Here is a 230686-nt window from a genome sequence, read left to right on the forward strand (position 1 = left end):
CCATCACCGTCAGCGAGGACTGAGGCGCCGCGACCGAGAGCGGTTCGCGCGGGCGCCGCGTCGGCTGAACCGGCCGCGCGACGGCGCGCCGTCGCGGCAGCGTGACTGACCTGACGAGCGGGTCCCCACCTCGAGGTGGGGACCCGCTCGTCATGTGTCGTGACGCTCGAAACCGTCAGTGCTGCGCGACGGGCGACGCGCCGCGCACGCCGGAGGAGTGCGGATCGTCCTCCATCGAGGAGTAGTCGAACGGATCGCGCCCGCCGAGCACATCACCGAGGCGCTCGCGGTCGATCGTCTTCGTCCACGTGCCGATCAGGACGGTCGCGACCGAGTTGCCCGCGAAGTTCGTCAGTGCGCGGGCCTCTGACATGAAGCGGTCGATGCCGACGATGAGGCCGACGCCGTCGACGAGCTCGGGCTTGTGGCTGCTGAGGCCACCGGCGAGGGTGGCGAGACCGGCGCCGGTGACGCCGGCCGCACCCTTGGAGGCGACGATCATGAAGACGAGCAGGCCGATCTGTTCCCCGATCGACATGGGCATGTTCATCGCGTCGGCGATGAAGAGCGAACTCATCGTCAGGTAGATCGCGGTGCCGTCGAGGTTGAACGAGTACCCCGTCGGCACGACGATGCCGACGGTGGAGCGGTCGATGCCGGCGTGCTCCATCTTCGCCATGAGGTTCGGCAGCGCCGACTCCGACGACGATGTCGCAAGGATGAGGAGGAACTCGCGGCCGAGGTACTTGAGCAGCTTCCAGATGTTGACGCGCGCGACGACCCACAGCAGCGCGCCGAGAATGACGAAGATGAACAGCGCGCACGTGACGTAGAAGCCCGCCATCAGTTTCGCCATCTCACCGACGGCCTTGGCGCCGGATTCGCCGACGACGGCCGCCATCGCACCGAACGCGCCGATCGGGGCGAGCCACAGCACCATCGACAGCACGCGGAACACGATCTTCTGCATCGTGGCGATCGCACGCAGCGCGGGTTCGGCGGAGTCGCCGATCCGCTGGATGGCGAAGCCGACGAGCAGTGCGATGAACAGCACCTGCAGGACGCTGCCGGAGGTGAACGCGGAGAAGAACGTGTCGGGGATGATGCTCTTGAGGAAGTCGATGAACCCACCCGACTTCTCGGCCGTCTTGACGTACTTGTCGGCCGATCCGTGCTTGACCGTCAGCCCGTGGCCCGGCTGGATGATGTTGCCGACGACGAGACCGATCGCAAGCGCGAACGTCGACATGGTGAGGAAGTAGGCGAGCGCCATGCCTCCTGCGCGCCCGACTGTCGCGGCCTTGCGGACGGAGCCGATGCCCAGCACGATCGTGCAGAAGATGACCGGCGTGATCATCATCTTGATGAGGCTGACGAACATCTCACCGAGCGGCTTCCAGGCCTTGGCCGCATCCGGCGCGACGAGACCGAAGACGATGCCGGCGATGACGGCGACGATGACGCCGATGTAGAGGTAGTGGCTGCGATCCCTCTTGGGAGATGTCGCTGCCGTGGAGACCTCCGGCGGCGCGCCCTCGGCGGAACTGCGCGGTGGTGGCGTGGGCGACGACGATACGTCGTAGTCGTACTGATCCGGCACGGATGGCTCCCGATCTTGCGGCTGAACTGTGACGCCGTTCACCCTAGGGTGAAGATCAGACGAACCACGAGGTGGGGTACCTCACACCGGATTTTGTGACGAAATCGATGCCCGCTGTGGGCGGGGGCGCTCGCGGGCTCCGGTCAACTACGAGTTCGGGCCGTGACTCAACTCACGCGGGCCCGCGTGACAGGAGCGCCGCGACCTCGGCGTGGTTGGTGTGCGGAAACATGTCGAACAGTCGCGCGGCCCGCACGTCGAAGCTCGGCATCGCGGCGAGATCGGCGGCGAGGCTCGTCGGGTTGCAGCTCGAGTAGATGACGTGCGCGACGCAGCTGCGCTCGAGCGCGTCGGCGAGCGCTTCGATGCCGCGTCGCGGCGGGTTGACGACGACGAGATCCGGAACGCCGTGCTCGGGCATGACGAGGGTGCTCGCGTCGCCGACGTCGAACGTCACGCTTGCCTCGAGGCCGGCGTCCGCAGCGCTGCGGCGGGCGCTGTCGATGGCGCTCGGTTCGATCTCGACGCCGTGGACGCGGCGGGTGCCGTCCGCAAGATGGAGGGCGAAGCCGCCGACGCCGCAGTACAGGTCGAGCACCTGACGAGCGTCGACGTCGTCGGCCCACGCGCGCGCCTGGCGGTACAACGCCGCGGCGACATCGGTGTTCGTCTGGAAGAAGCTGCGGTGCTGCAGGTACAGCGTCACGTCGCCGACGGCCGCACGCAGCGTCTGCGTGGGCGTCAGGGCGATCTCGACATCCCCCTCGACGACGGCCTTGTGCTCCGGATGGATGTTCGCAGAGACGGCGACGATCTGCGGCAGGCGGTCCGTCAGGGCGGGCAGGGCGGCGCTGAGTCGGTCAACTCCGTCATTGGTGCGCACGACGAAGCGGACGAGCAACTCGCCGTCAGTGTTGGTGGTGACGATGACGAACTTGAGCTCGCCCGTGCGCGCGTCGACGTCATAGGGCATGAGACGTGCGTAGGTGATGAACCCGGCGAGGTCGGGCACGACGTCCCAGATCGGCCGTTCCTGGATGGGGCACTCGCGCAGGTCGACGGCAGGGCGCCCGGGCAGTGCGAGCCCGAGCGTCGGAGCGTCGACGTGGCCGCCGACGGCGAGCTTCACCTTGTTGCGAAACGCGGCCGGGCGCGATGCGGCGGGGGAGAGCCACGCCTCGGGCGCCACTCGTGCGGCGAGGGTGTGCTCGACGGACGTCTGCTTGCGCATGAGTTGCTCGTCGTACGGCACGGCCAGGTTCGTGCACGAGCGGCACGCACCGACGTCGAAATAGTGGCAGTGCACGCGCTCAGCGGCGGACGGTGAAGTCGTCGTAACCCTCGGGGGCGACGTCTCGCACCTCGACGTCGTCGACGGACGCCGCGTCGGGGCCGTCGTGACACCAGTCCACGAGCGATTCGACGGCGTCCGGCGTACCCTCGGCGACGACGTGCACCGCGCCGTCATCGAGGTTCTCGATGTAGCCGACGAGCCCCAGCGTGCGCGCCTGCTCGGCGCACGCGGCGCGGTAGCTGACGCCCTGAACAGTGCCGGTGACGCGCAGATCGACCGCGCGGGATTGGTTCGAGACTGGCATGTGCCTACGGTACGTCAGCGGCCCGCTGGCCTGCATCAGCGCCGCACGTAGGGGCCGTGGCCGGGTCTCGGGTGCCGCGCCGGCCGGTTTCGCAGCTCGAACGCGCGTTGGATAGGTTCACTCTCGACCCTGGTTCCTCCTGTCGCGTCGCTGGGCAGGCCTCGAGAATGGATGGCGCATGTCCGACGCACCGGGTGCCGAGGGCGCCCCGAACGAGTTGACCGACGCCGAGCGTCGCCTCGGCGGCATCCCCGACGCAGCCCGCGACGACGACGTCAGCCCCGTTGAAGCGGAGCGTCTGGCGCGTCGACATGTGCTGCACGTGTCGTTCCTCGCCGCGTTCGGCGGGCTGCTCTACGGCTACGACACCGGCGTGATCTCGGGTGCGATGCTGCACGTCACCGAAGAGTTCCACATCAACGAGGAGCGCTTCGGCTCGGCGGCGCACAACATCACGGAGATCATCACCTCATCGATCCTGCTCGGCGCGGTGCTCGGTGCGCTGGGCACGAGCGTCATCGTCAAGAGGGGCGGGCGGCGCAAGGCGATCATCGGCATCGCGGCCGTGTTCGCGATCGGCGTGCTGCTCAGCGGCGCCGCGAACGACTGGTGGACGCTGTCGCTCGCGCGCGTCTTCCTCGGCCTCGCCGTCGGTGGCTCGACGATGGCGATCCCGACGTACATCTCCGAGCTCGCACCGCCCGCGAAGCGCGGCAGCTACGTGACGTTCTTCAACGTCGCGATCGGCGTCGGCATCCTCACCGCGAGTCTCGTCAACTACTTCCGCGACTCCGCGATCAGCTGGCGGGTCCGGATCGCCGCCGCTGTCGTTCCGGCGCTCGTGCTGCTCATCGGGATGAAGCCGCTGCCGGAGAGTCCACGCTGGCTGGTGCAGCAGGGGTTCGTCAACCCCGCTCGTCGGGTGCTGCGCTGGGTGCGTCCGAGCACGCGCGCGGTCGACGCGGAGATCGCCGAGATCAAGCGCACCTACCGCGAGGAGCAGCAGGCCTCCGGTGAGGGGGAGTGGCGAACCCTGTTCAGCGAGAAGTGGATTCGCCCGGCACTGTTCGCCGGCATCATGGTCGCGATCTTCACGCAGATCACCGGCTTGGAGATGATGATCTACTACACGCCGACGATCCTGAAGAACAACGTCGGCTTCTCCGACGACATGGCGCAGGCGGGCAACGTCGGCGTCGGCGTCGTCTATCTCGTCATGACGACGCTCGGCAAGTTCGTCGTCGACCGCATCGGGCGTCGCCGTCTCATGCTCGTCATGCTGCCCGGAGCCGCAGTGTCTATCGCCGCGTTCGGCATCGCGTTCTGGGTGACGAACGACGACCCGCCTGCGGGCGTCGCGCTCGCGCTCATCCTGTCCTTCATGTTCTTCCAGGCCGGCGGCATCCAGGTCGTCGGGTGGCTCATGGGTTCGGAGCTGTACCCGCTCAAGGTGCGTTCGGCGGCGACGGCGCTGCACGCGGCCGCGCTGTGGGGTTCGAACCTGCTCATCACGCTGACCGCCCTCACGCTCATCGACTGGCTGTCGCTGCCGGGCGCGATGATCTTCTACGCCGTGATCAACGTCATCGCCTGGGTGACGGTGTACTTCTTCGTTCCTGAGACGAGGGGTCGCAGCCTCGAAGAGATCGAGTCGAGCCTGCAGGACGGCACGTTCCTGCCACATCGTGGGCGCAAGCGCTCGCCCGCCGACGCCTGACGGCATCCCGCCGCAGACCGGCGCTCGTCTCGTGAGAGGCGAGCGCCGTTCGCGTCGTGGGGGATTGGTGCTGGACGTTAGGCAGACCTAACATGGCATGAGAAGCGTCGACGAACCGTTCGACAAGTAATGCCTGGTTATGTTTACGCTAACAACTCGTTCATGACGCCTGCCGGACATCACCCTGCCCGACGACGCCACCACCGCACGGCCAACGCCGTGCCACCTGCAGAAGGGGATTGCATGCGAGACCTTCGCGTCGCCGTCATCGGAGCCGGCCCGGCCGGCATCTACGCCTCGGACATCCTGACGAAGCAGCACGAGGGTGCGCGCGTCGACCTGTTCGACCGGCTGCCCGCACCGTACGGCCTCGTGCGCTATGGCGTGGCGCCCGACCACCCGCGCATCAAGGAGATCATCAAGGCGCTGCGCCGCGTGCTGTCGGGAGATCGCATCCGCTTCATCGGCAACGTCGACTACGGCACCGACCTCGACCTCGAACAGCTGCAGGAGCACTACGACGCCGTCATCTTCTCCACGGGCGCCTCGAGCGACCGACCGCTGAACATCCCCGGCATCGACCTCGACGGTAGCTTCGGCGCCGCAGACTTCGTCTCCTGGTACGACGGCCACCCCGACGTGCCGCGCGAATGGCCGCTGACGGCGCGCAAGGTCGCCGTCCTCGGCGCCGGCAACGTCGCCCTCGACGTCGCGCGCATGCTCGCCAAGCCCGCCGACGAGCAGCTGACGACCGAAATCCCCCAGAACGTCTACGAGGGGTTGAAGGCGAACCAGGCGACGGAGGTGCACGTCTTCGCGCGCCGCGGCCCGGCGCAGCTGAAGTTCTCACCGATGGAGTTCCGCGAGCTGTCGCACAGCCCGAGCATCGACGTCATCGTGCACGAGGAGGGCTTCGAGATCGACGAGGCCGGCCAGGCCGCGATCAACGCGAGCAAGTCGACGAAGCTCGTCGTCAACACGCTGCTCAAGTACCTCGAGAACGAGCCGAGCCGCGCGCCGCACCAGATCCACCTGCACCTGTGCGAGGCGCCCGTCGAGATCCTCGGCGAGGACGGCCGCGTCGTCGGCCTGCGCACCGAGCACCAGGAGTTCAACGGCGACGCGACGACGCACGGCACGGGCGAGTTCCGCGACTGGGACGTACAGGCCGTCTACCGCGCCGTCGGGTACTACAGTTCGCCGCTGCGCGACCTGCCCTTCGACGACGCCGCGGGCGTCGTGCCCAACGAGGCGGGCCGCGTGACGGACGTCAGCGGCGAGGTGATGCCGGCGACGTACGTGACGGGGTGGATCAAGCGCGGCCCCGTCGGGCTCATCGGGCACACGAAGTCGGATGCATCGGAGACCATTGCGTGCCTGCTCGAGGACCTCGACTCGCTGCCCACGCCCAGTGGCGGCGACCCGGACGCGCTGCTACGTCACCTGCTTGATTCGGGTGTCGAGATCACGCTCTGGGATCACTGGGAGCGTCTCGACGCCCACGAGATCGCCCTCGGCGAGAGCGCCGGCCGCGAGCGCGTCAAGGTCGTGTCCCGTGAGGACATGATCGCCGCCGGTCAGGCATACGCCGAGGATCTTGCGTCCTGACGAGCTGCTGACGGTGGCGCCCGGCCCGGCTGGATCGGGATGCAAGGGGGCGAGTTGCTCTCGTGCGTCCCGATGCCGGGCACGCGGGTCTCGAGATGGCGCAAGGCCACCTCGAGACCCGCGACGCGTCAGTTCGCGGTCGACTTCTGCAGCGTGACGGACGCCGTGTGCGACGCGCCGGAGGTGTCGCTCCACGTCACCTTCATCGTCGAGCCGGGGTAGCGGGTGCCCATGAGCGAGCTGAGGGAGTCGGTCGAGGTGACGGCCTTGCCGTCGAGGGCGGTGATCGTGTCACCCGCCGTCATCCCCGTGCTTGCGACAGCCGAGCCGTTCAGCACCTGCTGCACGACGACGCCGGTGTCGCTGGCGCCCCGCAACGACGAGCTCGGGACGACGGCCACGCCGAGGGCGGCCTTCGCGCCGATGTGATTCGTCGTCGTCTTGCGGCCGGCGAGGATGTCGTCGGCGATCGACTTGGCCTGCGTGATCGGGATGGCGTACCCCTCGGCGTTGCTGCGCTGATAGCCGGTGAGCGAGTTCGTCGCGGATGCGGCGGTGTCGATTCCGACGACCTAGCCCGCGGCGTCGAACAGAGGCCCGCCGGAGTAGCCGCCGACGATGGGCGCGTTCGTCTGCACGAGGTTCGTCAGGTTCTCACCGGACGACAATGACCCCTGTTCGGAGGCGGTGATCGAGCGCCCCGTCGCCGTCACGATGCCGGAGGCGGCGTAGAGCACGCCCTCGCCGCCGCCTTGGCCGACGGCGAGAACCTCTTCGGCCGTCCTGACTCCGTCGGTGTCCAGAGTGACGGTATCGAGGTTCTTCGCACCGCTGAGCTTGAGCACGGCGACGTCGTGGGATTCGTCGTGCCCGACGACGCTCGCCGTGTATGACCCGCCGTTCGGGACGGTGACGCGGATCTGCGTCGAGCCGGAGACGACGTGGTAGTTCGTCAGGACGGTGCCATCGGCCGTGAGCACCATGCCGGAGCCCGCAGCCTCACCGCTCGAGGTGGCCACGTCGATCATGACGACGCCCTTGCTCTGAGCGGCGGTGGCGCGCGTCGTCGTTCCGCTGGATGACGCGCCACTGGCTTGCGCGCCGCCGTTCGACGGCGATGTGCTCGAGCCGTCGGGTGCGGTTTGCGGCGTCGAGGCGCCGCCCTGATCCGTGTCAGTGGATGAGCTGCCCGAATCGGTGGTGCTGCGAGCGCTGGCGGCGTCGAGCTGACTGCGCAGCTGACGGGTGACGGAGCCGGCGTCGAACGCGCTGAGGGAACCGTCGTGCACGCCGATTGCCAAGGGGGCGGCGATGGCGGCCGAGCATGCTGCGGTGAGGGCGACGAGGGCGGGGCTGCGCATGGGATGCTCCTTGGGGCGAGTGCTCGGGCTTGCGATGGTGTGCGTCCCTGGCGTCGCGATGTGTTGGCGCGAGGGCGACGGCGACGGCGGTGCGTCGACGTGTTGAGACCAAGTGAAGGTGACGCACCGTGGGGTCCGCTGTCGCCGACCTGTGGCGTCGCTGTGTCGGCTGACGCCCGTGCGGCAGGTGGTGGAGGGCGCGCAGCGCACGGCCGCGACGTTGCATGACTTTTGAGCATCTGCACGAGGAATGTGCGCGATATTCCTCGTGCAGATGCGCAGAACTCGTGCAGCTGCGCGCCGGGGCCGGCTCGGAACGGTATGAGGGGGTAGGAGACACTGGTCGCCGGGGGACAGGTGCGAAAGGGGGCGGTGTGAACATCTGGCCGCACATCGGCATCGGCGCCAGTGGCGTCGTCGGCGTCGTCGTCGCGACAGTGGTGCTGTACGCCGTCTTCGTCGCGATCCTGCATTTCTGGGGCGTACGGTATCTGGCGGCCGGTTCGACGATGTCCGTCGCCGTGTTCACCGTCCTCGGGGCGCTGTGCGCCCGCGCGATGCTGGGCAACTCGCCGACGTTGTGCGGTGCGCTCGTCGCGATGGCCACCCTGTTCGTCCTGGAGTTCGGTTTCGGACGGCTGCACGCGGTGATGTCGATGCGCAGCCACCGCGCCGCGGGCCGCGCCCGGGCGTGGGCCGTCATGATCGACGGGCGGGCACGCCCGGACGCCCTGCGCCACATCGGCCTCACCGCCGAGCGGTTGCACGAACGGTTGCGAGCCGGGGGAGTGCGGCACCTCGACGACGTCGCCCTCGCCGTCCTCGAACCGCGCGGCACGCTGACGGTCGTCCGGCGCGGCGAGAGCATCGACCCGCAGTTGCTGGTCGGGATCGCCGGGTTGCCGCCGGGATTCGGTGACGTCGATACGACCGGCGGCCGCTGAACACCCCTCGAGATCGGGTGGCTTCCGTAGAGCACGTGTTCTCGCGATCTGCCACAGTGGCGGGATGACGATGCGCGCAGTGGTAATGCAAGAGATCGCGGGGGCCGTCGGCGTCGAGGAGGTCGAGGTGCCCGCCCTGCCTGACGACGCCGTCCTCGTCGAGGTGCGCGCGACGGGGTTGTGCCGCAGCGACTGGCACACGTGGGCCGGTCATGATGACGTCGAGCTGCCGCACGTGCCCGGTCACGAGTTCGCCGGGGTGATCACTGAGGTCGGTTCGGACGTCGTGAACTGGCGGGTCGGGCAGCGGGTGACGATGCCGTTCGTCGAGGGCTGCGGCGCCTGCGAGTGGTGTCGCACCGGTGACGCGCAGGTCTGTCCGACCCAGGATCAGCCGGGGTTCACGCACTGGGGATCGTTCGCGCAGTACGTCGTCGCGCGACGCGCGGACACGAACCTCGTCGCAATCCCCGACGCTGTGAGCTTCGCGGCCGCCGCGAGCCTCGGGTGCCGGTTCGCGACGGCCTTTCGAGCTCTGACGGCTCGTGCTGATGTGCAGCCGGGTGAATGGGTGTGCGTCGTCGGCGCCGGGGGAGTCGGACTCAGCGCCGTCATGATCGCGAAGTCGCTCGGGGCGCGTGTCGTCGCCGTGGACCGCAACGCCGACGCGCTGGCGCTCGCGACGTGCGAGGGCGCGGACGCCGTCGTCCTGGCCAGGGGCGCCGGGGTCGCTGAGACCAACGAGCCTGTCGACGTGGCGGCCCGCGTCCACGAGATCACGGGTGGCGGAGCGCACGTCGCCGTCGACGCGGTGGGCAGCGAATCGACGTGTTCTGACGCGATTCATGCGCTGCGGCGTCGTGGGCGGCACGTGCAGGTGGGGTTGTTGCCGCCGGTGGACGGGCATCCGCGCGTGCCGATGGCGCGCGTCATCGGTTGGGAGCTCGACGTGTTCGGCAGCCATGGCATGGCCGCCGCCGACTATCCGGCGATGCTGGCGCTCGTCGCCGACGGCCGACTAGATCCCGGGCGACTCATCGCCCGCACCGTCAGCCTCGACGACGGCGCGGCGATGCTGCCGACGTTCGACGCCTCGCCGCTCTCCGGCGTGACGATGATCGACCCGCGTCGCTGACGCACCCAGCTCGTGGCGAGCGCGGTAGGCGTGCTGTCGGCAGTAACCACTCCAGACGACGACAACACTGACAAAGAAGCGTCCGTCCTGTGCGTCGTCGCCCAGCGTCATGGCGGGCCCGAGGGCGCGAGGTGCGACGCATCAACGGGCGGGGCGTCGACAAAGGCCATCTTGCGCCTGGGGGAGGTAGTTCTGTTCACCCCTGAGTTCGGTGGAGCATCTCGCCGACGAGCGTGCGACAGCGCTCGGCGATGTCGTCGCGGATGAGCTGCATGCGCTCGGTGCCCTCGATGCCGCGCGTCGACGGCTCATCGGTGTGCCACGTCTCGATCGTTGCGAGCATGCCGTCGATCGGTTCGAGCCGTGCAGCAGAGCCGACGATGATGACGCGGTCGGCAGTGCGCAGCACGGCGGGGTCGATGGCCTTGGGATGTTCGCCGTCGAAGGTTGCGCCGAGGGTGGCGACGGCGGTCGCCGACTCCGCGTTCACGGCCCTGCCGGGCTGAGTGCCGGCGGAGTGGACATCGAGGCGCTCGCGAGCGAAATGGCGCGTGAGCGCGGCCGCCATCTGCGACTTGCCAGCGTTCTTGACGCAGACGAAGAGGACGCGCGGTCGACGATCCGCGTCAGCTGCGCCATCGGGCGAGGAGGTGGGACGGTCAGCGCGGGGCATCGTGGTCGGCCTCGAGCATGGGTTGGGGGAAGCGATCGCGCAGAGCCAGGCTGACGTAGACCAGAGCGACGAGAACGGGGACCTCGATGAGCGGGCCGACGACCCCGGCGAGTGCCTGGCCGGAGGTGACGCCGAACGTCGCGATGGCGACGGCGATGGCGAGCTCGAAGTTGTTGCCGGCAGCGGTGAAGGCGAGAGTCGTCGTCCGTTCGTAGCCCATGCCCAGGGCCCGGCCGAGCAGGTAGCCGCCGCCCCACATGAGCGCGAAGTAGGCGAGCAGGGGCAGCGCGATGCGGGCGACGTCGAGGGGGTGCGACGTGATCTGTGCGCCCTGCAACGCAAACAGGACGACGATGGTGAACAGCAGGCCGTAGAGCGCCCACGGCCCGATGCGGGGCAGAAAACGCGACTCGTACGCCTCACGGCCCCAACGCCTCTCGCCGATGCGCCGACTGAGGTAACCCGCGAGCAGCGGGAGGCCGAGGAAGACGAGAACCGACGCGGCGATGTGCCAGGGGGAGACGTCGAGATGTGATTGGTCGAGGCCGAGCCAGCCGGGCAGGACGCTGAGGTAGAACCAGCCGAGCGCGGCGAACGCGACGATCTGGAACAGCGCGTTGAGCGCGACGAGCACAGCAGCCGCGTCGCGGTCGCCGCAGGCGAGGTCATTCCAGATGATGACCATGGCGATGCAGCGCGCGAGGCCGACGATGATGAGGCCGGTGCGGTAGGTCGGCAGATCCGGCAGGAAGATCCACGCGAGGGCGAACATGAGCAACGGCCCGACCATCCAGTTGAGTGCGAGCGAGGCGCCGAGTAGCCGCCGGTCGGACGTGACGGCGTCGAGCTTGTCGTAACGCACCTTGGCGAGCACCGGGTACATCATGATGAGCAACCCGATGGCGATGGGCAGCGAGACCCCCTGGATCTCGACGGCTGACAAGGCGTCGTCGAGGCCGGGCACGAGGCGTCCCAACAGGAGGCCTGCCACCATGGCGGCGATGATCCACACGGGCAGGAAGCGGTCGAGCGTCGACAGTCTCGCGCGGGGCGATGCAGGGGAGTTCACGGTCGGCCGCCTTTTTTCGTCATCGGTGAATACGGTGCCATCGTGAGGCGTGATTCGACATGTGTCAAAATAGTTGAGTGACGATCGACGGGTGTGAGCGGCGGGGTGAGGCGACGTCGCGGGATGGTGCGCCTCGAGTCGTGGCGAACGACGAAGATGTTGCGCGCGCTGCTGCCGTGTTCAAGGCGCTCGGCGATTCGGCGCGTCTACGCCTGTTCGACGCGATCGTCGCGGCGGCGCCAGGGGAGATCTGTGTCTGCGACCTGCCGGACCTGGAATTGTCGCAGGCGACGATCTCGCATCACCTGCGCAAGCTGCGCGACGCTGGGCTCGTCACCTCAGAACGTCGCGGCACGTGGGTCTACTACCGCAGTGTGCCCGGGTCGCTGGATCCGGTTCGGGAGCTTCTGGGGGTCGAGTCGTCCCGAGTGGCGGCCCGGACGACGCTCGCGAGGTCGTAGCGACAACGCTGGAGGCGTCACCTCCATGGCGCGTGCGCCCCTCTGATCGACGCTTGCAGCGCCGGGTGTGACTCGAACGCCGGCACCGCTGCCTGCGCGCGGGTTCAGGAGGGTGGAAGTTCGCCTCGTCCGGGCCGTACGCGTCGTTCGGCCTCGGTGATGGCGACATCGTTGATGCTCGCCTCGCGACGGCTCATGTAACCGTCGGCATCGAAGTGCCACAGCTCGTTGCCGTAGGAACGCCACCACTGACCGTCATCGTCATGCCACTCGTACTGGAAACGCACGGCGATGCGGTCGTCGGTGAACGCCCACAGGTTCTTGCGCAACCGGTATTCGTGTTCGCGCGCCCACTTGCGAGTGAGGAACTCGATGACGGCGTCACGCCCGACGATGCTCTCGCCGCGGTTTCGCCACACGGTGTCCGGCGTATAGGCGCCGGCGACGCGTTCGGGGTCTCGCGTGTTCCACGCGTCCTCGGCAGCTTGCACCTTTGCGGCCGCTGTCTCGGCTGTGAAGGGTGGGACAGGGGGACGGGGTGCGTTCATGGCGGTCTCCTGGAATGGTTGTCGTTCAGATGGATGCTACGCGTTCGATCACACGTCCGCGCCACGCCAACGAGGTGTGCGACGTGCTCGTCCCCGTGTCGGCGGGGCACAGCGTGGTCATGATCGGGACGCCCACGTCGGGGGCGCCGGGCGGTACTCGATCCCATCTTGGACCTCGCGTGCGCGCTCAGGGGTGGCGGGGCGTCCGACGAGATGCAGGGCCATGTCGATGCCGGCGGAGACGCCTGCGTCCGTGATGACCTGCCCGTCGTCGATCCATCGCTGACCCGGGCATGGTTGGGCCTTGGGGTCGAGGGCCGCGACGCTGGCGAACGTGTCGTGGTAGGTCGTGAACGGGCGCTGGTGCAGCAACCCCGCGGCGGCAAGGAGGCGAGCGACCGTGCAAACACTCGCGCCGATGGCATCTCGCTGCGCAGCCTCCTGCAGCCAGCCGCGGTGGCTCTCGTTTCGCAGACGCTCGAGCGAACCGTCGCCCCCGGGCTCGATGACGACGTCGGCCCGAGGAATGTTGACCTCTGCGCGCGCGGTGTGAGGATCAGGCCCTTCGCGGAGCGTCGATGACGACTCCAGGTTTGCATCCGAAGCGAACCAAGCAGGCAAATAGCTCGGGGAGGCGAGCGTCACGCCGCGCCGTCTGTCACCGCGTCTGCGCGGGGCAGCAGTTTGGGCAGGATGTCGCCCAGGGTGACGACGCCACTGAAAGCGCCGTTGTCGGTGACGACGGCGAGCTGGTGGCTGCCTTCACGCATCAGCCGAAGCGCTTCATGCAGGGCCGTGTCGCGGGGCAGTTCGAGGACGGGACGGGCCACGGTGTCCGCAGGTGTCGCCTCGGGGAGCATCAGCGTGTCTCGCACGTGCACGACGCCCCGTACGCCGGAACCAGCGCCGGCGGGCTCCATCAGCAACACGCGCGTGTGCCCCTTGCGCATCACGGCAGCCTGAACATCACCGACGGTTGCCGTGGCGGGAGCCGCCGTAGGGGCGCCACGCCCGTCAAGCAGGTCTGCGATCGTCAGGCGTTCAAGGTCGATTGCACTTGTCAGTGAGGTGCGGTAGGCGAGGTCGAGCGCTCCGACGCTCGCTGAGTGCTCGACGAGCTGGCGCAATGACGTCGAGTCTTGCGATTCGCTGACTTCATCGACCGGTTCGACACCGGAGCGGCGCACGAGCCAGTTCGCGGCACGGTTCAACGCCGCAAGGATCGGACGTGTGACACGCATGAAAGCGCGCATCGGCAGCGCCAGCATGATCGCGGACTTTTCGGGGTGTGCGATCGCCCATGACTTGGGCGCCATTTCCCCGATGACGAGGTGCAGGAACGTGACGATGATGAGCGCGAGGACGAACGCGGCGACGTCGGCAGCCGTCTCACCCAGGCCGACCATCTCCAGGGGTCTCATCAGGGCGTGGTGCACGGCAGGTTTGGTGATGGCACCCAATGCGAGGGTGCACACGGTGATCCCAAGCTGTGACGCTGCGAGGAGCATCGTGATTTCGCCCGAGCTGCGAAGCGCGGCACGCGCGGACGCTGACGGGTTGTCTTCAAGGCGGTGGGTGCGCGCGTTGATGAGGGAGAACTCGGCGGCGACGAAGAACGCCGACAGGGCGATGATGGCGATTGTCGCGATAGTCGTGGCGAAGGGATTCATCGGTCGCTCCCTTCTTCCTCGGTGTCGTGCGGGGCTGATTCTGGTTCGAGCAGGGTCAACCTGAGCAGGGACGGCACGTGCCGTTCCACAGCAAGAACTTCGATGTCGAGGCGGGATGGCGGGGCGTCCTCATCCACGGCCAGTACACGCGGGCCCTGGGGTACGTCGATGACGACACGCTCACCGACGCGCGGGAGCGTACCGAGGCGACCCACCACGAGGCCCGCCACCGTTTCGTATTCACCCTCGGGCAGGTCTACGTCAAGAGCACGTTCGACCTCGTCGATGTGCACGGACCCTTGCATCACCCACTGGCCGTCATCGGGCAGCGGCGCATACTCGGGTAGGACCGGGTCGTGCTCGTCGGTGATTTCCCCGACAACTTCCTCTGCCAGGTCTTCGACGGTGATGATGCCGGTGAACCCGCCGAACTCGTCGATGACACATGCGAGTTGCTGCTTGGCGCGGTCGAGTTCGCTCAACGCGGTGGACAACCCCATCAGCTCAGGAACGATCAGTGCCGGACGCATCACCGACGAGACCGGCCGAGCGCCATCCTGCGCGGCGAGCACATCGACGAGGTGCACGACACCGGCGACGTCGTCGGTGCCGTCGATCACGGGGTAGCGCGTGTGCCCGCTCGCCATGAGAGCGCGCATCTCAGCGATGTTTGTTTCAGTTCGCACTGAGTCGACCTGAGCGCGGGGGATCATCGCGTGAGCGACGTTCTCGGTGGGAAAGTCGATGATGCGATCCAGCATGTCTGACAGTTCCGGCGCGAGGTCGCCCGTCTGCTTCGACGCCTCGACAACGTGGTGCAGGTCATCCGCTGTGGCGGCCTGCTCGACGTCGTGCACCGGTTCGATGCCGACACGCTTCAACAGCAGCTCAGCGGACTTGTCGAACACCCAGATGGCCGGGCCGAACACCTTCAAGTACAGGGCGCTCGACCGTGCGAGAGCGCCGCTGACCTGCTCGGGGCGAGCTATAGCGTAGTTCTTCGGGTAAAGCTCACCGAACAGCATCTGCACGAACGTGGAGAAGGTGATTGCGAGAATGCCGCCCACGGTCAGGCCGATGCCGGTGGGGATGCCGACTCCGCCCAGCATGGACGACAGCGCCATTCCGATGAGTGGTTCGGCCACGTAGCCGACAAGCAGGCCTGTCACGGTGATACCGAGCTGCGCGCCGGACAGGAGGAACGAGGTGCGGCGGGTGATAGCGAGGGTGCGGCGTGCCGTGTCATCGCCTGCCTGCGCGCGAGCCGTCAGCTTGGAGCGGTCCACGGACATGTAGGCGAACTCTTGCGCCACGAAGTACGCGGTCACTGCGGTGATCGCAAGAACGACGACGACACCGGTCAAGAGGGACAAGGCGTCGTTCATGGCCGCTCCGCCCCGGGTCCGCTGAACATGTTGGAAAAGGGCGGCGGTGGTAGGGGGTTCATCCGTATTCCCGATCGTGGGTTCGCGACAGCCGCACTGGGCGCGTCTCGCGCGCTCTGCGCGTGACGGCCCAGCGTAGCCCGTACTGTGTCCCCATCTCTTTTAGTCCGCGTACGGGCGGCGGTGCACCGGGTGCCGCTACCGCTCGACGACCCACGTCCGGTCGGGAAGCACCGGCCGTTTCCCTCATCGGGGACAAGAAGCGGTCATTCCACCCGGTCGGCCTGTAACCGGGCGGCGCGGTTCAAATTGGATGCAACAAATAGGCGGCGTGGTCCTGGCTATCTGCTCTTGGTTCACCCTGGAAGCAAAGCGACAGGGGGTGTGGGTGCTGGGGAAGGCCCCTCATCCGCTTACTTAACATAATGTCGATTATCGGATGACGAACGTGGCGCAGAAGAGGTCCCAATGACAGTGGGTCACACCGCTGTGTGCGATGTGACCCACTGCTGGCTCTCGCCGCCAGACTGCTGACGCTTACGTCCGCGCGCCCGAAGCGTCAGGACACGTCGTCGAGCGTCAACATCGTGCCGTTGAACTCGAATGTGTCTTCGGCTCGCTTGCCCTCGATGGCTGCGTAGATCGGTGCGTCCGGTGAGATGCCCAGGTAGGTAGTGCCGCCCGAGGTGAACTCGTCCGTCGCCACGCCGACGACGAAGTGCTCGCCGCCGAAACTGATGACCGCGCCGGGCTTGACGACGTCACACGCCGTCGTCAACGCCTTCGCCGTCTCGACGATGCGCTGCTGCGTCTTGTCGACCTCTTGGAGCGTGTCGTGCATGTCGCCAGCGTCCTCCTGATGCGAGACGTCGTCGACGCGGTGTTCGTCCTGCTCGATCACCTCGCCGACCTGCTGGCGCAGGCGCACAGCCTCGTCGGCCTGGTCGAGGCGCTCACTCAGGTGTGCGACGAGGTCCTTCAGGACCTGCGCCTTGTCGACATCGCTCACGGTGGTCTCCTCCTGACGCAACTCCCCTGCGCCATAAATATAGCTAATGGATGTAAAGCGCGATCCTCAGACCGCAGCTGCCTCGACCTTCGGACGGTTCGCGTACCACTGGTACAGGCCCGCGATGAGCCCGCCACCGATGATGTTGCCGAGCGTCACCGGCAGCAGATTGTTGACGAAGACATGCGTCCAGGTGAGATCCGAGTACGCCGACATGTCGAGGCCCTTGAGGAACTTCGCTCCCCCGTGATCCTTGAAGATCATGGCGAGCGGCAGGAAGAACATGTTGGCGATCGAGTGCTCCAGACCCGTCGCGACGAACAGCGCGACCGGCCCGACGACGGCGAACGCCTTGTCGACGAGCGTCTTGCCGGCGAACGCCATCCACACCGCGAGGCAGACCGCGAGGTTCGCGAAGATGCCGAGGACGAACGCCTCACCCCACGAGTGATGCAGCTTGGCGGCCGCGCCGTCGAGGACGACCTTGCCCCACCCGTTCTTGCCGTTCGTCTGCAGCCCACCGAAGTAGCACAGCGCCGCGACGAGCAGCGCGCCGACGAAGTTGAACACCCACACGATCACCCAGTGCAGCGCGAACTGGGGCCACGTGATGCGTCCAACGACCTTGGCGATGATCGTCATCGTCGAGGACGTGAACAGCTCCGCGCCCGTCACGATGACGAGCAGCAGGCCGACGGAGAACGCGACGCCGCCAATGGTGCGCGAGATGCCCCACGGCATCGTCGACGCGCCCGTTTGCGTCGTGATGTAGAAGACAAAACCGAGCGCGATCCATGCGCCGCCCAGCACGGCGAGCATGGCGATGCGCCACGGTTCGCGCACAGGCCGCTTGGCCATCGCGGCCTCGGCAGCCGTCGCGATCGCTTCAGGGGTGAGGATGGCGGTCGATGCGGCGGGTGGCGCCGCAGGCGCCGGGGCCGAGCTGACGGGCGCGGCGGGCGTCGACGAATCAGTGGGATGGCTCATGGCCACAGCGTACGAGATGGCCCGCCGCCGGGTGGCGCGACGCTCCGCACGGCCCGGGCACCTCACCTGCCACGTGCGACGGCCGGGGCGAATGCTTCCGAAAATCGCAGATGGGGACGCAGATCGCGAAGGTGGACGTGAGTCGCCGATGGCTACGCAGATCGCGAATGGGGACGTACATCGCACGTGGGGCGGGGCCGCTGGGCAGTAGTCGGAAGCTCTCTGAGGCCTTCGAACCGAGGCGTTCGGGCAGGGGTGAACGTCAGCCCTGCATGGCCTTGATGATGGCGACCTCGCGAGTCAGATCCGGTGCAGGAGCGCGTCGCTCGCGCGCGTCGTGGCAGGCCCACCAGGCGTTGGCAAGCACCCGAATGATCGTCCATGCCCGGGCCGCTTCGGGCGCGACGCCCATCGGGTCGCACGCGTAATCGACGCGAAAACGCAGATGATTCCTCAGGTTGTAGGCGTCAGCGGCCTCGTCCCACCGGTTCCACAACAACGGTGCAACCGCGAGCGCGAGGTTTCCCGCGACCGGTTTCGGATCGATCGCGACGAGCCCGCCAATAGCTCCGGCTCGCGTCACGCTCATGACGTTGTCGTCGTGCAGATCCGAGTGCACGAGCGTCGCGTCGACACCACGCTCTTGCGCGAGCGATCTCGCCAACGACACCCCCTGGGTGACGAACCGCCTCGGCATCGGCAGCTCCTCCCCCGTCAGCCGCTCGGCGATCCGGCCGCACCACGCAGACGCCGTGTCGAGCTGCGGCAACGCCGGCACGGCGAGACGCCGGTGGATCGCGCCGATCGTCTCCGCCGCGTCGAGCGACGACATCTCCACCAGCTGCGTCGCCGGCCGACACCGTTCGAGCAGCAGCGCCCATGACGACGGTTCGGCCGCGACGAGCTTGACCGCTCCGACACCGCGCCACGCGCGCAGCGCCAGGTGCTCGTGCCGCGCCTCGGCGTGCGGCCACGCGAGCTTGAGCGCGAGCCGCTCCGAACCCCGCCGCACCGGCACGACGAGCGCGCACTGACCGTGCATAGACGGCCCGTCCGGCGTCAGACGCCAGGTGCCCAGCAGCGTCTCGAGCGTCTTCGGGACGCTGCGCAGCCACGCCTCACCGTCAGGCAGCCCGGCGCCGTCAGCCGCCCGACCGGCCATCAGCGCTCGCAGCGACTCGGGGATCAACGCGTCCGTCTCGACCATTGCCCGATCCTGTCATGCGCGTCGAGTCCCCAACTCGGCGCGCAGGCGACATCTCGCTCGGCGCGCCGCCCCGCGTCGAGCGGCTACGCACGCAGGCCGGCAGGCACCACTGTCACGCGCGGTTCAGGTTCTGACGGTTGTTGAGGGCGATGCCCATGAGATGCCGATACAGCGCCGCGATGTCGAAGTTCTTGGGGAACTCGAACGTGTACTCGCCGTACTGCAGGGTGTGGGCCCTGAGGTAAGGCGTCACGACGTACGTGATCGTGATCTCCGAGTCGTCGACTCCTCCGCCTGCGGTCTCTGCGGTGACGTCCACGATCGCAGCCAGCTGGATCGACTTGACGCGAGTCTTCTTCCCCGTCGCACCCTGGTGATCGAGCGTGATGATGCGGAAGTTGGTCATGCAGAAGCCGTCGCGCAGCATCTTGTACGCCGACTGGATCTGCTCACCCTCGAGCAGCCAGGGGCCGTAGAGCTCATGTGCTTGCTGCGGGTCGATCTGCTGCATGTTGCCGGCGAGGCCCTGAAAGATTCCCATGCCGTGAATCTACGTGGCTGGAGGCACCTGCGGGCGCCCGGCGCCCTGCTCCTTGTCTCCGCGACTCCTGCTGCGAGGTAGGCCACGCGGGCGACCGGGGGACGACCGCAGCCCGCCCTGTCATCCCACTCGGCTGAGCAGCCGACGGGCAGCGGACCGTGCATGCGGCAGCTCGGGCGGCTCCCGCATATCCTCTGGGGCATGGGTGAGTTCCGCGTCAGTCGCAGCCGTCACATCGCTGCGCCGCTCGAGCAGGTGCACGGGTTCGTCGACGACTTCCACGAGTGGGTGCACTGGTCACCGTGGGAGGGGCTCGATCCGCAGCTGCGCCGCACCTATTCGGGGGCCGCACGTGGCGTCGGCGCGCAGTACGAGTGGGCCGGCGACAAGAAGGCCGGGTCGGGACACATGGAGATCCTCGACTCGACGCCGCACGAGATCACCGTCGCGCTCACGTTCACGGCGCCGTTCGAGTCGGAGAACACCTCCCACTTCGCCTTCTCCCCCGCCGCTGACGGCGGAACCGACGTCACCTGGACGATGACGGGTCCGCAGAGCGCGCCGCAGCGCGTCCTGTTCACCCTCATCCGCATGAACGCGAAAGTGGCGAAGGACGTCGACAAGGGCCTCGCCGCCCTCGACGCCGCCGCGACGGGCCGCGCGCCCGCGGGCGCCTGACGGTTCGCGAGCGCCGTCCGTGCCAGATTTTCATCCCCTTCCCCGCCGTCACGGCCTCAGTGCCGCATGGGTGCGCACGCCCGATCGTGACCGCACGAACCCCATGCCCTGGCCGACGATGCGGGCGTTCCTGCACGACAAGCTGCCCGACCACGTCGACGTCGACGGGATGCTCGAACGCGGCCGTTTCGTCGACGACCACGGCCGATCCTGGAACGGTGACGAACCGTACCGGCCGCACACGTTCGTCCACTTCCACCGCGAGCTGCGCGAGGAGCCGGAGGTGCCGTTCGAACTCACGGTGCTGCACGAGGACGAACGCATCGTCGTCGTCGACAAGCCGCACTTCCTCGCTTCCATCCCGCGCGGCAGGCACGTCACGCAGTCGGTCGTCGTCAAGGCGCGCGCGATGCTCGACGAACCGACGCTCGTGCCCGTTCACCGCCTCGACCGGCTCACCGCGGGGGTGCTCCTGCTGACGCGCGAGCCACGCTGGCGCGCCGCATACCAGGGCATCTTCGAAGCGCGGCAGGTGAGCAAGACGTACGAGGCCGTCGCGGCGTACGACCCGTCGCTCGAGCTGCCGCGTCGGGTCGAGTCGCACATCCGCAAGCAGCACGGCCTCGCGCAGGCGTTCGAGGTGCCGGGGGCGCCGGTCAACGCCATCACCGACATCGAACTCGGGCAGGTGCGCGGCGACGTCGCCACCTACCGACTCACCCCCGCCACGGGCCGCACCCATCAGCTGCGCCTGCACCTCAACGGTCTCGGCATCCCGATCGTCGGCGATCCGCTCTATCCGCACGTGCGTCTCGACGACGACATCGACGACTTCACGCGTCCGCTGCAGTTGCTCGCGAAGACGCTCGCGTTCGTCGACCCCGTCGACGGCACCCCCCGCCACTTCACATCGGCGCGCACCCTCACCTGGCCCGACGGCACCGCGGCTCCGTCGCCGGCGTGACCACGCTGACGTCCTGCCCAACCCTCGGACGTCACGTCGCCGGCGGCCAACGCAGCACTAGACAGATGAGGACGAATCACGCGGCGATGCGTCTGTGGGCGACTCACCGCGACTGACGCCGTCGTCCCCTCGCCGGGGCACAGCCCGAGGAGAGGAAGTCGTCATGGCCGCATCATCGGCGGGTTCGACCCCCGTCTGCGAGCGCCGACGGGTCGTCGACGCCCGCGACGACGCCTGATCAGCGCACTCGCGGCGGGACGCCGCAGGACGCGGCGAATCGGGATGACACCAGCGGGCGCAAGACCTCGCGCGCCAAGTTCGGGCTCGCGTCAATCGTCCTGCTGACGATCAACGGCATCATCGGCTCGGGCATCTTTCTCTCCCCCGGCGCCGTCATGAAGGTCGCGGGCACGTGGACGCCGCTCGTCTACGTCATCGCCGGTGTCTTCGCGGCCGTCCTCGCCGTGATGTTCGCCGCCGCGGCCCGTTGGACGAGCGAGAACGGCGCGGCGTTCGCGTACACGCGGGTCGCGTTCGGTGACGACGTCGGGTTCTACGTCGGCCTGACGCGCTTCGTCGGCGCCGCGATCGCGTGGGGTGTCATGGCGACGGCCGTCGTGACGACCGTGCTCACCGTCTTCGGCGGCCACGAGGCGGTGACGACGACGAACATCACGATCGGCTTCGTCCTGCTCATGGTGGTGCTGCTCGCGATCAACCTGGCGGGCACACGCATCACGAAGGTCGTCAACAACATCTCGACGATCGGTAAGGTCGCCGCGCTCGTCCTGACGATCGTCGCCGGCCTCGTCGTGCTGGCGATGACCGGCGACAACCACTTCTCCGATCTCACGCATCTCGAGGGCCCCGACGGCAGCCCTCTCGTGCCGAGCATGGACACGACCGCGTTCGTCGGCGCGATGCTCGCGGCGTTCTACGCGTTCACCGGGTTCGAGGGCGCCGGCAGCGCCGCGAGCGAGATGGAAGACCCGGCCCGTAACCTGCCGCGCGCCATCCCGATCGGTGTCGCGGTCGTCATCGTCGTGTACGTGGCCGTCGTGTCCGTGGCGATGATGATCAACCCGACCGGCGTGCTCGAGTCGAAGGACGCCGTCGTGCTCGCGAGCGCCTTCGACAACTCGATCGTGCGCGACCTCATCGTCCTCGGCGCCCTCGTCAGCATGTTCGGCATCAACGTCGCGGCGAGCTTCAACACGCCGCGCATCTTCGACGCGATGAGCCGCCGTCGGATGCTGCCCGCCGCGGCAAGTCGGACGTCGCAGCGCGGGGTGCCGGTCGTCGCGTTCGTCGTGACGGCGGTGCTCGCGATCGTCGTGCCGATGGCGTTCGGGTACTCGATGCGCGGCATCATGGTCATCAGTTCGGTGACGCGGTTCGTGCAGTTCGTCATGGTGCCGCTCGCGCTCATCCTGTGCTTCCTCGGGCGCACGCGGCACCGCCCGAACGATGTGAAGCGCAGCGTCGTCCTCGACGTCGTGTTCCCGATCCTGTCGATCGCCGCGTCGGTGTTCCTCATGGTCGAGTTCGACTGGCGTGGCCAGTTCAGCAACCCTGGCGGCGGCCTCAACCTGTGGGCGGTCGCAGCGATGATCGTCGGCTACGTCGTGTTGCCGGCGGCGTTGTACTTGCCGTGGAAGCTGGGCGTCTACGACGACACCCCGAAGCAGCTCCCCGAGGACCGCTGAGCTGACACATCGGCGATTCACGGACACATTCGTGATCTACGGTCACATCGGCGATCTGCGGATACATCCGCGATTCACGGTCATATTCGCACCGCCCCACGAGGGCCAGGCCAGGAAGGACGCACGATGAGCGCCCGCAAACCCGTCATCGGCATCATCACCAACGTCGAGTACGACCCGCACTACCTCTTCCCCGGCTACCGGCGCGTCGCCGTCAATGAGGACTATTCGCGCTCGATCACGCAGGCCGGCGGCATTCCGATCATGTTGCCGCCGTCGACGGATCACTCGACGCTGCCGCAACAGCTGGCCCTGCTCGACGGCTTGCTGCTCGCCGGTGGTTCCGACGTCGACCCGCTGCTGTACGGCCAGCCCGCGAAGCAGGAATGCCAGACGACGTCGCCGATCCGCGACGCGTACGAGATCGAGGCGCTCCGGCTCGCGCGCGAGAACCGGCTGCCCGTGCTCGGCATCTGCCGCGGCATGCAGCTCATCAACGTGGCCCTCGGCGGGAGCCTGTTCCAGGATCTGCGCTACGCGGGCACCGACCAGCAGCACATGGCGATGGGCAACCCCGCCTCGCCGCTGCACCACATCAGCGTCGAGGAGCGCTCGTTCCTCCACGACGCGTGGGGTGTGACGAAGGCGGCCGTCAACTCCTTCCACCACCAGGCGCTCGACGCCGTCGCCGACGCGCTGCGGGTCGTCGCGCGCGCCGACGACGGCCTCGTCGAGGCGGTGCAGCACGCGGACGACGCGTGGTGCCTCGCGGCCGTGCAGTGGCACCCGGAGATGATGAGCGGGGCCGACGTGCGTTCGCAGCAGGTGTTCACGTGGTTCGTCGACGCCGTCACCGCCGACGCTGAGCGCCGCGCCGCGGCCGGCTCCGCGCGCATCACCGCGAACCCCACCCACGGCACCGCGCAGGCCGCGTCATGACAGGCGCTTCACACCAGGCTGACGCCGACACCACCTGGCCGCACGGCCCGCTCACTCTCGTGCTGTTCGATCTCGACGGGACGTTGTCCGACTCGGCGCGCGGCATCACAGCATCGATGCGGCATGCGCTGGGCGTGCACGACGTCGCGGTGCCCGAGCAACACGTGCTCGACTCGTTCGTCGGCCCGCCGTTCAAGGTCGCCCTCGAAGGCATCGGTATCCCGGCCGAGCAGGTACCGGGCATCGTCGGCACCTACCGCGAGGATTACAACGCCGGGCGCCTGTTCGACAACGACCTCTACCCCGGCATGGCCGACCTGCTCGCCGAGCTGCACGCTGCCGGCGTCAGCGTCGCCGTCGCGACGTCGAAACCGCAGCCGACGGCGCGCCGCATCGTCGCCCACTTCGGCCTCGAGCCATACCTGACCGGGGGTCTCGACGGCGTCTTCGGGGCCGACATCACGCGCCCGGACGACGCGAAGGCGGACGTCATCGTCCGGGCGCTGGCCGCGCTCGGTCGCGACGCCGGGCCGGACGTCGTCATGGTCGGCGACCGCCTCCACGACGTCGAGGGCGCCGCGCGTCACGGCATCGCGACGATCGGGGTGAGCTGGGGCTACGCCGCGGACGACGAGCTCGCGCGCGCGGGAGCCGTGGCCGTCGTCGACACCGCCGAGCAGCTCGCGGCACTGCTGCTGCCCCGGGCACAGGACGAGACGGCGGACGTCCACTAGGATCACGCCCCATGAAGACCAACATCGCCAGGCAGCTCGTCGCGCAGGGTCGCCGCTACGTGCAGCAAAATCCCGAGAAGGTGCGCGCCATGACCGACAAGGCCGGCGAGTTCGTCGACCAGCGCACGGGCCGCAAGTACTCGGCGCAGATCACGAAGGCGCGCGCCTCGGCTGGGCGCTACCTCGACAAGCAGCGCCTCGATCGGCGGCGCTGACCTCTCAGAGGCTCGCATCACCGAAAATCGCGTCGTCGATGTGACACGCTTCACCCGTGATCGAAGCCCCCACCCCGCCCCCCGACACCGTTCGGACGAGGCGCCAGCGCAGCTGGTACTTCTACGACTGGGCCAACTCGGCGTACGTGACGACGACGTCGACGGTGCTGTTCTCCCCGTATCTCACTGCGGTCGCGAAGTCGGCGGCCTGCCCGGGGCAGGATACGGACCTGGCGTGCCACACCGACCTGCACGTGCTCGGTCTACCGATCTCGCCCGGCTCGCTCGCGCCGTACACGGTGACGGTCTCGACGATCATCAGCGCGATCCTGCTCATCTTCGTCGGCGCGATCGCCGACCGCATCTCGCGCCCGGCGCACCTGCTGGGCGCGTTCGCGTTCGTCGGTGCCCTCGGGGCGAGTTCGATGTTCTTCGTCGCAGGCAGCAACTGGCAGCTCGGTGTTGTCGTGCTCATCCTGGCGAACCAGTGTCTGGGTGCCTCCCTCGTCGTCTACGACGGGCTGCTCGTTCAGATCTCGAGCGACGACGAGCGTGACCGCGTCAGTTCACGGGGGTGGGCGCTCGGCTATCTGGGCGGCGGGCTGCTGCTGGCCGTCAACCTCGTCGTCATGACGATGCACGACTCGTTGGGGCTGTCGACGGGCGAGGCCGTGCGCGTCAATCTGCTGAGTGCCGGCGTGTGGTGGGGCATGTTCACGATCATCCCGGTTGTCGGCCTACGGGACGTGCGTCGGGTCGGCCCGGCCGTGACCGGCTCGCTGACGGCGGCGGTGAGCGGCAGCGTCCGTCAGCTTCGCTCGACGTTCGCGGAGTTGCGGCATTTCCCCGACACGATGACGTTCCTGCTCGCGTACCTGTTCTTCAACGACGGCATCCAGACGGTCATCGTCTCGGCGAGCCTGTACGGCAAGGAGGAGCTGGGCTTCGGCGACAGCCAGCTCATCGTGACGATCCTGCTCGTGCAGTTCGTCGCCTTCCTCGGCGCGCTGCTGTTCGGTCGGCTCGCGCGGACGATGGGCGCCAAACGGGCCGTGTTGCTCTCCCTCGGCTTGTGGACGCTCGTCGTGTTCGCAGCGTTCTTCCTGCCGTCGGGGCAGTTCGGGTTGTGGCTCGTGTTGGGCGTCGGCATCGGCATCGTGCTCGGCGGGTCGCAGGCACTCAGCCGGTCGTTGTACTCGCGGCTCGTGCCGACGGGCCGGGAGTCGGAGTACTTCAGCCTCTATCAGGCGATGGAGCGAGGGACGAGCTGGTTCGGCACCCTCACGTTCGGTCTCGTGCACCAGCTGACTGGCTCCTACCGCCTGTCGATCGTCGCGCTCGTCGTCTTCTTCGCGCTCGGCGCGGTGCTGCTGCGCCGCGTCGACGTCGAGCGAGGCAGCGCCCGGGCACGCGCCGCCGGCTGACGCCCCGGGCTCGAGACCGGCGGCAGGATGCGCGCCGGCCGCTCCCCCGAACGCGATTCGTGACGCGTCCCGTCCGCGCCGTAGACTGGTGTGTCAGCGCGTCGGCGTGCGTGCGGAACAAACGGCCCCCGGCCGGCGTTGTTCCGTCAGGATCGCGCGGGCTGCAGGCTCAGCGCATCACGAACCAACACGAACCCCGTGTGACGTAGGGAGACACCATGGCAGAACGTTCACTGCGAGGCACCAACCTCAGCACGCTCTCGCTCGAGACCGACGAGGGCATCGCGTTCAGCGAGCGACAGATGGTCAGCTACAAGTGCGCTCAGGGCCACGTCATCGAGCTGCCGTTCTCCGTCGAGGCCGACGTGCCCGCGCTGTGGGAGTGCCGTTGCGGCCTCGAGGCGCTGCTCGTCGACGGCCCCGAGCCCGACCGCAAGCCCACGAAGCCGGCGCGTACCCACTGGGACATGCTGCTCGAGCGCCGTTCCGTCGAAGAGCTCGAGGAGCTGCTCGACGAGCGCCTCACGCTGCTGCGCGAGTCGCGCGGCGAAAAGCCGAAGCGAAAGCGTGCTGCCGCGTCCAAGTGACGCTCACGTCGTGACGAACAAGGCCGCCCCCGGTTCGGGGGCGGCCTTCGTGTGTGCTCGCCTGTCTTGTTCAGGGCCTTGGGTATCAGCCTGTGACGGCGGAGGGCACTGCGGCCGAGCCGTCTCACGAACTCAGTCGATGATCTCGCCCTCGACGACGTCGGACGCACCCCGTCGTGGAGAGTTCCAGGCAGCGTCTCGCCCGGCCTGCGTGGCGAACGCGTCGGCGGTGGGGTATGGCCCGGGCGCGGGTAACGGACCGGCCGCCGAAGAGCCGCCCGCATCGGCGGCGCGCACGCGGGTGAAGCGCACTCGGCCGGGCGCCGCGTTCGCGGCACCAAAGGCGGCCGCACCAAGGGGAGATGCACCGAACAGCTTGTGTGCGACGGCACCTTCGAGCAGTCGGCGCGTCAGCGGGCGCGTGAGGGGCAGCAGGACGAACAGGCCGAGTGCGTCCGTGAGGAAGCCCGGGGCGAGCAGCAGCGTGCCGCCGATGAGGACGAGCGCCGCGTCGGAAAGCTCGCGCGCAGGCATACGACCAGAGCCGAACGCCTGACGGAGGGAGCCGAACGCGCGCGAGAACTCGCGCTTGACGATCCACGCGCCGAGCGCCGACCAGAACAGGAGCAGCAGGAAGGTGCTGAGGCCACCGATCTGCTGCCCGACCTTGAGGATGATGAAGACCTCGACGACGGGGACGACGAGCAACGCCAGCATGAGCCAGCGCGCGAAGCCGCGGCGGCGAGGTCGAGTCGTGGTGTTCACATCTGGTTCAACGCGCGGGCACGCTCGAAGAGTTCCGATTCGTCGACGAATCGTGAAGCGATCGCCGGTCGTGGAACCCCGGTGGGCACCAGCGAAAGCGGGCTCAGGCGTCGCCGCGACCGTTCTTGCGGCGACGGCGCGGCAGGCGGGCATGACGCAGCGCGAACGCGAGCGCGACGACGCTGACGACGGAGGCGGCGATCTCGGGCCAGCGTCCGAGCCGCTGGGCGGGCGTCGCGTCCGAACGCAGGGGCAGCTGCCCGGTCAGCACCTTCTGCGTGAACAGTTCGCTGCGCTCGTGCAGCTGCCCGTCGGGGGTGATGAGGGCGCTGACGCCGACCGTCGAGACGTGGATGATCGAGCGGCCGTATTCGAGCGCGCGTAGGCGCGAGATCGCGAGTTGCTGCGTCGACTCGGCGGTGTGGCCGAACGTCGCGTTGTTCGTCTGGACGGCGAAGATCTGTGCGCCCTGGTTCGCCGGTTTGCGCAGCAGATCGTCGTAGGCGACCTCGAAGCAGATGATCGGGGCGAGCTTCACGTCACCCTTCGCGTTCGGCAGCGTGAACAACCCGACCTTGCGCCCGGAGGCGAAGTCGGCCTTGACGAGATCGACCTGCGAGGAAAACGTGCGGAAGAACGAGCGGTACGGGATGTATTCGCCGAACGGCACCGGGTGCTGCTTGACGTAGGTGTCGCTCAGGCCCTTGCCGGGCAGGTAGAGCATCGACGCGTTGGACACCTCGGGGCGTGGTTCGTTCAGCACCGCACCGACGATGAGCGGCGTGTTGACGGCGGCGAGGGCTGAGGCGATCTCGGCGCCCGCGTCGGGGTTGCGCTTGGGGTCGATGTCGGAGGCGTTCTCGGGCCAGACGACGACATCGGGGCGCGGCGTCGCTCCGGCATCGATCTGCTTGGCGAGGTCGAGCGTCGCGTGGACGTGGTTGTCGAGCACGGCGCGGCGCTGCGCGTTGAACTCGAGCCCCTCGGTGGGCACGTTGCCCTGCACGCCGACGACGCGCAGCATCCGCCCGCTCGTGCCGGGCGTGATGAGTGAGCCGACGATCAGTGCGAGGACGGCCGTCGACGCGGCCGCAGCGGGCACGGCGATCGGGAGACGAGCCGTGATGCCGCGCGCGCCGTCGGGCCGTGCGTCACCAACAGGCGTGGCCCCGGAGCCCGTGGCGTTCGCTGAGGTGTGGGCGTCGTCCGAAACCGAAGCCGAATCCGAAGCAGACGTTCGGCCCGCACTCCCCCGCCGCTCCGCCGTGAAGAGCCGCGGCGCGGCCAGGGCCACGCACGATGCGAGCGCCGCGCCGGCGAGCGCGAGCACGAACGTCAGGCCGGGTGCGCTGACCCACGCGATGAGCGGTGCCCACGGCGCGTCGGCCTGGGAGAACGACAGGCGTGCCCAGGGAAATCCGCCGAACGGCGTCGTCGAGCGCAGCCATTCCTGCATCACCCACAGGCAGGCGACGACGAACGGCGCGATGCGGCGGCGTTGCACGAGCGCAACCGCTGCGCCGAGCGCGGCCATGTAGAGCGATTCGAGGACGGCGAGCGCTGTCCACGGGAACGCGCCGACGTAGACGCCCGACCACGACAGCGTCGGCAGGAAGAACGCCATGCCGAAGACGAAACCGAGCAGCGCGCCGGTGCGCGCCCGCACGCGCCAGAGGCACAGCGTGATGAGGGCGACGGCTATCGGCGGCGTCCACCACAGACCGTGGTCGGGAAACGCGAGCCACAGGAGCAACCCGGCGACAATGGAGCCGAATGCGCGAAGGAGAGCTTTCGAGGGCACCGGCCAAGCGTACGCCTCTCAGGCGAGAGGCGGCGGACGGGCTCACGCCGTTGGGGCCATCGCGGGGTGAACCGCGAAGTTTTCTACTAGGCGTGAGGCCCGTCCGCAATGACGCGCGCAACGGGCGTGTTCGAGCCAACATAGCCGCCCCACAGCCCAGGAGCAACGCAGGCGAGCGCACTGGCGCCCGGCCGACGGGGGCCGAACAGTGGCCGAGGTGCGTCATGCCTTCTGTGCGTAGGCGTGTCGCTCACCTTGAATCCGTCGCGCATGAGGTAGCAGGATGAACGCGATGTCTCGCACGATGAACACACCACCCGCCACGCCCGCGACCCGCGCCCTCGACCGGCTCGGTATCGCCTACGAGGCGCTCCCCTACGCCCACGATCCCGACGTCACGAGCTACGGCGCCGAGGCGGCATCCGCGCTGGGGCTCGACCCTGCGTCGGTCTACAAGACGCTCGTCGTGAAGCTCGACACCGGCCGCTTCGCGATGGCCTGCGTCCCCGTCTCGACGATGGCGGACCTCAAGGCGGTCGCCGCCGCGTGCGGCGCGAAGAAAGCTGTGCTGGCCGCGGAGGCCGACGTCCGGCGTCTCACCGGCTACGTCCTCGGCGGCGTCAGCCCGCTCGGAACGCGCTCACGCCTCGACGTCGTCATCGACGCGCAGGCGCACGAACATCCGCGGGTCTGCGTCTCCGGCGGCCGTCGCGGCTTCGACGTGCGGCTCTCCCCCGACGACCTCGTCCGTGCCTGCGGCGCCCGCGTGGCCGACATCGCGCGTGCTGACGAGCACTGACGCTCGACGCCGCACCGTGACAGGATGGCGCCCATGACGCCGCGCCGACTCATGTTGCTCGACTCTGCCAGCCTCTACTTCCGCGCTTTCTACGGCGTGCCCGAGCGTACCGCCGCCGACGGCGCGCCCAACAACGCGCTGCGCGGCTTCGCCGACATGATCGCGACGCTGTTCACGACGTACGAGCCGACCGACATGGTCGCCTGCTGGGACAACGATTGGCGCCCCGCGTTCCGCGTCGAAGCGATCCCGAGCTACAAGGCGCACCGCGTGCAAGAGGGCTCCGACGTCGCCGAGGAGAGCCCCGAGAACCTCACCCCGCAGGTGCCGCTCATCCGCGAACTGCTCGAACTCGTCGGCATCACCCGCCTCGGCGTCGACGGGTACGAGGCCGACGACGTCATCGGCACCCTGACGCACCGATTCCGCGACGCCGGCCCCGTCGACGTCGTCACCGGTGACCGTGACCTGTTCCAACTCGTCGACGACGCGATGGGCGTGCGCGTCATCTACACGGCCAAGGGTGGCGTGCGGGCCCCCGACCTCATCGACGAGAGCTTCCTCATGGCGAGGTACGGCGTCGCGACGGGCCGCGCCTACGCCGACATGGCCGTCATGCGCGGCGACACGAGTGACGGGCTGCCCGGTGTCGCCGGCATCGGTGAGAAGACGGCGGCGGCCCTCATCGCCGAGTTCGGCTCCCTCGCGGCCATCCGTGAAGCCGTCGCCTCCGGCGACCCGCGGATCAAGGGCGCACGCCGCACGCGTCTCGAGGCAGCCTCCGATTACCTCGACGTCGCACCGCGCGTCGTCGACGTCGCTCTCGACGTCCGTGTGCCCCACGACCTCGTCACGACGCGCCCGCAGGGCGTCGCCGACGGCGCCGGATTCGCTGACTTCGCAGCGCGCTGGGACATGGGCGGCTCCGCTGAACGCCTTTCCGCAGCCCTCGCCCGCTGACGTTCAGTCGATCCGGTCAGCCGCGACGACGCCGCGCTGCACGCCCTTGATCGCCTTGCGCGCTGCCCTGCGGATGCCGTCGTCATCGGTGGCGGCGGCGATCTGGTGGAGCACGTCGACGAGCTGACGGCAGCGTCGTACGAAGTCGCCGGCGGTGAGGTCCTCGTCGCGTAGCACCGTCTCGAGGCCCTGGCCGCTCGCCCAGCGGTGCGCGGCCCAGGCCAGGCCCGCGTCGGGTGCCGCCATCTCGGGCAGTCGGTGCATGACGAGCGCGTCGTCGATGACCGACCACAGCTCGTGCGTGCGCTCCAGCGCGTCGGCGACATCGCGGTTCGGCATGCGTGGGGTCTCCCCGACCACGTCACGCCGCGACTCGTGGACGAGCGCCGAGACGGCCGCCGCGAGCGACGGTGCGTCAAGGCCCTTCCACGCACCCGAGCGCAGGCACTCGGCGGTGAGCAGATCCTTGTCCGAGTACAGGCGCATGAGCATCGCGCCGTCGTTGGTCAGCTTCACTCCACCGGCAGCCGACGGATCGGCCGCGAGGTAGTCGAACTCGAGCAGCAGGTCGCAGATGCGGTCGAACTGCTTCGCGACGGTGTTCGTCCGGTTCTCGACCTTCGTGACGAGCGCGTCGGTCTCGCGGCGCAGCGTCCACCAGCGTTGCGCCCAGCGCGCGTGCTCCTCGCGGTACTCGCACGCGTGGCACGGATGGGCGGCGAGCCGGCGTCGCAACTCCTCGATCTCCGCGGTGACGGCCTTGTCCGGTTCGATCTCGGTGCGTCGCAACGGCTTCGGCGGATCGTGCGGCACCTTGGCGCGCAGCGTCGCCGCGAGGTCGCGGCGCGACTTCGACGAGCGTGCGGTGAACGTCTTCGGGATGGCGAGGTGCGTCAGCACCTCGAGCGGCGCGTGGATGTCGCTGGAACGGATCTGGCGCAGCTGTGCGTCCTCGGTGACGACGGACGGGCTTGGGCCCTCGCGCTTGCCGCCGCGGTTGGTGCGCACCACGATGGCGAGCACCTCACGTCGCCCGGACGGCACGCGCACGACGTCGCCGGGGCTGAGGTCGGCGAGCGAGCGGTCCGCGGCGGCGCGCAGGGCGGCGGCGCGTCGCTTCTGCGCGTTCTTCTCGAGGTCGCTGATGCGACGGCGGATGCCCGCGTACTCCGCGAAATCGCCGAGGTGGCACTGCATCGCCTCGGCGTAGCCCTCGAGGCCCTCATTGTTCTTGGCGATCTGACGCGACAACCCGACGACGCTGCGGTCGGCCTGGAACTGCGCGAACGACGACTCGAGCACCTCGCGCGCCCGCTCCCGTCCGACGGTGTGGACGAGGTTGACGGCCATGTTGAACGTCGGGCGGAAGCTCGAACGCAGCGGGTAGGTGCGGCGCGATGCGAGGCCCGCGACTGCCTCCGGCTCCACGCCGCGGTTGTACAGGACGATCGCGTGGCCCTCGACGTCGATGCCGCGCCGGCCCGCGCGCCCCGTCAGCTGCGTGAACTCCGCGGGCGTGACGTCGACGTGAGCTTCACCGTTGTACTTGACGAGCCGTTCGAGCACGACGCTGCGCGCCGGCATGTTGATGCCGAGGGCGAGTGTCTCCGTCGCGAACACGGCCTTGATCTGGCCGGTGACGAACAGTTCCTCGACGATCTCGCGGAACGTCGGCAGCATCCCCGCGTGGTGCGCGGCGAACCCGCGCGCGAGGCCTTCGACGAAGTCGTGGTAGCCGATGACGGCTAGATCCTCCACGGGGATGTGCGCGACGCGCTCGGCGACGTAGGCGCGGATCGTGGCGCTCTCATCGTCGGTGACCAACTGCATGCCGTACCCGAGCAGCTGCGCGACGGCGCCCTCGCACCCGGCACGGCTGAAGATGAACGTGATGGCCGGCAGCAGCCCCGCGCGATCGAGTGCGGCGATGACCTCGGCGCGCGGCGCCGGGCGGAACGTCTCCCCCTGCGGCTGACGCGGCGCGGGACGGCGGCCGCGCCCACGTCGACCGGACGGGGCGCCGGCGTCGAAGCGGTGACCGCCGCGTGCGGGCGCTGTCAGGCTCGCGATGCGCGAGAGCAGGTCGGGGTTGACGACGCGATCGCCGCGTTCGTCCTCAGCCAGCAGGTCGTACAGGCGCGCACCGACCATCATGTGCTGGTACAGCGGCACCGGGCGGTGCTCGGTGATGACGACGTCGGTGTCGCCGCGCACCTGCTGCATCCAGTCGCCGAACTCCTCGGCATTGCTCACCGTCGCCGACAGCGCGATGACCTGCACCGACTCGGGCAGGTGGATCATCACCTCTTCCCACACGGCGCCGCGGAAGCGGTCGGCCAGGTAATGGACCTCGTCCATGACGACGAAGCCGAGGCCGTCCAGCGTCGAACTGCCCGCGTAGAGCATGTTGCGCAGCACCTCGGTCGTCATGACCACGACCGGCGCCTCACTGTTGTGCGAGGTGTCACCGGTCAGCAGCCCGACATTCTCCGTTCCGAGCATCTCGACGAGGTCGGCGTACTTCTGGTTCGACAGCGCCTTGATCGGCGTCGTGTAGAACGCCTTACGCCCGGTGTGTACCGCGAGATAGCAGGCGAACTCGCCGACGACGGACTTGCCCGCACCCGTCGGCGCTGCGACGAGGACGCTGCGTCCGTCCTGCACGGTCCGCGCCGCCTCCGACTGGAAGTCGTCGAGTGGGTACGGCAACGTCTCGACGAAGTGGCCGAGGTGACTCGAGTCGAACTTTCGCCGACGAGCGGCCTGGGCGAACTTCTCGGCGGGCGACGACATGCCCCCAGGCTATGACAACGGCGGGCTCCCGCTCGGGAGCCCGCCGTCGGGCGTCATGTGTGTCGTGCCTGCAGCCTGGGCCTCACAGGGCCGAGGCCTGGTCGTCGCTGACGTCCATCCAGGCCGGACGCTCATGCTTCTCCTTGCGTGCACGCCACGCGTCGAGTGCGAGGGCTAGCCCTGCGCTGCCGAAGAACAGCACGATGAGCGGCACTGCCATGAGGAACATCGTGTAGACGTCCGGCGTCGGCGTCATGATGGCCGCGAAGGCCACTGCGATGATGACGGCGAAGCGCCACCCCTTGAGCATGATCCGGCCCTTGAGCACGCCGACCGCGTTGAGTGCCAGCAGCAGGATCGGCAGCATGAACGTCAGCCCGAACGACAGGATGAAGCGGGTGACGAACGAGAAGTACATCCCGCCGTCGGCGAAGTTGGCCGCGCCGCGCGGCGTCGCACTGATGAACATCTCGACGGCGTTGCCGAAGGTCAGCGACCCCATGTAGACGCCGCAGGCGAACAGCACGATCGCTGAGGCGACGAAGATGCGGCCGACGCGCTTTTCCCGCGGCGTCAGGCCGGGCACGAGGAAGGCCCAGATCTGCCACAGCCACACGGGCGCCGCGAGGATGAGGCCGGCCCACGCCACGACCTTCAACTTGAGGTTGAACGGCGCCGTGACGGCGTTGAACGCGACCTCGACGTGCGCCTCGGGGTGGGCGTGCTGGTAGTCGCGGAACGGCTGCTCGATGAAGTCGTAGATGTTCTGGTAGTAGTGCCAGCCGATGATGCAGCACAGCAGGATCGCGACGCCGGCGACGATCGCGCGGTTGCGGAATTCGCGCAGATGGTCGCCGATGGACATCCGCGCTTCGGGGTTGTCCTTGCGTCGTCCGAAGATTGCCACGAGCGAACGGGATCCGATCAGACGTCGTTGCGGTGCGCGTCGGTGCGCGTCACGGGGTCACCGGAGTGGACCGGGTTGCCGTTGGCGTCGTGCACCGGGTTCGCCGTCTCACCCTCGACGGTGGCGCCGGAGGCCTTCGACCGGTTGCTCTCCGTCTTCATCTCGTCGATCTCGCTCTTGAGGATGCGCGAGCTGCGCCCGAGGCTGCGCGCCATGTCGGGCAGCTTCTTCCAGCCCAGGAGCACGACGATGACGAGCACCAGGATGAGCAGTGACGCGGGGTGTTCGAGCAGGTTTTTCATGGCCAGTCCTTGAGTCCCGGGAGTTTCCGGCGCGGCGGCAGCCGCATGGTCATCGTTCACTCTAGTGGATCGCGCCAAGACGACCACACCTCGGCCTGGGAGTCCAAGCGCAGGTCGCGCTGCCGTTCGCGGGCCCGCTGACGCTCGCCTCGCCAGTGCGAGGCCGGCTTGTTCCACGCGAGATCGTCGACGCCCTGCGTGACGAGCGCCGCACTGTTCTCGGCGGCGGATCGCTGCTCGGCGAGGTTGCGCGCCTCGTCGAGACGCGACCACGCCTCGGACGTCGTGCGGGCGAAGTCGCGCGCGTGCGGCCACACGCGCCAGCATCGCCAGGCGAGGTAGGCGACGGCCGTGACCCAGAAGATCGCCCAGAACAGCAGCCACATCCACCACGTCACGGCACGGTGCCCCCGAGCATCTCGGCGTAGGCGTCGAGGGCGCGGCGGGCCTCGTCGGCGACCTGCGCCCGCACCGCGGCAGGCGCGAGCACCTGGGCGTCCCGGCCGAGCTGCAGCAGCAACCGGCGCAACCAGCGCCCGTCGCCGAGGACGAGCGAGACGTCTGCGTGCTCGCCGTCGTCGGATCGTTCGACGTCGAAGCACGGGTAGTAGTCGATGATCCAGAACGCGGCCCGCTGCACCCGCAGACGCACCTGCGGCGCGTCGGGGCTGGGGGCGAAGAAGCCGCGCGAGAGGTCGGTGCGCTGCGCGTCCTGCGGGATCTCGGCCCGGACATCGAGGAGCTCGACGCTCTCGATGCGGTCGAGACGGAACGTGCGCATGCCCTCGGCGCGACGGCACCACCCTTCGAGGTACCAGTGGCCGTCGGAGGTGAACAGGCGCAGCGGGTCGACGTCACGCTCCGTCACCTCGTCCCGGGCCGGCGCAAGGTAGCGCAGGTGCACCCGATGTGCGCGGCGCACCGCGTCCTGCAGCGTGCTGAGCACCTGCTCACCATCGCGTTCGAGGCTGACGTGGACGCGTGCGGCGCCGCTCTCCCCCGTCGCCTCGCTCAGCTTGGCGAGGGCGCGATCGACGGCGTCGCGCTCCTGCAGCCCGGGCACGTCGAGCAGCGTGCGCAGCCCGACGGTGAGGGCGAGCGCCTCGTCGCGGGTGAAGCGCAGCGGTTTGGCGATGGCGTCGGCGTTGCGGATGTAGACACGCCCCTGCTCCCACTCGGCCTCGATGAGGTCGTCGGGCATGTGGCCGGGTGTGCCGCAGACGAAGAGCAGCTCGAGGTCGGCCTCGATCTGCGCGCGGCTGACGCCGAGGGTGCGGGCCGCCTCCTCGATGTCGATGCCCTGACGGTTCATCAGCCACGGCACCATCGTGAGCAGCCGTGACAGGCGCGTCGTCGCCGCTTCGGAGTTGATCGGCCCCGAGTTGATCGACCCCGAGCTGATGGACCCCGTGTCGGCGGACCCAGAGTCGATCGCCCCAGAGCGGGCGGCCTTGTCAGTGCGGGCGTTCATGGTGCAGTCTCCGCCGTCTGGGCTTCATAGGCGCCCCGCAGGCGCGCCATGACACGTTCGCGCAGCTCGTCGGGCTTCTCCACGAGCACGTCGGCGCCGAAGGAGACGACTTCGTCGGCGAGCACGCCGGGGTCGGCGTACTCGATGTCGATGAGCTGCCACGTCTCGTCGATGACGCCGACGGTGCGGGCGCGCCGCACGAGCGAGTGTCCTCGCCCCGCGCGCACCCGCAGGACGGCAGGCGCCCAGTCGGGGGTGCGTTCGGTACGTTCGATGAGGGCGCTCGTGTCGTGATCGTCCGGCACCTCGTAGGCGCCCGGCTTGCCGACGAGTCGCACCGGGCCCTCGATTCGCGAGAGACGGAAGACGCGCGGCGCGTCACGGTCGGTGTCGAACCCGGCGACGTACCAATGACCCCGGCGGTTCGTCACCGTCCACGGCTGAACGTGACGCACAGCGCTCTCCCGCCCGGCCGCGCGGTAGGTGAACGTGATGGCGCGCCGCGTCATCACCGCGTCCTTGACGGCGTCGAAGGCGGGTTCGCTGGTGCGGATACGAGGTTCGAGGCCGACGACCGATTCGACGTCGGGGCTGATGTCGAGCGCCTCGAGCTTGCGCATCGCCGCCGCCGCAGGGCCGGCGAGGCTGGCCTGCTGCCACGCACGCGAGGCGAGGCCGAGGACAGCGAGTTCGTCGGCGTCGAAGTGCAGGTCGGGCAGCTCGTACTCACGCTTGTCGATGCGGTAGCCGATCTCGTCCTCGAACAGGATGTCGATGGGTTCGGCGCGCAGCGGGATGCCGAGCTCACGCAACTCGTCCTTGTCCCGCTCGAACATCCGGTCGAAGGCTTCGTCGTTCGGTGCCTCGGTGTACGGGCGCACGGCCTGACGGATGGCGTCCTTCGTCAGCGGCCTGCGCGTGTAGAGCAGCGCGATGACGAGGTTGAGCAGGCGCTCGGTCTTCGCCTCCGGGGTGGGTCGTGCTGCCACGCTCGCTCCTTCGTCGCTGTCGGGTCTGACGCCGTGGTCCTGCTGCAGAGCCTACCCTCTCATTCGCACAGGTGTGCGATTGGCGGCACTCGGCCCCGCGTGATGGCCACGGGCACGCAGAACGGGGTGAGTACCGATGGCACTCACCCCGTCTTGTTGCTCAGGCCGAACCCACTCGCGGGACGACCAGAGCGGCGAAGGCTACCTCAGCGCAGGCCGAAGGAGCGTCCAGCGCCGGGCTTGTTCGTCGAAACGAGGTCGACGACGAAGATCAGCGTCTCGTTCGGGCCGATCGAGGCACCCGCGCCGCGCTCGCCGTAGCCGAGCGCCGGCGGGATGATGATCTTGCGGCGGCCGCCGACCTTCATGCCGAGCAGGCCCTCATCCCAGCCCTGGATGACCTGGCCGACGCCGGCGGTGAACTCCAGCGGCTCGCCGCGGTTCCACGAGGCGTCGAACTCCTCGCCGGTCGACCAGGAGACGCCGACGTAGTGCGCCTTGATGATGTCGCCGGCCTCGACGGTGGCGCCGTCACCAACGGTGATGTCCTCGACGACGAGTTCCGCCGGCGGGGTGTCACCGGGGAAGTCGATCTCGGGCTTGGTCGTCTTGGGGTCGAAACCCATGGTTGCTCCTTCGAGAAAGTGTCGCTGACAGGCTCAGCGTGTCAGTTGGCGGCGAGGATGTCGACGACGAACACGAGGGTGTCGGTGCCCTTGATGCCCGCCTGCTGGTTGCCGTCCTTGCCATAGCCCTCGGACGGCGGCACCACGACGAGCACGCGGCTGCCGACCTTCTGGCCGACGAGCGCCTTGTCCCAGCCGGTGATGACCTGGCCCTTGCCGATGACGAACACCGACGGCTTGCCACCGTCGTTGTGCTTCGCGGTGGCGTCGAAGATCGTCGACGTGCCCCAGATCTGGCCGGTGTAGCTGACGGCGACCGAGTCGCCGGAGGCGACCTTCTTGCCGTTGCCCTCGATGAGGGTGGCCGTCTTGAGGCTCGTCGGGGCCTTCGCGCCCTTGGCGACGGTGATGCTCGCCTGCTTGCCCTGGCCGGCGGGGACGCTGACCTTCGGCATGTCGGCGGGCGCGTCCTTGGTCGTGCCCTGGGCCTCCTTGAGCGGCGTGTCGGTGGCCTTGATCTCCATGTAGAGCACGAGGTTGTCGTTCGCGCCGACACCGATCTTCTCGTTGCCCGCGGCACCGAAGCTGTCCTTCGGCGGCAGGGAGACGACGAGCTTCGTCCCGGCCTTCTGGCCCTTCAGGGTGCTGATGATGCCCGGCAGGTTGTTGTTGTCGCTCATGTTGAAGCTGGGCACGGTCTCACCGAACGTCGAACCGATCGTCTTGCCGGTCGTGCCGTTCACCATGACGAAGTTGGCCTTGACGATGTCGTTGTCGCCGACCGTCTTGCCGGAACCCTGCGTCAGGATCTTCGGCTTCGTGCTGCTCGTGCCGAACGGCAGCTTGTCCTTCGGGATCGAGACGGTGGGCTTCGCAGCGTCCTTCGTGTCGACCTTGACGTCGTCGAGGTTGCCCTTCGTCGCGGGTGCGGACAGCCCGCTCGACGACGACGGTGACGATGCGTTCGACGACGCGCTGGCGCCGGAGGAGCCGCTCGAGCTCTTGGAGGCCTTCGAGTCGTCGTTGCCGCATCCGGCCAGGAAGACGATGGGCAGAGCGGCCAGGGCAAGCAGACGCTTGGGGGAAGTCACAGCAGAGGATCCTCGCGCGATGGGTGACAGGTCGTCCGCCACGATAACCCGCGTGGGGTGTGCTTTGCCTGGCAAGGGCCTGTGCGTCCGAGCCCGCAGGCGTCTCAGACGGGCGTCGTCAGGCTCTCGACGAGACGATCGACGCGGGCATCGGTGGCGAGGAACGGATCCTTGCACATGAGCGTGCGGCCGGCTTGGTCGTTGAGCTTGAGGTGCACCCAGTCGACGGTGAAGTCACGCCCCGCCTCACGCGCGGCCCTGACGAAATCGCCGCGCAGCTTCGCGCGTGTTGTCTGTGGCGGCGTCGTCATGGCCTCGGTGACGCGGGCGTCGTCGACGATGCGTCGCACGCGTCCAGCCTTCTCGAGCAGGCCGAACACGCCGCGTCCGGCGCGGATGTCGTGGAACGTGAGGTCGAGTTGGGCGAGCTTCGGGTCGTCCAACTCGAGGCCCTGACGCGCCGCGTAGTCGGTGAGCAGCTTGCGCTTGATGACCCATTCGATCTCGGTCTCGATGCCGGTGAAGTTCTGCGATTCGACCGCCTCGAGGGTGCGCCCCCACAGGTCGAGGACGTCCGCGATCGCCGGGTCGGGGTCGCCCTCGCGCTCGACGAACGCCGTCGCGCGCTCGAGGAACATGTGCTGCATCGCGAGGGCCGTCATGCTCGTGCCGCCCTGCAGCTCGATGACGCACTGGCCGGTGGGGTCGGCGGAGACGTCGCGGATCGCCTGGATCTGGTTGGCGAGGTGCAGGCGCGGGAAGCTCTCCCCCGCCTCGATCATGCGCAGCACGAGGTGGGCGGAGCCGACCTTGAGCAGCGTCGTCGCCTCGCTCATCGTCGAGTCGCCGACGATGACGTGCAGGCGACGGTAGCGCGCCGAGTCGGCGTGCGGTTCGTCGCGGCTGTTGATGATGGGGCGTGAGCGCGTCGTCGCGCTCGAGTAGCCGTCCCAGATGTGCTCGGCGCGCTGCGTCAGGTTGAACACGGTGCGCCCGTCGCGCACGAGCAGCTTGCCGGCGCCCGCGACGAGCTGGCGGGAGACGAGGAACGCGACGAAGATCTCCGCGATGCGGTTCATGTCGGCGCCGCGATCGAGCAGGAAGTTCTCGTGGCAGCCGTAGGAGTTGCCCGCCGAGTCGGTGTTGTTCTTGAATACGTAGATCGTGCCGTCGACGCCGTCCTCCGCCAGGCGCGCCTGGGCGTCGCTCGTCATGTCGTCGAGGATGCGCTCGCCGGCGCGATCCTGGGCGACGAGATCAAGCAGCGAATCGCACTCGGCCGTCGCGTACTCGGGGTGCGCGCCGACGTCGAGGTAGAGGCGCGAGCCGTTGTCGAGGAAGACGTTGCTCGAACGCCCCCACGCGACGACCTTGCGGAACAACGCGCGGCTCACCTCGTCAGGCGTCAGGCGACGCTGACCGTTCGTCGTCGCGGTGACGCCGAACTCCGTCTCGATGCCGTAGATGCGGCGTTCCATGGCTGCTCCTGATCGTCTGACTGGCTGCTGAGGTCGTGACTGGACGCGGTGTCAGGGCCGCTCGCGGTGGTGTCGCGTTATTGCGTTATCGCGTCAACCCTGCGTCGGGCGCGTAGCCCATGGCGTCACTCGCCGCCCTTCTGCACGAACCCGGAGACGAACTCGCTCGCATTGGTCTCGAGCACGCCGTCGATCTCGTCGAGCATCGAGTCGATGTCGCTCGTCGACGACGCCGCCTGCACCTGGCCGGCGTCTGCGCCTGCCTCGAACTCGTCGTCGCTTTTGCCGCCGGCGTTCTTGAATTGCTGACCGCTCATCGTTGCTCCTCGAAATGACGTCGCTGGTTGCTGTTCGCCACCCTATCGCCGCCCGAACGCCGGAGCGCTCGTTGCACGAGTAATGCGCATCTGCAGGAGGAATGAGCGGCACAAACCCCGTGCAAGTGCACAATTTTCGAGCAGCTGTGCCACGTCGTCGCGCAGCCCGCCCCGATTCGCTCACTCCACGACGAGGTCGGGCCCGACCTGAGCGATGAGGTGCGCGACGTCGGCGTCGAACCAACCGCGGGTCTGCTCGGCGCTGCCGGCGAGTGGCTCGGGCAGGCGGATGCGCGTGTAGCTCGACGGCTGCGTGGTGCGGTAGACCATCCCGTCCCACGACGCGGAGGCGACGTCGCTGCCGAACGCCTCGATGCTCTTGCCGCGCAGCCATGCTCGCGTGTCGCGCGGGGGCTCGACGACGGCGCGCGCGACGTCCTCGTCACTCACGACGCGGGTGAAGCGACCGGCGCGTTCGAACGTGTGGAACAGGCCCTTGTCGGCGCGCACGTCGGACCACTGGATGTCGAGCGCGCGCAGACGCGGGTCGTCCCACCCGACATCATGGCGTGTCATGAACGCCTCCATGACGCTCTTCTTCGCCACCCAGTCGAGGTCGGCCGCGAGGCTCATGGGGTCGCGACGCAGCCCGTCGAGGACGCGCCCCCAGTGCTCGAAGACCTCGCGCGTCTGCTCCTCGACCGGGTCGTCGCCGCGCCGCTGCCACCACGTGTGCGTGGCATCGCGGTACGCCTCGAGGATGTCGAGCGCGCTCATCGCGCGGCCGTCGACGAGGTCGAGCGGCTCGGCGAGCGTCAGGTCGTGACTGACGGCGCGCATCGACGTGACCGGTCGCGCGAGGACGATCCGCGGCAGGGCCTCGTCCTCGAGGGCGCCGAGCACGAGGCTCGTCATGCCCATCTTGAGCAGGTTCGCGACGTCGGCGTGGTTGGCGTCGCCGACGATGACGTGCAGGCGGCGATACTTGCGGTGGTCGGCGTGCGGCTCGTCGCGCGTGTTGATGATGGGACGCTTCAACGTCGTCTCGAGACCGACCTCGGCCTCGAAGAAGTCGGCGCGCTGAGTGAGCTGGAAACCGGCCCGCTCGCTCTCGGTGCCGATGCCGACGCGGCCGCTGCCGGTGACGACCTGACGCGCGACGAAGAACGGCGTCATGCCCGCGACGACGCGCGCCCACGGCACGTCGCGGCGCAGCAGGTAGTTCTCGTGCGTGCCGTACGAGGCGCCCTGACCGTCGGTGTTGTTCTTGTACAGCTGCGTCGGGCCGTCCTCGTCGTCGGCGAGCAACGCCGCCGTGTGCCGCATGATGACCTCGCCCGCGCGGTCGTACGCGACCGCGTCGCGGGGCGTCGTCACCTCCGGCGAGCTGTACTCGGGGTGGGCGTGGTCGACGTACAGGCGCGCGCCGTTCTTGAGCACGACGTTGGCGAAGCTCGGGTCGATCTCGTCGGTCAGCTGGCTCTCGTGCGCGACCTCGCGAGCGATGTCGTAGCCGCGCTGATCGCGCAACGGCGACTCGTCGCTGTAGTCCCACCGACTCTGCGCCGCGTTGAGGCCGACGTCGTTCGCGTAGGCGCGCACGACGAGGCCCGACAGCACCATCGGCGTCGTCCGCTGATCGCCGGGGCGCAGCACGCCGTACTCGGTCTCGATTCCCATGATGCGCTGAACCGTCATGGCGCCACCCTAGTGATGTTGCCCGGGATTCCGAGTGCCCGCGCCCGAAATCGCGGGCAACATCGGCGGGTCAGAGGGTGATGTCGGCGCTCACCGGTTCGGTCAACACGGTGACGCTCGCGGCGGCTGTCGCGTCGTGCTCGGCATCGAGAGCGGCGACGACGTAGCGCCCGCCCGGCGGCAGCGGCATGACGTAGCGGCCCTCGCCGTCGGTGAGCGTGTCGGCGTGGTACTCGCCCGAGTGCTTGATGAGCGTCACCGGCACCTGCGCGGCCGGCGAACCGTTGCTGCGCCGCACGACGCCCGTGAGCTGCAGCGGGTCGACGAGGCTCAACTGCGGCAGACCGGGGCCCGTGACCTCGACGATCCGCGAGCGTGTGGCCCAGCCCTCGGCGGAGGCGACGAGTACGTAGCGTCCCGCGCCGGGCAAGGCGAGGCGGTAGCACCCGTCGTCGTCGACGCGCCCCCAGTCGAGGTGCGCGCCGTCGCTGGCGAGCGCCGTCACGACGCCGCGGCGTACGGGGTGGCCGTCGAGGCCGACGAGCGTTCCGGTCGCGACGATCTCGCGGCTGTCGCCACCACGCACGGCGTCCTTGTCGGCGCTCGCCGGGGCGGGATGCGTCGCGGGGGTGGCGCTCGGCGCGCTTGCGGACGCGGGCTGCGCCGTCGGCACGAACGCAGCGACGATGGCGGAGGCGAGCGCCGCGATGGCGGCCATGACGAAGACGGCCTTGAACGCGGCGAGCTTCGGCAGGTCGTGCCCGTCGACGTGCATCGCCATGTTCGTCAGGATCGCCGCGACGGCGGCGGACGACGTCGACGTGCCGATCGAGCGCAGCAGCGTGTTGAGGCCGTTCGCGGACGCGGTCTCCGTCAGCGGCACCGACCGCATGATGAGTGTCGGCATCGCGGCGTACGCGAACGCTGTCGCGGCGCTGCACAGCGTGGCGCCGAGCACGACCTGCCACACCGCGCCGGTGAGGAAGACGCGCAGCGTGTACGACGCGGCAAGGCCGAGCGCGCCGGCGAGCAGTGTCGTGCGGGCGCCGAAGCGCTTCGTGACGGCGGCGCTCGCGGGCGACAGCACGACCATCGCGAGGCCACCGGGCAGCATCGCGACGCCCGCGGCGATGACGGACATGCCGAAGCCGTACCCGGTGATTTCGGGCATCTGCAGCTGCTGGGTCGTCGTCATCATGTTGGCGTACATGGCGAAGCCGACGAGCAGGCTCGCGGCGTTCGTCAGCAGCACGGGGCGTCGCGCCGAGGTGCGCAGATCGACCATCGGCGAGTTGTGACGCAGTTCGTACGGCGCCCAGACGGCGAACAGCGCGATGCTCGCGGCGAACAGGAGCAGGACGCGCTCGCTCCCCCAACCCCACTGCCCGCCCTTGGTGATGGGCACGAGCAGGCACAGCAGCGCCGCCGACAGCAGCACGGCGCCGACGAGGTCGAAGCGTCCGCGCGAGGTGACCTTCGATTCGGGCACGACGAGCGCGACGGCCGCGAACATGAGGCTCGCGGAGACGACCGACACCCAGAACACCATGTGCCAGGAGAAGTGCTCGACGAGGAAACCGGCGAGCGGCAACCCGATCGCGGAGCCGATGCCGAGGGTCGCGCTCATCGTCGCGACGGCGCCGCCCACCTTCTCGCGTGGCAGCTCGTCGCGCAGGATGCTGATGCCGATCGGGATCATCGACGCGCCCACGCCCTGGAACGTGCGCGCGACGACGAGCGCGCCGAGCCCCGAGCCGATACCACCGATGACCGAGCCGACGATGACGAAAGCCAGCGACACGAGCATGATCTTCTTCTTGCCGACCATGTCCGCCAGGCGCGCCAGGATGGGCGTCGCGACGGCACCCGCGAGCAGCGTCGCGGTGACGAGCCATGAGGTGTTGTCGGCGCTCGTGTGCAGCAGCGTCGGCCACTCGGGGATGAGCGGGATGACGAGCGTCTGCTGCAGCGCGACGACGGTGCCGGCGATGCACAAGACGGCGGCGATCAGGCTCTGACGCGACGAGCCCGCACCGGAGCGGGCCGAGGGCTCGGCGTGGGCGGGTGAGTGACGGCTGGGCACGAAGCTCCTCGGGCGACGACTATTGAATTGACAATAAATATAGTCGATGTTGTCCGGGTTCCGCGGCGTCTGCGCTGCGAAACCCGGGCAAGATCGGCGGATACGGTGGGGTCATGCTTGCTCTCGCGCCGCTTCTCGACCTGCTCGTCGTCCTCGTCTTCGCCGCCGTCGGACGGCGCAACCACGGCGAGGCCGACGCCCTCACCGGCATCGTGACGACGGCGTGGCCGTTCGTCGTGGGAGCGATCGTCGGGTGGATCGTCCTTGTCGTCATGAAGCGATTGCCGGGGCGCTCGCTGACGTCGGGAGTGATCGTGTGGCTGACGACGGTCATCGTCGGAATGATCCTGCGTCAGGTCTCCGGGCACGGCACGGCCGTCGCGTTCGTCATCGTCGCGCTGGCGTTCAACGGCGCGTGCATGCTCGGCTGGCGTCTCGTCGCGCGCGTGCTGGAACGTCGTCGCGCCTGATCCGGCTCCCCGTTCGGGAATCGCCGCAGCGATACGGCACCTCGCGTCCTCGCCCGCATGGCGCCGGACGCCGGACGAAGCCGAACTGGAACGCGGCGTCGCGCGGCTCGTCGAGGTGCTGCGGGACTGACCCGTGGCGACGCGTCAGTCAGTTCTTGTCCGCGAGCGTGCGGATGTTGACGATGCGCTCACCGCGGCGGCCGGACACGCGGGCCCAGTCGTCGGGGTTACTCGTGCCGGGCAGATCCTCGTTCTCGCGGAACTCGTCACGGCACGCCTGACGCACGTGCTCCGCGCGAATACCGCGCTCCTCGGAAGTGATGAGGGCCTTGATCGCGGCCTTCTTCGCGCGGTCGACGATGTTCTGGATCATCGCGCCGCTCGCGAAGTCGGCGAAGTACAGCACCTCGCGCGAACCGTCCGCGTACGTCGCCTCGAGGTAGGCGTGCGCGTCGTCGCGGGCATACAACTCCCCCGCAGCGATGTCGATGAGCGACGCCGCAACCTTCGACGGATCGCCGTCGTGCGCGGCGATCTCGTCGGCGTGGAACGGCAGGGCCGGCGTCAGATACTTGCCGAAGATGTCGCGCCCGGCGACCTCGTCGGGGCGTTCGATGCGGATCTTGACGTCGAGGCGCCCCGGGCGCAGGACGGCCGGGTCGATCATGTCCTCGCGGTTGCTCGCGCCGATGACGATGACGTTCTCGAGGCTCTCGACGCCGTCGATCTCGGCGAGCAGCTGCGGCACTATCGTCGTCTCGACGTCCGAGCTGACGCCGGCGCCACGGATGCGGAACAGTGACTCCATCTCGTCGAAGAACACGACGACCGGCGTGCCCGAACTCGCGACCTCACGCGCGCGCTGGAACAGCACGCGGATGTGACGCTCCGTCTCGCCGACGTACTTGTTGAGCAGCTCCGGGCCCTTGATGTTGAGGAAGTAGCTCGTCGCGTCCGAGTTGCCCTGCTTCGCCGCGACCTGCTTCGCGAGCGACGCGGCAACCGCCTTGGCCACCAACGTCTTTCCACACCCAGGCGGGCCATAGAGCAGCACGCCCTTCGGTGGACGCAGGTGGTGCTCGGCGTACAGATCGGCGTGCAGGAACGGCAACTCGACGGAGTCGCGGATCGTCTCGATCTGCCCGGCGAGACCCCCGATGTCGGAGTAGTCGATGTCGGGCACCTCCTCGAGCCCGAGGTCGGAGACCTCCGCGCGCGTCAGCCGTTCGAGCACGAAACCGCTCTTGGCCTCCATGAGCAGCGTGTCGCCGGGACGCACCGTCACGTCCGCGAGCGGCCCGGCGGTGCGGACGACACGTTCCTCGTCGTTGCCCGTCGCGACGAGCAGGCGGCCGTCCTCGAGCGTCTCCTTGAGCGTGACGGTCTCGCCGGCGCGCTCGAACCCGACGACCCTGACGATGTTCATGGCCTCGTTGACCATGACCTCCTGGCCGGGCACGAGCTCCTCGATCGTGATCGCGGGCGAGAACGACACGAGCATCTTTCGGCCCATGTAGAAGATGTCGGCGCTGCCGTCGTCATGCGCCGCGATGACGGTGGCGTAGTTGTTCGGCGGCTGCGCGAGACGTTCGATCTCACCCTTCATCGACGCGATCTGGTCGCGCGCATCCTTGAGCGTGCGCACGAGACGCTCGTTCTGCGACGACACCGTCGTCAACTGCGAACGCAGCCGCAGGACGTCGGCGGGCGACGTCGCGCCTGATGACGTGTCGTTCGAGGACGACGTCCGGTCCGTCGGGTCGAACTTCGGGCCACTCATCACCGTTTCCTTCGCCTTCGGGGTGCTCGTCAGAGCCGTCCGGCTCCTCGTGCGCACCGAAGCGCGGCCCGAGCAGCCACTCGTTCCACCCTATCGACCTGCGCACACCCGCGACGACGAACGAGCACGACCCAAGTGGATCGTGCTCGTTCGACGAGGCGCTGATGGCTGGCTGGTGCCTCGATGACGACGTCTGAGACGACCCTCGCGTCAGTCCTGATCGGTTGCGACGGGCGCCTCGGCGTTCTCTGCGGCAGCGTCCGGTTCAGCAGCGACGGACGTCTCCGCGTCGGCGGCCGAGCCGGCGCTCGCCTGCGCCACCGAAGCGTCGTCAGAGCCCGCCGGCGCCGCCGACTCAGGGGCGCGTGCGGTGTCATCGCCCGCGAGCGCCTGTGCCGTCGGGGTGTTCTCGAACGAGCGCACGAGCTTGCGCATCTTCTTGTCGGAGACGGGGCGTTCGCCGACGGCTTCGGGTGTCCACGCGTCGTCGGGCGTGGGCTCCGGGGCGCTGGCGGGAGCGCCGTCGTCACCGTAGGCACCCTTGGCAGGGCGGCGCTTGACGAGCGGCGCGGCGACGCCGTCGGCGAGGCGGCGCGTGGAGATGAGGAAGCCGGTGTGGGCGTGCATGCGGTGCTCGGGGCGCACCGCGAGGCCTTCGAGGTGCCAGCCGCGCACGAGGCTCTCCCACGCGTTCGGCTCGGTGAAGCCGCCGTGATCGCGCGCGGCCTCGGCGACGCGCGACAACTGCGTCGCCGTCGCGACGTAACAGATGAGCACGCCGCCGGGCGCGAGCGCCTCGTGAACGACGTCGAGGCACTCCCAGGGCGCGAGCATGTCGAGCACGACGCGGTCGATCGTGCCCGACTCGACGGTCTGCGGCAGCGCCTCGACCAGGTCGCCGACGGTGATGCTCCACGCCGGGTGGTCGACGCCGAAGAACTCGCGCGCGTTGCCCGCGGCGATGGCGGCGAAGTCCTCGCGACGCTCGAACGAGTACAGGCGCCCGTCCTCACCGACGGCGCGCAGCAGCGACATCGACAACGCACCCGAACCGACGCCCGCTTCGACGACGCGTGCGCCGGGGAAGATGTCGGCCATCGTGACGATCTGCCCGGCGTCCTTCGGATAGACGACGGCCGCGCCGCGCGGCATCGACATGACGTAGTCGCTCAGCAGCGGACGCACCGCGAGGTACTCGACGCCCGCCGTGTTCGTCACCGTCACCGCATCGGGCGAACCGATGAGGTCGTCGTGCTTGATGTGACCGCGGTGGGTGTGGAACTGCTTGCCGGGCGTCAGCGTGATCGTGTGCATGCGCCCCTTGGGGTCGGTGAGCTGGATGCGCTCGCCCTCCCGGAAGGGGCCGCGGCGGTACTCGGCGCCGGTCGACGGGGCGGGGGTCTGATCGCTCTCGCTCATGGGGAGCAAGTCTAGGCGCCCCGCGGCATGGTGCCGCTCTCGTGCGCGTGACGCTGCATCGCACGCTCGAGGTCGGCGAGCGTCGCGATGCCGACCAGTCGCAGCGCGACCGGGTCGTCGGCAGCTGCGGGCTGCCCTTCCACCGGCATGCTGACGGTGACGACACCCGGCGTCGGATCGCCCTCGAACGCGGGCAGGATCGCCATCACGTCGTCCTGCGGTGAGGAGATGACGGCGCCCGCATGCGGCAGCAGGGCCTCGCCGAGGGCGCTCGCGGGCACGTGCGGGCGCTGATCCACGGGCACCCGCACGTGCGCACCGGGCGCGACGAGGGCGCTGGCGGCGCCGTCTGCGTCGATGAGGACGATCGTGTCGCCCGTCTCCGGCAGTGCCGCGACGGGCGTGCTCGCGGGGACGGCGACGGCGGGGCGGATGACGTCGGCGACTCGGATGCCGCCGAGGAACTCGCGGTTGATGCCGACGTTGACGGCGACGCTCGCGCCGCGCCAGAGGAACGAGGCGATGAACAGCAGCCACACGAGGCTCCACAGCGAGCCGGGCGCGCGTACGAACCCGAGCACGGCCCACGCGGCCACGCCGATGGCGACGATGCGTCCGCACCAGCCGGCGGCCTTCATGCCCGTGGCGCGGTTGCCCGTCAGCTTCCACACGAGCGCGTCGACGAGGAACCCACCATCGAGCGGCAGACCGGGCAACGCGTTGAACGCCGCGACGAACGCGTTGCTCCACGCGAACGCCCCGAGCAGCAGCGGCACGGCGCCGTCGCCGTCACTCGCGCGGTGGCCGAGGAAGCCGATCACCGCGAGCACCGCGTTCGACAGCGGCCCGACGGCGGCGACGAGCGCGCTGCGTCCGGGCGTCGCGTCGGGGGTGTCGTAGCTCGTGTGGCCGCCCATGAGGTCGGCGACGATATGCGTGACGCGGTAGTGGCAAGCCTGTGCGACGAGGGCGTGCGCCGCCTCGTGGACGAGCACGCTGAGCAGCAGCAACAACGCGTACCCGATGCCGACGACGTACGCGCCGAAACCCCATTCGGGGTGAAGCGAGGCGACCTGCGGGCCGAAGATCGCGACGATGATGACGGCGATGATCGGCCACGTGCGTCCGATGTAGACGGGGACGCCGCGCAGTGAGGCGATCTTGAGGCCGGGTGTGGGCTGGGGCATGCCCCAAGACTATGTGGGCCTCGTGCGCCGGGATGATTAGACTTCTCGGATGCCCGCTTCGTTGTCTCCGTCGCGCGCCTCCGACTTCATGCAGTGTCCCCTGCTCTATCGCTTCCGCGTCATCGACAAGCTGCCGGAGTCGCCGAGTGCGGCGGCGTCGCGGGGGACGCTCGTCCATTCGGTGCTCGAGCGCATCTTCGACGTCGACGCCCCGAAACGCACGCTCGAGCGGGCGCTCGACCTCGTCCCCCATGCCTGGGAGGACATGCTCACCGACGAACCGGAGCTGGCCGAACTCGCGGGCAGCACACCGCACGATCTCGCGACGTGGCTGCGTGATGCGGAGAAGCTCGTCGAGAAGTGGTTCGCGATGGAGAACCCGCAGTTCCTCGAACCCGCCGAGCGCGAGCTCTACGTCGAGGCCGACCTCGACGGGCTCACGCTGCGCGGGTACATCGACCGCCTCGACGTCGCTCCCGGCGGGCAGATCCGCGTCGTCGACTACAAGACGGGACGGGCGCCGTCGGAGCTCTTCGAGAACAAGGCGTTGTTCCAGATGAAGTTCTACGCGCTCGTCATCTGGCGCACGCGGGGCGTCATGCCGCTCATGCTGCAACTCGTCTACCTGGGCAACAGTCAGTTCTTGCGTTATCAACCCGACGAGGCCGACTTGCTCGCGCTCGAACGCAAGCTCAAGGCGCTGTGGCGCGCGATCGAGCGCTGCGCTCGGACGGGTGACTGGCGGCCCAAGAAGTCGCGCTTGTGCTCGTGGTGCGATCACAAGGCGCTGTGCCCGGAATGGGGCGGCACTCCCCCGCCGCTGCCCGAGCACGCGGCGCGTCTCGCGCTCGGTCCCCGCACCACCGGCGACCTCGGAGACGTCGATGGCGACTGAAGGATGACCGTTCGGGCCGGTCGTCGAAGCGGCAGCCACCGTCCGAGTGACGCGTTGCGGGCATCTATCGCCTCCTGCACCGCGCCCGCCTCCGCGGCGAGGCTGACGACAACCGCTCATTCACCAACGTCCATTGAATAAGACGAAGATCGCAGATGGGTACGGGGATCGCAGTTGGGCCGCGCAGGGCCAGGGTCACCGCGCGCGCAGCTGGAATAACCGGCCGCGCCGTCCCGTTCCGCAAGTAGTTGCATTTTCAACTACATGAATGCATGGACCAAGGGAGGCCCTCATGCAGTTCGGCATCTTCACCGTCGGTGACGTCACGACGAACCCGACGACAGGGCGCACCGTCAGCGAGCACGAGCGCATCGCGAACACCGTCGAGATGGCGAAGCTCGCCGACGAGGTGGGCCTCGACGTCTTCGCCACCGGCCAGCACCACAACCCGCCGTTCGTCGCACCGGCCAACCCGGCCGTGCTGATGGCGAACCTCGCGGTGGTGACGAAGAACATCATCCTGTCGACGTCGACGACGCTCATCACGACGACGGACCCGGTGCGCATCGCCGAGGACTACGCCTACGCGCAGCATCTCGCCGGCGGCCGCGTCGACCTCATGCTGGGGCGTGGCAACACCGGCCCGGTCTACCCGTGGTTCGGCAAGGACATCCGCGACGGCATCCCGCTCGCCATCGAGAACTACGCGCTGCTGCGCCGCCTGTGGAACGAAGAGAACGTGACGTGGGAGGGCAAGTTCCGCACACCGCTGCAGGGTTTCACCTCGACGCCGCGCCCGCTCGACGACATCGCGCCGTTCGTCTGGCACGGCTCGATCCGCAGCCCCGAGATCGCGGAGCAGGCCGCCTACTACGGTGACGGTTTCTTCCACAACCACATCTTCTGGCCGCCGCAGCACGCTGCGCAGATGGTGCAGTTCTACCGGGAACGCTTCGAGCACTACGGTCACGGCCGGGCGCAGGACGCGATCGTCGGCCTCGGTGGGCAGGTGTTCATGGCCGAGTCGAAGGCGAAGGCGATGGAGACGTTCCGCCCCTACTTCGATCACGCGCCGGTCTACGGCGGGGCGGGTTCGTTGGAGGACTACACGCGTCAGACGCCGCTGACGGTCGGCACGCCGGACGAGGTCGTCGAGGCCACGCTCGGCTTCCGCGACTACGTCGGTGACTACCAGCGTCAGCTGTTCCTCATCGACCACGCCGGGCTGCCGCACGCCGAGGTCATGCACCAGATCGAGCTGCTCGGCACGAAGGTCGTGCCGCAGCTGCGCGCCGAGATGGACATCCGACGCGCCGCCGGCGTGCCTGATGCCCCGACGCATGCCAGCCTGCTGGCTGCGCGCGCTGCCCAGGCGACCGACACGCCCTCGGCTGACGCCGGTCAGATGGGCGGCGTCGAGACAGGTGTGCCGCGTGCTCCGAAGACCGACGACGTGACGGGAACGCGCGCCGAAGACCGTTGAGCATCAGCCCGGTTCGTCGACAACTCGGCTGACCGGGCCGGGCGGGCGACGCCGGCGGCGGCGTTACGCCCAAACTCAGAGCAACGAGACGAAGGAGAACACGATGATGAACTGGACGGCACGCCTCGCCGTGATCAGCGGCGGGTTGAGTGAGGAATCGTCGACGCATCGTCTCGCCCAGCTGCTGAGCGACGCGGTTGTCGAGAGTGCGCGGGAGCAGGGCAGCGAGGTCGTCGTCGAGCGGATCGACCTGCGGGCGCTGGCGCACGACATCACGACGGCGTCGTTGACGGGGTTCGCTCCCCCGGCGCTCGCGGACGCCTACGAGGTGCTGGGCGCGGCCGACGCCGTGGTCGCGGTGACGCCGACGTACAAGGCGAGCTTCACGGGCTTGTTCAAGTCGTTCTGGGATGCGACTGCGGGCGGCGTGCTGAGCGGCGTGCCCGTCATCGTCGGCGCGACGGGCGGTTCCGCCCGACACTCACTGGTGACGGACACCGCCTTGCGACCGCTGTTCGCGTACATGAAGGCGCTCGTCATGCCGACGGCGGTCTACGCCGCGCCCGACGACTGGGCCGGGCGAGGCCTGGAAGCGCGGGCGAGCGAGGCCGCCGGTGAGTTGACGCAGCAGCTAGAGCGCGTGCTCGGCGGAGCAGACGTGGTGGTGAACGGCGGTTCTGGCGCGCGCGTGTCCAAGGATGGGGAAGCGCCGAGAACATCGTCGAAATCGGTTCGTACGCTTGCCGAGACGCGCAATCGGGCGCGCGATCCGTTCGTCGCGGTGCCGACGATGGAAGAGATGTTGCGCCGCTGAGCACGACTCGTGACCGGAGGGGTCCGTCAGGTTCGTCACGAACCTGACGGACCCCTTCGTCACGTTCGTCTGCCGGGATGTGCCATAGTCGGAAGCGTCCTTCGTGGGAGTCCTGAGAACAGGGCTGAGAGGGAGCTGATACTGCTCCGACCGCTACCCGACCTGACCCGGATCATGCCGGCGCAGGCAGCCAAGGAGACCTCATGGTCGCTCATCCTCCGTTCGGTGCCGACGTTCGTCGACGCCTGCTGCGTGGGGTCTTGCCGTGCCTTCGTCCGATCCGAAGGAGGCACCATCATGACGACGTTCAACGCCCGCGACCTCGCGGCCACCACCGACCGAGCAGCCACGTCGCCGGCGTCGGCCGCGGTTCAGAGGCGCGCAACCACCCCCGCTGACGGATCGGACGCTCGCCGCAAGCAGTACCGAGACGCGGACGGCCTGCGCGTGCCCTACACCGAGGTCATCCTCGACAACTCCCCCGGCACCGGCGCGGCCAACGCTCCCGTCGAGCTGTACGACACCTCCGGCCCGGGCAGTGACCCCGAGGTCGGGCTGCCGCCGTTGCGCGCCGAGTGGATCGCCGAGCGCGACGACGTCGAGACGTACGCCGGCCGAGAGCGCACCCTGCTCGACGACGGCCGCTCGGCCGTCCGACGCGGTGAGGCGAGCCACGAGTGGCGCGGCGAACGTCGCGCACCGCTGCGCTCGAAGGACGGCGCCGTCGTCACCCAGATGCACTACGCCCGTAAGGGATTGATCACCCCCGAGATGCGATTCGTCGCCGCCCGCGAGAACTGCGCCCTCGAACTCGTGCGCGACGAGGTCGCCGCCGGACGCGCGATCATCCCCGCCAACGTCAACCACCCGGAGAGCGAGCCGATGATCATCGGGCGTCGCTTCCTCGTCAAGGTCAACGCGAACATCGGAAACTCGGCCGTGACGTCGTCGATCGCCGAGGAGGTCGACAAGCTGACGTGGGCGACGACGTGGGGCGCCGACACCGTCATGGACCTGTCGACCGGTGACGACATCCACACAACGCGCGAGTGGATCCTCCGCAACTCCCCCGTCCCGATCGGCACCGTGCCGATCTACCAGGCCCTCGAGAAGGTCAACGGTGAGGCCGACAAGCTGACGTGGGAGATCTTCCGCGACACCGTCATCGAGCAGTGCGAGCAGGGCGTCGACTACATGACGATCCACGCCGGCGTGCTGCTGCGCTACGTGCCGATGACGGCCGAGCGCATCACGGGCATCGTCAGCCGCGGCGGCTCGATCATGGCCGGCTGGTGTCTCGCGCACCACGAGGAGAACTTCCTCTACACCCACTTCGACGAGCTGTGCGAGATCTTCGCCCGCTACGACGTCGCCTTCTCCCTCGGTGACGGCCTGCGCCCTGGCTGTACCGCCGACGCCAACGACGAGGCGCAGCTTTCCGAGCTGCGCACCCTCGCCGAGCTGACGAAGCGGGCATGGCAGTTCGACGTCCAGGTCATGGTCGAGGGCCCCGGGCACGTGCCGCTCGACCTCGTCGAGGAGAACGTGCGCCTGCAGCAGGAGTGGTGTGACGGCGCGCCGTTCTACACGCTCGGCCCGCTCGTCACCGACGTCGCACCCGGCTACGACCACATCACTTCCGCCATCGGCGCGACGACGATCGCGATGGGTGGCACCGCGATGCTGTGCTACGTCACGCCGAAGGAGCACCTCGGCCTGCCGAACCGTGATGACGTCAAGACCGGCGTCATCACGTACAAGCTCGCGGCGCACGCCGCGGACGTCGCGAAGCGCCACCCCGGCGCGCGAGCGTGGGACGACGCGTTGAGCAAGGCGCGCTTCGAGTTCCGTTGGAACGACCAGTTCAACCTGTCGCTCGACCCCGACACCGCGCGCGAGTTCCACGACGAATCGCTGCCCGCCGAGGCGGCGAAGACAGCACACTTCTGCTCGATGTGCGGGCCGAAGTTCTGCTCGATGCGCATCAGCCAGGACGTGCGCGACCGCTTCGGCGACGCCGGCGCCCAGCAGCGCGTCGTCAGCGAGAGCGAGGCGCGCGAGGGCATGCAGCAGATGTCGAAGACGTTCGTCGAGCTCGGGCGCAGCGTCTACGTCGACCCCGACACCGCCCACGCCCTGGCAACCCCCACGCCCCAGGACTGACGGGTTCGCAACGGTGAGGGGTGGAGCAACTCGACTCCGCCCCTCACCGACTCTTGTCTCCGTCCGTGCCCGCCCCATCTGCGATCTACGTCCACATTCGCGAACGGCGTACCCATCTGCGATTTTCGGTCACATTCGCCTGTGCCACGGCCTGCCGGGCCGGCTCGAGCATCAGCGCGTCGCGCGAGCTTGCTCCGCCAGACGCGGCAGGTCGTCGAGGCTGACGGCGGCGAGGTCGGGGACGACGACGAGGCCGTCGAGCTGCGGAATCTCGACGAGATGCGGCACGGCGAGCGTGGGGACGCCGGCCGCGACGGCCGAGCGCACGCCCGTCGCCGAATCCTCGATCGCGACGCACTGATCCGGGCGCAGGCCCAGCTCTGCCGCGGCCCGCACGTACGCCTCCGGGTCCGGTTTGCCCGCGCTCACCATGTCACCGGTGACGACGACCTCGAACGTCCCGGCCGGCAGCGCGTCGACGAGCACCCGCGCGAACGACTCGTACGACATCGTGACGAGCGCGCACGGCATCCCCGCCTCGTGGGCGGCGAGCAGCAGCTCCTGCGCGCCGGGGCGCCACGGCACGTGCTGCTTCAGCTTCTCGATGACCTGCTCGAGCAGGATGTCGACGATCTCGTCCGGCGTCAACGGAATACCCGTCTGATCCTTGATCATCCGACCCGTGACGGGCAGCGCGTTGCCGACGAGCTGGAACGCCTGCTCCTCGCTCCACGACGCCCCGTACGACTCGATCAGGCCGCGCTCGGCCTCCATCCAGTACGGCTCGGTGTCGATGACGGTGCCATCCATGTCCCACAGGATCGCGCGGGGGGCATGCGAACCATGCGCCGCGCGCGAGGACGCCGATGAGTCGAGCGCGTCGAGGCGGGCGTCGAGATGGTTCAGGTGCGGCGTCGGGTTCACGCGTCAGTCCTCCGGGTCGTATCCGAGGTTGGGGGCCAGGTGGCGCTCGGCCTCGGCCATCGTCCATCCCTTGCGCTCAGCGTAGTCGGCGACCTGATCGCGCCCGATCCGCCCGACGACGAAGTACTGCGCCTGCGGATGCGCGAAGTACCACCCGCTCACGGACGCGCCGGGCCACATCGCGCGCGACTCGGTCAGTTCGACCCCGATCGACGCGGTCACGTCGAGCAGGTCGAACAGCGTGTCCTTCTCGGTGTGCTCGGGGCACGCCGGGTAGCCGGGCGCGGGACGGATGCCCTGGTAGCGCTCCCTGATGAGTTCGTCGTTCGACAGCTTCTCCCCTGCCTCGTAACCCCAGAACTCGCGACGCACACGCTCGTGCAGCCGCTCGGCGAACGCCTCCGCGAGGCGGTCGGCGAGGGCCTCGAGCAGGATCGCCGAGTAGTCGTCGAGGTCGTCCTTGAACGCGCGGATCCGCTCCGGCAGCTCCGTCCCAGCCGTCACGGCGAACGCACCGACCCAGTCGTCGGCCGCACCCGTAGGGGCGACGAAGTCGGCGAGCGAGCGGTTCGGCACGCCGTCACGGTGCGTGCCCTGCTGACGCAGGTGGTGCAGGCGCGCCACCTCGGCCGAACGCGACGCGTCGCCGAACAGCACGGTGTCGTCACCGTCGGCCTGCGCCGGCCAGAACCCGATGACACCCGCCGGGTGCAACCAGCCCTCGTCACTGATGCGGTCGAGCATCGTCTGCGCGTCGTCGTACAGCTTGCGCGCCGCCTCGCCCTGCGCGGGGTTGCTCAGGATGTCGGGGAAGCGCCCCTTCATCTCCCAGGCGGCGAAGAACGGCTGCCAGTCGATGTACTCACGCAGCTCGCTCACCGGGTAGTCGGTGAACACCCTCGTCACGGGGGCGCCGTCGACGGCAAGGGCCGGAGCGTCGGGAACGCCTGCAGCCCAGTCCATCTCGGTGACGTTGGCCCGCGCCTCGTCGAGCGTCAGCAACGGACGCTCGTCGCGCTTGGCCGCGTGTCGGGCGCGCAACGCGTCGTAGTCGGCGACGACGTCGGCGAGCAACGCCTCGCGTCGCTCCCCCGTCGACAACAGCGCAGCGACGACCGGAACCGAGCGCGAGGCGTCCTTCACCCACACGACGGGCTCGTCGTAGCGCCCGTCGATCTTGACGGCCGTGTGCGCACGCGACGTCGTCGCGCCGCCGATGAGCAGCGGCTGAGTGAAGCCCTGACGCTGCATCTCAGAGGCCAGGTGCACCATCTCGTCGAGCGACGGCGTGATGAGGCCCGACAGCCCGATGATGTCGGCGTCGTGCTCGCGCGCAGCGTCGAGGATCTTCTGCGGAGCGACCATGACGCCGAGGTCGATCACCTCGTAGTTGTTGCACTGCAGCACGACGCCGACGATGTTCTTGCCGATGTCGTGCACGTCGCCCTTGACGGTGGCGAGCACGACGGTGCCGTTCGTCTGCTTGCTCGTGACGCCGCTCGCTTCCTTCTCCGCCTCGATGAACGGGATGAGGTAGGCGACGGCCTTCTTCATGACGCGCGCCGACTTCACGACCTGCGGCAGGAACATCTTGCCGGCGCCGAACAGGTCACCGACGACGCCCATGCCGTCCATGAGCGGGCCCTCGATCACCTCGAGCGGACGCTTGCCCTCGGCCTCCAGCTCGGCGCGCATCTGCTCGGTGTCGGCTTCGACGTGGTCGTCGATGCCCTTGACGAGCGCATGCGTGATGCGTTCGCGCACCGGCAGTTCGCGCCACTGTTCCGTCTTCGCTTCCGCCTGCTCACCGCTCGAGTTGTACTGTTCGGCGGCCTCGAGCAGCCGCTCGGTCGCGTCGGCGCGCCGGTTGAGGACGACGTCCTCGATCAGCTCGCGCAGTTCGGGGTCGATCTCGTCGTAGACGACGAGCGCGCCGGCGTTGACGATGCCCATGTCCATCCCCGCGGCGACCGCGTGGTAGAGGAAGACGGCGTGGATCGCCTCGCGCACCGGGTTGTTGCCGCGGAAGCTGAACGACACGTTCGACACGCCGCCGCTGACGAGGGCGCCGGGCAGGTTCGCCTTGATCCATCGCGTGCCCTCGATGAAGTCGACGCCGTAGTTGGCGTGCTCCTCGATGCCCGTGCCGATCGCGAAGATGTTCGGGTCGAAGATGATGTCCTCGGCCGGGAAGTCGACGTCGGGGCCGGTGAGGATGTCGTAGGCCCGCTTCGTGATCGTCTTGCGCCGCTCGAGGGTGTCGGCCTGGCCGTCCTCGTCGAACGCCATGACGACGATCGCCGCGCCGTAGCGCTTGCACAGCCGGGCGTGCTCGATGAACGGTTCGACGCCCTCCTTCATCGAGATCGAGTTGACGATCGACTTGCCCTGGATGCACTTCAGCCCGGCCTCGATGACCTCCCACTTCGAGGAGTCGACCATGACCGGGACGCGGCAGATGTCGGGTTCGGAGGCGATGAGCTTGCAGAAGCGATCCATCGCGGCGACGCCGTCGATCATGCCCTCGTCCATGTTGACGTCGATGATCTGCGCGCCGTTCTCGACCTGCTGACGGGCGACGGACAGCGCCGTCGCGTAGTCGCCGTCCTTGATGAGCTTGCGGAAGCGCGCCGAACCGGTGATGTTCGTGCGCTCACCGACGTTGACGAACAGCGAATCCTCGTCGACGGTGAACGGCTCGAGCCCGGACAGGCGCAGGGCGGGCGCGACGTCGGGCACGCTGCGCGGGGCCGTGGCGGCGACCGCGTCGGCGATCGCCCCGATGTGATCGGGCGAGGTGCCGCAGCATCCGCCGACGAGGTTGACGAGGCCGTCGCCCGCGAATGCGGCGACGGTCTGCGTCATCGCCTCGGGTGTCTCGTCGTACTCGCCGAACGCGTTGGGCAGGCCAGCGTTCGGGTAGCAGGAGACGAAACAGTCGGCGATGCGCGAGAGGTCGGCGACGTAGGGGCGCATCTCGTCGGCGCCGAGCGCGCAGTTGAGTCCGACGGCGAGCGGGCGCGCGTGACGCACCGAGTTCCAGAACGCCTCGCCCGTCTGCCCCGACAGGGTGCGGCCGGAGGCGTCGGTGATCGTGCCGGAGATGATGACGGGCCAGCGCCGCCCGCGTTCCTCGAACAGCTGCTCCAGCGCGAAGATCGCGGCCTTCGCGTTGAGCGTGTCAAAGATCGTCTCGATGAGCATGAGGTCGACGCCGCCGTCGGCCAGGCCGCGGGCCTGCTCGAGGTAGGCGCCGACGAGGTCGTCGAAGCTGACGTTGCGCGCGCCCGGGTCGTTGACGTCCGGTGAGATCGACGCCGTGCGGTTCGTCGGGCCGATCGCGCCGGCCACGAACCTCGGACGCGCCCCGGTGGTCACCGAATCGGCAGCAGTGCGAGCGAGTTTCGCGGATTCGACGTTGAATTCGTACGCGAACTCGGACATGTCGTAATCAGCCAATGAGATGCGCTGCGCGTTGAACGTGTTCGTCTCGACGATGTCAGCGCCGGCCTCGAGGTACTCGCGGTGGATGCCCTCGATGATGTCGGGCTGCGTCAGTGACAGCAGGTCGTTGTTGCCCTTGAGGTCGCTCGGCCAGTCGGCGAATCGCTCACCGCGGTAGTCGTCCTCACTCAACCCGTGCCGCTGGATCATCGTGCCCATCGCGCCGTCCATGACGAGGATTCGCTCACGCATGAGCGCGGCCAGCTCCTCGCTGCGATCCCCGCCTGCGTCGCGGCGGGCGTCGTGGTCGGTCGTGGTCGGGTCGGTTGCCTTGGAGCGGCTGCTCACGTGACGTCCCTTCGAGGGCGGGTGGATGTCGCATCATGCTATCGAGCGGCGTCGCCCCGCCTTGGAGCGTGCACGCCGTTGGCCGCATACTGGAATGTCAGGCCCTCGCCGCATCGTCGCCGCGCGCCCGATCCACTCTCACGACCTGCAGAAGGAGACACGCTGTGCGTCGTCACTTCGACCTCACCACGTCGACCCCACCGACCGTCCTCGTCGCCTTCCAGGGCTGGAACGACGTCACCGGCGCCGCGTTCGACGCGATGGATCACCTCGTCAAGGCCACCGGCGCGCGCCTGTGGGCCGACGTCGACCCGGAGGACTACTACGACTTCCAGGTCAACCAACCGCGCATCGACGTCGTCGACGGCGAGCGCCGCGTCATCTGGCGCACGACGGAGATCTTCCACACGCGACTCGACGCCGTGGGCGACGTGCTCATCGTCAAGGGCATCGAGCCGTCGTTCCGGTGGAAGGCGTTTCTCGCCGAACTGCTCGACGCCATCCATGCGAGCGAGCCGGCGCGCGTCGTGGTGTGCGGTGCGCTCGGTGGGGACACGCCGCACACGCGGCCGCTGCCTGTCACGCTGACGTCGCCGCAGCCGGCGACGCGTGAGGCGTATGACGCGAAGACGCCGACGTACGTCGGCCCGGCGGGCATCGTCGGCATTCTCATCGATGCGCTCGGGCGCTCGGATGTGACGACGATCGCGCAGTGGGTCGTCATGCCGCAGTACGCGCTGGGCAGCCCGCAGCCGAAGGTGACGTGGACGATGGTGCAGGGGTTGTCGAGACTGCTCGACGTCGCGCTGCCCGAGGGCGATCTCGAGGAGCAGGCGCGGGCCTGGGAGCGTGGCGTCAGCGAACTCGTCGCGCAGGACGGCGACATGACCTCCTACGTCGACACGCTCGAGCACTCGATGGACGTCACCGAACTGCCCGAGGCCTCCGGCGATGCGATCGCCGAACAGTTCGAGCAGTTCCTGCGCCGGCGGGACGGCGACAGCCGCCGCGGGGAGCAGGGCCCTGGGGGCGACACGGTCTGACGGGCCGTCGGAACGGCTGGCGTGAGCGGCATGATCGTGCCGAGTTTCTCGCGACGACGGCAGCAGGGGTCCTCGTCGGATCGTGCTGGTGTTGGCGCGAGCAGTGTGTTCAACCCCAAAGCGGAACGATCGTGTCGCTTCGGGTCGAATCGGCCTAGGACGAGTGCTCTGACGGCACGATCGTTCCGATGAAGGGTGCATGAGCCTGTTCAGGACGTGCGAGCGAGGCGGCGCAGCCTCGGCCTCGGCCAGATGGAGCTTGCCGAACTGGCTAATGTCTCCGAACGCTTCGTCTGCTCGCTCGAGCAGAACAAGGCCACGGTGCGACTCGACAAGCTCACGGCCGTCCTCGACGCGCTGGGTCTGGAGCTGCGTGCTGAACCCCGCGGGGGCGTCGGCGCATGAGCCCGCGCGCAGATCGCGCGCAGACGGCGGCGCTGGGTGCCGCTGAAGACCTCGACGAGATCGGGTTTGACGCCAGGCGTGTGCAGGACCTGAGCCGCGTCACGCGTCATCCGGCCCGGACGATGGCGGCCACCGCAGCGCGGTGACCGCCACCGGTAGCCCAGCGATACACGCTCAACCGCGCTGATGCACCGCGTCGAAGGCCTGGCTGAGGTCGGCGATGAGGTCGGCGGGGTCTTCGAGGCCCACGGACAGGCGCAGCACCGACTGTGACGGCTTCGCGTCCCCCTCCACGGGACGGTGCGTCAGGGCTGCCGGGTGCTGGATGAGCGTGTCGACTCCCCCGAGCGAGACGGCGTGCACGATGAGGCGGCAGGCCGACGTCACGACGGCGGCCGCATCGAAACCGTCGGCCATGCCGAACGCGAGCACCGAACCGGGCCCGGCCATCTGACGGGCCGCGATGCCGTCGACGTCGAACTGCGGCAACCCCGACCACATGACGGCGTCCACCTCGCCGCGCGTCAGCAGCCACTCGGCGACGGCGCGCGCGCCTTCCTGCTGCGCCTTGACCCGAATCGGCAGCGTCTGCAGCCCACGGTGCAACCCGTACGCGTTCGAGGGCGACAACAGCGCCCCCGTGATGGCGCGCACCTGACGCAGCCGCGGCGCCCACGCCTCGTCACACGCGACGACGCCGCCCATGAGGTCGCCGTGACCACCCATGAACTTCGTCGCCGAATGCACGCTCAACGTCGCACCGAGCGCGAGCGGCTGCTGCAGCACGGGCGTGGCGAACGTGTTGTCGACCATGACGGGCACGTCGCCCGCGGCGCGCACGACGCCCACGCCACCCGACGACGCGGTTTCGGTTCGGCCCTCGCCGCGGCGGTGCTCGACGTGCTGGGCCCCGACGTCACGCTGCAGTGCGAAATGTACGACGACGGCGGCGTCCGGTTCGCCGAGGCTCACGGCCTCGAGGCGCGCCACCCGCGAGGAACGGCTGCTGCGCGCACTGCCGGTCGACACGCCGCGCTGCGCGCCGAACGCGCCATCAGCGAACGCCTGACGTTCACCTCGTTCGTCGGGCTCCCCCGCCGCCGACCTCGCGCCGCACTGGGACGCGCTGGCCGCTCAGATGGCCGACGACGTCCCGCTCGGCGGCCTCACCCGCCCCGGCAAGCGTGACGGCGACGCCCGCCGCCGCGAGGACGAGCGTCACGCCGAGGAGGGGTATCTCCTCGTGCGCACCCTCGCCTGGCTCGACGGCCGGCCGGCCGGGTACACGCAGATCCTGCTGGCGAGCGACGCCCCGCAGATGGCGTTGCAGGACGACACGCTCGTCGACCGTTCCCTGCCGTGATGCGGGCGTCGCGGGCACTCAAGGTCGTCAATCTCGAGCACCTGCAGTCACTTCCGCAGGCGAGCGCGACGCAATCGGTCCAGACCTACTGCGCCGAGACGAACACCGCCATCCTCGCGCCCAAAGCCGCGCTGGGCTTTCGACGCGTCGACGTCATGACCGCGCTCGAAGGGCACCCGGAGGCAGCTGCGCTCAGGCGTACCTGATCCGGTCGAGCAGCATCGCGAGCGGCTCGGGCACCTCGTCGGCGCCGAGCGCCGCGGCGAGCACAGCGGCCGCGTTCTCCTTGCGACCGGACGCGGCGCGCGCGAACCGGCGCAGCTGATCCGCGAGCGGTTCGTCGGCCCACGCGGCCTGTGTGCGCAGCGCATCGAACTTGCTGCCGAGACCCGCGCCCTCGATGGCGGCCTTCGCGCGCTCGGCGCCGAGCGCGCGGATCAGTTCCCCCTCGAGGTCGGGTTCGCAGACGAAGAAGCCATAGACGGGCAGGTCGCTCGCGTCGAGCACGGGCAGCCCGTCGTCGGCGAGCGCCTTCTCGGCCGCGCGGGTGTCGGCGGCGTCGCAGAGCCCGACGACGTCGGCGTCGGATCGGATCTGCCGGATCTCGCCGAGGACACGGCCGACGTTCGTCGCGCCCTGCAGGTTGACGAGTTCGACGTTCGGGCTCGCGAGCCCGTCACGCTCCATGAGGGCCGCGACGGCCGCGACGTCGCTCGGGCCTTCGAGCAGGACGAACATCGTCGCGGCGCTGGCCGGGCTGATCGTCGTGGTCACAGCTTGACCCCGAGCAGGGCGTCGACGACGTCGTGGATCTGCTGTGCGGAGCCGACGGCTTCTTCGCCCTCGGCTGCACACCAGGCGTCGATCGCGGCGAGCGCGGCGGGCGTGTCGAGGTCGCTGCGCAGGGCGCGGCGGACCGCTTCGATCGTGGGCGTCGCGTCGACGCCATCCGCCTCGATGGCGCGTCGCCACGTCGCGAGGCGCTCCTTCGCGGCGTCGAGCCGCGCGTCGGTGTACTCCCAGTCGGTGCGGTAGTGCTGGTCGAGCAGGACGAGCCGGATCGCCATCGGGTCGACGCCCTCGCGGCGCAGCACGGACACCTTGACGAGGTTGCCCTTGCTCTTGCTCATCTTCTCGCCGTCGTAGCCGACCATGCCCTGGTGGGCATAGTGGTGCGCGAACGGCGGCTGCCCCGTCAGCGCGTCGGCCTGCACGGCGCTCATCTCGTGGTGCGGGAAGATGAGGTCGGTGCCGCCGCCCTGCAGCGTGAAACCGTTGCCGAGGTGCTCGAGCGCGATCGACGTGCACTCGATGTGCCAGCCAGGTCGGCCGCGTCCGACGCCGGGGCCGCCGTCCCACGCCGGCTCTCCCTCACGCTCGGCGCGCCACAGCAGCGGGTCGAAGACGTCCCGCTTGCCCTCACGCTCTGGGTCGCCGCCGCGGTCGGCGAAGACGGCCATCATCTGCTCACGGTCCCAGTGCGAGACCGAACCGAACGTCGGCTGCTGCGCGAGGTCGAGGTAGACGTCCTTCGCGCCGGCAGCGGCGTTCTCGGCGGCGGGCACGTCGACGGTGTAGGCGAGGCCGCGCTCGAGCAGCCGGGCGACGTTGGCCGAATGCAAGGTCATCGACTCGACGACGCCGACGTAGTGCTGCGGCGGGATGACACCGAGGGCCTCCATGTCGCCGTGGAACAGCTCGATCTCGCTCGTCGCGAGCTCACGCCAGTCGACGTCGTCGCGGGCGGCCCGCTCGAGCAGTGGGTCGTCGACGTCGGTGACGTTCTGCACGTAGGTGACCTGCGCGCCCGCGTCGATCATGACGCGCTGGGCGATGTCGAAGGTGACGTAGGTGGCCGCGTGGCCGAGGTGCGTCGCGTCGTACGGCGTGATGCCGCAGACGTACAGCCCGGCCTGCTCGCCGAGATCGATCGGGACGATCTCACCGGCTGCCGTGTCGAAGAGGCGGACGTCGATGTCGGCTCCAGCCGGGGAGGCGACGGGGTTGAGCGCAGGGCGAGACCAGGATTTCACCGCCTCAGCCTAACGGGTACGACCGACGCCTCCGCCCGGCGGACGCGTCACGGCGAGGCCCTCGTGGGCTCTCACAGCGGCGGCCACGGCAGCGGGTAGCGATCGGACGGCGGCTCTGGAAACACGCCGGCGGTGCGCAGCGCCGCCACGCGCTCGAAGAACGCCTCGACCTCGTCATCGTCGAGGTGTGCGCTGAGCTGCGCGCCGAGCCCGTCTCGCGCGGCCAGGAGCGCCGCGAGGGACGCGTCGTGCGCCGCACTCAACGGTTCACCGGCGAAGCCCCACAGGACGGTGCGCAGCTTGTCGTCGATGTGGAACGTCAGGCCGTGATCGATGGCGTAGAGCTGCATGTCTCCCCCGCCCGATGTGTCCTCGATGAGGTGAGAACCCTTGCGGTCGGCGTTGTTCGTCAGCACGTCCAGCAGCGCGACGTCGCGTAGTGGGTCACCGTCGTGGTGAGCGAGCACGAGGGGGCCCTCGTCGGTGTCGAACGCGGCGATCGCGTGCACGTCGTCAGTCAGCTCGTCCTCGTCGAGCAACGCCACCTGGTGCTGCTCGGCCGGTTCGAGCGGTCCGACCCAGCGCTGCAGGGATCCCTCGCCGAGCTGCGGGTCGACGTGCCACGTCGTCTCCGGAACGCAGCGCATGCCGGCCGCGGCGGCGACGAGGTAGGTCGCGACCTCGCGGTGCGCGAGCGTCTCCGACCGGAAGTCGCGCAACGGTTGCTCACCGCGCACGGGTTTGAACACGGCGCGCTCCCCCGTCGCCGTCATCAACCGCACGACGACGTTGGAGGCGTCGACGAGGCGACCCTCGATCTGCCACTCGAGCTCGCTCAGTTCGGGCGCGCCGAGCTCGAGCGGTCGGGAGGTGACGTCGGGCGTCTCGCTCACCGGCGTCGGTACCCGTTCGCGCGGGGGCAGACGTGGCCGCGCGGGTCGAGCGGTTCGTTGCACAGTGGGCAGGGACGGCGGCCCTGCGCGACGAGCGCGAGCGAACGACGCGTGAACTCGCGCGCGGCGGGCGGGGCGAGCACGACGCGCAGGCCCGTGATGGCGGTGATCGCGGCGCCCTCATCGTCCTCGTCCACCTCGGCGTCGAGGTCGTGGCACTCGAGCGCGAAGACGCGCTCCATCGGATTCCAGCTGACGCTCATGCTGCCGACGCGGAACAGCGGGTCGACGGGCAGTTCGAGCGGGTCGTTGTCGGGTGCGGTGGCCGGCTCGTCGCGGTCGGCGCCGACCTCGTCGAGCAGCTCTTCCAGGCGCTCGGCGAGCAGAGCCACCTGCTGCTTCTCGATGGCGACGCCCTCGACGCGGCGCGCGTCACGCACCTGCAGGTAGAACTCGCGAGAGCCCGGCTCACCGACGGTGCCCGCCACGAAGCGCGCGGGCTGGTTGAACTCGACTACAGACATGTCCGTGAGCCTACTGCGTCGCGCCGGTGGCGCCACCGACGGTGGATTCGGCGCTCGTCGAGCGCGCCAGACCGACGGCCTCGCCGAGGCCACCGGAGGTCACGTTCATCGCGAGGACGAAGGGGCGATTGCCGACGAAGCGGATGACGCTCATCGACGCGGGCGCGAGGACGATGCGCTGGAAGTCGTCGAGGTGCTGACCGAGCGCGTCCGACAGCATCGACTTGATGACGTCCCCGTGGCTGACGACGACGCCCACGCCCGAGCCGCCCTGCTCGTCGCTGCTGCGTTCGTCCAGCTCGCGCGCGAGGGCGCGCACAGCGTCGACGGCGCGTCGCTGCATGGCGAGCATCGACTCGTGCTCGAACTGCGGGCTCGGCGGGAACGTCACCTGCGACGGGTGTTCCTGCACCTGCTTCCACAGCTCCTCGCCGGCGAGGTCGCTGAGCTTACGCCCCGTCCAGGCGCCGTAGCGGCACTCGCCGACGGTGTCGTCGGTCTCGACGGCGACGCCGCTCGCCGCGCGCAGGGCGTCCGCCGTCTCCTGGCAGCGCACGAGCGGCGAGGCGACGATGCGCTCAGGCGTGCAGCAGGCGCTGATCGCCGCGGCGGCGGCGTCGGCCTGGGTGCGCCCCAGCTCGTCGAGATGGACGTCGGGGCTCCAACCGGCGAGGACGCCGGAGGCGTTGGCGCTCGTGCGCCCGTGCCGCAGCAGGATGATGGTGGCCACGCGACCAGGCTACCGGCCCGGCCGTCCATGACCCGTGTCGCGCCACGGCGCGGGCAGCGCGGTAGCGCAGAATACGACGGTGATCATCGACCAGGCCGTCTATCGCGGCGGCAAGCGCATCGACTGCGGCGACCTGCACGCCGGGCTCGCCGATCTGCGCGAGCACGACCACGGCTTCCTGTGGGTCGGGTTGAAGGATCCGACGGCCGGCGAGTTCTCGCTCATCGCCACGGAGCTCGGCCTGCACCCCCTCGCGGTCGAGGACGCTCTCGGCGGTGGGCAACGCCCCAAGTTCGAGGTCTACGACGGCATGGCGTTCCTCGTCATGCGCACGTTGCGCTACATCGAGGCGACGTCCGACGTCGAGACCGGCGAACTCATGGTGTTCGTCGGCGACCGCTTCGTCGTCACCGTCAGGCGCGGTGAGCCGACGCCGCTGGAGACGGTGCGCGCCGCGTTGGAGCACGATCCGAGGCTGCTGGAGAAGGGCCCCGTCGCGGTCATCTACTCGGTCATGGACGCGGTCGTCGACAAGTACCTCGCCATCGACGAGGAGCTGAGCGACGACGTCCTCGCGATCGAGCATCAGGTGTTCACGCCGAGCGTGACGACGGACGTCAGCGACATCTACGAACTGAAGCGCGAACTGCTCGAGGCGCGGTGGGCTGTGCAGCCGCTCATCGAGCCGACGCGGCGCCTCGTCGCGTCGTCGTTCGTCGACGAGGGGTTCGCGCCGTTCTTCCGTGACGTGCTCGATCACCTGCAACTCGTCAGCGAGCACATCGAGACCTACGATCGGTTGCTGTCGGACGTGCTGTCGGCGTACCTGTCGCAGGTCGGCGTGCAGCAGAACAACGACATGCGCAAGATTTCGGCGTGGGTCGCCATCGCGACGGTGCCGACGATGCTCGCCGGCATCTACGGCACGAACTTCCACTCGGTGCCGGAGCTGGAGGCGTCCGTGCACTTCGGCGGCCGCGGCGGTGGGTACGAGTTCTACTACGGGTACTACCTGATGATCGCCGTGCTCGCGACGATCGGCGTGCTGCTGTGGCGCGCGTTCAAGAAGTCTGGATGGTTGTGATGGTGGTTCGCCACATCGGTGACGCGGCGCCGCGGGTGCCGACGCGCGTGCTCAACGGCAGCGGGACGCGTGTCAGCGCGTTCGTGCTCGGCGTTTCCGGGTGGGCCCGCGGCGTGACGGCGGAGAGCGCGCAGGAGATGGCGAGCACCTACCTCGCTGCCGGCGGGCACACGTTCGAGACGAATGACGTCGACGCGGGCGCCGCCGAGGTGCGGCTGCGTGAGGCCCTCGAAGGCCTCCGGCGCGAGGAGTACCAGCTCGTCGCGCGCAACGGCCGTCACGGAGCGCTCCCCTTCGCCCCGGGCCCGGACACCTCCCGCGCCGGCCTCATGGCCGCGCTCGATGCGACGCTGGAGCGTCTCGGCACCGAGCACGTCGACCTGTGGCTCGTCGAGGGTGACGACGGCGTCACCCCGAGCGTCGAGGTCGCCTCGGCACTCGAGTGGGCCGTCACGACGGGCCGGGCGAGCGACGTCGGCCTGAGCGACGTGCCCGCATGGCGCGCGGTCGACGTCAGTCACCTGCTCGCGGCGCGCGGCGTCCACCTCGTCGCGCACGCTGTGGAACATCACCTGCTGCGCGCCGACGCCACGGACGTCGTCGAAGCCGCCGCGGCGCGCGGCTACGGCGTCATCGCGGGCGCCGGGCTCGCGCGCGGCGTGCTGACGGGCAAGTACCGCCACGGCACGCCGGCCGATTCGCGTCGCGCCTCCGGCGATCTCGTGGCGAGCGGAGCCTCACGTGAGACGACGCGCGCCGTCGTCGAATCACTCGCGACGGCGGCCGACGGCCTCGGCGTCCACCCCGCCGAACTGGCCCTCGCCTGGTCGTTGCACGCGCCCGGCATCGACGCCGTCGTCGCGGGGTCTCGCACCGCGGCTCAACTGCGTGTCGCGCTGCGCGCCGGCGAACTGAGTGTGCCGCGCGAGATCGTCGTGGCGCTCGACGAGGTCGCCGGCGCCTGACGGCGGGCGGCCTTGGTCGTCAGAACGCTCGGCCCCCGTGGCCGAGCGTTCGGCCCAATGGGGCGTTCGCCTCAGCCGCGGCCGCGCGCAGAGCGGTGCTTTTCGTCGCCGCTCGTCTCGTCGTCAGCATCGTCGAGGTCATCGTCGTCCTCGTCGTCGAAGTCGTCATCGAAATCGTCGTCGTCGAAGTCATCATCATCGAAATCGTCGTCGTCGAGCAGGACGAGCGGCGTCATCTCGTTGAACGCGTTGAGCAACGCGTCGTCGTAGGTCTCGAACGCGTCGGCCAGGGCGTCGGATGCCGCGATGACGGCGGGGTCGTCGTCACCGCGACGCGCTGAGCACGCCTCGAGGTGACGTTCGAAAGCGAGTGTGAGGGCTTCGAGGGCAGCGCGCGGGTCGGCGTTCATGTGGAAAACGCTACCCCGATCGCGCAAGAATGTGCAGATGGCCGAGTACGAATACCGCACGCTCACGTTCGCGCGTGACGCGAGCCGCAGCGACATCCGCCAGAGCCTCACCGACGAGGCCGAGTACGGGCACTGGGAGCTGGCCCGCACCCGCATCTACCTCGGTGGGGTCCGCCGCATCTGGTTGCGGCGCCGCATCATCCGCATGCGCCCGCAGGACAACGGCGGCTGGCTCTGATCAGCAGTCGGTGAGCAGACGCGCGAGCACCCGCTGCCCGAACTCGAGGCTTTCGACGGGCACGCGTTCGTCGATGCCGTGGAACATCGGCGCGAAGAGCAGATCGGACGGCAGCCGCAACGGTGTGAAGCCGTAGCCGTTGATGCCGAGCTGCTTGAGTGCCTTGTTGTCGGTGCCCGCCGACAGGCAGTAGGGCAGGATCTCGCAGCCCGGGTCCTCGGTGCGCAGCGCGTCCTTCATCCGCTCGACGAGGTGGCCTTCGAACGGCGCGTCGAGCGCGATGTCGCGATGCAGCGTCTCGATCGTCACGTGCTCGCCGGCGAGTTCGGCGATGACGTCCATCAGCTCGTCCTCGTGCCCGGGCAGGAAGCGGCAGTCGACGTTGACTGACGCCGTCTGCGGGATGACGTTGTGCTTGTAGCCGGCGTCGAGCATCGTCGGGTTCGACACGTTCGCGAGGGCCCCCTCGACGAAGGTGCGCGCGCCGGGGATGTGCGCGAGCAGCGCGTCGGTGTCCTCGTCGGTGTAGGTCGTGCCCGTGATGTCGGCGAGACCGTCGAGCAGCTGGCGGACGCTCGCGACGTACTGGCGCGGCCAGACGTGGGCGTCGATGCGGCCGATCGCCGCGGCGAGGCGCGCGATGGCGTTCTCGTCGTTGGGGACGCTGCCGTGGCCGGCGCGGCCGTGGGCGGTGAGGCGGATCCAACGGATGCCCTTCTCCCCCGTCTGCAGCAGGTAGGCGCGCTGGTCGCCGCCGCCCTTCTTCGGCACGGTGACGGAGTAGCCGCCGACCTCGCTGATCGCCTCGGTGGCGCCCTCGAACAGTTCGGGACGGTGGTCGACGGCCCAGTGCGAACCCTTGACGCCGCCGGCCTCCTCATCGGCGAAGAACGCGACGACGAGGTCGCGCGGCGGAGTGACGCCGCGGCGGGCGAAGTCGCGGACGGTCGCGAGGATCATCGCGTCCATGTCCTTCATGTCGACGGCGCCGCGGCCCCAGACGCAGCCGTCCTCGACGTCGGCGGCGAACGGGTCGTGCGACCAATCGGCGGCGTCGGCTGGCACGACGTCGAGGTGGCCGTGGACGACGAGCGCGCCGCGTTCGCGGTCGGCCCCCGGGATGCGGACGACGACGTTCGCGCGCCCCGGCTCGCTCTCGAACAGTTCGGGTTCGAGGCCGACCTCCTGTAGCTGGCCCACGACGTACTCGGCCGCCTCACGCTCGCCGGGGCCCTCGGTGCCCGGGCCGTAGTTGCTCGTGTCGATGCGGATCAGATCGCGGCAGATGCGCAGGACGTCGGATTCGGAGGAGGTCTGAGAAGCCATGGCTCCACCTTTTCATTCCTGCGTGGGCAGCACGCAAGAACGCCCCGGTGGTATCTCACCGGGGCGTTCTCGTGAAGTGTGTCCGAGGGGGGACTTGAACCCCCACGTCCGATAAAGGACACTAGCACCTCAAGCTAGCGCGTCTGCCATTCCGCCACCCGGACAGGTGGTGTTTTCCGGCCGCTTTCGCGCCCTTCCAACGAGGAAAAACATTACCAGGCGTTCGCTTGGAGTGCACATCGGCTCGGCTCAGGCGTGGCCCGTCGGCTGCTCGCCGTCCTGCTCGGGGCGGTGCGGCAGACGGATCTGACGCTGCGGCTGCTGCTGGGTCTCGCGCGGAGCGTCGACCGGCTCGGGCTGCAGACCGGCGTCGGACCCGCTGGCGGGCCTCGTCTGCGCGCCGCGCGGCGCCTGCGGCATCGCCGATGCGCCGAGGGCGGGCACACCGTCGTCAGCGCCGGAAGGGTGCTGCGGGCGGGACGTCGAATCCTCCGCCTCGTTCGTTGCCTGGTCGACCTGGCCACGCGCGTTGGCGAGCGCGACCTGAGGGTCCTCGAGCTTCGTGTCGGCGAACGCGTTGTCGTCGTTCGTGCCGGGGTCGACCCATTCCTCGTCATCGTTGTCGCCCGGACGCCCGGCGTCGCCGCCGAGAGCGCTCGAGATGCCGCGCAGCGCGTCGGTGACCTCCGAGGGGATGACCCACATCTTGTTCGAATCGCCCTGCGCTAGCTGCGGCAGCGTCTGCAGGTACTGGTAGGCGAGCAGACGCTGCGTCGGCTTGCCGCGGTGGATGGCGTCGAACACCTGCTGGATGGCGCGCGCCTCACCCTGGGCCTTGAGGACGGCGGCCTGCGCCTCACCCTCGGCGCGCAGGATCTGGCTCTGCTTCTCACCCTCGGCCGTGAGGATCTGGCTCTGCTTGAAACCCTCGGCGTTCAGGATGGCTGCGCGGCGGTCACGCTCGGCGCGCATCTGCTTCTCCATCGAATCCTGCACCGACGCCGGCGGGTCGATCGCCTTGAGCTCCACACGATTCACGCGGATGCCCCAGCGGCCCGTCGCCTCGTCGAGCACGCCGCGCAGCTGCCCGTTGATCTGGTCACGCGAGGTGAGCGTCTGCTCGAGGTCGAGCGAACCGATGACGTTGCGCAGCGTCGTCACCGTCAGCTGCTCGATACCCTGGATGAAGTTCTCGATCTCGTAGACGGCCGACTTCGGATCCGTCACCGAGTAGTAGATGACGGTGTCGATGCTGACGACGAGGTTGTCGCTCGTGATGACGGGCTGCGGCGGGAACGTGACGACCTGCTCACGCAGATCGATGTTCGCGCGCACCCGGTCGATGAACGGCACGAGGATGTGCAGACCGTCCGTCAGCGTGCGGTTGTACGAGCCGAGACGCTCGACGATCTGAGCCGTCTGCTGCGGCACGATGCGGATCGTGCGCATGACGACGACGACCGCGAAGACCAGCAGCAGGATGACGACGATGAGTCCTGGGGACATGTTCCCTCCCTGTGGCCGGGCGAACCCGGCGTGATGCGCGGACGCTGGCGGGAGTGCTCGCTCAGCGCCGCTCGGTGGTGGTGGGGTCGACGAGCAGAGTCGCGCCCTGCAGGTCGATGACGTGGACGGGCGAACCGAGGGGCAGCGTCGTGCGCACGTCGGTGCGCGCGCTCCACAGGTCGCCGTGCACCTTGACGAGGCCCTGCGACTCGGAGACCGGCTCGACGACGAACCCCGTCTGACCGACGACCGAACGCGGCCCGATGTCGGTGTTGTCGCGCGTCGGGCGCAGACGGCGACGCAGCATCGGGCGCAGCGTGAACAACAACCCGACGGCGACGGCCACCGCGATCGGCGCACTGATGACGAAGTCCGCACCGAAGTACGACGCGATCGCGCCCGCGAGCGCGCCGAGCGCGAGCATGATGAACACGAAGTCGACCGTGACAGCCTCGACGGCGGCCATCGCGAGGGCGACGCCCAGCCACATCAGCCATGCACTGTTGTTCATGCTCGGTCCAGCTCCCCGCTTCGACGACTTCGTACCTGCAATCTACGTGGAACGCTCGTCCGGTTCGACCCGAGAACCTAACGATTACCTCACGGCGACGCGGCAGCGGCGTCGTCCCAGGCCGGCGGTTCGCCGGGCGTCAGCGCCGGATCGTCCACGGCGAAGGTACGCACCGGACCCTTCGGGGTGAGCGGGCCCTCGAACCGGACGGTGACGCGGCCACGCCCTGAACCCCACACCCAACCCGCGCCGAACTCGTCGTGATGCACGTCCATGCCGGGGCGCCACGACGGCGTCGTGCCGGGGCTGAAACGCGTCGTCAACTCCTGAGGCAGGGTCGACGGCGCCTCGTCGGCGTCGGGGTCAGCGTCGTCGCTGCTGGGGGTGGCGGCTGTCGACGACTCACCGACAGCCTCGGGAAAGGCCGGCGTGTCGACGGGAGCCTCGAGTTCGAACAGCCCCGACTGCGCGTGCGTGACGAAACCGCTGACGCCCACACCGATGAGACGCACACCCTGCGCGAGGTCGAGCCCGTCGAGCAGGCGCTGAGCCGTGCGGGCGATGACGTCGGCGTCACGGCTCGGGGTCGGTGATGTCGAGCTGCGCGTCAACGAACTGAAGTCAGGAAGGCGCACCTTGAGGTGCACGGTGCGCCCGAAGACTCCGGCCTTCTCGCAGCGAGCGGAGACGGCCTGCGCGATGCGCTCGATCTCGCGGCGCAGCACGGCGCGATCGTGGACGTCGCGTTCGAACGTCTCCTCGTGCGAGACGCTCTTCGCCTCGCGGGTGAGGGTGAGGTCCCGATCGTCGCGGGCGCGCGCCAGTTCGTGGAGGGAATGCCCGTGACGCTCACCGAAGATGCTGACGAGATCGACGTGCGTCATCGCGCGCAGCTGTTCGACCGTCTCGACACCGAAGGTGCGCAGCCGCGCCGCAGTCGCCGGGCCGACGCCGCTGATCGCGCGCACCGACATCGGCGCGAGGAACTCGAGCTCGCTGCCCGGTTCGACGACGGTGATGCCCGCCGGCTTGTTCAGGTCGGAGCCGATCTTCGCGAGCATCTTCGACGACGCCGCCCCCGCGCTGACGCTCAAACCGCCCGTTGCGTCGGCGACGTCACGGCGTAGGGTCTCGAGCACCTCGCGCACGTGCGCGGTGCTCGAGACCTCGAGGTCGGCGCCGCGCAGGTCGACGTACGCCTCATCGATCGAGACCTGCTCGACGAGCGGCGACAGCTCGCGCAGCACGGCCATGACGGCGAGCGACGACGCGCGGTACGCCTCGAACCGTGGCGAGAGGAACGCCGTGCCGGCCGGGCAGATGGCCCGTGCCTCGGCGGTGCTCATCGCACTGCGGGCGCCGAACGCTCGCGCCTCGTACGACGCCGTCGAGACGACGCCGCGCAGGCCGGTACCACCGACGATGACGGGGCGTCCACGTAGGCTCGGCTTGTCGCGCTGCTCGACCGAGGCGAAGAACGCGTCGAGGTCGACGTGGACGATGCTGGCGTCGTCTCTCACACCAGGTCGATGACCACCTTGACGTCGCCGTCGCGGCGCTCGAAGGCCTCGGCGAACTTCTCGAGCGGCACGCGTCGCGTGATGAGTCGCTCCAGCCAGGCGTTGTCGGCCTTCGCGAGCACCTCGGCCGCGCCCTGGTAGTGACGCAGGTTCGCGTTGACCGAGCCGACGACGACTCCGTTGTCGAGCACGAGGTCGCGGTTGATGTGGCCCAGGTCGACCTCTTGCTCCTTCGGCGCGGAGATGCCCGTCAGGCACACGATGCCGTAGGGCACGTTGTTGGCGAGCACGCCCGAGATGACGGGCACCGCGCCGGTGGCCTCGATGACGACGTCGGGGGCGATCTGCTGCATCTGTTCCACGACGTCGCCCGTGACGTAGGTGGCGCCGAGGTCGCGCACGAGCTCGGGCTTGAGACCGTCGGTGGGCCGGTCGAGGACGTAGACGTCGAGGCCCTTCTGGGCGCCGATGAGCGCGCCGAGCAGACCGATCGGCCCGGCACCGGTGACGAGTACCTTCTTCGGCGCGAACGTCGCGCGGGCGCCGATGCGCTCGACCTGCTTCCAGGCCTTCGTCACGACGGTCGTCGGCTCGAGCAGCACGCCGACCTTCTCCAGCGACGGGTCGAGCTTGACGGCGTGGTCGGCGGGGATGCTCCAGCGCTGCGAACCGAACCCGTGGATCTGCTTGATGCCGTGCTCGGTGTACTCGCCGTTGCGGCACATGTCCCACTCCCCCGCGGCGCACGCGACGCACGGCACGGTGTCGGGCATGCGGACGATGCCGACGACGAGGTCGCCCTCGGCGAAGTCGGAGCCCTCGGGAGCCTGCAGGACGCGCCCGAGCGACTCGTGGCCGAGGACGAGGCGCTCGGCGCCCTCGGGCGCCCAGCCGTAGGCACCGTCGGCGATCTCGTGGTCGGTGCCGCACACGCCGAGGGCGATGCCCTCGACGAGCAGGTCGCCGGGCCCGGGCGTCGGGTCGGGCATGTCGGTGACGGCGAGGGAATCCTTGCTCAGGGGCAGGACGGTGAGTGCGCGCATGACTCCAACTCTAGGCCCCGGGCAGGAGGTCATCCGACGCTTCGGTGGACCAGCAGCGGCAGGACGCAGACGGCGCCCGCCTCGCGTAGCGCGGCCGCGGCGACGGTGGGCTCCCACGTCGTCGACGAGGTGTCGACGACGAGCAGGACGCTCGCTCCCGCGACCTGCGGAGCGCTCCCGGCGAGGGCTTCGCGCCACGCGGTCGCCACCTCGGCGCCCGAGGCATCGCCGACGTTGGGCGGCACGACGTTCCACGTCGTGTGCGGCAGCTTGCCCGCGGCGCCGAGGTGCGCGGCCAGCGACTCGACCCGGGCGGTGCTGACCTCGCCCGAGCCGACCCGCGTCGGCAGCGCGACGATGCATGAGGGGCGCTGGCGCCACGTCTTCGACCAGGCCGCGAGCACGCGCACCGCGGATTCCTGCAGCGCCTGCGACGCCTCCTGCGTGCCCTGGGCGCGCCGATCCTCTCGCCGCTCGTCCTCCCACTCGGCTGCGTCGGCGTGGATGAGCACCCGCCCGGGGTCGGCGGCGAGGTTCGCGGGGATGCGCCCGCGGGTGCCGAACGCGCCACCGGGCCACATCTTGCGCGGTTCGAGGGTGATGGTCTCGGCGCGCAGCACCGCCGCGATGCGTTCGAGCGTCGCGGGGTCGATGTCCGTCGTCAGCGGCTCGGGCAGGTGGCCCAGGCAGACCGAGCACTGGCCGCAGTCGGCGGCCTCGGGGTCGTCGAGGGCCGTGCGCAGAAGCTTCATGAGGCACTGGGCGCCGGCGATGTAGCGGCGCATGATGTCGGCCTCGCGCTCCCGCGTCGCGATGACGCCCGCGTAGTGCTCCTCGTCGAAGCTCCACTCGACGCCGGTGGCGCGCCAGCCGTCGGGGGTGCGCTCGACGACGCCGTCGACGGCGAGTTGCTTGAGCAGCAGCTCGACCCGGTTGCGTCGCAGGCCCGTCTCCGCGTCGAGGGCCACGACGCTCATCGGCTCGGCCGCGGCCTGCAGTGCGGTCAGGAGCGTCGCGACCTGCTCCTTCTTCGGGATCGTCGCCGTCGCGAAGTACTCCCAGATGTTCTCGTCGCCCGCGGCGGGCAGCAGCGCGACGACGGCCGAGTCGATGGCACGGCCCGCACGCCCGATGTGCTGGTAGTACGACACCGGTGACGCCGGCGCGCCGAGGTGGACGACGAAACCGAGGTCGGGCTTGTCGTAGCCCATCCCGAGCGCTGACGTCGCGATGAGCGCCTTGACACGGTTGTGGCGCAGATCGTCCTCGAGCTGTTCTCGCTGAGCGGCCTCGAGCTGACCGGTGTACGCAGCGACAGGCAGCTCATCACCGTGCGCGGCCGTCACAGCCGCCGCGAGACGTTCGGCGTCCGCGACCGTCAGGGTGTAGACGATGCCACTGCCCGGCAGTGACGCGAGATGGTCGACGACCCACGCGTAGCGCTGCAACGCCGTCATCTCCGGCAGCACCGCGAGGTGCAGCGACGAGCGGGCGAGCGGCCCCCGCAGCACGAGGGAGGCCTCCCCCAGCTGCTGCGCCAGATCCTCGGTGACGCGCTCGTTGGCCGTCGCCGTCGTCGCGAGCACGGGTGTCGCCGGGTTGAGCGTCGTCAGGACGTCGGCGACGCGGCGATAGTCGGGGCGGAAGTCGTGCCCCCAGTCGGACAGGGCGTGCGCCTCGTCGATGACGAGCAGCCCCAGATCACCCGCGAGCGAACGCATGACGCGTTCACCGAACGTCGGGTTCGCGAGGCGCTCTGGCGAGACGAGCAGCACGTCGAGCTGCCCGGCCGTCACGGCCTGCTCGATGGCGCCCCAGGCGTCGAGGTTGCCGGAATGTATCGCAGCGGCCCGCAGCCCCGCACGCTCGGCGGCGGCCACCTGGTCGCGCATGAGGCTGAGCAGTGGTGAGACGACCAGCGTCGGCCCCGCGCCGCGGCTGCGGGCGATCGCCGTTGCCACCCAGTAGACGGCCGACTTGCCCCACCCTGTCGCCTGGACGACGACGACGCGCGCGCCGGGCCGACCGAGCGCCTCGACCGCGACACGTTGATCGTCGCGCAGGCGAGCGTCCGGCCCGGCCAGGGCGCGCAGCACGGAGGAGGCGACGGTGTCGAAGCCGGTGTCCTGTTCAGCGTTCATGGGACGAACTGTGGCACGAGACACCGACAACCCCGGAACGACGCGGATTCAGGCCTTAGACGAGGACGCCGCCGCAGCCTTCTCGGCACGCTTGCGACGCCGCTCGGCGGCGATGCGGGCGTCGTCGGCCTCGGCCTCCTCGAGCGTCGGCGCGGTGCCACCCATGGAGGCGGGCAGGAACTCGAGGTCGGCGCCGCTCAGCGTCGGGTAATTCGCGCGTGCCGCGTCGAGCAGCTTCTGCATCGCGTCCTTGACGCGCTGCGTGTTCTCCTCGGGGCTGAGCGTCTCGTCGTACGTCATCGGCTCACCGACGGCGACGGTGATCGGCGTGTTCGTGCGCCCGAGACGCTTCGGCTTGCCCTTCGTCCACACACGCTGCGAACCCCACAGGATCATCGGCACGATCGGCACCCCGGCCTCCTGCGCCATGCGCACGCCGCCGGTCTTGAAGGACTTGAGCTCGAATGAGCGGGAGATCGTCTCCTCCGGGAAGATGCCGACGAGCTCGCCGCGCTTCAGGGCAGCGACGGCGTCGCGGTAGCTCTGCGCGCCGTTGCCGCGCTCGACGGCGATGTGCTTCATGCCGCGCATGAGCGGGCCCGAGATCTTGTGGTCGAAGACCTCCTTCTTCGCCATGAATCGGATGACGCGGCGCTGCTTGATCGCCGGGAAGCCCGCGTACGTGAAGTCCATGTACGACAAGTGGTTCATCATGACGACGGCGCCACCGGTGCGCGGCAGGTTCTCGGAGCCGACGAGGGTGAACTTGAGCCCCTGCGCGGCGAAGAGGCTGCGCGCAATGGCGAGAACGGGAGGGTAGACGAGTTCCATGTCCACCAGCCTAATCCCGCTAGGCTGACGCGGTGCTGCAACAGATCGAGGCGACGCGCTTCGTCGTCCCCCTGCGTGAGGGCGGCTCGCTGCCCGGCGTCGTCGAGGGTTCCGACCTCGGCACGTGGGTCGTCAAGTTCCGCGGAGCCGGCCAGGGGCTCAAGGTGCTCGTCGCCGAGGTCGTCGTCGGCGAACTCGCCCGTGCGCTCGGCCTGCGGGTGCCCGAGCTCGAGCTCGTCGAGCTGCCGGAGGCCATCGCGAAGTACGAGGCCGACGAGGAGGTGCAAGATCTGCTGACGGCGAGCGTCGGGCTCAACCTCGGCGTCGACCTGCTGCCGGGCGCCTTCGCCTATGACGGCTCCATCCCGCCGCCCGCCGACGAGGCCGCCACGATCCTGTGGCTCGATGCGTTCACCGCGAACATCGACCGCACCCCGCACAACCCGAACCTCGTGCGCTGGCACGGGCAGACGTGGTGCATCGACCACGGTGCGGCGCTGTACTTCCACTACTCGTGGCCGTCGAAGGGCTCCCACCCGGAGCGTTTCGCGGCGCAGCGCTTCGATCTGGGCTCCCACATCATGGCCGGGGTGGTCGACCCCTCGCCCGCGGCCGCAGCGGCCGCACACGAGCGTCTTGCTGCGCTCGTCACCCCTGGCCTGTTGCGCGAGATCCTGACGCTCGTGCCCGACGAATGGCTCGAGACGAGTGAGTCGATGCCGCACGCCGACGACGTGCGCGCCGCCTACGTCGAGAACCTGCTCGCGCGCCTCGCCGCCCCGCAAGCATGGTCGCCGGCGTTCGCGGGTGAGATGCGATGAGCGTCGGCTACCAGTACGTCGTGCTGCGTCTCGTGCCGTCGATCGAGCGCGAGGAGTTCCTCAACGTCGGCGTCGCGCTCTACGCGCAGATGGCCGATTTCCTCGACGCCCGTTTCCACCTCGACGCGACCCGCCTCGCCGCGTTCGCTCCGACGCTCGCCGCCGGAGACGTCGAGCAGTCGCTCGCCTCGCTGTGCGCCGATGTGCGCGGCGAGCCGTGCCCCGGGCGCCCTGACCTGCCGAAGCTGGGGCAACGCTTCGGCTGGATCAGCGCGCCGCGTTCGACGATCGTCCAGCCGGGCCCGATGCACGGCGGGGTCAGCAACGACCCGGGCGCCACCCTCGAACGTCTCGTCGACCGGCTCGTGCGCTGAGCTGGCTCAGGCCCATACCCGCTCAATCCTGGGGCGTGGTCGGTAGGGTCGAACCATGAGCATCGAACGAACCACTGCGCCCGACCCCTACGATCACCTGCCGGTGTTCCCGGCCCTCACCGTCACGAGCACGAGCTTCAGCGACGGTGGCGACCTCGCCGAGACGCATGTCTACGACGGCTGGGGCGTGAACGGGCAGAACGTCTCGCCGCAGCTGTCGTGGAGCGGTGCGCCGGAGACGACGACGTCGTACGTCGTCACCTGCTTCGACCCGGACGCGCCGACCCCGTCGGGCTTCTGGCACTGGGCGATCGCAGGCATCCCGGCGGACATCACCGAACTCGCCGAGGGCGCCGGATCGGGTGACGCCACGTTGCCCGAGGGCGCCTTCCACGTCGCCGGTGATGGCGGCGTCAAGGGCTGGATGGGGCCGTGCCCGCCCGAGGGTGACGGCAAGCACCGATACATGTTCGCGGTCCACGCGATCGAGGGTGATCCTCTCGCGATCGACGACTCGGTCACGCCCGCCGTCCTCAGCTTCAACGCCGTCTTCCAGACCGTCGCACGCGGCGTCACGACGGGCTTGTACGGTCACTGATCGTCCCGGCCACTGATCTCAGCGGCTGCCAGCCGACACAGCACGAGGCCCCGATGACCACGAGTGGATGCTCGTCGACGTCGGGGCCTCGGCGCGCCCCGTCACACGCGTAGCGTGTACATCGCGACGGCGCTGGCGGCCGCGACGTTGAGCGAGTCGACGCCACCTGCCATCGGGATGCGGACCGTGACGTCGCACGCGGCGACCGTTCGCGTTCCGAGGCCGTGGCCCTCGGTGCCCATGACGAGCGCGAGGCGTTCCGGCTCACGCGCCGCGAGTTCGTCGAGCGTCACGGAATCGTCAGCCAGCGCCATCGCGGCGACCGTCCAGCCGGCCTCCTGAAGTCGCGTCACCGAGCCGGGCCACGGGTCGATGCGCGTCCACGGCACCTGGAACACGGTGCCCATCGACACGCGTACCGAGCGGCGGTACAGCGGATCTGCGCAGCGGGGGGTGACGAGGACGGCGTCGACGCCGAGCGCCGCGGCCGATCGGAAGATGGCACCGACGTTCGTGTGATCGACGATGTCCTCGAGCACGACGACGCGCCGCGCGTCACGCAGCAGTTCTTCGGGCGAGGCCAGCGCGGGGCGGTTCATCGACGCGAGAGCCCCGCGGTGCAGATGGAAACCCGTCATCGACTCGATGACGTCGGCCTCTCCCACGTACACGGGGACGTCGGCGGCCTCGGCGTCCGCGACGATGTCGGCGAGGTCGTCGAGCCAGCGCTCACCCATGAGGAAGCTGCGGGGACGGTCGCCGCGCGCGAGGGCGCGGCGGATGACCTTCTCGCTCTCGGCGATGTAGAGGCCGCGCTCGGTTTCGAGCTTCTTGCGCAGCGCGACGTCGGTGAGGCGGAAGTAGTCGGCGACACGGTCGTCGTCGGGTGAGGTGATGCGGATCGGCACCGGCGATCAGGCCTGCGCGGCGCGGGCGCTCCAGCGCTCACCGTGACGATCGAGCTCGAGCGCGAGACCGAACGTCTCCGAGAGGTTCTCGGCCGTCAGTGTCGACTCGATCGGTCCGGCGGCGACGACGCGGCCCTCGCGCAGCATGAGGATGTCGGTGAAGCCCGGCGGGATCTCCTCGACGTGGTGGGTGACGAGCACGAGCGCCGGTGCGTCGACGTCCTCGGCGAGCGCGGTGAGGCGTTGCACGAGGTCTTCGCGGGCACCGAGGTCGAGCCCGGCGGCGGGCTCGTCGAGCAGCATGAGCTCGGGGTCGGTCATGAGGGCGCGGGCGATGAGGACGCGCTTGCGCTCCCCCTCGCTCAGCGTGCCGAAGCGACGCTCGGCGAGGTGCGCGGCGCCGAGTTCGTCGAGCAGTTCGCGTGCGCGTTCGTGGTCGAAGCTGTCGTACTTCTCGCGCCAGCGTCCCACCATGCCGTAGCTCGCGGTGACGACGACGTCGGAGACCTTCTCACCGGCGGGGATGCGCTCGGCGAGCGCCGCCGTCGCGAGGCCGATGCGGGGGCGCAGCTCGAACACGTCGACGGCGCCGAGCACTTCGCCGAGGATGCCGGCGACGCCCGTCGAGGGGTGCATGCGACCGGCGGCGACGTTGAGCAGTGTCGACTTGCCGGCGCCGTTGGGGCCGACGACGACCCAGCGCTCGCCTTCCTCCACCTCCCACGAGACGTCGTCGAGCAGCTTCTGCGCGCCGCGCGTGACACCGATCCCGGAGAAGGACAACACATCGCTCATACCCGTGACCCTACTGACTCGACGGGGTCGAATGCCACGCGACACGGCACGGATGACGTCGTGGACGCGTCCGGCGCCCAGCCGACACGGGTGTAAGCTATAACTTGTATCTATGTTGCGTCGAACGCCTGCAAGCGCGGGCAGCACATCGACCACCCGAACAAGGAGCGAGCATGAGCGAGCCGAAGATCTCCGCGGCCGACGCGGTCTACCGCGAGGTGAAGGGTCGCATCCTCGACGGCTCGATCGCCGGTGGCGCCCTCATCAGCGAGGGTGAGATCTCGGAGCTGCTCGACGTCTCCCGCACCCCCGTGCGCGAGGCGTTCGTCCGGCTGCAGGCCGAGGGGTGGATGACGCTGTACCCCAAGCGCGGCGCACTCGTGCGCGCCGTCGAACCGCGCGAGGTGCGTGACGTCGTCGAGGCGCGCATCGCGGTGGAGTCTCGTGCGGCGCGCAGCGTCGTCGAGGCGCAGGAGCACCGCGACGTCGCCATCGATCTCGGCGAGATCCTGCGCCGTCAGCGCCAGAGCCTCGAAACCGGCGACCACGACGACTTCACCGAGACCGACTGCGTGTTCCACACCCACCTCGTCGCGGCCGGTGGCAACGCCATCCTCACCGAGTTCTACGAGCGTCTCGGGGAACGTCAGCGCCGGATGGCCGCGCGCATCCTGTGGAAGGACGACCGCCGATGCCGCGACGTCCTCACCGCCCACGCCCGTCTCGTCGACCTCGTCGCCGCGGGCGACGCGACCGGTTTCGAGCAGGAGCTGACGGCGCACCTGCACCACTCCTACGACGGACTGCTCCCCTGAGCCTTCCGTCCGCCCTAATTAACCCCACTCACCCACACCCGACGAAAGGCCCCCGCGTGTCACTCGACACCCCGACCCGCACCACCAGCCACGAACGCGTCACGACGAGCGTCGACTCCCCCGAGCGCGCCCGCGCCGGGGGCACGCGGGCCGCCTGGCTGCCGGTCGGGGCGGCGATGTTCACCGTCGCGTGGGGTGGCAACCAGTTCACGCCGCTGCTCGGGCTCTACCGTGACATCGACGCGCTCTCGACGGGCGCCGTCGACCTGCTGCTCGGTGCGTACGTCCTCGGCATCATGCCCGCGCTGCTGCTCGGCGGGCCCGCCTCGGACCGCTGGGGCCGTCGCCCGCTCATGCTGCCCGCGCCGATCCTCGCGATCATCGCGTCGGTGCTGCTCGCCGTCGGCTCCGGCTCGCCGGCCGTGCTCTTCGTCGGCCGCATCTTCTCCGGCCTGGCGCTCGGGCTCGCCATGGTTGTCGGCGGCTCCTGGATCAAAGAACTGTCGAGCCCCCCGTTCGACGCCGAGGCCGACGCCGCCGCGGGCGCGCGTCGCGCCTCCATCAGCCTGACGGCCGGATTCGCGCTCGGCGCCGCCACCGCAGCGGCGCTTGCCCAGTTCGCGCCGCTGCCCGCGGAGCTGTGCTACCTCGTCCACCTCGTCATCACGGCGGCGAGCTTCGTGCTCCTGACGCGCGCCCCCGAGACGCATGCCGCCCAAGAGATGCCGGGACGCTTCCTCGACGATCTGCGCGTGCCCGCTGCGGGTCACCGTCGCTTCCTGTTCGTCGTCCTGCCGATGGCGCCGTGGGTGTTCGGCTGCGCCGGGTGCGCCTATGCCGTGCTGCCCGCCGTCATGGGTGATCGCACCGGCTCGTTCGGCATCGCCTTCTCGGGCCTGCTGTGCCTCGTCGCGCTCGGCTGCGGGCTGTTCATCCAGCAGGTCGGCAAGCGCTTCGACGACGTCAGCTCCGCGCGCGCCATCATCATCGCCCTGACGATGACGCTGCCCGGCCTCGGCATCGCCGCACTTGCAGCGCACCTCGTCAGCCCGTGGCTCGCGCTCGTCGCGGCCGCCGTCCTCGGTCTCGCCTACGGCATGCTGCTCGTCTCCGGTCTGCAGGAGGTGCAGCGCATCGCCGGTCCCGAGGACCTCGCGGGACTGACGGCTGTCTACTATTCGATCACCTACCTCGGCTTCTTCGTGCCCGCCGCGCTCGCCGTCGTCAGCCACTGGCTGAGCTACCCCGTGATGTTCGTCGGTGGCGTCGTGCTCGCCGCGCTGAGCCTCGGCGTCGTCCTGATGTTCTCGCGCAAGCACCTTCCGTCGGCTCTGGCGCACTGACCCGTCGCCACTAGGCTGGGCGATCGTGTACGAACTGCCTGCCTCCGTGCGCCTGGCCCTGTGGGCCACGCACGCCATCGCCGCCGATTGCCCGCTCAGCGAGGCGATCGGCGCCGCGCTGCCCGACGTCGACGCCGTCGAGGGTGGCCTGCCGCGCCTCGAACTGTGGCGTGACCTCGGCGAACGCATCGTCTGCGTCGACCTGCCCCGCCCGGGCGTCCACGGCGGGTTGCTGCCGCCCGGCGGACCCGCGACGCAGGCTGCGATCGAAGCCGGAGAATGCCTGTTCGTGCCGTCGCTCGGCGGGGTACTCGTGCCGCGGCTGGAGTATTACGGGCCGGCCGGCGACGAGGGCCTCAAGCTCACGCTCGAACCGCACGACAGCGACCCGGTTCCGATCCACCGCCTCGAGGCACTCGCCCTGGCCGACATCGACCGACGCTTCCGCGAGGCGTTGCTGGCGCACGTCGGGGTGCTCGAATCCCTGCACATCGCACCGTTCCTCGGCTCCTCGGCCCGCGAGCGCGTCGACGAACGCCTCGACGGCGCGCGCTGGGCGTTGCCACCGGGTCTGCACCCGCGGGCGATGCGCATCATCACGACGGCCGGCCTCGTCGTCGCCGCCCTCGACGAGGCACTGACGACGAGCGGCGGCCTCGACGCGGGTAGCGTCGCAACGCGCGAGCGCACGCTGCGCTCCCTGCTCGACGAGGCCGAACTCGCTCTCGCACAGGCCGCGACGGCGGCTGCCGTCGGCCTCGCACACGACGCTGCCCGCCCTCGATGAGGACGGGCAGCGTTGATCGCGCGTTGCGGTGTGCTCAGAGCGGAGTGTCTCCGGCAATGACGTATCAGGCCGTACGGGAGCCTTCGAGCACCGTCGCGTAGACCTGCTGGGTGCGCTCGGCGATCGCGTCCCACCCGAAGTGCTCGACGGCGCGCTGACGCCCGGCTCGACCCCGTCGGCGGGCCTCTTCGACGTCGGAGGTCGCCTCGGTGAGGGCGCGGGCCAGATCGGCGACGAACGTATCGGGGTCGACGGGCGTACCCGTTCCGTCATTCACCTGCTCGATCGGCACGAGCCAGCCCGTCTCGCCGTCGACGACGACCTCGGGGATGCCGCCCGTCGCGGTCGCGACGACGGCCGCTTCGCACGCCATCGCCTCGAGGTTCACGATGCCGAGGGGTTCGTACACCGACGGGCAGACGAACGTCGTGGCCTGCGACAGCAACGCGACGACCTCCTCGCGCGGCAGCATGTCGGGAATCCACACGACGCCGTCGCGCTCGGCGCGCAGCTGGTCGATGAGGCCCTCGACCTCGGCGAGGATCTCAGGGGTGTCGGGCGCGCCCGCGCAGAACACGAGCTGCACGTTCGCAGGCACCTGACGCATCGCACGCAGCAGGAACGGCACCCCCTTCTGACGTGTGATGCGCCCGACGAACACGATGCTGGGGCGCTCGGGGTCGACCCCATGACGGCGCGCGATCTCGAGGGCGGCGTCGCTGTGGTCGGGCGCCCAGGCCTGTGCGTCGATGCCGTTGTGGACGACATGGACCTTCGCCGGGTCGAGCTGCGGGTAGCTCGCGAGGACGTCCCTGCGCATGCCCTCGGAGACGGCGATGACGGCGGCCGCGCCCTCGTAGGCGGTGCGTTCGATGAAGGAGGAGATCGCGTAGCCGCCGCCGAGCTGTTCGGCCTTCCATGGCCGCATCGGCTCGAGGCTGTGCGCGCTCACGACGTGCGGGATGCCGTGGAGCATCGAGGCGAGGTGGCCGGCGAAGTTGGCGTACCAGGTGTGCGAGTGCACGACGTCAGCGCCGGCGACGGCGGGCACCATCGTCAGGTCGACGCCGAGGGTCTTGAGGGCGCCGTTCGCGTCGGCGAGTTCGGGAAGGTCGGGAAAGCCCTGCGTGCCCGGCTCGTCGATCGGTTCGCCGAATGCGCGGACCTGGGTGTCGATTCCGCTGCTGCGCAGCGCCTTGACGAGCTCGGCCACGTGCACGCCGGCCCCGCCGTAGATGTTGGGCGGATATTCCTTGGTCAGGATGTCGACTCTCACCCCATGAACGTTATCCGCGCCGGGGGGTGTGAGGGAAGCCACGTCGGGGCATATTGTCGTCACATGCCAAACCGTGGAGGCCCCAAGATTCTCGCCATCGTCCTCGCCGGCGGCGAGGGCAAACGTCTCATGCCGCTGACGGCGGACCGGGCCAAGCCCGCCGTGCCGTTCGGTGGCATCTACCGCCTCATCGACTTCGCGCTGAGCAACCTCGTCAACTCCAACTACCTGCACATCGTCGTGCTGACGCAGTACAAGTCGCACAGCCTCGATCGTCACGTCACCACGACGTGGCGCATGAGCTCCCTGCTCGGCAACTACGTGACGCCGGTGCCCGCGCAGCAGCGTGTCGGCAAGAACTGGTACCTCGGTTCGGCCGACGCGATCTTCCAGAGCCTCAACCTCGTCCACGACGAGAAGCCCGACTACGTCGTCGTCGTCGGTGCCGACCACGTCTACCGCATGGACTTCGCGGACATGGTTGATGCGCACATCGCCTCGGGTGCGAAGGCGAGCGTCGCCGCGATCCGTCAGCCGATCTCGCTCGCCGACCAGTTCGGCGTCATCGACGTCGACCCGCAGAACCCGGCGCGCATCCGCGCCTTCCTCGAAAAGCCCACCGACCCGCAGGGGCTGCCGGACAGCCCCGACGAGGTGCTCGCCTCGATGGGCAACTACGTCTTCTCCACCGACGCGCTCATCGAGGCGGTCACACGTGATGCCGACCTCGAGGACAGCAAGCATGACATGGGCGGCGACATCATCCCCGCCTTCGTCGAGCGGGGCGAGGCGTTCGTCTACGACTTCAAGGACAACGAGATCCCCGGCGCGGAGGATCGCGACCGCGGGTACTGGCGCGACGTCGGCACGATCGACTCCTACTTCGACGCCCACATGGACCTCGTCTCGATTCACCCGATCTTCAACCTCTACAACGACCGCTGGCCGATTCACACGACGTCCGGCATGAGCCTGCCGCCCGCGAAGTTCGTCCATGGCAGCCACGGGCGCACCGGCACCGCCGTCGACTCGATCGTCTCCCCCGGCTGCATCATCTCCGGCGCGACGGTCAGCCACTCGGTGCTCTCGCCCATCGTCGTCGTGCGCTCGTTCAGCGACATCGACTCCTCGATCCTGCTCGACGGCGTCAAGGTCGGACGCTCGTGCATCGTGCGCCGCGCCATCATCGACAAGGACGTGACGCTGCCCGAGGGCACCCACGTCGGCATCGACCACGACGCCGACCGCGCCCGCGGCTTCACCGTCACCGACTCCGGCATCGTCGTCGTCGGCAAGGGCACCGTCGTGACCCCCTGATCGAGCTACGCCCCTGGGGGTGAGGCCGATTCGCGCTCGGGCGCGGGTCGGCCTCACGTCGTGAACACCGGATGCGAACGCGGCGCCTTCACGCTATGAATGAGGGGTGAACAACGACGCGCGCCGCACCGACCTGTTGGGCCTGACGTTCCAGGGCACCGACTCCCCCGGGCTGTTCCACGAGCTCACCGACGCGATGACGAAGTTCGGCGTCGAGATCGTCGACGTCGGCCAGGCCGTCCTCGGCGGTGGCATCACGCTGTCGTTCCTCGTCAGCGCAGCCGAACCCGACGAACTCGTCCTCGAGATGAAGCGCCTCGCCCGCCTGCGCTCGCTCGCCCTGACGCTCGCCGAGGGCATGAGCGACGACGTCGTGCGCCTGCCCGGACGCGCCGTCGTCACGCTGCTCGCACCGACGCTGCCCGCCGAGGCCCTCGCGGAGATCTCGGCCGAGGTCGTCCACCACGGCGGCAACATCGACCGCGTGCGCCGCCTCGCGCGCACGCCGGTCACCGCGATCGAGCTCGACGTCTCGGGCGTCGAGGTCATCGAGCTTCGCCGCCGGGTGCTCGAGGCCTCGCACGAGACGGGGTGTGACGCGAGCGTCGCCGAGGCCGGGCTCGCGCGCCGTGGCCGCCGACTCGTCGTCCTCGACGTCGATTCGACGCTCATCCAGGACGAGGTCATCGAACTGCTCGCCGCCCGCGCGGGCCGCGAGGCCGAGGTGGCGGAGGTGACCGAGCGCGCCATGCGCGGCGAGATCGACTTCGCCGAATCGCTGCACGAACGCGTCGAGGCCCTCGCGGGGCTACCCGCGAGCGTGCTCGACGAGGTGCGCGCCGAGATCCGCCTCACGCCCGGCGCCCGCACGCTCGTGCGCACCCTCAAGCGGCTCGGCTTCACCGTCGGCGTCGTCTCCGGCGGCTTCATCGAAGTCGTCGCGCCCCTCGCCGCCTCCCTCGGCATCGACCACGCGCGCGCCAACACCCTCGAGATCGTCGACGGCGCGCTGACCGGGCGAGTCCTCGGCGACGTCGTCGACCGCGAGGGCAAGGCACGTGCGCTCGCCGCGTTCGCCGAGGCCGAGCACCTGCCGCTGGAGCGCACCGTCGCGATCGGCGACGGCGCCAATGACCTCGACATGCTCGCCCTCGCGGGCCTCGGCATCGCCTTCAATGCCAAGCCCGTCGTGCGGGCGCAGGCGGACGCCTCTGTCAACGTCCCATACCTCGACAGTGTCCTGTTCTTCCTCGGCATCAGCCGCGACGACATCGAGGAAGCCGACGACCTCGACGCGCTCGAGACGCCCGATGGTGCGACCGTCATGCTCGACGCGACGGACGTGGACGCCGCTGCGGCGACGCAGCGTGACGTTTAACATATGGCGCATGCCTGAACGTAGCGACCCCCGACGCTCCCTGCTCATCATCGGCGGCGCCGAGGACAAGATCGGCCGTGTGACCATCCTGCGCCGCTTCGTGCGCCTCGCCGGCGGCCGCAAGTCGAACATCGTCGTCATCCCGACGGCATCGTCGATGGCGGACGAGGTCATCGAGGTGTACTCGACCGTCTTCACACGCCTCGGCTGCCCGAGCGTGGGCAGCGTCGACCCGCAGTCGCGCGTCGACTCGTCCTCAGAAGAACTCGTCGAGCGCATCGACGCCGCGAGCGGCATCTTCATCTCCGGCGGCAACCAGCTCAAGCTGAGCCAGCTCATCGTCGGCACGCCCCTCGGCAAGGCCATCCTGCGCGCCCACGAGCGCGGCGCCGTCATCGCCGGCACGAGCGCCGGCGCGTCGATCATGAGCCAGTTCATGATCTCGATGGGCGAGGAGGGCGTGACGCCCCGTCAGCGCGCGAGCCAGCTGACGCAGGGCCTCGGCCTCGTGCCGGGCGTCATCATCGACCAGCACTTCGACCAGCGCTCGCGCTACGGGCGCCTGCTCTCCCTCGTCGCCGGCTCACCGAGCCTGCTCGGCATGGGCATCGACGAGGACACCGCCGCGGAGATCACGAACGGACGGGAGATGACGATCATCGGCTCCGGCGCCGTATTCGTCGTCGACGCGCGCATGGCGCAGACGGACGCGCACGAGGCACGCCGCGACGCGCCGCTGCTCGTCACCGGTGCCGTCGTGCACTCGCTGCCCTACGGGGCGACCTTCGACCTGGAGACGGCCACGCTGACCGACTTCGTCGAACAGCACGCCGACGTCGCGGTCACCGCGGCGAAGGACCAGCACGACACCGCGACCGCTGCCGCCGCGCTGCGTCACTGATCGCGTCCACGTCGTTTCGAGGGGAAGAACAGAACATGACCGTCATCGACATCCCGCAGGCACCGGGCCCCATCGAGCCGTCGCTGCGCATCGTCAGCACGCGCGTCTACCGCGGCCCGAACGTGTGGTCCTACGACCCCGCGATCCACCTCGTCGTCGATCTCGGCGTGCTCGAGTACTACCCGACGCACGCGATCCCCGGCTTCGCGGATCGCCTCGTCGAACTCTTCCCCGGCCTGCAGCACCACTCGTGCTCGCGTGGCAAGGAGGGCGGCTTCGTCGAGCGCCTCCACGAGGGCACCTGGCTCGGCCACGTCGCCGAGCACCTCGCGCTGCAGCTGCAGCAGGAGGCCGGGCACGACGTGCGCCGCGGCAAGACGCGCGGAGTCAAGGGCGAGGAGGGGCGCTACAACGTCGTCTACGCCTACCTCGAGGAGAGCGTCGGCATTGCCGCCGGCCAGCTCGCCGTGCGCATCGTCAACCACGTCGTGCACCCCGAGGACGGCTTCGACGTCGAGGCCGCGCTCGAGACGTTCCACGCCCTCGTGCAGCGCCGCGCGTTCGGCCCGTCGACGCAGGCGATCATCGACGAGGCCGTCAGCCGCGACATCCCGTGGACGCGCCTCAACGGCGCCTCCCTCGTTCAGCTCGGCCAGGGCGTGCACGCCCAACGCATCCGCGCGACGATGACGAGCCGCACGTCGGCCCTCGCCGTCGACATTGCGTGCGACAAGAGCCTGACGCTCGACCTGCTCGGCTCGGCCGGGCTGCCGGTGCCGAAGTCGGAGGTCGTGCGCACGCGTGAGGGCGCGATCCAGGCGGCTCGCGAGATCGGCTTCCCCGTCGTCGTCAAGCCGCTCGACGGCAACCACGGCCGCGGCGTGTGCCTGGACCTCACCGACGACGAGGCCGTCAGCGAGGCCTACGACATCGCGATGGCGCAGAGCCGGCGCGGCGTGCTGCAGGTCGAGTCGTTCGTCACCGGCAAGGACTACCGCTGCCTCATCATCGACGGCAGGATGGCGGCCATCGCCGAACGCGTACCCGCGCACGTCGTCGGTGACGGCGAGCACACCGTCGACGAGCTCATCGAACTGACGAACGCCGACCCGCGGCGCGGCTACGGGCACGAGAAGGTGCTGACGAAGATCAAGGTCGACGACGCCGCCCGCGACCTCGTCGCCGACCAGGGCTACGCGATGGACGCCGTCGTGCCCGAGGGCGAGACGGTCAAGCTCGCGCTGACGGGCAACATGTCGACCGGGGGCATCTCGATCGACCGCACCATGGACGCGCATCCCGACAATGTCGAGATCGCCGAGGAGGCCGCGCGCCTCATCGGCCTCGACGTCGCGGGCATCGACTTCATCTGCCCCGACATCACCGTCCCTGTACGTGAGACCGGCGGCGCGATCTGCGAGGTCAACGCCGCGCCCGGTTTCCGCATGCACACCCACCCGACGGTCGGTGAGCCGCAGTTCATCGCCAAGCCGGTCGTCGACCTGCTGTTCCCGCCCGGCTCGCCCTCGCGCGTTCCGATCGTCGCCGTCACCGGCACGAACGGCAAGACGACAACGTCCCGGATGCTCGCGCACATCATGAAGGGCCTCGGCAAGAAGGTCGGCATGACCTCGACCGACGGCATCGTCATCGACGAACGCCTGCTCATCACGCGTGATGCTTCCGGCCCCAAGTCAGCGAAGATGGTGCTGCAGAACCCGCGCGTCGACTTCGCGGTGCTCGAGGTGGCGCGCGGCGGCATCCTGCGCGAGGGCCTCGGCTACGACCGCAACGACATCGCCGTCGTCACCAACATCCAGAGCGACCACCTCGGCATGCGCGGCATCAACTCGCTCGAAGATCTCGCGAACGTCAAGCAGGTCATCGTCGAGGCCGTCCCGCGCGACGGGTTCGCCGTCCTCAACGCCGACGACGAGTACGTGCGCCGCATGCGACGCGTGTGCCGCGGCACGATCGTGTGGTTCTCGATGGAGGCGCCCGGTAGTCGCGTGCGCCAGTTCATCGACGAGCGCTGCGTGCGTGGCGACCGCGCCGTCGTGCTCGAGCCGACGGACAAGGGCGAGATGATCGTCCTCAAGCAGGGCCGACGCTCCATGCAGCTCGCGTGGACGCACCTGCTGCCGAGCACGTTCAGCGGCGCTGCGCGCATGAACGTCGCCAACGCCCTCGCCGCGGCCGGCGCCGCGTTCGCCGCGGGTGCCCCGCTGCACGACATCCGCCAGGGGCTGCGCACGTTCACGACGAGCTACTACCTCTCCCCCGGCCGCCTCAACCGCATCGAGGTCGACCACGCCGAGGTGTTCGTCGATTACTGCCACAACCCGGCCGGTCTGCAGCTGCTCGGCGAGTTCGTCGACCGCTACGTCGCCGGCAAGAACAAGTCGACGCGCGTGCAGCGCACCGTCGTCGTCGGCGCCGCCGGAGATCGACGGGACCAGGACATCCGCGAGATGGGCGAACTGGCCGCGAAATGGTTCGACCACGTCATCATCCGTGAGGACGACAACCTGCGGCGCCGCGCGCCCGGCGTGACCGCAGCCCTCGTCGCCGAAGGTGCCCAGCAGGCGATCGACTCGGGTGAGGCACGCGCCGCGAGCGTCGAGACGGTGCTCGACGAGCTCGAGGCGACACAGGTGGCGATCGACCCAGCGCGCGCCGGCGACCTCGTCGTCATCTGCGCCGACAAGCACGCCCGTGTCATGGCCGCGCTCGAGGACCTGACGCACCTCGCGACGCCCGGCGCCCACGCCGACGAGGCCGCTCACCCCGGCGACCCCGACTTCAGCCGCGACGCCGTGTTCGAGTCGCCCGAGGACGACGTGATCGACGAACTCCTGCCCAGCAGCTGACGCCGGCACACGACGAACCCCGGCCGCGATCCTGTGTGATCGCAGCCGGGGTTCGTCGTGTGGCGGGCGCTCGTCCGTGTTCCGGTCGCCTCGGCGAGCGTGCCGTCAGGGTGACTCGAGCAGTGCCTCGAGGCTCGTCGCCATGTCGCCGAAGACACTCGGTGACGTGTCGTGCGACGCCGCTCGTTCGAGCGCGTCGATGGCGATACGGACGTCGTCGCGTGCCTCGTCGGGCACCGAATCGATGGGGGCGTCGCCGCTGCCGCGAGCGGCCCGCACCTTGCGGCGGATCTCGCGTGGGCCGTCCGTCGTCGCGCCGTGCTCGAGCAGCCACGCGTGCAGTTCGGCCTGGTGGCTGTGCGTCATGACGGCGACGACGTCACCGTCGTGGGCAACGTCGAGCAAGCCACGCAGACCGTCGAGTTCGGTCTCGTGGCTCGCCTCCGCGTGCGCGCCCACATGCGACAGCCCATCGCGCAGGTGCTTCTCGAGGTCCTCCATCGTGCGACCGCGCAGGTAGTGCTCCTTGTGCACGACGTGGACGACGTCGGCGCCGCGCCCGGCGAGTTCGCCGAGGGCGACGAGGATCTCGTCGCTGCGATCGCCGCCGGTGCCGAGGCCGAGCAGCAGCCGCGAGCCGGGCGCGACGAGGCCGCGGCCGACGTCGAGCAGGGCCTCGAGGCCACCTTCGTTGTGCGCCATGTCGATGATCACGCTCGCTTGCTGATCTGCCCCGAGCGGGAGGCTGTAGACGTTCATGCGCCCCGGGTTGAGCGTCGCGTCGGGCGCGAAGGTCTTGAGGCCCTGGACGACGGCGCTGCGCGGCAGGCCAAGCGCGAGCGCCCCCGCTGCTCCCGCGAGCGCGTTGGCGACGTTGTGGCGCGACAGCCCGGCGAGCGTCATCGGTACGTCGTCGAGGCTGACGAGCATGTCGATGCCGCCGTCCTCGATGCACGCGATGAAGCCGTCGATGACGGTGAACGCCTTGCCGCGCGCCGCGCGCACCTCGCGGATGCAGGGGGCGTTGGGGTCGAGAGTGAACGCGACGAGCTGGGCGGGGGTGCCGACGCGCATCGCCCACACGCGCGGGTCGTCGCCGTTGAGCACGCACCAGCCGGAGGGTCGCGTCACCTTCGTGATGATCGCCTTGACCTCGGCGAGCTGGTCGACGGTGTTGATGCCGCCGCTGCCGAGGTGGTCGGACGTGACGTTCGTGACGACGCTGACGTCGTTGTACGGCACGCCCATGCCGCGGTTGAGCAACCCGCCGCGCGCGGTCTCGAGCACCGCGACCTCGAGCCCCGGCGTCGCGAGGACGGCCTGTGCGCCGGCCGGGCCGGAGTAGTCGCCGTGCTCGATGTGCTCACCCATGACGAGGACGCCGTCCGTCGAGCTCCACGCCGTCGTGCGCCCGGCCGTCATCGCGATGTGCGCGACAAGGCGCGTCGTCGTCGTCTTGCCGTTCGTGCCGGTGATCGAGATGACGGGGACGCGCGGCCGCGGCAGCGTCTCGCGCGGTCCCTGCTCGGCGTCTCTCACGTCGGCGGCGGCGCGCACACAGGCGCCGTTCGCGCGCTCGGTGTCGAGCAGATCGTCGAGGGCACGCGCGATGGCGCGCCCCAGTGCACGGCCACGTTCGCGCCGGTTCCACGGGAAGGCGACGACGTACTCGCCCGGCTCCTCCCCGTGGCGCACGCGCACGCCAAGACGGCCCGTGCCGCTCAGTTGAGCGATCTGACGCGTCACGACCTCCGCGAGGCGCATGACGCACCGGTCGCGCACGGGCCCGCCTGGTTCGCCGATCTTTGGGCGGCGGGAATCGAGGGCCCGAAACGCAGCGGAGACTGTCTCCTCGGGGGCCGCGCACCACGCCCCCAGGTCGAGGGTCGTCTTGATCGCCTGGCGGGTGAAGTAGAGGTTGGGGCCATCGAGAACACGGTTGCCGAGCAACTCGACTCGCGCGTGCGCCGGTTCAGGAGTCATGGGCGAAAGCGTAGGCGTCCGGCGAGCGGGGCGCACCCACGGGACACGGGTTGGACGAGGCCGGCCCTGGTCCTACTGCCCCATCGCGTGCACCCCGCCGTCGACGTGGACGATCTCGCCGGTGGTCGCCGGGAACCAGTCGGACAGTAGCGCCGCGCAGGCGCGCGCGGCGGGCACCGGGTCGCCGACGTTCCACCCGAGCGGCGCGCGCTCGTCCCAGGTCTGCTCGAACTGCTCGAAGCCCGGGATGGACTTCGCGGCGGTCGTACGGATCGGGCCGGCAGCGACGAGGTTGCTGCGCAGCCCCTGGGGGCCGAGGTCGCGCGCGAGGTAGCGGTTGGTCGACTCGAACGCCGCCTTGGCGACGCCCATCCAGTCGTAGACGGGCCAGGCGAACTTCGCGTCGAACGTCAGCCCGACGATCGCGCCCCCCGGCGACATGAGGGGTTCGCAGGCGGCGGCGAGGGCCTTGAGCGAGTACGCGGACGCGTGCAGCGCCGTCGAGACGTCCTCCCACGTCGCGCTCATGAAGTCGAACGCGCCCTGGGGCGCGAAGCCGACCGAGTGCAGCACGCCGTCGAGTTCGCCGACGAGGGGGCGCAGACGCTCGGCGAGCGTGTCGAGGTGCTCGGTGTTCGTCACGTCGAGTTCGACGACCTCGACGGGTTGCGGCAGGCGCCGACTGATCGTCTGGGTGATCTTCATCGTGCGCCCGAAGCTCGTGAGGACGACGTGCGCGCCCTCCTCCTGCGCGATGCGCGCGACGTGGAACGCGATCGAGGAGTCCATGAGGACACCCGTGATGAGGAGCTTCTTGCCTTCGAGCAGACCCATGGCCGGCCTTTCGTGATGGTGCGGGAACTGGGGGCGTGCGTGCGCGGGCGACCGGCGGGTGGCCGCCGGTCAGTGACCCATGCCGAGGCCACCGTCGACGGGGATGACGGCGCCGTTGATGTAGGCCGAGTCGTCGGAGGCGAGGAACGCGACGGCCGCGGCGACCTCGTCGGGCTGCGCGAACCGACCCGCCGGGATCGTCGCCTTGTACGCCGCCTGACGCTCGTCGGGCAGTGCGGCCGTCATGTCGGTCTCGATGAAGCCGGGCGCGACGACGTTCGCGGTGATGCCGCGCCCGCCGAGCTCACGCGCGATGGAGCGGGCGAGGCCGACGAGCCCGGCCTTCGACGCGCTGTAGTTGGTCTGGCCCGCGGAGCCGAACAGGCCGACGACGCTGGAGACGAAGATGATGCGCCCGCCCTTGCGCCGGATCATGCCCGTCGACGCCGCACGAGCGCAGCGGAAGGCGCCGGCGAGGTTGGTGTCGACGACGTTCTCGAAGGAGTCGTCGCTCATGCGCATGAGCAGGCCGTCGTCGGTGATACCGGCGTTGGCGACGACGACCTCGATCGGCCCGCCGGCGATCTGCGCGGCCTTCGCGAACGCCGCGTCGACCGATTCGGAGTTCGTCACGTCACCCGTGACGGCCGGGATGCCCTCGACGTCTTCACCGGAGCGCGACATGATGACGACGGCGTCCCCCTGCGCCTGGAAGCGTCGCGCGATGGCGAGCCCGATGCCGCGGTTGCCCCCGGTGACGAGGACGGTGCGGCGGCGCGACGGGGCGCTGGTGGTCTCGGGCGAGGTGGGCATGGGGACCTTCCGGGATGGGGCGGTGTGTTCTTCGTCGCACGCTATCGACTACCCCTGGGTAGACCAATCCGGGGCGTTTCGGGCGAGCCGGGGGCCCTCGAATACAGTGAGGCCATGGCGGATCAGGGGCAGCGACGGCTCTCGGCCACGAGCCTGCCCGAATCGGCGCAAGACGATCAGCGCCGCCGCATTCGCGGCTATCTCATCTCGATGGGCATCAGGACGGTGTGCTTCATCGCCGCCGTCCTCACCTGGTCACCCCTTCGCCCTCTCAGCCTCGTGTTCTTCGCCCTCGCCGCGATCCTGCCGTACGTCGCCGTCGTCTTCGCGAACGCGACGGGCAAGCGTCGCATCGACACGATGGGCGCCGTCACACCACCACCGGTGCCACACAAGGAGATCCATGGATCTGCGCGCGAACCTCGCTGATTCCGCCCCCGGTGACGAACCCGGCGCGGCATTTCCGGCGCTGCGCTGCAGCGCGAAGGGCTGTCGCGCCGAGGCAACCTGGGCGCTGCGCTGGAACAACCCGACGCTGCACACGCCCGAGCGGCGCAAGGTGTGGCTCGCCTGCGACGAGCACGAGCCGACACTGCGCGAGTTCCTGTCGATGCGCGGTTTCCACCGCGACACCGTGCGCCCGGCCGAGCTGCGCGCCACCGACGGCTGAGGCGGCCGCCCACGCGACGTTCAGCGCCCGTCGATAGGCTGGTGCGGTGCTGAGACTTCTCACGACCCGACGTTGGCTGACCTGGCTCCTCGTGGCCACGTTGTGGGCGACGTTGTGCGTCATTGCCGGGTTCTGGCAGTGGGGGCGCTGGGAGGACAAGAGCACGGTCCAGAACCGCATCGACGCCAACTATGACGCGACCCCCACCCCGATGAGCCGCGAGCTGAGCACCTCGCGGCCGCCGGCGAAGTCGGACGAGTGGAAGCAGGTCACCGGGCGCGGCCACTACGTCGGCGAACCACTCTTGGTGCGCAACCGCCCCGGCCCCGGCGGCGATTTCGGCTACGAGACGCTCGGCGTGTTCGAGGTCGACGGGATGAAGGTCGTCGTCGACCGCGGGTGGGTCGCGAACGGCGAGACCGCGGCGCGCCCCGCGTCGATCCCGCAGGCACCGAAGGGCGAGGTGACGCTGACGGGCTGGGTCCGCCCGAGCGAGAAGTCGTTGGGCCGCGCCGAGGTGAACGGTCAGGTCTCATCGATCTCCGTCGCAGACGTGGAGCGTGCCACCGGCGCGACGCTCGCGCAGGGGTACGTTCGAATGCGTTCGGAGAAGCTGGCCGACGGCTCGACACCGCCGCGGCCCGCCGCGCTCGACCGGCCGTCGCAGGGTTCCGCGGCCGGCATCAACCTCAGCTACGCGCTGCAGTGGTGGCTCGGTGCGATCGCCGGGTATGCCTTCGTCCTGCTGCGTGCACGCCGTGAGTACCTGGACTCGCTGGATTTGGCGGACGAGGCACGGGTGGCGCATGACACCGAGGCAGGCGGTGACAGCGCCTCAGCGACAGGTTTGACAGAGACCGGATCCACGACACCCGTGCGCCCGACGAAGCCCGCGAAGAAACCCCGCCCGCGCAAGCAGCGCATCTGGGACGAGGAGGACGCCTGAGCGCGTCCCCCTCACGACGGGCGGGCGGCGTGTTCCGCACACGCGCCGGACGTGCCACGATGGTGACATGGATTGTGGACTGAACGGCCGTAGCTACATCGTCACGGGTGCCTCGTCGGGCCTGGGCTTCGCCAGCGCGCAGGCGCTGGCCGCTGACGGTGCCGACCTCGTCATCGCCTCCCGCGATCAGGAGCGCATCGACGACGCCGCCGCGCGGCTCGACTCGCCCGCGGGGGTGCGCGCCGTCGTCGCCGACCTCGCGGACGAGTCTGCTGCGCAGCGACTCGTCGCCACGGCGCAGGAAGCCTACGGACGCCTCGACGGCGCCGTCATCTCCGTCGGCGGCCCGCCCGCCGGCCGCGTCGAGGACACGAGCGAACAGCAGTGGCGTGACGCGTTCGAGAGCGTCTTCCTCGGAGGGCTGCGCATGGCCCGCGCCGTGCTCGACACGCCCTTCGACCCCGCCTCAGGCATGGCGGTGACGCTCGTGCTGTCGTCGTCAGTGAAGTCGCCCATCCCGGGCCTCGCCATCTCCAACGGGCTGCGTCCCGGCCTTGCGATGGCGGCCAAGACCCTCGCCGACGAGTACGGCCCGCGCGGCGGGCGCGTCAACGTCCTTTTGCCGGGGCGCATCGACACCGACCGCGTCAAGAGCCTCGACGCCGGTACGGGAGATGCGGAGGCGTCGAAGGCGAAGGCCGAGGCGGTCATCCCACTGGGGCGTTACGGCACGCCGGAGGAGTTCGGCCGCGTCGCCGCGTTCGTCACGAGCCCGGCCGCGTCCTACCTCACGGGCATTGCGATCCCCGTCGACGGCGGGGCGCTGCGCACGCTCTGAAGCGCGCTCAGTCCTCCTTGAACTGGGTCGCGTGCAGCTGGGCGTAGAGCCCACCGGCGGCGAGCAGCTCCCGGTGCGTGCCGGTCTGCACGACGCGGCCGGCCTCGAGGACCACGATGACGTCCGCGTCGCGCACGGTCGAGAGGCGGTGGGCGATGACGAACGACGTCCGCCCGACGAGCGCGTTCGCGAGTGCCGCCTGCACCGCGGCTTCTGACTCGCTGTCGAGGTGCGCGGTCGCCTCGTCGAGGATGACGACGTCGGGCGCCTTGAGCAGCAGCCGTGCGATGGCGAGGCGCTGCTTCTCCCCGCCGGAGAGGCGGTGTCCGCGATCGCCGACGACGGTGTCGAGCCCGAGCGGCAGCCGCTCGACGAGGCTCCACACGTGGGCGGCACGGAGGGCGCTTTCCAGGTCGTCGTCGGTGGCGTCGGGGCGGGCGTAGAGCAGGTTGGCGCGCACGGTGTCGTGGAACATGTGCGCCTCCTGCGTCACGACGCCGATGCGGTCGCGGACGGAGGCGAGGCTCGCCTCGCGCAGGTCGAGCCCGCCGACGCGCACGGCACCGGACGTGGGGTCGAACAGACGCGGCACGAGGTTCGTCAGCGTCGTCTTGCCTGCGCCACTGGGCCCGACGAGCGCGACGAGCGCCCCGGCGGGCACGTCGAGGTCGATGCCGCTCAGCACGTCCTCTCCCCCGCGTCTGTCCCCCGTCACGTTCGCCTCGAGGGATTCGAGCGAGACGACGTCGGCGTCCGGGTAGGCGAAGGTGACGTCGTCGAACCTCACGCCCAGTGGCCCGTCAGGAAGCGCCCGGGCGGAGGGTGATTCGCGCACGAGCGGTTCGAGATCGAGCACCTCGAAGACGCGCTCGAACGAGACCATCGCGGCCATGACGTCGACGCGGACGTTCGACAGCGCCGTCAGTGGTGCGTAGAGGCGCCCGAGCAGCGCTGCGAGCGCGAGCAGGGTGCCGACCGTCATCGCGCCGTCGACCGCGAGCACCCCGCCGAGGCCGTAGACGAGCGCGGTCGCGAGGGAGGCCATGAGGGTGAGCGCGACGAGGAACATGCTCCGCTGCGCGGCGATCGAGACACCGATGTCGCGCACGCGTGCGGCGCGGGCGTCGTACTGCGCCGATTCCTCCTCCGGGCGCCCGAAGAGCTTGACGAGCAGCGCACCCGCGACGTTGAACCGCTCCGTCATCCGCGCGCCGAGTTCGGCGTTCAACGTCATCTGCTCGCGCGTCAGACCCGCCAGACGGCGGCCGAGGAAGCGCGTCGGCAGCAGGAACAACGGCACGAGGACGAGGGCAGCCAGCGTCAGCTGCCATGACAAGGACGTCATCGCGACGAGCAGCACGACGAGGCTCACGGCATTGCTGACGACCGTCGACAACGTCGTCGTGAACGCCTGCTGCGCACCGACGACGTCAGAGTTGATGCGCGTGACGAGGGCACCCGTCTGCGCCCGCGTGAAGAACGCGATGGGTTGGGCGAGCACGTGGCGGAACACGTCGGCGCGCAGGTCGAAGATGAGACCCTCGCCGAGGCGCGCCGACAGCCAGCGCTGCGTGATCGTGACGCCCGCGCTGAGCACGGCGACGAGCGCGACGGCGAGTGAGAGCCACACGACGACGTCGCGATGTCGCGGCACGACACCGTCGTCGATGATGTGCTTGAGCAGCAGCGGTGACGCGACGACCATGACGGCGTCGAGCACGACGAGGACGAGGAACGCCGCGATCGTGCGGCGGTAGCCGCGGGCGTAGCCCGCCACGCGGCGCACCGTGCCGGGGGCGAGACGCTGATCCTTGACGCTCGAGTCGCGTGACATCGAGCGCATCATCTGCCAGCCGGCGCCCATGGACATGTGAGCTCCTCAGGCCAGCGAGATGAGGTCGGCGTAGTCGGGGCCCCACAGATCCTCGACGCCATCGGGCAGCAGCAGGATGCGTTCGGGTTCGAGAGCCTCGACGGCGCCGTCGTCGTGGCTGACGAGGACGACCGCGCCCTCGTAGCCGCGCAGCGCGCCCAGGATCTCCTCGCGGCTGGCCGGGTCGAGGTTGTTCGTCGGTTCGTCGAGCAGCAGGACGTTGGCCGCGGACACGACGAGCAGCGCGAGCGACAGACGCGTCTTCTCACCACCGGAGAGCACGCCGGCTGGCTTCTCGACGTCGTCGCCGGAGAACAGGAACGAGCCGAGCACCTTGCGCACCTCGGTCTCGCCGAGATCGGGCGCGGCGGACTTCATGTTGTCGAGGACGCTGCGCTCGACGTCGAGGTTCTCGTGCTCCTGCGCGTAGTAGCCGATCTTCAGCCCGTGGCCGGCGATGATCCGGCCCGTGTCGGGTGCGTCGACGCCGGCGAGCATCCGAAGCAGCGTCGTCTTGCCCGCACCGTTGAGACCGAGGACGACGACCTTCGAGCCGCGGTCGATGGCGAGGTCGACGTCGGTGAAGATCTCGAGCGATCCGTACGAGCGCGAGAGCCCCTCGGCCATGAGCGGCGTCTTGCCGCACGGCGACGGCTTCGGGAAGCGCAGCTTCGCGACCTTGTCCTGCTGACGCTCGCCCTCGAGGCTGCCGAGCAGGCGCTCGGCGCGCTTGGCCATGTTCTGCGCCGCGGTCGCCTTCGACGCCTTCGCGCGCATCTTGTCGGCCTGCGCCATGAGCGCTCCGGCCTTCTTCTCCGCGTTCTGACGCTCGCGCTTGCGACGCTTCTCGTCCTGCTCACGCGCCTGCAGGTAGGCCTTCCAGCCGACGTTGTACTGGTCGAGCTCGACGCGGTTGGCGTCGAGGTGGAAGACCTTGGTGACGACGGCGTCGAGCAGTTCGACGTCGTGGCTGATGACGATGAGCCCGCCCTTGTACGCCTTGAGGTAGTCGCGCAGCCAATGGATCGAGTCGGCGTCGAGGTGGTTGGTCGGCTCGTCGAGCAGCAGCGTCTGCGCGCCGGAGAACAGGATGCGCGCGAGTTCGATGCGGCGTCGCTGACCACCCGAGAGCGTGCGCAGCGGCTGGGTGAGGATGCGCTCGTCGAGGGCGAGGCTGCTCGCGATCGACGAGGCCTCCGACTCCGAGGCGTACCCGCCGGCGGCGGTGAACTCGGCGTCGAGGCGCGTGTAGCGCTTCATCGCCTTCTCGCGCACGGCGTCGTCCTCGGAGGCCATGTTCGTCTCGGCGGTGCGCAGGTCGCGCGCGATGGCGTCAAGGCCGCGCGCGGACAGGATGCGGTCGCGGGCGAGGACGTCGAGGTCGCCGGTGCGTGGATCCTGCGGCAGGTAGCCGACCTCGCCGGAGGTGACGACGCGGCCCGCTGCGGGGATGCCGTCTCCGGCGAGCACCTTCGTCAGCGTCGTCTTGCCGGCTCCGTTGCGCCCGACGAGGCCGACGCGGTCGCCCGGGGCGACACGGAACGTCGCGTTCTCGAGCAGGATGCGCGAGCCGGCGCGCAGTTCGATGCCTTCGGCGGTGATCACGGGTGAAATCGCTCCTTCAGGGGCGGCAGGTGCGTCGAGGTGGGCCGACGGCGGTGTGGGGCGGCGTCGGGACGCGCAGCGGCGAGGGCGCTGCGGCGGGAAGCCAACCCACGTATTCTACGAGAGATGGTGGGAGGCGGACGCAGCGTCCGCCTCGACAGACGGAGGCTCTCTTGACGTTCAACGACAACGCGCAGCTCGACACCTCGCAGGTGACCTCGGGCGGCTCAGGTGGCTTCGGTGGCGGAGGCGGTGGCATGGGCGGGGGCCCGGTCGTCGGCGGCATCGGCGGTCTCATCCTCATGCTCATCTTCGCTCTTTTCGGCGGAAACCTCACCGGCGGGCCGGACAGTTCGGGCGGCGGCAGCACCGGCTCATCGGGCAGTTCGTACGGCTCAGGCCTCAACGGCTATGCCCAGGACACGCAGGACGTGTCGGGTTCGAATGACTCCGTCGCGCAGGCGATCGAGCAGTGCAAGACGGGTGCGGACGCCAACCGTGACGACACCTGCCGCATCGTCGGCACCGTCAACGCGGTGCAGGACTACTGGGGCAGCGCGCTGCCGAAGTTCACGAACGGCCGGACGCAGTACGAGAACGTCCCGACCGTGATCTTCAGCGGGCAGACGTCCTCGGGCTGCGGTACGGCCAGCTCGCAGATGGGCCCGTTCTACTGCCCGACCGACCGCAAGGTCTACATCGACGCCGCCTTCTTCCAAGAACTGACGAACAAGTACGGTGCCGATGGCGGCGCCCTGGCGAAGGAGTACGTCGTGGCCCACGAGTACGGCCACCACGTGCAGGACCTGCTCGGTGCGCTCGGCCGCGCACAGCAGGATCCGAAGGGTGCCGAATCGGGTTCGGTGCGTACCGAACTGCAGGCCGACTGCTACGCCGGCATCTGGGTCGCCCACGCGACGGAGTCGAAGGACAAGAACGGCAACACGCTGCTCAAGCCGGTCACCGACGACGACATCAAGTCAGCGCTGTCTGCGGCGTCGGCCGTCGGTGACGACCGCATCCAGCAGAAGGCCCAGGGTCGCGTCACGCCGGAGAGCTGGACGCACGGTTCGTCGGAGGCTCGGCAGAAGTGGTTCATGACCGGCTACGAGAAGGGCGACCTCAACTCGTGTGACACGTTCAACGTCGACAGCGTCGAGTGAGGTCGTGAAAACGCTCGGACGGGTCGGAAAATTGACCAAAAGTGATTGCACGCTCAATTTGTTCCGACCGTGAGCCGACGGTAATCTTGCAGGGCCGCACCGACGTCGGTGCGGCCCTGCTTCGTCGCTGAGTCCCGTCACGAAGGCCAGGTATCACCGCATTGCGCGGAGCGACGGGAGCGGTGCACCCAGCATCCGAGCCACCTTGGTGGCTCTTGGGGTGAAGCCGGCTCAGGCCGGCCGAGAATCTAGGATCTCGAACCCGACAGGTCATGCCTCGTAAGCGCTCCTGGAGAGATCCGACATGAAGAACATGTCCCGCCGCTCGTTCCTGGGAAACACGTCCAAGGTCGCCGTCGGCACCGCCCTCGCCACCTCCGCGCTGGGCGCGGTCTCGGTCGGCACCGCCTCGTCCGCCAGCGCCTCCGTCACCTCGGCGAGCGCTCGCCGCGTCGTCTCCAGCGCCTCGTCCCGACGCGGCGCCCCCTACGTCTACGGTGCGGCCGGCCCGTGGCGCTTCGACTGCTCGGGTCTGACGAGCTGGAGCTACCGCCAGGTCGGTCGCTCGATCCCCCGCACGGCCAACCAGCAGTACCGTGCCTCGTACCGCGTCTCGCGCGCTTCGGCTCGCCCGGGTGACCTTGCGTTCCTCACCTCCGGTGGCTACGCCTACCACGCGGCCGTCTACGCCGGCAACGGCATGGTCTGGCACGCACCGCGACCCGGCTCTCGTGTGCAGCTCGCGCGCGCCGGTTCCTCCTACCGCTTCGGCCGCGTCTGATCCGTTCGATCCTGACGCACGCCGCACAGCGCGACGAAGCCCGCCACCTCCATCGAGGTGGCGGGCTTCGTCGTACGGTAGCGGTGGCTCAGACGTTGAACCCGAGGGCGCGCAGCTGCTCGCGGCCGTCGTCGGTGATCTTGTCCGGGCCCCACGGCGGCATCCAGACCCAGTTGAGGGAGTGGCCGGCGACGACGTCCATGAGCGCCGTCGCGACCTGCTCCTCGATGACGTCGGTCAGCGGGCACGCCGCGGACGTCAGGGTCATGTCGATGACGGCGTGCTTGGAGTCGTCGACGGTGATGCCGTAGACGAGGCCGAGGTCGACGACGTTGATGCCGAGCTCGGGGTCGACGACGTCGCGCAGGGCCTCCTTGACGTCCTCGACGTCCGACTCGACGGGCGGGGTGGTTGTCTCGCTCATGCCGTGATCTCCTTGTCGCTGCTGGCGGTGGTGTCGCTGTTCGTGCTGTTCGCGGCGCTCCCGGCGAGGTCGAGGCCGAGCTTGCCGAGCGAATCCTGCAGGGCCGACCACGACAGCAGCGCGCACTTGACGCGCGCCGGGTACTGCGAGACCCCGGCGAGCGCGATCGCGTCACCGATGACCTCTTCGTCGCCGGCGTCCTTGCCCTTGCTCGTCAGCATGCTGCGCGTCGCGCCGAAGACCTCCTGCGCCTCGCGCAGCGTGTGCCCGACGAGGTTGTCGGCGAGCATCGACGCGGACGCGACCGAGATCGAGCAACCGATCGAGTCGTAGCTGACGTCCTTGATGACGGCGTCGTCACCCTCGCCCTCGACGTCGACGCGCAGAGTGATCTCGTCGCCGCACGAGGTGTTGACGTGGTGGCTCTCTGCCCCGAACGGCTCGCGCAGCCCCGCGTGCTGCGGGTGCTTGGAGTGATCGAGGATGAGTTCCTGGTACAGATCCATCTCAGACCTCCAGTCCGAAGATGCTCGGCACGCGATCGAGCGCCGCGAAGAACGCGTCGATGTCCTCGCGGGTCGAGTACACGTTGAAGCTGATGCGGCTGCTCGCGACGGCCTTGAGACGCCGGTGCAGCGGCCACGCGCAGTGGTGGCCGGTGCGGATGGCGACCCCGGCGTCGTCGACGATCTGGCCGACGTCGTGCGGGTGCACCTCGTCGACGGTGAACGCGACGGCGCCCGTGCGGGAAGCGGCATCGAGGGGGCCGAGGACGGTGGTCCACGGCCGGGCCGCGAAGCCCTCGAGCGCGTAGGTGATGAGATCCTGCTCGTGCGCGAAGACGTTCGCCATCCCGAGCGCGTCGAGGTAGTCGCACGCTGCGGCGAGACCGATGGCCTGTGCCGCATTCGGCGTGCCCGCCTCGAAGCGCTGCGGCGCGGGCGCGTATGTCGAGCCTTCGAGCCGGACGATCTCGATCATCGAACCGCCGGTGAGGAACGGCGGCATGGCGTTGAGCGTCGTGTTCTTCGCCCACAGCACGCCGATGCCGGTGGGGCCGAGCATCTTGTGGCCGGAGAAGGCGAGGAAGTCGACGTCGAGCTCGCGCACGTCGACCGGCATGTGCGGCACCGACTGGCACGCGTCGAGCACGACCCACGCACCGACCTCACGGGCGATCGCGCTGATCTCGTCGACGGGGTTGATCGTGCCGAGCACGTTCGACACGTGCGAGAACGCGACGATCTTCGTCTTCTCGCCGACGGTCGCCCGCATCGAGTCGAGGTCGATGCGGCCGTCGTCGGTGATCTCGCACCAGCGCAGCGTGGCGCCCGTGCGGCGCGCGAGCTCCTGCCACGGCACGAGGTTGGCGTGATGCTCCATCGGCGTGATGACGATCTCGTCACCCGGGCCGATGCGCAGCCGCTCGGCCAGCTCCGGGTCGACGCCGTCGAGCGCGCCGTCGAAACCTGCGTTGCTGAAGGCGTACGCGACGAGGTTGAGCGCCTCCGTCGCGTTCTTCGTGAACACGATCTCGTCGGCCTCACCACCGATGAAGCCGGAGATCGTGGCACGAGCCGCCTCGTAGGCATCCGTCGCCGCCTCCGACAACTGGTGCGCACCGCGGTGCACCGCGGCGTTCACCGTCCGGTAGAAATCACCCTCGGCCGTGATGACGGCTTCGGGGCTCTGCGACGTCGCGCCGGAGTCGAGGTAGACCAGCGGCTTGCCGTCGCGGACGCGGCGCGCGAGCACGGGAAAATCCTCTCGCACGCGCGCCGCGTCGAACGAAACGTCAGCCATGATCAGGCCTTGACCTCGCTGCCGACCGCCGCGTTGACGTACCGGTCGTAGCCCTCGGCCTCGAGACGGTCGGCCAGCTCGGGGCCACCCTCCTCGGCGACGCGGCCGTTCACGAACACGTGCACGTGGTCGGGCTTGATGTAGCGCAGGATGCGCGTGTAGTGCGTGATGAGCAGGACGCCGCAGTTCGTCTCCGCCTTGGCGCGGTTCACGCCTTCGGAGACGATGCGCAGCGCGTCGACGTCGAGGCCGGAGTCGGTCTCGTCGAGGATCGCCATCTTCGGCTTGAGCAGCTCCATCTGGAGGATCTCGTGGCGCTTCTTCTCGCCACCGGAGAAGCCCTCGTTGACGTTGCGGTCGGCGAACGCCGGATCCATCTTGAGGTTGCCCATGGCGTCCTTGACGTCCTTGACCCACGTGCGCAGCTTCGGCGCCTCGCCGTCGACGGCTGTCTTCGCGGTGCGCAGGAAGTTGGAGACGGTGACGCCGGGAACCTCGACGGGGTACTGCATCGCGAGGAAGACGCCGGCGCGGGCGCGCTCGTCGACGTCCATCGCGAGAACGTCCTCGCCGTCGAGCGTCACGGTGCCGGAGGTGATCGTGTACTTCGGGTGACCCGCGATCGAGTACGCGAGGGTCGACTTGCCGGAGCCGTTCGGGCCCATGATGGCGTGCGTCTCCCCCGAGTTGATCGTCAGGTTGACGCCCTTGAGGATCTCCTTCGTCCCGTTCTCCGTCTCGACGGTGACGTGGAGGTCGCGAATCTCAAGCGTAGACATGGTGTTTCGTCCTTCGTTCGAAAAGTTGGTGGGTGCGCCGGCGCCAGGCTCAGGCGGGGATGCCGACGAACACGGCCGAGCCGTCGATCTTCGTCGGGTAGACGTTGACGGGCTGCATCGCGGGAAGGCTCATCGGCTTGCCCGTCTCATAGTTGAACTTCGAGCCGTGCAACCAGCACTCGATGCCGTCGTCGTCGACCTCACCCTCGGACAGGGACACGGCCGCGTGCGTGCACGTGTCATCGAGCGCGTGGATGACGCCGTTCGAGTCCTTCGCGAGGCAGATGACGAGGTCGTCGACGTCGACCTTGATCGCGCCGGGCTGCGGGATCTCCTCGACGCTCGCAAGGTTGACCCACTCGACGTTCTCACTCATGCCTGCTCCTCGACGATCTCCTGCGTCGCCGCGAGCTCGGCCTCGATGGCCTGCATGAGCGGGTCGACGACCTCGGGGACACCGATCTTGTTGATGATGTCCGCGAAGAAGCCACGCACGACGAGACGACGCGCCTCGGCCTCGGGGATACCGCGTGCTTGCAGGTAGAACAACTGCTCGTCGTCGAAACGGCCCGTCGAGCTCGCGTGGCCGGCGCCCTCGATCTCGCCGGTCTCGATCTCGAGGTTCGGCACGGAGTCGGCTCGGGCGCCGTCCGTCAGGACGAGGTTGCGGTTGAGCTCGTACGTCTCGATGCCCTCGGCCTCGGCGCGGATCAGCACGTCACCGACCCAGACGGTACGGGCCGTCTCGCCCTGCAGTGCGCCCTTGTACGTGACGAGGGAGGTGCAGCGCGGCGCGTTGTGGTCGACGAACGAGCGGTGCTCGAGGTGCTGACCGGCGTCGGAGAAGTAGACGCCGAGCAGCGTCGCCTCGCCGCCGGGGCCCGCGTAGCGGACGTTCGAGTTCATGCGGACGATGGCGCCACCGAGCGTCACCGCGATGTGGCGGTATGACGCGTCACGACCGACGAGGGCCGTGTGATCGGCGAGGTGCAGCGCGTCGTCGTCCCAGCGTTGGACGGAGACGAGCGTGAGATCGGCGCCGTCCTCGGTGATGATCTCGACGTTGGCCGTCACCTGCGCGGAGCCGGTGTGATCGAGGATGACGAGAGCCTTCGAGTGGTGCTTGGCCTCGATGACGACATGGCCGTTGGCGCGCTTGTCGGCGCCCTCACCGTGGATCGTCAGGCGCACCGGCTGCGTCAGCTCCGCCTCGGCGGGGATGACGAGGTGGCTCGCGTCCTGCGTCAGCGCGTGCGCGAGCACCGACGCGCGGTCGCCCGGCGTCAGGACGGTGCCGCGCGGGGCCTCGCCGATCGCGAGCGTGCCGGTCTCGAAACCCTCACCCTCGATCGTGACGGTGAGCGCGTCGTCGTCCGTGACCTTCTCGGCCAGCAGCGGCGAGAGGCGGTCGACGGGGGTGAAGCGCCACTCCTCCTCGCGCCCGCTCGGCACGCCGAAGTCGGCGACGTCGAACGACTTCTTGCGCTCGGCGCGCGACTGGTCCGGCACGAACCCGCCGTCGGTGTGCTGGCCTGCGAGGGTGGCCTGGGAGGTCTTGCCCAGTTCAGAGATCTCGGCGGTCATCAGCCGACGGCTCCTTCCATCTGGAGTTCGATGAGACGGTTGAGTTCGAGCGCGTATTCCATCGGCAGCTCGCGGGCGATCGGCTCGACGAAGCCGCGGACGATCATCGCCATCGCTTCTTCCTCGGACAGGCCGCGGCTGCGCAGGTAGAACAGCTGGTCCTCGGACACCTTCGAGACGGTCGCCTCGTGGCCCATCTGCACGTCGTCCTCACGGACGTCGACGTAGGGGTAGGTGTCGGAGCGGGAGATCTGGTCGACGAGCAGCGCGTCGCAGACGACGGAGCTCTTCGAGTGTTCGGCGCCCTCGAGCACCTGCACGAGACCGCGGTACGACGTACGGCCACCGCCACGGGCGACGGACTTCGACACGATCGTCGAGCTCGTGTTCGGGGCGGCGTGCACCATCTTGGCGCCGGCGTCCTGGTGCTGGCCCTCGCCGGCGAACGCGATCGACAGCGTCTCGCCGCGCGCGTGCTCGCCCATGAGGAAGACGGCCGGGTACTTCATCGTCACCTTGGAACCGATGTTGCCGTCGATCCACTCCATCGTCGCGCCCTCCTCGCAGGTGGCGCGCTTCGTGACGAGGTTGTAGACGTTGTTCGACCAGTTCTGGATCGTCGTGTAGCGCACGCGTGCGTTCTTCTTCACGACGATCTCGACGACGGCCGAGTGAAGCGAGTCGGTCTTGTAGATCGGCGCGGTGCAGCCCTCGACGTAGTGAACGTACGAGCCCTCGTCGGCGATGATGAGCGTGCGCTCGAACTGGCCCATGTTCTCCGTGTTGATGCGGAAGTAGGCCTGCAGCGGGATGTCGACGTGGACACCCTTCGGCACGTAGATGAACGAGCCACCCGACCATACGGCCGTGTTGAGCGCGGCGAACTTGTTGTCACCGGCGGGGATGACGGTGCCGAAGTACTCGCGGAAGAGTTCCTCGTGCTCACGCAGGCCCGTGTCGGTGTCGACGAAGATGACGCCCTTCTCCTCCAGGTCCTCACGGATCTGGTGGTAGACGACCTCAGACTCGTACTGCGCGGCGACGCCCGCGATGAGGCGCTGCTTCTCAGCCTCCGGGATGCCGAGCTTGTCGTACGTGTTCTTGATGTCCTCGGGAAGCTCGTCCCACGTCGTGGCCTGCTTCTCCGTCGACTTCACGAAGTACTTGATGTTCTGGAAGTCGATGCCCGTGAGGTCGCTGCCCCAGTTCGGCATCGGCTTCTTCTCGAAGAGGCCGAGCGACTTCATGCGCAGCTTCTTCATCCACTCCGGCTCGTTCTTGCGGTCCGAGATGTCCGCGACGATGTCGGGGTTGAGGCCACGCTTCGCGGATGCGCCGGCGGTGTCGGTGTCCGCCCATCCGTACTCGTAGCGGCCGAGGTCGGCAAGACCCGGGTTGAGCTCTTCGATGGTGCTCATCGCTGCTCCTTCTTCTGGTGGGCGTCGGTCTGGTCGGGGGTGTCGAGGTGGCGGCTTACGCCGGGCGCGGCGTGCGGTCCTGGCGGGCCGGCGTCCTGCACTCGTGGCACGGCGGGCGTCGGGATGAACGTCGTGCAGACGTGGTCACCGTGCGCGAGGGAGGCCAGGCGCTGCACGTGCACGCCCAGGACCTCGGAGAACGCGGCACGCTCGGCCTCGCAGAACTCGGGGTGGCTCGCCGCGACGTGCTGCACCGGGCAGTGCCCCTGGCACAGCTGTACGCCGGCGAGCGGGGTTCCCTCCGCGACGGGACGCGTCGAGGCGGCAAAGCCCTGACGGGACAGGGCGCGTGCGAGGGCGTCGGCGCGGGCGTCGGGGTCGTCACCGGCGGCCTCGACGGCGGGACGGACGCTGTGGGCCAGCTCGCGGGCACGTTCCTGCGCGACGGCGACGAGTGCCTGCTCTCCCCCGAGCTCGATGAGGTGCTCGATGACCTGCGAGGCGAGAGCATCGTAGCCGTCGGGCATCGCGCCGTGGCCGGCTTCGGTGAGGACGTAGGCGCGCGCAGGGCGACCGCGCCGGCGTGCACCTGTCGTCGGGGCCTCGCGTTCGGCGATGAGGCCGTCAGCGAGCAGAGCGTCGAGGTGACGGCGCATGGCCGCGGGCGTGAGGTTCATCCGCTGCCCCAGCTCGGCCGCCGTCACGGGGCCGTGCTCGGAGACGGCCGTACGGACGCGTTCGCGGGTCGAGGTGGCCGGTGCCGTTGCGTTCGAGGCCGCCTGCTGCGTGCTCACGTTCGTGGGCGTGTTCATGGTCGACCTCCTTCGCGTGAACGGCTCACACCTAAATTAACAACACCAATGTTGCGTAATTCCCTCGGAGAGTGAAACTGAGGTTCACCTCACCTCGACGCGGGAGTCGACGCGCCCGGGCCCGGCGCCGGGTCGCGCGTAGACTTCACGGGTGCCGAAACTGCCCGCAAGCCCCGACGACGGCGCCGCGAGGGCTGCCGTCAACATCCGCGACGTCACGCACGCCTACTCCGGCAACCCCGCCCTGCGCGGGCTGTCGTGGAGCGCTCCCGCCGGTCGAGTGACGGCCGTTCTCGGCCGCAACGGCGCGGGCAAGACGAGCGTCATCGAGATGGCAGAGGGGCTGCGGCGCCCCGATTCGGGCAGCATCCAGGTGCTCGGGGTCGAACCGTGGAACGCCGATGCCGATCATCGCGCGCGCGTCGGTGTCATGCTGCAGGACGGCGGGCTGCCGATGGGAACCAAGCCGATGGCGCTGCTGCGTCACCTCGCGTCGTTCTACCGCGCCCCCCGCGACGTCGACGAGCTCGCCGCGCGCCTGGAGATCCCGTCGTACAACCGCACGAGCGTGCGACGCCTGTCCGGGGGCCAGCGCCAGCGGGTCGCACTCGCGGCGGCGATGGTGGGGCAGCCCGACCTGCTGTTCCTCGACGAACCCACCGCCGGCCTCGACCCGCACGCCCGCCGCGAGGTGTGGGCGATCATCAGCGACGAACGCGACCGCGGCGCGAGCGTCGTCGTCACGACGCATTCGTTCGAGGAGGCTGAACGCCTCGCCGACCACGTCGTCATCATGAACGCGGGAACGTGCGTGGCGCAGGGCACGCTGGATGCGGTCACCCACGGGCGTGACCTCGAGGACGTCTACTTCGACCTGACGGAGGCCGCGCGATGACCCGCCCCGATTCGACCCCGGCGACGTCGGCGTCCTCGACGACATCGATGGCCGAGGTGCCCTCCAAGCGCTCGATGGCTGCTGACGCGACGACCCGGGCGGCTGCGCCCGGCCGACGGATGCGCGCCCAGGCGGCGTTCGAGGGCCGCACGTTGCTCGCGAACGGCGAGCAGCTGCTCGTCTCCTTGCTGCTCCCGGCGATGGCCCTGCTCGGACTGCACTTCGCCTCGACGCCGGATCTCGGCCCGGGGCGCCGGATCGACCTCGCGACGCCGGGCATCCTCGCGCTCGCCGTGGTGTCGACGGCGTTCACCGGCCAGGCCATCGCGACGGGCTTCGACCGACGCTACGGCGTGCTGCGACTGCTCGGTGTGACGCCCCTCGGCAGCCGCGGCTTGCTCGTCGCCAAGGCGGTGGCGGTCGCCGGTGTCGTCGCGGTGCAGACGCTCGTCCTCGGCGGGCTCGGGCTCGTGCTCGGCTGGCACCCGCACTGGGTGGGCGTGCCGCTCGCCATCGTGTTCCTGCTGCTCGCGTGCTGGGTATTCGTCGCGCTCGCTCTCGTCGTCGCGGGCCGGATCCGCGCCGAGGGTGTCCTCGTCGTCGCAAACCTGCTGTGGGTCCTGCTCGCCGTCGGCGGTGGCCTGCTGCTCGCGACCACGCAGTACCCGTCGTGGTGGGAGCCGATCGCGCGCTTCCTGCCCACCGGCGCGCTCGGCGACGGTCTGCGCTCGGCGCTCACCGGCTCGGGACCGCTGGCGCTCCCCCTCGTCGTGCTCGTCATCTGGGGTGCTGTGCTGACGTTCGCCGCGTCGCGGTTGTTCCGCTGGTCCGACTGAAATTTTCCCTGCTGCGTGGCAAGCGAGCCTGTGCCTAGCGCCCACGTGGCTCCGGCAGGTGGTGACGAAGGTCCCCCGCCCCAGGCGCGCCCGGGCGTCCGATCTGTGATGGGCGCCCACTACGCTTGGATGTCGTGACTCACTCCTCCCCGATGACGTCCGACGCGGCCGTTGGCGCCGCGCCCGTCGCGCCTCCTGAATCTCGTCCCGTCAACCCGTGGTTGAAGCGGCTGTTCTGGCTCAACCTGGTCGTCGAGATCGGCATCGTCGTGACGGGTGGGCTCGTGCGTCTCACCGGTTCGGGGCTCGGGTGCCCGACATGGCCGCAGTGCGTTCCCGGCTCGTACACGCCGGTGCCGGAGCAGGAACAGTCCTGGCACAAGTACATCGAGTTCGGCAACCGGACGCTGACGGGCGTCGTCGGTATCGTCGCCATCGCGCTGTGCCTGGGCATCTTCTTCTGGGCTCGCACGCGTCGTCGCCTGCTCCTGCCCGCCGGGTGCGTTGTCCTCGGCATCGTGCTGCAGGCCGTCGTCGGTGGCATCACGGTTCACATGGATCTCAACCCGTTCATCGTGGCCTTGCACTTCATGCTGTCGATGCTGCTCGTCACGGCGTCCGCGTGGCTCGTGTGGCGTGGGCGTGAGGGCGACGGGCCGAAGCGACCGCTCGTGCCGACGCCCATCGCCGTCGTCGCGAAGATCGCCGCCGTTCTCGCGTTCGTCGTTCTCGTGCTCGGCACGATGGTGACCGGTTCCGGTCCGCACAGCGGTGATGCCGACGAGCCCGCCCGCACCGGGTGGGACGCGCGGAGCGTCGCGTGGCTGCACGCCGACACCGTCATGCTGTTCTGCGGGCTCGTCGTCGCCGTCCTGCTCTCGCTGTTCGTCCTGCGCAGCCCTGCCACCACGCGACGCACCTGGATCGGCCTGCTCGTCATCACTCTGCTGCAGGGCGTGCTCGGCTACGTCCAGTACTTCACGGGCGTGCCGTGGGTGCCGGTGCTGTTCCACATGCTCGGCGCGTGCCTGCTCGTCACGTGGATGACCTGGGCCCTCTGCTGCCTGCGCGAGCGCCCCTGAGACGCCTGCTCCGCCGACTTCCCCTCCACCACGACCCGTCTCATCGCTGGCGGCGGCAATCGTCGGACCTGACCAGGTGGCCGCAAATGTGGACGAAAATCGCAGGGGTGGACATGAATCGCGAGTGTGTCCACCGGACGACGAAGCGGGCCTCACCAGATGGTGGGGCCCGCTTCGTCAGTGAGTCGATGCGTTTCGGTGACTCGGTGTGATCAGCGGATGACCGCGTAGTACCAGATCGGGTCGAGGGCGACGCCGATGAACAGCAGCGTCAGGTAGCTGATCGAGTAGTGGAACAGGCGCATCGGCTTGAGCACCGAGTACGGGGCGCCTTCCTTTGCGCGCTTGAGCAGCATGTGCGCCTCGAGCAGGAACACGGCGCCGGAGACGACGGCGATGACGGCGTAGATCCATCCCATGGGCGCGATCGGGATGAGCGCGAGCGACGTCAGCACCGTCACCCACGAGTAGGCGACGATCTGCTTCCCGACGGTCACGTCCTCGGCGATGACGGGCAGCATGGGGACGCCGGCGTTCGCGTAGTCGTCCTTGAACCGCATCGACAGCGGCCAGTAGTGCGGCGGCGTCCAGAAGAAGACGACGAGGAAAAGCACGAGCGCCGACCACGACACCGAGTTCGTGACGGCGGACCAGCCGATGAGCACCGGCATGCATCCGGCGACGCCGCCCCACACGATGTTCTGCGACGTGCGGCGCTTCAGCAGGATCGTGTAGAAGCCCACGTACAGCACGATGGCGCCGAGCGAGAGCCATGCGCTCAGCCAGTTGACGAGCAGCCCCAGCCACAGTGTCGCGGCGACGCCGAGCACGAGGCCGAAGATCAGCGCGGCCCGCGGCGTGATCGCCCCCGTGACGAGCGGTCGCCCCTCGGTGCGGTGCATGAGCTTGTCGATGTCTCGATCGAGGTAGCAGTTGAGCACGTTCGCCGAGGACGCCGACAGCGTGCCGCCGACCAGCGTCGCGACGATGAGCCATGCCTCCGGTACGCCGCGCTCGGCGAGAAACATCACCGGGAACGTCGTGACGAGCAGCAACTCGATGATGCGCGGCTTCGTCAGCGCGACGTAGTCGCCGATCTTCGCCTTGAGCGAGCGGTCACCGACGGGGCCTGTGGCCTCGCGGTTCGGCACGGTCGTGTCCTGTTCGAGCGCTGTCACGGTGTCCTTCATCGGTGCGATCGGGGCAGACGGACGAGGGTCCGTCTCAGGCCAGTCTACTCAGGGTGACTCGCGACCTCGACGAGGACTAGGCTCGCCTCGAGTTCGATTCCGACACGAAGGAGCCAGACCCGTGACCACGGATCAGTCCACCCCCGAGCGTTCCGACGCACTCGCCCTGCCGAAGGCTGACAAGGCCGGCTGGAGCGACATCGACGTCCGGGCCGTCGACACGGCCCGCCTGCTGGCCGCCGACGCTGTCCAGAAGGTCGGCAACGGCCACCCTGGCACCGCGATGAGCCTGGCACCCGTCGCCTACCTCATCTACCAGAACCTCATGACGTACGACCCCACCGACACCGAGTGGATCGGCCGCGACCGTTTCGTCCTGTCCTGCGGTCACTCCTCGCTCACGCAGTATGTCCAGCTCTACCTGTCCGGTTCGGGCCTCGAGCTCGACGACCTGAAGGCGCTTCGCACGTGGGGTTCGAAGACCCCCGGCCACCCCGAGGTGCACCACACCAAGGGCGTCGACATCACGACGGGCCCGCTCGGATCGGGCCTCGCCTCCGCCGTCGGCATGGCGATGGCGCAGCGCCGTCAGAAGGGCCTGTACGACCCGAAGACGCCGGCCGGCGAGTCGCCGTTCGACCACCACGTCTACGTCATCGCCTCCGACGGCGACATCATGGAGGGTGTGACGGCCGAGGCCAGCTCCCTGGCCGGTCACCAGCAGCTCGGCAACCTGACCCTCGTCTATGACGAGAACTACATCTCGATCGAGGACGACACGAACGTCTCCTTCTCCGAGGACGTCGCCAAGCGCTACGAGTCGTACGGCTGGGACGTGCGCGTCGTCGACTGGCGCGCCTCCGCGAAGGACGGCGGCAAGTACACCGAGGACGTCGACGCGCTGTTCGAGGCGATCGAAGAGGGCAAGAAGGTCACGGACAAGCCCTCCATCGTCATCCTGCGCACGATCATCGCCTACCCCGCGCCGACGAAGCAGAACACGGGCAAGGCCCACGGTTCCGCGCTCGGTGACGACGAGATCAAGGCGACGAAGGAGCTGCTCGGCTTCGACCCGGAGCAGACCTTCGAGGTCGACGACGCCGTCATCGCGCACACCCGCAAGGCGATCCAGCGCGGACAGGCCGCTCACGCCGAGTGGACGAAGAAGTTCGACGCGTGGAAGTCGGCCAACCCCGAGGCGGCGAAGCTGCTCGAGCGCGTCCAGGCCAAGAAGCTGCCGGCGAACTTCGACGAGGCCCTCCCGGTCTTCGAGGCCGACGCCAAGGGCATCGCCTCCCGCGCCGCGTCCGGCAAGGTGCTCAACGCACTCGCCGACGTCGTGCCCGAGCTGTGGGGCGGTAGCGCCGACCTCGCCGGCTCGAACAACACGACGATGGACAATCAGCCGTCGTTCATCCCCGAGGAGCGTTCGACGAGCACGTGGAAGGGCAACCCGTACGGCCGTACGCTGCACTTCGGCATCCGCGAGAACGCCATGGGCATGATCCTCAACGGCATCGAGCTCGAGGGCCTGACGCGCGCCTACGGCGGCACGTTCCTCGTGTTCTCCGACTACATGCGCCCCGCGGTGCGCCTCGCCGCCATCCAGCAGATCCCGTCGACGTTCGTGTGGACGCACGACTCGATCGGCGTCGGTGAGGACGGCCCGACGCACCAGCCGATCGAGCACCTGAGCGCGCTGCGCGCCATCCCGAACCTCAACGTCGTGCGCCCCGGTGACGCGAACGAGACGGCTCAGGCGTGGAAGAAGATCCTCGAGACGACGGATGCCCCGACCGGCCTCATCTTGAGCCGTCAGGAGCTGCCGACGCTCGACCGCTCCGAGTTCGCATCCGCCGAGGGCACCACCAAGGGCGGCTACGTTCTCGCCGACAGCGAGGGCGAGCCGAACATCATCCTCGTCGCCACGGGGTCGGAGCTGTCGCTCGCCGTCGAGGCGCGGAAGGAACTCGAGGCCAAGGGTGTTGCCACCCGTGTGGTCTCCATGCCGTGCCGCGAGTGGTTCGACGCACAGGACGACTCCTACAAGGAGAGCGTGCTGCCGAAGAACATCAAGGCGCGCGTCGCCGTGGAAGCAGGCCACCCGATGAGCTGGTACGACATCGTCGGCACGGACGGTCGTGTCGTCGGCATCGACCACTTCGGCGCCTCGGCCGACGCCAAGACGCTTTTCACCGAGTTCGGTTTCACGCCCGCGAAGGTCGTCGAGGCCGCCGAAGCATCCATCGCAGCTGTCGAAGGAAAGTGATTCATCCATGACTCAGAACGCCAACACCCAGGCCCTGTCCGACGCGGGCGTCTCCATCTGGCTCGACGACCTCAACCGTCCGATGGTCACCGGTGACGAGCTGTCGAAGCTCGTCGAGACGAACAACGTCGTCGGTGTCACCTCGAACCCGACGATCTTCGCGACGGCCCTGTCCGACGGCTCCGCCTACAACGAGCAGGTCGCCGAGCTGGCAGCAGCCGGCCAGGGCGTCGACGAGGCCGTCTTCGCGATCACGACGAAGGACGTCATGGCCGCGTGCGACATCCTGCGCCCCGTCTACGACGCGACGAACGGTGAGGACGGGCGCGTCTCCATCGAGGTCGACCCGCGCATGGCGCGCGACACCGAGGGCACCGTCACCATGGCGAAGCAGCTGTGGGAGACGATCGGGCGCGAGAACTGCATGATCAAGATCCCGGCGACGGTCGAGGGTCTGCCCGCGATCAGCGCCGTGCTCGCCGAGGGCATCAGCGTCAACGTCACGCTGATCTTCTCCCTCGACCGCTACCGCGGCGTCATGAACGCCTTCCTCACCGGCCTCGAACAGGCCCGTGAGAACGGCAAGGACCTGTCGAAGATCCGCTCCGTCGCCTCCTTCTTCGTCAGCCGCGTCGACACCGAGTTCGACGCGCGTCTCGACGCCGTCGGCACCGACGAGGCGAAGGCCCTCAAGTCGAAGGCCGGCATCGCCAACGCGCGCCTCGCCTACCAGGCGTTCGAGGAGGTCTTCTCGACGCCGCGCTGGCAGACCCTCGCCGACGACGGCGCGCACGTGCAGCGTCCCCTGTGGGCCTCGACGGGCGTCAAGGACCCGAGCCTGCCGGACACGCTGTACGTGACCGAGCTCGCCGCGCCGAACACGGTCAACACGATGCCGCCGAAGACGCTCGCCGCGCTCGCCGACCACGGCACGGTCGAGGGCGACCGCATCTCCGGCACCTACGACGAGGCGAAGGCGACGATGGACGCCCTCGAGCACGCCGGCGTCTCCTACGCCGACGTCGTCGACAAGCTCGAGACCGAGGGCCTCGACAAGTTCGAGAAGTCCTGGGAAGAGCTGCTCGGCTCCGTCCGTTCCGAACTCGAGAAGGCAGGCGAGAACAAGTGACCTCCTCCGGTGTCAGCCTCGGCACCGTGGGTGCCGGGGCGGCAGCGATCGACGCTGCCGTCCCGGCGCTCGTCGCCGAGAAGTTCGCGAGCCGACTCTTCGCGCAGGATCCCACGCTGTGGGGTTCCGACGCCGAGTCCGAAGCCGCGAAACGACTGTCCTGGGTGGGCCTCGCCCGCTCATCCCGTCCTCTCGTCGGTGAGATCGACGCGCTGCGCGAGAAGTTCACCTCCCAGGGCCTGACTCGCGTCGTCCTGTGCGGCATGGGCGGTTCGTCGCTCGCGCCGGAGGTCATCTGCGCGACCGCGGGTGTTCCGCTCGTCGTGCTCGACTCCTCCCAGCCCGACATGGTGCGCACCGCCCTCGCCGAGGACCTCGAGCACACCCTCGTCGTCGTCTCGTCGAAGTCGGGCTCGACGGTCGAGACCGACAGCCAGCGTCGCGTGTATGAGCAGGCGTTCGAGGACGCGGGCATCGACCCGACCGAGCGCATCGTCATCGTCACCGACCCGGGTTCGCCGCTCGACGAGAGCTCGCGTGCCGGCGGCTTCACCGTCGTCAACGCCGACCCGAACGTCGGCGGGCGCTACTCGGCTCTCACCGCCTTCGGTCTCGTCCCCTCCGGCCTCGCCGGCGCGGACGTCGAGGCCCTGCTCGACGAGGCCGAGTCCGTCACGGACCTGCTCGCCGAGGACGACGGGGCCAACCCGGGCCTACAGCTGGGCGCCGTGCTCGGGGGCACCTCTCCCCTGCGCGACAAGGTGATCCTCGCCGACGCCGGGACGCAGATCCCGGGCTTCGGTGACTGGATCGAGCAGCTCATCGCCGAGTCGACGGGCAAGGACGGCAAGGGCCTGCTGCCCGTCGTCGTCGGGCGTGACGAGCCCTCGAGCCTCGCCGCGGACGAGAACCTGGTCCTGCTCACGGCCGAGGACGACGAGCGCACCCCTGAGGGCGACTCCGTCACGACCGTCTCGGGTTCGCTGGGCGCGCAGATGCTGCTGTGGGAGGTCGCGACGGCCGTCGCCGGCCGCCTCATCGGCATCAACCCGTTCGACCAGCCGGACGTCGAGTCGGCGAAGGCCGCGGCGCGCGAACTGCTCGACGCGGGCATGGGCGCCGCTGATGCTCCTGCGTTCGTCGACGGCGCCGTTGAGGTTCGCACGGCGGGCCCCGACTTCCTCGCGGGCGCCGACACGCTCGATGCGGCGCTCCAGGCGCTCGTCGCACAGCTGACGCCGACGGGTTACCTCGCCGTCATGGCCTACCTCGACCGTCTCGCCGACACCGAGCTGGCCGCGACGCGCGCGCCGCTGCAGAGTGCGCTGGAACGACCCGTCACCTTCGGGTGGGGCCCGCGCTTCCTGCACTCGACCGGCCAGTACCACAAGGGCGGCCCGGCGAACGGTGTGTACCTGCAGATCACGACCGTCCCCGGCGAGGATCTCGCCGTGCCCGGGCGCGACTTCACCTTCGGGCAGTTCTGCGATGCGCAGGCCGGTGGTGACGCCTCCGTCCTCGCCGACCACGGCCGGCCCGTCCTGCGGCTGCACCTCGCCGACCACGACGCGGGCCTGAAGCAGGTCGTCGCGGCCCTGACGAAGATGTCCGGAGGCGAGGCTCGGTGACGCCGCCGACGGAGATCTCCAAGGGCCACAACCCCCTGCGTTCCAAGGAGGACAAGCGCCTGCCCCGCATCGCCGGGCCCTGCAGCGTCGTGCTCTTCGGCGTCACGGGTGACCTCGCCCGCAAGAAGCTCATGCCGGCCATCTACGACCTGTTCCACCGTGGTCTGCTGCCACCCGGTTTCTCCCTCGTCGGCTTCGCCCGACGTGACTGGGAGGACCAGGACTTCATGCAGATCGTCAAGGAGTCGGTCAAGGAGCGTGCGCGCACGGGCTACGACGAGGAGGTCTGGACCAACCTCGCCGACGGCATCCGTTTCGTCCAGGGCACCTTCGACGACGCCTCCGCCTTCGAGAACCTGGCGAAGACGCTCAAGGAACTCGAGGACAGCCGCGGCACCGAGGGCAACACGGCCTTCTACCTGTCGATCCCCCCGGGATCGTTCGCGCAGGTCTGCGAGCAGCTCGAGACGGCCGGCCTGACGAAGCCGAGCGAGACGAAGCCGGACGCGTGGCGCCGCGTCGTCATCGAGAAGCCCTTCGGGCACGACCTCGAGAGCGCGCGCGAGCTCAACGCGATCGTCGAGAGCGTCTTCCCGCCCGACTCGATCTTCCGGATCGATCACTACCTCGGCAAGGAGACGGTGCAGAACATCCTGGCGTTCCGTTTCGCCAACCAGATGTTCGAGCCGATCTGGAACAACAACCACGTCGACCACGTGCAGATCACCATGGCCGAGGACATCGGCATCGGTGGCCGCGCGGGCTACTACGACGGCATCGGGGCGGCGCGCGACGTCATCCAGAACCACTTGCTCCAGCTGCTCGCCATCACGGCGATGGAGCAGCCGCTGACCTTCGACGCGAAGGATCTGCGCACGGAGAAGGAGAAGGTGCTCGCCGCGGTGAAGCTGCCGCAGGATCTCGCGGCCTCGACGGCTCGCGGGCAGTACGCCGAGGGCTGGCAGGGCGCGGAGAAGGTGCCCGGCTTCTTGCAGGAGGAGGGCATCAAGCCCGACTCGCAGACCGAGACGTACGCCGCCGTCAAGCTCGGCATCAACACGCGGCGTTGGGCGGGTGTGCCGTTCTACCTGCGCACCGGCAAGCGACTCGGCAAGCGCGTCACCGAGATCGCCGTCGTATTCAAGAACGCGGTGACCCCGTTCGACGAGAACCAGACCGAGGAGCTCGGCCGCAACGCCATCGTCATCCGGGTGCAGCCCGACGAGGGCGTCACGATGCGGTTCGGTTCCAAGATTCCGGGCTCGAACGGCTTCGAGGTGCGCGACGTGACGATGGACTTCGGCTACGGCTCGGCGTTCACCGACTCGAGCCCGGAGGCGTACGAACGTCTCATCCTCGACGTGCTGCTCGGCGATCCGCCGTTGTTCCCGCGGCACGAAGAGGTCGAGTTGTCGTGGAAGATCCTCGACCCGATCGAGAACTTCTGGGCCTCGCTGGATGCGCAGCCCGATCAGTACGAGTCGGGCACGTGGGGGCCGCAGAGCTCTGACGACATGATGGCCCGCGACGGACGCCACTGGAGGATGCCGTGATCGTCAACCTGGACAAGACGTCGACGACGGAGATCTCCAAGAAGCTCGTCCAACTGCGCAACGAGGTCGGCTCGATGACGATCGGGCGTGTCATGACGCTCGTCGCCGTCTGCCGCGGTGAGGACGTCGAGGAGTCGCTGCACGTCGCGGCGGAGGCCACGCGTCTGCACCCGAGTCGCATCATCGCGCTCGTCGCCGACCCGGATGCCGCCGACGCGTGGCTCGACGCCGAGATCCGTCTCGGCGGCGACGCCGGTGCATCCGAGATCATCGTGCTGCGTCTGCACGGTGACCTCGCGCAGCACGGCGCGTCGGCCCTGACGCCACTACTGCTCGCCGACTCCCCCGTCGTCGCGTGGTGGCCGATGGAGGCCGACGAGAACATCGGTGAGACCCCGATCGGTCGGATGGCGCAGCGTCGCATCACCGACGCGTCGCTGTCGGCCGACCCGCGCAGCGAGATCCTGCGCCGCGCGATGCACTACACCGCCGGCGACACGGACATGGCGTGGGCCCGGACGACGCGCTGGCGCGGCCTGCTCGCGGGGGCACTCGACGTGCCGCCGTACGAGCCGGTCACGAAGGTCATCGTCACCGGAGCGAGCGACTCGGCCTCCACCGACCTGCTCGGCGGCTGGCTCGGCGTCGAACTCGGCTGCCCGGTCGAGCGTCGACTCGGTGAACCCGGTCTGGGCCTCATCAGCGTCGAGCTGGAGCGTGCTTCCGGCCCGATCCTGCTGACGCGTCACGGTGAGCAGGCGATCCTGAGCCAGCCCGGCCAGCCGGACCGTCAGATGGCGCTGCAGCGCCCGGACGCGGTCGCATCCCTCGCCGAGGAGCTGCGGCGCCTCGACAAGGACGAGGTCTACCGTGACGCCCTCGTGCGCGGCCTGCCGAAGCTCGCCGCCGAGGACGACGCGTGAGCGCTGCGAACGTCGAACGACGCGTGGCGGCGACGAAGGCTGATCTGGCCGACGCGATCGCCGAACGCCTGCGGGAGGTCATCGCCGACGCGGTGGCCTCCCGGGGCGTCGCCCACGTCGTCCTGACGGGCGGGTCGATGGGTGAGGCGAGTGCGCGAGCTCTCGCCTCCCTCGACGACATCGACTGGGCGCACGTGCACCTGTGGTGGGGCGACGAACGGTTCCTGCCCGCGGGGGACGCCGAGCGCAACGAGACGCAGGCTCGGGTGGTGCTCATCGACGTCGTCGGCGTGCCCGCGGCGAACGTGCACGCCATGGCGGCGTCGGACGGCCCGGACGGTGACGACCTCGACGCGGCCGTTGCGCGTTACCGCGACGAGCTGGCCACGGTGGCGCCACGGTTCGACGTCGTCATGCTCGGGATGGGTCCGGACACGCACGTGGCGTCCCTGTTTCCCGGGCACGCGACGACACGCGTCGACGACACGAGCGTCGTGGCGGAGAACGACTCCCCCAAGCCGCCGCCGCAGCGCATCAGCCTCACCTTCCCTGCGCTCAACGCGGCGCGCGAGGTGTGGCTCATGATCGCAGGGGCCGACAAGGCAGACGCGGTGCGCGCCGCGTCGACTTCGACGGATCGAACCGCTCACCCGGCCTCCGGCGTACACGGACGCGAACGCACGATCTGGTGGCTCGACGAGGCGGCAGCCGGGCCCGGCGCCTGAAGCACCCATCCAACGCGACGAAGCTCGTCACCTCCCGCTGGAGATGACGAGCTTCGTCGCGTCGGCGCTCATGGGCGCCGATGGAATCCGTCAGTTGAAGCGTTCGACGAGCCCCAAGCCGATGATGGCGAGGATCCAGATCGTCGCAGCGCCGACGGTGATGCGGTTGAGGTTGCGCTCAGCGCGCGAGGATCCGCCGAGGTTGGCGCCGGAGCCACCGCCGAACATGTCGGACAGACCGCCGCCGCTGCCCTTGTGCATGAGGATCAACAGCACGAGAAACAGGCTGCTCAGCACGAGCAGGCCCTGCAGCAGGATCTTGACAATGTCCACGAAGAAATCTCACCTCACGACGGGGCGGGCGTGAGCCCGCGCGAAATCAGCCCCCAGCGTACCGCGTGCCCGAGCCTCAGGCGTTCTGGTAGGTGCAGATGCCGATGAAGTCGTCAGCGACGAGCGACGCGCCGCCGACGAGGGCACCGTCCACGTCGTCCCCGGCCATGATCTCCGCGACGTTGCCCGGCTTCACCGAGCCGCCGTAGAGAACGCGGACCTTGTTCGCGAGTTCCTGGTCGAACGCGTCGGCGAGGGCGACGCGGACGGCGGCGCACACCTCCTGAGCGTCGGCGGGCGTCGCGACCTCGCCGGTGCCGATGGCCCACACGGGCTCGTAGGCGACGACGAGCGTCGACGCCTGCTCGGGCGTGAGACCGGCGACGGCGGCGCGCACCTGGGCGACGCAGTGCTCGACGTGCTCGCCCGCCTGACGGACCTCGAGCGGCTCACCGACGCACAGGATCGGCGTGAGGCCGTGACGGTACGCGGCCTCGACCTTCGCGCGGACGATCTCGTCCGTCTCACCGTGGTACTGACGGCGCTCGCTGTGACCGACGCACGCGTAGGTGCAGCCGAGCTTCGCGAGGAATGCGCCCGAGATCTCACCGGTGTACGCGCCCTCGTCATGCTGCGACAGATCCTGTGCGCCGTAGACGAGCTTGAGCTTGTCGCCGTCGACGAGCGTCTGCACCGAACGCAGATCGGTGAACGGCGGCAGGATGGCGACCTCGACGGCCCCGAAGTCGTGGCGCTTGTCCTCCAGGCCCCACGCGAGCTTCTGCACGAGGTGAGTGCCCGCGAGGTGGTCGAGGTTCATCTTCCAGTTGCCCGCCATGAGCGGCGTGCGCGTGTTCTTCGTCGAAGCCATGCCGGCTTCCCCTTTCACGTTGATCGGATACCGCGAACCCCGCCCCCGCCGAAGCGACGGAGGCGGGGCTCGCAGCTGTGGAGGTCAGATCAGCCGAGCACGGAGATCCCCGGCAGTTCCTTGCCCTCGAGGTATTCGAGGCTCGCCCCACCACCGGTGGAGATGTGCCCGAACTGATCGTCGGAGAAGCCGAGCTGACGCACGGCGGCGGCCGAGTCGCCACCACCGACGACGGTGAGGGCACCGTTCTCGGTGGCCTCGACGAGCGCCTGCGCGACAGCCTTCGTCCCGGCGGCGAACGGCTCCATCTCGAACGCGCCCATCGGGCCGTTCCAGAACACCGTCTTGCAGTCCGTCAGCTTGCTCGCGTACAGCTTCGCCGACTCCGGGCCGATGTCGAGACCCATCTGGTCGGCCGGGATCGCGTCGATCGAGACGACCTCGTGGCCCTTGTCGGCCGCGAACTCCGGCGCGACGACGACGTCGCTCGGCAGCACGATCTCGACGCCCAGCTCCTTGGCCTTCGCGATGTAGCCCTTGACCGTCTCGATCTGCTCGGTGTCGAGCAGGCTCTTGCCGACCTCGTGCCCCTCGGCCGCGAGGAAGGTGAACACCATCCCGCCGCCGATGAGCAGCCGATCCGCGGTCTGCATGAGGTTCTCGATGACGGCCAGCTTGTCGGCGACCTTCGCGCCACCGAGGACCACGGCGTACGGACGCTTCGGGTTCTCGGTGAGCTGCTTCAGCACCTCGACCTCGGTCTTGACGAGCCCACCCATCGCCGACGGCAGCAGCTGCGCCACGTCGTAGACGGACGCCTGCTTGCGGTGCACCACACCGAAGCCGTCGGAGACGAACACGTCCGCCAGTGACGCGAGCTGCTCGGCGAACTTCTTGCGCTCGGCCTCGTCCTTGCTCGTCTCGCCAACGTTGAAGCGCAGGTTCTCGAGCAGGGCGACGTCGCCGTCACCGAGGGATTCGACCGTGGAACGCGCCGAGTCGCCGACCGTGTCGGTGGCGAACGCCACGTCCTGACCGAGCAGTTCCGACAGGCGCCCGACGACGGGCTGCAGCGAGTACTTCGCCTCCGGCTCGCCCTTGGGGCGGCCCAGGTGCGCGACGACGACGACGCGAGCGCCGGCCTTCGTCAGCTCCTGGATCGTCGGGACCGATGCGCGGATGCGGCCGTCGTCGGTGATCGTCGAACCGTCGAGCGGGACGTTGAGGTCGCTGCGCAGCAACACTGTCTTGCCGCGCAGATCACCCAGATCGCTGATGGACTTCACGCCTGACCCCGATCAGAGGGAGGAGCCGACGAGCGTGGTCAGGTCGACGAGGCGGTTGGAGTAACCCCACTCGTTGTCGTACCAGCCGACGACCTTGACCTGGTTGCCGATGACCTTCGTCAGACCGGAGTCGAAGATGCAGGAGGCCGGGTCAGTGACGATGTCCGTCGAGACCAGCGGGTCCTCGGTGTACTGCAGGTAACCCTTGAGCGGGCCCTCGCTCGCGGCCTTCTTGACGATCTCGTTGACCTCTTCGACGGTCGTCTCGCGCGGAGCCTCGAACGTCAGGTCGGTCGCCGAGCCTGTGGGGGTCGGCACACGCAGCGCGTAACCGTCGAGCTTGCCCTTGAGCTCCGGCAGCACCAGCGCGACGGCCTTGGCGGCACCCGTCGAGGTCGGAACGATGTTGATCGCGGCGGCGCGGGCGCGACGCGGGTCGCTGTGCGGCGCGTCGTGCAGACGCTGGTCACCCGTGTAGGCGTGGATCGTCGTCATGAGGCCACGCTCGATGCCGAGGCCGTCGTTGAGAGCCTTGGCCATCGGGGCGAGGCAGTTCGTCGTGCACGAGGCGTTCGAGATGATCGTGTGCTTCGACGCGTCGTACTGGTCGTCGTTGACGCCCATGACGATCGTGATGTCCTCGTTCTTCGCCGGGGCGGAGATGATGACCTTCTTCGCGCCACCGGTGAGGTGCGCCTTGGCCTTCTCGGCGTCCGTGAAGAAACCGGTGGACTCGATGACGACGTCGGCGCCGACCGAGGCCCAGTCGAGCTTCGCCGGATCCTTCTCGGCGAACGCGGCGATCTTCTTGCCGTCGACCGTGAGGGAGTCCTCGTCGTAGGAGACCTCGCCGTCGAAACGGCCGAGGATCGAGTCGTACTTGAGGAGGTTGGCGAGCGTCTTGTTGTCGGTGAGGTCGTTCACCGCCACGATCTCGACGTCTGCGCCCGAGGCCTTCACGGCCCGAAAGAAGTTGCGGCCGATGCGGCCAAAGCCATTGATACCAACGCGGACGGTCACTTGAGGACCCTGCCCTTCCCTAGGAATCGAGTGCTCACGCGCCCAGAAAGGCGCGAGGTCTTTCAACACCTCCACCCTATGACACGCAGGCGGGCCGCGGGGCACCGCGGGGCAGGTTACCGGTCAGTCAGGCCGCTGACCGGGGCGCGGCAGGGTCAGTCGTCCTCGAGCATGTCGGGCGTGAGGTTCGCGTCGGTGCCGGGGATGCCCTGATCGGCGGCGCGCTTGTCGGCCATCGCGAGCAGCCGGCGGATGCGTCCGGCGACGGCGTCCTTCGTCATCGGTGGGTCGGCCAGGGCGCCGAGCTCCTCGAGGCTCGCCTCCTTGTGCTCGATGCGCAACTCACCGGCCTGACGAAGATGATCGGGCACGTCCTCGCCGAGGATCTCCATCGCCCGCGCGACGCGGCTGCCCGCGGCGACGGCAGCGCGCGCCGAACGGCGCAGGTTGGCGTCGTCGAAGTTCGCGAGACGGTTCGCGGTGGCCCTCACCTCACGGCGCATGCGGCGTTCCTCCCACACGAGGCGCGCGTCCTCGGCGCCCATGTGGGTGAGCATCGCGCCGATCGCCTCGCCGTCACGGATGACGACGCGGTCGACGCCGCGCACCTCACGCGCCTTTGCGGGCACACCCAGCCGGCGCGCCGCGCCGACGAGGGCGAGGGCGACTTCGGAACCGGGACAGGTGATCTCCAGCGACGACGAACGGCCCGGCTCGGTGAGCGAACCGTGGGCGATGAACGCGCCGCGCCACGCGGCGGCGGCGTCGTCGAGGGTGCCGTTGACGATCTTCGGCGGCAGCCCGCGCACCGGGCGGCCCTTCGCATCGACGAGGCCGGTCTGCACGGCGAGCTCGGGCTTGGCGACGCGCACGAGATACGTCGTCTGACGACGGATGCCGCCGGCACTCATGACGGCGAGCTCGCTCGTGTGACCGTAGAGCTGCGTGATGTTCGTACGCAGACGACGCGCGGCGACGCCGGTGTCGAGCTCCGCCTCGACGACGACCCGCCCGGCGACGAGGTGCAGCCCGCCGGCGAAGCGCAGCATGGCCGCGACCTCGGACTTGCGGGTCTGCTGCGGCGTCACCACCACCCGGGCCAGCTCGTCCTTGACCGCTGCCGTCATCGCCATGTCGTCGTGCACCTTCCTCGTCGATCGCCCTGCGGGACGAAGGATCTATTGTGCCGAACGCGTGGCACCCGGCCCAAACGGGTGGTCACGCGCGACGCCGCGCCTGGGCGCGGGCGGCCGATTCCATGACGTCGCGGTACGCCGTCGCGAGGCGCAGGGTGTCGTGGACGCCGGCGCTCTCCTGGTCGGCGACCGGCTTGTAGACGACGCTCGCGCCCAACGCGGCCGCCGACGACTCGAGCGCCTCGCGGGCACGGGCGTCATCACCGACGACGCCCGGGTCGGCGAGGATCGCGTCGAGGTGAAGGGCCGGAGCATGGGCCGCGAGCACCTCGAGGTGATCGCTGGCCGAGAAACCGGAGGTCTCGCCCGTGTCCATCTGGACGTTGAGCGTCAGCATCCGCTTCGCCTTCGTCTGCACGAGCGCGTCGAGCAGGTCGGGCACGAGCAGGTGCGGCATGACGGAGGTGAACCACGAGCCCGGCCCGAGGATGACCCAGTCGGCGTCGAGCACCGCGTCGATCGCCTCGCGGCACGGCTGCGGCGGGTCGGGGAACAGGCGCAGGTTGAGCACGGTGCCCGGCGTCTGCGCGACCGCGACCTGGCCGGAGACCTCGCGCACCCCGTCCGGATCTGCGGGGTCGGCGCCGCGGACTTTGGCGTCGATGCGCAACGGCTGCAACGACATGGGCAGGACGCGCCCGCGCGCGCTGAGCAGGCGCCCGACCATGTCGAGACCCTGGATCGGGTCTCCCAGCGAATCCCACAGCCCCGCGATGAGCAGGTTGCCGAGGGCGTGCCCGCCGAGCGGGCCCTCGCCCGGGAAGCGATGCTGCAGCGCATCACGCCAGGCGATGCCCCACTGCGAGTTGTCGCACAAAGCGGCCAGCGCCATGCGCAGGTCGCCGGGCGGGAGGATGTCGTACTCCTCGCGCAGGCGCCCCGAAGAGCCCCCGTCGTCGGCGACGGTGACGATGGCGGTGATCTTGTCCGTCACGAGACGCAGGGCCTCCAGCGAGGCGAACAGGCCATGCCCCCCACCGAGGGCCGCGACCGCGGGGCGCTTCACTCCCGCCCCAGATCACGGTGGACGACGAGGGTCCCGAGCTGATCGGAGGCGAGGCGCTTCGCCAGTTCCTCGGCCATCGCGACACTGCGGTGCTTGCCGCCGGTGCAGCCGACGGCGAGCGTGACGTAGCTGCGCCCCTCGCGCAGGTAGCCCTGCGTCATCGGTTCGAGCAGCGCGAGGACGCCGTCGAGGAACTCACGGGCGCCCAGCTGACCGAGGACGAAATCACGCACGACCTCGTCCTTTCCGCTGAACGGGCGCAGCTCCGGGTTCCAGAACGGGTTCGGCAAGAAACGCATGTCGAAGACGAGGTCGGCGTCGAGCGGGATGCCGTACTTGAACCCGAAGCTCATGACGGCGACGCGCAACGCCGGCCCGCCCGTGTCGCCGACGAGCTCGTGCACCTTCGCCGACAGTTGGTGGACGTTGAGACCGCTCGTGTCGATGAGGATGTCGGCGTTCGAGCGCAGGTCGCGCAAGATCTCACGTTCGCGGATGATGCCGTCGAGCATGCGCCCCTCGCCCTGCAACGGGTGCGGTCGGCGCACCGACTCGAACCGGCGCACGAGCGCCTCGTCGGTCGCGTCCATGAACACGACCGACGGGCGCCAGCCGTCGTCACGCAGACGTTCGAGGCCCGCGCGGAAGTCGGTGAAGAACGCGCGGCTGCGGACGTCGACGACGGCGGCGAGGCGCGGGACGTCCTCCGCGCTCGCGTCGACGAGCCCGGCGAGGTCGGGCAGCAGCTGAGGCGGCAGGTTGTCGACGACGTACCAGCCCTGATCCTCGAGCACGTTCGCGGCCGTCGAGCGGCCGGCGCCGCTCATGCCGGTGACGATCATCAACTCCGCGCGCGGTGGGTGTGACATGGCTGCCTCTCGCTCGTTCATTCGACGACCTCTCCGGTCATCACGTTAACCGCTGGCTCGCCCTGCTCCTGCCGGAGCGAACGCACGATGGTCTCGGCGAGCGTCGGACCGATGCCCTTGACCTCGCACAGCGCGTCGGCGTCCGCCGCGCGGATGCGCTTGAGCGAGCCGAAGTGCGCGAGCAGCGCCTTCTGCTTGGCAGGGCCGAGCCCGGCGATGCCGTCGAGCGCGGACGTCGTCATCGACTTCGAGCGCCGCTCGCGATGGAAGGTGATCGCGAAGCGATGCGCCTCGTCGCGCACGCGCTGCAGCAGGTACAAGGCCTCGCTCGTGCGCGGCAGGATGACGGGGTAGTCGTCGTCGACGAGCCACACCTCCTCGAGACGCTTCGCGAGCCCGACGACGGGGATGTCGTCGAACCCGACGTCGGCGAGGGCCCGCGCGGCGGCGTCGACCTGCGGGCGTCCGCCGTCGACGACGAGCAACTGCGGACGGTAGGCGAAGCGCTTGATGCGGCCGTTCTCGTCACGCAGGGAGGGGCCTGCGGTCGCCGCGTCCGCCGGGATCTCGCCGGTCGTCGCGGGCGCGAGGTCGGCGCTCTCCTTCGCGAGCCGGGCGAAACGCCGCGTCAGCACCTCGTGCATCGCGGCGACGTCGTCGTTGCGCAGCGTGCCATCCTCGCCCTCGATGCCGTTGACGATGAAGCGGCGGTACTCCGACTTGCGGGGCAGACCGTCCTCGAACACGACCATCGAACCGACGACGTTCGTGCCCTGCACGTGCGAGATGTCGAAGCACTCGATGCGCAGCGGCGCCTCGGGCAGCCCGAGGTTCTCCTGCAACTCCTCGAGGGCCTGCGAGCGGGCCGTCAGGTCGGACGCGCGGCTCACCTTGTGGCGCGCGAGCGCGTGCTCGGCGTTCTTCGCGACCGTCGCGGCGAGCTCGCGCTTGTCGCCGCGCTGCGGCACGCGGACGTCGACGTTGCTGCCGCGGCGTTCGCGCAGCCACGAGCTGACCGTCTCGACATCGGGCGGCAGCGACGGCACGAGCACCTCGCGCGGGACGTCGTCGCGCCCCTGAAGGTCGCCGTAGACCTCGAGCAGCATGGCCTCGACGAGGTCGGCGGTGTTGACGCCGGCGTCGCTGCCCTTGTCGGTGACCCAGCCGCGCTGACCCCGGATGCGGCCGCCGCGCACGTGGAAGACCTGGACGGCTGCCTCGAGGTCGTCCTCGGCGACGCCGAAGACGTCGGCATCCGTCGCGTCGTCGAACACGACGGCCGACTTCTGCAGCACTTTCTCCAGGGCACCGAGGTCGTCGCGCAAGCGCGCCGCTTGTTCGAAGTCGAGGTCGGCGGCGGCAGCCTTCATGCGTCGCTCGATCTCCCGGGTGAAGCGCGCGGAATCGCCGGCCATGAAATCGCAGAAATCCTGGGCGATCTCACGGTGCTCGGCCTTGGTGACCTTGCCGACGCAGGGCGCGCTGCACTTGTCGATGTACCCGAGCAGACACGGGCGACCCGACGCCTCGGCGCGTCGGTAGACCCCGTTGCTGCACGTGCGCATCGGGAACACGCGCATGAGTTGATCGAGCGTGTCGCGGATCGCCCACGCGTGCGTGAACGGGCCGAAGTAGCGAGTGCCGGGACGCTTGCGCCCGCGCATCACCTGCGCGCGCGGCACCGCGTCGGACATCGTCACCGCGAGGTAGGGGTAGGACTTGTCGTCGCGGTACTTGACGTTGAAGCGCGGGTCGAACTCCTTGATCCAGGCGTACTCGAGCTGCAACGCCTCGACCTCGGTGCGCACGATCGTCCACTCCACCGAGGCGGCCGTCGTCACCATCGTCCGCGTGCGCGGGTGCAGCAGCCGCAGATCCTGGAAGTAGTTGCTCAGGCGCGAGCGCAGGTTCTTCGCCTTGCCGACATAGATGACGCGCCCGTCGCGGTCGCGGAAGCGGTAGACGCCGGGTTCGGTCGGGATGTCGCCCGTCTTGGGGCGGTAGGTGCGGGGGTCTGCCATCAGCCGGTCACGTGCAGCTGGCTGCCCTTGACCTCGACCTTCTTCTCGGCGAGCGGCTTGTCCGCGGGGCCGGCGAGCACGGCGCCCGTCATCGGGTCGAAGCGGCTGCCGTGGCAGGGGCAGACGATCGCCTTGTCGGTGACCTCGCCGACCTGGCAGCCCTGGTGCGGGCACACGGACGTGAACGCCTTGAAGGTGCCCTTCGTCGGCTGAGTGACGACGATGGAGTTGCCGCGGTCGACGAAGCCGCTGCCGACGCTCACCTTGCTCGCGTCGATCGTGGCGTCGACGGACTTCGTCGAGGCCTCGTCGTCGCCCCCGCCGCACGCGGCGAGCATGCCGGTGCCGGCCACGGCGATCGTCGCGGTCATCGCGCTGCGGCGGGTGAACTGTGCCTGGAGGTCGCTCATCATGCCTTCTTCCGGGTCGTCTTCTTCGCCGCACTCGGCGCGGCGCTCGTGTTCTTTGCGGTCGTCTTGCCGGCCGCGGTCTGCTTGCTCGCCGTCTTCTTCGCGGCGGTCTTCTTCATCGCCGCGCGCGGGTCGATGACGGGCTTCTGCGCCACGATCGTCGGCGTCACGCCCGCGGCTTCGAGCAGCGGACGCAGGAAGCGACCCGTGTGGCTCGCCTCGACCTGCGCGATCTGCTCTGGCGTGCCCTCGGCGACGACCTCACCGCCGCGGAAACCACCCTCGGGGCCCATGTCGATGACCCAGTCGGCGCTCTTGATGACGTCGAGGTTGTGCTCGATGACGACGACCGTGTTGCCCTTGTCGACGAGGCCCTGGATGACCTCGAGCAGCTTGCGGATGTCCTCGAAGTGCAGACCGGTCGTCGGCTCGTCGAGGACGTAGATCGTGCGGCCGGACGAGCGCTTCTGCAGCTCCGCGGCTAGCTTGACGCGCTGCGCCTCACCACCCGACAGCGTCGGCGCCGGCTGGCCGAGACGGACGTAGCCGAGACCGACGTCGACGAGCGTGCGCATGTGACGCGCGATCGCGGGCACCGCTTCGAAGAACTCAGCGGCCTCCTCGATCGGCATGTCGAGCACCTCGGCGATCGACTTGCCCTTGAAGTGCACCTCGAGCGTCTCGCGGTTGTAGCGCGCCCCGTGGCACACCTCGCACGGCACGTACACGTCGGGCAGGAAGTTCATCTCGATCTTCAGCGTGCCGTCACCCGAACATGCCTCGCAGCGTCCGCCCTTGACGTTGAAGGAGAAGCGCCCCGGCTGGTAGCCGCGGATCTTCGCCTCCTGTGTCTCTGCGAAGAGCTTGCGGATGGCGTCGAACACGCCCGTGTAGGTGGCCGGGTTGCTCCGCGGCGTGCGCCCGATGGGGCTCTGGTCGACGTGGACGACCTTGTCGAGCAGTTCGGTGCCGGTGACGCGCTTGTGGCGCCCGGCGACCTGGCGGGCGCCGTTGAGGTCGTTCGCGAGCGTCGTGTAGAGGATGTCGTTGACGAGCGTCGATTTGCCCGACCCCGACACGCCGGAGACGACGACGAGGTTGCCCAGCGGGAACGCGACGTCGATGTCCTTGAGCGTGTGCTCACGCGCTCCCTCGACGACGAGGCGGCGACCGTCCTGACCGCGACGCGTCTGCGGCACCGGGATGGACAATCGGCCGCTGAGGTAACCGCCGGTGACGGACTTCTTCTCCGCGAGCAAGCCCTTGACCGGGCCGGAGTAGACGACCTCTCCCCCGTGCTCGCCGGCACCGGGCCCGATGTCGACGATCCAGTCGGCCGTCGCGATCGTGTCCTCGTCGTGCTCGACGACGATGAGCGTGTTGCCGAGGTCGCGCAGGCGCGTCAGCGTCTCGATGAGGCGGTGGTTGTCACGTTGGTGAAGACCGATCGACGGCTCGTCGAGGACGTAGAGCACGCCGACGAGACCTGAGCCGATCTGCGTCGCGAGGCGGATGCGCTGCGCCTCGCCACCCGACAGCGTGCCGGCGGGCCGGTCGAGCGAGAGGTAGTCGAGGCCAACGTCGAGCAGGAAGCCGAGACGCGCCGCGATCTCCTTGATGACGCGCTCGGCGATCTGCCGCTCGCGCGAGGTGAAGTCGACGTCGTCGAGGAAGTGCGCGGACTCCGAGATCGGCAGCGCGCACACCTCGGCGATCGACTTGCCGCCGATCGTCACCGACAGCGACTCGGGCTTGAGGCGTGCGCCGTTGCACGTCGGGCATGGCACCTCGCGCATGTAGCCCTCGTAGCGCTCACGGCTCCACTCCGACTCCGTCTCCGTGTGGCGACGCTTGACGAACGGGATGACGCCCTCGAAGCCCGTCGAATAGGAGCGCTCACGCCCGAAACGGTTGCGGTAGGTGACGTGAACCTTGTGGTTCTTGCCCTCGAGCAGCATCGTCTTCGCCTTGGCCGGCAGGTCGCGCCACGGGGTGTCGAGGTCGAACCCGCTCTCCTTGCCGAGCGCGCCCATGACGCGGACGAAATAGTCGGCGGCACCGCTGCCCTGCGCCCACGGCAGGATCGCGCCCTCGCGCAGCGTCTTGTCCTCGTCGGGGATGATGAGGTCGGGGTCGACACGCAGCTCGGTGCCGAGACCGGTGCAGGCCGGGCAGGCACCGAACGGGCTGTTGAACGAGAACGAACGCGGCTCGATCGCGTCCATCGACAGCGCGTGGTCGTTCGGGCAGGCGAGCTTCTCCGAGTAACGGCGCTCGAGCGGCAGCTCGTCGTGCGCGTCCTCGGCGCCCTCGCGCACGACGCGTTCGATGACGACGAGGCCGTCCGCGAGGCCGAGGGCCGTCTCGACCGAGTCGGTGAGGCGCTGGCGGCCGCTGAGGTCGTCCGGCCCCTTCGCGACGAGACGGTCGACGACGACGTCGATCGTGTGCTTCTTCTGCTTCTCCAGCGTCGGCGGTTCGCTCAGCGTCACCGTCTCACCGTCGACACGGGCACGGGAGAAGCCCTTCGTCTGCAGTTCGGCGAACAGGTCGACGTACTCGCCCTTGCGGGCGCGCACGACGGGTGCAAGCACCTGGAAGCGGGTGCCAGACGGTAGCTCCTGGATCGAGTCGACGATCTGCTGCGGCGTCTGGCTGCCGACCGGCGCGCCGCAGACGGGGCAGTGCGGGCGACCGGCGCGGGCGAAGAGCAGACGGAAGTAGTCGTAGACCTCCGTGATCGTGCCCACCGTCGAGCGCGGATTGCGGTTCGTGCTCTTCTGATCGATGGAGACGGCGGGGCTGAGGCCTTCGATGAAGTCGACGTCCGGCTTGTCCATCTGACCGAGGAACTGACGCGCGTACGCCGACAGGGATTCGACGTAGCGGCGCTGGCCCTCGGCGAAGATCGTGTCGAACGCGAGGGACGACTTGCCCGAGCCGGACAGCCCGGTGAACACGACGAGCGCGTCACGCGGGATCTCGATCGAGACGTTCTTGAGGTTGTGCTCCCGTGCGCCGCGCACGAGAAGGTGATCGTGGCCGCGACGTGGGGCCACGGCGTTGCTGCTGCTTGGAATCTTCGGCACGTCCCCCATGCTAGGTGCGCGCACCGACAACCCCCGAACGGCGCGGGGAAACCCACCCCTGTGGGCACCCGGGACACGCCCACGACGACGGATCAGGCCATGGCGCCGGTCCGATTAGTCTGGGGCGCATGTCTGTGGATTTCACCCCTTCCGAGGTCAACACCACCCCGATCGAGGACTACGCCATCATCGGTGACACCGAGACGGCGGCGCTCGTCAGCCTCCGGGGGTCCATCGACTGGTTGTGCCTGCCCCGCTTCGACTCGTCGAGCTGCTTCACGGCGCTGCTCGGCACGCCGGATCACGGACGCTGGCTGCTCGGGCCCGCCGAGGAGGCCACGACGACGCGGGCGTACCGCGAGGACAGTTTCATCCTCGAGACGATCCACGAGACGGCGACCGGCAAGGTGAAGGTCACCGATCTCATGCCCGTCAGCGACGGCCGCGCAGACGTCCTGCGTCGCGTCGAGGGCCTCGAGGGTACCGTGACGTTGGAGCAGGAGTGGGTCGTCCGCCTCAACTACGGCAAGGTGAAGCCGTGGGTGAGCCACCACCCGGGGCACGTGCAGGACGAGGAGGTGCTCGTCGCGATCGCCGGCCCCGACATGCTCATCTTCCGCGGCGACCGGCTGCCCGTCGGCAACGAGGGGCGTCACCGTGACCTGTTCGACGTCTCCGCCGGTGAGGCGCTCGACTTCAGCATGACGTGGGTGCCGAGCTACAAGCCGATCCCGATCCCGCTCGACACCGACAAGCGCATCGCGTCGACGCTGGGGCGCTGGAACGACTGGATCGGCCACTGCACCTACGACGGGCCGCACGCCGACGTCGTGCGTCGCAGCCTGCTCGTGCTCAACCTGCTGACGGACAGCCGCCGCGGCGGCATCGTCGCGGCGCCGACGACGTCGCTGCCGGAGGACTTCGGTGGTGAACGCAACTGGGATTACCGCTACTGCTGGCTGCGCGACGCCTCGCTAGGTCTCGAGTCGCTGCTGCGCGCCGGCTACGTCGACGCGACGATCAAGTGGCGCGAGTGGCTCGTGCGTGCCCTCGCCGGTGATCCCGAGGACATGCAGATCATGTACACGATCGACGGTGGGCGCGAGCTGCCCGAGCGTGAACTCGACCATCTGCCCGGGTACGCGGATTCGCGGCCGGTGCGTGTCGGCAACGGCGCCGTCGACCAGAAGCAGACGGACGTCCTCGGCGAGGTCATGATCGCCTTTGAGCACGCGCGCGCCAAGGGTGGGTACGAGAACGAGCAGACCTGGGCGATCCAGGCCGCGCTAGTCAACCAGCTCGCCGAGCACTGGGACGAGCCGGACAACGGTTTATGGGAGATCCGCGGGCCGCTGCAGCACTTCACGCACTCGCGCGTCATGGTGTGGGCTGCGTTCAACGCGGCGATCTCCGCCGTCGAGAAGCACGGCCACCCGGGCGACGTCGAGCGGTGGCGCGAGGTGCGCGAGCTCGTGCGTGAGGAGATCCTCACGAAGGGTTTCAACGTGCAGAAGAACACGTTCACGCAGCACTACAACACGACCGAGGTCGACGCGTCGCTGCTGCTCATCCCGGCCGTCGGGTTCCTGCCCGCCGACGATCCTCGCGTCATCGGCACGGTGCGGGCCATCGAGAACGACCTCATGCGCGGCGGTTTCCTCCTGCGCTACCGCACCGAATCGGGCGTCGACGGCCTCGCCGGAGACGAGCACCCGTTCCTCGCCTGCTCGTTCTGGCTCGTCTCCGCGTACGCGAAGATCGGTGAGCTCGACAAGGCCGAGGAGCTGTTCGACCGGTTGTGCGACCTGCCGAACGACGTCGGACTGCTCGCCGAGGAGTACGACCCCGAGGAGATGACCCAGGTCGGCAACTACCCGCAGGCCTTCAGTCACCTCACTCTCATCGGCGCCGGCTACGACCTGCATGAGGCGCAGGTCGCTGCGCGCGGGGCGAACGTCTGACGCGGTGGTAGCGGGGTTTCCTGCCCCGGCGGCCCAGAGCGACGACACTGATGACGCGGCATCGGCTGCACGCTCGCGCTGTCACGGGCCCGGGCCGCCCCTGCGCGCGGCGTGCCCGGGCCACCCGGCGCCGGTACCTGTGGCACCGGTGGCTGGGTGGGTGAGATGGTAGAGGCATGAGTGCTTACCTCTCCGATGTGAAACCGGGCGACGCGCCGTCACGACTCGACCTGCCGGGGCTGACGATGTGGAAGCTGTCAGTTTCCGACATGCACAACAACGTGTATCTGCTGCGTGATGCGACGCCCGAGACGGGTGGTGCGGCGGTGCTCATCGACGCTGCGGCAGATGCCGGAGCCATCACGGCGATGCTCGACGAGGCGTGCGTCGATCGTCTCGATGCCGTCGTGACGACCCACAAGCACTGGGATCATCACCGCGCCCTGCCCGAGCTCGCCGAGCGTGCTGACGCGACGCTCGCCGGTCTCGAGGACGGACCGCACCTCCCGGTCGCGCCCGCGCGGACGCTGAGTGACGGTGACACGATTCAGTTCGGCGCGCAGACGCTCGTCGCGCACCACGTGCCAGGCCACACCCCCGGCAGCGTCGTGTTGTCGTGGACGCCACCCGCCGGCAGCGACGCTCTGCCTCAGCTGTGGACGGGCGACACGCTGTTTCCTGGCGGCGTCGGCGCGACGACGCATTCCGATGAGCAGTCGTTCGACGAGCTGTTCACCATGGTTCGCGATCGCATCTTCGGGCGTTTCGACGATGCCGACGTTCACCCGGGCCACGGCGACGACACGCGTCTGTCTGTCGAACGCCCGCACCTCGACGAGTGGCGCGAACGCGGTTGGTGAGCTGAGCGCCCGACATCATCGTCGCCCTTGACTGCATGGTCCCCTGACTGCACGATGCGGTCGTTGCGTGACCACCGCACCTGGATGCGTGGCGTGGGCAGGCCTGGCGACCTGGGCGCCCGACATCATCGCCGCCCTTGCCTGCACGACGCGGTCTTTGCGTGAATGACCGCACCTGGATGCGTGGCGCGGGCAGGCCTGGCGACTTGAGCGCCGACGACGACGCGGGTCTGCGGCGCGCCGCGGTGACCAACCGGATGGTCATGCCTCGACCAGGTGCGCGAACACCTCTGGTGCCTTGAGCGCCGGCGATGTCTCGTATCGCAGCCGCGGCTGAGTGACGCGCAGGCAGGGGCCGGCGTCGTCGGTGCGTCTCGTCGACTGGCGTGTCATGACGAACGAGCGGCGGGGCTGCGAACCCTCGCAGCTCGCGGCCCCGCCGGTCGCACGTGCAGGGGGATCGTCAGCCGGCGAGGGGCTTCTGACGCGGTTCGTCGCCGAGTTCGCCACGCGCTTCGGCGCGCTTCTCGAACCAGATCGTCGCGAACGGGATCACGGCGCAGAGCAGGCCGATGCCGATCGTCTTGTTCGGCCAGCTCTTCTCCTGCCACAGCTTGAGCGCGCACAGGACGTACCCGATGAACATGACGCCGTGGATGGGCCCGGCGATCTGCACTCCGACCTCAGTGGTCTTGAGCACCCACTTGAAGAACATGCCGATGAGAAGCAGACCCCAGGAAACAGCTTCGGCGAACGCGAAGATCTTGAAGATTCGAGACATGCGGCGATTCTACTGAGACGGCCTGAGTGCCGGCCGATGGAGCGTGCCTGCCAACAGCTCAGCTCGCGGGAGCGAGCGTGGTCGCGACCGTCTCCCCGCTCGGGAGAGTCGTCCAGCGGCGGCCGGTCGGTGACTCCCACGTGCAAACTCCGTCTGGCGTCATGGTCACGGCATAGCCGCCGAAGGTCTTGGCGCGGTGATGGTGGCGGCACAGGGCCTGCAGGTTGCCGACGCACGTCGGCCCACCGTCGGCGTGCGGGACGACGTGGTCGAGGTCGCAGTTCGTCGAGACCCGGGTGCAGTGCGGGAAGCGGCAGTGCACGTCACGCTCACGGACAAGCCGCGCCACTCGCGCGCCGGGACGATACGTCGTCGAGCAACTCGCGAGCGTCGTCCACGCACCGTCAACGAGGTCGATCGTGAACGTGGTGTCGACGAGCGCCGCGACGAGGCGAACGGCTGCCGCGTCGACGTGGCCCAGGCCGGGGATGTGGGCCGCGCCCAATGTGTCCGGGGGTCGCGTGATGACGCCGATCGGCCCGGCCTCAGCGTGCTGACGGGGCCGACTAAGACCGTCCTCATCAAGACCGCCCTCGTCGAGACCGCAGTCGGGGACGGAGGCGAGCGACGCAGGGGGCTCCAGCGTTCCGAACCGCCGGTCGGAAGGCGCTGGTGGGCTCGCGTGGACGGGCACCTTGAGGTGCATGACGGTGTTGACCGTTGAGTTCGCGAAGACAAGGTCGAGCAGTGCGCCGACGCGAACGGCGCCGAGGGGTTCGGTGCCACTCCCTGCCACACTGACGTGGCTCGCGGCGCGCCACCGCGCGAGTTCGTCACGTGGATCTGGCGCATGGTCGTTGAGCGTCTGAGCGTGCGCTTCGATCGCGGCGCGGAGACGGGCAGCGTCCTCGGTGGCCATGATCAGACGCACCTCGGTGAGGGTGTCGAAATCGAGGTGGGGCGTGAACCATAGCCCGTGCTCACGACGGGGGTCGACGGTGTCGGCCTCGGTCTGCGCCAGCCGCCTGTCGTGCAGCAGTTTGCGCGCCCGGGAGCGGGCACCGTCGACGCTGAGGTGGTGTGCTCCCCCGCTCACGAGATCCGTGAGCACCTCTGCAGCCAACTCGTCGTCGAGGTGCGCCATCTCACGCGCCAGCGTGGCGGCCACCATGGTGCGGCAGGCTCCCCGCAGCGTCAGTTCGTGCAGAGCGGGCGCGCGGTCGCGGAGCATGCGTCCGTCGACAGCGAGGCGCGACGCGGTGGCGCTCGAACACCCGAGGGCGTTCCCGAGATCATCCCCCGCGAATTCGCCTGCGGTCGGAGGGCGTTCGCAGAGCCCATAGTTCTCCTCGTCGAGGTGAGCACGCTGGGCGACCGTGTCTTCGTGTTCGACGGCGACGGCGTGAAGCACCGCGTCGGCGGCCCTCGTCACCTCCTGCGCAGCAACGGCGATGTCTTCCAGTTGTGCTTGGAGCGTGAACGTGCGCGTGTGGCGCTCATCGAAGGTTCGCGGCAACGCGTCGCCCGAGCAGGGCGCCAATGTCTCCGGGTCGGCCAGCGCCTGCTCTGCGATCGCGCGCGTCAGCAGAACCCATGCGCCCACCAGCTCGGTGGACGGCATGGCGGCGACCGTCTCGGCCGTCACTGCCAGCGTTTGATCCATGCCACTAGTTTAGTACACATGTTCGAATCTTGGTAGGGTCAAAGGGATAGTGAGTGAACCCACTGGCCGGCCCTTCCTCCGCGCCAGGGCTGCATCACGAATCACAAGAGCACCCGCCGCGTGCAACCCTGCGATCAGGCGGCGCTGGTTTGCACCCGCTTGGTCTACCGCCTGACGGCAGACGAGGTACAGGCGACTGGTGGTTGACTCATCCCATGGCCTCAGCGACGCTGCCCACGCACATTGCCGTCGTGGCACTCGTTCGGGACGCGAGGGTGCTACTCGCTCACCGCCACCCGAACCGGATGAATTATCCGGACCTGTGGGACCTGCCCGGGGGACACGTCGAACCCGGCGAGTCCGCCGAGTGCGCTGCCCGTCGCGAGTGCGTCGAAGAGCTCGGAGTGACGGTGATCGATGCAGAGCGATTTCCGATGGCCTGCAGCGATCCAGCCCTGTTGAAGCATGCGTTCTTCGCGACGCGCTGGGTAGGGAACCCCCGCAACATCGCGCCCGACGAGCACGACGACATCGGCTGGTTCGCCGAGAGCGAACTGCCCCGGTTGGCCATGGCCGATCCTGCGGGGTGTCAGGACCTCGTCAGGCTCATGCGGGCGATCAAATGACATCAGCCCCGGCGTGGCGTGACCGTATTTCGCTTGCCGGTCGGCTGCCTCGCCCATAGCGTGTCGAGCATGCCCCAACCTGCTGGCTTCGCCTTTCTCGAACGTGATGGCGTCGTTGTCATCACTCATCACGGACGCACAGCGACGACTCTTAGGGGCGCGCGTGCTGCGGACTTCTTGGAAGACGTCGAGGACGGTGACGCTCAGGAGATCATGGCGCGCCTCACCGGCAACTATCGCCGCGGCAATGAGCGTCAGGCCCGCAACCATCCTCGCAACAAGGGGCGATGACCACGCGGCGCCGAGATCCCACCCGGCGCCGCGGACGCCATCAGGGCGCTACTTCTGCGCCTCCGTCATCTGGCGCAGTTCTTTCTTGAGGTCACGTAATTCGTCGCGCAGACGCGCTGCGAGTTCGAACTGCAGCTCGGAGGCCGCCTCACTCATCTGGGCCTGCAACTCCTGGATGAGGCCCGCGAGGTCGGCGGCGCTGCTCGCCTCGCGCTTCGCGCCCGCGGCGACGTTCGCGTCGGCACTCGCCGCACCGCTGCCGCCGCGACCCTTACCACGCGACATCGAACGGCCGGAACCGAGCAGTGCGTCCGTGTCGGCGGACTCGCGCTGCAGCATGTCGGTGATGTCCGCGATCTTCTTGCGCAACGGCTGTGGGTCGATGCCCTTCTCCGTGTTGTACGCGATCTGCAGCTCACGGCGGCGCGACGTCTCGTCGATCGCCTCCTGCATCGACGGCGTCACCTTGTCGGCGTACATGTGCACCTGACCGGAGACGTTTCGCGCAGCGCGACCGATGGTCTGGATCAGGCTTCGTGCGGACCGCAGGAAGCCCTCCTTGTCGGCGTCGAGGATCGCGACGAGCGACACCTCCGGTAGGTCGAGACCCTCACGGAGCAGGTTGATGCCGACGAGGACGTCGAACTCACCCATGCGCAACTCGCGCAGCAACTCGACGCGGCGCAACGTGTCGACCTCCGAGTGCAGATAGCGCACCCGCACACCCTTGTCGAGCAGATAGTCGGTGAGATCCTCGGCCATCTTCTTCGTCAAGGTCGTGACGAGGACACGCTCGTTCTTGTCCGTCCGTGTGCGGATCTCGCCGAGCAGATCGTCGATCTGCCCCTTCGTCGGCTTGAGCACGATCTCGGGATCGACGAGACCCGTCGGGCGGATGACCTGCTCGACGTAGCCGTCGCTCTTGCTCATCTCGTAGTCGCCCGGCGTCGCCGAGAGGTACACCGTCTGCCCGATGCGCTCGAGGAACTCCTCCCACTTCAACGGCCGGTTGTCCATCGCGCTCGGCAGACGGAAACCATGGTCGACGAGGGTGCGCTTGCGCGACATGTCACCCTCGTACATCGCGCCGATCTGCGGGACCGTCTGGTGCGACTCGTCGATGACGAGGAGGAAATCCTCCGGGAAGTAGTCGAGCAGCGTGTTCGGCGCGGTACCGGGGCCACGACCGTCCATGTGACGGCTGTAGTTCTCGATGCCGGCGCACGACCCGACCTGCCGCATCATCTCGATGTCGTACGTCGTCCGCATCCGCAAGCGCTGCGCCTCGAGCATCTTGCCCTCGGCCTCGAACCGCTTGAGCTGATCGCCCAGCTCGACCTCGATGCCGGCGATGGCGCGCTCCATGCGCTCGGGCCCGGCGACGTAGTGCGTCGCCGGGAAGACGTACATCTCCGACTCCTCGTTGACGATCTCCCCCGTCAACGGGTGCAACGTGTAAAGCCGGTCGATCTCGTCGCCGAAGAACTCGATACGGATCGCGAGCTCCTCGTACACGGGGATGATCTCGACCGTGTCGCCGCGCACGCGGAACGTGCCGCGCGTGAACGCGAGGTCGTTGCGCGTGTACTGCATCTCGACGAACCGGCGCAGCAACTCGTCGCGGTTGATCTCCTGGCCGACCTTGAGACGGGCCATCCGGTCGACATACTCCTGCGGCGTGCCGAGACCGTAGATGCACGACACGGACGCGACGACGACGACGTCACGCCGCGTCAGCAGCGAGTTGGTCGCCGAGTGACGCAGCCGCTCGACCTCCTCGTTGATCGAGGAATCCTTCTCGATGTACGTGTCCGTCTGCGGCACGTACGCCTCGGGCTGGTAGTAGTCGTAGTAGCTGACGAAGTACTCGACGGCGTTGTGCGGCAACAACTCTCGGAACTCGTTGGCGAGCTGCGCCGCGAGCGTCTTGTTGGGCGCCAGCACGAGCGTCGGGCGCTGCACCTGCTCGATCAGCCACGCCGTCGTTGCCGACTTTCCGGTACCCGTCGCACCGAGCAGGACGATGTCCTGCTCCCCCGCCTTGACGCGCTTCGACAACTCGGCGATGGCCTTCGGCTGATCGCCGGCGGGCTCGAACTCGGATTCGACCTTGATGGGTGCGACAGAACGCTGCAGATCGGTGACTGGACGCATGCCGCAACCCTAGACCCGCCCACTGACAACCCCGGAATCCCGCGGTCCTCAGCCCTGCAAGTGCGTGCGCCACACGTCGTCGACGCGGCGACGCAACGTGTCCTCGTCCCCCGCGTTGTCGATCCACACATCGGCGACCGCGCGGCGCTGCTCGTCGCTGGCCTGACTGCGCATGCGTGCCTCGGCGACCTCACGCGGCATCCCGCGGTGCTCCTCGAGCCGCTGCAGACGCGTCTCGACGGGCGCATCGACGACGATGACGACGTCGTAGTCGCCCTCGCGCCCCAGCTCGACGAGCAACGGAATGTCGTGCACGAGCACCTGCCCCGGTTTCGCCGCGGCGAACAACTCGAGCGTGCGCGCCGCGATGAGCGGGTGCGTGATGGCTTCGAGGTCGCGCCGCGCGCCCTCGTCCGCGAAGACGATGGCCCCCAGCGCCCGGCGATCCAGCTCGCCCCGCGCCGTCAGGACGCCGTCACCGAAGCGGTCGGCGATCTGCGCGAGCCCCGCACTGCCGGGCGCGACGACCTCGCGCGCGACGGCGTCGGCGTCGACGACCAGCGCCCCTTGCTCGACGAGCAATCGGGCCACCGCAGACTTGCCCGAACCGATCCCACCCGTCAACCCGACCTTCATCGTCGCCTCCTCAGACGCGCGTCGCGGCACTGTTCAGCGCCGGTGCGACCTCATCCTCCCAGAACGCACCGACAGCGGCGTCGAGCTCGTCGATGCTGCCCTCGTTCGAGAGGACGACGTCGGCCGCGTCGCTGCGCTCGCGCCCCTGCGTGTCGGCGTCGATCTCCGCCCAGGCCTGCTCAAGATCCAGTCCACGCTCGGCCATGAGCCGTTCGACGCGCACCTCCGCCGGCGCCTCCACGACGACGACGTGGTCGAAGTCGCGCGGCGTCGCGGCGTCCGTCAGCAGCGCGAGGTCGAGCACGAGCACCGAGTCATCGCCCACGGCCTTGGCCCGGGCGTCGGCCTCCGCACGCACGAACGGGCCGATGACGGCATACATCCGCTCGCGCGCCGCGGGGCTGCGCGTTGTGAGGTCGTCGAGCGTGTGCCAGTCGATCGTGCCGTCGGGGTGGGCGATCGTCTCGGAGAACACCTCCCGCAACCGGTCGAGGGCTTCCTCGCCCGGCACGAGCAGTTCGCGCATCACCTCGTCGAACTCGACGACGACCGCGCCGCGGCGCTCGAACGCGTCGCCGACGACCGACTTGCCCGCGGCGACCGGCCCTGTCAGCCCGATGGAGACGGCGGCGCGCTCCGCGGCCTGCTGCTGCGTCTGCGCCGTCGTCGGGACGTGCGTCTCGAACTCCGGCTCGGTGCCCTCCTCGAACTCGGGCAGGACGACGTAGGCGTCCTCGTCGAGCACGCCCTCGGCGGCGCGCCGCTCGTACTCCTCGGCGGGCAGCACCTGCTTCCACTGGCGGGTCCGCATCGGGCGTGCCGCTCCGGCGTCCTCACGCAGCGCCTGGAACAACAGCCAGGCCTGCAGGACCGTCAGGACCGTGATGGGGAACCCGATGACGATGATGACCTCCTGCAGCGCCGACAGCCCGTCCTCGCCCGCCGTGAGGATGATCGCAGCACAGACGGCGCCCACCGACAGCGACCAGAACACGCGCTGACGGCGCACCGACGCGTCCTCGTGGCCGTTGACCATGGCGTCCATGACGAGCGCGCCCGAGTCGATCGAGGTGATGAAGAAGATGACGATGACGGCGAGCGCCAGCGTCGCGACGGGCAGGTAGCCGGGCAGGTCGCGCAAGAACTGGAACAGCGCCGCCTGCGGGTTGTTCTCGTCGACGATCGTGTGCGCGAGCGAACCGCCCTGTCCCGCAGCCTTCGCGCTCGCTCGATCGCTCGTGATCGACGTGAGGCCGTACACGCCGATCCACACGACGACGAAGGCGCTGGGCAGCCCGATCGATGCCGTCACGAACGCGCGGATGGTGCGTCCGCGCGAGATCTTGGCGACGAACATCCCGACGAACGGCGCCCACGTCACCGTCCACGCCCAGTAGTAGACCGTCCACTGACCTGACCACGCGCCGTGGTGCATCGTGTCGTTGAACGTCGACAGCATCGGCAGCTGCGACAGGTAGCGACCGGCCGACTCGACGATGCCGCGCGCCACGTCGGAGGCGGACATCGCCGTCATCGCCACGAAGAGGAGCAGCGCGATCGCCATGAGGATGTTGGCGTAGGACAGGTTCTTGACGCCCTTGTCCATGCCGGCGAGCACGGACGTCAGCGCAGCCGCCGTGATGACGGCGAGGATCGCGGCCTGCACCCACCCGGCGATCGGCACGCCGAAGACATCGTTCATGCCCGAGTTGATCTGCAGCGCACCGAGACCCGTCGAGACGGCGAGACCGAAGACGGTGGAGACGACGGCGATGATGTCGATGGCCTGGCCGATGGGGCCGTGGATGCGGTCGCCGAGCAGCGGATGGAACGCAGACGACACGCGCGGCGGCAGGTTGCGCTTGTACGTGAAATACCCGAAGCACAGGCCGGGCACGACGAGGATGGCCCACATGTGGATGCCGAAGTGGAAGTTCGCGATCGACAGCGCGTCCCACGCCGCTTCGTCCGAGTAGGGCGCCGCGCCGAGCGGCGGGCGCGCGTAGTGGTTCATCGGCTCGGCGATGCCCCAGAACATCAACGTCGCGCCGACGCCGGCCGCGAACATCATCGCGAACCACGACAGCCCAGAGTAGGCGGGCTCGGCGTCGTCAGGGCCGAGCTTGACGCGCCCGTAACGGCTTGCGGCGAGCCCCAGCGAGAAGACGACGAGAAGGGTCGCGGCCGCCGTGTAGAACCAGCCGAGATCGAAACGTAACCAGTGTGCCGCCGCACCGAAGACGGAACGCACCGGGTCGGGGAAGAGTGCCATGGACGCGGTGAACACGACGATCAGCGCAGCGGAGCCGAAGAAGATCCGCGGTGACGTACGTAGGCCGAGACGGTCGTGCAGACGGGTGGTTAAGGCGCTCATCAACGCTTCGGGGTCGGTGGGGCCCAAGCCCGCGGACGATCGCCACGAGCCGGGTCGTGCCCTCGTGGCACGAGGGCCAACCCTACGTGGTGCCCGCGGCTCGCGCCGAGCACCCCCAGGCCGCCGTCAGCCGCCGAAGATGCTCATGCGCTCCAGGCGGTCGAAGGCCTCGTCGATCTGCTCCTCGCCGACGGTGACAGCGAGACGCAGGAACCCTTCGCCCGACGCGCCGAACGCGGTGCCGGGGATCGTCAGGATGTGGGCTTCCTCGACGATGCGCGCGGCGCACTCGAGCGACGTCAGACCGGTCTCGCGGATGTCGACCCACAGGTAGATGGTGCCTTGCGGCTCGAAAGCGTCCATGTGCGGCAGCCGCTGCACGCGCTCGTAAGCGCGCTGCAGGCGGCCGCGGTAGAGCTCCTTGACGGGCGGACGCAGCTCGGCGCGTCGTTCGAGAGCGTTGAGGGCCGCGCGCTGCGAGATCGAGGGCGCGGTGAAGACGTTGTTCTCGTTGACGTCACGCGCCGTCGAGACGAAGTCGGCCGGGGCGAGGATCCACCCGATGCGCCAGCCCGTCATGAGGTAGTCCTTGCTGAACGACCCGATCGTCACGGTACGCTGCGCCATGCCGGGCAGCGACGCGAACGGCACGAACGGCTCGCGGTAGGTGAACAGCGTGTAGATGTCGTCCGCGACGACGACGAGGTCGTGCTCCGTCGCGACCCGCGCGACGCCTTCGAGCGTTTCGCGGCTCCACTGCACACCCGTCGGGTTGCACGGCGTGTTGACGATGACGGCGCGCGTGCGCGGCGTGATGGCGGCCTCGAGGTCGGCGATCGTCACCTGGAAGCCGTTCTCCTTCGTCGTCGGCACGAAGACGGGCACGCCGCGCGCGAGACGCACCTGGTGCGGGTACGGCGTGAAGTACGGCTCGATGACGAGCACCTCGTCACCGTCGTCGAGCAGTGTCTCCATGACGAGCCACATCGCGTGGCAGCCCGACGTCGTCACCATGACGTCGTCGATGCTGCGTTCGAGACCGTAGTCGTCGCGGTACATGTCGACGATGCCCTGGCGCAGCTCCGGGTAACCCAGGCTCGAGGTGTAGTGCGTGTGGCCGGCCTTCGCGTCGGCCGCGGCAGCCTCGATGATGCCGGCGTCGGTCGTCAGGTCGGGGTCGCCGAGGCTGAAGTTGATGACGTCGTCGAACTCGCGCGCACGGTCGGCGATGACGGACATCTGCGTCGCGGAACCCGCCTGGTAACGGGAGGAGATGAAACGAGGCACGGTGCGCCTTTCGAGCTGGTGGCCCCGCGGATCTCGCGGGGCCCGACGCAGCCATCATGCCGCAGAGCGAGACCTCGTGAAACGTTTAGGGTGGGGGCGTGAATGGCCTCCTCGTGACCGGTACCTCCTCCGATGCGGGCAAGTCGCTCGTCGTCACCGGGCTCGCGCGGGCGTGGGCGCGACGCGGGGTGCGTGTGGCCCCGTTCAAGTCGCAGAACATGTCGAACAACTCGATGGTGTGCCGTGACGGCAGCGAGATCGGGCGCGCGCAGTACCTGCAGTGCGAGGCTGCGGGCGTCGAGGCCGCGAGCGTGCACAACCCAGTCCTGCTCAAGCCGGGCAGCGACCGGGATGCGTTCGTCGTCCTGCGTGGCCGACCGGCAGGGCGGTTGCGCGCCGGTGAGTACGCGACGGGCCGGCGTCACCTCGCGGACGCGGCGTTCACGGCCTTCGAGGAGCTGGCGGGCGACGTCGACGTCATCATCGCCGAGGGTGCCGGCTCCCCCGCCGAGATCAACCTGCGCGGCGGCGACTACGTCAACATGGGGCTCGCGCGCCGCTTCGACCTGCCCGTCGCCCTCGTCGGCGACATCGACCGCGGCGGTGTGCTCGCCGCGCTGTACGGGACGTGGGCGTTGCTCGACGACGACGATCGTCGCCATCTCGCGGCGTACGTCATCAACAAGTTTCGCGGCGACGCGTCCGTCCTCGAGCCCGGCCTCGACGAGATCACGCGACGTACCGGCCTGCCCTGCCGCGGCGTGCTGCCATGGCTCGAGGATGTGTGGCTCGACTCTGAGGATGCCTTGTCGATCGGTCGGTGGCGACCGAGTCTTGCGGGCGGCGATGCAGACGAGGCGCGTCTGAGCGTCGCCGTCGTCCGGTTTCCGCGCACGAGCAACGCGACCGACGTCGATGCTCTCGCCGCCGAACCGGGCGTCGACGTGCGGGTGACGACGGACGCCGACCTGTGCCGTGAGGCCGACCTGCTCGTCCTGCCGGGCAGTCGCGCGACCGTCAGTGATCTGGCTTGGCTGCGCGCCCGCGGGCTCGCCGACGTCGTCGCCGACCGCGTTCGGCGTGGGGCGCCGGTGCTGGGCATCTGCGGCGGCTACGAGATGCTCGTCGACCGGCTGGAGGATTCCGTGGAATCCGGTGTCGGGGCGGTCGACGGGCTCGGGCACCTGCGCGGATCGGTGAGGTTCGAGGCGGAGAAGACGTTGGCTCGGCCCGCTGGAACGTGGCGGGGCGAGGACGTCGACGGCTACGAGATCCACCACGGTGTCGTCACCGCCGAACCGAACTTTCCCGGCGGTACGTGCGCGGGGGCCGTGTGGGGCACGATCTGGCACGGCACCCTCGAGAACGACGGATTCCGGCGGGCGTGGCTGAGTGACGTCGCCCGCGCGTCGGGCTCTGCGTGGGTGCCTCGCGGCGGCGCGATGGGGTTCCGTGCCCGACGTTCAGCCATGATCGACGCCCTCGCCGACGCCTGCGACGAACACCTCGACGTCGACGCGCTGCTAGACCTGGCGATGAGGAAGGGCTGAATCATGACGGACACCACGACCCCTCGCGAGGTTCGCGTCATCGGTATCGGCGCGGGCTCCCCGCGTCATCTGACGCTCGAGGCGATCGACGCGATGCGTGAGGTCGACGTCTTCCTCGTCGCCGACAAGGGCGATGAGAAGCGCGAGCTCGTCGAGGTGCGCGAGGCACTGTGCCGCACGCATCTGGCCGAGGGCAGCTACCGGTTCGTCGCGCTCCCCGATCCGCGGCGCGGCCCCGACGCCGAGCGTGACGCGCGCCAGTACACCGACGGTGTTCTCGATTGGCACGACGCGCGCGCTCACGCGTGGGGCGAGGTGATCGACGCGCTAGAGCCGGGAATCGTCGTCGGATTTCTCGTCTGGGGTGACCCCGCGTTCTACGACTCGACGATCCGCGTCGTCGATCGTCTGGCGCGCCATCGGCCGGTGAACTCGGTTGTCATTCCGGGCATCTCGGCGTTCCAGACCCTCGCCGCGGCGCACGGCATCGTGCTGCACCAGATCGGCCAACCGGTGCACGTCACGACCGGTCGACGGCTCGTGACTGAATGGTCCCCCGGCCTCGGAACGGTCGTCGTCATGCTCGACGGGCACCTCGCCTGCCGCCACCTCGTCGAGACGCACCCTGCCCTCGTCATCCACTGGGGCGCGTATGTCGGTATGCCCCAGCAGACGCTGCGCGCGGGCCGCCTCGTCGACGTCATCGACGAGATCGTCGACGTTCGTGCCCGCCTGAAGCAGGAGCACGGCTGGGTCATGGACGTCTACGCGATGAGCCTGCCGGCATCCTGACGAGTGGCCCCGCCGTCGGCCACCGCACTCCTGGGTCTCGTTCCTGAGAGGCGGGGTGTCGTGAGAGCCGCGATCGCGCCACACAGGGTTTCAGCTCTCAACCGTCGAGGATGCAGAACTCGTTGCCCTCTGGGTCGGCGAGGACGGCCCAGCCGAGGTCGCTGCGGCGATCGTCGACCATCGTCGCGCCGAGGGCGAGGGCACGCTCGATCTCGGCATCACGCGTCGAGGCCTGAGCCCGCAGATCCATGTGGGCGCGATTCTTCACCTGCTTCGCATCGGGCACCCGGTAGAACAGCACGATGGTGCCGTTCGGGGCCTCGAGTGAGCACTCGTTCGAGCCGGGACGGTATGACTCCGGCTCGTCGATCTCCCATCCCATGAGTGCGCGCCAGAACTGCGCGACGGCGAACGGATCGCGCGCGTCCCAGGTCGTGTGGGACAGATACAGCCCCATCAGCTGTCTCCTGCCGCATCACCGTCGCCGAGTACGCCGCCGGCATCGGTCGTGCGCGCGGAGGCGCGGCGCGCGTCCAGCGCCTGCAGGATCATCCCCGCAGCGAGACACGCACCGACGCCCTCGCCGGCGCGAAGGCGCAGGTCGAGCAGTGGTTCGAGGCCGAGTTCGTCGAGCACGAGACCGTGCGCGCTCTCCCGGCTGCGCTGACCCGCCACGAGATACGCCTGGACCGACGGCTCCATCCGTGCGGCCGCCAAAGCCGCGACGGACGTCGCCAGTCCGTCGAGGACGATCGGCGCGTGCGCCTCAGCGGCGCCGAGCACGACACCCGCGAGCACCGCGACCTCCGGCCCACCGACCTGCGTGAGTGCCAGGCGGGCACGCTCGCCCCGATTCGTGGCGACGTCACGTGAGCCTTGGCTGCGCGCCAGTGCGGCCTCGACCACGCGCTTCTTGCGCGCCATCATCGCGGCATCCGCGCCCGATCCGAGGCCGAGCACAGCGTCGGACGGAGCCTCGAGCAGCGCCGCCGCGAGAGCAGCGGCGATCGTCGTGTTGCCGACGCCGACCTCGCCGAGCACGACGAGACCGCTCGCCCCGGCCCTCGCCCCGAGCCGCCGCCCGGCCGCAAGACACGCCTCGACGTCATGCGGGGTGAGCGCGTCGGCGTCAACCAGGTCACCGCGTGGCCCCACGACGTCCACGCGCTCGGTGGGGACGCCCGCGGGAAGCTCATCGGCACCCGATGCAGGCGCCGGCTGCCGCCCGTCCACGCCGGCATCGACGACAAGACAGGCAAGGCCGGCCGAACGCGCATGTGCCGCTCCAAGGGAAGTGCCCGCCCTGGCCGCGCGCATGACGTCGGCCGTCACGGACGAGGCGTAGGCGCTCACGCCGTGGCGGGTGACCGGGTGGTCGGCACCGGCCAGGACCAGTATGCCGCTGGCGACGTCCGGCCCGGCGATGGCGGCGACCCGGTTGACGACGCGGTCGAGCACCCCGAGCGCCTCCGGCGGAGCGAGCAGGCGGTCGGCGTCGTCGCTGGCGACGACGAGACGGGCGCCTTCGGGTCCTGCGAGGTAGGACGGTGGCGGCCCGGTCGGACGCAAGCCTGACGCGGGGGCCCCTGAACCGAACGCCGCCGGGCCGCCGTCGACACCCACGGTCTCCGGTCCGCGTGCCGTGGCATCGATCTCACCCGTCTCGGGCCAGCGTTCTGCCAGCACGACGTCGTCGAGAGCCAGCTTGGCCGACCATGCGGCGCGCTGCAGACCTGGTTCGGGCGGACGCTCGTCGGGCCAGCCGAGGCACATCCAGCCGAGGGTCTCGACGCCGTCGGGCAGGCCGAGCAGATCAGCCAGATCGGCGGGTTCGAACAGCGTCACCCACCCCATGCCGAGTCCGTGGGCGCGCGCCGTCAGCCACATGTTCTCGATGGCGCACGCGCATGACCAGACGTCCGTGTCGGTGAACGTCGCCCGCCCGAGCACGCCCGCTGCGGGCACGCGCCGGTCACAGGCAACGACGACGCCGACGGGCGCCTCGCGCAGCCCTTCGAGCTTGAGGTCGAGCAACCGCGCCGCCCGCTCGGGCAGCATCTGACGCGCCTGCCGCAAGCGTGCCGTGTCCGCGAGGTGCGCAGCGCGATCCCGGGTTGCCGGATCGCTCACGACGATGAACCGCCACGGCTGTGAATGGCCGACCGACGGCCCGGCATGACCCGCAGCGAGCACCTCGCGCACGAGCTCGTCCGGCACCGCGTCGGGGCGGTAACGCCGAATGTCACGACGCGCCCCGATGACGTCGGCGAGGGCTTCCTGCACCTGCGCGCCCATGGACCAGCCAGCCGGATCATCGCGGCGTTCGCGCGCCGACGAGGCGTCACCGATGACAGGCGTCGGACGACGGAAGCCACCTCCGTCGCTCGAGTCGGCGATCCGAGAAGACTCCGCGAGCGAGGCGTCCCCGGCGTGACGCAGAATCCCCTCCACATCCGGGGACGGCGCACCCCGCGCAGGCCCTGCCGGCACTCCACGCAGCGACTCGTCGGGGCTCACTCCTCCAGCTCACCTTCGACGTCGAGGTAGACCTGCTGCATCGCGGCGACGGTCTCGGGGTTCGGTTCCGCCCACAGTCCACGCTCGGCCGCCTCGCCGAGCTTCTCGATGATGCCGCGCAGCGCCCACGGGTTCGCATGGCGCATGAACGCCTGGTTCGTCTCGTCGAGCACGTACTCGGACGCGATCGACTCGTACATCCAGTCGGGCACGACCTGGCTCGTCGCGTCGAAACCGAACAGGTAGTCGACGGTCGCGGCGAGCTCGAACGCGCCCTTGTAGCCGTGGCGCTGCATCGCCGAGATCCAGCGCGGGTTGACGACGCGGGCGCGGAAAATGCGGGCGGTCTCCTCCGTCAGCGTGCGGGTGCGCACGGCGTCAGGGCTCGTCGAATCTCCCACGTACGCCTTGGGTTCGGCACCCGTCAGTGCCTTCACCGTCGCGACCATGCCGCCGTGGTACTGGAAGTAGTCGTCGGAGTCGAGGATGTCGGATTCGCGGTTGTCGACGTTCTTCGCCGCCACCTGGATGCGTCGATAGTTGCGCTCCATGTCGTCGCGTGCGGGCGCGCCGTCGAGGTCGCGGCCGTACGCGAACCCACCCCACGCCGTGTAGACCTCCGCGAGGTCGTCGTTGCTGCGCCAGTTGCCCGACTCCATGACCTGCAGCAGGCCCGCGCCGTACGCACCCGGTTTCGAACCGAAGATGCGGGTGCGGGCGCGCCGCTCGTCGCCGTGCGTCTCGACGTCGGCGAGGGCGTGCGCGCGCGGGAAGTTCTGATCGAGCGGCTCGTCGAGGTCGACGACGAGCTTGACGGCGTCGTCGATCATCGCGACGACGTGCGGGAAGGCGTCACGGAAGAACCCCGAGACGCGGACGGTGACGTCGATGCGCGGACGCCCGAGCTCCTCGAGGCTGATCGGTTCAAGCCCGACGACGCGGCGTGACTGCTCGTCCCAGATGGGCATGATGCCCAGCAGTGCAAGGATCTCGCCGATGTCGTCGCCGCTCGTGCGCATCGCGGAGGTGCCCCACGCCGACAGCCCGACCGATTCGGGCAGCGCGCCCTCGTCCTCGCGGTAGCGGGCGATGAGCGAATCCGCCATCGCGCGGCCCGTCTCGTACGCGAGGCGGCTCGGGATCGCCTTCGGGTCGACCGAGTAGAAGTTGCGGCCCGTCGGTAGGACGTTGACGAGCCCGCGCAGCGGCGAACCGCTCGGGCCGGCGGCGACGTACCCACCGTCGAGCGCGTGCAGCACGGAGGTGATCTCCTGCGGTGTCTGCTGCAGACGCGGCACGATCTGGGTGCAGGCGAACCGCAGGGACGCCTCGACGTCGGCGCGGTCGACGCCGGCGACCTCGTCGTCCGCCAACCCCGCGAGGTGCGCCTCGACGACATCGGAGACCGACGCGGCATCCCACCCGGCAGCAGCCAATGCGGTGACGAGGGCGTGCGCGTGCCGCTCGGCGTTGTCGGTGGCGTCGCGGTCGTCACTCGTCGGGTCGAGGCCGAGCGCGGTGCGCAAGCCCGGCAGCCCGTCCTTCGCACCGCCGAAGAGCTGGTTGGAGCGCAGCATCGCGACGACGAGGTTCGTCAGGCCCTCGCCCTCGGGCGCGGCGCCGAGCACGTGCAGACCGTCACGGATCTGCACGTCCTTGATCTCGCACAGCCACCCGTCGACGTGCATGACGAACTCGTCGAACGAATCCTCGTCCGGCATGTCCTCGAGGCCGAGGTCGTGGTGCAGCTCGGCCGCGCGGATGAGCGTCCAGATCTCGCCCTGCAGCGCCGGCGCCTTCGCCGGGTCCATGACGCTGACGTTGCCGTACTCGTCGAGCAGCTGCTCGAGGCGGGCGATGTCGCCGTAGCTCTCGGCGCGCGCCATCGGCGGCACGAGGTGGTCGACGATCGTCGCGTGCGCGCGTCGTTTGGCCTCGGTGCCCTCGCCGGGGTCATTGACGAGGAAGGGGTAGATGAGCGGCAGCGAGCCGAGCGCGGCATCGGTGCCGCACGAGGCGGACATGCCGAGGCTCTTGCCCGGCATCCACTCGAGGTTGCCGTGCTTGCCCATGTGGACGACGGCGTGGGCGCCGAACTCCTCCTCGATCCACCGGTAGGTCGCGACGTAGTGGTGCGTCGGCGGCAGGTCGGGGTCGTGGTAGATCGCGATGGGGTTCTCACCGAAGCCGCGCGGCGGCTGCACGAGGATGACGAGGTTGCCCGCCTGCAGTGCCGCGGTGACGATCTCGCCGGCCTCGTCATGGGAGCGGTCGACGAACAGCTCACCGGGCGCCTCACCCCAGTGCTCGCTCATCCCCTCGCGCAGATCCTCGGGCAGGCGGGCGAACCACTCGCGGTAGAGCGCTGCGGGGATACGTACGTGCGCGTCGGTGAGCTGCGCGTCCGTCAACCACTCCGGGTCCTGCCCGCCCGCGGCGATCAGGGCGTGGATGAGCGCGTTGCCCGCGGTCGTGTCGAGCTCCTCGCCCTCGATCGGTTCGACGTCGTCGAGACCGGGGATCGCGCCGCGTTCGCCGAGGTCGTAACCGGCCTCGCGCATGGCGCGCAGCAGCCGGATCGTCGAGACGGGCGTGTCGAGGCCAACGGCGTTGCCGATGCGCGAGTGCTTCGTCGGGTACGCCGACAGCATGACGGCGATGCGGCGCTCCGACGGGTCGAGATGACGCAGCCGCGCGTGCCCGACGACGATGCCCGCGACGCGGTCGCAGCGCTCCGGGTCGGCGACGTAGGACGGCAGGCCGTCCGAGTCGAACTCCTTGAAGCTGAACGGAACCGAGATGATGCGCCCGTCGAACTCGGGCACCGCGACCTGCGTCGCGACGTCGAGCGGCGTCATCCCGTCATCGGAGGCGGCCCACTGCTCACGGCTCCACGTCAGGCACAGCCCCTGGACGATGGGGACGTCGAGCGCGGCGAGGGCCTGGACGTCCCAGCTCTCGTCGTCCTCCCCCGCGCCCGCGGACGCCGGACGCGACCCGCCGGCCGCGAGCACCGTCGTCACGAGCGCGTCGTAACCGGCGAGGTGGTCGAGCAGTTCGGCGTCGGCCTCGCGCAGGCTGGAGACGTAGATCACCACCCCGATGCCGCCGGCGCGGTCGATCGCGTCGGCGAGGGCATGGGCGTACGCGTCGTTGCCCGCGACGTACTGGGCACGATAGAAGAGCACCGCGACGCGGGGCTTCTTCGTGGCCGTGGCGCCGTCGGTGCTCTCGGCGTCATCGGCGATCTCGGCACGCTCGAGCACACCCCACGAGGGCGTGACGACGGGCGGTTCGAAGCCTTCGCCGGTCATGAGCAGCGTGTCGCTGAGGAACGCGTGCAGCTCCTTGAGGTTCGCCGCACCGCCCTGCGCGAGGTACTCGTGGGCCTGCGCCGCGACACCGGGCGGCGTCGTCGAACGCTCCATGAGGGCCGCGTTGGGCTCCTGCTCACCGCCGAGCACGACGACGGGACGGCCGGAGGCGGCGTACGCCGCGAAACCACTGCACAGATCCTGCGGGCCGCCGAGCAGGCGGACGACGACGATGTCGGCGCCCTCGGAGGCGTCGCCGTGCGTCGGGACGCGCCCCGGGTTGGAGACGGCGTAGTCGGCGCCGCTCGCGCGAGCGCTGAGCAGGTCGGTGTCGGAGGTCGAGATGAGGGCGATGCGCGCCATGAGGGCAGCTCCTTCGCGGGTGTCCACGCCCGCGTCGTCATGAGAGGGCTCCCGTGGCACGGGAGTCGATCGTCAGGGCGTTCCTGACTCGCCGACGCACGCGTCGGACACACAGTGGCGGGACCGTCCCGGATTCGCACCGGGTTCCATCACCTGACGACCGTGCCCGAGCCTAACGGAGACGGCTCGTATGCTGCTCGCTGTGCCCGTACGAGATGTCGACGACCGCTGCCCCGGTGTGCTGCGCCCGTTCGCAGCTGCCGACGGCGCCATTGTCCGCCTGCGCGTGCCCGGTGGCCGCGTGTCGAGCCATGACCTCGTGACGGTGTGCGATCTTGCCGAACGATTCGGCCAGCCGTTCGTCCAGCTGACGTCACGCGGCAACCTGCAGCTTCGCGGCTTGGACGAGCCGCTGCCGGGCGCGTTCGTCGACGCCGTCGCGGCGCTCGGGATGCTGCCGTCAGCAACCCACGAGCGGGTGCGCAACATCGTCGCGGGGCCGGATGCGTCGCTCGATTCCCTGGTGCAGCAACTGGATTCGGCGATCGTCGACACGCCGTCGTTGGCGTCACTGTCGGGGCGATGGATCTTCGCGCTGGCCGCCGGGGACGAGACGCTGCCCGCGGTGCCGGCCGATGTCGCGTTCGCTCTCGGCGCGGACGACGACAGCTCGTGGACGGGTGAGATGCGCGTCGATCAGATGCGTGCCGGCGAAGTGCGCGTCGGTGGCCGGTCGTTCGCATGTGCTGCGCACCAGGCCGCGGCGACGCTGGTCGCTGTCGCGGAGGACTTCGTCGCGACGACGCAGCATGATGACGGGCGGTTCTGGAACGTCACCGACCTGCCCGACGATCATCCGTTCTTCGCCCGACTCGACGAGCGGGTGCGCGCCGCCGAGGTGAGCGCCGCCGATATGCCCCGCGCCGAGGCCCGGCCCGCGACCGGCACCGCGGCGGCCACGTCCAAGAGCCGCCTTGAGGTTCATCTCCCGCTCGGCCTGCTCGACGCGCCGGCCGCTCGCGCCCTGGACGAGGTGACGCAGGACGTCGTCGTCACCCCCGAGCGCAGCATCGTCGTGCGTACGCTGCGCGACGGCGCCGACCTGCCCAGCGCGACCAGGCATCTGCGCGGCGCCGGATTCGTCACCGAACCCGGTTCGGCCCGAGCGCGATTCAGCGCCTGCGTCGGCGCACCGTACTGCCGTCGCACCGACGTCTCGACGCTCGACCTCACGCGGGCCGCGGCGAGGATCTTCGACGACGGCAACTGGTGTGACACGGCGCTCGATGACAGCCGCATCGGCAGCGTCATCGCTGCGAGCACGCCCGAGCATGCCAGCGCTGATGATCGACGTGCCACCGTTTCCGCCGCACCCCGCGTCCACGTCGTCGGGTGCGAGCGTGCGTGCGGCCGCCCCGCCGGCGAGCATCATCTCGTCGTCGCCCCTCACAACCTGACCGACATCCTCGACCCGAACGGCCGCTCATGACCGACATCGCTCCCCCGACCCGCCGCTACGACTACGAGCGTGACGGGCGTGCCATCTATCGCGAGTCGTTCGCGACGATCCGTCGTGAGGTGACGCTCGACCACCTGCCCGAGGGCGTCCACCGTGCTGCGGTGCGGGTCGCGCATGCCGCAGGCGACGTCGGCGTCATCGACGAGATCGCCGGCAGCACGGACGTCGGCGAGGCCGCTCTCGCCGCGTTGCGCGCCGGCGCGCCCGTCATCACCGACTCGCACATGCTCGCCGCGGGCGTGACGCGCAGCCGACTGCCCGCCGACAACGACGTCATCTGTACGCTGCGCGAACCGCAGGTGCCGGCGCTCGCACAGGCCTGGTCGACGACTCGCTCGGCCGCCGCCGCGTCGTTGTGGGCACCGCACCTCGACGGCGCCGTCGTCGCCATCGGCAACGCCCCGACGGCCCTGTTCCACCTGCTCGAGATGCTGCTCGACGGCGCCCCGCGCCCGGCTGCGATCGTCGGGATGCCCGTCGGTTTCGTCGGCTCCGCCGAGTCCAAGGTCGCTCTCGCCGAGCATCGTCTCGACGACGGATCACAGATCCCCTGGCTGACCGTCCATGGGCGCCGGGGAGGCTCAGCCATGGCTGCGGCCGCCGTCAACGCCCTCGCGACCGAGCAGGAGATCCTGTGATGACGGGCAGCCTGTGGTGCGTCGGCGTCGGCCCCGGTGACCCCGAACTCATCACCCGCAAGGCCGCTCGGCTCATCGAGACCGCTGACGTCGTCGCCTACCACCGCGCCGGTCATCGTCCGAGCACCGCACGCGCCATCGCGGCCGATCTCATCCCGGACGGCGTCGTCGAGGAAGAGCTCGTCTACCCCGTGACGACTGGTGAGATCGACCATCCCGGCGGCTACCACGGTGCGATGGCGGCGTTCTACCTCGAGTGCGCCGAGCGCCTCGGCGCCCACCTCGAGGCCGGACGCAGCGTCGTCCTGCTCGCCGAGGGCGACCCGTTGTTCTTCGGTTCGTCGATGTACGTCCACGACCTGCTCGCCGAGCGTTTCGACGCCCATGTCGTGCCCGGGGTGACGTCGGTCTCCGCGGCGTCCGCAGGCCTGTCGACAGGGTTGTGCCGGCACGAGGACGTGCTCACCGTGCTGCCCGGCACCCTCCCCGTCACCGAGATGGCGCGCCGCCTCGCCGACACCGACGCCGCCGTCATCATGAAGCTGGGCCGCACCTTCGCGAACGTGCGCGAAGCACTCGCCCAGGCGGGCCTGCTCGAGCGCGCCTGGTACGTCGAGCGGGCGAGCCGTGACGGTGAACGCCTCCTCCCTGTCACACAGGTCGACCCGTCGCACGTGCCGTACATGTCGCTCGTCGTCGTGCCCGGGCTCGATCGACGCGCCGACGCCGCCGGCCGCGCGTCGGGAAGCGCGAGCAGTTCGAGCCGGACCGCGATGCAGCGAGTCCCCGGCGTGCTGCCCGCCGCAGCGACGTCCGAGAGGTCGGGCGAGCCCGGAACCGTGTTCGTCGTCGGGCTCGGGCCCGGCCCCGACGCCTGGCTGACGCCCGAGGCGGCTGACGTCCTGGGGCGCGTCTCGTACGTCATCGGCTATGCGCCTTACGTGGCCCGGGTCCCCACACGCGATGGCCTCGTCCGGCTCCCGAGCGGCAACACGGTCGAGGTCGATCGCGGCACCCAGGCCCTCGAACTGGCGCATGACGGGCACGATGTCGCCGTCGTCTCCGGGGGCGACGCCGGGGTGTTCGGGATGGCGTCGGCCGTCTTCGAGGCGCGCGAGCGACCCGAGAACGCCGCGCTCGCGGGGATGCCCGTGCATGTCGTTCCCGGCGTGACGGCGGCGCACGCCGCCGCCGCCCTGGCCGGCGCCGTGCTCGGAGGTGACCACGCGCTCATCTCCCTGTCCGACCGCCTCAAGCCGTGGGACGTCATCGACGCGCGTCTGCGCGCCTGTGCCCGCGCCGACGTCGCGATGGCGTTCTACAACCCCCGCTCGGCGAGCCGCCCTCACCAGTTCGCCCAGGCGCTCGCCGTGCTGCGTGAGGAACTACCAGGCGATCGCCCCGTCGTCGTCGCACGTCATGTCGGCCGCGAGCAGGAGGCCCTCGAGGTGACGAGCGTGGCCGCGCTCGACCCCGAGACGATCGACATGGGTTGCCTCGTCATCGTCGGCTCCCAGGGCACCCGCACCACGGCGGACGGGCGCGTGTGGACGGCGCGATACGTCCCGACGAGGTGATCACGTCGGCGGTCGAAAAACCGTCGGGTCTCTATGGACACAGGAGACCCGCGGGCACGTAGCGTCAGGGATATGAGCGACTTCACCCCCCACGCCGGCTCCTCCGAGTCGCCGTCGGTCACCTACCCCGACGGCTCGACGCTCGGTGTCGAGGTGGATGGGGCCCAGGTGCATCTCGTCGCCCGCGGCGACGTCCACGACCTCATCCGCGACACCAACCTCTCGCCCGCCGAGGCCCATCACCTCGGGGAGGCGCTCGTCGAGGCCTCCGCCGAAGCCGGGGCTCCGGAGCAGCCCGGCCGACACGACCCCGCCGAGATAGACGCGCTGCTCGATCAGTTCGCGCTGGACGAGCCCGCCTGAGCCACGCGAGTCTGCCTGAGACAGATATCAGGCCGACGCGGGGTGCGGGTTCGGTTGCGGGCCGTCACGAACCCCGGTTAGATGCACGTGATACCGGAACATCACCGTTCAAGGGGGAGAACGATGCGTCGAATTCTTGTCGCCGGCGCGGCTGTCGTCTGCTTGCTCGTCGAAGGCGCGGGCCCGGCGTCCGCTGCTGAACCCACGTCGGTGGCTGCCGCGTCGACCAGCGTCTCGTCTGCGTCGTCAGCACGAGCCGCAGCTGTCACCGGGGGCGTCGGGACGGCAGGCGTTGCGGCGCCCGGTGCCCAGAACGTCGCGTTCGTCGACGCGTCGACGAACCATCAGTCCATCGGGCAGCAGCCCGAGCGGCGGCGCACGCCGTCCCGCAAGAAGCGTCGCAGCGGCGGGGTCGGGCGGTTCTTCGGCGGGCTCGTGTTCATGTTCATCGGGTTGCCGCTGCTCGTCGTCGCCGCGCTCGTCCTGTTCTTCATGGTGCGTCGCGGTCGCAAGCAGCGCGAGCAAGCCTTCGCGCAACAGCAGCGTCGTCAGACCCAGAACGGCCCCTACCAGGCGCAACAGGGCCCCTACCCCGGCGCGAACGGCACGAACGACGTCGACGGGCAGAACCCGACACACCGGTTTTGAGCGACGCCGGTCAGGACACCGACCGAGCAGGCCACCCGAGAGCCACCGCCGATGACGCGGTGGCTCTCGTGCGTCACGTTCGTTCGCGGCTGCAGCTGTAGAGGTGCGACTCGGCGAAGCCGTGGGCCGCGAGCGCAGGCCCGACGAGGATGACGGCGGCCTGCCGCAGCCCCGCGTCCTCGACCTGATCGGCGATGTCGGCGAGCGTGCCGCGCAGGATGAGTTCGTCGGGGCTGCTGACCTGCGAGCCCACGACAACGGGACAGTCGGTGCCGTAGTGCTCGGCCAGCTCGTGTGCCAGCCGCCGCGTGTGACGGATCGCGAGGTGGAGCACGAGTGTCGCCCCCGTCCGCGCGAAGTTCGCGAGCTCCTCACCCGCCGGCATCGGCGTCGAATCGCGCTGTGCACGCGTCAGGACGATCGACTGCGTCACCTCGGGCACCGTCAGCTCGCGTCCGACACGCGCGGCTGTGGCCGCGTAGGCCGGCACGCCCGGGCAGACGTCCCAGGCGATACCGGCTGCGTCGAGGCGACGGCCCTGCTCGGCCACGGCGCTGTAGACGGAAGGGTCGCCCGAGCACAGACGCGCGACGTCGTGCCCCAGCGCATCCGCGGCGACGATCTCGTCGATGATCTCGTCGAGGGTGAGGTGCTGTGTGTCGACGCGGCGCGCGCCCGGCGGGCAATGGGCGAGGACGGCGTCGTCGAGGTAGGTGCCGGCGTACAAGCACACCTGCGAACTCTCGATCAGGCGCACCGCGCGCAGCGTCAGCAGGTCGGCGGCGCCGGGGCCGGCACCGATGAAGTGAACGGTCATGTCAGATCCTTCGCGTAGCTCCACTGGACGACGGCGCGCGCGGGGCGCCAGCCGTGCAGTCGGCCGAGGGGTTCGAGGTGTTCGACGGCCAGGCGCGTGAGGTCGCCGCCATGCGTGCGCCAGGCGTCGAGGAGGATGCTCTCGCTCTCGAGCGTGACGGCGTGAGCGACGAGGCGGCCACCGGGGCGTAGAGCCGCGAGGGCCGCGTCCACAGCCTCAGCGCTCAGCCCGCCACCGAAGAAGACCGCATCGGGAGCGCTGTGACGGGCGTCGCTCGTGGCGCGAGCGGCGCCGTCACGGCAGGGGCCGCAGGCGGTGCCATCGGGGTGCTGCGCGCCGTGGACGGCTACATCGTGGACGCTCGCCTCGACGACGTCGACGCGATGATCGACTCCGAGGGCGCGGGCGTTCTCGCGGGCGCGTTCGGCGCGTACGGCATCGCGTTCGACGGCGACGGTGCGAGCATCGGGCGCGGCGAGCGCCCATTCGATGCCGACGGCCCCCGAGCCGGCGCCGAGATCCCAGAGCAGCGCGCCGCGCGTGGGGCGCAATCGCGCGAGTGCCGCAGCCCGCACGTCGCGTTTCGTGATGAGCCCGTCATTGCCGAACCACGTCTCGGCGCGGCCCGGAACCGTCCCGACGACGTCGGCCGCGCCCAGTTCGTCGGGCACCTCGACGCAGACGAGGACGAGGTCGGGAATCGGCTCGGCGAGGTCGCGTTCCCCGTCGGGCCACCCCTGGGCGGTGGCCTGTAGCGACCCTTCCCCGGGCCCGCCGAGGTGCCACCAGGCCGTCAGCCTCGCCTCCGGTGCTCCCGACTGCACGAGCAGCGCGGCGAGCTCGCCCGGGCCGCGCGCGTCGGAGCACAGCACGACGAGTCGCGCTCTGGGCGTGACGAACGGGCGCACTCGCTCGATGCTGCGGCCCACCGTCGTCACGACGTCGACGCTCTCGGCCGCCCACCCCATCCGGGCGCGCGCGAGGGTCTCGCTCGACAGTGCGGGATGGACGCGAACGGCGCCCGCACTGAACTCGTCGATGAGCGTCGTCGCGACACCCGAGCGCAGCGGATCGCCGGAGGCGAGCACGACCACGCGCCCGAACGCGGCATCGTCCGTCTCGTGGGCGTCGGACGACGTGGCGCGCCCATGGGCATGGTCATCGGCATGGAACAGGAGCTCGCGCAGCCCGTCGCGCAACGGGCGCGGCCACGTGAGGCGCTCCTGGCCCTCCACCTGCGGCAGCAGTTCCAGGTGCCGTCGTCCGCCGACGACGACGTCAGCGTCCGTGACGAGTTGCCGAAGGTGGGCGGGCAGCAGCGCCCACCCACCGTCCTCGATGCCGACGACCTCGATCATGGGCGACACCCTATGCCCCGCCGGGGCCTCGGGCGGCGTCGGCGTCTGTCATGATGGGGCCGTCGCGCGCGAGGAATGCCGGTGCGAATCCGGCAGCGGTCCCGCCACTGTGATCCCCGACGGGGTAAGCCAGGACGTCGCCGCGACCACTGGCGTCGTCCGGCGTCGGTGCCCCCGAGCGGCAAGCGTGGTCACTTGCCAGGAGGCGAACTGATGCCCCGTTTTCCCTTCACCGCTGTCGTCGGCGCCGACGACCTGTCCACCGCCCTCGTCCTGACGGCCATCTCCCCCGCCATCGGCGGCGTTCTCGTTCGGGGTGAGAAGGGCACCGCGAAGTCCACGATCGTGCGTGGTCTCGTCGGCGTCCTGCCGCGGGTGGACGTCGTCGCCGGGTGCCGCTTCTCGTGCGACCCCGCCGACCCCGCGCCGGACTGCCCGGACGGCCCGCACCCGATCGGCGCTGACGCGGCCGTCACCGCTGAGCGACGCCCGACGCGCCTCGTCGAACTTCCTGTCGGTGCGAGCGACGACCGCGTCACCGGCTCGATGGACCTCGCGCAGGCCCTCGGCGCCGGCCGCACCGAGTTCCACCCCGGTCTGCTCGCGCAGGCGCACCGCGGGCTGCTGTACGTCGACGAGGTCAATCTGCTCGCCGACCACCTCGTCGACCTGCTGCTCGACGCCTCGGCGATGGGTCGCAACACCGTTGAACGTGACGGCATGTCGGTGACGCACCCGGCCCGCTTCGTGCTCGTCGGGACGATGAACCCCGAGGAAGGCGAGCTGCGCCCGCAGCTGCTCGACCGCTTCGGGCTGTCGGTCGATGTCAATGCCTCCCGCGACCCCGACGAGCGGGCCGAGGTCGTGCGTCGACGTCTCGCCTTCGATGCCGACCCGGACGCGTTCTCTGCCCGCTACGCGGCAGCCGAGGCCGAGCTCGGGGCACGCATCGTCCGGGCGCAGGAGGCCCTCGACGGCGTCGACCTGAGCGCGTGGGCGCTACGCACCATCGCCCGTGTGTGTGCCGGATTCGACGTCGACGGCATGCGCGCCGACATCGTCATCGCCCGCGCGGCGCGCGCCCACGCCGCGTGGTGCGAGCGCGACCGAGTGACGCGTGAGGACATCCGCATCGCCGCCCGGTTCGCGCTGTCGCACCGTCGCCGACGCGGGCCGTTCGACCCGCCCGGCCTCGACGAGGAGCTGCTCGACCGGCTGCTCGACGAAGAACCCGAACCGCCGACCGACCCCGAATGCCCCGACGATCCGCAGCCCCCGTCGGGTGGTTCGGACGACGACCCGAACGGCGAACCGGGTGACGGTGACGACGCGCCTGACAACGACGACGACGCGCCGGGCAACGATGACGCCGGGCCTCCGCCGGCTGGCTCGCAGCAGCCACCGGCATCGAGCGATCGGGCGACTGAGTCCTCGTCGGATTCGGTTGATCCGCAGCACGATTCGCCGTCCGATGCGGAGGAGTCCTCCCAGGAGCAGCCGTCCTCCGAGCAGCGAACCGGCGCAGCCGCCGCCGTCGGCACGGCTTCGGCGGGCACGCCGTACCGTCCGCGCCGTTTCGAGGTGCGCGGTGTCGGTCGCGGTGAGGCCGGTCGGCGCAGCGCGGCCGAGACGACGCGCGGACGCGTCATCGGTGTCTCCCCGACGACGACCGGCCGCGTCCACGTCACGGCCACCATCACGAGCGCAGCGTCGCGTCGCACCGCGGGGACGCGGGGCCGCCTCGACATCGCGGCGCACGACGTCCGTCACGCCCGGCTGCGGGGGCGCGAGTCGAATCTCGTGCTGTTCTGCGTCGACGCCTCCGGTTCGATGGCAGCGCGCAAACGCATGGACGAGGTGAAGACGGCTGTACTGTCGCTGCTGCTCGATGCGTACGAGCGTCGCGACAAGGTCGGGCTGGTCGCGTTCAACGGCGCCGACGCGCACGTCCTGCTCGCCCCGACGTCGTCCGTCGATCGGGCGGCCGCGGCACTGACACAGCTACCGCACGGCGGACGCACGCCCCTCGCGGAAGGGCTCACGCTGGCCGCGAGCACCCTCGAACGTGAACGCCGCCGCGACCCGCGCCGTCGCGCGCTCGTCGTCGTCGTCACCGACGGGCGCGCCACGAGCGGGCCCGATGCCCTCGCTTGCGCCCAGCGCACCGCGTCGGCGTGGCCGGGCCTCGGCGTCGACACCGTCGTCGTCGACTGCGAGAGCGGACGCTTCCGCATGCGCCTAGCCGCCGACCTCGCCCACCGCATGGGCGCGACGCACGTGCCCCTCGAGAACGTCTCCGCCTCGGGCCTCGTCGACGCCGTCGCCGCCGCTCGCGCGCCGCACGGAAAGGCCGCCTGATGCCCCAGGGAGAAACGACCGTCACCCCGGACGACGGCCTGACGACGCGTCAGCGCCGCAACCGACCCGTCGTCGCCATCCACTACGGCGCGGGCAAGGGCAAGTCGACAGCGGCGTTCGGGCTGGCACTGCGCGGCTGGAACCAGGGGTGGTCGATCGGCGTGTTCCAATTCGTCAAGTCCGCGAAGTGGAAGATCGGCGAGCAGGAGGCGCTCATGGCGCTCGGCGAGGTGCATGAGCGCACCGGCCGGGGCGGGCCCGTCGAGTGGCACAAGATGGGTTCGGGCTGGTCGTGGTCGCGCAAGGGCGGCACCGAGGCCGACCACGCCGCGGACGCGCTCGAGGGCTGGCGCGAGATCAAGCGTCGCCTCGCGGCGGAGACGCACCAGATGTACGTGCTCGACGAGTTCACCTACCCGATCAAGTGGGGCTGGATCGACGGCGAGGAGGTCGCGCGCACCCTGGCGGAGCGACCCGGCAATCAGCACGTCATCATCACCGGGCGCGACCCGCACCCGGCGCTGCTCGAGGTGGCCGACATCGCCACCGAGATGACGAAGGTCAAACACCCCTTCGACACCGGCCAGAAGGGCCAGCGAGGTATCGAATGGTGACGCGACTGCCGCGCGTCGTGCTCGCCGCGCCGGCGTCCGGGCAGGGCAAGACGACGGTGAGCGTCGGCGTCATGGCCGCCCTCGCCGCGCGCGGCCTGCAGGTGGCGCCCGCGAAGGTCGGCCCCGACTTCATCGACCCCGGCTACCACGCGCTCGCGACAGGACGCGTCGGGCGCAACCTCGACCCGTGGCTCGTCGGCCCCGAACGCGTCGCACCGATGCTCGTGCACGGCGCGATGACGCCGGCGCCCGCCGACGTCGCCGTCATCGAGGGCGTCATGGGGCTGTTCGACGGGCGCCTCGGCACGGAGGGGTTCGCCTCGAGCGCGCACGTCGCGACGCTGACGCACTCCCCCGTCGTCCTCGTCGTCGACATCAGCTCCTCGTCGCGTTCGGTCGCCGCGAGCATCCACGGGTTGCGCACGTTCGACCCGCAGCTCGACGTCGCGGGCGTCGTGCTCAACAAGGCCGGCTCCGAACGTCACGCAGGCGAGGTGCGGCGCGCGTGCGAACGCATCGGCGTGCCGGTGCTCGGTGTGCTGCCGCGTGACGCGGGGGTGAGCGTCCCGTCACGGCATCTGGGACTCGTCCCGGCCGACGAACGGGACGCCGCACGCGCGACACTCGACCGACTGGCCGAACGCACCGCCGCTCACATCGACCTTGATGCGCTGCTCGAGATCGCCTCGGGCGCACCCGATCTCGCTGACGAACCGTGGTCGCCCGCACCCATGTCTGCGGCGCCGACGACGGCCGGGCGGGACGCCCCCGTCGTCGCCGTCGCTGGGGGTCGTGCCTTCACGTTCCGTTACGCCGAGACGCTCGAGATGATGCGCGCGCGAGGTCTCGAACCCGTCGTGTTCGACCCCGTCCGTGATCGCGCACTGCCCGCCGGCACCCGCGCGCTCTACCTCGGCGGCGGCTTCCCCGAAGTGCACGCGCGCTCGTTGGCGGCCAACACGAGCCTGCTGGCCCAGCTGCGCGACGCCGTGACGTCGGGGCTGCCGACCGTGGCCGAGTGCGCCGGGATGCTCTATCTCCTCGAGGCCGTCGACGGTCACCGCTTCTCCGGGGTACTGCCCGCGACGGCGGCGATGTCACCACGGCTGACGCTGGGCTACCGCGAGGCCGAAGCACCCGTCGACACGCTTCTCGCCGACGCGGGCACGCGGGTGCGCGGCCACGAGTTCCACCGCACGCTGACGACGCCGGCCGCCGGTGACGGCGAAGGTGGGGGCCACGCGGCCTGGCTGCTCGACGCGGGTGCCGACGGCTTCTCCGCCGCCCACGGCTCCGGCAGCGAGCCGACCGTCCACGCCTCGTACCTGCACACGCACTGGGCGGGGCACCCCGAGCTCGCAGACCGTTTCGCCGCCGCCACGCATCGCGCGGCGGGCCTGGGCCTCGTCGCGACGACGCTGCCGAGCCTGCCCCGCCCGCGTGTCGACGCGCGAGTGGACGCGGCGCTGCCGGGCGGTGCGACGCCCGGCGACGAGCATCACGGTGACGCCGAGGTCGGTGACGGGCTCGTCGACTTCGCCGTGAACGTCCGTGCGAGCACGCCCCCGGCGAACCTGCGGCACGCCCTGCGCGGCGTGCTCGACGAGGCGGCCCACTACCCCGATGCACGCACCGCCACCGACGCGGTCGCCGCGCACCATCGGCTGGCGCGTGAGCAGGTGCTCCTCACGAACGGAGCAGCCGAGGCGTTCACGCTCATCGCGCGGGCGCTGGCGCCGCGCGCACCCGTCGTCGTCCACCCGCAGTTCAGCGAGCCCGACGCCGCGCTGCGCCGCGCCGGGTGCCCGGCCCGGGCGCACGTGCTCCACGTCCGCTCCGGTGCTCACCTCGGGGACGCTGACGTCGCGGCGCTCGACGGCGCCGATCTCGTCGTCCTCGGCAACCCGACGAACCCGACGGGCGTGCTCCACCCGCGCGCGCAGCTCGAGAAGCTGCGCGGTTCCGGACGCGTGCTCGTCGTCGACGAGGCGTTCATGGATCTCGTGCCCGGTGAGAGCGAGAGCCTCATCGGTGGCGACATGACCGGGGTGCTCGTCGTGCGATCGCTGACGAAGACGTGGTCGATCGCCGGGGTGCGCGCCGGCCATGTCGTCGGCGACGCGGCCCTCATCGCGACGCTGCGCGCGCAGCAGCCGCATTGGTCGGTGAACTCACTCGCCCTCGAGGCGACGCGGTACGCGATGACGGCCCCCGCCGCGCGTCAGGTCGCCGAGTGGGCCGAGGAGACGAGCCAGTGGCGCGAGCATCTCGACCGCGGCCTGCGTTCACGCGGCGTGCCGGTGCTGGCGTCGGCCGCCCCGTTCGTACTCGCGCGCGTCGGAGCGGGCGCGCACGCCGCGTGGCGGGACGCCGGGTTCGCGACACGCCGCGCCGACACTTTTCCCGGCCTCGACGGCTCGTGGGTGCGCCTCGCCGTCCGAGACCCGCTGACGACGGATGCCCTCCTCACCGCGTTCGACGCGTTCCGCCAGAGCGGGGAGGCCGCATCGTGACGCGCGTGTTGCTCCACGGGCCGGGGGTGCTCGGCCCCAGCCTGCCCGGGATCATCGCCGAACTCGCCCGCGCGGGGGCACAGGTCGATGTCCTTCTGGATGTGGGCGAGAACGCGAGCGCCCGCGCTGCTCACCGCAGCTCTCCCCACCTCCAGGCTCCCGACCCTCATGCACCCCACCTCGACGACCTCGCCTCACGCGGGCTGTGCCGACTCGTCACGGACGCCGATCCGCTGCGCTATGACGAAGTGCGTCGCCTCACCGTCAACCAGCCGGGCGAGGAGGCTCCCCACGGACCTGCCGGTGAGGCCAAGCGTCCTGGGCGAGTGACGCTCGTCGGCGGCGGCCCGGGTGATCCGGGCCTGCTCACCGTCGCCGGGCTGGGCGCGATCGAGCGCGCCGACGTCATCGTCTGCGATCGCCTCGCTCCCCTCGACGCCCTCGTACACGCCCGAGCCGACGCGACGATCATCCACGTCGGCAAGATTCCGCGCGGCGCGTTCACGCCGCAGGAGGAGATCAACCGGTTGCTCGTCGAGCACGCGCTCTCCGGGCGTGACGTCGTGCGGTTCAAGGGCGGCGACAACTTCGTCTTCGGTCGCGGCGGCGAGGAGGTGATCGCCTGTCGAGACGCCGGTCTCAGCGTCGACGTCGTGCCGGGGGTGACATCGGCGATCGCCGTGCCGGCGCTCGCCGGCATCCCCGTGACGCACCGGACGTCATCGCAGGGGTTCACGGTCGTCTCGGGGCACGTCGCGCCCGGCGACCCGCGCTCGGATCTCGACTGGGCGGCACTGGCCCGCACCCGCACCACCCTCGTCGTCCTCATGGGCGTCGCGCACCTGCGCGCCATCGCATCGGCACTCGTCGACGGTGGCCTGCCCGCCTCGACGCCCGCCGCAACGATCGCCGACGGCGCCATGCCGAGCGAGCGACGCGTCGTGGCGACCCTTGCGACGTTGCCGGACGCCGTCGCCGACGCCGGCCTCGGCGCACCTGCCATCACCGTGATCGGCGACGTCGTCGCAGCTCTCGACGGCACCCGGCTCCATGCGTCGTCCGACGACACCGGAGCGGCGTGATGAGCGACGCTGTCGTCACCCGACCGGCATGGGAGGGGCTGCGCCTCGCGACGGGGACGTTGAGCGTCATTCCCGTCGGCGCGATCCCGCCGATCACCACGCCGGTGGCGCGCTGGGCGATGACCCTCGCGCCCCTGGCCGCCGTCCCGCTCGCTGTGGTGACGTCGCTCGTCCTGCTCGTCGGGCACTGGGTCGACGCGCCTCCGCTCGTGGCCGGTTTCTGCGCGGTCGCTGCCCTCGCGGCCGGCACGCGCGCCATGCACGTCGACGGATTGGCTGACACCGTCGACGGATTCGGCGCGGGGTGGAACCGGGAGCGCGCCCTCGAGGTGATGAAGCGTGGCGACGTCGGCCCGATGGGTGTCATCGCCGTCGTCGTGACGGCCGGCGTGCAGACGGCGTGCTTCGCGGCGCTCCTCGACGCGCCGTGGCTGGCCGGCGCCGCCGTCATCGTCTCGCGGGTGGCGTGCACTACCCTCGCCCACCGACGGTGGAGCGCTGCACGGCCTGACGGGATGGGCGCCGTCGTGCTGTCGGCCGTCCGAACCCCGGAGCTCGTCGCCGTAAGCGTCGTGGGATGGCTGGTGCTCGTCGGCGGATCTGCCCTGGCTGATGCCTCAGGTGACGATGGGTTCTCCACCGGCGCAACGCTTCTCGCTGCTCCCCTGGTCGCCTCGGTGGCCGCCGGCATCGCGCTGGAATGGCTCGCTCGTCGCGCGACGCGCACCTTCGGCGGCCTGACGGGTGACGTCATGGGAGCCGGCATCGAGGTGGCCCTCACCGTCATGCTCATCGTCCTCACCCTCGGAGTCTGGCGATGAGCGCCCCGCGCCGCGTCCTCATCACCGGCGGCGTGCGCTCGGGCAAGTCGACGTACGCCGAACGCCTGCTGTGGGAGGCGCCCGCGACGTACCTGGCCACGGGGCCGTCACGTCCCGACGACGACGAGTGGCGTGCCCGCGTCGCAGCCCATCAGCAGCGGCGGCCGTCACACTGGTCGAGCCTCGAGTCGGTCGATGTTCCCCGCGCGCTCAGCGAGATCCACGGTCCGTGCCTGCTCGACGACGTCGGCTCGTGGCTGACCTCCGCCCTCGAGGAGTCCGGCGCCTGGGTTTCTGACACCGGCGAAGGCCCTCGCCGAGGCGACGAGGAGCAATCGACGCCCCCGCCCCCGTCGATGCCGACGTGGCACCAGCGGTACGCCGCCCGGGCCGATGCCTTCGTCGAGGCGATCACGGCGTTCGAACACGACCTCGTCATCGTGACGAACGAGGTGGGCTTCGGTCTCGTCTCTCCCTACCAATCGGGGCGCCTCTTCACCGACGAGCTGGGCCGCCTCAACCAGCGCCTCGCGCGCGCGTGCGACGACGTCGTCCTCGTCGTGGCGGGTTGCCTCCTCGTGATCAAGGGTGAGCCGAAGAACCCATCGGGGGCATCGTGAGCCATCCTCTTCTCCTGCGACTCGCGCACCTCGACGGTGCGGTCTCGCGCTGCGCGACGACCACCGCCGCACCAAGGTTCTTGACGCGGACAGTGCTTCTGAGGCGGTCAGCGCGCGCGAGCGCCTGCTGGGATCCGATCGCGGCCGGTGTGGCGCTCGGGTATCTCGCCGACCGGCGCTGGGGTGACCCTGCCCGGCATCACCCCGTCGCCTGGTTCGGTGGCTGGGCGGCGGCCTGCGAGCACCGGCTGTGGGCGCCGCGACGCTCGCGGGGCATCGCGTACCTCGTCGTGACGCTCGCTCCGCCGGTCGCCGGTGCGCTCGTTCTCGATCGACGCCGGCCGCTGACGCGCACCCTCATCACGGCGCTGGTGACGTGGGCGGCCCTCGGCGGACGTTCGCTGGAGCGCGAGGCGATGGCGGTGCACGACCTGCTCGCTGCCGACGACCTCGACGGCGCTCGTCACCGCATTCGCTCGCTCGTCGGACGCGACACGTCGCAGGCAGGCCCCGACGAGATGGCCCGGGCCGTCGTCGAGTCGCTTGCCGAGAACCAGTCGGATGCCGTCGCGGCAACCCTCGTCTGGGGCGCGGGGTTCGGGGCGCCTGGTGTCGTGCTGCACCGCTGCGCCAACACGCTTGACGCGATGATCGGGCACCGGACCGAGCGGCTCGAGCAGTTCGGTTGGGCCGCGGCACGATTCGACGACGTCCTCAACGCCGTTCCGGCCCGTGTGAGCGTGCTCGCGACGGCGATCAGCTGTGTCGTGGCGGGCGAGCCGTCGCGCGTGCGCGACGTCGTGCGCGACGTCCGCCGTGACGCCCCCGCGCATCCGAGCCCCAACGCCGGGCCCGTCGAGGCCGCCGCCGCGGGCGCACTCGGGGTGCGCCTCGGCGGGACGAACGTGTACGCCGGTCGCACCGAGCATCGCGGTGAACTCGGCGACGGACGCGCGGTCGACGTCACCGACATCCCGCGTGCGGTACGGCTCACCCGACGCGTCGGACGCACGGTCCTCGTCCTCGCGCTCGGCGCGCGTCTCCTCGCGCGGCGTCGCACGATGAACTGACCGGTTCGCGTGTGCGGCACAGCCGAACCGCGCGCGTATTAGAACGCAGGAACAGCCCCGCTCGTCAGCTCCGCAGGAACGTCACGACCTCGTCGAGCGTGCTCACCTCACGCAGCCCGGCCGGTGCCGCGGGCCGTGCGACGACGACGACGGGGACGCCGAGTTCGCGTGCTGCGGTGAGCTTCGCGGCGGTGTAGCTGCCGCCGGAGTCCTTCGTCAGGACGACGTCGACGGCGTGCTCCCGCATCGTCGCGATCTCGGTGTCGACGTCGAACGGGCCGCGGGTGTGCAACACCGTCCACGCGGGCGGCGCGGGGATGTCGAGCGGTTCGACGATGCGCACGAGCGCGGCCTTGTCGTCCCAACCGCGGTAGTGCTCGAGTGTCTGACGCCCTGTGGTCACGAACGGTCGACGCCACCCTTGCGCGTCGACGAGCGCCCGCGCGCCGGCGTAGGTGCTGACCCAGTGCCAGGTGGGCGCATCCGGGTGCTCACGCCAACCGGGGCGCGCGAGGCGCACGAGCGGGACGTCGGCGGCCGCGCAGGCAGCCACCGCGTGGGAACGCATCGTGACCGCGAACGGGTGCGTCGCGTCGACGACGTGCGTGAAGCGGTCGTCGCGCAGCGTCGCCGTCAGCCCTGCGACGCCGCCGAACCCGCCGATCCTGACGTCGCCGACCGGCAGCCTTGGCCGCGACACGCGCCCGGCCAAGGAACTGACGAACGCGATCCCCAGCTCGTCGAGGCGTGCTGCGAGAGCGCGGGCTTCACTCGTTCCGCCGAGGACGAGCACCTTCGTCGATGACACGCCCGCAGCCTACCGACCCGTGCCCCGACAACGCCGTCGGCCCCCCTCACCGCAGTGAGAGGGGCCGACGTTCAGCGGGTGAGAGCCGTGGCTCTCAGCTGATCGCGTGGATCAGTTGCCCGTGAGCTTCTCGCGCAGAGCAGCCAGCGCCTCGTCGGAGGCGAGGGTGCCTTCGGCCGGAGCCGAGCTCGAGCTGGAGCTCGACGACGAGGAGGACGAACCCTGCGAGCTCGAGCCCGAGTTCGACGACGAGTACGACGTCGGGGCGGTCTCACCGGACGCCGCAGCTTCGGCGTCGTCCTTGCGGGCCTGCTCGATCTGGGCCTGGTGGGCCTCCCAGCGCGAGTGGGCCTCGGCGTACTGCTTCTCCCACTTCTCACGCTGCGCGTCGAAGCCCTCGAGCCACTCGTTCGTCTCCGGGTCGAAGCCCTCGGGGTACTTGTAGTTGCCCTGCTCGTCGTACTCCGCAGCCATGCCGTACAGCGTCGGGTCGAACTCGGAGGCGGCAGCGCCGTCCTCGTTCGCCTGCTTCAGCGACAGGGAGATGCGACGACGCTCGAGGTCGATGTCGATGACCTTGACGAAGATGTCGGAACCGACGGTGACGACCTGCTCGGGCAGCTCGACGTGACGCTCGGCGAGCTCGGAGATGTGGACGAGACCCTCGATACCGTCCTCGACGCGCACGAACGCACCGAACGGGACGAGCTTCGTGACCTTGCCCGGCACGACCTGGCCGATGGCGTGCGTGCGAGCGAAGTGCTGCCACGGGTCTTCCTGCGTCGCCTTGAGCGACAGCGAGACGCGCTCGCGGTCCATGTCGACGTCGAGCACCTCGACGGTGACTTCCTGACCGACCTCGACGACCTCGGACGGGTGGTCGATGTGCTTCCAGGACAGCTCGGAGACGTGGACGAGACCGTCGACGCCACCGAGGTCCACGAACGCACCGAAGTTGACGATCGAGGACACGACGCCGGAGCGGACCTGGCCCTTCTGCAGCTCCTTGAGGAACGTCGTGCGAACCTCGGACTGCGTCTGCTCGAGCCACGCACGACGCGACAGGACCACGTTGTTGCGGTTCTTGTCGAGCTCGATGATCTTGGCCTCGATCTCCTTGCCGACGTACGGCTGCAGGTCGCGGACACGACGCATCTCCACCAGCGACGCAGGGAGGAAGCCGCGCAGGCCGATGTCGAGGATGAGACCACCCTTGACGACCTCGATGACCGTACCGGTGACGACGCCGTCGTCTTCCTTGATCTGCTCGATCGTGCCCCAGGCGCGCTCGTACTGCGCACGCTTCTTGGACAGGATCAGGCGGCCTTCCTTGTCCTCCTTCTGGAGGACGAGAGCCTCGACGTCGTCGCCGACCTTGACGACCTCGCCCGGGTCGACGTCGTGCTTGATCGAGAGCTCGCGCGAGGGGATGACACCCTCGGTCTTGTAACCGATGTCGAGGAGAACCTCGTCACGGTCGACCTTGACGATGACACCTTCGACGATGTCGCCGTCGTTGAAGTGCTTGATCGTCGCGTCGATCGCGGCGAGCAGCTCCTCCTCCGAACCGATGTCGTTGACAGCGATCGGGGACGTGGTGGTGGAAGTCATGTGTAAGAAGTAACTTTCGGTGGGCAATTCGGGAGGCGAGACCATCGGGCACGACAACGCGCGCAGGTGGACCGCCTCTGCGGACAAATCGAACAACGTCTCGGGCGCGCCCGGCCCCGTCTGCGAGCAACGGGGAGCGTGGGCACGTACGACACGCCCTCTCATCCTAGGCACGCGGGGCGATCAGGGCCAAATGGGAAGGGCATCGTAGCGTGGGTTCATGCAGACCCCCGACCGTGCCGGACGCTTCGACGTCGACGCAGCCTCCTCCGCCCGCGGAAATCGCTCGTGGTGGGACGCCGAGGCGCGCGACTATCTCGACGAGCACGGCGCCTTCCTCGGTGACGCCGAGTTCGTCTGGGGGCCGGAGGGGTGGCGCGAGGACGATCTCCACGTCCTCGGCGAGCCGAGCGGGCTCGCGGGCCGCGACCTCCTCGAGTTCGGTGCCGGCGCCGCGCAGGCCGGACGCTGGTGCGCCAGGCAGGGTGCACGCGTCGTCGCGACGGACCTGTCCGGCGGGATGCTGCGCACGGCCGTGCAACTCGACGCCCGCACCGGCACGTCACTGCCGCTCGTGCAGTGCGACGCGAGCCGACTGCCGTTCGCGGACGCCTCCTTCGACGTCGTCTTCTCGGCTTTCGGCGCGGTTCCGTTCATCGCCGACACCTCGGCCCTCATGCGGGAACTGGCGCGCGTCACGCGCCCAGGCGGGCTTGTCGCGTTCTCGACGACGCACCCCGTCCGCTGGAGCCTGCCCGATGTGCCCGACGCCGCCGGGCTGACGATCCAGCACTCGTACTTCGACACGACGCCCTACGCCGAGGCGGCGGGCGACGACGTCGTCTACGCCGAGCACCACCGCACTCTCGAGCAGCGCGTGCGCGAACTGCTCGACGCCGGGCTCGTACTCGAGCAGTTACGCGAACTGCCGTGGAAGGAGTCGAACAAGTCGACCTGGGGTGGCTGGAGCCCCCTGCGCGGACGGCTCGTGCCGGGCACGCTCATCCTCGCCGGCCGCAGACCTGCCTGAAGGGTGCGTCGCGCGAATACCGCCAACAGGGTCGGCCGCGGCCGGGATCGCGTCAGCGGTTGAGGATCTCCTCGGTCTGACCGGGTGTCAGGACCAGAGTCGACGCGGCCTCGGTGCGAAACCACTCGATGGTGCGCTGCAGCCCGGTCTCCACGGGCACCTGCGGTGACCAGCCGAGCAGGCGCTGCGCCTTCGTCGTGTCGGGGCGACGGACCGACGGATCGTCCGTGGGGCGCTCGATGAACTCGAGTGTCGAGGATGACCCCGCCAGCTCGATGATCCACTGCGCGAGGTCGCGCATCGAGATCTCGTGCGGGTTGCCGATGTTGACCGGGCCGGGGTCGTGCGTCTCGAGCAGCATCGCGAGGATGGCCGCGACGAGGTCGTCGACGTAGCAGATGGACCGCGTCTGATCACCGTCGCCACTGACCGTGACCGGCTCACCGGCGAGGGCCTGGCGGACGAAGTTCGGGATGGCGCGACCGTCGTTGGGCCGCATGCGCGGGCCGAACGTGTTGAAGATGCGCACGATGCCGGCATCGACCCCGCGCGCCTCGCGGTAAGCGAGCACGAGCGCTTCCGCATATCGCTTGGCCTCGTCGTAGACGCCGCGCGGGCCGACCGGGTTGACATGACCCCAGTACGTCTCGGGCTGCGGGTGCACCTGAGGGTCGCCGTACACCTCGGACGTCGAGGCGAACACGAGCCGGGCGCCCTTGCGCACCGCGAGTTCGAGCGCGTTCTGCGTGCCCTGCGAACCGACGCGCAGCGTCTCGATCGGCAGCTTCAGGTAGTCGACCGGTGAAGCCGCCGACGCGAAGTGGAGGATGCCGTCGACGTCACCGCCGACGTCGAAGGGCTCCGTCACGTCGTGCTCGATCAGCTCGAAACGACCTGAAGCCTCCAGCTGCGTGACGTTCGCGCGGCGCCCGGTCACGAGGTTGTCGACGGCGACGACCTCGTGACCGCGTGCGACGAGCGTCTCGGACAGGTGCGAGCCGAGGAAGCCCGCACCTCCCGTGATGACGATCCGCATGCTCAGTACTGGCCCCGCTCATCGGCGGAGTGCGCGCCACGCGACTGCGGGTGGTCACCGAACACGAGCGTGGAGTCGTCGTCGTGGCGCACGTCGTCTACCTCGCGCTCGTCACGGCGCTCATGGCGGGCGGCGCGACGCTCACGGCCGGCACGCAGCGAGACGAACAGGCCGAGCAGCAGCGCGAACAGACCGAGCAGACCGAGCAGCAGCGGAGCCCACAGGCGCAGGATCTTGAGCTGGCTCGACTTCGTCTTGTAGTCGTCGACGTTCTTCTTGATCGTCTCGTCGGTCATCGTCGAGGTGGTGAGCATCGCGTCGACGGGCTTCGCGTTCGGCACCTCGAGCGTCTGGTGCTGCTTCTCCTGCAGCTTCATCATGACGCCCGTCTCCGGCTCGACCCACACCGTGCGGTCGTTCGTGTAGTACCGGTCGGCGAGCTTCGAACCCTTGGGCAGACCGAAGACCTCACCCGGGACGTCCATCGTCGTGAACTTCGTCTTCGGGATCGTCTGCGTGAACTTGTACGTCTTCAGACCCTTGATGTCCTCAGAACCCGCGTACTTCATCGGGACGGCCTTGCCGAGCGTCGAGTCCCAGTAGCGGTAGGTCTTGTTCTTGTCGACCTGGAACGGGAACTTGATCGTCTGGCCCTCGTAGTTGGTGGGCTTGCCGTCGAGCATGTTGCCGCTCCACTTGACGGCCTCACCCGAGGACTTGTCGACGGCGTACTGCTGCGTCGAGGCGTCCATCGGCGGCGACGCCGTCTGGCCCTTGTCGTTGACGTTGTCCGTCGTCTGCCACTGGTCGATGACGATGACGTCGCGGCCGAGCTCCTTGGAGGCCTTCTTCGTCATCTCCTTGTTGGCGACGACGGTCGCCTTCGTGATGATCTTGCCCGACCCCGGCTTGACCGTGTCGGCGTCGAAGTAGCTGGCGTGATCGTCGGTGACCGTCTGCTGGGTATTCTGATCACTCGGGATCACGGCCAGCTTCGGGTACGCGTAGAACCGCATCAGGAGCGCCAACGTCAGGAAGAACGCACCGAATCCGATCATGACTGCGGCTTTGCGCACGGGAGAGCCTCCTAGGCAGGGACTGGAACTTACGCGACGGTAACACCTGCAGCAGGGGCAATGTGACCGGTTTCACCAACGAGATGGAATTGTGCCCGTTTCGTCATCAACGAGCGAATCGACCACGCCGGCGAGCCCGATCGTCGGCTCGCATCGCATGAACGCCACCCCCGCGGCTGTGGCGGCTGCGGCATCCGTCTCGGCGTCACCGACCATGACGCTGCGCTCGCGCGACACGTGCGGATTCTCGTCGAACAGCGCGCACAGCAGGCCGGGCGCCGGCTTGCGGCACACGCAGGTGTCGGCCGCGTGCGGGCAGAGGCGGACGTCGTCGATGCGGCCACCGGCGGCCTCTACCTCCGCGATCAGCCGGGCATTGACGGCGCTCAGCTGCGCCCACGTCAGCCGTCCCGTCGCGAGGCCCTGCTGGTTGGTGACGACGACGATCGCGCAGCCCGCAGCACTCAGGCGCGCCACCGCGTCGACGGCCCGCGGCAGCAGCGCGAAGTCGTCGGGCGTGCGATACCCGGGCGCGAGGGCGTTGAGTGTGCCGTCACGATCGAGCAGGACGACGTCGTACGGGGCGCTGGCCCCAGGACGCGGCAGGCGCATGTGGGTGCGTCCGCTCGGATCGGGGCTCACGCGCCGGGCTGGCTGAGATCGTCGACGGCCTCGCACCACGCGTGCGCCCATAGCAAGTGGACCTCCTGGATGCGCGGCGTCTCGTGCGACGGCACGACGAGGAGGTGGTCGACGTCGTCGCGCAGGTGCTCTCCCCCGGCGCCCGTCATCGCGATCGTCGTGATCCCGAGCTCGCGCGCTGCGGCCAGGGACGCGACGATGTTGGGGCTGCGTCCGCTCGTCGACATCGCGACGTAGACGTCGCCCGCCCGCCCGAGGCCCCGCACGCCGCGGACGAACACCTGCTCGTAGCCGTAGTCGTTGCCGATGGCCGTGACCGACGACAGACTCTCGGCGAGGTTGATCGCTGGCAGCGGCGCACGGTCGTGGACGCACTTGCCGAGGAACTCTGCGGCGACGTGCGACGCGATCGCCGCGGAGCCGCCGTTGCCGGCGACGAGGATCTTGTGTCCGCCGGTGAGCGTGTTCGTCACCGCCTCCCCCGCGGCGACGACCTGCGCGTGCAGCGCCGCCTCGCGCACGGCGTCGACGAGCTGCGCCCACGCGGCGATACCCGCGTCGAGACGTGAGGTGAGCGCGGGCGAGGCCGCGCCGTCCGCCAGGGTGTGGATGGGGTGCTCCATCAGCTCTGCCCCCTCCACGTCGTGACGCCGTCATGGCTGAAGATCGGCTCGCTCACCGTGAGGCCGAGGTCGATGAGCTGCCGGGCGACGATGTGACGGCGCTCGAACTCGCAGATGAACACCATGTGGCCGCCACCGCCGGCACCCGTCACCTTGCCGCCGAGCGCGCCGTGGTCGAGGGCGCGCCGCATGGCCTCGTCGATGAGCGGCGTCGTGATGCGCGTCGACATCTTCTGCTTCTCGCGCCACGCTTCGCCGAGCAGCCGGCCGATCGTGTCGACCTCGCCGCGAACGAGCGCGATCTTCATCCGCTCGGCGAGTTCCTTCTGCGCCCGCAACCCCTCGAGGGCCTCGGCGTTGCCCGTCTCGTAGCGGCTGCGCTGATCCTCGATGATGTGGTCGCTGACCCGCGTCTGCCCGGTGAACGCCAACAACATGTTGTGCTCGAGCTCGTGGACGGTGGCGCTGCGCACGCGCAGCGGGTTGACGACGACCTGGTCGGCGGTGAACTCGATGAAGTTGAACCCGCCGAAGGCTGCGGCGTACTGATCCTGCGAGCCGCCGGGAATGCCGAGATCCTCGCGTTCGAGACGATAGGCGAGCTCGGCGATCTCGTACTGCGTGAGGTCGAGGCCGCAGTGCTGCGCGACGAGGCCGATGACGGAGACCATGACGGCGCTCGAACTGCCCAGCCCCGAACCGGGGGGCGCCGCGGTGTGGAGGAACAGGTCGAACCCGCTGACGGGTAGCGCACCCGGCACCTCGCGGATGCGAGCTATCGCGGCCTTCGGCAGATCGAGCTCACCGTTGTACTCGACCGGGTCGTCGACGCCGAAGCCGATCGAGTAACCGAAGTCGAGCGACTGCACCGTGATGCGGCCGTCTGTGCGCGGACGCAGCGTCGAGTACGCGAACTGGCTGAGGGTGCCTGACAGGACGCAGCCGCCCTCGCGTTCGGGGAACGGCGCGACGTCCGTGCCACCCCCGGCGAAACTGACGCGCAGCGGCGCTCGCGCACGCAGCACCGGACGTCGGTAGTCGACGTACGCCCGACCCTCGGGCGAAGGCCCGGGAGAAGATTCGGGGGTGGATCGCGCCTCGTCGTTCATGGGCGGCTAGCCTCCATTCGATGATGCGTGCCGGACGCACGCTACCCGATGGTAGATGTGAGGGACGGCACATGCAGCGCATTCCATGGATCGATCCGCTGCGAGGCGTCGCTGCCGGGCTCGTCCTCGTCTCCCACGTCGCCTACTGGAGCGGCGGTTCGAGCATCGACGGCGTCGGGCGTCTGCTCGCCCGCGGTGACGTCGGCGTCGCCGTCTTCTTCGCCATATCGGCCTACCTGCTGACGCGTGGTGCGAGCGCGGGGGCGGCCCCGACGAGGCACTACTGGCGCAAGCGCGCCGCACGCATCCTGCCGGCCTATCTCGTCGCGCTCGCGGCGGTCGTCGTCGTCACGCTGGCGGTCGAACCGGGTGCGGTCGACGTGCGCTCGGTGCTGTCACACCTGACGCTGCTGCAGGGATACGCGGGCGAGTCGTTCCGTGGATTCACGCAGGCCTGGAGCATCACGACGGAGGTGACGTTCTACGCCCTCGTGCCGCTGATCTGCCGGTGGTTGCGCGGCTGTCGCCGTGATGGTCGCTCTCCGCTGCCGGTCCTGATGTTCGTCGCCGTCGCCGGTCTCGTCGTGCAGACACTCGCCGCCTCGAGCGGACGGGCGAACCTCGGGGCCGTCAGCACGAGCGTCATCGGACACGCCGCGTGGTTCGCCGTCGGTGTGGCGGCGGGGTGGGTGTTCACGGCCGACCCGACGACCGGCGGGTCAGGCCGCCGGGCGCGCATGGGGCTCGCGGTGCGTGAAGCGTCGCCGTCAGCACTGCTGGGATGGGCGGGCGTCACGTACGTCGCGGTGGCCACACCGCTCGGCGGGCCGATCCACCTCGAGACACCGACGCACGGGCAGGCGCTCGTCAAGGAACTCGCGTACGCGCTCATCGCGGCGTTGCTGCTCGGCGCGGCCGTCCGAGCGTCGGAAGACGAGACGTGGCCGACGCGCGCCGAGGCGCAGGCCCTGCTGAGCGGCGCGGGCGACGTCAGCTACGGCCTGTTCCTGTGGCATGTTCTCGTGCTGCAGGTGCTGTTCACGACCCTGCACCTGAGGCTGTTCCACGCGCCGTTCGCTCTCGTACTCATCGTGACGCTCGTCGTGTCACTCGCACTGGCGCGACTCAGTTGGCGCGTCGTCGAAGCACCCGCCATCCGCTGGGCACACTGCTTACCTCGAGGCTGAACACGACGAGCGCGAGCGCCGTCAGCACCTGGCCGGAGACCGCGCCGAGCGATCCGCGATCGACGACGCCGAGCGCCGCCATGATCGGGCCGACCGCGACCATGAGCGCGATGACGAGCACCCGCCGTCGACGCCGCGGCACGAAGCAAGCGACGAGGACGACGGGTATCGCCACCCATCCCAGGAGTGCCGCCGCGATGGCGGTGAGGACGGCAAGCGCGAGGGCGGCGCGGGGGCGCGAGGCCGGCACGGCAGATTCTGCGTGCGCTACGAGTGCCCGCGGTGTCTGCAGCGCGAAGTCGTCGGAGGCTGCCTGGCGGCGTATCGGCGCAGCGCGTCGCGATGACGCCGCGGCACACCACGTCGTGGCAATGAGCAGCATGAGGCACGCGAGTGCGCAGGCCGCACCGACGACGAGGCTGAGGCGGTGGAGGTGCTGCGGTGCGAAGACAAAGTGTTGTCCGTGGGCGGCGTGCTCGGCGCCCTGACGCCATCCGTCGAGGGTCACGAGGCGCGTGCTACCGGCGGTCATGCCAGATGCGGGGGTGGGCGATGCCGGGTCGAGAGCCCAACCGGCGTTGGCGCCCTGCGTCGAGGCGAGCGTCGGGTTGGCCGGCGTGTCCGTGCTCGAATCCGCACTGAGTCCGAGCTGGTCCCTGGCCGCCGCGGCGGCCGGAACAAGTGTCACACGTTCGACCTCAGGTGAAACCTTCAGGTTGGCCTCGCCGGCAGGCAGGGCCATCAACCTCGTTCTCCCTGCAGTATCGGCCCCTCCACCAGGTGTTCCGGCAGGCTGCCAGGCGCCGGATCCGGACCGCATCATGAGGGGCTCTCGCACCGATCCGGGCGCCACGCCAGCCTTGAACGTCAGCGTGACGTTCATGGTCGCAGCACGCGAGACCGTGAATGCTCGCGTCCACGCACCGTCATCCTCCGACGCCAGCGCGTGACCGTCGAACCAGGGGTGCGTGCGCGTCACGACGACGCCGTTTCGGGTGCCATCGACGGTGCCCGGCAGGTGTACGACGCTGACGACGGGGCGGGTGGAGCGCACCTCGACCAGCCCGACGGCTGCATTCTTCGTGCCCGTCCCCGGCGCCGCGCGCGGGGTGACCGCGACCGCGCGCGTCCCGGCCGGCACGTCGATTCTCCAGGTGCTACCCGCGCCCTGCTGCGGCTTCACGGATCGCCCGTCGAAGCGCACGTCGACGCTTGCCACCCGCGCGTCGCCCGTGGCCGCAGGGACGAGCGTCATCGTCTGAGCGGGGGCGCCGCCGTCCCACGTCACGCTCAGGGTGCTGGGCCGGTCGGCGCACGTCAGCCAGCGGGTGTCGTCGGAGCCGTCGAACGCCGCGTCCGCAGACGTGCCCGGGCCGAGGTAGAGCGAGGCGAACGGGTCGGCGGTCGACGATGTCGCCTCGATGCGCGAGGCGCCGGTGACGCGGCGGACGCTGCTTCCTGCGTCACGGCCGGGGAAGTCGAGGTCGTGCGCGCCGACGCGCGTGGGCGCGGGGTCATCGGCGGTGAGGGCAGGCCCGAAGGCCCGTCCGACGACCTGGCCGTTGTTGTACGCGCGGCGTCGCACGTCGTCGGTGATCCACCCGTCGGCACGGCCCGTGACGAACGGGCGCCTCGCGCTGACGCCGACGCCGGCGAGCGTCAGCGTCGACTCCGGACCGCCGAGGACGGAGACCGCAGCGCCCGTAGTCGACGGTGTGGGGGCCAGGTCGAAGACGTCGTAGCGCGTGGCGCCGCTGCCGTGGACGCGATGGGCGCTCACTCCGTCGGCGTGTGTCAGGGCTGCGACGTACGCCTGCGGCGGTGACGTCTGCTGCGACGTCGAACTCCCCCAGCGCACGACGATGCGGTGCACCCCCGCCCGTGCCGCCGCCTGCACGGCCTCGCTCGCCCGTCCCCGATCACTCGCCGAACCCGGCGCGAGGGCCGTGTCGACGGCATCGACGAGCCGCTGCGCACCCGGGTGGTAGAGCGGAGCCGAGGCGCGCACGACGATGGACGACGCGGCGAACGCGGTGAGCGGTTCGTCGGTGGCGTTCCCCCAGTCCGCCTGGGCCGAGCGCGTCGACGGCAGGACGAGACTTGATCCGCCGTCGCGGGCTGCCGCGTCGTCCACGTCTCGGGCGGTGGCGACGAGCGAGGCGGGCCACGCGCGCACACCGTTCGCGTCACCGAGACGCCCGACGAGCAACGGTGCCAGCGTGCCGACGAGGACGACGGCGATGCCGACCTGCGCCGCCCACGCGCTCCGCGCGGAACGAGGACGCTTGGCACGAGGTGCGCTGCGCGCCAGCGCATCCCACGCCGCACCAACGCCGATGGCCAGGGGCAGTCTGACGAGCGGGTCGAGCTTGTGGACGTTGCGCGCCGCAGCGAGCGGGCCGTCGAGCAGATCGCGCATCAGACCGGAGAACGGGCCACTGGGCGTGCCGGCGTAGGGCAGGGCCATGCCCACGATGCCGCCCGCGAGCAGGATGACGCAGGCGACGCGGACGCGGCGCGCGGCGTGGATGACGTCATCCTGCGCGCCCCGCGAGGCACCACCGCGTGTCGTCATGAGCCCTGCGAGCGCGATGCCGGCGAGCGTCGAACCCGCGACGATGCTGAGGGTGCCCTGCGCGACGACCCACCCCGACTGCCAGATGGGGTGACCGTCGGCGTCGACGATGTAGGCGACCCAGTCGGACGCACCCCGCAGGATGGCGGGCAGCGTCGTCACGGCCGTCGTGATGCGCGCGGTCTCGATGAAGTCGAGGAACGGGTAGGCGTACCCGCCGAGGACGACGAGGGGCCCGAGCCACCAGGCGCTGCCGAGCGCGGCGCCGATCACGTACGCGCCGACGAGGCGCCACTCGCGCGTCACCACTAGCGCGAACAATCCGGCGCCGAGGACGGCGACGAGCGACGCCGTCGCGTTGACGCCGCCGAGGCACGCGACGAGCACACCGGTGGACGCGAGCAACCTGATGTGGCGGCTGCTGCGCCATCCCCACCACACGGCGAGGACGAGCCACGGCAGCAGCATGCCCGGCCACGTCTCGACGCTGAGTTCCGACAGCAGCGTCAGCACGCGTGCGCTCAGCGCGTACGCGACACCGGTGACGCAGGCCGCCCCCGCGCTCAGCCCGGCGATGCGGCGCGCGACGAGGGCCGCGCCGAGAAAGCCGACGACGAGGATGAACGACCACCACGCGCGCTGCGCCGCCCAGCCGGGCACGCCGAGCGAATGCAGGACGCCGAAGAACGGGCCCATCGGGAACAGGTAGCCGTAGGCCTGGTTCTGCAGTTCGCCGAAACCCGAGTGCGTCGACCACGCGTCGAGCGAGCGCGCGAGGTAACGCCACGGCGAGACGACGAGGTCGACCTTCGTGTCCGGCTGGATGACGCCCGGCTGCACGAGCCACGGCACGAACGCGAGGACCAACGCGACGCGCAGCGCGAGCAGCCGTGCGCGCGTCGCGTTCATCCGCGGCGCACGAGGACGAGCAGGTTCCACGTGACGATCTCGCGCAGCCCCGGCACCCGCAGGACGGCGCGCGCGGCATCCGGCCAGTAGCGGGGACGGGCGTCGATCAGCTCACCGCCGCGCTGCTCGACCGAGCGCGCCCAGGCGAGCCCCTGCGCGACGCTCACCCGGAAAAGGCCCTCGTCGACGAGGTTCTTCGGCGGGTGGCCGTGCCGACGCTCGTAGCGTCGCGCCGCCCGTTCGCCGCCGAACCAGTGCCACGGCGACGTCTCGTGCCCACCCCACGGGCTCAACCAGTTCGTGTACGCGAGGAACAGCACGCCCCCCGGCGCGAGCGCGTCGAGCAACGAATCGGCGACCGCTTCGGGGCGTCTCACGTGCTCCCACAGGTTCGAGCTGAACACGACGTCGAAGGTTCGCGGTGCGAACGGCAGGTGCTCCGCGTCCGCGACGACGCCGCCGTCACGCACCGAGGGGACGCTCGCGTCGGCGTCCAACGGCACATAGTGGGCGCCGGCCGCGAGGAAGGCGTCCGCGAACTCGGACGGGCCCGCGCCGACGTCGAGCACGCGCGCACCGTCGAGGTCGACGTGCTCGGCGAGGATCGCGATCGAGTCGTCGGCGAGAGCCGAGTAGAAGCGGTGCGGGTCGCTCTGCTCGACGAGGAACGCACGGAACAACCGGACGCTGCGCCCGAGGCCCCGTCGCGTCGCGGCACGTGGGCGAGACGTCACTCCGGCCTCCGCGCGACGAGGTGCAGCGTCGGGCGCAGCCGGGGCACGAGCGCGCGTGCAGCGAGAGTGAGCGGCAGCGTCGCAGCGGTGAGAGCGAGCGTCGAGCGCTGTGCGAGAACCCCCTGCGGCCGAGGCGCAGGCCTTACGCGGCGGACGGCGCTCGCGGCGTCGTGGACGAGCGAATCGAGCGGCGGGCGACGGATCTCGACGTCGTCAAAGCCTGCCTCACGCGCGGCGCGGATGAGGGAATCGGCGGTGAAGAAGCGCACGTGCGTCGGGTCCTCGAGCATCCACCAGCCGTCGCTCGCGAGGCGCAGGCCGGCCCAGTCGCCGGCCGGGGTGAAGAAGTGGGCGCTACCGCCGGGGCGCAGCAGTGTGTGCGTGCGGCGCAGCGTCTCGATCGGGTCGACGACGTGCTCGAGGACGTGGATGCCGTAGACGAGGTCGACGGGCGGCGCCCCCGCCGGCACCTCCTCGATGCCGCAGGCGTGCAGGCGACCGTGCGCGACGACGACGGGGTCGACGTCCCGGTCGAGCTGATCCGGGTCGGCGCCCGCGACGCGCGCCCCCGCGTCATGGAAGGCGCGCAGCAATCCCCCGGCGCCGTACCCGATCTCGAAGACCGACGCGGGCGCGCCGTCGGCGACGAGGGCACGGTGGGTCAGGCGCAGGCGGGCCGCGTCGAGGGTCGGGTCACCGCCGTAGGCATGATCGCGGTGGCGCGCGGGCGCGCGATCGAGGTCGCGACGCAGGTGCCCGCAACGGGTGCAGGCGTCGAGGACGGAGCCTCCCAGGGGCAGATCCGTGCACGGACCACCGCACACTTCGCACGCGCTCATGGAAACGGGCCACCTGCCTTCCTCGACCCCGATACTCTAACGGGCGACCCGGAAGCAGGCAGCCGAACGGCGAGGAGAGCCACAGGATGCACGACGAGCGCGACGCCGAGCCTCTGCGCGTCCTCTATCTGTCGTGGCGCGACCGCGAGAACCCCGAGGCGGGCGGCTCGGAGGTGTTCGTCGAACGCACGAGCGAGGTGATGAGCGAGCTTGGCGCCGACGTCACGATCCACACGGCTCGTTTCCCCGGCGCCGCACGCCGCACGATGCATGGGGACGTCACCGTGATTCGCGCCGGCAACCGGTTCACCTGCTACGCCGCGGGACTGTGGCACCTCGTGCGGCACCAGCGTGACTACGACGTCGTCATCGACGTGCAGAACGGCGTGCCGTTCTGGTCGCCGCTCGTCGCGCGCATCCCCGTCGTCGCCGTCGTCCACCACGTCCACCGCGACCAGTGGGCGAGCATCTTCAGCCCGCGCCTCGCAAGGTTCGGCTGGTTGCTCGAGTCACGCGTCGCGCCGTGGGTGTACCGGCGCTGCCGCTACATCACCGTCTCGAAGGCGAGCCGCAGCGAACTCGCGAGCCTCGGCGTCGACGCCGAGCGCATCGACCTCGTCTACTCCGGCAACGACCACCCGCGCGATCTCGAATCCTACGCCGACGTGCCCCGCAGCGCCGCGCCATCGCTCACCGTCCTCGGCCGGCTCGTGCCGCACAAGCAGGTCGAGATCGCCGTCGACACCCTCGCCGAACTGCGTGAGGAGTTCCCGGGCCTGCACCTCAATGTCGTCGGCTCGGGTTATTGGCAGCCGAACATCGAGCGCCATGCCCGTGAACGCGGCGTCGAGGACGCCGTCCACTTCCACGGGTTCGTCGACGAGGCGACGAAGCACACGCTGCTCGCTTCGTCCTGGGTCGTCATGATGCCTTCCTACAAGGAGGGGTGGGGCCTGACGATCGTCGAGGCCGGCCTGCACGGCACCCCGGCCGTCGCGTTCGCGCAAGCCGGAGGGCCGAGCGAGTCGATCCAGCACGGCTCGACGGGCGCGCTCGCCTCGACGACGGCGGAGATGATCGACGACGTGCGCGTGCTGCTGTCGCGCAACGACGTGCGTGAGGCCTATGGACGCAACGCTGTGACGTACGCGCGCTCGTTCAGCTGGGAATCGGCCGGCCGCAACGTGCACCACACGCTGCTCGACGTCCTCGGCCGCGCCGAGCGCGCACCCCAGCCGCCCGACACGCCCCTGCACGTGCGACGCCTGCGCGAGCTCGTCGCCGAACGCGATGCCCGCCGCGGCGCTGCCGAGCTGAGCTGACGGGCTGGCGCCGCCCGGCGCGGGCTGCCGCTGAGCCGAGTCAGGGCATGCGTGAGCGGGGAACGACCGTCGAGGTCGTTCCCCGCTCTCGTCTGAGATGAGGGAGCCGGAGGCTCAGCCGTCGTAGCTGATCTTCGACTGGTACTGCTGCGGCTGGCTCGAGTTCTGCGACTGGACGAGACCCCAGATCGCGAACAGAGCGAGCAGGAAGCCGACGACGGCTCCGATGATGTTGTACATCGTCTTGTTCGTGGATGCGCCCATGGGGTTGACCGCCTTCACCTTCGCTCGTGGTCAGCCGCCGCGCCACCGGGTGGCACGACGGAGCATCGCCGAGGCGACGCGTTTGGTTCAGCTTAGCCGCTCCGGCGCGCGGGTGCATCGCTTTCGACGCAAAACCCCGCCTCGGCTCGTACCCGCGACGACCACACCGGCGGTGATGATGCTCGTCACGAGGCCGAGCGCGCGCCACCACGGCGTCGCCGGGCGAGGCGTCGCACCGGGGACGGACCACGTCGTGAGGTGCGAGACCGGCGGCGCGGCGGCGAGCGGCGTCGCCCCCGCGCGGCGGACGAGATCCGCGACGGCGGCGGCGTCCGGCTGGTCGGTCTGGACGATGACGCGGCTGACGCCGGCCCGAGCCATCGCGTCACGCAATTCGTCGGCCGAGCGGTGAACGAGAGCGCGACCGACGGCGGCGGCGTGCGGGTCCTCCCCCGCGACGACCCGCACGCCAGAGCCCTGACGCACGGCCAGCGCGTCGTCGGCGATGACGCGGCCGGTGAGCAAACGGTTCCAGGGGTCGAGGACGGTGCGCTCGCCGTTCCAGGCGTAGCGACGGTAGGTCGACCAGGGCAGGACGAGCGTCGCACCGTTGGTCCCGGCGTCGAGGTCGCGCGCGACCTGCGTCCACGGCGCGGGATAATCGACGCCGCGCCACTGTCCGCCGCGTGCCCACGCGAGGCCCGGCAGGAGCACGAGCGGGGCGACGATGCCGCCGATGAGGGCGACGGGCGCGAGGATGCTGCCGCGAGCGCGGCGCACCTCGGCGTCGATGAGCAGCCCCCAGCCGAGGGCCGCCGGGACGACCCAGAGGGCGACGAACTTCTGCCCGTCGCGCAGCAGCCCGCCGCCGGGCACGTGCAGGACGATCGCCGTCATGACGTCACGCAGCCCCGGCACGGTGCTCGCGCCCGCGAGGAACAGCCCCGTGACGGCGAGCGCCGTGATCGGCCCGCGACCGAGGCGCCGGGCGGCGATGACGCCGGCGACGCACACGAGGGCGGAGGCGAGCACGATGGGCGCTGAGCTGCGTTCGGCGAACCATGACGGCGCGTGCCAGATGCCGCCACCGCCGAGCAGGGACGTCCACACGGGCCCCGCGCCGTCGCTGCGGGCCGCGAACGCCTCGACGCCGGCCGCGTCGGCGGCGTCGCTCGGCGCGGCCGTGAGGAACGGCCACCACCACGAGGCGTTGAGGCCGACCCAGGCGAGCACCGTCAGCAACGTCGGGCGCCACCCGGCGCGCCATGCCAGCCGTCCCGCGCCGGGTGCGAACGTCACAGCGGCGAGGGCCAAGGCCACGAGGACGGCCCCCGTCGAACCGGACGCCGCCGACATGACGAGCGCGACGGCGACGCTGCGGCGGGCGTGCGTCGCATCGGCGTCGCGGTGAGCGACGCTCTCTCTGGCGCGGTACGTGTCGATCCAGGCGTCGACTTCTCCCGCCGAATCAGCGCGGCGAGCAGTCTCGGCCTCCGCGCGGCCGGCCGCGACGCCGTCCGACGAACGTGTGCGAGCGCGGCGCGCCTCGAGCGCCCCGACGATCGCCCACACGCACGCCGCGTAGCCCCAGAGGTACCCCCAGTGGCCGATCGCGAGACGCTCGGCGACCCACGGGTTCCAGGCGAGCAGGACGCTCGCGCACACGCGCGCGAGCACCGGCGCGCGCCATCGATCGATGCCTGCGCCGAGGGCGAGGAACGCCCCGAGCAGGATGATCTTCTGCGTGATGTCCCCGGGCAGGACGAGGTCGAGCAGTGCGACGATCGCGTCGTTCGGCACCGCGCGCGGCACCTGCCCGGCCGTACCGAGCGTCGTGTCCGACAACGGCAGGTGCGGGACGAACACCATGTCGTAGTGCAGCCAGAACCCGCGCGTCAGCAGCATCGGGCCGAGGATGACGGCGGCGCACACCGCGCTCGCGAGCATCCCGGCGTGACGGCCCGCCCAGCGCGTCGCGCCCCACGCAGCCCCGTGCGTCGCTCGCCGGCCGGACGTCGTCACGGCGTCACTCGAACTCGGCAAAGGCCTCGCCCATCTTCGCGCTCTGACGGCGGATGTCGTGCTCGGCGAGCATCCGCGCGCGGTTCGCCGCCGACGCCGCACGCGCGGCCGAGTCGTCGGTGAGGAAGTGCACGAGACCCTCGGCGAGCGCGTACGCGCCCGACTCCGTCAGCAGGTTGGGTGCGCGCACGGCTTCGTCATTGGTGCCGCACGCGGTCGTGACGACGGGCAACCCGCACGCCTGCGCCTCGAGGTAGGCGAGGCCGAGCTGTTCGGTCCACTTCCACGTCGGGCGCGGCGCCGTCGTGAAGACGCGCGCGGAGCGCAGCAGCTCGGCGACGCCGGGCGCGTCGAGTGATCCGGCGCGCACGACGGCGCCCGGTTCGGCCTGCTCGGCCTCCTCGACGAGCCCCGCGAGCGGCCCGTTACCGGCGACGACGAGTTGCGCGTCGGGCACGCGCCGGCGCACGAGGCGCATCGCGTCGAGGACGGTGTCGATGCCCTTGTTCGTCGAGAGCGGCGAGGTGAACACGACCCGCGGTCGGTCGGCGAGTTCGGCTGCGGGGCAAAACATTTCGACGTCGATGCCCGGCTTGACGACGCGAACACGCGACAGGTCGAATCCGTTGAGTGCGAGGTGGTCGCGCGCCGCGTCGACCATGCAGAGGATGAGGTCGGCGTCGCGGGTGCTCTCGAACGCCTGACGGTACGGCGGCAGCGCGTACAACGGTTGGCGCGGCAGGTTCTCCCACGTGATGACGGCCTGCCGCAGCCCGGGGCGGCGTCGGCGCCGCGCGCTGAGCTGGCCGGTGACGAGCGAGCACAGCTCGAGGCTCGCGACCCAGTCGGGGCGCGTCCGCTCGAGCTGTTCGTCGAGCCCCTGCGCCCACGCGAACGCGCCGGCCTCGATGAAGCGCGTCACGGGGCGACGGTACGTCGTCGGCATCCAGGTGAGGTCGCCGAACGGCTCCTCGCGCGCCATCGCCGTGACGTGCGTGCCCGGCATCCGCGACATCCAGTACAGCTCACGGCGCGGCCGCTGATCGGGCAGCGACAGCCACAGCAGCTCGCGGGTCATCGCGCGTGATCGCGCCGTGCGCTCGCCGCGCCGAGGGCGTAGCCGACGGCCTCCATCGCGCGCATGCCGACCATGCCGACCGCGTGCAGCGGGCGACGCGCGAGGTCGTCGCGGTGCGCCCAGTACGCCGTCAGCACGTCCCGGCCCTGCTGCCCGACGGCGCCGTCGTGTTCGGCCGCGAAGGCAGGGATGCTGCGCCCGTAGTAATAGCGCTTGGAGAAGACGTCGCGCAGCGTGAGGCGGCCCTCGTCGTGGTCGATGATGATGGGGGCGAGCTCGATCCGTTGACCCGCGCGGCGCATCTTGAGCCGCAGATCCGCGTCCTCCGGCCCCGACATCGCGAGGTGGAACTCGCCGTCGGTGCGCATGAAGTCACGCCGCAGCAGCCGCGGGTTGTGCAGCCACGGCTGGTCGAGGTAGCACTCGCGCTCCAGGGCCCGGCAGGCCGTCCAGAAGCCGTCGCCGATCGTGCGCTCGGGCAGCGCGACGCCGTCGGCGCCGGTGCGCTGCGCCGTGTCGAGGGCGACCTCGATCGCCCGCGGCGGCAGGATCATGTCGCTGTCGAGCCACACGATCCACGTCGTCTGCGCGGCCTCGATGCCGCGGTTGCGCTGCGCGGAACGTTCCGGCCCGCCCTCGTGGTAGACATCGGCCCAGCGGCGCGCGATGTCCTTCGTCGCGTCCGTGCTGGCGTTGTCGACGACGATGAGCGTGACGCCCGGCTCGCTCTGCTCCTTGACCGAGCGCAGCGTCGCTTCGAGGGTGCGCTCGTTGTTGCGCGTGGGCACGATGACGCTGACACCGCGCTCGAACATCGCGTCAGGGGTTCGCTCGTCCATCATCATCCTCGTTCTGCGATCGCCCGGTCGGTCGTGGCTGTCTTCGTGGCTGGGTCCGTGGCCGCCTCGGTGTGCGGCCCCGCGCGGTGGCTGCCGCCGCTGCGGCGTGCGGTTCGTGGCGCGTCGTGCTGACGCAACAACCCGATGAGCGCGATGACGAAGCCGGCGCCCGCGATGCGGTGCGGCCACATGTTCGCGGCGATGGCGTCGGCGCTCACCTGCCCGAGGCTCGGGTCGAGCAGGAGGAACGCCCCGACGCCTGCGAGCACGAGCAGCGCCCCCGCGACGACGAGATGACGCGAGCGCACCCGCGTAAGGCGCAGCGCCGCGACCGCGACGAGCGAGGCGACGAGGCCCGCGGCGCCGACGCCGAACGTCGCGGCGACGACGCATGCCACGTCGAGGCGCAGGTACTGAGCGTCGCTGCGCCGTGCGAGTGCGTCGGCGCGGCGCATGCTGCGCGTGTACGTCTCGCTGCGGTGCGGCACGGGCGCGCGCAGGCCGCCGCGTCGGGCGGCGACGATGACGATGGCGGCGATCGCCGCGAGCGTCAGCAGCGTGACGATCAGCGCCACGTTCGCCCAGCGCTGCGGCGCGAACCGCATCTCGACGGTGCCCTGCGCGCCGGCGGGCAGGATCCAGCCGGTGCTGTAGCCGTCGATCGTCGTCGGGGCGGGAAGCGCCTTGCCGTTGAGCGTCGCGCTCCAGCGTGCGTCGTAGCTCTGGCCGATGACGACGGCGCTCGGCGTCGCGCTCGATTCGAGGCGGATCGTCTTGTGCGTCGGCGTGTCGTCGGTGACGCGGAACGCGGGCGCCGCGGGCACGCTCGTCGCCTGCTTGCGGTTGTCGCGCAGGTCGAGGGAGTCGAGGACGAACCCTGGGGCCTGCTCGATGCGGCGATCGCCGGCGTCGAGCGTCACTGGCGTGCACGAGACCCAGCGCGTGCCTTCCTGCGAGGAGCGGGTGATCGTGTCGTCGTCGAGGCGCATCGGCACGGCGCGCCCGTCGATCGTCGCGACGTCGAGGCAGCGGTTCTTGCCGGGTGAGTCGAACGGGCCGAGGTCGGAGGTCTTCATCGACGCGCCCGTGTCGATGCGGGTGAACTCGGCGGGCGTCGCGAGCTCCGGGCCGTCGGAGGCGTCGATGACGACCCGCACGCGCGAGCCGCGGGTGCCGTCGGGCAGCGCGATGTGCGTGTCGCCGTTCTTGTTCACCGACGAGCTCGCGACCTTCTTGCCGTCGACGAGCACCGACACCTTCGTCGCCCACTGCGTGCGCTTCGCGTCGCCGAGCGTCGGTTTCTGCGTGAGGTCGACGCTGGTGATGTCGCGCGGCGCCGTCGTCAGCTGCCACCAGGCGCCCTTGGGCGAGGCTCCCCCGGGCACCCAGCCCGTGTCGCTCTTGCCGTCGGCCGCGGCCGAGGCACGGTACTGGCGTTTGTCGAACCACACGCCCGACGACGTCGCACGCACCGCGTCGCTGTACCCGGCGACCTCGTCGTAGATCTTCTCCAGGTCGTCGCCGTCGATCCGCACGCGGGCATCCCCGTTGAAGGTGCGGCCCTGCGGCAGGGAGACGACGCGGCGCAGCGCGATCTCGCTGTCGTCGGCGGCCGCGGGCGTGTTCTCGACGCGGCGCAGCAGGACGTCGAGGGGCGCGGACGAGAACGCCGAGCGGCCCGCGTCGTCGAGGCCTGTGTAGAGGCGTGTCAGCGTCGTCGGGGTGCGCGCGGCACGCGTCGCCTTTGGCCCCGGCAGGCCCAGTTCGGAGATGCCGACGAGGTTGAAGCCGTCGCCGCGGATGCTGTCGATGTGGACGCTGACGCGGTCCGCGCTCACGCCGCCCATGTGGAAGGTGGCCTTGCCCGAATCGGGGACGCGCACCGTGACGGAGCGGCCACCCGCCGTCATCGTCGCCTTGTCGATCTTGACGGGGCCGAGGTCGGGTTGGGCGATCGTGACGTCACCGAGCGTCTGGCTCGCGGGCAGGGTGAGGTCGAGGCGCTGACCGACGGCGCGGCGGAAGTCGCCGAAGCGCCAGCTCGTGTCGGGGTTGCCGTCGAACGCGTTCTCGGGCACCGCGTACGGCAGGTCGAAGAACGTGCCGCCGGAGGTGGTCGCGGTGACGAGCGTCCCGGAGCGCAGCAGCACCGTCTGATCGTCGGGCGAATCGCCGAGCGTGCGCGTCGTGCCGAGAGGGTCGCCCGCGGCGAGCAGCGCGCCGTTGCCCGCGGTGAGGCGCTGCGCGATGGCGGAGCGTCGCGCGTTCGTGTCGGTGATGACCAGGCGCCCCTTGGCCTGCAGCGCGCGCGTCAGGGCTGCGGCGTCGAGATCCTGCGCGTACTGCACGCTCGGTGACGTGCGCAGCAGCCCGGCGTTCACCATCTCGGGGAACGACCAGCCGTCACCCGCGACGACGAGGGAGTTCGCCATGCTCTGCGCCCGCACGGCCGTTCGCGGGTCACGCACGGTGTACAGCTGCACGGGGCGCAGGCTCGCCTCGTCGTACCCGGCGGGCGAGGCGACCGGCGACAGGACGTTCTGCCCGGGCTTGCCGAAGTTGCCGGAACCGAACAGGCCGGTGTCGGTGCCGATGAGGGCTTGGACGACGGCCGGGCGCGCTCCCCCGTCGTTCTCCCAGACGGTGTCGTGGCGCACGAGGACGTTGTCGGAGCCGAGGTAGCGCGCGAACGTCGACACCATGTCGCCCGACGCCGTACCGGACTGGACGGTGTCGTCGAGGGCCGCGAGGAAGTTGCCGCCGGGGGCGCTCGCGTTCGGTGTCGTCTCGGGGACGACGGCGTCGCGCTTCAGCAGGGAGTTCGTCAGGTCGTCGGGGCGCTGCACCGTCCAGCGGTACGTCGGGCGCGTCTGGCCCGGCAGGACGAGCGTCGAAGAGTGCCGGACGCCGTCGTCGGCGGCACGAGCTGCGTCGTCCCAGTACGACGGGATGTCCATGCGCGAGATGTAGAGCCCGTTCGCGAGGGCCGGCAGCATCCAGGCGGCGACGACGATGCTCGCGAGGGCCGCGGCGATCGGCGCGAGACCGGAACGGCGGCGCACGAGACGCGTGAGGTGGACGGCGCCGAACGCGAGGGCGAGCGCGAACGACAGCGCGAGCAGCGCGCCGATCTTGTTCGTCGTGCGGAAGGCGGCGAGCGGCGGGAACGCCAGCACGGCCTGGATGAGCCAGCCCGCGGGACTCTCCGCATCGTTCTCCCCCGGGAACAGCCCGACCATGACGACGGCCGCGATCGCCGCCGTCAGCGCCGCGGCGCGCCGCACCCCGGTGCGGGCCCAGCGCAGCGACACCAGCGCCAGCGCGGGCCACAGCGCCGTCAGGGCGATGACCCAGGGGCTCGTGATGTAGGCGGCGTTCTGCGGCACCCACGGCCCAGCGTCGCCGTGGCCGTACAACGGCCACAGCCCGAGCCCACGCAGCACCTCGGTGAACGAGGAGACCTTGTGGATGCCGTCGAGGGTCTCGGACGTGCCGACGATCTGGCTGCCGGTGGCCACGGCCGACATCGCCGGCACGAGCCAGTACAGCGACACGGTGATGACGAACAGTGCGCACTTCGCGGTGACGGCGGCGATCTCACGCCATGTGCGGTGCAGGTGCCAGCGCGCGACGGCGGCGATCGGGATGATGCCGAACAGCTGGAACAGCGGCACGACGGCGACGTTCATGCCGCTCATCGCGAAGAACGCGAGCCCGAACAGCGCCGGCCACGCCCACGACGACGGCCGCTGCAGGGCGCGCAGATAGCACAGCAGCAGCCACGGCAGGAACGCCATCGGCAACGCGATGGCGAGCGTGTTGCCCGCGGCGATCGCGTAGGGGTTGGCGAGGTAGAACACCGCGGCGGCGAGCCCGAGCCAGCGCGTCGAGCGCGGCGCGACGGTGCGCGTCAGGCGCGCGGCGCCCCACGCCGCGACGAGCCACAGCGCGAGGTGGAAGATCTTGAACGTCCACTCCGGCGACAGCCCGATGCCGCGCAGCGCGGACAGCACGAGCAGCACGGGCACGAGACCGACGTTGAAGTTCGCCGACCCCAGGTACGGCGACGCCGTCCACGACGACAGGTAGCGACCCACCATCTCCCACGGCGCGAGGTACACCTCGGGCTTGATGTCGGTGTTGAAATGGCCGAGATCGTTGAGGAAGACGACGGCCGCGAGCACCACGGCGGCGACGGCACAGGCCACGGCGTAGGCATCGAGGCGTCCGCGGCGCAGGATGGGTCGTCGCACGAGCGTCCTTCCGGGCCTGGGCCGAGGGGGTTCACGGACGGTCGACCGTGAAGCACCTAATATAACCAGCAGGTAGCCCACGTCACACGGGCGTTCGGAAGAAGGGTCGTGCAGGTGAACGCCACATCCGCCGACGCGCGCCCGGCTCCGGCCCCCGACGCGGCGGAGGCCACGTCGGAGGCGCCGTCAGGGCGCGGCGGCGTCGTGCTGGCCGTCGCGATGGGGCTCGGCAACCTGCTCAGCTACGTCTTCGTCCTCATCCTCACGCGCGCGCTCGGGCCGGCCGGTTTCGGCGCGTACTCAGCGCTCATCACGCTCGGCATCGTCCTCGTCATCCCAGCGGGCGCGCTGCAGGTCGTCATCGCACGACGTTGGGCGCACCCGTCGCTGCGCTCGAGCGGGCTGGGGCTCGCCGCGCGGGTCGGCGTCGCGCTGAGCGTCGTCACGATGCTCGCCTCCCCCGGCGTCGACGCGCTGTTCCACCTCGGCGGCCTCGCGCCGACGATCGCGATGGCGTTCATGCTCCTGCCGATGACGCTGACGGGCGCCTACCAGGGCGTCCTGCTCGGCAGCGGCGCCATCGCCCGCCTCGCCGCGCTCTACGTCGTGACGGCGGCGACCCGCGTCGCCGGCGCGCTCGGGTGCGCGGCGGCGGGCGCGAACGTCACGGAGGTCTTCGTCGTCATGGCGCTCGCCGCGTGGTGCGCCGCCGCGTTCGGCCTGTGGGCGAGCCGTGATGCGCTCGTCGGCGTCGGCGCGGGCAGCGACGGGTTGGCGCGCGAGATGTGGCGCTCCAACTCGACGCTCGCCGCGTTCACGGCGCTGACGAACGTCGACGTCGTCCTCGTGCGTCACTTCCTCGCCCCCGAGACGTCCGGCGCCTACGGCCTCGCCTCGACGTTCGCGCGCGCCATGTGCTGGGGCACGCAGTTCCTCGCGCTGCTCATCGTGCCGCGCCTCGCCGCCTCGAGCGCCTCCGCATCTCCCGCCGATTCGGGTGGCGCTGATTCGGGTGGCGTCGCGTCCGGTGACACTGCAGGCGCGGCGAACGGCGCCCGCGCGTTGTGGCGGGCCGCCGGTTTCGTCCTCGCGCTCGGCGTGGTCGGCTGCGTCGTCGGGTCGCTGCTCGACGCCGACGCCGTGGTCGCCTCTGTCGGTGGTCACGCGTTCGACGGCAACGGATCCCTCGTCATCGCGTGCCTCGCACTCGGCACCGTCTGGGCGCTCGCGCAGCTGTGGCTCTTCTCGCAGATGGCGGGCGACGACACGCGCCTCGGCATGCTGACGTGGGTCATGGTCGCCGTCGAACTCGTCGTCGGGTGGCTGTGGTGGCACGACAGCGTCTGGCAGGTCGTGACGCTCGCCGCAGCGTGCGCCGGCGTCGTCGTCGTGGCCGGCGCGTGGCGCTCGCGCAGCAGACGCGTCACGCACATCGAGGACGCCGAGGACCTGCTCGTGCTCGATCACACGAGCTGACCCCCGACGTCGTTCGACCTTCGAGGGCGGCTCGCACCGCTCGAACCGGACCCATCCGCTCAGGCTGGTCGGCCCCGTCCTACCGCCTCAGCGGGGGCCGCTTTCGCTCGGCGTGGCCCAGCAGGGCTCAGTGCTGGTCATTGCTCTTCTGGCCGTCGCTGTTTGCGCCGTCGTTCTTCGCACCGTCGTCGCCGATCTGACGCGAGCGGCCGAGCAGCACCTTCGCGACGGCGGTGATCGGCCCGGGCACGACGCCGACGGCCTTCCACATCGCCGCGTTGAGGCGGTCCTGCACCGTCGTCTGGTAGCGGCGCAGCATCTCGTCCTGACGGCTGAGGCGCTTCGCGGTGCCGGGGCGGCGACGGAAGGTCAGCGCGTGCAGGCCGTTCGCCCAGCGTGGGTCGTCGGCGTGCGCGGCGTCCCACTGCTCGACGATCTCCCAGCCCGGGTGCTGCTTGAGGAACAGCCTGTGCGCCTTCTGCACGACCGGCCACGACGCGTCGTCGATGAGGACGAGCGCCTCGTCGGCGAGCAGCGGCTCGACGGCGGCGAGCGCGAGGTAGTGCGACAGCAGCGTGTGCTCACCGTCGTAGAAGTAGACCCCGACGGGGCGATCGAGCGCGTCGGGGCGCACCATGAGCTTGAAGCAGTCACCTTCGAGCAGCGTGACGTCGGCGTCCCCGGCGTGGGTCTCGAGGTTCGTCATGAGTTCGCGTCGCGCGAGTTCGCCCGCCATGCCGAACTCCATGAAGTTCTCCATCGCGACGAACGTCTTGTCCCCGTTGCCCTGCACGGCGGCGCAGATCGAGCGGCCCTTGAACGTGCCGACCTCGAGGTAGGCCTCGTCGGCGGGCATCGTCGCGGCGGCATGGTTGAGGACGGCGAGCTCGTTGGGCGCGGTGTACCCCGCGACCTCGTCGCACAGGGCCGACCAACGCGGGTCGATCGGGTCCGACGTCGCGGGCTCACCGGCGAACAGGGCCGGCAGGTCGCGGAAGAAGGTCGAGGTGTCCATGGCGTTCCGTCCGTCGTGAGGGTCGAGAGGTGTGCGCGCGTACCGCGCGGTAACTGGTGACCATGGTCACACGTCGGGCGCACTTTCGCATGCGGTGTTCGCCAACTCCCGCGCCGCCCCGCCCGAGGCGAACCTCACCGTGCGGCGCCCGCGCGTTGCACCTGCGGCGCGAGCCACGTCCAGATCATCGCGGCGCCGCGCGGGGTGAAGTGCAGCGTGTCCTCGTAGAGGCTCACCCCGTTGATGACGGAGCGGTACCCGGCGCTGCACGTCTGGGCGTGCAGGTCGGCGAGCGCCGCATCGGGGTGATGCTTCACCCACGCCGCGATGACGCCGTTCGCCCAGTCGACGGCGGCGTCGTTCGAGCCCTGCTCGGCGAAGAAGCGCAACGACGGATCGAGTCGCACCGGGTCGATGCGTCGGCACGGGAGATTGACGACGACCGTGCGCTCGACGCCTGCGGCGCGGGCTCGCTGCGCCCACGAGTCGAGGGCCAGCTCGATCGACTTCGCGCCCTGCGGCGTCTGCGGCGCGGCGAGCACGCCGTCAAGGCGGTGCGTCGTGAGGAAGTGGGCGTCACCGACGATGACGAGGGTGCGCGCGTGCGCATCGCGCAACTGCTTCTCGACGCCCGCGCGCCAGCTCGCGCAGCGCGTGGACTCGGCGACGTCCTGGCCGTCGTGGCTGATCGGCGCGGGCACGAGGTCGCAGCCGATCATCGTCGCGTCGCTCATCGACAGGTCGGTGTAGACCGACGGCGAAAAACCCTGCGCGAGTGAGGAACCCACGCTGTCGCCCACGATGCCGGCGTCCTGGTGCGCGCCCGTGCGGTACGCGGGCGTCCCCGCGACGAGCGGCGGCACGTCCGTCGGCACGCCGGGTGCGCTCGTGCGGGCCTGGGCGGCGCTCGCCACCGCGAGCACCCCCGACGCGCCGATGGCGAGGGCCCGGCGACGGCTGCGTCGCAGGTGCGGCCACATGCCACGCAACCCGTCCTGCAGGATCGGCGCCTCGAGGGAGCGGAAGCTCACGACCGCGAGCGCGAACGTCACGACGAACTGGAGGAACCCGAGCGCGGGCTGCGGCACGTCGGGGCGCAGCCACAGGTGCACCGGCCAGTGGTAGAGGTAGAGGCCGTAGGAGATCTGTCCGACGAAGGCCAGCGGCCGCCAGCCGAAGACGCGGTTGATGGCGAGGCCGCGCGGGTCGATGCTCGACCAGCCCATGAGCGAGGCGCCAAGCGCGAACAGCAGCACGCCGCCCTTCGCGTAGACCCACTCGGTCTGCGCGTCGAGCAGGAATACCGCGCTGATCGACACGATCGTGCCGAGGATGCCGAGGGTCTGTGTCACCTCGCGCGATGGCAGGCGCGGCCCCCGTCCGTCGGCGCCGACGCCGAAGGCGAACCCGAACGCGACACCGACGAGCAGCGCCTGCACGCGGGTGTCGGTGCCGTAGTAAAGGCGCGCCTGATCCTCGAACGAGGCGAGCCCGAGGTGCGCCGTCCACCACGCACTCAGGCAGGCGAGCGCCATGACGAGGGTGAAGCGCAGGCGGCGCGAGCGCGTGAGTGCGCAGATCGCGAGGATGAGGAACGGGATGACGACGTAGAACTGCTCCTCGACAGACAGCGTCCAGGCGTGACGCAGCGGCGACGGGTTGCCGATCTGGTCGAAGTACCTGTCGCTCCGGCCGATCAACCTCCAGTTGAGGTAGAAGCCCAGGGTGGCGAGTGCGTCGCCGCCGAACTGCTTCTGCTGGGCGGGTTGCTCGAGGAAGGCGGTGTGCGTCAGAACTGCGGCGACGAGGACGAACATCGCCGGCAGCACGCGCCGCGCGCGACGCAGGTAGAAGCGGCGCACGTCGATGCGACCGGTGCGCTGACGTTCCTTGATGAGGATGCGCGCGATGAGGAAGCCGGAGAACACGAAGAAGTGGTTGATGCCCACCCAGCCGCCGACGAGGCCCGTCGCGCCGAAGTGATACGCGATGACGAGCAGGACGAACAGGCCGCGGTAGCCGTCCATGGCCGCGTAACGATCGGTGCGGGGACGCTCGACACGGCTCCCGCGCGAGCGTGCGGATGTGCTCATCGTCTGGCCACCATGTTCATCGGGCTGCCTCGTTCATCGGGCGGCCGCCACGATCTGCGGCGCGAGCCAACCCCAGATCATCGGGGTCGCCTCGGGCGAGAAGTGGATGCCGTCGTCGTAGAGCGTGATGCCGTGGCGAGTCGGCTGGTACGACGAACCGCACACCGCGCCCGCGAGGTCGAGGACGGGCACGTGGTGTTCCTTCGCCCACGCCGTGATGATCGCGTTGACCCGTTTCGGGTGCCCAGCCTCGGCGACGAGTTGGGGGAACTTGTCGAAGTCGCCGCGGTACTCGGGCGGCACCTGCAGTTCGTCGATGGTGCGGCACGGCACGGTCGTGACGGCGAACTTCGCCGCGCCCGAGGTGCGCGCGGTGGTGAGGGTCTTCGTCAGCGTGCGGGTGATGAGGTCGCGGTAGGCCGCGTCGTCGAGCCACAGCACCTTGCCGTCGACGTCGTGTCGCAGTGCGAGGTAGAGCGTCGGCATGAGCACGGCCAGCCGGGAGTCGGAAGAACGCACCGTGGGCCCGAACTCCGCCTTCGCTTCGCGACACGGCATGTCGTTGGGTTGCTGACGCGTCGCCGTCCACTGCACGGGCGCGTCGAGCAGGTCGCAGCCGGGGGCGCCGGCGTTCGTCACGACGAGGTTCGAGAAGTTGTCCTTCGGCATGCGCTGGGCGAGGAAGTACGGCACCGAGTCGCCGTAGAGCGTGACGGCGAGTGGTCGGGCGGGCGGCGTGTACGTCGCCTGGCCCTCGACGAGCGTCGGGATGTGCGCGACGTACTGCGGGTACTGCGGCGCAGACACCTCGTGGGCCGCCGTGCTCGCCCCGGCGGGGATGGCCAGCGCCGCGACGAGGACTCCGACGAGACCGACGGCGCCCGCGCCGCCCGCGCGCCGCCCACCGAAGGCCCGCACCCCGCGCTTGATGACGGGCTTCTCGAGCCAGCGGTAGCTCGCGTCGGCGGCGGCGTACGAGAGCACGAGCGTCGCCACCGCGAGCGGGATGACGTGCCCGTGACCGAAGGCGCGCACGAGCCACAGGTAGATGGGCCAGTGGTAGAGGTACAGCCCGTAGGAGATCTTGCCGGTGTGCACCGCGAGACGGTTGGCGTGCAGCCGCACGAGGGGCGTGGGCACGCGTTGGGCGCACCCGATGATCCACGCGAGGCCGGCGAGGCTCGTGAGGAGCATCCCGCCGCGGGTGAACATCCAGTCACTCAGCGGCTCGATGAGCGCGATGCCTGCGAGCGTCGCGACGAGGCCGACCCAGCCGAGGATCTCGAGCCGGCGGTCTCCCGCATCGAGCAGATCGCGACGATCCCGTGCCCGCAGCAGCCCACCACCACGTCCACGATGCCCCGTCCACACGCCCGCCGCGACACCGAGGGCGAGGGCCTGCATGCGCACGTCGGTGCCGTAATAGGCGTGTGCCTGCCCGCCCGGTGAGTCGAGATCGATCGTCGACGCCCACGCCGCCGACGCGAGCGCGAGGACGACGAACCCCGCGGTGCGCGCGCTGCGGCGGTGCGCGTACGTCAGCGCCGCGATGATGAGCAACGGCACGACGAGGTAGAACTGCTCCTCCACCGACAGGCTCCACGCATGGCGCGTGATGCTCGGGTGGGTGAACTCCTCGAAGTACTGATCGTCGCGCAGCACGAGGCGCCAGTTCATGACGTATGTCAGGGTCGCGAGGATGTCGCCGCGCAGGTACGTGCGCTCCCCGGCTGGCGCGAACGCCCACCCGTCGAGGGTGACGGCGCCGACCATGACGAGCAGCGCCGGCGCGAGGCGACGCACGCGCCGTCGGTAGAACTCACGCACGCTGATCCACCCGAACTCACGCTGCTCGGCGAGCAGCAGGCGCGTGATGAGGAACGCCGAGAGGATGAAGAAGACGTTCATGAGGATCCACGCGCCGGGCAGGAACGTCAGTACACCGACGTGCCACAGCATGAACACGACCATGCCGTAGCCGCGGATGCCGTCGAGCCCGGGGCGGTAGGCGAACAGTTTTGAGGCCATCGTCGTTTCTCCTGGCCTCGTTTCGCGGGGCCGGTACGGGCAGCGTCAGTCGCGCTCTTGGTCCGACAGGCGCTTGCGCCCGCGCGCGGTGCGGCGCTCGTGCACGTCGTCGTCCTCGCCGTCGTCGCCTGCGGCCCGCTCGACCTTCCCGATGCGCACGCCGCGCTCGTGGCGCTCTGCGTCGCGGTCCTCGTCACCGAGGCGTGCACGACGTGCGGGACGCTCCTCGGCGTCACGACGCTCGCGCCGCGCGGGACGCACCGGACGCTCGTCGTCATCGTCGTCGTGCTCGTCATAACGGTCGTAGCGCTCGCGTCCGCGTGCGGCGCGCCCGGAGCCGTGCGTGCCGAACAGGAGGTAGCCGAGCGCGGCGGTGGTGAGCGCGAGCGCGAGGAACAGCAGCGCGCGGTGCAGCGATTGCCCCTCGATGATGTTGCACTGCCCCTTCGCGAGGCCGGAGGTGTTGGGGGACATCGGCGAACCGCAGCCGAACAGGCTGCCGTCCTTGCCCCGGAAGTTCGTCGGGGAGACGAAGAAGTAGACCGCGACGGCCAGGAGCAGCGCGGAGATGATGGCAGCGATCTTCGTGCCGGTCGCGAGACCCGTGGGGCCCGCCTCATCGTTCGTGTTCAGCATGACCGCATGCTAGCGGTGGATTCACCTGCAATGAGGTGTATGTCACAAATACACTCAGGGCTTCGAACGAATGACTCGTGGAAGAGGATCGACCGTGGCTCGCCGCCCCCACACCCCCCTGACATACCGCCCGGCCCTCGACGGCCTGCGGGCGCTCGCGGTGCTCGGTGTCCTCGTGTTCCACCTGTGGCCGAACGCGGCGCGCGGCGGGTGGCTCGGCGTCGACCTGTTCTTCGTCCTGTCCGGCTACCTCATCACGACGCTGCTCGTGCGCGAGTACGTCCAACGCGGCGGCATCGACCTGCGCGGGTTCTGGCTGGCACGCGCCCGACGGCTCATGCCGACGCTCGTCGTCGTCCTTCTCGCGGTGCTCGTCATGGCGACGTTCTGGACGTTGCCGTCGCGTCGTTACGCCGTCTCGCTCGACGTGCTCTCGACCCTCGCGTACGTCGCGAACTGGCACTTCATCTCCGGTGACGAGGCCTACTTCGCCTCGAACGGCACGCCCTCTCCCCTGCGTCACGCATGGTCGCTCGCCATCGAGGAGCAGTACTACCTGCTGTTCCCGCTCCTGCTGCTCGCGCTCACGCGGTTCCTCACGCGCCGCCGCCACCTCGCGTTCTGGTTGCTCGCGCTCGCTGCTGCGTCGGCGCTGTGGATGGCGCACCTGTACGTGCCCGGCGTCGACCCGACGCGCGTCTACTACGGCACCGACACCCGCGCGTTCGAACTGCTCATCGGCGCCGCCGCGGGTGCCTGGATCGGGCCGTCGCAGTGGGGTCATGCGCGCCCCGCGCCGTGGCTGCTGTGGCTCGAACGTCTCGCGTGGCCGGCGCTCTTCGCGCTGGTCATCGCGATGCTGACGTTCGACGAGTCGTCGTCCGGGCTGTTCCGTGGCGGGCTCGTCGCGTTCTGCGTCGTCGCGCTCGTGCCGATCCTCGCGGCAGCCTCGCCGCACCCGAACAGCTTCCAGCACGTGCTGTCGTTCGAGTGGCTGCGCCGGCTCGGGCTCATCAGCTACGCGCTGTACCTGTGACACTGGCCGCTGCACGTCTACCTTGCGCCCGAGCGTCTCGGCCTCGACGCGGCGTGGGCGGGCGTCGTCCAGGCCGTCGCCGCCCTCGTGCTCGCGACGGCGACCTACCGCTTCGTGGAGCAGCCCGTGCGCCGTGGCGGGGTGCGCGCCCTGTGGCCGCGCTCGCCTGCACCTCGTCGGCTCGCCCCGATCGCGGCCGCCGCGGCGGCACTCGTCGTCGCCGGTGGGGCGTTGGCGCTACCGCACGTCTCGGGTGGCGGTTCCGATCTGGAAGCCGGTTCGGGTGGCGGCGAACTGACGTACGCGATGAAGACATACACGCCCGGTGAGGACGTCAAGGCGATCCTCGTCGGCAACTCGATCCCGCACAGCCTGTTCGCCAACTTCCCGCAGACACGCTTTCCCGACCTGCAGCTGACGGAATCAGCGAGCTTTGGATGCACGACGTTCGCCGGGCAGGAGAGCAGTGGCGGCCAGCCGGTGCCGTCGCTGTCGAAGTGCGACCAGTTCCATGACGACTGGTACTACGGCCTCGCCGGGCGCGACACGATGCTGTATTTCCTGCCGCAGAACCTGCTCAACGACTACGCGGTCGACGGACGGACGCTGCGCGCCGGCAGCGCCGAGCACGACGCGTTCGTGCGCTCCAGCCTCGACGGCGTCGCGCAGAAGGCGAAGCAGCAGAACATCACCCACCCCTACCTCGTCGACCTGTCATGCCACCGCGTGCCGACGATAGGAACCGACCCGACGGTCGTCGCGACCAACGACACCGCGAAGGTCGAGCATCTCAACGACGTGGCGAAGGGCTGGGCGCGTTCCAACGGAGTCACCCTCATCGACCAGTTCGGCTTCCTCTGCCCCGGCGGGCAGTATCACGGCCGCATCAACGGCGTGAACCTCTACGCCGATGGGCTGCACTTCACCAGCGAGTCCGGCCCGATCTTCTGGAACTGGCTCGCCCCGCAGATCCAGCAGCACGGTGACGGGTCGGGAGCGTCGAGCACCAGCTCGACGAGTGCGTCGAGCACCAGCGGCCGATGAGCCTGCACGCCGTCGTCCTGGCCGGTGGGTACGGCACCCGGCTGCTGCCGTTCACGCGCCGCACGCCGAAGCACCTGTTGCCGATCGGTGACGAACCCGTCATCGCGCACCAACTTCATCGTCTCGCGACGGCGGGCGTCGAATCCGTCGTGCTCGCGACCTCGTACCACGCGGACGCTTTTCGTCCGGCGCTCGGTGACGGCGACGCGTACGGCGTCCGGTTGCGCTACAGCCGTGAGGAGCATCCGCTCGGCACCGGTGGCGCGCTGCGTCACGCGTGCGGGTTGCTCGATCTCGCGTCCGACGACGACGTGCTCGTCCTCAACGGCGACCTCATCACCGAGCATGACCTCGGCGCGCAGGTCGCCGCGCACCGGGCGCACCGGGAGTGTGCCGTTCGCGCCGGCGACGCACCCCCGGTGCTCGCCACGATCCACGGACGCGCCGTGCCCGACGCGTCGGCGTACGGGTTGCTACACCTCGACGAGGCCGGGCGCGTCACGGCGTTCGAGGAGAAGCCGCCAGGCGCGCCGGCGGGCGTCGTCAACGCGGGCACGTACGTCGTCTCCCCCGCCCTGGTCGATCTCGTGCCCGTCGACGCGGTCGTCTCCCTCGAACGCGAGGTGTTTCCTGAGGCGAGCGAGCGCGGCGGGGTGTTCGTCAACCGCGACGACGCACCGTTCCACGACATCGGCACGCCCGCCGCCCTGCTGACGGCGAACCTCGCCTGGGCGCGTGAGCGTGACCTCGACGCCGTCGACCTGCGGGCGGGGGCGGTTGCTGGCACCCCTGACGCGGGTGCTATCCGCGGCAGCCTGCTGCTGGGCGGATCACGCGTCGCCGCCGACGCCATCGTGAACGGCTGCATCATCGGGCCCGGCGCGCTCGTGGGGGCGGACGCCGTGCTGGAGGACTGCGTCATCGGTGACGACGCCGTCGTCGCACCGGGTGTGCGCGCTCGCGGCGTGACACTCGACGTCGGTGAGCGACTGGGCCAAGAGCCCCATCAACGGCTCGAAGGGTCCCCGGCCGAAACCGTGGGCCCCCGGGCCCGAAGCGGTGATGAGCACCTCCGAGATGAGTGAAAAAGATCCCCAACCGGAATCTTCCACTCTAGGTCGGCTGCTCGGCCGAGAGGCAGCTGCGAACGTTTTCTTCTCACCGGCCGACCCGACGTGCCGGCTGTCGACCCTCACGGGCGGCGGCCGTCAGTGCTCGGCGTCCTGCCAGCTGCGTCCGGTGCCGACGTTGACGTCGAGCGGCACCGCGAGGTCGGCGGCCGCACCCATCTGCTCGCGCACGATGCGTTCGACTTCGTCGCGTTCGCCCGCGCCGACCTCGACGATGAGTTCGTCGTGCACCTGCAGGAGCACCCGCGAGCGCAGGTTCGCCGCGCGCAACGCCTCGTCGACGCCGAGCATGGCCTTCTTCATGATGTCGGCCGCCGAGCCCTGGATCGGCGCGTTGAGCGCCATCCGCTCGGCCATGTCGCGGCGCTGACGGTTGTCGCTCGTCAGGTCGGGCAGGTAGCGGCGCCGACCCATCATCGTCTCGGTGTAGCCGGTCGCGCGCGCGTCGTCGACGATCTGACGCAGGTAGTCGCGCACCCCACCGAAGCGTTCGAAGTAGCCGTCCATGAGGCGCTGCGCCTCGGCCGTGGAGATGCGCAGCTGCTTGCTCAGGCCGAACGCCGACAGCCCGTACGCGAGGCCGTACGACATCGCCTTGACCTTCGCGCGCATCTCGGAGGTCACCTCGCTCGGCTCGACGCCGAACACGCGTGAGCCGACGAACCGGTGCAGGTCCTCGCCGTCGTTGAAGGCCTGGATGAGGCCCTCGTCGCCGGACAGGTGCGCCATGACTCGCATCTCGATCTGGCTGTAGTCGGCGGACATGAGGCAGTCGTAGCCCTCGCCGACCACGAAGACACGACGGATGCGTCGACCCGATTCGGTGCGGATCGGGATGTTCTGCAGGTTCGGGTCGGTCGAGCTGAGACGCCCGGTCGCCGCAATCGTCTGCTGGTAGGTGGTGTGGATGCGGCCGTCGTCACCGATCGACTTGATGAGGCCCTGCACCGTCGAGCGCAGCTTCGAGGCGTCACGGTGACGAAGCAGAGCGTCGAGGAACGGGTGCGGCGCCTTCTCCGACAGGTCGGCGATCGCCTCGGCGTCCGTCGTGTACCCCGTCTTCGTCTTCTTGGTCTTCGGCAGGCCCAGGGTCTCGAACAGCACGACCTGCAACTGCTTCGGCGAGCCGAGGTTGACCTGCTCGCCACCGATCGCGTCCCACGCGTCCTGCTGCGCGGCGACGACCTGCGCGTCGTAGTCGGCTTCGAGTTCGTGCAGCGCGTCGAGGTCGACGGCGATGCCTGCCTGCTCCATCGTCGCGAGCACCTCGACGATCGGCAGCTCGAGCTCGGCCATGAGCTCGATGCCACCGACGTCGGCGACCGCCTCGTCGAGCGCGGCGGCCAGGGTCGCGACGGCCGCGGCGCGCGCCATGGCGTCGTCGCCCTGCGTGGCGCCGACGTCACCGAGGTCGAGCATCCCCTGACCGGCTGCCTGCTTGCTGGTCTCGGGCAGTTCGATGTGACAGTAGCGCAGCAGCAGATCCTCGAACCCGTACGAGCGCTGGTCGGGTCGCACGAGGTAGGCCGCGATGGCGGTGTCGTTCGTCAGCCCTGCGAGGGTGAGACCGCGCGCGGCGAGGGCGTGCATCGGGCCCTTCGCGTCATGCAGGGCCTTCGCCTTCGTCACGTCGGCGAGCCACTCGGCAAGCGCCTGCTCGTCCTCGGGTGCGAGGGTCGTCAGGTCGACGTACGCGGCGCGGCCGCTCTCGTCGGCGATCGCCAGGCCGCTCGCGTCACCCGCGCCCTTCGCCCACGTGCCGTCGACGAACAGCCCGGCGCGCCCGGTGATACCGGCGAGCCACGTCTCGACCTCGCCGTCGCCGAGCACGACGCCGTCGACGCTGACGTCGCCCTCCGCCTCGGGCTGCGCCGTGCCGAGCGTCGCGAACAGGCGGTCGCGCAGCACCTTGAACTCGAGACCGTCGAAGACGCGGTGCACCTCGTCACGGTTCCAGTCGTGGCGCGCGAGGTCGTCCGGCGTCACGGGCAGCGGCACGTCGACGAGCAGCTGGTTGAGGCGTCGGTTGCGCAGCACGCCATCGAGGTGGGCGCGCACGTTCTCGCCGGCCTTGCCCTTGATCTGGTCGACGTTGGCGACGAGGCCCTCGAGGTCGCCGTACTGCCCGATCCACTTCGCGGCCGTCTTGGGGCCGACACCGGGCACGCCGGGCAGGTTGTCGCTCTTCTCGCCGACGAGCGCGGCGAGGTCGCTGTAGCGCTCGGGCGGCACGCTGTACTTCTCCTCGACGGCGGCGGGCGTCATACGCGTCAGCTCCGAGACGCCCTTGACGGGGTACAGCACGGTGACGTTGTCGCGCACGAGCTGCAGCGCATCGCGGTCGCCGGAGCACAGGAGCACCTCGTCGAAACCGGCCTGCGTCGCCTGGGTGGTGAGTGTCGCGAGGATGTCGTCGGCCTCGTACCCGTCGACCTCGAGGTGCGTGACGCCCATCGCGTCGAGCACCTCCTTGACGAGGCTCACCTGCCCCTTGAACTCGCTCGGCGTCGTCGCGCGGCCCGCCTTGTACTCGGCGTACTCCTCGCTGCGGAACGTCTGACGCGACACGTCGAACGCGACGGCGAGGTGCGTCGGTTCCTCGTCGCGCAGCAGGTTGATGAGCATCGACGTGAAGCCGTACACGGCGTTCGTGTGCTGCCCCGTCGAGGTCGAGAAATTCTCCGCGGGCAGCGCGAAGAAGGCCCGGTAGGCGAGGGAATGTCCGTCCAACAACAACAAGCGCTTCACACGTGGCAGCCTATGTCCCAGCACCGACAACCCGAAAGGCGAGACCATGACGAGCTCCCCCACGCCCGAGACCGCAACCCACGCGCCCGAGATGACGCAGGAGCAGATGCTCGACGAACTCGCGCAGATGAGCCGCGGCACGCTCGACGAGCGCATGGGCATCCGCGTGCTCGAGGCCTCCCCCGAGCGTGTCGTCGCGACCATGCCCGTCGAGGGCAACACGCAGCCGTTCGGGTTGCTGCACGGCGGCGCGAACGTCGTTGTCGCCGAGAGCGTCGGCTCCATCGGCGCGAACATGGCCGCCGGGCCGGGACGATTCGCCGTCGGGCTCGACATCAACGCGACGCATCACCGTTCCGCGAGGAGCGGCATCGTGACGGCGACCGCGACGGCGCTGTCGATCGGGCGCACCCTCGCGGCGTACGACGTCGTCATCACCGACGATGAGGGCAACCGCACCTGCACCGCCCGCATCACGTGCATGCTGCGGGATCTGCCGAAGGGCTGAGACGCCTCCTCTGGCGACGAAGGGTTGTGGAGGCTCGCGATACCCATCGCGCGAACCTCCACAACCCTTCTCGCGTCAGGCGTCGCCGAACTCGGCGATGACGCCGTCGCAGACCTGCTGCATCGACAGACGACGATCCATCGCGGTCTTCTGGATCCAGCGGAACGCCGCGGGTTCGTCGAGGCCGAGCTTGGTGGTGAGGATGCCCTTCGCCCGGTCGAGTTGTTTGCGCGTCTCGAGCTTGGCGTTGATCGCCGCGAGTTCGTCACGCAGGGCGCGCATCTCGCGCCATCGGCGGGTCGCGACGGTGAGCGCCGGGCCGAGGTCGTTCCAGGTGAACGGTTTGACGACGTAGGCCATGACGCCCGCGTCGCTCGCGCGTTCGACGAGGTGGCGGTCGCTGAACGCCGTCAGGAGGACGACGGGGGTGAGGCCGTCGGCGCCGATCTCCTCGGCGGCGCTGATGCCATCCTTGCGGGGCATCTTGACGTCGAGCAGCGCGAGGTCGGGTCGGTGCTCGGCGATCGCAGCCACGGCCGCTTCCCCGTCGCTGACGGCGGCGACGACGTCGTAGCCGCCCGCATCGAGCATCTCGACGAGGTCGAGGCGGATGAGAGATTCGTCCTCCGCCACGACGACGCGCAGGCGCTGGTCTTGGTCGCTCGTCTCACTCACGGCGAAAATCCTACGCGTCCTGGCGCGAGAACTCGGACGCGGTACGGATCTGCTCGTCGCTGGGGCGTACGCCGGTGTAGAGGACGAACTGCTCGGCGGCCTGCAGCGCGATGACCTCGGCGCCGGTGATGACGTTCTTGCCCCGCTCCCGCGCGGCGACGACGAGCGGCGTGTCGCTCGGGCTCGCGACGACGTCGAAGATCCAGGTCGCCGCGTCGATCTCGTCGGTGGTGAAGCTCAACTGCCCCTCGCCCTCGCCGCCGGCCATGCCGAGGGGCGTGACGTTGACGAGGACGTCGGTGCCTTCCGGCACATCGCGCGAGTGCTCCCAGCCGTACTGCGCGGCGAGCTTCTCCCCCGCCTCGACGTTGCGCGCGACGACCGTTCCGTGCGTGAAGCCGGTGTCGCGGCAGGCGGCGACGACGGCCTTGCCCATGCCGCCCGAGCCGCGCACGGCGATGCGCAGGTCGGTCGGCACGCCGTGGGTCTGCAGCAGCGACGCGACGGCGACGTAATCGGTGTTGTAGCCGGTGAGGACGCCGTCGTCGTTGACGATCGTGTTGACGGAGTTGATGGCCTTCGCCGATTCGTCGAGCGCGTCGAGCATCGGGATGACCTGTTCCTTGAACGGCATGCTCACTGCCGCGCCCCGGATCGGCAGCCCCCTGATGCCGGCGACGGCCTGCGCGAGATCAACCGGCGAGAACGCCTTGTAGACGAAGTCGAGCCCCAGCTCGTCATAGAGCCGGTTGTGGAAGCGCGTGCCGATGTTGCTCGGGCGCCCCGACATCGAGATGCACAGCTGCGTGTCCTTGGAGAGCATGCGCGCCAGCCTAGCGCCGCCGCCGCGGAACGACGAAGGGCTCGACCTCGACGGTCGAGCCCTGTGCGCGTGCCGACGGGGGGATTCGAACCCCCACGCCTTGCGGCAAAGCATTTTGAGTGCTCCGTGTCTGCCATTCCACCACGTCGGCTGGTGCCCGCTCACCTTACCCGAACGCGCGCTGCCCCCGCGCACCGGGCGCGGGGGCAGCAGCGCCGATCAAGGACTGAGGCAGGATCAGTTCTGCGCGGCGGCGCTACGGGCCTTCTCGTGGTCCTCGTAGGCCGGCGCGACGCGGTTCTTCGCGTCGCCGATCTTGTGCACGCGCAGCGCGTTCGTCGAACCGGGGATGCCGGGAGGCGATCCGGCGGCGATGACGACGAGGTCACCCTCGACGCAGCGACCGTCGCCGAGGAAGATCTCGTCGACCTGCATCGACATCTCGTCCGTGTGCTTGACCTTCGGGCTGCACTCCGTCTGCACGCCCCACACGAGCGCGAGCTGCGAACGCACTGTCTCCGACGGCGTGAACGCAACGATCGGCAGGCGCGGACGCAGACGCGACATGCGCTGCGCCGAGTCGCCGGTCGTCGTGAAGTTGACCAGGTGCGTGCACCCGAGCGTCTCCCCCACCTCGACGGCGGCCTTCGTCACGACGCCGCCCTTCGTGTGCGGCTGGATGCCGAGGTCGGGCACGCGCTCGAGGCCGTGCTCCTCCGTCGAGGAGATGATGCGCGCCATCGTCTTGACCGTCTCGATCGGCCACGCACCGACCGACGTCTCCCCCGACAGCATGACGGCGTCCGCGCCGTCGAGCACCGCGTTGGCGCAGTCGGAGGCCTCGGCGCGCGTCGGGCGCGGATTCTCGATCATCGACTCGAGCACCTGCGTCGCGACGATGACGGGCTTCGCCGCGCGGCGCGCGAGCTCGATGGCACGCTTCTGCACGATCGGCACGTCCTCGAGCGGCAGTTCCACGCCGAGGTCACCGCGCGCGACCATGATGCCGTCGAACGCCTCGATGATCTCGATGAGGTTCTCGACCGCCTGCGGCTTCTCGATCTTCGCGATGACGGGGCGACGGATGCCCACCTCGTCCATGATCTCGTGGCAGCGCGTGATGTCGGCGGCGTCGCGCACGAACGACAGCGCGATGAGGTCGGCGCCGGCCTTCAACGCCCAGCGCAGGTCAGCCTCGTCCTTCTCGCTGAGCGCGGGCACGCTCACCGCGACACCGGGCAGGTTGATGCCCTTGTTGTTCGACACGCGGCCCGGCACGACCACCTCGGTCACGACGTCCGTGGCCGTCACCTCGACCGCGCGCAGCGCGACCTTGCCGTCGTCGACGAGCAGCATGTCGCCGACGTTGACGTCGCCCGGCAGGCCCTTGTACGTCGTGCCGACGCGCTCGGAGTCACCGTCGACGTCCTCGGTCGTGATGGTGAAGCGGTCGCCCTTCGCGAGGTCGACCGGGCCCGCGGAGAAACGAGCGGTGCGGATCTTCGGGCCCTGCAGGTCGGCGAGGACGCCGACGGCGCGACCCGTCGCCGCAGCGGCGGCGCGGACGTGGTCGTACCGGGTCTGGTGCTCCTCGTACGAACCGTGGGAGAGGTTGAAGCGGGCGACGTCGAGGCCGGCCTCGACGAGCTCACGCGTCCGTTCGGCAGAGTCGGTAGCAGGGCCAAGGGTGGCAACAATTTTCGCGCGACGCATGCTTCCAACCCTATCGCCCGCGCGAGCGTTCCCTCAGTCGACCATCTCGCCCGGTGAGACCCCCGTCACCGTACTCGCGGGTAGGCCCGCGACGACGCGGAAACCCCCGCCGCCACGAGGGCGGCAGGGGCTTCCACGACGCGCGATCAGGCGTCAACACATGCGGACGATCACACCGTCAGCGGACGATCCGTCGGCTTGATCGGCGCGGGCAACGTCGAGTCACCCATGAGCCACATGTCGACGCCGCGCGCCGCGCTGCGGCCCTCGGCGATCGCCCACACGATGAGCGACTGGCCGCGCCCACAGTCACCGGCGACGAACACGCCGGGCACGCTCGACATGTAGTTCGCGTCGCGCTGCACGTTGCTGCGCTCGTCGGTGTCGACGCCGAGCTGCTCGAGCAGACCCTCGCCCTGCGGGCCGAGGAAGCCCATCGCGAGCAGCACGAGCTGCGCCGGGATGACTCGCTCCGAGCCTTCGACCTCCTCGAACTTGCCGTCGACGAACTTCACCTCGACGATCTTCAGACCGCTGACGTTGCCGTCGTCGTCCGCGAGGATCTCCTTCGTCGAGGCGGAGTAGACGCGCTCGCCACCCTCCTCGTGCGCCGAGGCGACGCGGAAGATCATCGGGTACGTCGGCCACGGCTGGTTGGCCGGACGCTCCTCGCCGGGCTGCGGCATGATCTCGAGGCTCGTCACCGACTTCGCGCCCTGACGCAGCGCCGTACCGATGCAGTCGGCTCCGGTGTCGCCACCACCGATGACGACGACGTCCTTGCCGGTCGCGAGGATCTGACCCTCGACCTCGCCGCCGAGCGCGACGCGGTTGGCCTGGGGCAGGTACTCCATCGCCTGGTACGTGCCCGTGTGCTCGCGCCCCGGCACCGGCAGGTCGCGACGCACCGTCGCGCCCATCGCGAGGACGACGGCGTCGTAGCGCGAGCGCAGCTGCTCCGCCGTCAGCGTCACGCCGATCTCGGTGTTGCAGCGGAAACGGGTGCCCTCGGCCTTCATCTGCTCGATGCGACGATCGAGGATGCCCTTCTCCATCTTGAACTCGGGGATGCCGTAGCGCATCAGGCCACCGGGGGCGTCGTCGCGCTCGAACACGGCGACGGTGTGCCCGGCGCGCGTCAGCTGCTGCGCGGCGGCGAGGCCCGCGGGCCCCGAACCGACGACGGCGACCGTCTTGCCCGTCAGGCGCGTCGGCACCTGCGGCGTGACGTAACCACGCTCGAAGCCCTCCTCGACGACCGTCTTCTCGACCTGCTTGATCGTGACGGCGGGCTGGCTGATGCCGAGCACGCACGCCGTCTCGCAGGGCGCGGGGCACAGGCGTCCGGTGAACTCGGGGAAGTTGTTCGTGGCGTGGAGGCGCTCGATGGCCTCCTCCCACTCACCCTTCCACGACAGGTCGTTCCACTCGGGGATGAGGTTGCCGAGGGGGCAGCCCGAGTGACAGAACGGGATGCCGCAGTCCATGCATCGGCCGGCCTGACGCTGCACGGTGCCGAGCTGCTGCTCCTCGTACACCTCCTTCCAGTCGCGGATGCGAACGGGAACGGGGCGACGTTCGGGCAGCTCGCGCTCCCGGGTCTTGAGGAATCCGCGGGGGTCAGCCACGTCAACTCACCTCCATGATCTTGTCCCACACCTGGGCGCTGTCGGGGTCGACGCCCATGCCTTCGGCGTCCTTGCGGATGCTCAGCACGCGCTGGTACTCACGCGGCGTGACGAGCGAGAAACGGACGAGGCTCGAAGGCCAGTCGTTCAGCAACGACTCGGCGACGGATGAACCCGTCTCGGCGGCGTGCTTCGTCAGCAGCTCCTTGACGACGTCCTCGTCCTCGGCGCGCAGACCGGTGACCTCGACGAGCTCGCGGTTGACAAGGTCGGCGTCGAGATCGAGGACGTACGCCTCACCGCCCGACATGCCGGCCGCGAAGTTGCGTCCGGTCGCGCCGAGGATGAGCACGCGACCACCGGTCATGTACTCGCAGCCGTGATCGCCCACGCCCTCGACGACGGCCGTCGCTCCCGAGTTGCGGACGCAGAAGCGTTCGCCGACCTTGCCGCGCAGGAAGATCTCACCGCTGGTCGCGCCATAACCGATGACGTTGCCCGCGATGGCGTTCTCCTCGGCGACGAGGGCCGTCTCGGTGTCGGGACGGATGATGATGCGCCCACCCGACAGGCCCTTGCCGACGTAGTCGTTGCCCTCGCCGACGAGCCGCAGCGTCAGGCCCTTCGGGATGAAGGCGCCGAAGCTCTGCCCGCCCGCACCGCGCAGCGTGATGTCGACGAAGTCGTCGTGGAGCAATTCATCGAGGTAGCGCTTGGTCAACTCGTGGCCGAGCATCGTGCCGACGGTGCGGTTGACGTTCGACACCTTCGTCTCGAACGCGACCGGCGTCTTGTGCTCGATGGCGTCCTTCGCCTTCGCGATGAGTTCGTTGTCGAGCGCAGCGTCGAGGTGGTGATCCTGACCCTGCGTGTTGAACAGCTCACCGCCGAACGGCATCTCCGCTTTCGCGAAGATCGGCGCGAGGTCGAGACCACTGGCCTTCCAGTGCTCGACGGCCTCGTCTGTGTCGAGCGCCTCGACGTGCCCGACGGCCTCCTCGATCGAACGGAAACCGAGCTCGGCGAGGATCTCGCGCACCTCCTCGGCGATGTACTCGAAGAACGTCTCGACGAACTCCGGCTTGCCGCTGAAACGCTCGCGCAGCTCCGGGTTCTGCGTCGCGATGCCGACCGGGCAGGTGTCGAGGTGACACACGCGCATCATGATGCAGCCGCTGACGACGAGGGGCGCGGTTGCGAAACCGAACTCCTCCGCGCCGAGCAGCGCGGCGATGACGACGTCACGGCCCGTCTTGAGCTGGCCGTCGGTCTGCACGACGATGCGGTCGCGCAGGCCGTTGAGCAACAGCGTCTGCTGCGCTTCGGCGAGGCCGAGCTCCCACGGCCCACCGGCGTGCTTGAGCGAGGTCAGCGGTGAGGCTCCCGTGCCGCCGTCGTGGCCGGAGATGAGCACGACGTCCGCGTGGGCCTTCGAGACACCCGCGGCGACGGTGCCGACGCCGACCTCGGAGACGAGCTTGACGTGGATGCGCGCGCTCGGGTTCGCGTTCTTCAGGTCGTGGATGAGCTGCGCGAGATCCTCGATCGAGTAGATGTCGTGGTGCGGCGGCGGCGAGATGAGACCCACGCCGGGCGTCGCGTGACGCGTGCGCGCCACCCACGGGTACACCTTCGGCCCGGGCAGCTGACCGCCCTCGCCGGGCTTCGCGCCCTGCGCCATCTTGATCTGGATGTCGTCGGCCTCCGTCAGGTACAGCGACGTCACGCCGAAGCGACCCGAGGCGACCTGCTTGATCGCCGAACGACGCTTCGGGTCGAGCAGGCGATCGACGTCCTCGCCGCCCTCTCCGGTGTTCGACTTCGCGCCCAGGCGGTTCATCGCGATCGCGAGCGTCTCGTGTGCCTCCTTCGAGATCGAGCCGTACGACATCGCGCCCGTCGAGAAGCGCTTGACGATGGCGCTCGCCGGCTCCACCTCGTCGATCGAGATCGACGGACGGTCGGAGGCGAACTTGAAGAGCCCGCGCAGCGTCATGAGCTCTGCCGACTGGTCGTCGACGGCCTGCGTGTACTGCTTGAAGATGTCGTAACGACGCGCGCGCGTCGAGTGCTGGAGGCGGAACACCGTCGTCGGGTTGAACAGGTGCGGTGCACCCTCGCGGCGCCACTTGTACTCGCCACCGACCTCGAGCTCGCGATGCGCGGGGCCCTGGCCGTCGCTCGGGTAGGCCTTCGCGTGACGCGCCGCGACCTCGGCCGCGATGACGTCGAGACCGATGCCGCCGAGACGCGACGTCGTCGCGGTGAAGTACTCGTCGACGACCTCCTGGCTGAGGCCGAGCGCCTCGAACACCTGCGCGCCGCGGTAGGAGGCGACGGTCGAGATGCCCATCTTCGACATGACCTTGAGCAGGCCCTTGCCGAGCGCCTTGATGAGGTTCTTGACGGCCTGCTCGGGCGTCGTGTCACCGAGCGCACCCTCATGGGCGAGCTGCTCGACGGACTCCATCGCGAGGTACGGGTTGACGAGCGCCGCGCCGTAGCCGACGAGCAGCGCGACGTGGTGGACCTCGCGCACATCGCCGGCCTCGACGACGAGCCCGACCTGCAGACGCGTCTTCTGACGGATGAGGTGGTGGTGCACCGCCGCCGTCAGCAGCAGCGACGGGATCGGCGCGAACTCGGCGTTCGAGTCACGATCGGACAGGACGACGAAGCGGTGACCGTCGGCGATCGCCTGGTCGACCTCGGCGAAGATGCCCTGCAGGCGCGCCTTGAGCGCGCTCGCACCACCGTCGACGCGGTACGTGCCGCGGATGACGTACGCCGCGAAGCCGGCGCGGTCGCCGTCGGCGTTGATGTGGACGATCTTCGCGAGCTCGTCGTTGTCGATGACGGGGAAGCCGAACTCGACCTGCTTGACGTGCTCGGGGCCGTCGGTGAGCAGGTTGCCCTCCGGACCCATCGTCGTGCCGAGGCTCGTGACGAGCTCCTCGCGGATCGCGTCGAGCGGCGGGTTCGTCACCTGCGCGAACAGCTGCGTGAAGTAGTCGAACAGCAGGCGTGGGCGCGAGCTGAGGACGGCGACGGGCGTGTCGGTGCCCATCGAACCGAGCGCCTCGGCGCCCGTCGACGCCATCGGCGTCAGCAGGATCTTCAGCTCCTCGTTCGTGTAGCCGAACGTCTGCTGACGGCGCGTGACCGAGCTGAACGAATGGGTGATGTGCTCACGATCCGGCAGGTCGCCGACCTTGACGATGCCCGAGTCGAGCCACTCCTGATACGGCTTCGCCGTGGCGAGTTCGCCCTTGATCTCCTCGTCCGGGATGATGCGCCCGGCCTCGGTGTCGATGAGGAACATCTTGCCCGGCTGCAGGCGCCCACGCTCGACGACGTCCTCCGGCGCGAGGCCGAGCACACCCGCCTCGGAGGCGAGGACGACGAGGCCGTCCTTCGTCACCGAGTAACGCCCGGGACGCAGGCCGTTGCGGTCGAGGACGGCGCCGATGAGCGAACCGTCGGTGAACGTCACGCACGCGGGGCCGTCCCACGGCTCCATGAACGCGGCGTGGTACTCGTAGAACGCGCGACGCGCCGGGTCCATCGTCGCGTGGTTCTCCCACGCCTCGGGGATCATCATGAGCACCGAGTGCGGCAGGCTGCGACCCGACAGGTGCAGCAGTTCGAGGGCCTCGTCGAACGTCGCCGAGTCGGACGCGTTCGGGGTGCAGATCGGCAGCAGGCGAGACAGGTCGCCGGGGATGATGTCGCTGCGCAACTGCGACTCGCGTGCGCTCATCCAGTTGCGGTTGCCGCGCACCGTGTTGATCTCACCGTTGTGCGCGATGAAGCGGAACGGGTGCGCGAGCGGCCAGCTCGGGAACGTGTTCGTCGAGAACCGGCTGTGCACGAGGGCCAGCGCCGTCTCGAACCGCTCGTCCGACAGGTCGGGGTAGAACTGCTCGAGCTGCGCCGTCGTCAGCATGCCCTTGTGGACCATGGTGCGCGCCGACAGCGACGCGATGTAGACGTCGAGCTCGTTCTCGGCGCGCTTGCGCGCACAGAACGCGAGACGGTCGAGTTCGAGGCCCGAGGCGTCGCCGTCCTTCGCCGCGACGAACACCTCGCGGAAGACCGGCATCGTGCCGCGCGCCGACTCACCGACGACGTCGGGGTTGACGGGGACGTCACGCCAGCCGAGGACGACGAGGCCTTCCTCGTCGGCGATGCGGTCGAAGCCCTCGCCGACGTGCCACTGGCCGTCGGCGTCCTGCGGCAGGAACGCGATGCCGACGGCGTAGGAGCCCTTCGCGGGCAGCTCGAAGTCGACGACCTCGCGCAGGAACGCGTCGGGGATCTGCGTGAGGATGCCGGCGCCGTCGCCGACGAGCGGGTCGGCGCCCGTGGCACCGCGGTGGTCGAGGTTGGTCAGGGCCAGCAGCGCCGCGTCGACGATGTCGTGGCCGGCGTGGCCCCGCATCGTCGCGACGAGCGCGACACCACAGGCGTCATGCTCGAACGTGGGGTCGTACAACCCCTGGGCAGCGGGCTGGGCGGAGAAAGCATGAGCAGACATGACTCACCGTCCTGTTCGTCGTCGGGACGCCCGAGCGCAGGGCGCACGAGGCATCGGGTCGGGTCGAAACCACCGCGGGACGGCATTGGCCTGCGGGTTTTATGCATTCTATCGAATGTTCATGCGCGCTCACCACGTGGACGAGCGCGTCTCAGCTGACGATACAGCTCAGGAGGCCTCGTCGGCCGTGGTGTCCGCATCGTGTGCACCGTGGGCATCCGGCTCGAGCTGGTGCGCCGCCCGTGGGTCGGCGGACGCACGCCGGCGCGCGATGAAGATCGCGAGGCCGAGCAGGAAGACGATGCCGCACACCCACACGTTGACGCGCACACCGAGGATGCGGTTCGCGAAGTCGCTGCGCATCAACTCGACGACGATGCGGCCTAGCGGGTACAGCATGACGTACAGCGCGAACGCCTGCCCCTGGCGCAGCCGCCCCGAATCCGACAGGCGCCAGATGACGAGGGCGATGAGCATGCACCAGATCGCCTCGTAGAGGAACGTCGGGTGGAACGTGCCGAGGACGACGGGGGCACCGGTCGAGTCGACGACCGAACGCCCCTTGTTCATGTCCCACTGGTGGATCTCGAGGGCCCACGGCACGTTCGTCGCGCGACCGTACAACTCGTTGTTGAAATAGTTGCCGAACCGGCCGATCGCCTGCGCGAGCGGCAGCGCGGGGGCGACGCAGTCGGCGAGCACCGGGAACGGGACGCCCGCCTTGCGCGCGCCCAACCAGGCGCCGACGGCGCCCAGGACGACGGCGCCCCAGATGCCGAGGCCGCCCTCCCACACCTTGAACGCGTCGAGCGGGTGCCCGCCCTCGCCGAAGTACGGTTGCGGCGTCGTGATGACGTGGTACAGCCGCCCCCCGACGATGCCGAACGGCACGATCCACAGGGCGACGTCGACGGCCGCGTCACGCGAGTAGCCGCGCCCTTCGAGGCGCCGCCCGGTGATCATCGTCGCGATGACGACGCCCGCCAGGATGCAGATCGCATACGCCCGAAGGGGCACCGGGCCCAGCCACAGCACCCCTTCGGTCGGTGAAGGAATCTCCGTCAGCATCAGAACTTGGCCAGCACCTTGTCGATCGTGGTGGGCGTCGAGTTCTCGATGTTCATCATGCCGGCCATGTCGGCGTTGTCGACGTCCTTGCCGTTGATCTTGACGACCGGCGTGGAGTTGACCCCGGCCTTGTTGGTCTCGGACTCGGTCTTCTTGACGTACGCCGAGTACCGGTTGTCGTTGACGCACTTCTCATAGGACGAGCCCTTGACGCCCACCTCCTTCGCGAGCTTGATGAGCGTCTCGTTCGTGTAGCCGACGCCCTCCTTGGGCTGGTTCTCGAACACCTTCGTCGTGAAGTCGGAGAACTTTCCGGCGGTGGCGGTGCAGAACGCGGCGTTCGCGGCTCGGGCAGAGCTGTCGCCGGGCAGGTTCTCATCGAGGAAGGTCTTGACGTGGTACGTCAGCTTGACGTCACCGGCCTTCGCCATGTCCAGGAGCTTGGCTCCCTGGGCCTGCTCGAACTGCTTGCAGTACGGGCACTGGTAGTCGAAGTAGACGTCGACCTTCTTCGCGTCGGCCTTGGCCTTGTCGGCGAACACCGGCATGCCCTGGCCGTTGGCGAGTGCACCCGTCGGGGTGTCACCGGCAGCGACAGGGGTGTCGGTGTCATCGCTCTTGTTGAGCGAGAGGAAGGCGACGGCCGCGATCGCGAGGACGGCCACGAGGCCGACGATCGCGGCGATCAAGCCCTTGCTGGGGCCCTGCTTGGGCGCCACGGATTGCAGCTTGGTGGAAGCATCAGGTCGCATGGGTGAAGCCTTTCACAGATGGCGGGGGCGTTGAGTCACGAAGATCGTTCAGCCCCACAGCGCCCCGTCGGCGCTGAAGCGGCTGCGCGGGCGCCAGGCGAGCAGCCCGGCGAGGATGAGAAAGACGATGTCGCGGCCGATCTCCTGCGGATACTTCGTCTGGCTCGCGGCAACCGCCCCGCCCTCGGAGAAGCACCCACAGTCGATCGAGATGCCGCGCGCCCACGCCGAGGCGATGCCCGCGATGAAGATGACGAGCAGCAGCGCGGAGATGATCGCCGCGAAGCGGGTGAACAGGCCGACGAGCAGGATGACGCCGAGCGCCACCTCCGCCAGCGGCAGGATCGTGCCGATGACGTTCGCGACGTCGTAGGAGAACAGGTCGTATGCGCGCACCGAGCGGCGCGAGGCGTCGAGGTGCGTGAGCTTCGGCAGGCCTGCATAGAGGAAGACGCCGGCGAGCACGAGGCGCAGCACGAGGGCGATCCACGGCCAGCGGTTCGAGCGCTCGGCGGTGGGCTTGGTCGTGCTCGTGTCCATGCTGGTGCTCAACGTCGTACTCCGTCGCTCAGTTCCTTCGTGGCCTCGGCGAGGGCCGCCAGGCCGCGTTCGGGGTCGGTGTCGAGCAGCGTCTTGACGAGCGCGGAACCGACGATGACACCGTCGGCGTATCGGCCGATCTCGCGCGCCTGTTCCGCCGTCGAGACGCCGAGGCCGACGCAGACGGGCAGGTCGGTGGCGGCCTTCGTCCGCTCGACGAGACCCTTCGCGGCGTCGCCGACGCTCGTGCGCGCACCCGTGACGCCCATGACGGACGCCGCGTAGACGAAGCCCGAGCAGTTCGCCGTCGTCGCCGCGACGCGGGCGGGCGTCGAACTGGGCGCGACGAGGAAGATCTTCGCGAGGCCGAGCTCGTCGGCGACGGCGATCCACTCGTCGGCCTCGTCGGGCACGAGGTCGGGGGTGATGAGGCCGGCTCCCCCGGCGGCCTTCAACTCCTCCGCGAAACGGCGGATGCCGTAGCGCAGCACCGGGTTCCAGTACGTCATGACGACGGCCGCGCCACCGGCGTCGGTGACGGCCCGCACGACGCGGAAGACGTCCGCGGTGTGCACACCGCCCGCGAGAGCCTGCGTCGCGGCGCTCTGGATGACGGGGCCGTCCATGAGCGGATCGGTGTACGGCAGGCCGACCTCGACGATGTCGCAACCGTTCTCGACCATGACCTGCGCGGCGCGGATCGAATCCGCGACGCTCGGGAAGCCTGCGGGAAGGTAGCCGACGAGGGCGGCGCGTCCTTCGTCACGGGTGGCGGCGAAGACGGCGTCCAGCGGGATGGGGGTGCTCACAGCTTCGTCTCCTCGTCCTCGCCGCGGACGACGGTCTCGTCTTCATCGATGAGCCCGAACCAGCGGGCGGCGGTGTGCACGTCCTTGTCGCCGCGCCCGGAGAGGCTGACGAGGATCAGCCCGTCCTCGCCCAGCTCGGCGCCGACCTTCATCGCGCCCGCGAGGGCGTGCGCCGACTCGATGGCCGGCAGGATGCCCTCGGTCTGTGACAGCAGCCGGAACGCCTCCATCGCCTCGACGTCGGTGATCGGGTGGTACTCGGCGCGACCGATGTCCTTGAGGTAGCTGTGCTCCGGACCGACGCTCGGGTAGTCGAGGCCCGCGGACACCGAGTGCGTCTCGATCGTCTGGCCCTCCTCGTCCTGGATGACGTAGGTGTACGCACCGTGCAGGACGCCCGGCGTGCCCTGGCCGCTGAAGCGCGACGCATGCTTGCCGCTCGCGATGCCCTCGCCGCCGCCCTCGAGGCCGACGAGGCGAACGCCGTCGTCACCGATGAAGCGGTGAAAGATACCCATCGCGTTCGAGCCGCCGCCGACGCAGGCGCAGACTGCGTCGGGCAGGCGCCCGGCCTCGGCGAGGATCTGCTCGCGGGCCTCCTCACCGATGAGCTTGTGGAAGTCGCGCACCATCTCGGGGAACGGGTAGGGGCCCGTCACCGTGCCGAGCACGTAGTGCGTCGTGTCGACGTTGGCGACCCAGTCGCGGAACGCCTCGTTGACGGCGTCCTTGAGCGTCTGGCTGCCGTGCTCGACGGGCACGACGCTTGCGCCGAGCAGCTGCATGCGTGCGACGTTGAGGGCCTGACGCTCGGTGTCGACCTTGCCCATGTAGACGACGCACTCGAGGCCCATGAGCGCCGCGGCCGTCGCGGTGGCAACGCCGTGCTGGCCGGCACCCGTCTCCGCGATGACGCGCGTCTTGCCCATGCGCTTGGCCAGCAGCGCCTGGCCGAGGACGTTGTTGATCTTGTGCGAGCCGGTGTGGTTGAGATCCTCGCGCTTGAGGAGGACGCGCGCGCCGCCGCAGTGCTCGGCGAAGCGCTTGACCTCCGTGATCGGGCTCGGACGGCCCGTGTATGTGCGGTGCAGTTCGGCGAGTTCGTGGCGAAACTCATCGTCCACCATCGCCTTCTGGCGTTGCTCGTCGAGCTCTTCGAGCGCGGCGACGAGGGCCTCGGGGACGTAGCGTCCGCCGTAGTCGCCGAAGCGCCCGAGGCCGTGCGGCGCGAGACCGTCGTGGCGCGGTTCGCCGAGCGGGGTGGGGTCGGTCATGCGGGCGTCCCTTCGACGGCTGACGCGTTCGTGGCGTCCGCGCACGCGGTGATGATGTCGGCAAGCCCCTGCTGGGGGTCGCCGTTCTTGACGAGTGCCTCGCCGATGAGCAGCGCCTGTGCGCCCTCGCGGGCGTAGCGGGCGGCATCGGCGGGCCCGGAGATGCCCGACTCGGCGACCTTGACGACGTGCGCCGACAGCGTCGCGGCGATCGGGCCGAACACCTCGGGGTGGACGTCGAGCGTCTTGAGGTTACGGGCGTTGACGCCGAGCAGCTGCGCGTCGACGGCAAGTGCCCGTTCCGCTTCGGCGGTGTCGTGGACCTCGACGAGCGCCGTCATCCCGAGTTCGCGCGTGAGAGCCGCGAAGTCGCGCAGCTGTGCGTCGTCGAGGGCGGCGACGATGAGGAGGACGAGGTCGGCGCCATGGGCGCGGGCCTCGAAGAACTGGTACGGCTCGACCATGAAGTCCTTGCGCAGCACCGGGATGTCGACGGCGGCGCGCACGGCGTCGAGATCGGAGAGCGACCCGCCGAACCGGCGCTGCTCGGTGAGCACCGAGATCGCGGTCGCTCCCCCGTCGGCGTACTGCGCGGCGAGCGCGGCCGGATCGGGGATCTGCGCGAGCGCGCCCTTGCTCGGGCTGGATCGCTTCACCTCGGAGATGACGGCGATGCGCCGCGCCTCGCGGGCGGCGTGGAACGCGGCGAGCGCGTCGCGTGCGGGCGGTGCGGCGTCGGCGTCACGCGTGACGTCGGCGAGGCTGCGAGCGCGCACGCGCTCGGCGAGGTCGTCTCGCACCCCGGCGATGATCGAGTCGAGAACAGTGGTCACGGTCGAATCCAATCAGCGTGACAGGGCACGGCGCCGCCGGTTCCAGCGTGTGGTCACGGCGCGCGCCGGGCCCGTCAGGCCGCGGCGCGGATCAGGCGGGCTTGCGCTCGGAGTCCATCGAGCCGTGCGCGGCAGCGCTGCGGCGGTTCGCCTTGCCCATGAGCCACCCGACGACGCCGCCGACGACGACGAGGACCGCGCCGATGATGTCGAGCAGTTCGTTGCCGAAGTACACGCCGAACGCGATGAGGAGCGAACCGACCATGCAGATGCCGACGCCCGTCCAGGCGGCGGGGCTGTGGCCGTGGTCGAGGTACGGGCTGTCTCCGGACATCGTCATTTCTCCTTGGAGCCGTGCTGCGCAGCCGACGTCTCCGTCACGCGCGTTGATGAACTGTTCTGGATCATTGTGTCAGGCCCGTCCGGCTCGTGCGAGCCGGGGGCGGTCTCGGTGTCCGTCGGGTCGATGCCGCGGTTCATGAGATCCCAGTCGCTCTCGTGCGTGGTCGGCGCCTTGGTCTCCGTCGGCGCGTCGTAGCGGCTCGACAGCCCCGCCCAGCGGCGCACGCCGAGCAGCGCCAGCAGGGACGCGGCGACGCTGAGCAGGCCGGCGAACACCGCGGCCCAGAACCATGGCGTGAACGTGCCGCGCGCGACGGCCTCACCGTTGTGGCCGGTGACGGACGTCATCCGAGTCTTGACCGCCGAGGCCGGGTCGCCCAGCGTCAGCAGCGTAACGACGAGCAGCGCGACCGAGGCGATGAGCGAGACGAGCGCGGCGGGCCAACGCGCGATGCGGCCGGCCGTCGCGGCGGCAAGGACGCCGGCCACGGCGACGAGGGCGATGCCGAAGTAGCCGGGCACCGCCTGGTTGCCCGTGACGTCGACCTTGCTGCTCGCGATGACGCCATCGTTGAGGGAGCCGTTGATCCACGTGCGCCCCGAGACGATCGCGGCGAGGACGGCCGCGATGAGGCTGAGCAGGATGACGCTGCGTTTCGTCGTGAAGGTGCTCATGCGATTCCCGTCATGCCGTCGGCGGTCGCGACGGCGCGCAACGCCGCGGCGGCCTTGTTGATCGTCTCCTGGTATTCGCTCTCCGGCACCGAGTCGGCGACGACGCCGGCGCCCGCCTGGACGTGCGCGACACCGTCCTTGAGCACGGCGGTGCGGATGGCGATGGCGGCGTCGGCGTCGCCCGCGAGGTCGAAGTAGCCGATGACGCCGCCGTAGATGCCCCGACGGGTGCCCTCGCGCGATTCGATGATCTGCATCGCGCGTGGTTTCGGCGCGCCCGAGAGGGTGCCCGCGGGGAACGTCGCCTCGAGCACGTCGTAGGCGGTGACGTCGTCGCGGCGTGCGCCGATGACGGTCGACTCGAGGTGGATGACGTGGCTGTAGTTGCGGATGTTCATGAACTCGACCGTCTCGACGGTTCCCGCGCGACAGACGCGCTGCAGGTCGTTGCGCGACAGGTCGACGAGCATGAGGTGCTCGCTGCGCTCCTTGGGGTCGGCCAGCAGGTCGTCGGCGAGCTCCTGATCGTGTTCCGGGGTCTTGCCGCGCGGGCGCGAACCGGCGATCGGGTGCGTGATGACGCGTTCTCCTGTCACCTTGACGAGCGCCTCCGGCGAGCTGCCGACGACGTCGTACGCGCCGCCGTCAGGGTGCGGCAGGCGGAGCAGATACATGTAGGGGCTGGGGTTGCTCGCGCGCAGGGCGCGGTAGACATCGAGCGCGTCGGCGTGCGTGTCGACGCTGAATCGCTGGCTGACGACGATTTGGAAAGCCTCGCCCGCGCGGATGTCCTCCTTGCACGACTCGACCATGTCGTGGAACTGCTCGCGCGTGTGGCTGCTGCGCACGTCCTGGGCGCGCTCGTGCGGGATCGCCACCGTCGAAGCTGCCGGTTCGGCGAGGCGGGTCTGAATCGCGTCGAGGCGGGCGACGGCGTCGTCGTACGCGGCGCGCGCGCCGGGTTCGAGGCCGTCGAAGTTGACGGCATTGGCGACGAGCAGGAGCGAGCCGTCCTGATGGTCCATGACGGCGAGATCCGTGGCGAGCAACATCGTGACTTCGGGGATCGCGAGAACGTCGTCGGCGTGGTCGCCGATCTTCTCCCAGCGACGCACCGCGTCGTAGCCGATCGCGCCGACGAAACCGCTCGTCAGCGGCGGCAGGCCGGCGATGCGTTCGGTGTGAAGTGCCTGCAGGGACGCGCGTAGGGCATCGACCGCCAGGCCTGTCGTCGGCAGCCCCGTCGGCACGTCGCCGAGCCAGACGACGTCGCCGTCACGCTCGGTGAGCGTCGCACGGCTCGCGGCGCCGATGAACGAGTAGCGCGACCACACGCCGCCGTGCTCCGCCGATTCCAGCAGGAACGTGCCCGGCTCGTCGCGCGCCAGCTTGCGGTAGATGCCGATGGGTGTCTCCGCGTCGGCGAGCAGCTTGCGCACGACGGGGATGACGCGACGCCCACCCGCGAGGTGCTCGAACAACTCGACGCTTGGCCACGTCGCGCCCCAGGTCAGGTCGGCGGCGAGGCTCGTCTCCGGCTCGGCTGCGGCAGTCATGCGTTGCTCCTGGGGGTGGGCGTGGTGGCGGGTACGTCTGCGGCGACGGTTGGGGTTGACGTTGTCGTGGCTGCGTCCGCAGCGTCGGTTCCGGTGGGCGCCGTGGTAGCTGCGTCAGCGTCGGTTCCGGTGGACACGGTCGCGCCATCACTGCAGACGGCGGCGTCGAGGTCGGTGAAGAAGCAGCTGCGTTCGCCGGTGTGGCATGCGGCGCCGACCTGGTCGACGCGGACGAGCAACGCGTCGCCGTCGCAGTCGAGAGCGACGCTGCGCACGTACTGCGCGTGACCCGACGTGTCGCCCTTGCGCCAGTACTCGCCGCGGCTGCGCGACCAGAACGTCACGCGCCCCTCGCTCAGCGTGCGGCGCAGCGCCTCGTCGTCCATCCAGCCGAGCATGAGCACGTCACCGTTCGTGTCGTCCTGGATGATCGCGGCGACGAGACCCGCGTCGTCGCGCTTGAGGCGCTGCGCGACGTCAGGGCTGAGCGGCGATGAAGGCTCGGGCGAAGACATGGGGGCCATTGTGCCAAGTGGCCCTGACAACCCGTCGCGGTGTCTCGCGCTGGCACCTCGCGGATCACTGCGGGCCCCAACGCCGCCTGACCTCACGCTCCCGCGCATCGCGGATCGCGACGGGGACGCAGCTGCGCCTGACCCCGCACCCGCGCACGGCGGATGACGGCGGGGATCCAGCGCGGCCTTATCCCACGCTGACGTCGCATGAACGGGTGGAGTTCTCCCTCAGCGTGATCTCACCCAGGCATCCGAGCGAGGGTTCGGACGCGGTGTCGCCGACACGACTGGCGAGGTGGAGGCGGGCGTCACCGAGTCGTCAGGCCGCGCGAACAGGTGTGGCGCCGGCGTGCGTGGTGCCGCCGTGTCGATGATGCTGCGCCCGGGAAAGTGAACGCGCCCGGGACATGAAATGGGCCGCGGGTTGTGGCCGGGGAATGACTGCGCCGTCAGACCAGGTTCGAGCAGTAGGTAGCGGGCACAGACCTCGCCAGACCAGGATTGAGCGGCGGCGCACCGAGAGCGCGGAGCACGTGAGATCAGGGTTCGGCAGGCAGCCGGGGCCGCAGGGCCGCGAGGGCCGTCAGGCGGCGCGAACGGCGTCGGCGTGTGTGATGCCGCCGGGTTCGGTGACCCAGCGGGCACCGGAGGGCGACAGCCACGTGCAGACGCCGTCGGGCGTCATCCTCACGCGGAAGCCCCCGTGGGTCTTGGCGCGGTGATGGTGACGACACAGCGCCTGCAGGTTGGTCGCGCTCGTCGGCCCGCCCTGGTCGAACGGCATGACGTGGTCGAGGTCGCACCGCGAGGCGGCCGTTTCGCAGAACGGGAAGCGGCACACGCCGTCGCGCTCCCGCACGAGCTTGGCGATGCCGACACTTGGGCGGTGAGCAGCCGTCGTGGTGGCCAGCGTCGTGATGCGACCACACCCGTGGTGCGACGCGAGCGTCGCCGTGAATCCCACACCAGCCGTAGCGGCGAGGCGGGCGACGACGCCAGCAGAAAGAACACCGACGCCGCGCACGCCACAGGCACCCAGGACCATCGACGACGTTGCGGGCGACGCCGGGGAATGACCCGGCGGCACTCCAATGGCGGGCCGAGGGACCCTCGCGTCAAGCAGGTCGGACACGTCCTCCGCGTCCGGGACGCCCGTGGATCTCGGCGGGTCGAGGAGCCCCGCGACGGCGGATCTCGACGGGTCGGGAGGTCGCGCGATGATCGGCACCTGCAGGTTCAGCGTGGCCGTCACGGTGCAGTTCTCGAGGATGAGGTCGGTGAGCGCGTCAGCCCGCGCTGCGCCGACGAAAAGCCGAGCGCCGGGGGCAGAGTTTTCCTGCAGGCGCCGCGCACGTTCCTCCATCACGGCCTGGATGGCCGTGGCGTCGTAGGTGTCGAGAACGGCTGTCATCGTGCACAGCGACTCGAACTCGAGGTGCGGCTCGAACCACACCCCGCGCGTCGACTCCACCTCGACCTCGTCGGCAGGGCGAGTGAGACCGAGCCGACGCAGGGTCTTGCGGCACGCCTGCCGCGCCGCCTGGTGAGCGCGTCGATGATCTCCGCTGTCGATGAGCATCTGTGCCACGGAGCGCGCAGCGTCCGCCTCGAGGTGCGCGAGCTCCCCCGCCAGCATCGCCGCCACCCGCACGGAGCCGTCTCCGCGTGCCGAGGCCGCCAGCAGGCCGGGATGGCGCGCACGCAGCGTCGAAGCCCCCGCCGCCATCGCCCGGGCGGCGGGCGCCGTCAGCCCGAGTGCGCCGCCGAGCGCTGAGGCCGCGAACTCGCCGGCCTCGACGTCGTAGGCCCGAGAATCGTCGGACGCGCCCTCACCCATCGCCTCGCCGCTGAGGACGTCGTGGCGACGCACACTGTCATGGTGTTCGGAGGCCAGCATGTGCGTGACCGCTTCGGCGCTGCGTGCAACACGTTGTGTGAGCGCCGCAGCGCGTTCAAGGTGGCGACGGTGACTCATCAGGGCGTCCAACCGACCGTCCAGGCTCGCGCCTCCATCGGTGAGCGGAACGAGCGATGCCGGATCGGTGAGAACCTCCTCTGCGACCCGCGTCGTCAGCTCGCCCCAAACGGCCAGGACAGCCTCACCGGGCAGCTCAGAGAGACGCGCGACGATGTTCGCCGCGTCCGTCATCTCTAGCGTTTCCATGACCCAATTATCGCACACATGTTCGAATAGGGGTAGGCTCCGTCACATGAAAGATCCATTGAGCCGGCTCTCACTGACCACGCCCGCGCGGGCGCCGGCGGCGCTTCCAACGCTGATCCTCAAACGCGACTGCCCAACCCGATCGTCACGCACCCATGATCGGCAGCAGCTCGTCGTACACCCAGCCCGCGAGCTGCGTCGGCGTCGTGGTGGCGGGGGTCCGCCCCTGCTCGGGACGGAAATCATCGCGGATTCCGGTGCTCATCCCCAGTAACGCCTGCGCGAGACCACGGGCGAGCCCGGCCCCAGGTAGCGGGACATCACGCCGCATCGCTGATCTGGCGCGCCGCCACCGCATTTCCCACGTGGTCGAAGAGAATGCGCGTGACGTCGCGCCACGAGAGATCCCGCGACCCGTGAACCGCTCGGACATGACGCGCCTGCCACCCCTCGTCAAGGAGGCAGAGTGCCGCCATCTCGGCGACGTCACGCGGCGCCACCCAGCTGAATGCGTGATCAACCCGGAGCACCGTGTCGATTTCGCCCTGGCGGATCGCCGCCAGGTGCCGGGTGAAGTTGGAGAAGAAATAACCGCACCGCAGGTGCGTGACGTCGACGTCGAGCGCGTCGAGCGACAACTCCGTCGCGGCAAGGCCGTCGATCCCTCCCACACAGTGGCGCTTCTCTGCCCCCACGCTGCTGTGGAACACGACGCGCCTGATGCCGTTCGCGCGGACGGCACCCACGATTGCCTCGCTCGCCCGAGCATGC

The 230686-nt window shown here is 69.7% G+C and carries 201 protein-coding genes, 2 tRNA genes, 1 pseudogene and 4 riboswitches (1 of these 208 cut by a window edge); of the genes and pseudogenes, 79 read left to right on the top strand and 125 right to left on the bottom strand.

Annotated elements, in window-relative coordinates; all coding sequences use genetic code 11:
* Nucleotides 1–175: 175 nt before the first annotated feature.
* The 3 genes from J4Z35_RS01025 to J4Z35_RS01035 form a co-directional block, all read right to left on the bottom strand.
* A complete protein-coding gene (locus tag J4Z35_RS01025) occupies nt 176–1600 on the bottom strand; it encodes a cation:dicarboxylase symporter family transporter (protein WP_074039247.1) in 1425 nt (474 codons plus the stop codon).
* Between the two features lie 172 nt (nt 1601–1772).
* Complete coding sequence (locus J4Z35_RS01030; protein ID WP_208065304.1) at nt 1773–2906, bottom strand: methyltransferase domain-containing protein; 1134 nt, start codon at nt 2904–2906, stop codon at nt 1773–1775.
* Between the two features lie 4 nt (nt 2907–2910).
* A complete protein-coding gene (locus tag J4Z35_RS01035; protein ID WP_208065305.1) occupies nt 2911–3198 on the bottom strand; it encodes an acylphosphatase in 288 nt (95 codons plus the stop codon).
* Nucleotides 3199–3376: 178 nt separating this feature from the next.
* Here J4Z35_RS01035 and J4Z35_RS01040 point away from each other — a divergent pair, with 178 nt between their 5' ends.
* Nucleotides 3377–4915, top strand: coding sequence for a sugar porter family MFS transporter (locus J4Z35_RS01040; protein ID WP_208065306.1), 1539 nt, complete (start codon nt 3377–3379; stop codon nt 4913–4915).
* 243 nt (nt 4916–5158) lie between these two features.
* On the top strand, nt 5159–6523 hold the full coding sequence (locus J4Z35_RS01045) for an FAD-dependent oxidoreductase (RefSeq protein ID WP_208065307.1): 1365 nt from the start codon (nt 5159–5161) through the stop codon (nt 6521–6523).
* A 128-nt stretch (nt 6524–6651) separates the two neighbouring features.
* Here the strand turns inward: J4Z35_RS01045 and J4Z35_RS01050 are convergent, their stop codons facing one another.
* Complete coding sequence (locus tag J4Z35_RS01050; RefSeq protein WP_160126202.1) at nt 6652–6924, bottom strand: PDZ domain-containing protein; 273 nt, start codon at nt 6922–6924, stop codon at nt 6652–6654.
* A gap of 171 nt (nt 6925–7095) precedes the next feature.
* Complete coding sequence (locus J4Z35_RS01055; protein ID WP_131941003.1) at nt 7096–7884, bottom strand: trypsin-like peptidase domain-containing protein; 789 nt, start codon at nt 7882–7884, stop codon at nt 7096–7098.
* A gap of 374 nt (nt 7885–8258) precedes the next feature.
* Here J4Z35_RS01055 and J4Z35_RS14790 point away from each other — a divergent pair, with 374 nt between their 5' ends.
* Together J4Z35_RS14790 and J4Z35_RS01065 are read left to right on the top strand one after the other, a co-directional pair.
* Nucleotides 8259–8828, top strand: coding sequence for a YetF domain-containing protein (locus J4Z35_RS14790; protein ID WP_160126203.1), 570 nt, complete (start codon nt 8259–8261; stop codon nt 8826–8828).
* Between the two features lie 70 nt (nt 8829–8898).
* A complete protein-coding gene (locus J4Z35_RS01065) occupies nt 8899–9963 on the top strand; it encodes an alcohol dehydrogenase catalytic domain-containing protein (RefSeq protein WP_208065333.1) in 1065 nt (354 codons plus the stop codon).
* A gap of 196 nt (nt 9964–10159) precedes the next feature.
* Here J4Z35_RS01065 and J4Z35_RS01070 read toward each other — a convergent pair whose 3' ends face one another.
* On the bottom strand, nt 10160–10636 hold the full coding sequence (locus tag J4Z35_RS01070; RefSeq protein WP_131941007.1) for a low molecular weight phosphatase family protein: 477 nt from the start codon (nt 10634–10636) through the stop codon (nt 10160–10162).
* Complete coding sequence (gene arsB, locus J4Z35_RS01075; protein WP_136788270.1) at nt 10623–11705, bottom strand: ACR3 family arsenite efflux transporter; 1083 nt, start codon at nt 11703–11705, stop codon at nt 10623–10625. Before arsB ends, J4Z35_RS01070 begins: the two co-directional genes overlap by 14 nt.
* Nucleotides 11706–11845: 140 nt before the next feature.
* Between arsB and J4Z35_RS01080 the strand changes: the two genes are divergently transcribed.
* On the top strand, nt 11846–12166 hold the full coding sequence (locus J4Z35_RS01080; protein ID WP_074045342.1) for a metalloregulator ArsR/SmtB family transcription factor: 321 nt from the start codon (nt 11846–11848) through the stop codon (nt 12164–12166).
* Nucleotides 12167–12270: 104 nt separating this feature from the next.
* Here J4Z35_RS01080 and J4Z35_RS01085 read toward each other — a convergent pair whose 3' ends face one another.
* The 8 genes from J4Z35_RS01085 to J4Z35_RS01120 all read right to left on the bottom strand — a co-directional run bounded on the left by J4Z35_RS01085 (nt 12271) and on the right by J4Z35_RS01120 (nt 19513).
* Complete coding sequence (locus J4Z35_RS01085) at nt 12271–12714, bottom strand: nuclear transport factor 2 family protein (protein ID WP_038568072.1); 444 nt, start codon at nt 12712–12714, stop codon at nt 12271–12273.
* Between the two features lie 117 nt (nt 12715–12831).
* A complete protein-coding gene (locus J4Z35_RS01090) occupies nt 12832–13359 on the bottom strand; it encodes a DJ-1/PfpI family protein (RefSeq protein ID WP_144694027.1) in 528 nt (175 codons plus the stop codon).
* A complete protein-coding gene (locus J4Z35_RS01095) occupies nt 13356–14384 on the bottom strand; it encodes a hemolysin family protein (protein ID WP_115296242.1) in 1029 nt (342 codons plus the stop codon). Before J4Z35_RS01095 ends, J4Z35_RS01090 begins: the two co-directional genes overlap by 4 nt.
* Nucleotides 14381–15769, bottom strand: coding sequence for a hemolysin family protein (locus tag J4Z35_RS01100; RefSeq protein ID WP_115296241.1), 1389 nt, complete (start codon nt 15767–15769; stop codon nt 14381–14383). Before J4Z35_RS01100 ends, J4Z35_RS01095 begins: the two co-directional genes overlap by 4 nt.
* A gap of 559 nt (nt 15770–16328) precedes the next feature.
* Nucleotides 16329–16778, bottom strand: a complete 450-nt coding sequence (locus tag J4Z35_RS01105; protein ID WP_131941011.1) for a hypothetical protein — start codon at nt 16776–16778, stop codon at nt 16329–16331.
* Nucleotides 16779–16844: 66 nt separating this feature from the next.
* The gene (locus J4Z35_RS01110) at nt 16845–17765 is read right to left on the bottom strand and encodes a formate transporter FocA (RefSeq protein WP_115296240.1); all 921 of its coding nucleotides are present in this window, start codon (nt 17763–17765) and stop codon (nt 16845–16847) included.
* A gap of 262 nt (nt 17766–18027) precedes the next feature.
* Nucleotides 18028–18972, bottom strand: a complete 945-nt coding sequence (locus J4Z35_RS01115; RefSeq protein WP_131941013.1) for an aminoglycoside phosphotransferase family protein — start codon at nt 18970–18972, stop codon at nt 18028–18030.
* A 112-nt stretch (nt 18973–19084) separates the two neighbouring features.
* On the bottom strand, nt 19085–19513 hold the full coding sequence (locus J4Z35_RS01120; protein WP_006947257.1) for a PH domain-containing protein: 429 nt from the start codon (nt 19511–19513) through the stop codon (nt 19085–19087).
* 201 nt (nt 19514–19714) lie between these two features.
* Here J4Z35_RS01120 and J4Z35_RS01125 point away from each other — a divergent pair, with 201 nt between their 5' ends.
* The 8 genes from J4Z35_RS01125 to J4Z35_RS01160 all read left to right on the top strand — a co-directional run bounded on the left by J4Z35_RS01125 (nt 19715) and on the right by J4Z35_RS01160 (nt 26760).
* Nucleotides 19715–20191, top strand: coding sequence for an SRPBCC family protein (locus tag J4Z35_RS01125; protein WP_160126204.1), 477 nt, complete (start codon nt 19715–19717; stop codon nt 20189–20191).
* 103 nt (nt 20192–20294) lie between these two features.
* Nucleotides 20295–21155 (top strand): pseudouridine synthase, encoded by an 861-nt coding sequence (locus J4Z35_RS01130; protein WP_006947219.1) that lies wholly within the window; start codon nt 20295–20297, stop codon nt 21153–21155.
* A gap of 371 nt (nt 21156–21526) precedes the next feature.
* A complete protein-coding gene (locus J4Z35_RS01135; RefSeq protein ID WP_235006291.1) occupies nt 21527–22861 on the top strand; it encodes an APC family permease in 1335 nt (444 codons plus the stop codon).
* A 126-nt stretch (nt 22862–22987) separates the two neighbouring features.
* Nucleotides 22988–23800, top strand: a complete 813-nt coding sequence (locus J4Z35_RS01140; RefSeq protein WP_074039262.1) for a gamma-glutamyl-gamma-aminobutyrate hydrolase family protein — start codon at nt 22988–22990, stop codon at nt 23798–23800.
* The gene (locus J4Z35_RS01145; protein WP_051805878.1) at nt 23797–24534 is read left to right on the top strand and encodes an HAD hydrolase-like protein; all 738 of its coding nucleotides are present in this window, start codon (nt 23797–23799) and stop codon (nt 24532–24534) included. Before J4Z35_RS01140 ends, J4Z35_RS01145 begins: the two co-directional genes overlap by 4 nt.
* An 11-nt stretch (nt 24535–24545) precedes the next feature.
* A complete protein-coding gene (locus J4Z35_RS01150; RefSeq protein ID WP_131941015.1) occupies nt 24546–24749 on the top strand; it encodes an antitoxin in 204 nt (67 codons plus the stop codon).
* A gap of 56 nt (nt 24750–24805) precedes the next feature.
* Nucleotides 24806–26173, top strand: coding sequence for an MFS transporter (locus J4Z35_RS01155; RefSeq protein ID WP_074039264.1), 1368 nt, complete (start codon nt 24806–24808; stop codon nt 26171–26173).
* Between the two features lie 218 nt (nt 26174–26391).
* Complete coding sequence (locus tag J4Z35_RS01160) at nt 26392–26760, top strand: RNA polymerase-binding protein RbpA (RefSeq protein ID WP_006947299.1); 369 nt, start codon at nt 26392–26394, stop codon at nt 26758–26760.
* 132 nt (nt 26761–26892) lie between these two features.
* Here J4Z35_RS01160 and J4Z35_RS01165 read toward each other — a convergent pair whose 3' ends face one another.
* Both J4Z35_RS01165 and lnt read right to left on the bottom strand, forming a co-directional pair.
* Entirely contained in the window at nt 26893–27525 is a 633-nt protein-coding gene (locus tag J4Z35_RS01165; RefSeq protein ID WP_235006151.1) for an FxsA family protein, read from the bottom strand.
* A 103-nt stretch (nt 27526–27628) separates the two neighbouring features.
* Complete coding sequence (gene lnt, locus J4Z35_RS01170) at nt 27629–29326, bottom strand: apolipoprotein N-acyltransferase (RefSeq protein WP_074039265.1); 1698 nt, start codon at nt 29324–29326, stop codon at nt 27629–27631.
* Between the two features lie 283 nt (nt 29327–29609).
* Here lnt and ybaK point away from each other — a divergent pair, with 283 nt between their 5' ends.
* Together ybaK and J4Z35_RS01180 are read left to right on the top strand one after the other, a co-directional pair.
* Nucleotides 29610–30125 (top strand): Cys-tRNA(Pro) deacylase, encoded by a 516-nt coding sequence (gene ybaK / locus J4Z35_RS01175; protein ID WP_200829287.1) that lies wholly within the window; start codon nt 29610–29612, stop codon nt 30123–30125.
* A gap of 33 nt (nt 30126–30158) precedes the next feature.
* Nucleotides 30159–31085, top strand: a complete 927-nt coding sequence (locus J4Z35_RS01180) for a 5'-3' exonuclease (protein WP_074039545.1) — start codon at nt 30159–30161, stop codon at nt 31083–31085.
* A gap of 3 nt (nt 31086–31088) precedes the next feature.
* Here the strand turns inward: J4Z35_RS01180 and J4Z35_RS01185 are convergent, their stop codons facing one another.
* From J4Z35_RS01185 to J4Z35_RS01240, 12 genes are all read right to left on the bottom strand, one after another.
* Nucleotides 31089–33878: a DEAD/DEAH box helicase gene (locus J4Z35_RS01185; protein ID WP_131941017.1), complete on the bottom strand. Its 2790-nt coding sequence runs from the start codon at nt 33876–33878 to the stop codon at nt 31089–31091.
* An 82-nt stretch (nt 33879–33960) separates the two neighbouring features.
* The gene (tatC, locus tag J4Z35_RS01190; protein WP_038568108.1) at nt 33961–34785 is read right to left on the bottom strand and encodes a twin-arginine translocase subunit TatC; all 825 of its coding nucleotides are present in this window, start codon (nt 34783–34785) and stop codon (nt 33961–33963) included.
* Between the two features lie 17 nt (nt 34786–34802).
* On the bottom strand, nt 34803–35087 hold the full coding sequence (gene tatA / locus J4Z35_RS01195; RefSeq protein WP_006947258.1) for a Sec-independent protein translocase subunit TatA: 285 nt from the start codon (nt 35085–35087) through the stop codon (nt 34803–34805).
* A 56-nt stretch (nt 35088–35143) separates the two neighbouring features.
* Nucleotides 35144–35485, bottom strand: a complete 342-nt coding sequence (locus tag J4Z35_RS01200; protein ID WP_006947226.1) for a hypothetical protein — start codon at nt 35483–35485, stop codon at nt 35144–35146.
* Complete coding sequence (locus J4Z35_RS01205; RefSeq protein ID WP_006947310.1) at nt 35482–36558, bottom strand: WYL domain-containing protein; 1077 nt, start codon at nt 36556–36558, stop codon at nt 35482–35484. The genes J4Z35_RS01200 and J4Z35_RS01205 overlap by 4 nt, the downstream gene beginning before the upstream one ends.
* Nucleotides 36555–37547: a WYL domain-containing protein gene (locus tag J4Z35_RS01210; RefSeq protein WP_006947232.1), complete on the bottom strand. Its 993-nt coding sequence runs from the start codon at nt 37545–37547 to the stop codon at nt 36555–36557. The genes J4Z35_RS01205 and J4Z35_RS01210 overlap by 4 nt, the downstream gene beginning before the upstream one ends.
* A 206-nt stretch (nt 37548–37753) precedes the next feature.
* Entirely contained in the window at nt 37754–38173 is a 420-nt protein-coding gene (locus J4Z35_RS01215) for an FKBP-type peptidyl-prolyl cis-trans isomerase (RefSeq protein ID WP_006947303.1), read from the bottom strand.
* 41 nt (nt 38174–38214) lie between these two features.
* Nucleotides 38215–39264, bottom strand: a complete 1050-nt coding sequence (locus J4Z35_RS14795; RefSeq protein WP_074039273.1) for an FKBP-type peptidyl-prolyl cis-trans isomerase — start codon at nt 39262–39264, stop codon at nt 38215–38217.
* A gap of 104 nt (nt 39265–39368) precedes the next feature.
* Entirely contained in the window at nt 39369–40742 is a 1374-nt protein-coding gene (gene pafA / locus J4Z35_RS01225; RefSeq protein WP_006947220.1) for a Pup--protein ligase, read from the bottom strand.
* 125 nt (nt 40743–40867) lie between these two features.
* Nucleotides 40868–41059, bottom strand: a complete 192-nt coding sequence (locus tag J4Z35_RS01230) for a ubiquitin-like protein Pup (protein ID WP_074045330.1) — start codon at nt 41057–41059, stop codon at nt 40868–40870.
* A gap of 180 nt (nt 41060–41239) precedes the next feature.
* A complete protein-coding gene (dop, locus tag J4Z35_RS01235) occupies nt 41240–42757 on the bottom strand; it encodes a depupylase/deamidase Dop (RefSeq protein ID WP_074045329.1) in 1518 nt (505 codons plus the stop codon).
* 70 nt (nt 42758–42827) lie between these two features.
* Nucleotides 42828–44840, bottom strand: coding sequence for an MFS transporter (locus tag J4Z35_RS01240; protein WP_074045328.1), 2013 nt, complete (start codon nt 44838–44840; stop codon nt 42828–42830).
* Between the two features lie 113 nt (nt 44841–44953).
* Between J4Z35_RS01240 and J4Z35_RS01245 the strand changes: the two genes are divergently transcribed.
* The gene (locus J4Z35_RS01245; RefSeq protein WP_006947215.1) at nt 44954–45310 is read left to right on the top strand and encodes a DUF3054 domain-containing protein; all 357 of its coding nucleotides are present in this window, start codon (nt 44954–44956) and stop codon (nt 45308–45310) included.
* A gap of 148 nt (nt 45311–45458) precedes the next feature.
* Here the strand turns inward: J4Z35_RS01245 and arc are convergent, their stop codons facing one another.
* The 3 genes from arc to J4Z35_RS01260 all read right to left on the bottom strand — a co-directional run bounded on the left by arc (nt 45459) and on the right by J4Z35_RS01260 (nt 49696).
* Nucleotides 45459–47090, bottom strand: coding sequence for a proteasome ATPase (gene arc, locus J4Z35_RS01250; protein WP_006947264.1), 1632 nt, complete (start codon nt 47088–47090; stop codon nt 45459–45461).
* A gap of 210 nt (nt 47091–47300) precedes the next feature.
* Nucleotides 47301–48509 carry a tRNA (adenine-N1)-methyltransferase gene (locus J4Z35_RS01255; protein WP_006947211.1) on the bottom strand — a complete coding sequence of 403 codons (1209 nt, stop codon included), beginning with the start codon at nt 48507–48509 and terminating at the stop codon, nt 47301–47303.
* A gap of 11 nt (nt 48510–48520) precedes the next feature.
* Nucleotides 48521–49696 (bottom strand): site-2 protease family protein, encoded by a 1176-nt coding sequence (locus J4Z35_RS01260; RefSeq protein ID WP_006947279.1) that lies wholly within the window; start codon nt 49694–49696, stop codon nt 48521–48523.
* 49 nt (nt 49697–49745) lie between these two features.
* Between J4Z35_RS01260 and J4Z35_RS01265 the strand changes: the two genes are divergently transcribed.
* The 4 genes from J4Z35_RS01265 to thiC all read left to right on the top strand — a co-directional run bounded on the left by J4Z35_RS01265 (nt 49746) and on the right by thiC (nt 55051).
* Entirely contained in the window at nt 49746–50591 is an 846-nt protein-coding gene (locus tag J4Z35_RS01265; protein ID WP_006947250.1) for a PD-(D/E)XK nuclease family protein, read from the top strand.
* Between the two features lie 292 nt (nt 50592–50883).
* Entirely contained in the window at nt 50884–52074 is a 1191-nt protein-coding gene (locus J4Z35_RS01270) for a CE1758 family FMN-dependent luciferase-like monooxygenase (protein ID WP_006947212.1), read from the top strand.
* Between the two features lie 103 nt (nt 52075–52177).
* The gene (locus tag J4Z35_RS01275) at nt 52178–52888 is read left to right on the top strand and encodes a CE1759 family FMN reductase (RefSeq protein ID WP_006947233.1); all 711 of its coding nucleotides are present in this window, start codon (nt 52178–52180) and stop codon (nt 52886–52888) included.
* Between the two features lie 93 nt (nt 52889–52981).
* Nucleotides 52982–53096, top strand: a riboswitch (TPP riboswitch).
* Between the two features lie 89 nt (nt 53097–53185).
* On the top strand, nt 53186–55051 hold the full coding sequence (gene thiC, locus J4Z35_RS01280; RefSeq protein ID WP_006947230.1) for a phosphomethylpyrimidine synthase ThiC: 1866 nt from the start codon (nt 53186–53188) through the stop codon (nt 55049–55051).
* Nucleotides 55052–55222: 171 nt separating this feature from the next.
* Here thiC and J4Z35_RS01285 read toward each other — a convergent pair whose 3' ends face one another.
* On the bottom strand, nt 55223–55975 hold the full coding sequence (locus J4Z35_RS01285; RefSeq protein WP_006947276.1) for an HAD family phosphatase: 753 nt from the start codon (nt 55973–55975) through the stop codon (nt 55223–55225).
* Between the two features lie 3 nt (nt 55976–55978).
* Complete coding sequence (gene metH / locus J4Z35_RS01290; protein ID WP_050786620.1) at nt 55979–59671, bottom strand: methionine synthase; 3693 nt, start codon at nt 59669–59671, stop codon at nt 55979–55981.
* Between the two features lie 260 nt (nt 59672–59931).
* On the opposite strand from metH, the gene J4Z35_RS01295 reads away from it, so the two are divergent.
* From J4Z35_RS01295 to J4Z35_RS01305, 3 genes are all read left to right on the top strand, one after another.
* A complete protein-coding gene (locus J4Z35_RS01295; RefSeq protein ID WP_006947266.1) occupies nt 59932–60810 on the top strand; it encodes a PAC2 family protein in 879 nt (292 codons plus the stop codon).
* Nucleotides 60811–61026: 216 nt separating this feature from the next.
* Complete coding sequence (locus tag J4Z35_RS01300; protein ID WP_131942022.1) at nt 61027–61215, top strand: helix-turn-helix domain-containing protein; 189 nt, start codon at nt 61027–61029, stop codon at nt 61213–61215.
* Nucleotides 61212–61361 carry a hypothetical protein gene (locus tag J4Z35_RS01305; RefSeq protein WP_160126205.1) on the top strand — a complete coding sequence of 50 codons (150 nt, stop codon included), beginning with the start codon at nt 61212–61214 and terminating at the stop codon, nt 61359–61361. Before J4Z35_RS01300 ends, J4Z35_RS01305 begins: the two co-directional genes overlap by 4 nt.
* Nucleotides 61362–61389: 28 nt before the next feature.
* Here the strand turns inward: J4Z35_RS01305 and J4Z35_RS01310 are convergent.
* Nucleotides 61390–62058: pseudogene (locus J4Z35_RS01310) on the bottom strand (PLP-dependent transferase); the annotation flags it as partial.
* A 295-nt stretch (nt 62059–62353) separates the two neighbouring features.
* Here J4Z35_RS01310 and J4Z35_RS01315 point away from each other — a divergent pair.
* Together J4Z35_RS01315 and J4Z35_RS01320 are read left to right on the top strand one after the other, a co-directional pair.
* Nucleotides 62354–62578: a hypothetical protein gene (locus J4Z35_RS01315; protein WP_131941019.1), complete on the top strand. Its 225-nt coding sequence runs from the start codon at nt 62354–62356 to the stop codon at nt 62576–62578.
* Nucleotides 62578–62784: a hypothetical protein gene (locus tag J4Z35_RS01320; protein WP_160126206.1), complete on the top strand. Its 207-nt coding sequence runs from the start codon at nt 62578–62580 to the stop codon at nt 62782–62784. Before J4Z35_RS01315 ends, J4Z35_RS01320 begins: the two co-directional genes overlap by 1 nt.
* Here J4Z35_RS01320 and J4Z35_RS01325 read toward each other — a convergent pair.
* From J4Z35_RS01325 to J4Z35_RS01345, 5 genes are all read right to left on the bottom strand, one after another.
* Nucleotides 62771–63352, bottom strand: a complete 582-nt coding sequence (locus tag J4Z35_RS01325; protein ID WP_131941024.1) for a hypothetical protein — start codon at nt 63350–63352, stop codon at nt 62771–62773. The two genes, J4Z35_RS01320 and J4Z35_RS01325, sit on opposite strands and share 14 nt — an antisense overlap.
* Nucleotides 63349–64611, bottom strand: coding sequence for a cysteine--1-D-myo-inosityl 2-amino-2-deoxy-alpha-D-glucopyranoside ligase (mshC, locus tag J4Z35_RS01330; protein ID WP_131941026.1), 1263 nt, complete (start codon nt 64609–64611; stop codon nt 63349–63351). The genes J4Z35_RS01325 and mshC overlap by 4 nt, the downstream gene beginning before the upstream one ends.
* Nucleotides 64612–64682: 71 nt before the next feature.
* Nucleotides 64683–65504: an SCO1664 family protein gene (locus tag J4Z35_RS01335; RefSeq protein WP_160126207.1), complete on the bottom strand. Its 822-nt coding sequence runs from the start codon at nt 65502–65504 to the stop codon at nt 64683–64685.
* A complete protein-coding gene (locus J4Z35_RS01340; RefSeq protein ID WP_131941030.1) occupies nt 65501–66028 on the bottom strand; it encodes a DUF3090 family protein in 528 nt (175 codons plus the stop codon). Before J4Z35_RS01340 ends, J4Z35_RS01335 begins: the two co-directional genes overlap by 4 nt.
* Before the next feature lie 10 nt (nt 66029–66038).
* Complete coding sequence (locus J4Z35_RS01345; protein ID WP_131941032.1) at nt 66039–66758, bottom strand: MSMEG_4193 family putative phosphomutase; 720 nt, start codon at nt 66756–66758, stop codon at nt 66039–66041.
* Between the two features lie 79 nt (nt 66759–66837).
* Here J4Z35_RS01345 and J4Z35_RS01350 point away from each other — a divergent pair, with 79 nt between their 5' ends.
* Together J4Z35_RS01350 and J4Z35_RS01355 are read left to right on the top strand one after the other, a co-directional pair.
* Nucleotides 66838–67842, top strand: a complete 1005-nt coding sequence (locus J4Z35_RS01350) for a magnesium and cobalt transport protein CorA (protein WP_131941034.1) — start codon at nt 66838–66840, stop codon at nt 67840–67842.
* Nucleotides 67833–68807, top strand: a complete 975-nt coding sequence (locus tag J4Z35_RS01355) for an aldo/keto reductase (protein WP_131941036.1) — start codon at nt 67833–67835, stop codon at nt 68805–68807. Before J4Z35_RS01350 ends, J4Z35_RS01355 begins: the two co-directional genes overlap by 10 nt.
* Before the next feature lie 71 nt (nt 68808–68878).
* On the opposite strand, the gene J4Z35_RS01360 is transcribed toward J4Z35_RS01355, so the two are convergent.
* Nucleotides 68879–69217, bottom strand: coding sequence for a primosomal protein (locus J4Z35_RS01360; RefSeq protein WP_160126208.1), 339 nt, complete (start codon nt 69215–69217; stop codon nt 68879–68881).
* A 37-nt stretch (nt 69218–69254) separates the two neighbouring features.
* On the opposite strand from J4Z35_RS01360, the gene J4Z35_RS01365 reads away from it, so the two are divergent.
* Nucleotides 69255–69455: a DUF5703 family protein gene (locus J4Z35_RS01365; protein ID WP_038568187.1), complete on the top strand. Its 201-nt coding sequence runs from the start codon at nt 69255–69257 to the stop codon at nt 69453–69455.
* Here J4Z35_RS01365 and J4Z35_RS01370 read toward each other — a convergent pair whose 3' ends face one another.
* From J4Z35_RS01370 to J4Z35_RS01405, 8 genes are all read right to left on the bottom strand, one after another.
* Nucleotides 69456–70781, bottom strand: a complete 1326-nt coding sequence (locus J4Z35_RS01370) for a M20/M25/M40 family metallo-hydrolase (protein WP_006945438.1) — start codon at nt 70779–70781, stop codon at nt 69456–69458.
* Between the two features lie 79 nt (nt 70782–70860).
* Nucleotides 70861–70945, bottom strand: a tRNA-Leu gene (locus J4Z35_RS01375).
* A gap of 85 nt (nt 70946–71030) precedes the next feature.
* The gene (locus tag J4Z35_RS01380; RefSeq protein WP_006945464.1) at nt 71031–72287 is read right to left on the bottom strand and encodes an SPFH domain-containing protein; all 1257 of its coding nucleotides are present in this window, start codon (nt 72285–72287) and stop codon (nt 71031–71033) included.
* A 61-nt stretch (nt 72288–72348) separates the two neighbouring features.
* On the bottom strand, nt 72349–72798 hold the full coding sequence (locus J4Z35_RS01385; protein ID WP_006945462.1) for an NfeD family protein: 450 nt from the start codon (nt 72796–72798) through the stop codon (nt 72349–72351).
* An 89-nt stretch (nt 72799–72887) separates the two neighbouring features.
* Complete coding sequence (locus J4Z35_RS01390) at nt 72888–74318, bottom strand: DNA polymerase IV (RefSeq protein WP_006945471.1); 1431 nt, start codon at nt 74316–74318, stop codon at nt 72888–72890.
* Nucleotides 74315–75361: a glucose 1-dehydrogenase gene (locus tag J4Z35_RS01395; protein ID WP_131941040.1), complete on the bottom strand. Its 1047-nt coding sequence runs from the start codon at nt 75359–75361 to the stop codon at nt 74315–74317. Before J4Z35_RS01395 ends, J4Z35_RS01390 begins: the two co-directional genes overlap by 4 nt.
* Before the next feature lie 29 nt (nt 75362–75390).
* Nucleotides 75391–77502 carry a DEAD/DEAH box helicase gene (locus J4Z35_RS01400; RefSeq protein WP_131941042.1) on the bottom strand — a complete coding sequence of 704 codons (2112 nt, stop codon included), beginning with the start codon at nt 77500–77502 and terminating at the stop codon, nt 75391–75393.
* A 48-nt stretch (nt 77503–77550) separates the two neighbouring features.
* Nucleotides 77551–78333, bottom strand: a complete 783-nt coding sequence (locus J4Z35_RS01405; RefSeq protein ID WP_131941044.1) for a lysophospholipid acyltransferase family protein — start codon at nt 78331–78333, stop codon at nt 77551–77553.
* 32 nt (nt 78334–78365) lie between these two features.
* On the opposite strand from J4Z35_RS01405, the gene J4Z35_RS01410 reads away from it, so the two are divergent.
* The 3 genes from J4Z35_RS01410 to J4Z35_RS01420 are packed head-to-tail and all read left to right on the top strand — an operon-like array spanning nt 78366 to nt 80126.
* Complete coding sequence (locus J4Z35_RS01410) at nt 78366–79154, top strand: HipA family kinase (protein ID WP_006945433.1); 789 nt, start codon at nt 78366–78368, stop codon at nt 79152–79154.
* Entirely contained in the window at nt 79151–79528 is a 378-nt protein-coding gene (locus tag J4Z35_RS01415) for a DUF3037 domain-containing protein (protein WP_131941046.1), read from the top strand. Before J4Z35_RS01410 ends, J4Z35_RS01415 begins: the two co-directional genes overlap by 4 nt.
* 55 nt (nt 79529–79583) lie before the next feature.
* A complete protein-coding gene (locus J4Z35_RS01420; RefSeq protein ID WP_208065308.1) occupies nt 79584–80126 on the top strand; it encodes a YbhB/YbcL family Raf kinase inhibitor-like protein in 543 nt (180 codons plus the stop codon).
* Between the two features lie 101 nt (nt 80127–80227).
* Here J4Z35_RS01420 and J4Z35_RS01425 read toward each other — a convergent pair whose 3' ends face one another.
* Both J4Z35_RS01425 and J4Z35_RS01430 read right to left on the bottom strand, forming a co-directional pair.
* Nucleotides 80228–81034 carry an RNA methyltransferase gene (locus J4Z35_RS01425; RefSeq protein ID WP_208065309.1) on the bottom strand — a complete coding sequence of 269 codons (807 nt, stop codon included), beginning with the start codon at nt 81032–81034 and terminating at the stop codon, nt 80228–80230.
* Nucleotides 81035–81040: 6 nt separating this feature from the next.
* Nucleotides 81041–81829 (bottom strand): ABC transporter ATP-binding protein, encoded by a 789-nt coding sequence (locus J4Z35_RS01430; protein ID WP_040014655.1) that lies wholly within the window; start codon nt 81827–81829, stop codon nt 81041–81043.
* Nucleotides 81830–82002: 173 nt separating this feature from the next.
* On the opposite strand from J4Z35_RS01430, the gene J4Z35_RS01435 reads away from it, so the two are divergent.
* The 3 genes from J4Z35_RS01435 to J4Z35_RS01445 are packed head-to-tail and all read left to right on the top strand — an operon-like array spanning nt 82003 to nt 84774.
* Nucleotides 82003–82644, top strand: coding sequence for a GntR family transcriptional regulator (locus J4Z35_RS01435; RefSeq protein ID WP_006945364.1), 642 nt, complete (start codon nt 82003–82005; stop codon nt 82642–82644).
* A gap of 56 nt (nt 82645–82700) precedes the next feature.
* A complete protein-coding gene (locus J4Z35_RS01440) occupies nt 82701–83987 on the top strand; it encodes an MFS transporter (protein ID WP_208065310.1) in 1287 nt (428 codons plus the stop codon).
* A 25-nt stretch (nt 83988–84012) separates the two neighbouring features.
* Entirely contained in the window at nt 84013–84774 is a 762-nt protein-coding gene (locus J4Z35_RS01445) for a hypothetical protein (RefSeq protein ID WP_144707765.1), read from the top strand.
* Nucleotides 84775–84838: 64 nt separating this feature from the next.
* Here the strand turns inward: J4Z35_RS01445 and glgA are convergent, their stop codons facing one another.
* Nucleotides 84839–86050 carry a glycogen synthase gene (glgA, locus tag J4Z35_RS01450; RefSeq protein ID WP_144707766.1) on the bottom strand — a complete coding sequence of 404 codons (1212 nt, stop codon included), beginning with the start codon at nt 86048–86050 and terminating at the stop codon, nt 84839–84841.
* A gap of 63 nt (nt 86051–86113) precedes the next feature.
* Here glgA and glgC point away from each other — a divergent pair, with 63 nt between their 5' ends.
* The 4 genes from glgC (at nt 86114) to cphA (ending at nt 92516) form a co-directional block, all read left to right on the top strand.
* Nucleotides 86114–87367 carry a glucose-1-phosphate adenylyltransferase gene (gene glgC / locus J4Z35_RS01455; RefSeq protein ID WP_208065311.1) on the top strand — a complete coding sequence of 418 codons (1254 nt, stop codon included), beginning with the start codon at nt 86114–86116 and terminating at the stop codon, nt 87365–87367.
* A 106-nt stretch (nt 87368–87473) separates the two neighbouring features.
* Complete coding sequence (gene serB, locus J4Z35_RS01460) at nt 87474–88745, top strand: phosphoserine phosphatase SerB (protein WP_208065312.1); 1272 nt, start codon at nt 87474–87476, stop codon at nt 88743–88745.
* Nucleotides 88746–88755: 10 nt separating this feature from the next.
* Nucleotides 88756–89646, top strand: a complete 891-nt coding sequence (locus tag J4Z35_RS01465; protein ID WP_115296215.1) for a cyanophycinase — start codon at nt 88756–88758, stop codon at nt 89644–89646.
* A gap of 35 nt (nt 89647–89681) precedes the next feature.
* Nucleotides 89682–92516, top strand: coding sequence for a cyanophycin synthetase (gene cphA / locus J4Z35_RS01470; protein ID WP_208065313.1), 2835 nt, complete (start codon nt 89682–89684; stop codon nt 92514–92516).
* Nucleotides 92517–92621: 105 nt separating this feature from the next.
* Here the strand turns inward: cphA and J4Z35_RS01475 are convergent, their stop codons facing one another.
* From J4Z35_RS01475 to fabG, 3 genes are all read right to left on the bottom strand, one after another.
* A complete protein-coding gene (locus tag J4Z35_RS01475; RefSeq protein WP_240742492.1) occupies nt 92622–94499 on the bottom strand; it encodes a Mur ligase family protein in 1878 nt (625 codons plus the stop codon).
* A gap of 72 nt (nt 94500–94571) precedes the next feature.
* On the bottom strand, nt 94572–95333 hold the full coding sequence (gene fabI / locus J4Z35_RS01480) for an enoyl-ACP reductase FabI (protein ID WP_208065314.1): 762 nt from the start codon (nt 95331–95333) through the stop codon (nt 94572–94574).
* Between the two features lie 69 nt (nt 95334–95402).
* Entirely contained in the window at nt 95403–96146 is a 744-nt protein-coding gene (fabG, locus tag J4Z35_RS01485) for a 3-oxoacyl-ACP reductase FabG (RefSeq protein WP_074039335.1), read from the bottom strand.
* Nucleotides 96147–96260: 114 nt separating this feature from the next.
* On the opposite strand from fabG, the gene J4Z35_RS01490 reads away from it, so the two are divergent.
* The 4 genes from J4Z35_RS01490 (at nt 96261) to J4Z35_RS01505 (ending at nt 98600) form a co-directional block, all read left to right on the top strand.
* Nucleotides 96261–96575: a DUF3099 domain-containing protein gene (locus J4Z35_RS01490; protein ID WP_006945365.1), complete on the top strand. Its 315-nt coding sequence runs from the start codon at nt 96261–96263 to the stop codon at nt 96573–96575.
* A complete protein-coding gene (locus tag J4Z35_RS01495) occupies nt 96550–96816 on the top strand; it encodes a hypothetical protein (protein ID WP_074039336.1) in 267 nt (88 codons plus the stop codon). Before J4Z35_RS01490 ends, J4Z35_RS01495 begins: the two co-directional genes overlap by 26 nt.
* Before the next feature lie 46 nt (nt 96817–96862).
* On the top strand, nt 96863–97762 hold the full coding sequence (locus J4Z35_RS01500; RefSeq protein WP_136788383.1) for an SURF1 family protein: 900 nt from the start codon (nt 96863–96865) through the stop codon (nt 97760–97762).
* A gap of 67 nt (nt 97763–97829) precedes the next feature.
* Nucleotides 97830–98600, top strand: coding sequence for an SDR family oxidoreductase (locus J4Z35_RS01505; RefSeq protein ID WP_006945419.1), 771 nt, complete (start codon nt 97830–97832; stop codon nt 98598–98600).
* A gap of 7 nt (nt 98601–98607) precedes the next feature.
* Here the strand turns inward: J4Z35_RS01505 and J4Z35_RS01510 are convergent, their stop codons facing one another.
* Together J4Z35_RS01510 and J4Z35_RS01515 are read right to left on the bottom strand one after the other, a co-directional pair.
* Complete coding sequence (locus J4Z35_RS01510) at nt 98608–100470, bottom strand: ABC transporter ATP-binding protein (RefSeq protein WP_040014657.1); 1863 nt, start codon at nt 100468–100470, stop codon at nt 98608–98610.
* Nucleotides 100471–100479: 9 nt separating this feature from the next.
* The gene (locus J4Z35_RS01515; RefSeq protein WP_136788384.1) at nt 100480–102078 is read right to left on the bottom strand and encodes an ABC-F family ATP-binding cassette domain-containing protein; all 1599 of its coding nucleotides are present in this window, start codon (nt 102076–102078) and stop codon (nt 100480–100482) included.
* Nucleotides 102079–102251: 173 nt separating this feature from the next.
* Between J4Z35_RS01515 and J4Z35_RS01520 the strand changes: the two genes are divergently transcribed.
* Both J4Z35_RS01520 and J4Z35_RS01525 read left to right on the top strand, forming a co-directional pair.
* On the top strand, nt 102252–103241 hold the full coding sequence (locus J4Z35_RS01520) for a neutral zinc metallopeptidase (RefSeq protein WP_136788385.1): 990 nt from the start codon (nt 102252–102254) through the stop codon (nt 103239–103241).
* 115 nt (nt 103242–103356) lie between these two features.
* Nucleotides 103357–103542: riboswitch (cyclic di-AMP (ydaO/yuaA leader) on the top strand.
* A gap of 3 nt (nt 103543–103545) precedes the next feature.
* A complete protein-coding gene (locus J4Z35_RS01525) occupies nt 103546–104022 on the top strand; it encodes a C40 family peptidase (RefSeq protein ID WP_083603764.1) in 477 nt (158 codons plus the stop codon).
* A gap of 88 nt (nt 104023–104110) precedes the next feature.
* On the opposite strand, the gene J4Z35_RS01530 is transcribed toward J4Z35_RS01525, so the two are convergent.
* Genes J4Z35_RS01530 through J4Z35_RS01565 form a run of 8 tightly spaced genes read right to left on the bottom strand, consistent with a single transcriptional unit; the run spans nt 104111 to nt 110842 of the window.
* Entirely contained in the window at nt 104111–104446 is a 336-nt protein-coding gene (locus J4Z35_RS01530; protein WP_006945372.1) for a metal-sulfur cluster assembly factor, read from the bottom strand.
* The gene (sufU, locus tag J4Z35_RS01535) at nt 104443–104952 is read right to left on the bottom strand and encodes a Fe-S cluster assembly sulfur transfer protein SufU (protein ID WP_074045302.1); all 510 of its coding nucleotides are present in this window, start codon (nt 104950–104952) and stop codon (nt 104443–104445) included. Before sufU ends, J4Z35_RS01530 begins: the two co-directional genes overlap by 4 nt.
* Nucleotide 104953: 1 nt before the next feature.
* Nucleotides 104954–106249: a SufS family cysteine desulfurase gene (locus J4Z35_RS01540; protein ID WP_115296208.1), complete on the bottom strand. Its 1296-nt coding sequence runs from the start codon at nt 106247–106249 to the stop codon at nt 104954–104956.
* 2 nt (nt 106250–106251) lie between these two features.
* Nucleotides 106252–107028 (bottom strand): Fe-S cluster assembly ATPase SufC, encoded by a 777-nt coding sequence (gene sufC, locus J4Z35_RS01545; protein WP_038568278.1) that lies wholly within the window; start codon nt 107026–107028, stop codon nt 106252–106254.
* Nucleotides 107029–107077: 49 nt separating this feature from the next.
* Nucleotides 107078–107404, bottom strand: coding sequence for a non-heme iron oxygenase ferredoxin subunit (locus tag J4Z35_RS01550; protein ID WP_006945472.1), 327 nt, complete (start codon nt 107402–107404; stop codon nt 107078–107080).
* Nucleotides 107401–108612, bottom strand: coding sequence for a Fe-S cluster assembly protein SufD (sufD, locus tag J4Z35_RS01555; protein WP_006945352.1), 1212 nt, complete (start codon nt 108610–108612; stop codon nt 107401–107403). Before sufD ends, J4Z35_RS01550 begins: the two co-directional genes overlap by 4 nt.
* Nucleotides 108612–110030 (bottom strand): Fe-S cluster assembly protein SufB, encoded by a 1419-nt coding sequence (sufB, locus tag J4Z35_RS01560; RefSeq protein ID WP_006945377.1) that lies wholly within the window; start codon nt 110028–110030, stop codon nt 108612–108614. Before sufB ends, sufD begins: the two co-directional genes overlap by 1 nt.
* Nucleotides 110027–110842: a helix-turn-helix domain-containing protein gene (locus J4Z35_RS01565; protein ID WP_074045300.1), complete on the bottom strand. Its 816-nt coding sequence runs from the start codon at nt 110840–110842 to the stop codon at nt 110027–110029. Before J4Z35_RS01565 ends, sufB begins: the two co-directional genes overlap by 4 nt.
* A gap of 151 nt (nt 110843–110993) precedes the next feature.
* On the opposite strand from J4Z35_RS01565, the gene J4Z35_RS01570 reads away from it, so the two are divergent.
* The 3 genes from J4Z35_RS01570 to J4Z35_RS01580 all read left to right on the top strand — a co-directional run bounded on the left by J4Z35_RS01570 (nt 110994) and on the right by J4Z35_RS01580 (nt 113655).
* A complete protein-coding gene (locus J4Z35_RS01570) occupies nt 110994–111737 on the top strand; it encodes an ABC transporter ATP-binding protein (protein WP_208065315.1) in 744 nt (247 codons plus the stop codon).
* The gene (locus tag J4Z35_RS01575; RefSeq protein WP_083607145.1) at nt 111734–112573 is read left to right on the top strand and encodes an ABC transporter permease; all 840 of its coding nucleotides are present in this window, start codon (nt 111734–111736) and stop codon (nt 112571–112573) included. The genes J4Z35_RS01570 and J4Z35_RS01575 overlap by 4 nt, the downstream gene beginning before the upstream one ends.
* Nucleotides 112574–112707: 134 nt before the next feature.
* Entirely contained in the window at nt 112708–113655 is a 948-nt protein-coding gene (locus J4Z35_RS01580; RefSeq protein WP_240742493.1) for a COX15/CtaA family protein, read from the top strand.
* Nucleotides 113656–113867: 212 nt separating this feature from the next.
* Here the strand turns inward: J4Z35_RS01580 and J4Z35_RS01585 are convergent, their stop codons facing one another.
* Nucleotides 113868–114845: a heme o synthase gene (locus tag J4Z35_RS01585; RefSeq protein ID WP_006945342.1), complete on the bottom strand. Its 978-nt coding sequence runs from the start codon at nt 114843–114845 to the stop codon at nt 113868–113870.
* A 121-nt stretch (nt 114846–114966) separates the two neighbouring features.
* On the opposite strand from J4Z35_RS01585, the gene tkt reads away from it, so the two are divergent.
* The 6 genes from tkt to pgl are packed head-to-tail and all read left to right on the top strand — an operon-like array spanning nt 114967 to nt 123072.
* Entirely contained in the window at nt 114967–117114 is a 2148-nt protein-coding gene (tkt, locus tag J4Z35_RS01590) for a transketolase (RefSeq protein WP_208065316.1), read from the top strand.
* A gap of 7 nt (nt 117115–117121) precedes the next feature.
* Nucleotides 117122–118243 (top strand): transaldolase, encoded by a 1122-nt coding sequence (gene tal / locus J4Z35_RS01595; RefSeq protein WP_074039352.1) that lies wholly within the window; start codon nt 117122–117124, stop codon nt 118241–118243.
* The gene (locus J4Z35_RS01600; protein WP_131941065.1) at nt 118240–119871 is read left to right on the top strand and encodes a glucose-6-phosphate isomerase; all 1632 of its coding nucleotides are present in this window, start codon (nt 118240–118242) and stop codon (nt 119869–119871) included. The genes tal and J4Z35_RS01600 overlap by 4 nt, the downstream gene beginning before the upstream one ends.
* A complete protein-coding gene (gene zwf / locus J4Z35_RS01605; RefSeq protein WP_200829289.1) occupies nt 119868–121424 on the top strand; it encodes a glucose-6-phosphate dehydrogenase in 1557 nt (518 codons plus the stop codon). The genes J4Z35_RS01600 and zwf overlap by 4 nt, the downstream gene beginning before the upstream one ends.
* Nucleotides 121421–122347, top strand: coding sequence for a glucose-6-phosphate dehydrogenase assembly protein OpcA (locus J4Z35_RS01610; RefSeq protein WP_006945474.1), 927 nt, complete (start codon nt 121421–121423; stop codon nt 122345–122347). Before zwf ends, J4Z35_RS01610 begins: the two co-directional genes overlap by 4 nt.
* Nucleotides 122344–123072: a 6-phosphogluconolactonase gene (gene pgl / locus J4Z35_RS01615; protein WP_006945379.1), complete on the top strand. Its 729-nt coding sequence runs from the start codon at nt 122344–122346 to the stop codon at nt 123070–123072. The genes J4Z35_RS01610 and pgl overlap by 4 nt, the downstream gene beginning before the upstream one ends.
* Nucleotides 123073–123162: 90 nt before the next feature.
* On the opposite strand, the gene secG is transcribed toward pgl, so the two are convergent.
* The 10 genes from secG to uvrA form a co-directional block, all read right to left on the bottom strand.
* Nucleotides 123163–123405, bottom strand: coding sequence for a preprotein translocase subunit SecG (secG, locus tag J4Z35_RS01620; protein WP_006945467.1), 243 nt, complete (start codon nt 123403–123405; stop codon nt 123163–123165).
* A 76-nt stretch (nt 123406–123481) separates the two neighbouring features.
* Entirely contained in the window at nt 123482–124276 is a 795-nt protein-coding gene (tpiA, locus tag J4Z35_RS01625; RefSeq protein WP_006945363.1) for a triose-phosphate isomerase, read from the bottom strand.
* An 89-nt stretch (nt 124277–124365) separates the two neighbouring features.
* On the bottom strand, nt 124366–125562 hold the full coding sequence (locus J4Z35_RS01630; RefSeq protein ID WP_006945461.1) for a phosphoglycerate kinase: 1197 nt from the start codon (nt 125560–125562) through the stop codon (nt 124366–124368).
* A gap of 12 nt (nt 125563–125574) precedes the next feature.
* Nucleotides 125575–126582: a type I glyceraldehyde-3-phosphate dehydrogenase gene (gene gap / locus J4Z35_RS01635; protein ID WP_040014658.1), complete on the bottom strand. Its 1008-nt coding sequence runs from the start codon at nt 126580–126582 to the stop codon at nt 125575–125577.
* Nucleotides 126583–126737: 155 nt separating this feature from the next.
* The gene (gene whiA, locus J4Z35_RS01640) at nt 126738–127715 is read right to left on the bottom strand and encodes a DNA-binding protein WhiA (RefSeq protein ID WP_038570925.1); all 978 of its coding nucleotides are present in this window, start codon (nt 127713–127715) and stop codon (nt 126738–126740) included.
* 85 nt (nt 127716–127800) lie between these two features.
* Nucleotides 127801–128784 (bottom strand): uridine diphosphate-N-acetylglucosamine-binding protein YvcK, encoded by a 984-nt coding sequence (yvcK, locus tag J4Z35_RS01645; protein ID WP_006945440.1) that lies wholly within the window; start codon nt 128782–128784, stop codon nt 127801–127803.
* Nucleotides 128781–129653: an RNase adapter RapZ gene (gene rapZ, locus J4Z35_RS01650; protein WP_040014671.1), complete on the bottom strand. Its 873-nt coding sequence runs from the start codon at nt 129651–129653 to the stop codon at nt 128781–128783. The genes yvcK and rapZ overlap by 4 nt, the downstream gene beginning before the upstream one ends.
* 17 nt (nt 129654–129670) lie before the next feature.
* Nucleotides 129671–131674, bottom strand: a complete 2004-nt coding sequence (gene uvrC, locus J4Z35_RS01655; RefSeq protein WP_006945374.1) for an excinuclease ABC subunit UvrC — start codon at nt 131672–131674, stop codon at nt 129671–129673.
* On the bottom strand, nt 131674–132084 hold the full coding sequence (locus J4Z35_RS01660) for a Rieske (2Fe-2S) protein (protein WP_040014672.1): 411 nt from the start codon (nt 132082–132084) through the stop codon (nt 131674–131676). Before J4Z35_RS01660 ends, uvrC begins: the two co-directional genes overlap by 1 nt.
* Nucleotides 132084–135173 carry an excinuclease ABC subunit UvrA gene (uvrA, locus tag J4Z35_RS01665; RefSeq protein WP_235006158.1) on the bottom strand — a complete coding sequence of 1030 codons (3090 nt, stop codon included), beginning with the start codon at nt 135171–135173 and terminating at the stop codon, nt 132084–132086. The genes J4Z35_RS01660 and uvrA overlap by 1 nt, the downstream gene beginning before the upstream one ends.
* Nucleotides 135174–135301: 128 nt before the next feature.
* Between uvrA and J4Z35_RS01670 the strand changes: the two genes are divergently transcribed.
* Together J4Z35_RS01670 and J4Z35_RS01675 are read left to right on the top strand one after the other, a co-directional pair.
* A complete protein-coding gene (locus J4Z35_RS01670) occupies nt 135302–137134 on the top strand; it encodes a glycoside hydrolase family 15 protein (protein ID WP_074039359.1) in 1833 nt (610 codons plus the stop codon).
* A 176-nt stretch (nt 137135–137310) separates the two neighbouring features.
* A complete protein-coding gene (locus J4Z35_RS01675; protein WP_074039360.1) occupies nt 137311–137994 on the top strand; it encodes an MBL fold metallo-hydrolase in 684 nt (227 codons plus the stop codon).
* 463 nt (nt 137995–138457) lie between these two features.
* Here the strand turns inward: J4Z35_RS01675 and J4Z35_RS01680 are convergent, their stop codons facing one another.
* A complete protein-coding gene (locus tag J4Z35_RS01680) occupies nt 138458–138775 on the bottom strand; it encodes a DUF3817 domain-containing protein (RefSeq protein ID WP_006945470.1) in 318 nt (105 codons plus the stop codon).
* Between the two features lie 58 nt (nt 138776–138833).
* Nucleotides 138834–140438 carry an HNH endonuclease signature motif containing protein gene (locus J4Z35_RS01685; protein ID WP_208065317.1) on the bottom strand — a complete coding sequence of 535 codons (1605 nt, stop codon included), beginning with the start codon at nt 140436–140438 and terminating at the stop codon, nt 138834–138836.
* A gap of 215 nt (nt 140439–140653) precedes the next feature.
* Between J4Z35_RS01685 and J4Z35_RS01690 the strand changes: the two genes are divergently transcribed.
* Together J4Z35_RS01690 and J4Z35_RS01695 are read left to right on the top strand one after the other, a co-directional pair.
* Nucleotides 140654–141064 carry an NUDIX domain-containing protein gene (locus J4Z35_RS01690; RefSeq protein ID WP_074039363.1) on the top strand — a complete coding sequence of 137 codons (411 nt, stop codon included), beginning with the start codon at nt 140654–140656 and terminating at the stop codon, nt 141062–141064.
* A gap of 69 nt (nt 141065–141133) precedes the next feature.
* Nucleotides 141134–141355 carry a hypothetical protein gene (locus J4Z35_RS01695; protein ID WP_038570941.1) on the top strand — a complete coding sequence of 74 codons (222 nt, stop codon included), beginning with the start codon at nt 141134–141136 and terminating at the stop codon, nt 141353–141355.
* Nucleotides 141356–141403: 48 nt separating this feature from the next.
* Here the strand turns inward: J4Z35_RS01695 and uvrB are convergent, their stop codons facing one another.
* The 4 genes from uvrB to J4Z35_RS01715 form a co-directional block, all read right to left on the bottom strand.
* Entirely contained in the window at nt 141404–143509 is a 2106-nt protein-coding gene (gene uvrB, locus J4Z35_RS01700) for an excinuclease ABC subunit UvrB (RefSeq protein WP_074039365.1), read from the bottom strand.
* 48 nt (nt 143510–143557) lie between these two features.
* On the bottom strand, nt 143558–144145 hold the full coding sequence (gene coaE, locus J4Z35_RS01705) for a dephospho-CoA kinase (protein ID WP_074039559.1): 588 nt from the start codon (nt 144143–144145) through the stop codon (nt 143558–143560).
* Nucleotides 144146–144155: 10 nt separating this feature from the next.
* The gene (coaE, locus tag J4Z35_RS01710) at nt 144156–146519 is read right to left on the bottom strand and encodes a dephospho-CoA kinase (RefSeq protein WP_074039366.1); all 2364 of its coding nucleotides are present in this window, start codon (nt 146517–146519) and stop codon (nt 144156–144158) included.
* A gap of 126 nt (nt 146520–146645) precedes the next feature.
* Nucleotides 146646–147806 (bottom strand): aminotransferase class I/II-fold pyridoxal phosphate-dependent enzyme, encoded by a 1161-nt coding sequence (locus J4Z35_RS01715; RefSeq protein ID WP_083603767.1) that lies wholly within the window; start codon nt 147804–147806, stop codon nt 146646–146648.
* Nucleotides 147807–147904: 98 nt separating this feature from the next.
* Here J4Z35_RS01715 and J4Z35_RS01720 point away from each other — a divergent pair, with 98 nt between their 5' ends.
* Together J4Z35_RS01720 and cobF are read left to right on the top strand one after the other, a co-directional pair.
* Complete coding sequence (locus J4Z35_RS01720) at nt 147905–149356, top strand: cobyric acid synthase (protein ID WP_074039368.1); 1452 nt, start codon at nt 147905–147907, stop codon at nt 149354–149356.
* 3 nt (nt 149357–149359) lie between these two features.
* Nucleotides 149360–150148 (top strand): precorrin-6A synthase (deacetylating), encoded by a 789-nt coding sequence (cobF, locus tag J4Z35_RS01725; protein WP_074039370.1) that lies wholly within the window; start codon nt 149360–149362, stop codon nt 150146–150148.
* A 97-nt stretch (nt 150149–150245) separates the two neighbouring features.
* On the opposite strand, the gene J4Z35_RS01730 is transcribed toward cobF, so the two are convergent.
* The 3 genes from J4Z35_RS01730 to cobN are packed head-to-tail and all read right to left on the bottom strand — an operon-like array spanning nt 150246 to nt 156342.
* Nucleotides 150246–150605: a VOC family protein gene (locus J4Z35_RS01730; RefSeq protein ID WP_074039374.1), complete on the bottom strand. Its 360-nt coding sequence runs from the start codon at nt 150603–150605 to the stop codon at nt 150246–150248.
* Nucleotides 150605–152665: a 5,6-dimethylbenzimidazole synthase gene (gene bluB, locus J4Z35_RS01735; protein ID WP_200829290.1), complete on the bottom strand. Its 2061-nt coding sequence runs from the start codon at nt 152663–152665 to the stop codon at nt 150605–150607. The genes J4Z35_RS01730 and bluB overlap by 1 nt, the downstream gene beginning before the upstream one ends.
* Nucleotides 152662–156342 (bottom strand): cobaltochelatase subunit CobN, encoded by a 3681-nt coding sequence (cobN, locus tag J4Z35_RS01740; protein WP_074039377.1) that lies wholly within the window; start codon nt 156340–156342, stop codon nt 152662–152664. The genes bluB and cobN overlap by 4 nt, the downstream gene beginning before the upstream one ends.
* A 58-nt stretch (nt 156343–156400) precedes the next feature.
* Nucleotides 156401–156522: riboswitch (cobalamin riboswitch) on the bottom strand.
* A gap of 10 nt (nt 156523–156532) precedes the next feature.
* Here cobN and J4Z35_RS01745 point away from each other — a divergent pair.
* From J4Z35_RS01745 to J4Z35_RS01765, 5 genes are all read left to right on the top strand, one after another.
* On the top strand, nt 156533–157831 hold the full coding sequence (locus J4Z35_RS01745) for a hypothetical protein (RefSeq protein ID WP_074039379.1): 1299 nt from the start codon (nt 156533–156535) through the stop codon (nt 157829–157831).
* The gene (locus J4Z35_RS01750; protein ID WP_038568351.1) at nt 157828–158499 is read left to right on the top strand and encodes a precorrin-8X methylmutase; all 672 of its coding nucleotides are present in this window, start codon (nt 157828–157830) and stop codon (nt 158497–158499) included. Before J4Z35_RS01745 ends, J4Z35_RS01750 begins: the two co-directional genes overlap by 4 nt.
* Complete coding sequence (locus tag J4Z35_RS01755) at nt 158499–160076, top strand: precorrin-2 C(20)-methyltransferase (RefSeq protein WP_208065318.1); 1578 nt, start codon at nt 158499–158501, stop codon at nt 160074–160076. Before J4Z35_RS01750 ends, J4Z35_RS01755 begins: the two co-directional genes overlap by 1 nt.
* A 72-nt stretch (nt 160077–160148) precedes the next feature.
* The gene (locus tag J4Z35_RS01760) at nt 160149–160439 is read left to right on the top strand and encodes a hypothetical protein (RefSeq protein WP_208065319.1); all 291 of its coding nucleotides are present in this window, start codon (nt 160149–160151) and stop codon (nt 160437–160439) included.
* 123 nt (nt 160440–160562) lie between these two features.
* Nucleotides 160563–161087, top strand: a complete 525-nt coding sequence (locus J4Z35_RS01765) for a hypothetical protein (RefSeq protein ID WP_208065320.1) — start codon at nt 160563–160565, stop codon at nt 161085–161087.
* A 73-nt stretch (nt 161088–161160) separates the two neighbouring features.
* Here the strand turns inward: J4Z35_RS01765 and cobM are convergent, their stop codons facing one another.
* Both cobM and cbiE read right to left on the bottom strand, forming a co-directional pair.
* Nucleotides 161161–161904 (bottom strand): precorrin-4 C(11)-methyltransferase, encoded by a 744-nt coding sequence (gene cobM, locus J4Z35_RS01770; protein ID WP_136788399.1) that lies wholly within the window; start codon nt 161902–161904, stop codon nt 161161–161163.
* Entirely contained in the window at nt 161901–163262 is a 1362-nt protein-coding gene (gene cbiE, locus J4Z35_RS01775; protein ID WP_208065321.1) for a precorrin-6y C5,15-methyltransferase (decarboxylating) subunit CbiE, read from the bottom strand. Before cbiE ends, cobM begins: the two co-directional genes overlap by 4 nt.
* Before the next feature lie 72 nt (nt 163263–163334).
* Nucleotides 163335–163398: riboswitch (cobalamin riboswitch) on the top strand.
* Nucleotides 163399–163475: 77 nt separating this feature from the next.
* On the opposite strand from cbiE, the gene J4Z35_RS01780 reads away from it, so the two are divergent.
* Genes J4Z35_RS01780 through J4Z35_RS01810 form a run of 7 tightly spaced genes read left to right on the top strand, consistent with a single transcriptional unit; the run spans nt 163476 to nt 172340 of the window.
* Nucleotides 163476–165620: a VWA domain-containing protein gene (locus J4Z35_RS01780; protein WP_144694071.1), complete on the top strand. Its 2145-nt coding sequence runs from the start codon at nt 163476–163478 to the stop codon at nt 165618–165620.
* Nucleotides 165620–166234 (top strand): cob(I)yrinic acid a,c-diamide adenosyltransferase, encoded by a 615-nt coding sequence (cobO, locus tag J4Z35_RS01785; protein ID WP_006945423.1) that lies wholly within the window; start codon nt 165620–165622, stop codon nt 166232–166234. The genes J4Z35_RS01780 and cobO overlap by 1 nt, the downstream gene beginning before the upstream one ends.
* On the top strand, nt 166231–168747 hold the full coding sequence (locus J4Z35_RS01790) for a cobyrinate a,c-diamide synthase (RefSeq protein WP_115297048.1): 2517 nt from the start codon (nt 166231–166233) through the stop codon (nt 168745–168747). The genes cobO and J4Z35_RS01790 overlap by 4 nt, the downstream gene beginning before the upstream one ends.
* A complete protein-coding gene (gene cobA, locus J4Z35_RS01795; RefSeq protein ID WP_115296183.1) occupies nt 168744–169829 on the top strand; it encodes a uroporphyrinogen-III C-methyltransferase in 1086 nt (361 codons plus the stop codon). Before J4Z35_RS01790 ends, cobA begins: the two co-directional genes overlap by 4 nt.
* Nucleotides 169829–170650, top strand: coding sequence for an adenosylcobinamide-GDP ribazoletransferase (locus J4Z35_RS01800; protein ID WP_144707781.1), 822 nt, complete (start codon nt 169829–169831; stop codon nt 170648–170650). The genes cobA and J4Z35_RS01800 overlap by 1 nt, the downstream gene beginning before the upstream one ends.
* Nucleotides 170647–171270: a bifunctional adenosylcobinamide kinase/adenosylcobinamide-phosphate guanylyltransferase gene (locus tag J4Z35_RS01805; protein ID WP_074039400.1), complete on the top strand. Its 624-nt coding sequence runs from the start codon at nt 170647–170649 to the stop codon at nt 171268–171270. Before J4Z35_RS01800 ends, J4Z35_RS01805 begins: the two co-directional genes overlap by 4 nt.
* The gene (locus J4Z35_RS01810) at nt 171267–172340 is read left to right on the top strand and encodes a CobD/CbiB family cobalamin biosynthesis protein (protein WP_253184060.1); all 1074 of its coding nucleotides are present in this window, start codon (nt 171267–171269) and stop codon (nt 172338–172340) included. The genes J4Z35_RS01805 and J4Z35_RS01810 overlap by 4 nt, the downstream gene beginning before the upstream one ends.
* A 64-nt stretch (nt 172341–172404) precedes the next feature.
* Here J4Z35_RS01810 and J4Z35_RS01815 read toward each other — a convergent pair whose 3' ends face one another.
* Together J4Z35_RS01815 and rpsA are read right to left on the bottom strand one after the other, a co-directional pair.
* Complete coding sequence (locus tag J4Z35_RS01815) at nt 172405–173148, bottom strand: cobalt-precorrin-6A reductase (protein ID WP_115296181.1); 744 nt, start codon at nt 173146–173148, stop codon at nt 172405–172407.
* A 111-nt stretch (nt 173149–173259) separates the two neighbouring features.
* The gene (gene rpsA, locus J4Z35_RS01820; protein WP_006943310.1) at nt 173260–174759 is read right to left on the bottom strand and encodes a 30S ribosomal protein S1; all 1500 of its coding nucleotides are present in this window, start codon (nt 174757–174759) and stop codon (nt 173260–173262) included.
* A 220-nt stretch (nt 174760–174979) separates the two neighbouring features.
* On the opposite strand from rpsA, the gene J4Z35_RS01825 reads away from it, so the two are divergent.
* Nucleotides 174980–175789 carry a class I SAM-dependent methyltransferase gene (locus tag J4Z35_RS01825; protein ID WP_131941077.1) on the top strand — a complete coding sequence of 270 codons (810 nt, stop codon included), beginning with the start codon at nt 174980–174982 and terminating at the stop codon, nt 175787–175789.
* Nucleotides 175790–175841: 52 nt separating this feature from the next.
* On the opposite strand, the gene J4Z35_RS01830 is transcribed toward J4Z35_RS01825, so the two are convergent.
* The 5 genes from J4Z35_RS01830 to J4Z35_RS01850 form a co-directional block, all read right to left on the bottom strand.
* Nucleotides 175842–176825, bottom strand: a complete 984-nt coding sequence (locus J4Z35_RS01830; protein ID WP_208065322.1) for a UDP-glucuronic acid decarboxylase family protein — start codon at nt 176823–176825, stop codon at nt 175842–175844.
* 2 nt (nt 176826–176827) lie between these two features.
* Nucleotides 176828–177901: a DUF3068 domain-containing protein gene (locus tag J4Z35_RS01835; protein ID WP_006943300.1), complete on the bottom strand. Its 1074-nt coding sequence runs from the start codon at nt 177899–177901 to the stop codon at nt 176828–176830.
* 72 nt (nt 177902–177973) lie between these two features.
* A complete protein-coding gene (locus J4Z35_RS01840) occupies nt 177974–178543 on the bottom strand; it encodes an HAD-IIIA family hydrolase (RefSeq protein ID WP_208065323.1) in 570 nt (189 codons plus the stop codon).
* A complete protein-coding gene (locus J4Z35_RS01845) occupies nt 178540–179166 on the bottom strand; it encodes an SIS domain-containing protein (RefSeq protein ID WP_243754759.1) in 627 nt (208 codons plus the stop codon). The genes J4Z35_RS01840 and J4Z35_RS01845 overlap by 4 nt, the downstream gene beginning before the upstream one ends.
* On the bottom strand, nt 179166–180275 hold the full coding sequence (locus tag J4Z35_RS01850) for a GHMP kinase (protein WP_171969901.1): 1110 nt from the start codon (nt 180273–180275) through the stop codon (nt 179166–179168). Before J4Z35_RS01850 ends, J4Z35_RS01845 begins: the two co-directional genes overlap by 1 nt.
* Nucleotides 180276–180346: 71 nt before the next feature.
* On the opposite strand from J4Z35_RS01850, the gene J4Z35_RS01855 reads away from it, so the two are divergent.
* Nucleotides 180347–181462, top strand: a complete 1116-nt coding sequence (locus J4Z35_RS01855) for an acyltransferase (protein ID WP_062258378.1) — start codon at nt 180347–180349, stop codon at nt 181460–181462.
* On the opposite strand, the gene J4Z35_RS01860 is transcribed toward J4Z35_RS01855, so the two are convergent.
* From J4Z35_RS01860 to J4Z35_RS01870, 3 genes are read right to left on the bottom strand one after another with little or no spacing between them, the layout of a single operon-like run.
* Nucleotides 181401–184946 carry an alpha-(1->3)-arabinofuranosyltransferase family protein gene (locus tag J4Z35_RS01860; RefSeq protein WP_208065325.1) on the bottom strand — a complete coding sequence of 1182 codons (3546 nt, stop codon included), beginning with the start codon at nt 184944–184946 and terminating at the stop codon, nt 181401–181403. The two genes, J4Z35_RS01855 and J4Z35_RS01860, sit on opposite strands and share 62 nt — an antisense overlap.
* Entirely contained in the window at nt 184943–185680 is a 738-nt protein-coding gene (locus tag J4Z35_RS01865; RefSeq protein WP_062258374.1) for a class I SAM-dependent methyltransferase, read from the bottom strand. Before J4Z35_RS01865 ends, J4Z35_RS01860 begins: the two co-directional genes overlap by 4 nt.
* On the bottom strand, nt 185677–186519 hold the full coding sequence (locus tag J4Z35_RS01870) for a class I SAM-dependent methyltransferase (RefSeq protein ID WP_243754760.1): 843 nt from the start codon (nt 186517–186519) through the stop codon (nt 185677–185679). Before J4Z35_RS01870 ends, J4Z35_RS01865 begins: the two co-directional genes overlap by 4 nt.
* 86 nt (nt 186520–186605) lie before the next feature.
* Here J4Z35_RS01870 and J4Z35_RS01875 point away from each other — a divergent pair, with 86 nt between their 5' ends.
* Nucleotides 186606–187841, top strand: coding sequence for a glycosyltransferase family 4 protein (locus J4Z35_RS01875; protein WP_208065326.1), 1236 nt, complete (start codon nt 186606–186608; stop codon nt 187839–187841).
* Between the two features lie 114 nt (nt 187842–187955).
* Here the strand turns inward: J4Z35_RS01875 and J4Z35_RS01880 are convergent, their stop codons facing one another.
* The 5 genes from J4Z35_RS01880 to J4Z35_RS01900 all read right to left on the bottom strand — a co-directional run bounded on the left by J4Z35_RS01880 (nt 187956) and on the right by J4Z35_RS01900 (nt 196297).
* On the bottom strand, nt 187956–188105 hold the full coding sequence (locus J4Z35_RS01880) for a hypothetical protein (RefSeq protein ID WP_156444985.1): 150 nt from the start codon (nt 188103–188105) through the stop codon (nt 187956–187958).
* A gap of 87 nt (nt 188106–188192) precedes the next feature.
* Nucleotides 188193–190127 (bottom strand): hypothetical protein, encoded by a 1935-nt coding sequence (locus tag J4Z35_RS01885; RefSeq protein ID WP_208065327.1) that lies wholly within the window; start codon nt 190125–190127, stop codon nt 188193–188195.
* A 4-nt stretch (nt 190128–190131) separates the two neighbouring features.
* Nucleotides 190132–191205: a glycosyltransferase gene (locus J4Z35_RS01890; protein WP_074045270.1), complete on the bottom strand. Its 1074-nt coding sequence runs from the start codon at nt 191203–191205 to the stop codon at nt 190132–190134.
* The gene (locus J4Z35_RS01895) at nt 191202–192044 is read right to left on the bottom strand and encodes a glycosyltransferase (protein WP_074045269.1); all 843 of its coding nucleotides are present in this window, start codon (nt 192042–192044) and stop codon (nt 191202–191204) included. The genes J4Z35_RS01890 and J4Z35_RS01895 overlap by 4 nt, the downstream gene beginning before the upstream one ends.
* 2 nt (nt 192045–192046) lie before the next feature.
* A complete protein-coding gene (locus tag J4Z35_RS01900) occupies nt 192047–196297 on the bottom strand; it encodes an alpha-(1->3)-arabinofuranosyltransferase family protein (RefSeq protein ID WP_208065328.1) in 4251 nt (1416 codons plus the stop codon).
* A 114-nt stretch (nt 196298–196411) separates the two neighbouring features.
* Here J4Z35_RS01900 and J4Z35_RS01905 point away from each other — a divergent pair, with 114 nt between their 5' ends.
* The gene (locus J4Z35_RS01905) at nt 196412–197773 is read left to right on the top strand and encodes a hypothetical protein (protein ID WP_208065329.1); all 1362 of its coding nucleotides are present in this window, start codon (nt 196412–196414) and stop codon (nt 197771–197773) included.
* Nucleotides 197774–197900: 127 nt separating this feature from the next.
* Here J4Z35_RS01905 and J4Z35_RS01910 read toward each other — a convergent pair whose 3' ends face one another.
* From J4Z35_RS01910 to J4Z35_RS01925, 4 genes are all read right to left on the bottom strand, one after another.
* Nucleotides 197901–198788 (bottom strand): class I SAM-dependent methyltransferase, encoded by an 888-nt coding sequence (locus J4Z35_RS01910; protein WP_074039414.1) that lies wholly within the window; start codon nt 198786–198788, stop codon nt 197901–197903.
* A 134-nt stretch (nt 198789–198922) separates the two neighbouring features.
* Nucleotides 198923–200881, bottom strand: coding sequence for an acyltransferase family protein (locus J4Z35_RS01915; protein WP_083803170.1), 1959 nt, complete (start codon nt 200879–200881; stop codon nt 198923–198925).
* A 33-nt stretch (nt 200882–200914) separates the two neighbouring features.
* On the bottom strand, nt 200915–202909 hold the full coding sequence (locus tag J4Z35_RS01920) for an acyltransferase (RefSeq protein WP_006943760.1): 1995 nt from the start codon (nt 202907–202909) through the stop codon (nt 200915–200917).
* A gap of 45 nt (nt 202910–202954) precedes the next feature.
* Nucleotides 202955–203545, bottom strand: coding sequence for a hypothetical protein (locus J4Z35_RS01925; protein ID WP_006943805.1), 591 nt, complete (start codon nt 203543–203545; stop codon nt 202955–202957).
* Nucleotides 203546–203639: 94 nt separating this feature from the next.
* Between J4Z35_RS01925 and J4Z35_RS01930 the strand changes: the two genes are divergently transcribed.
* The 3 genes from J4Z35_RS01930 (at nt 203640) to J4Z35_RS01940 (ending at nt 206710) form a co-directional block, all read left to right on the top strand.
* The gene (locus J4Z35_RS01930; RefSeq protein ID WP_208065330.1) at nt 203640–204581 is read left to right on the top strand and encodes an acyltransferase; all 942 of its coding nucleotides are present in this window, start codon (nt 203640–203642) and stop codon (nt 204579–204581) included.
* 114 nt (nt 204582–204695) lie between these two features.
* On the top strand, nt 204696–205625 hold the full coding sequence (locus J4Z35_RS01935) for a hypothetical protein (RefSeq protein WP_208065331.1): 930 nt from the start codon (nt 204696–204698) through the stop codon (nt 205623–205625).
* The gene (locus J4Z35_RS01940) at nt 205622–206710 is read left to right on the top strand and encodes an NDP-sugar synthase (protein WP_208065332.1); all 1089 of its coding nucleotides are present in this window, start codon (nt 205622–205624) and stop codon (nt 206708–206710) included. The genes J4Z35_RS01935 and J4Z35_RS01940 overlap by 4 nt, the downstream gene beginning before the upstream one ends.
* A 123-nt stretch (nt 206711–206833) precedes the next feature.
* Here the strand turns inward: J4Z35_RS01940 and polA are convergent, their stop codons facing one another.
* On the bottom strand, nt 206834–209503 hold the full coding sequence (polA, locus tag J4Z35_RS01945; RefSeq protein ID WP_040014293.1) for a DNA polymerase I: 2670 nt from the start codon (nt 209501–209503) through the stop codon (nt 206834–206836).
* Between the two features lie 91 nt (nt 209504–209594).
* Here polA and J4Z35_RS01950 point away from each other — a divergent pair, with 91 nt between their 5' ends.
* Nucleotides 209595–210011, top strand: coding sequence for a PaaI family thioesterase (locus tag J4Z35_RS01950; RefSeq protein WP_040014309.1), 417 nt, complete (start codon nt 209595–209597; stop codon nt 210009–210011).
* A gap of 75 nt (nt 210012–210086) precedes the next feature.
* On the opposite strand, the gene J4Z35_RS01955 is transcribed toward J4Z35_RS01950, so the two are convergent.
* From J4Z35_RS01955 to J4Z35_RS02040, 18 genes are all read right to left on the bottom strand, one after another.
* Nucleotides 210087–210686: a response regulator gene (locus J4Z35_RS01955; RefSeq protein WP_006943731.1), complete on the bottom strand. Its 600-nt coding sequence runs from the start codon at nt 210684–210686 to the stop codon at nt 210087–210089.
* Between the two features lie 10 nt (nt 210687–210696).
* On the bottom strand, nt 210697–211509 hold the full coding sequence (locus J4Z35_RS01960) for a shikimate 5-dehydrogenase (protein WP_006943807.1): 813 nt from the start codon (nt 211507–211509) through the stop codon (nt 210697–210699).
* A gap of 70 nt (nt 211510–211579) precedes the next feature.
* Nucleotides 211580–211660, bottom strand: a tRNA-Leu gene (locus J4Z35_RS01965).
* Nucleotides 211661–211746: 86 nt separating this feature from the next.
* Nucleotides 211747–213222: a pyruvate kinase gene (pyk, locus tag J4Z35_RS01970; protein WP_006943809.1), complete on the bottom strand. Its 1476-nt coding sequence runs from the start codon at nt 213220–213222 to the stop codon at nt 211747–211749.
* A gap of 170 nt (nt 213223–213392) precedes the next feature.
* Entirely contained in the window at nt 213393–214850 is a 1458-nt protein-coding gene (locus tag J4Z35_RS01975; protein WP_006943774.1) for a glutamate synthase subunit beta, read from the bottom strand.
* Nucleotide 214851: 1 nt separating this feature from the next.
* Nucleotides 214852–219387 (bottom strand): glutamate synthase large subunit, encoded by a 4536-nt coding sequence (gene gltB / locus J4Z35_RS01980; RefSeq protein WP_074039430.1) that lies wholly within the window; start codon nt 219385–219387, stop codon nt 214852–214854.
* Nucleotides 219388–219555: 168 nt separating this feature from the next.
* Nucleotides 219556–220455 (bottom strand): prolipoprotein diacylglyceryl transferase, encoded by a 900-nt coding sequence (gene lgt / locus J4Z35_RS01985; protein ID WP_006943814.1) that lies wholly within the window; start codon nt 220453–220455, stop codon nt 219556–219558.
* Nucleotides 220455–221174: a thioredoxin domain-containing protein gene (locus J4Z35_RS01990; protein WP_050786435.1), complete on the bottom strand. Its 720-nt coding sequence runs from the start codon at nt 221172–221174 to the stop codon at nt 220455–220457. Before J4Z35_RS01990 ends, lgt begins: the two co-directional genes overlap by 1 nt.
* 81 nt (nt 221175–221255) lie before the next feature.
* Complete coding sequence (locus J4Z35_RS01995; protein WP_231729550.1) at nt 221256–221759, bottom strand: MauE/DoxX family redox-associated membrane protein; 504 nt, start codon at nt 221757–221759, stop codon at nt 221256–221258.
* Complete coding sequence (gene trpA / locus J4Z35_RS02000) at nt 221756–222556, bottom strand: tryptophan synthase subunit alpha (protein ID WP_006943817.1); 801 nt, start codon at nt 222554–222556, stop codon at nt 221756–221758. Before trpA ends, J4Z35_RS01995 begins: the two co-directional genes overlap by 4 nt.
* Nucleotides 222553–223830, bottom strand: a complete 1278-nt coding sequence (gene trpB, locus J4Z35_RS02005; protein WP_074039431.1) for a tryptophan synthase subunit beta — start codon at nt 223828–223830, stop codon at nt 222553–222555. The genes trpA and trpB overlap by 4 nt, the downstream gene beginning before the upstream one ends.
* A complete protein-coding gene (gene trpC, locus J4Z35_RS02010; protein WP_074039565.1) occupies nt 223827–224663 on the bottom strand; it encodes an indole-3-glycerol phosphate synthase TrpC in 837 nt (278 codons plus the stop codon). Before trpC ends, trpB begins: the two co-directional genes overlap by 4 nt.
* A gap of 91 nt (nt 224664–224754) precedes the next feature.
* Nucleotides 224755–224997 (bottom strand): HGxxPAAW family protein, encoded by a 243-nt coding sequence (locus J4Z35_RS02015; protein WP_074039567.1) that lies wholly within the window; start codon nt 224995–224997, stop codon nt 224755–224757.
* Nucleotides 224998–224999: 2 nt separating this feature from the next.
* Nucleotides 225000–225680 carry a Trp biosynthesis-associated membrane protein gene (locus J4Z35_RS02020; protein ID WP_006943802.1) on the bottom strand — a complete coding sequence of 227 codons (681 nt, stop codon included), beginning with the start codon at nt 225678–225680 and terminating at the stop codon, nt 225000–225002.
* Complete coding sequence (locus tag J4Z35_RS02025) at nt 225677–227236, bottom strand: anthranilate synthase component I (RefSeq protein ID WP_074039432.1); 1560 nt, start codon at nt 227234–227236, stop codon at nt 225677–225679. Before J4Z35_RS02025 ends, J4Z35_RS02020 begins: the two co-directional genes overlap by 4 nt.
* The gene (gene hisI, locus J4Z35_RS14325; RefSeq protein WP_279537361.1) at nt 227233–227760 is read right to left on the bottom strand and encodes a phosphoribosyl-AMP cyclohydrolase; all 528 of its coding nucleotides are present in this window, start codon (nt 227758–227760) and stop codon (nt 227233–227235) included. Before hisI ends, J4Z35_RS02025 begins: the two co-directional genes overlap by 4 nt.
* Nucleotides 227761–228334: 574 nt before the next feature.
* Nucleotides 228335–229915 carry an HNH endonuclease signature motif containing protein gene (locus tag J4Z35_RS02035; RefSeq protein ID WP_082740820.1) on the bottom strand — a complete coding sequence of 527 codons (1581 nt, stop codon included), beginning with the start codon at nt 229913–229915 and terminating at the stop codon, nt 228335–228337.
* A 320-nt stretch (nt 229916–230235) separates the two neighbouring features.
* On the bottom strand, nt 230236–230686 hold the 3' portion of the coding sequence (locus J4Z35_RS02040; RefSeq protein ID WP_083603773.1) for an NAD(P)H-binding protein. 248 nt of this gene lie beyond the right edge of the window; only the last 451 of its 699 coding nucleotides appear in the window; its start codon lies beyond the right edge, outside the window — the gene reads right to left on this strand; it ends in the stop codon at nt 230236–230238.

Source organism: Dermacoccus sp. NHGro5 (assembly GCF_017565385.1).
Lineage (GTDB): Bacteria > Actinomycetota > Actinomycetes > Actinomycetales > Dermatophilaceae > Dermacoccus > Dermacoccus nishinomiyaensis.

Bases quoted from the DNA above. Each gene is read 5' to 3' on its own strand.
- J4Z35_RS01035 (WP_208065305.1), bottom strand. From the start codon at position 3,198: ATGCCAGTCTCGAACCAATCCCGCGCGGTCGATCTGCGCGTCACCGGC.
- J4Z35_RS01040 (WP_208065306.1), top strand. From the start codon at position 3,377: ATGTCCGACGCACCGGGTGCCGAGGGCGCCCCGAACGAGTTGACCGAC.
- J4Z35_RS01045 (WP_208065307.1), top strand. From the start codon at position 5,159: ATGCGAGACCTTCGCGTCGCCGTCATCGGAGCCGGCCCGGCCGGCATC.
- J4Z35_RS01055 (WP_131941003.1), bottom strand. From the start codon at position 7,884: ATGCGCAGCCCCGCCCTCGTCGCCCTCACCGCAGCATGCTCGGCCGCC.
- J4Z35_RS01065 (WP_208065333.1), top strand. From the start codon at position 8,899: ATGCGCGCAGTGGTAATGCAAGAGATCGCGGGGGCCGTCGGCGTCGAG.
- J4Z35_RS01070 (WP_131941007.1), bottom strand. From the start codon at position 10,636: ATGCCCCGCGCTGACCGTCCCACCTCCTCGCCCGATGGCGCAGCTGAC.
- J4Z35_RS01085 (WP_038568072.1), bottom strand. From the start codon at position 12,714: ATGAACGCACCCCGTCCCCCTGTCCCACCCTTCACAGCCGAGACAGCG.
- J4Z35_RS01095 (WP_115296242.1), bottom strand. From the start codon at position 14,384: ATGAATCCCTTCGCCACGACTATCGCGACAATCGCCATCATCGCCCTG.
- J4Z35_RS01100 (WP_115296241.1), bottom strand. From the start codon at position 15,769: ATGAACGACGCCTTGTCCCTCTTGACCGGTGTCGTCGTCGTTCTTGCG.
- J4Z35_RS01110 (WP_115296240.1), bottom strand. From the start codon at position 17,765: ATGAGCCATCCCACTGATTCGTCGACGCCCGCCGCGCCCGTCAGCTCG.
- J4Z35_RS01115 (WP_131941013.1), bottom strand. From the start codon at position 18,972: ATGGTCGAGACGGACGCGTTGATCCCCGAGTCGCTGCGAGCGCTGATG.
- J4Z35_RS01120 (WP_006947257.1), bottom strand. From the start codon at position 19,513: ATGGGAATCTTTCAGGGCCTCGCCGGCAACATGCAGCAGATCGACCCG.
- J4Z35_RS01125 (WP_160126204.1), top strand. From the start codon at position 19,715: ATGGGTGAGTTCCGCGTCAGTCGCAGCCGTCACATCGCTGCGCCGCTC.
- J4Z35_RS01130 (WP_006947219.1), top strand. From the start codon at position 20,295: ATGCCCTGGCCGACGATGCGGGCGTTCCTGCACGACAAGCTGCCCGAC.
- J4Z35_RS01140 (WP_074039262.1), top strand. From the start codon at position 22,988: ATGAGCGCCCGCAAACCCGTCATCGGCATCATCACCAACGTCGAGTAC.
- J4Z35_RS01145 (WP_051805878.1), top strand. From the start codon at position 23,797: ATGACAGGCGCTTCACACCAGGCTGACGCCGACACCACCTGGCCGCAC.
- J4Z35_RS01150 (WP_131941015.1), top strand. From the start codon at position 24,546: ATGAAGACCAACATCGCCAGGCAGCTCGTCGCGCAGGGTCGCCGCTAC.
- J4Z35_RS01160 (WP_006947299.1), top strand. From the start codon at position 26,392: ATGGCAGAACGTTCACTGCGAGGCACCAACCTCAGCACGCTCTCGCTC.
- ybaK (WP_200829287.1), top strand. From the start codon at position 29,610: ATGAACGCGATGTCTCGCACGATGAACACACCACCCGCCACGCCCGCG.
- J4Z35_RS01180 (WP_074039545.1), top strand. From the start codon at position 30,159: ATGACGCCGCGCCGACTCATGTTGCTCGACTCTGCCAGCCTCTACTTC.
- J4Z35_RS01185 (WP_131941017.1), bottom strand. From the start codon at position 33,878: ATGTCGTCGCCCGCCGAGAAGTTCGCCCAGGCCGCTCGTCGGCGAAAG.
- tatA (WP_006947258.1), bottom strand. From the start codon at position 35,087: ATGAAAAACCTGCTCGAACACCCCGCGTCACTGCTCATCCTGGTGCTC.
- J4Z35_RS01205 (WP_006947310.1), bottom strand. From the start codon at position 36,558: ATGAACGCCCGCACTGACAAGGCCGCCCGCTCTGGGGCGATCGACTCT.
- J4Z35_RS01215 (WP_006947303.1), bottom strand. From the start codon at position 38,173: ATGGGTTTCGACCCCAAGACGACCAAGCCCGAGATCGACTTCCCCGGT.
- pafA (WP_006947220.1), bottom strand. From the start codon at position 40,742: ATGGAACGCCGCATCTACGGCATCGAGACGGAGTTCGGCGTCACCGCG.
- J4Z35_RS01230 (WP_074045330.1), bottom strand. From the start codon at position 41,059: ATGAGCGGTCAGCAATTCAAGAACGCCGGCGGCAAAAGCGACGACGAG.
- dop (WP_074045329.1), bottom strand. From the start codon at position 42,757: ATGACGGTTCAGCGCATCATGGGAATCGAGACCGAGTACGGCGTGCTG.
- J4Z35_RS01245 (WP_006947215.1), top strand. From the start codon at position 44,954: ATGCTTGCTCTCGCGCCGCTTCTCGACCTGCTCGTCGTCCTCGTCTTC.
- arc (WP_006947264.1), bottom strand. From the start codon at position 47,090: ATGAGTGGCCCGAAGTTCGACCCGACGGACCGGACGTCGTCCTCGAAC.
- J4Z35_RS01255 (WP_006947211.1), bottom strand. From the start codon at position 48,509: ATGAGCGAGAGCGATCAGACCCCCGCCCCGTCGACCGGCGCCGAGTAC.
- J4Z35_RS01260 (WP_006947279.1), bottom strand. From the start codon at position 49,696: ATGCCCCAGCCCACACCCGGCCTCAAGATCGCCTCACTGCGCGGCGTC.
- J4Z35_RS01265 (WP_006947250.1), top strand. From the start codon at position 49,746: ATGCCCGCTTCGTTGTCTCCGTCGCGCGCCTCCGACTTCATGCAGTGT.
- J4Z35_RS01270 (WP_006947212.1), top strand. From the start codon at position 50,884: ATGCAGTTCGGCATCTTCACCGTCGGTGACGTCACGACGAACCCGACG.
- J4Z35_RS01275 (WP_006947233.1), top strand. From the start codon at position 52,178: ATGATGAACTGGACGGCACGCCTCGCCGTGATCAGCGGCGGGTTGAGT.
- thiC (WP_006947230.1), top strand. From the start codon at position 53,186: ATGACGACGTTCAACGCCCGCGACCTCGCGGCCACCACCGACCGAGCA.
- metH (WP_050786620.1), bottom strand. From the start codon at position 59,671: ATGCGTGAGCGAATCCTCGTCATGGACGGCGCGATGGGCACGATGATC.
- J4Z35_RS01305 (WP_160126205.1), top strand. From the start codon at position 61,212: ATGAGCCCGCGCGCAGATCGCGCGCAGACGGCGGCGCTGGGTGCCGCT.
- J4Z35_RS01315 (WP_131941019.1), top strand. From the start codon at position 62,354: ATGGCCGACGACGTCCCGCTCGGCGGCCTCACCCGCCCCGGCAAGCGT.
- J4Z35_RS01320 (WP_160126206.1), top strand. From the start codon at position 62,578: ATGCGGGCGTCGCGGGCACTCAAGGTCGTCAATCTCGAGCACCTGCAG.
- J4Z35_RS01340 (WP_131941030.1), bottom strand. From the start codon at position 66,028: ATGTCTGTAGTCGAGTTCAACCAGCCCGCGCGCTTCGTGGCGGGCACC.
- J4Z35_RS01355 (WP_131941036.1), top strand. From the start codon at position 67,833: ATGGTTGTGATGGTGGTTCGCCACATCGGTGACGCGGCGCCGCGGGTG.
- J4Z35_RS01360 (WP_160126208.1), bottom strand. From the start codon at position 69,217: ATGAACGCCGACCCGCGCGCTGCCCTCGAAGCCCTCACACTCGCTTTC.
- J4Z35_RS01365 (WP_038568187.1), top strand. From the start codon at position 69,255: ATGGCCGAGTACGAATACCGCACGCTCACGTTCGCGCGTGACGCGAGC.
- J4Z35_RS01370 (WP_006945438.1), bottom strand. From the start codon at position 70,781: ATGGCTTCTCAGACCTCCTCCGAATCCGACGTCCTGCGCATCTGCCGC.
- J4Z35_RS01380 (WP_006945464.1), bottom strand. From the start codon at position 72,287: ATGTCCCCAGGACTCATCGTCGTCATCCTGCTGCTGGTCTTCGCGGTC.
- J4Z35_RS01385 (WP_006945462.1), bottom strand. From the start codon at position 72,798: ATGAACAACAGTGCATGGCTGATGTGGCTGGGCGTCGCCCTCGCGATG.
- J4Z35_RS01395 (WP_131941040.1), bottom strand. From the start codon at position 75,361: ATGCGCGCACTCACCGTCCTGCCCCTGAGCAAGGATTCCCTCGCCGTC.
- J4Z35_RS01400 (WP_131941042.1), bottom strand. From the start codon at position 77,502: ATGAACGCTGAACAGGACACCGGCTTCGACACCGTCGCCTCCTCCGTG.
- J4Z35_RS01405 (WP_131941044.1), bottom strand. From the start codon at position 78,333: ATGGAACTCGTCTACCCTCCCGTTCTCGCCATTGCGCGCAGCCTCTTC.
- J4Z35_RS01415 (WP_131941046.1), top strand. From the start codon at position 79,151: ATGAGCGTCGGCTACCAGTACGTCGTGCTGCGTCTCGTGCCGTCGATC.
- J4Z35_RS01420 (WP_208065308.1), top strand. From the start codon at position 79,584: ATGAGCATCGAACGAACCACTGCGCCCGACCCCTACGATCACCTGCCG.
- J4Z35_RS01430 (WP_040014655.1), bottom strand. From the start codon at position 81,829: ATGAGCGATGTGTTGTCCTTCTCCGGGATCGGTGTCACGCGCGGCGCG.
- J4Z35_RS01435 (WP_006945364.1), top strand. From the start codon at position 82,003: ATGAGCGAGCCGAAGATCTCCGCGGCCGACGCGGTCTACCGCGAGGTG.
- glgC (WP_208065311.1), top strand. From the start codon at position 86,114: ATGCCAAACCGTGGAGGCCCCAAGATTCTCGCCATCGTCCTCGCCGGC.
- J4Z35_RS01465 (WP_115296215.1), top strand. From the start codon at position 88,756: ATGCCTGAACGTAGCGACCCCCGACGCTCCCTGCTCATCATCGGCGGC.
- cphA (WP_208065313.1), top strand. From the start codon at position 89,682: ATGACCGTCATCGACATCCCGCAGGCACCGGGCCCCATCGAGCCGTCG.
- J4Z35_RS01475 (WP_240742492.1), bottom strand. From the start codon at position 94,499: ATGACTCCTGAACCGGCGCACGCGCGAGTCGAGTTGCTCGGCAACCGT.
- fabI (WP_208065314.1), bottom strand. From the start codon at position 95,333: ATGGGTCTGCTCGAAGGCAAGAAGCTCCTCATCACGGGTGTCCTCATG.
- fabG (WP_074039335.1), bottom strand. From the start codon at position 96,146: ATGCCCACCTCGCCCGAGACCACCAGCGCCCCGTCGCGCCGCCGCACC.
- J4Z35_RS01490 (WP_006945365.1), top strand. From the start codon at position 96,261: ATGGCGGATCAGGGGCAGCGACGGCTCTCGGCCACGAGCCTGCCCGAA.
- J4Z35_RS01495 (WP_074039336.1), top strand. From the start codon at position 96,550: ATGGATCTGCGCGCGAACCTCGCTGATTCCGCCCCCGGTGACGAACCC.
- J4Z35_RS01505 (WP_006945419.1), top strand. From the start codon at position 97,830: ATGGATTGTGGACTGAACGGCCGTAGCTACATCGTCACGGGTGCCTCG.
- J4Z35_RS01510 (WP_040014657.1), bottom strand. From the start codon at position 100,470: ATGTCCATGGGCGCCGGCTGGCAGATGATGCGCTCGATGTCACGCGAC.
- J4Z35_RS01525 (WP_083603764.1), top strand. From the start codon at position 103,546: ATGAAGAACATGTCCCGCCGCTCGTTCCTGGGAAACACGTCCAAGGTC.
- J4Z35_RS01530 (WP_006945372.1), bottom strand. From the start codon at position 104,446: ATGAGCGAGACAACCACCCCGCCCGTCGAGTCGGACGTCGAGGACGTC.
- sufU (WP_074045302.1), bottom strand. From the start codon at position 104,952: ATGGATCTGTACCAGGAACTCATCCTCGATCACTCCAAGCACCCGCAG.
- J4Z35_RS01540 (WP_115296208.1), bottom strand. From the start codon at position 106,249: ATGGCTGACGTTTCGTTCGACGCGGCGCGCGTGCGAGAGGATTTTCCC.
- sufC (WP_038568278.1), bottom strand. From the start codon at position 107,028: ATGTCTACGCTTGAGATTCGCGACCTCCACGTCACCGTCGAGACGGAG.
- J4Z35_RS01550 (WP_006945472.1), bottom strand. From the start codon at position 107,404: ATGAGTGAGAACGTCGAGTGGGTCAACCTTGCGAGCGTCGAGGAGATC.
- sufD (WP_006945352.1), bottom strand. From the start codon at position 108,612: ATGACCGCCGAGATCTCTGAACTGGGCAAGACCTCCCAGGCCACCCTC.
- sufB (WP_006945377.1), bottom strand. From the start codon at position 110,030: ATGAGCACCATCGAAGAGCTCAACCCGGGTCTTGCCGACCTCGGCCGC.
- J4Z35_RS01565 (WP_074045300.1), bottom strand. From the start codon at position 110,842: ATGAACACGCCCACGAACGTGAGCACGCAGCAGGCGGCCTCGAACGCA.
- J4Z35_RS01575 (WP_083607145.1), top strand. From the start codon at position 111,734: ATGACCCGCCCCGATTCGACCCCGGCGACGTCGGCGTCCTCGACGACA.
- J4Z35_RS01585 (WP_006945342.1), bottom strand. From the start codon at position 114,845: ATGAAGGACACCGTGACAGCGCTCGAACAGGACACGACCGTGCCGAAC.
- tal (WP_074039352.1), top strand. From the start codon at position 117,122: ATGACTCAGAACGCCAACACCCAGGCCCTGTCCGACGCGGGCGTCTCC.
- tpiA (WP_006945363.1), bottom strand. From the start codon at position 124,276: ATGGCTTCGACGAAGAACACGCGCACGCCGCTCATGGCGGGCAACTGG.
- whiA (WP_038570925.1), bottom strand. From the start codon at position 127,715: ATGGCGATGACGGCAGCGGTCAAGGACGAGCTGGCCCGGGTGGTGGTG.
- rapZ (WP_040014671.1), bottom strand. From the start codon at position 129,653: ATGTCACACCCACCGCGCGCGGAGTTGATGATCGTCACCGGCATGAGC.
- uvrC (WP_006945374.1), bottom strand. From the start codon at position 131,674: ATGGCAGACCCCCGCACCTACCGCCCCAAGACGGGCGACATCCCGACC.
- J4Z35_RS01660 (WP_040014672.1), bottom strand. From the start codon at position 132,084: ATGAGCGACCTCCAGGCACAGTTCACCCGCCGCAGCGCGATGACCGCG.
- J4Z35_RS01670 (WP_074039359.1), top strand. From the start codon at position 135,302: ATGTCTGTGGATTTCACCCCTTCCGAGGTCAACACCACCCCGATCGAG.
- J4Z35_RS01675 (WP_074039360.1), top strand. From the start codon at position 137,311: ATGAGTGCTTACCTCTCCGATGTGAAACCGGGCGACGCGCCGTCACGA.
- J4Z35_RS01680 (WP_006945470.1), bottom strand. From the start codon at position 138,775: ATGTCTCGAATCTTCAAGATCTTCGCGTTCGCCGAAGCTGTTTCCTGG.
- J4Z35_RS01685 (WP_208065317.1), bottom strand. From the start codon at position 140,438: ATGGATCAAACGCTGGCAGTGACGGCCGAGACGGTCGCCGCCATGCCG.
- J4Z35_RS01690 (WP_074039363.1), top strand. From the start codon at position 140,654: ATGGCCTCAGCGACGCTGCCCACGCACATTGCCGTCGTGGCACTCGTT.
- J4Z35_RS01695 (WP_038570941.1), top strand. From the start codon at position 141,134: ATGCCCCAACCTGCTGGCTTCGCCTTTCTCGAACGTGATGGCGTCGTT.
- uvrB (WP_074039365.1), bottom strand. From the start codon at position 143,509: ATGCGTCCAGTCACCGATCTGCAGCGTTCTGTCGCACCCATCAAGGTC.
- coaE (WP_074039559.1), bottom strand. From the start codon at position 144,145: ATGAAGGTCGGGTTGACGGGTGGGATCGGTTCGGGCAAGTCTGCGGTG.
- coaE (WP_074039366.1), bottom strand. From the start codon at position 146,519: ATGAGCGCCTTAACCACCCGTCTGCACGACCGTCTCGGCCTACGTACG.
- cobF (WP_074039370.1), top strand. From the start codon at position 149,360: ATGACGGACACCACGACCCCTCGCGAGGTTCGCGTCATCGGTATCGGC.
- J4Z35_RS01730 (WP_074039374.1), bottom strand. From the start codon at position 150,605: ATGGGGCTGTATCTGTCCCACACGACCTGGGACGCGCGCGATCCGTTC.
- cobN (WP_074039377.1), bottom strand. From the start codon at position 156,342: ATGGCGCGCATCGCCCTCATCTCGACCTCCGACACCGACCTGCTCAGC.
- J4Z35_RS01745 (WP_074039379.1), top strand. From the start codon at position 156,533: ATGCTGCTCGCTGTGCCCGTACGAGATGTCGACGACCGCTGCCCCGGT.
- J4Z35_RS01750 (WP_038568351.1), top strand. From the start codon at position 157,828: ATGACCGACATCGCTCCCCCGACCCGCCGCTACGACTACGAGCGTGAC.
- J4Z35_RS01755 (WP_208065318.1), top strand. From the start codon at position 158,499: ATGACGGGCAGCCTGTGGTGCGTCGGCGTCGGCCCCGGTGACCCCGAA.
- J4Z35_RS01760 (WP_208065319.1), top strand. From the start codon at position 160,149: ATGAGCGACTTCACCCCCCACGCCGGCTCCTCCGAGTCGCCGTCGGTC.
- J4Z35_RS01765 (WP_208065320.1), top strand. From the start codon at position 160,563: ATGCGTCGAATTCTTGTCGCCGGCGCGGCTGTCGTCTGCTTGCTCGTC.
- cobM (WP_136788399.1), bottom strand. From the start codon at position 161,904: ATGACCGTTCACTTCATCGGTGCCGGCCCCGGCGCCGCCGACCTGCTG.
- cbiE (WP_208065321.1), bottom strand. From the start codon at position 163,262: ATGATCGAGGTCGTCGGCATCGAGGACGGTGGGTGGGCGCTGCTGCCC.
- J4Z35_RS01780 (WP_144694071.1), top strand. From the start codon at position 163,476: ATGCCCCGTTTTCCCTTCACCGCTGTCGTCGGCGCCGACGACCTGTCC.
- cobO (WP_006945423.1), top strand. From the start codon at position 165,620: ATGCCCCAGGGAGAAACGACCGTCACCCCGGACGACGGCCTGACGACG.
- J4Z35_RS01800 (WP_144707781.1), top strand. From the start codon at position 169,829: ATGAGCGACGCTGTCGTCACCCGACCGGCATGGGAGGGGCTGCGCCTC.
- J4Z35_RS01805 (WP_074039400.1), top strand. From the start codon at position 170,647: ATGAGCGCCCCGCGCCGCGTCCTCATCACCGGCGGCGTGCGCTCGGGC.
- rpsA (WP_006943310.1), bottom strand. From the start codon at position 174,759: ATGACTTCCACCACCACGTCCCCGATCGCTGTCAACGACATCGGTTCG.
- J4Z35_RS01825 (WP_131941077.1), top strand. From the start codon at position 174,980: ATGCAGACCCCCGACCGTGCCGGACGCTTCGACGTCGACGCAGCCTCC.
- J4Z35_RS01830 (WP_208065322.1), bottom strand. From the start codon at position 176,825: ATGCGGATCGTCATCACGGGAGGTGCGGGCTTCCTCGGCTCGCACCTG.
- J4Z35_RS01845 (WP_243754759.1), bottom strand. From the start codon at position 179,166: ATGGAGCACCCCATCCACACCCTGGCGGACGGCGCGGCCTCGCCCGCG.
- J4Z35_RS01850 (WP_171969901.1), bottom strand. From the start codon at position 180,275: ATGAACGACGAGGCGCGATCCACCCCCGAATCTTCTCCCGGGCCTTCG.
- J4Z35_RS01855 (WP_062258378.1), top strand. From the start codon at position 180,347: ATGCAGCGCATTCCATGGATCGATCCGCTGCGAGGCGTCGCTGCCGGG.
- J4Z35_RS01860 (WP_208065325.1), bottom strand. From the start codon at position 184,946: ATGAACGCGACGCGCGCACGGCTGCTCGCGCTGCGCGTCGCGTTGGTC.
- J4Z35_RS01870 (WP_243754760.1), bottom strand. From the start codon at position 186,519: ATGAGCGCGTGCGAAGTGTGCGGTGGTCCGTGCACGGATCTGCCCCTG.
- J4Z35_RS01875 (WP_208065326.1), top strand. From the start codon at position 186,606: ATGCACGACGAGCGCGACGCCGAGCCTCTGCGCGTCCTCTATCTGTCG.
- J4Z35_RS01880 (WP_156444985.1), bottom strand. From the start codon at position 188,105: ATGGGCGCATCCACGAACAAGACGATGTACAACATCATCGGAGCCGTC.
- J4Z35_RS01890 (WP_074045270.1), bottom strand. From the start codon at position 191,205: ATGACCCGCGAGCTGCTGTGGCTGTCGCTGCCCGATCAGCGGCCGCGC.
- J4Z35_RS01895 (WP_074045269.1), bottom strand. From the start codon at position 192,044: ATGGACGAGCGAACCCCTGACGCGATGTTCGAGCGCGGTGTCAGCGTC.
- J4Z35_RS01910 (WP_074039414.1), bottom strand. From the start codon at position 198,788: ATGGACACCTCGACCTTCTTCCGCGACCTGCCGGCCCTGTTCGCCGGT.
- J4Z35_RS01915 (WP_083803170.1), bottom strand. From the start codon at position 200,881: ATGAGCACATCCGCACGCTCGCGCGGGAGCCGTGTCGAGCGTCCCCGC.
- J4Z35_RS01920 (WP_006943760.1), bottom strand. From the start codon at position 202,909: ATGGCCTCAAAACTGTTCGCCTACCGCCCCGGGCTCGACGGCATCCGC.
- J4Z35_RS01925 (WP_006943805.1), bottom strand. From the start codon at position 203,545: ATGCTGAACACGAACGATGAGGCGGGCCCCACGGGTCTCGCGACCGGC.
- J4Z35_RS01940 (WP_208065332.1), top strand. From the start codon at position 205,622: ATGAGCCTGCACGCCGTCGTCCTGGCCGGTGGGTACGGCACCCGGCTG.
- J4Z35_RS01950 (WP_040014309.1), top strand. From the start codon at position 209,595: ATGACGCAGGAGCAGATGCTCGACGAACTCGCGCAGATGAGCCGCGGC.
- J4Z35_RS01960 (WP_006943807.1), bottom strand. From the start codon at position 211,509: ATGCTCTCCAAGGACACGCAGCTGTGCATCTCGATGTCGGGGCGCCCG.
- pyk (WP_006943809.1), bottom strand. From the start codon at position 213,222: ATGCGTCGCGCGAAAATTGTTGCCACCCTTGGCCCTGCTACCGACTCT.
- gltB (WP_074039430.1), bottom strand. From the start codon at position 219,387: ATGTCTGCTCATGCTTTCTCCGCCCAGCCCGCTGCCCAGGGGTTGTAC.
- lgt (WP_006943814.1), bottom strand. From the start codon at position 220,455: ATGCTGACGGAGATTCCTTCACCGACCGAAGGGGTGCTGTGGCTGGGC.
- trpB (WP_074039431.1), bottom strand. From the start codon at position 223,830: ATGACCGACCCCACCCCGCTCGGCGAACCGCGCCACGACGGTCTCGCG.
- J4Z35_RS02015 (WP_074039567.1), bottom strand. From the start codon at position 224,997: ATGTCCGGAGACAGCCCGTACCTCGACCACGGCCACAGCCCCGCCGCC.
- J4Z35_RS02020 (WP_006943802.1), bottom strand. From the start codon at position 225,680: ATGAGCACCTTCACGACGAAACGCAGCGTCATCCTGCTCAGCCTCATC.
- J4Z35_RS02025 (WP_074039432.1), bottom strand. From the start codon at position 227,236: ATGACTGCCGCAGCCGAGCCGGAGACGAGCCTCGCCGCCGACCTGACC.
- hisI (WP_279537361.1), bottom strand. From the start codon at position 227,760: ATGGCCCCCATGTCTTCGCCCGAGCCTTCATCGCCGCTCAGCCCTGAC.
- J4Z35_RS02035 (WP_082740820.1), bottom strand. From the start codon at position 229,915: ATGGAAACGCTAGAGATGACGGACGCGGCGAACATCGTCGCGCGTCTC.